This is a genomic window from Paraburkholderia sp. A1RI-2L (genome assembly GCF_048957375.1).
GTDB lineage: Bacteria > Pseudomonadota > Gammaproteobacteria > Burkholderiales > Burkholderiaceae > Paraburkholderia.
Window position 1 is genome coordinate 2,849,372 of the sequence record NZ_JARBTA010000001.1, and the last position, 230,686, is coordinate 3,080,057.

Annotated in this window: 195 protein-coding genes, 7 tRNA genes, 3 rRNA genes, 1 pseudogene and 3 riboswitches (2 of these 209 cut by a window edge); of the genes and pseudogenes, 137 read left to right on the plus strand and 69 right to left on the minus strand. The window is 64.4% G+C overall.

The genetic code is table 11. The features are described 5' to 3' along the window. Positions 1 to 159, plus strand: the end of a protein-coding gene (locus PWP93_RS13050; RefSeq protein ID WP_421044756.1) for a primosomal protein N'. 2,154 nt of this gene lie to the left of the window's left edge; 159 of the gene's 2,313 nt are visible here — the last part of the coding sequence; the start codon falls outside the window, past its left edge; it ends in the stop codon at positions 157 to 159. On the opposite strand, the gene PWP93_RS13055 is transcribed toward PWP93_RS13050, so the two are convergent. Next, positions 160 to 327, minus strand: coding sequence for a hypothetical protein (locus tag PWP93_RS13055; RefSeq protein ID WP_421044757.1), 168 nt, complete (start codon positions 325 to 327; stop codon positions 160 to 162). It lies immediately after the preceding gene. A gap of 287 nt (positions 328 to 614) precedes the next feature. Here PWP93_RS13055 and putA point away from each other — a divergent pair, with 287 nt between their 5' ends. Continuing rightward, positions 615 to 4,556: a trifunctional transcriptional regulator/proline dehydrogenase/L-glutamate gamma-semialdehyde dehydrogenase gene (gene putA / locus PWP93_RS13060; protein ID WP_421044758.1), complete on the plus strand. Its 3,942-nt coding sequence runs from the start codon at positions 615 to 617 to the stop codon at positions 4,554 to 4,556. Between the two features lie 96 nt (positions 4,557 to 4,652). Further along, positions 4,653 to 5,801 carry a branched-chain amino acid ABC transporter substrate-binding protein gene (locus tag PWP93_RS13065; RefSeq protein ID WP_421025062.1) on the plus strand — a complete coding sequence of 383 codons (1,149 nt, stop codon included), beginning with the start codon at positions 4,653 to 4,655 and terminating at the stop codon, positions 5,799 to 5,801. Positions 5,802 to 5,919: 118 nt separating this feature from the next. On the opposite strand, the gene PWP93_RS13070 is transcribed toward PWP93_RS13065, so the two are convergent. From PWP93_RS13070 to PWP93_RS13105, 8 genes are all read right to left on the minus strand, one after another. After that, positions 5,920 to 7,644 (minus strand): thiamine pyrophosphate-binding protein, encoded by a 1,725-nt coding sequence (locus PWP93_RS13070; protein ID WP_421045086.1) that lies wholly within the window; start codon positions 7,642 to 7,644, stop codon positions 5,920 to 5,922. 79 nt (positions 7,645 to 7,723) lie between these two features. Continuing rightward, positions 7,724 to 9,112: an L-serine ammonia-lyase gene (locus PWP93_RS13075; RefSeq protein ID WP_421044759.1), complete on the minus strand. Its 1,389-nt coding sequence runs from the start codon at positions 9,110 to 9,112 to the stop codon at positions 7,724 to 7,726. A 95-nt stretch (positions 9,113 to 9,207) separates the two neighbouring features. Beyond that, the gene (locus PWP93_RS13080; protein ID WP_421045087.1) at positions 9,208 to 10,254 is read right to left on the minus strand and encodes an alginate lyase family protein; all 1,047 of its coding nucleotides are present in this window, start codon (positions 10,252 to 10,254) and stop codon (positions 9,208 to 9,210) included. A 278-nt stretch (positions 10,255 to 10,532) separates the two neighbouring features. Then, positions 10,533 to 13,499 (minus strand): aminomethyl-transferring glycine dehydrogenase, encoded by a 2,967-nt coding sequence (gene gcvP, locus PWP93_RS13085; RefSeq protein WP_421044760.1) that lies wholly within the window; start codon positions 13,497 to 13,499, stop codon positions 10,533 to 10,535. A 99-nt stretch (positions 13,500 to 13,598) separates the two neighbouring features. Further along, on the minus strand, positions 13,599 to 13,979 hold the full coding sequence (gene gcvH, locus PWP93_RS13090) for a glycine cleavage system protein GcvH (protein WP_421044761.1): 381 nt from the start codon (positions 13,977 to 13,979) through the stop codon (positions 13,599 to 13,601). A gap of 79 nt (positions 13,980 to 14,058) precedes the next feature. After that, positions 14,059 to 15,177, minus strand: a complete 1,119-nt coding sequence (gene gcvT / locus PWP93_RS13095; RefSeq protein ID WP_421044762.1) for a glycine cleavage system aminomethyltransferase GcvT — start codon at positions 15,175 to 15,177, stop codon at positions 14,059 to 14,061. Between the two features lie 89 nt (positions 15,178 to 15,266). After that, positions 15,267 to 15,410, minus strand: a riboswitch (glycine riboswitch). 48 nt (positions 15,411 to 15,458) lie between these two features. Next, positions 15,459 to 15,574, minus strand: a riboswitch (glycine riboswitch). Between the two features lie 96 nt (positions 15,575 to 15,670). Further along, a complete protein-coding gene (locus tag PWP93_RS13100) occupies positions 15,671 to 16,042 on the minus strand; it encodes a hypothetical protein (RefSeq protein WP_421045088.1) in 372 nt (123 codons plus the stop codon). Between the two features lie 181 nt (positions 16,043 to 16,223). Then, positions 16,224 to 17,273 (minus strand): oxidoreductase, encoded by a 1,050-nt coding sequence (locus PWP93_RS13105; RefSeq protein WP_421044763.1) that lies wholly within the window; start codon positions 17,271 to 17,273, stop codon positions 16,224 to 16,226. Positions 17,274 to 17,574: 301 nt separating this feature from the next. On the opposite strand from PWP93_RS13105, the gene PWP93_RS13110 reads away from it, so the two are divergent. Then, the gene (locus PWP93_RS13110) at positions 17,575 to 19,665 is read left to right on the plus strand and encodes a UvrD-helicase domain-containing protein (protein WP_421044764.1); all 2,091 of its coding nucleotides are present in this window, start codon (positions 17,575 to 17,577) and stop codon (positions 19,663 to 19,665) included. A 132-nt stretch (positions 19,666 to 19,797) separates the two neighbouring features. On the opposite strand, the gene PWP93_RS13115 is transcribed toward PWP93_RS13110, so the two are convergent. Beyond that, on the minus strand, positions 19,798 to 20,691 hold the full coding sequence (locus tag PWP93_RS13115; protein WP_421044765.1) for a c-type cytochrome: 894 nt from the start codon (positions 20,689 to 20,691) through the stop codon (positions 19,798 to 19,800). Between the two features lie 341 nt (positions 20,692 to 21,032). Here PWP93_RS13115 and PWP93_RS13120 point away from each other — a divergent pair. From PWP93_RS13120 to PWP93_RS13130, 3 genes are all read left to right on the plus strand, one after another. Next, a tRNA-Arg gene (locus tag PWP93_RS13120) sits at positions 21,033 to 21,108 on the plus strand. 178 nt (positions 21,109 to 21,286) lie between these two features. Next, entirely contained in the window at positions 21,287 to 22,324 is a 1,038-nt protein-coding gene (locus PWP93_RS13125) for a site-specific integrase (RefSeq protein WP_421044766.1), read from the plus strand. Positions 22,325 to 23,329: 1,005 nt separating this feature from the next. Continuing rightward, a complete protein-coding gene (locus PWP93_RS13130) occupies positions 23,330 to 23,569 on the plus strand; it encodes a hypothetical protein (RefSeq protein ID WP_421044767.1) in 240 nt (79 codons plus the stop codon). Positions 23,570 to 23,877: 308 nt separating this feature from the next. On the opposite strand, the gene PWP93_RS13135 is transcribed toward PWP93_RS13130, so the two are convergent. From PWP93_RS13135 to PWP93_RS13145, 3 genes are all read right to left on the minus strand, one after another. Further along, on the minus strand, positions 23,878 to 24,405 hold the full coding sequence (locus PWP93_RS13135; RefSeq protein ID WP_421044768.1) for a hypothetical protein: 528 nt from the start codon (positions 24,403 to 24,405) through the stop codon (positions 23,878 to 23,880). A 9-nt stretch (positions 24,406 to 24,414) separates the two neighbouring features. Continuing rightward, a complete protein-coding gene (locus PWP93_RS13140; RefSeq protein WP_421044769.1) occupies positions 24,415 to 26,469 on the minus strand; it encodes an alkyl/aryl-sulfatase in 2,055 nt (684 codons plus the stop codon). Positions 26,470 to 26,661: 192 nt separating this feature from the next. Then, a complete protein-coding gene (locus tag PWP93_RS13145; RefSeq protein WP_421044770.1) occupies positions 26,662 to 27,429 on the minus strand; it encodes a hypothetical protein in 768 nt (255 codons plus the stop codon). Positions 27,430 to 27,791: 362 nt separating this feature from the next. Between PWP93_RS13145 and PWP93_RS13150 the strand changes: the two genes are divergently transcribed. The 3 genes from PWP93_RS13150 (at position 27,792) to PWP93_RS13160 (ending at position 30,935) form a co-directional block, all read left to right on the plus strand. After that, positions 27,792 to 29,204, plus strand: coding sequence for a DUF2252 domain-containing protein (locus tag PWP93_RS13150; RefSeq protein ID WP_421044771.1), 1,413 nt, complete (start codon positions 27,792 to 27,794; stop codon positions 29,202 to 29,204). Positions 29,205 to 29,824: 620 nt separating this feature from the next. Continuing rightward, positions 29,825 to 30,289 carry a hypothetical protein gene (locus PWP93_RS13155; protein WP_421044772.1) on the plus strand — a complete coding sequence of 155 codons (465 nt, stop codon included), beginning with the start codon at positions 29,825 to 29,827 and terminating at the stop codon, positions 30,287 to 30,289. 355 nt (positions 30,290 to 30,644) lie between these two features. Continuing rightward, complete coding sequence (locus tag PWP93_RS13160; RefSeq protein ID WP_421044773.1) at positions 30,645 to 30,935, plus strand: hypothetical protein; 291 nt, start codon at positions 30,645 to 30,647, stop codon at positions 30,933 to 30,935. 184 nt (positions 30,936 to 31,119) lie between these two features. Here the strand turns inward: PWP93_RS13160 and PWP93_RS13165 are convergent, their stop codons facing one another. Further along, positions 31,120 to 31,971: a CHAD domain-containing protein gene (locus PWP93_RS13165; protein ID WP_421044774.1), complete on the minus strand. Its 852-nt coding sequence runs from the start codon at positions 31,969 to 31,971 to the stop codon at positions 31,120 to 31,122. 147 nt (positions 31,972 to 32,118) lie between these two features. Here PWP93_RS13165 and PWP93_RS13170 point away from each other — a divergent pair, with 147 nt between their 5' ends. Both PWP93_RS13170 and PWP93_RS13175 read left to right on the plus strand, forming a co-directional pair. Continuing rightward, entirely contained in the window at positions 32,119 to 32,346 is a 228-nt protein-coding gene (locus PWP93_RS13170; protein ID WP_421044775.1) for a hypothetical protein, read from the plus strand. A gap of 316 nt (positions 32,347 to 32,662) precedes the next feature. Further along, positions 32,663 to 33,226 carry an isochorismatase family protein gene (locus PWP93_RS13175; RefSeq protein ID WP_421044776.1) on the plus strand — a complete coding sequence of 188 codons (564 nt, stop codon included), beginning with the start codon at positions 32,663 to 32,665 and terminating at the stop codon, positions 33,224 to 33,226. Between the two features lie 161 nt (positions 33,227 to 33,387). Here the strand turns inward: PWP93_RS13175 and PWP93_RS13180 are convergent, their stop codons facing one another. Then, a complete protein-coding gene (locus PWP93_RS13180; protein WP_421044777.1) occupies positions 33,388 to 33,876 on the minus strand; it encodes a PaaI family thioesterase in 489 nt (162 codons plus the stop codon). A gap of 103 nt (positions 33,877 to 33,979) precedes the next feature. Here PWP93_RS13180 and PWP93_RS13185 point away from each other — a divergent pair, with 103 nt between their 5' ends. Next, positions 33,980 to 35,320, plus strand: coding sequence for a PLP-dependent aminotransferase family protein (locus tag PWP93_RS13185; protein ID WP_421044778.1), 1,341 nt, complete (start codon positions 33,980 to 33,982; stop codon positions 35,318 to 35,320). A 140-nt stretch (positions 35,321 to 35,460) separates the two neighbouring features. Here PWP93_RS13185 and PWP93_RS13190 read toward each other — a convergent pair whose 3' ends face one another. Beyond that, positions 35,461 to 36,300, minus strand: a complete 840-nt coding sequence (locus PWP93_RS13190) for a TrmB family transcriptional regulator (protein WP_421044779.1) — start codon at positions 36,298 to 36,300, stop codon at positions 35,461 to 35,463. A gap of 114 nt (positions 36,301 to 36,414) precedes the next feature. On the opposite strand from PWP93_RS13190, the gene PWP93_RS13195 reads away from it, so the two are divergent. Then, the gene (locus PWP93_RS13195) at positions 36,415 to 36,780 is read left to right on the plus strand and encodes a RidA family protein (protein ID WP_124571985.1); all 366 of its coding nucleotides are present in this window, start codon (positions 36,415 to 36,417) and stop codon (positions 36,778 to 36,780) included. Next, positions 36,777 to 38,012, plus strand: a complete 1,236-nt coding sequence (locus PWP93_RS13200) for an MFS transporter (RefSeq protein ID WP_421044780.1) — start codon at positions 36,777 to 36,779, stop codon at positions 38,010 to 38,012. The genes PWP93_RS13195 and PWP93_RS13200 overlap by 4 nt, the downstream gene beginning before the upstream one ends. 637 nt (positions 38,013 to 38,649) lie before the next feature. On the opposite strand, the gene PWP93_RS13205 is transcribed toward PWP93_RS13200, so the two are convergent. Then, positions 38,650 to 39,096 carry a hypothetical protein gene (locus PWP93_RS13205; RefSeq protein WP_421044781.1) on the minus strand — a complete coding sequence of 149 codons (447 nt, stop codon included), beginning with the start codon at positions 39,094 to 39,096 and terminating at the stop codon, positions 38,650 to 38,652. Between the two features lie 905 nt (positions 39,097 to 40,001). On the opposite strand from PWP93_RS13205, the gene PWP93_RS13210 reads away from it, so the two are divergent. The 3 genes from PWP93_RS13210 (at position 40,002) to PWP93_RS13220 (ending at position 44,093) form a co-directional block, all read left to right on the plus strand. Next, positions 40,002 to 40,763 carry a hypothetical protein gene (locus PWP93_RS13210; protein WP_421044782.1) on the plus strand — a complete coding sequence of 254 codons (762 nt, stop codon included), beginning with the start codon at positions 40,002 to 40,004 and terminating at the stop codon, positions 40,761 to 40,763. Positions 40,764 to 41,647: 884 nt separating this feature from the next. Then, positions 41,648 to 42,802: a branched-chain amino acid ABC transporter substrate-binding protein gene (locus PWP93_RS13215; protein WP_421044783.1), complete on the plus strand. Its 1,155-nt coding sequence runs from the start codon at positions 41,648 to 41,650 to the stop codon at positions 42,800 to 42,802. A gap of 340 nt (positions 42,803 to 43,142) precedes the next feature. After that, positions 43,143 to 44,093, plus strand: a complete 951-nt coding sequence (locus PWP93_RS13220) for a GlxA family transcriptional regulator (protein WP_421044784.1) — start codon at positions 43,143 to 43,145, stop codon at positions 44,091 to 44,093. A 256-nt stretch (positions 44,094 to 44,349) separates the two neighbouring features. Here PWP93_RS13220 and PWP93_RS13225 read toward each other — a convergent pair whose 3' ends face one another. Next, positions 44,350 to 45,258, minus strand: coding sequence for a LysR family transcriptional regulator (locus tag PWP93_RS13225; protein WP_421044785.1), 909 nt, complete (start codon positions 45,256 to 45,258; stop codon positions 44,350 to 44,352). Positions 45,259 to 45,472: 214 nt separating this feature from the next. On the opposite strand from PWP93_RS13225, the gene PWP93_RS13230 reads away from it, so the two are divergent. The 4 genes from PWP93_RS13230 (at position 45,473) to rpsU (ending at position 49,773) form a co-directional block, all read left to right on the plus strand. Beyond that, positions 45,473 to 45,763 carry a hypothetical protein gene (locus PWP93_RS13230; RefSeq protein WP_421044786.1) on the plus strand — a complete coding sequence of 97 codons (291 nt, stop codon included), beginning with the start codon at positions 45,473 to 45,475 and terminating at the stop codon, positions 45,761 to 45,763. Positions 45,764 to 45,819: 56 nt separating this feature from the next. Further along, the gene (locus tag PWP93_RS13235; protein ID WP_421044787.1) at positions 45,820 to 47,985 is read left to right on the plus strand and encodes a phosphocholine-specific phospholipase C; all 2,166 of its coding nucleotides are present in this window, start codon (positions 45,820 to 45,822) and stop codon (positions 47,983 to 47,985) included. 196 nt (positions 47,986 to 48,181) lie between these two features. Then, positions 48,182 to 49,123, plus strand: a complete 942-nt coding sequence (locus tag PWP93_RS13240; protein WP_421044788.1) for an aldo/keto reductase — start codon at positions 48,182 to 48,184, stop codon at positions 49,121 to 49,123. Positions 49,124 to 49,560: 437 nt separating this feature from the next. After that, a complete protein-coding gene (rpsU, locus tag PWP93_RS13245) occupies positions 49,561 to 49,773 on the plus strand; it encodes a 30S ribosomal protein S21 (protein ID WP_004198205.1) in 213 nt (70 codons plus the stop codon). 110 nt (positions 49,774 to 49,883) lie between these two features. Here the strand turns inward: rpsU and PWP93_RS13250 are convergent, their stop codons facing one another. Together PWP93_RS13250 and PWP93_RS13255 are read right to left on the minus strand one after the other, a co-directional pair. After that, complete coding sequence (locus tag PWP93_RS13250; RefSeq protein ID WP_421044789.1) at positions 49,884 to 50,330, minus strand: hypothetical protein; 447 nt, start codon at positions 50,328 to 50,330, stop codon at positions 49,884 to 49,886. A gap of 228 nt (positions 50,331 to 50,558) precedes the next feature. Beyond that, a complete protein-coding gene (locus PWP93_RS13255) occupies positions 50,559 to 51,185 on the minus strand; it encodes a DNA-3-methyladenine glycosylase I (RefSeq protein ID WP_421044790.1) in 627 nt (208 codons plus the stop codon). 155 nt (positions 51,186 to 51,340) lie between these two features. On the opposite strand from PWP93_RS13255, the gene PWP93_RS13260 reads away from it, so the two are divergent. Continuing rightward, positions 51,341 to 52,225: a BadF/BadG/BcrA/BcrD ATPase family protein gene (locus PWP93_RS13260; RefSeq protein ID WP_421044791.1), complete on the plus strand. Its 885-nt coding sequence runs from the start codon at positions 51,341 to 51,343 to the stop codon at positions 52,223 to 52,225. A gap of 102 nt (positions 52,226 to 52,327) precedes the next feature. After that, on the plus strand, positions 52,328 to 53,152 hold the full coding sequence (locus tag PWP93_RS13265) for a Cof-type HAD-IIB family hydrolase (RefSeq protein WP_421044792.1): 825 nt from the start codon (positions 52,328 to 52,330) through the stop codon (positions 53,150 to 53,152). A gap of 25 nt (positions 53,153 to 53,177) precedes the next feature. On the opposite strand, the gene PWP93_RS13270 is transcribed toward PWP93_RS13265, so the two are convergent. Then, on the minus strand, positions 53,178 to 53,810 hold the full coding sequence (locus PWP93_RS13270; protein ID WP_421044793.1) for a histidine phosphatase family protein: 633 nt from the start codon (positions 53,808 to 53,810) through the stop codon (positions 53,178 to 53,180). Between the two features lie 239 nt (positions 53,811 to 54,049). Then, positions 54,050 to 54,796, minus strand: coding sequence for an aquaporin Z (gene aqpZ, locus PWP93_RS13275; protein ID WP_421044794.1), 747 nt, complete (start codon positions 54,794 to 54,796; stop codon positions 54,050 to 54,052). 287 nt (positions 54,797 to 55,083) lie between these two features. Here aqpZ and PWP93_RS13280 point away from each other — a divergent pair, with 287 nt between their 5' ends. Beyond that, a complete protein-coding gene (locus tag PWP93_RS13280; RefSeq protein WP_421025042.1) occupies positions 55,084 to 55,380 on the plus strand; it encodes an H-NS histone family protein in 297 nt (98 codons plus the stop codon). Between the two features lie 213 nt (positions 55,381 to 55,593). On the opposite strand, the gene PWP93_RS13285 is transcribed toward PWP93_RS13280, so the two are convergent. Next, a complete protein-coding gene (locus PWP93_RS13285; protein ID WP_421044795.1) occupies positions 55,594 to 56,661 on the minus strand; it encodes a glycosyltransferase family 4 protein in 1,068 nt (355 codons plus the stop codon). A 569-nt stretch (positions 56,662 to 57,230) separates the two neighbouring features. Between PWP93_RS13285 and flhD the strand changes: the two genes are divergently transcribed. From flhD to PWP93_RS13385, 20 genes and pseudogenes are all read left to right on the plus strand, one after another. Then, the gene (flhD, locus tag PWP93_RS13290) at positions 57,231 to 57,548 is read left to right on the plus strand and encodes a flagellar transcriptional regulator FlhD (protein WP_421044796.1); all 318 of its coding nucleotides are present in this window, start codon (positions 57,231 to 57,233) and stop codon (positions 57,546 to 57,548) included. 214 nt (positions 57,549 to 57,762) lie between these two features. After that, positions 57,763 to 58,623, plus strand: coding sequence for a flagellar motor stator protein MotA (gene motA, locus PWP93_RS13295; protein ID WP_421025039.1), 861 nt, complete (start codon positions 57,763 to 57,765; stop codon positions 58,621 to 58,623). 78 nt (positions 58,624 to 58,701) lie between these two features. Further along, positions 58,702 to 59,808: a flagellar motor protein MotB gene (gene motB, locus PWP93_RS13300; RefSeq protein WP_421044797.1), complete on the plus strand. Its 1,107-nt coding sequence runs from the start codon at positions 58,702 to 58,704 to the stop codon at positions 59,806 to 59,808. Between the two features lie 75 nt (positions 59,809 to 59,883). Then, complete coding sequence (locus tag PWP93_RS13305) at positions 59,884 to 60,258, plus strand: response regulator (RefSeq protein WP_421025037.1); 375 nt, start codon at positions 59,884 to 59,886, stop codon at positions 60,256 to 60,258. 100 nt (positions 60,259 to 60,358) lie between these two features. After that, positions 60,359 to 62,653: a chemotaxis protein CheA gene (gene cheA, locus PWP93_RS13310; protein WP_421044798.1), complete on the plus strand. Its 2,295-nt coding sequence runs from the start codon at positions 60,359 to 60,361 to the stop codon at positions 62,651 to 62,653. Between the two features lie 52 nt (positions 62,654 to 62,705). After that, positions 62,706 to 63,245, plus strand: coding sequence for a chemotaxis protein CheW (locus PWP93_RS13315; RefSeq protein WP_421044799.1), 540 nt, complete (start codon positions 62,706 to 62,708; stop codon positions 63,243 to 63,245). 63 nt (positions 63,246 to 63,308) lie between these two features. Further along, the gene (locus tag PWP93_RS13320) at positions 63,309 to 65,129 is read left to right on the plus strand and encodes a methyl-accepting chemotaxis protein (protein ID WP_421044800.1); all 1,821 of its coding nucleotides are present in this window, start codon (positions 63,309 to 63,311) and stop codon (positions 65,127 to 65,129) included. Positions 65,130 to 65,395: 266 nt separating this feature from the next. Beyond that, entirely contained in the window at positions 65,396 to 66,295 is a 900-nt protein-coding gene (locus PWP93_RS13325; protein WP_421025293.1) for a CheR family methyltransferase, read from the plus strand. Beyond that, the gene (gene cheD, locus PWP93_RS13330; RefSeq protein WP_421044801.1) at positions 66,292 to 67,095 is read left to right on the plus strand and encodes a chemoreceptor glutamine deamidase CheD; all 804 of its coding nucleotides are present in this window, start codon (positions 66,292 to 66,294) and stop codon (positions 67,093 to 67,095) included. The genes PWP93_RS13325 and cheD overlap by 4 nt, the downstream gene beginning before the upstream one ends. Then, positions 67,092 to 68,265 (plus strand): annotated as a pseudogene (locus PWP93_RS13335) (protein-glutamate methylesterase/protein-glutamine glutaminase). Before cheD ends, PWP93_RS13335 begins: the two are co-directional and overlap by 4 nt. Before the next feature lie 69 nt (positions 68,266 to 68,334). Beyond that, positions 68,335 to 68,730: a chemotaxis response regulator CheY gene (gene cheY / locus PWP93_RS13340; RefSeq protein ID WP_421025032.1), complete on the plus strand. Its 396-nt coding sequence runs from the start codon at positions 68,335 to 68,337 to the stop codon at positions 68,728 to 68,730. Between the two features lie 55 nt (positions 68,731 to 68,785). Beyond that, positions 68,786 to 69,484, plus strand: a complete 699-nt coding sequence (gene cheZ / locus PWP93_RS13345) for a protein phosphatase CheZ (protein WP_421025291.1) — start codon at positions 68,786 to 68,788, stop codon at positions 69,482 to 69,484. A 305-nt stretch (positions 69,485 to 69,789) separates the two neighbouring features. Then, complete coding sequence (locus PWP93_RS13350) at positions 69,790 to 70,293, plus strand: DUF2844 domain-containing protein (RefSeq protein WP_421045089.1); 504 nt, start codon at positions 69,790 to 69,792, stop codon at positions 70,291 to 70,293. Positions 70,294 to 70,316: 23 nt separating this feature from the next. After that, positions 70,317 to 71,621 carry a DUF3443 domain-containing protein gene (locus PWP93_RS13355; RefSeq protein WP_421045090.1) on the plus strand — a complete coding sequence of 435 codons (1,305 nt, stop codon included), beginning with the start codon at positions 70,317 to 70,319 and terminating at the stop codon, positions 71,619 to 71,621. 263 nt (positions 71,622 to 71,884) lie between these two features. Further along, positions 71,885 to 73,192, plus strand: a complete 1,308-nt coding sequence (gene flhB / locus PWP93_RS13360; RefSeq protein WP_421044802.1) for a flagellar biosynthesis protein FlhB — start codon at positions 71,885 to 71,887, stop codon at positions 73,190 to 73,192. Continuing rightward, complete coding sequence (gene flhA, locus PWP93_RS13365; RefSeq protein WP_421025030.1) at positions 73,189 to 75,288, plus strand: flagellar biosynthesis protein FlhA; 2,100 nt, start codon at positions 73,189 to 73,191, stop codon at positions 75,286 to 75,288. Before flhB ends, flhA begins: the two co-directional genes overlap by 4 nt. A 512-nt stretch (positions 75,289 to 75,800) precedes the next feature. After that, on the plus strand, positions 75,801 to 77,801 hold the full coding sequence (gene flhF / locus PWP93_RS13370; RefSeq protein WP_421044803.1) for a flagellar biosynthesis protein FlhF: 2,001 nt from the start codon (positions 75,801 to 75,803) through the stop codon (positions 77,799 to 77,801). After that, positions 77,794 to 78,780: a MinD/ParA family protein gene (locus tag PWP93_RS13375; RefSeq protein WP_421044804.1), complete on the plus strand. Its 987-nt coding sequence runs from the start codon at positions 77,794 to 77,796 to the stop codon at positions 78,778 to 78,780. The genes flhF and PWP93_RS13375 overlap by 8 nt, the downstream gene beginning before the upstream one ends. A 22-nt stretch (positions 78,781 to 78,802) precedes the next feature. After that, positions 78,803 to 79,534 (plus strand): RNA polymerase sigma factor FliA, encoded by a 732-nt coding sequence (locus PWP93_RS13380; RefSeq protein WP_421044805.1) that lies wholly within the window; start codon positions 78,803 to 78,805, stop codon positions 79,532 to 79,534. A 162-nt stretch (positions 79,535 to 79,696) separates the two neighbouring features. Next, the gene (locus PWP93_RS13385; RefSeq protein WP_421044806.1) at positions 79,697 to 80,221 is read left to right on the plus strand and encodes a hypothetical protein; all 525 of its coding nucleotides are present in this window, start codon (positions 79,697 to 79,699) and stop codon (positions 80,219 to 80,221) included. A 395-nt stretch (positions 80,222 to 80,616) separates the two neighbouring features. Here the strand turns inward: PWP93_RS13385 and PWP93_RS13390 are convergent, their stop codons facing one another. The 3 genes from PWP93_RS13390 to flgA form a co-directional block, all read right to left on the minus strand. Further along, positions 80,617 to 81,063: a flagella synthesis protein FlgN gene (locus PWP93_RS13390; protein ID WP_421025024.1), complete on the minus strand. Its 447-nt coding sequence runs from the start codon at positions 81,061 to 81,063 to the stop codon at positions 80,617 to 80,619. 56 nt (positions 81,064 to 81,119) lie between these two features. After that, a complete protein-coding gene (flgM, locus tag PWP93_RS13395; RefSeq protein ID WP_421044807.1) occupies positions 81,120 to 81,473 on the minus strand; it encodes a flagellar biosynthesis anti-sigma factor FlgM in 354 nt (117 codons plus the stop codon). A gap of 145 nt (positions 81,474 to 81,618) precedes the next feature. Beyond that, positions 81,619 to 83,076, minus strand: coding sequence for a flagellar basal body P-ring formation chaperone FlgA (gene flgA, locus PWP93_RS13400; protein WP_421044808.1), 1,458 nt, complete (start codon positions 83,074 to 83,076; stop codon positions 81,619 to 81,621). A gap of 227 nt (positions 83,077 to 83,303) precedes the next feature. On the opposite strand from flgA, the gene PWP93_RS13405 reads away from it, so the two are divergent. From PWP93_RS13405 to PWP93_RS13470, 14 genes are all read left to right on the plus strand, one after another. Continuing rightward, the gene (locus PWP93_RS13405) at positions 83,304 to 83,831 is read left to right on the plus strand and encodes a flagellar basal body protein (RefSeq protein ID WP_421044809.1); all 528 of its coding nucleotides are present in this window, start codon (positions 83,304 to 83,306) and stop codon (positions 83,829 to 83,831) included. A gap of 32 nt (positions 83,832 to 83,863) precedes the next feature. Then, positions 83,864 to 84,289, plus strand: coding sequence for a flagellar basal body rod protein FlgC (flgC, locus tag PWP93_RS13410; RefSeq protein ID WP_421025020.1), 426 nt, complete (start codon positions 83,864 to 83,866; stop codon positions 84,287 to 84,289). 153 nt (positions 84,290 to 84,442) lie between these two features. Next, a complete protein-coding gene (locus PWP93_RS13415) occupies positions 84,443 to 85,099 on the plus strand; it encodes a flagellar hook assembly protein FlgD (RefSeq protein ID WP_421025288.1) in 657 nt (218 codons plus the stop codon). 31 nt (positions 85,100 to 85,130) lie between these two features. Then, positions 85,131 to 86,384 (plus strand): flagellar hook protein FlgE, encoded by a 1,254-nt coding sequence (gene flgE / locus PWP93_RS13420; RefSeq protein WP_421025019.1) that lies wholly within the window; start codon positions 85,131 to 85,133, stop codon positions 86,382 to 86,384. A gap of 34 nt (positions 86,385 to 86,418) precedes the next feature. Next, the gene (gene flgF, locus PWP93_RS13425) at positions 86,419 to 87,177 is read left to right on the plus strand and encodes a flagellar basal-body rod protein FlgF (protein ID WP_421044810.1); all 759 of its coding nucleotides are present in this window, start codon (positions 86,419 to 86,421) and stop codon (positions 87,175 to 87,177) included. A gap of 36 nt (positions 87,178 to 87,213) precedes the next feature. After that, positions 87,214 to 88,002 carry a flagellar basal-body rod protein FlgG gene (flgG, locus tag PWP93_RS13430; RefSeq protein WP_035532159.1) on the plus strand — a complete coding sequence of 263 codons (789 nt, stop codon included), beginning with the start codon at positions 87,214 to 87,216 and terminating at the stop codon, positions 88,000 to 88,002. 2 nt (positions 88,003 to 88,004) lie between these two features. Further along, positions 88,005 to 88,730 carry a flagellar basal body L-ring protein FlgH gene (locus tag PWP93_RS13435; protein WP_421044811.1) on the plus strand — a complete coding sequence of 242 codons (726 nt, stop codon included), beginning with the start codon at positions 88,005 to 88,007 and terminating at the stop codon, positions 88,728 to 88,730. Beyond that, entirely contained in the window at positions 88,724 to 89,920 is a 1,197-nt protein-coding gene (locus PWP93_RS13440; protein WP_421044812.1) for a flagellar basal body P-ring protein FlgI, read from the plus strand. The genes PWP93_RS13435 and PWP93_RS13440 overlap by 7 nt, the downstream gene beginning before the upstream one ends. A gap of 8 nt (positions 89,921 to 89,928) precedes the next feature. Beyond that, positions 89,929 to 90,933 carry a flagellar assembly peptidoglycan hydrolase FlgJ gene (flgJ, locus tag PWP93_RS13445; protein ID WP_421044813.1) on the plus strand — a complete coding sequence of 335 codons (1,005 nt, stop codon included), beginning with the start codon at positions 89,929 to 89,931 and terminating at the stop codon, positions 90,931 to 90,933. 177 nt (positions 90,934 to 91,110) lie between these two features. Then, the gene (locus PWP93_RS13450; RefSeq protein ID WP_421025013.1) at positions 91,111 to 91,866 is read left to right on the plus strand and encodes a flagellar brake protein; all 756 of its coding nucleotides are present in this window, start codon (positions 91,111 to 91,113) and stop codon (positions 91,864 to 91,866) included. A gap of 163 nt (positions 91,867 to 92,029) precedes the next feature. Then, positions 92,030 to 94,054 (plus strand): flagellar hook-associated protein FlgK, encoded by a 2,025-nt coding sequence (flgK, locus tag PWP93_RS13455; RefSeq protein ID WP_421025012.1) that lies wholly within the window; start codon positions 92,030 to 92,032, stop codon positions 94,052 to 94,054. Positions 94,055 to 94,065: 11 nt separating this feature from the next. Beyond that, positions 94,066 to 95,325, plus strand: coding sequence for a flagellar hook-associated protein FlgL (flgL, locus tag PWP93_RS13460; protein ID WP_421025011.1), 1,260 nt, complete (start codon positions 94,066 to 94,068; stop codon positions 95,323 to 95,325). Positions 95,326 to 95,590: 265 nt separating this feature from the next. Further along, positions 95,591 to 100,024 (plus strand): beta strand repeat-containing protein, encoded by a 4,434-nt coding sequence (locus tag PWP93_RS13465; protein ID WP_421044814.1) that lies wholly within the window; start codon positions 95,591 to 95,593, stop codon positions 100,022 to 100,024. Positions 100,025 to 100,260: 236 nt separating this feature from the next. Continuing rightward, positions 100,261 to 101,991 carry a ShlB/FhaC/HecB family hemolysin secretion/activation protein gene (locus tag PWP93_RS13470; RefSeq protein ID WP_421044815.1) on the plus strand — a complete coding sequence of 577 codons (1,731 nt, stop codon included), beginning with the start codon at positions 100,261 to 100,263 and terminating at the stop codon, positions 101,989 to 101,991. A gap of 25 nt (positions 101,992 to 102,016) precedes the next feature. Here PWP93_RS13470 and fliR read toward each other — a convergent pair whose 3' ends face one another. From fliR to fliF, 13 genes are all read right to left on the minus strand, one after another. Beyond that, positions 102,017 to 102,808 (minus strand): flagellar biosynthetic protein FliR, encoded by a 792-nt coding sequence (gene fliR / locus PWP93_RS13475; RefSeq protein WP_421044816.1) that lies wholly within the window; start codon positions 102,806 to 102,808, stop codon positions 102,017 to 102,019. A gap of 46 nt (positions 102,809 to 102,854) precedes the next feature. Further along, complete coding sequence (gene fliQ, locus PWP93_RS13480; protein ID WP_421025006.1) at positions 102,855 to 103,124, minus strand: flagellar biosynthesis protein FliQ; 270 nt, start codon at positions 103,122 to 103,124, stop codon at positions 102,855 to 102,857. 10 nt (positions 103,125 to 103,134) lie between these two features. Continuing rightward, positions 103,135 to 103,968, minus strand: a complete 834-nt coding sequence (fliP, locus tag PWP93_RS13485; protein WP_421044817.1) for a flagellar type III secretion system pore protein FliP — start codon at positions 103,966 to 103,968, stop codon at positions 103,135 to 103,137. After that, complete coding sequence (gene fliO / locus PWP93_RS13490) at positions 103,968 to 104,513, minus strand: flagellar biosynthetic protein FliO (protein ID WP_421044818.1); 546 nt, start codon at positions 104,511 to 104,513, stop codon at positions 103,968 to 103,970. The genes fliP and fliO overlap by 1 nt, the downstream gene beginning before the upstream one ends. Then, positions 104,510 to 104,980: a flagellar motor switch protein FliN gene (gene fliN, locus PWP93_RS13495; RefSeq protein ID WP_421025003.1), complete on the minus strand. Its 471-nt coding sequence runs from the start codon at positions 104,978 to 104,980 to the stop codon at positions 104,510 to 104,512. Before fliN ends, fliO begins: the two co-directional genes overlap by 4 nt. Then, positions 104,973 to 105,971 (minus strand): flagellar motor switch protein FliM, encoded by a 999-nt coding sequence (fliM, locus tag PWP93_RS13500; protein WP_129563413.1) that lies wholly within the window; start codon positions 105,969 to 105,971, stop codon positions 104,973 to 104,975. The genes fliN and fliM overlap by 8 nt, the downstream gene beginning before the upstream one ends. A gap of 111 nt (positions 105,972 to 106,082) precedes the next feature. Beyond that, entirely contained in the window at positions 106,083 to 106,589 is a 507-nt protein-coding gene (gene fliL, locus PWP93_RS13505) for a flagellar basal body-associated protein FliL (protein ID WP_421025002.1), read from the minus strand. 299 nt (positions 106,590 to 106,888) lie between these two features. Beyond that, positions 106,889 to 108,454 carry a flagellar hook-length control protein FliK gene (locus tag PWP93_RS13510; RefSeq protein WP_421044819.1) on the minus strand — a complete coding sequence of 522 codons (1,566 nt, stop codon included), beginning with the start codon at positions 108,452 to 108,454 and terminating at the stop codon, positions 106,889 to 106,891. Between the two features lie 82 nt (positions 108,455 to 108,536). After that, the gene (gene fliJ / locus PWP93_RS13515) at positions 108,537 to 108,986 is read right to left on the minus strand and encodes a flagellar export protein FliJ (RefSeq protein ID WP_421025000.1); all 450 of its coding nucleotides are present in this window, start codon (positions 108,984 to 108,986) and stop codon (positions 108,537 to 108,539) included. Further along, on the minus strand, positions 108,983 to 110,773 hold the full coding sequence (gene fliI, locus PWP93_RS13520; RefSeq protein ID WP_421045091.1) for a flagellar protein export ATPase FliI: 1,791 nt from the start codon (positions 110,771 to 110,773) through the stop codon (positions 108,983 to 108,985). Before fliI ends, fliJ begins: the two co-directional genes overlap by 4 nt. A 5-nt stretch (positions 110,774 to 110,778) precedes the next feature. Next, positions 110,779 to 111,480, minus strand: coding sequence for a flagellar assembly protein FliH (fliH, locus tag PWP93_RS13525; protein WP_421024999.1), 702 nt, complete (start codon positions 111,478 to 111,480; stop codon positions 110,779 to 110,781). Continuing rightward, positions 111,473 to 112,468, minus strand: coding sequence for a flagellar motor switch protein FliG (gene fliG / locus PWP93_RS13530; RefSeq protein ID WP_421024998.1), 996 nt, complete (start codon positions 112,466 to 112,468; stop codon positions 111,473 to 111,475). The genes fliH and fliG overlap by 8 nt, the downstream gene beginning before the upstream one ends. Further along, positions 112,458 to 114,260, minus strand: a complete 1,803-nt coding sequence (fliF, locus tag PWP93_RS13535; RefSeq protein ID WP_421044820.1) for a flagellar basal-body MS-ring/collar protein FliF — start codon at positions 114,258 to 114,260, stop codon at positions 112,458 to 112,460. The genes fliG and fliF overlap by 11 nt, the downstream gene beginning before the upstream one ends. A 301-nt stretch (positions 114,261 to 114,561) precedes the next feature. Here fliF and fliE point away from each other — a divergent pair, with 301 nt between their 5' ends. The 5 genes from fliE (at position 114,562) to PWP93_RS13560 (ending at position 118,073) form a co-directional block, all read left to right on the plus strand. Next, complete coding sequence (fliE, locus tag PWP93_RS13540) at positions 114,562 to 114,897, plus strand: flagellar hook-basal body complex protein FliE (protein WP_035532191.1); 336 nt, start codon at positions 114,562 to 114,564, stop codon at positions 114,895 to 114,897. Positions 114,898 to 115,069: 172 nt separating this feature from the next. Further along, complete coding sequence (gene fliS / locus PWP93_RS13545) at positions 115,070 to 115,516, plus strand: flagellar export chaperone FliS (protein ID WP_421024996.1); 447 nt, start codon at positions 115,070 to 115,072, stop codon at positions 115,514 to 115,516. Further along, entirely contained in the window at positions 115,513 to 115,845 is a 333-nt protein-coding gene (locus PWP93_RS13550; RefSeq protein WP_421044821.1) for a flagellar protein FliT, read from the plus strand. Before fliS ends, PWP93_RS13550 begins: the two co-directional genes overlap by 4 nt. A 186-nt stretch (positions 115,846 to 116,031) precedes the next feature. Next, a complete protein-coding gene (locus PWP93_RS13555) occupies positions 116,032 to 117,657 on the plus strand; it encodes a flagellar hook-length control protein FliK (protein WP_421044822.1) in 1,626 nt (541 codons plus the stop codon). After that, positions 117,654 to 118,073 carry an EscU/YscU/HrcU family type III secretion system export apparatus switch protein gene (locus tag PWP93_RS13560; protein ID WP_421044823.1) on the plus strand — a complete coding sequence of 140 codons (420 nt, stop codon included), beginning with the start codon at positions 117,654 to 117,656 and terminating at the stop codon, positions 118,071 to 118,073. Before PWP93_RS13555 ends, PWP93_RS13560 begins: the two co-directional genes overlap by 4 nt. Positions 118,074 to 118,109: 36 nt before the next feature. Here the strand turns inward: PWP93_RS13560 and PWP93_RS13565 are convergent, their stop codons facing one another. After that, a complete protein-coding gene (locus PWP93_RS13565; RefSeq protein ID WP_421044824.1) occupies positions 118,110 to 119,600 on the minus strand; it encodes a coniferyl aldehyde dehydrogenase in 1,491 nt (496 codons plus the stop codon). A gap of 212 nt (positions 119,601 to 119,812) precedes the next feature. Between PWP93_RS13565 and PWP93_RS13570 the strand changes: the two genes are divergently transcribed. Both PWP93_RS13570 and PWP93_RS13575 read left to right on the plus strand, forming a co-directional pair. Beyond that, positions 119,813 to 121,450 carry a GMC family oxidoreductase gene (locus PWP93_RS13570; RefSeq protein WP_421044825.1) on the plus strand — a complete coding sequence of 546 codons (1,638 nt, stop codon included), beginning with the start codon at positions 119,813 to 119,815 and terminating at the stop codon, positions 121,448 to 121,450. A gap of 235 nt (positions 121,451 to 121,685) precedes the next feature. Beyond that, positions 121,686 to 123,461 carry an OmpA family protein gene (locus PWP93_RS13575; protein ID WP_421044826.1) on the plus strand — a complete coding sequence of 592 codons (1,776 nt, stop codon included), beginning with the start codon at positions 121,686 to 121,688 and terminating at the stop codon, positions 123,459 to 123,461. Positions 123,462 to 123,581: 120 nt separating this feature from the next. Here the strand turns inward: PWP93_RS13575 and PWP93_RS13580 are convergent, their stop codons facing one another. Further along, entirely contained in the window at positions 123,582 to 124,532 is a 951-nt protein-coding gene (locus tag PWP93_RS13580) for a LysR substrate-binding domain-containing protein (RefSeq protein ID WP_421044827.1), read from the minus strand. A 141-nt stretch (positions 124,533 to 124,673) separates the two neighbouring features. Here PWP93_RS13580 and PWP93_RS13585 point away from each other — a divergent pair, with 141 nt between their 5' ends. The 13 genes from PWP93_RS13585 to PWP93_RS13645 all read left to right on the plus strand — a co-directional run bounded on the left by PWP93_RS13585 (position 124,674) and on the right by PWP93_RS13645 (position 139,822). Next, the gene (locus PWP93_RS13585) at positions 124,674 to 125,129 is read left to right on the plus strand and encodes a CidA/LrgA family protein (RefSeq protein WP_421044828.1); all 456 of its coding nucleotides are present in this window, start codon (positions 124,674 to 124,676) and stop codon (positions 125,127 to 125,129) included. A gap of 60 nt (positions 125,130 to 125,189) precedes the next feature. Next, positions 125,190 to 125,912 (plus strand): LrgB family protein, encoded by a 723-nt coding sequence (locus tag PWP93_RS13590; protein WP_421044829.1) that lies wholly within the window; start codon positions 125,190 to 125,192, stop codon positions 125,910 to 125,912. Between the two features lie 194 nt (positions 125,913 to 126,106). Continuing rightward, complete coding sequence (locus PWP93_RS13595) at positions 126,107 to 126,877, plus strand: glycosyltransferase family 2 protein (RefSeq protein WP_421044830.1); 771 nt, start codon at positions 126,107 to 126,109, stop codon at positions 126,875 to 126,877. A 96-nt stretch (positions 126,878 to 126,973) separates the two neighbouring features. Beyond that, a riboswitch (S-adenosyl-L-homocysteine riboswitch) is annotated at positions 126,974 to 127,082 on the plus strand. 33 nt (positions 127,083 to 127,115) lie between these two features. Further along, a complete protein-coding gene (gene ahcY / locus PWP93_RS13600) occupies positions 127,116 to 128,534 on the plus strand; it encodes an adenosylhomocysteinase (protein ID WP_421024985.1) in 1,419 nt (472 codons plus the stop codon). A gap of 164 nt (positions 128,535 to 128,698) precedes the next feature. After that, positions 128,699 to 129,052 carry a phage holin family protein gene (locus PWP93_RS13605; protein ID WP_421024984.1) on the plus strand — a complete coding sequence of 118 codons (354 nt, stop codon included), beginning with the start codon at positions 128,699 to 128,701 and terminating at the stop codon, positions 129,050 to 129,052. 53 nt (positions 129,053 to 129,105) lie between these two features. Then, complete coding sequence (gene metF / locus PWP93_RS13610) at positions 129,106 to 129,936, plus strand: methylenetetrahydrofolate reductase [NAD(P)H] (RefSeq protein WP_421024983.1); 831 nt, start codon at positions 129,106 to 129,108, stop codon at positions 129,934 to 129,936. A 223-nt stretch (positions 129,937 to 130,159) separates the two neighbouring features. After that, the gene (locus tag PWP93_RS13615) at positions 130,160 to 132,370 is read left to right on the plus strand and encodes a tetratricopeptide repeat protein (RefSeq protein ID WP_421044831.1); all 2,211 of its coding nucleotides are present in this window, start codon (positions 130,160 to 130,162) and stop codon (positions 132,368 to 132,370) included. Between the two features lie 335 nt (positions 132,371 to 132,705). Next, entirely contained in the window at positions 132,706 to 134,340 is a 1,635-nt protein-coding gene (locus PWP93_RS13620; RefSeq protein WP_421024981.1) for an ABC transporter substrate-binding protein, read from the plus strand. 128 nt (positions 134,341 to 134,468) lie between these two features. Continuing rightward, on the plus strand, positions 134,469 to 135,482 hold the full coding sequence (locus PWP93_RS13625; RefSeq protein WP_421044832.1) for an ABC transporter permease subunit: 1,014 nt from the start codon (positions 134,469 to 134,471) through the stop codon (positions 135,480 to 135,482). 54 nt (positions 135,483 to 135,536) lie between these two features. Beyond that, complete coding sequence (locus tag PWP93_RS13630; protein ID WP_421045092.1) at positions 135,537 to 136,454, plus strand: ABC transporter permease subunit; 918 nt, start codon at positions 135,537 to 135,539, stop codon at positions 136,452 to 136,454. Between the two features lie 83 nt (positions 136,455 to 136,537). Further along, complete coding sequence (locus PWP93_RS13635; protein ID WP_421024979.1) at positions 136,538 to 137,548, plus strand: ABC transporter ATP-binding protein; 1,011 nt, start codon at positions 136,538 to 136,540, stop codon at positions 137,546 to 137,548. Continuing rightward, entirely contained in the window at positions 137,545 to 138,570 is a 1,026-nt protein-coding gene (locus PWP93_RS13640; RefSeq protein WP_421044833.1) for a peptide ABC transporter ATP-binding protein, read from the plus strand. The genes PWP93_RS13635 and PWP93_RS13640 overlap by 4 nt, the downstream gene beginning before the upstream one ends. Further along, on the plus strand, positions 138,548 to 139,822 hold the full coding sequence (locus tag PWP93_RS13645) for a TraB/GumN family protein (RefSeq protein ID WP_421044834.1): 1,275 nt from the start codon (positions 138,548 to 138,550) through the stop codon (positions 139,820 to 139,822). Before PWP93_RS13640 ends, PWP93_RS13645 begins: the two co-directional genes overlap by 23 nt. Here PWP93_RS13645 and PWP93_RS13650 read toward each other — a convergent pair. After that, a complete protein-coding gene (locus PWP93_RS13650) occupies positions 139,803 to 141,920 on the minus strand; it encodes a tetratricopeptide repeat protein (RefSeq protein WP_421044835.1) in 2,118 nt (705 codons plus the stop codon). The genes PWP93_RS13645 and PWP93_RS13650 overlap by 20 nt on opposite strands. A 242-nt stretch (positions 141,921 to 142,162) precedes the next feature. Between PWP93_RS13650 and PWP93_RS13655 the strand changes: the two genes are divergently transcribed. Next, the gene (locus PWP93_RS13655; protein WP_421044836.1) at positions 142,163 to 142,993 is read left to right on the plus strand and encodes a glycosyltransferase family 2 protein; all 831 of its coding nucleotides are present in this window, start codon (positions 142,163 to 142,165) and stop codon (positions 142,991 to 142,993) included. Positions 142,994 to 143,030: 37 nt separating this feature from the next. On the opposite strand, the gene PWP93_RS13660 is transcribed toward PWP93_RS13655, so the two are convergent. From PWP93_RS13660 to pxpB, 5 genes are all read right to left on the minus strand, one after another. Next, positions 143,031 to 143,984, minus strand: coding sequence for a DUF979 domain-containing protein (locus PWP93_RS13660; protein WP_421044837.1), 954 nt, complete (start codon positions 143,982 to 143,984; stop codon positions 143,031 to 143,033). Then, the gene (locus PWP93_RS13665) at positions 143,981 to 144,724 is read right to left on the minus strand and encodes a DUF969 domain-containing protein (RefSeq protein WP_421044838.1); all 744 of its coding nucleotides are present in this window, start codon (positions 144,722 to 144,724) and stop codon (positions 143,981 to 143,983) included. The genes PWP93_RS13660 and PWP93_RS13665 overlap by 4 nt, the downstream gene beginning before the upstream one ends. A gap of 179 nt (positions 144,725 to 144,903) precedes the next feature. Beyond that, positions 144,904 to 145,659: a 5-oxoprolinase subunit PxpA gene (pxpA, locus tag PWP93_RS13670; RefSeq protein WP_421024972.1), complete on the minus strand. Its 756-nt coding sequence runs from the start codon at positions 145,657 to 145,659 to the stop codon at positions 144,904 to 144,906. Between the two features lie 82 nt (positions 145,660 to 145,741). Next, complete coding sequence (locus tag PWP93_RS13675; RefSeq protein ID WP_421024971.1) at positions 145,742 to 146,821, minus strand: biotin-dependent carboxyltransferase family protein; 1,080 nt, start codon at positions 146,819 to 146,821, stop codon at positions 145,742 to 145,744. Beyond that, on the minus strand, positions 146,818 to 147,510 hold the full coding sequence (gene pxpB / locus PWP93_RS13680) for a 5-oxoprolinase subunit PxpB (RefSeq protein ID WP_421044839.1): 693 nt from the start codon (positions 147,508 to 147,510) through the stop codon (positions 146,818 to 146,820). The genes PWP93_RS13675 and pxpB overlap by 4 nt, the downstream gene beginning before the upstream one ends. A gap of 175 nt (positions 147,511 to 147,685) precedes the next feature. Here pxpB and PWP93_RS13685 point away from each other — a divergent pair, with 175 nt between their 5' ends. Next, positions 147,686 to 148,198 carry a winged helix DNA-binding protein gene (locus tag PWP93_RS13685; protein ID WP_421044840.1) on the plus strand — a complete coding sequence of 171 codons (513 nt, stop codon included), beginning with the start codon at positions 147,686 to 147,688 and terminating at the stop codon, positions 148,196 to 148,198. A 49-nt stretch (positions 148,199 to 148,247) separates the two neighbouring features. Here the strand turns inward: PWP93_RS13685 and PWP93_RS13690 are convergent, their stop codons facing one another. Further along, a complete protein-coding gene (locus PWP93_RS13690; RefSeq protein ID WP_421044841.1) occupies positions 148,248 to 148,862 on the minus strand; it encodes a 5-formyltetrahydrofolate cyclo-ligase in 615 nt (204 codons plus the stop codon). 20 nt (positions 148,863 to 148,882) lie between these two features. Here PWP93_RS13690 and PWP93_RS13695 point away from each other — a divergent pair, with 20 nt between their 5' ends. The 4 genes from PWP93_RS13695 to PWP93_RS13710 all read left to right on the plus strand — a co-directional run bounded on the left by PWP93_RS13695 (position 148,883) and on the right by PWP93_RS13710 (position 153,931). Then, positions 148,883 to 150,862, plus strand: a complete 1,980-nt coding sequence (locus PWP93_RS13695; RefSeq protein WP_421044842.1) for a transglycosylase SLT domain-containing protein — start codon at positions 148,883 to 148,885, stop codon at positions 150,860 to 150,862. Between the two features lie 94 nt (positions 150,863 to 150,956). Further along, positions 150,957 to 151,913, plus strand: a complete 957-nt coding sequence (locus PWP93_RS13700) for a complex I NDUFA9 subunit family protein (protein ID WP_421024966.1) — start codon at positions 150,957 to 150,959, stop codon at positions 151,911 to 151,913. A gap of 117 nt (positions 151,914 to 152,030) precedes the next feature. Further along, complete coding sequence (locus tag PWP93_RS13705; protein WP_421024965.1) at positions 152,031 to 152,678, plus strand: glutathione S-transferase family protein; 648 nt, start codon at positions 152,031 to 152,033, stop codon at positions 152,676 to 152,678. Then, positions 152,675 to 153,931, plus strand: coding sequence for a multifunctional CCA addition/repair protein (locus tag PWP93_RS13710; RefSeq protein ID WP_421044843.1), 1,257 nt, complete (start codon positions 152,675 to 152,677; stop codon positions 153,929 to 153,931). The genes PWP93_RS13705 and PWP93_RS13710 overlap by 4 nt, the downstream gene beginning before the upstream one ends. A gap of 65 nt (positions 153,932 to 153,996) precedes the next feature. On the opposite strand, the gene PWP93_RS13715 is transcribed toward PWP93_RS13710, so the two are convergent. Together PWP93_RS13715 and PWP93_RS13720 are read right to left on the minus strand one after the other, a co-directional pair. Continuing rightward, positions 153,997 to 154,191 (minus strand): DUF2905 domain-containing protein, encoded by a 195-nt coding sequence (locus tag PWP93_RS13715; RefSeq protein ID WP_035534054.1) that lies wholly within the window; start codon positions 154,189 to 154,191, stop codon positions 153,997 to 153,999. A 6-nt stretch (positions 154,192 to 154,197) separates the two neighbouring features. Beyond that, positions 154,198 to 155,424: a class I SAM-dependent methyltransferase gene (locus PWP93_RS13720; protein WP_421044844.1), complete on the minus strand. Its 1,227-nt coding sequence runs from the start codon at positions 155,422 to 155,424 to the stop codon at positions 154,198 to 154,200. A gap of 13 nt (positions 155,425 to 155,437) precedes the next feature. Here PWP93_RS13720 and PWP93_RS13725 point away from each other — a divergent pair, with 13 nt between their 5' ends. The 6 genes from PWP93_RS13725 to PWP93_RS13750 all read left to right on the plus strand — a co-directional run bounded on the left by PWP93_RS13725 (position 155,438) and on the right by PWP93_RS13750 (position 162,497). Next, positions 155,438 to 156,373, plus strand: a complete 936-nt coding sequence (locus PWP93_RS13725) for an SDR family oxidoreductase (RefSeq protein ID WP_421044845.1) — start codon at positions 155,438 to 155,440, stop codon at positions 156,371 to 156,373. Positions 156,374 to 156,628: 255 nt separating this feature from the next. Further along, positions 156,629 to 157,024 carry a dihydroneopterin aldolase gene (locus PWP93_RS13730; protein WP_421044846.1) on the plus strand — a complete coding sequence of 132 codons (396 nt, stop codon included), beginning with the start codon at positions 156,629 to 156,631 and terminating at the stop codon, positions 157,022 to 157,024. A 3-nt stretch (positions 157,025 to 157,027) separates the two neighbouring features. After that, on the plus strand, positions 157,028 to 158,011 hold the full coding sequence (gene ttcA / locus PWP93_RS13735; protein WP_421044847.1) for a tRNA 2-thiocytidine(32) synthetase TtcA: 984 nt from the start codon (positions 157,028 to 157,030) through the stop codon (positions 158,009 to 158,011). Between the two features lie 206 nt (positions 158,012 to 158,217). Continuing rightward, positions 158,218 to 159,591 (plus strand): bifunctional UDP-N-acetylglucosamine diphosphorylase/glucosamine-1-phosphate N-acetyltransferase GlmU, encoded by a 1,374-nt coding sequence (glmU, locus tag PWP93_RS13740; protein WP_421044848.1) that lies wholly within the window; start codon positions 158,218 to 158,220, stop codon positions 159,589 to 159,591. An 80-nt stretch (positions 159,592 to 159,671) separates the two neighbouring features. Next, positions 159,672 to 161,489: a glutamine--fructose-6-phosphate transaminase (isomerizing) gene (gene glmS, locus PWP93_RS13745; RefSeq protein WP_421044849.1), complete on the plus strand. Its 1,818-nt coding sequence runs from the start codon at positions 159,672 to 159,674 to the stop codon at positions 161,487 to 161,489. A 255-nt stretch (positions 161,490 to 161,744) separates the two neighbouring features. Beyond that, entirely contained in the window at positions 161,745 to 162,497 is a 753-nt protein-coding gene (locus tag PWP93_RS13750) for a L,D-transpeptidase (protein WP_421044850.1), read from the plus strand. A gap of 9 nt (positions 162,498 to 162,506) precedes the next feature. On the opposite strand, the gene PWP93_RS13755 is transcribed toward PWP93_RS13750, so the two are convergent. Next, entirely contained in the window at positions 162,507 to 162,788 is a 282-nt protein-coding gene (locus PWP93_RS13755) for a hypothetical protein (RefSeq protein ID WP_421044851.1), read from the minus strand. A gap of 224 nt (positions 162,789 to 163,012) precedes the next feature. Between PWP93_RS13755 and PWP93_RS13760 the strand changes: the two genes are divergently transcribed. Both PWP93_RS13760 and PWP93_RS13765 read left to right on the plus strand, forming a co-directional pair. Further along, positions 163,013 to 163,795, plus strand: coding sequence for an SIR2 family NAD-dependent protein deacylase (locus tag PWP93_RS13760; RefSeq protein ID WP_421044852.1), 783 nt, complete (start codon positions 163,013 to 163,015; stop codon positions 163,793 to 163,795). A 91-nt stretch (positions 163,796 to 163,886) separates the two neighbouring features. Then, on the plus strand, positions 163,887 to 164,393 hold the full coding sequence (locus PWP93_RS13765; RefSeq protein WP_421044853.1) for a CinA family protein: 507 nt from the start codon (positions 163,887 to 163,889) through the stop codon (positions 164,391 to 164,393). Between the two features lie 409 nt (positions 164,394 to 164,802). Here PWP93_RS13765 and PWP93_RS13770 read toward each other — a convergent pair whose 3' ends face one another. Beyond that, positions 164,803 to 165,720, minus strand: coding sequence for a DMT family transporter (locus PWP93_RS13770; protein ID WP_421045093.1), 918 nt, complete (start codon positions 165,718 to 165,720; stop codon positions 164,803 to 164,805). A gap of 315 nt (positions 165,721 to 166,035) precedes the next feature. Here PWP93_RS13770 and PWP93_RS13775 point away from each other — a divergent pair, with 315 nt between their 5' ends. After that, a complete protein-coding gene (locus PWP93_RS13775) occupies positions 166,036 to 166,263 on the plus strand; it encodes a hypothetical protein (protein ID WP_421025284.1) in 228 nt (75 codons plus the stop codon). Between the two features lie 110 nt (positions 166,264 to 166,373). Here the strand turns inward: PWP93_RS13775 and PWP93_RS13780 are convergent, their stop codons facing one another. Both PWP93_RS13780 and PWP93_RS13785 read right to left on the minus strand, forming a co-directional pair. Then, on the minus strand, positions 166,374 to 166,655 hold the full coding sequence (locus PWP93_RS13780; RefSeq protein WP_421024955.1) for a hypothetical protein: 282 nt from the start codon (positions 166,653 to 166,655) through the stop codon (positions 166,374 to 166,376). Between the two features lie 75 nt (positions 166,656 to 166,730). Continuing rightward, positions 166,731 to 167,510 carry a Mut7-C RNAse domain-containing protein gene (locus tag PWP93_RS13785; RefSeq protein WP_421044854.1) on the minus strand — a complete coding sequence of 260 codons (780 nt, stop codon included), beginning with the start codon at positions 167,508 to 167,510 and terminating at the stop codon, positions 166,731 to 166,733. On the opposite strand from PWP93_RS13785, the gene PWP93_RS13790 reads away from it, so the two are divergent. Together PWP93_RS13790 and PWP93_RS13795 are read left to right on the plus strand one after the other, a co-directional pair. After that, positions 167,509 to 168,498, plus strand: a complete 990-nt coding sequence (locus PWP93_RS13790) for an NAD(P)-dependent oxidoreductase (protein ID WP_421044855.1) — start codon at positions 167,509 to 167,511, stop codon at positions 168,496 to 168,498. The two genes, PWP93_RS13785 and PWP93_RS13790, sit on opposite strands and share 2 nt — an antisense overlap. A 177-nt stretch (positions 168,499 to 168,675) precedes the next feature. Next, the gene (locus PWP93_RS13795; protein WP_421024952.1) at positions 168,676 to 169,044 is read left to right on the plus strand and encodes a response regulator; all 369 of its coding nucleotides are present in this window, start codon (positions 168,676 to 168,678) and stop codon (positions 169,042 to 169,044) included. A gap of 354 nt (positions 169,045 to 169,398) precedes the next feature. On the opposite strand, the gene argC is transcribed toward PWP93_RS13795, so the two are convergent. From argC to PWP93_RS13810, 3 genes are all read right to left on the minus strand, one after another. Beyond that, positions 169,399 to 170,346, minus strand: coding sequence for an N-acetyl-gamma-glutamyl-phosphate reductase (argC, locus tag PWP93_RS13800; RefSeq protein WP_421044856.1), 948 nt, complete (start codon positions 170,344 to 170,346; stop codon positions 169,399 to 169,401). Between the two features lie 157 nt (positions 170,347 to 170,503). Further along, positions 170,504 to 171,085, minus strand: coding sequence for a flavodoxin family protein (locus tag PWP93_RS13805; RefSeq protein WP_421044857.1), 582 nt, complete (start codon positions 171,083 to 171,085; stop codon positions 170,504 to 170,506). Between the two features lie 124 nt (positions 171,086 to 171,209). Beyond that, the gene (locus PWP93_RS13810; protein WP_421044858.1) at positions 171,210 to 171,836 is read right to left on the minus strand and encodes a YbhB/YbcL family Raf kinase inhibitor-like protein; all 627 of its coding nucleotides are present in this window, start codon (positions 171,834 to 171,836) and stop codon (positions 171,210 to 171,212) included. Between the two features lie 267 nt (positions 171,837 to 172,103). Here PWP93_RS13810 and PWP93_RS13815 point away from each other — a divergent pair, with 267 nt between their 5' ends. After that, complete coding sequence (locus tag PWP93_RS13815; RefSeq protein WP_421044859.1) at positions 172,104 to 172,802, plus strand: response regulator; 699 nt, start codon at positions 172,104 to 172,106, stop codon at positions 172,800 to 172,802. A 123-nt stretch (positions 172,803 to 172,925) separates the two neighbouring features. Here the strand turns inward: PWP93_RS13815 and PWP93_RS13820 are convergent, their stop codons facing one another. Beyond that, complete coding sequence (locus tag PWP93_RS13820; protein WP_421024947.1) at positions 172,926 to 173,612, minus strand: orotate phosphoribosyltransferase; 687 nt, start codon at positions 173,610 to 173,612, stop codon at positions 172,926 to 172,928. Between the two features lie 367 nt (positions 173,613 to 173,979). Here PWP93_RS13820 and PWP93_RS13825 point away from each other — a divergent pair, with 367 nt between their 5' ends. Both PWP93_RS13825 and PWP93_RS13830 read left to right on the plus strand, forming a co-directional pair. Beyond that, positions 173,980 to 175,341: an MFS transporter gene (locus tag PWP93_RS13825; RefSeq protein ID WP_421044860.1), complete on the plus strand. Its 1,362-nt coding sequence runs from the start codon at positions 173,980 to 173,982 to the stop codon at positions 175,339 to 175,341. Between the two features lie 406 nt (positions 175,342 to 175,747). Beyond that, a complete protein-coding gene (locus PWP93_RS13830; RefSeq protein ID WP_421024946.1) occupies positions 175,748 to 178,030 on the plus strand; it encodes an NADP-dependent malic enzyme in 2,283 nt (760 codons plus the stop codon). Positions 178,031 to 178,155: 125 nt separating this feature from the next. Here PWP93_RS13830 and PWP93_RS13835 read toward each other — a convergent pair whose 3' ends face one another. After that, the gene (locus PWP93_RS13835) at positions 178,156 to 181,755 is read right to left on the minus strand and encodes an indolepyruvate ferredoxin oxidoreductase family protein (protein ID WP_421044861.1); all 3,600 of its coding nucleotides are present in this window, start codon (positions 181,753 to 181,755) and stop codon (positions 178,156 to 178,158) included. Positions 181,756 to 182,184: 429 nt separating this feature from the next. On the opposite strand from PWP93_RS13835, the gene PWP93_RS13840 reads away from it, so the two are divergent. Then, positions 182,185 to 182,379, plus strand: a complete 195-nt coding sequence (locus PWP93_RS13840) for a hypothetical protein (RefSeq protein ID WP_421044862.1) — start codon at positions 182,185 to 182,187, stop codon at positions 182,377 to 182,379. A gap of 144 nt (positions 182,380 to 182,523) precedes the next feature. On the opposite strand, the gene hppD is transcribed toward PWP93_RS13840, so the two are convergent. Further along, on the minus strand, positions 182,524 to 183,621 hold the full coding sequence (hppD, locus tag PWP93_RS13845) for a 4-hydroxyphenylpyruvate dioxygenase (RefSeq protein ID WP_421044863.1): 1,098 nt from the start codon (positions 183,619 to 183,621) through the stop codon (positions 182,524 to 182,526). A 143-nt stretch (positions 183,622 to 183,764) separates the two neighbouring features. Between hppD and PWP93_RS13850 the strand changes: the two genes are divergently transcribed. Further along, positions 183,765 to 184,259 carry an Lrp/AsnC family transcriptional regulator gene (locus tag PWP93_RS13850; protein ID WP_421024942.1) on the plus strand — a complete coding sequence of 165 codons (495 nt, stop codon included), beginning with the start codon at positions 183,765 to 183,767 and terminating at the stop codon, positions 184,257 to 184,259. Positions 184,260 to 184,346: 87 nt separating this feature from the next. Here the strand turns inward: PWP93_RS13850 and PWP93_RS13855 are convergent, their stop codons facing one another. The 8 genes from PWP93_RS13855 to paaA all read right to left on the minus strand — a co-directional run bounded on the left by PWP93_RS13855 (position 184,347) and on the right by paaA (position 190,795). Beyond that, positions 184,347 to 185,012 (minus strand): GNAT family N-acetyltransferase, encoded by a 666-nt coding sequence (locus PWP93_RS13855; RefSeq protein WP_421044864.1) that lies wholly within the window; start codon positions 185,010 to 185,012, stop codon positions 184,347 to 184,349. A 251-nt stretch (positions 185,013 to 185,263) separates the two neighbouring features. Beyond that, complete coding sequence (locus tag PWP93_RS13860; RefSeq protein WP_421044865.1) at positions 185,264 to 185,866, minus strand: TetR/AcrR family transcriptional regulator; 603 nt, start codon at positions 185,864 to 185,866, stop codon at positions 185,264 to 185,266. Positions 185,867 to 185,872: 6 nt separating this feature from the next. Beyond that, entirely contained in the window at positions 185,873 to 186,784 is a 912-nt protein-coding gene (locus tag PWP93_RS13865) for a DUF1835 domain-containing protein (protein WP_421044866.1), read from the minus strand. Positions 186,785 to 187,011: 227 nt separating this feature from the next. Beyond that, positions 187,012 to 188,100, minus strand: coding sequence for a 1,2-phenylacetyl-CoA epoxidase subunit PaaE (gene paaE / locus PWP93_RS13870; RefSeq protein ID WP_421024938.1), 1,089 nt, complete (start codon positions 188,098 to 188,100; stop codon positions 187,012 to 187,014). Position 188,101: 1 nt separating this feature from the next. Beyond that, complete coding sequence (gene paaD / locus PWP93_RS13875) at positions 188,102 to 188,629, minus strand: 1,2-phenylacetyl-CoA epoxidase subunit PaaD (protein WP_421024937.1); 528 nt, start codon at positions 188,627 to 188,629, stop codon at positions 188,102 to 188,104. Between the two features lie 36 nt (positions 188,630 to 188,665). Further along, positions 188,666 to 189,472 (minus strand): 1,2-phenylacetyl-CoA epoxidase subunit PaaC, encoded by an 807-nt coding sequence (gene paaC / locus PWP93_RS13880; RefSeq protein ID WP_421044867.1) that lies wholly within the window; start codon positions 189,470 to 189,472, stop codon positions 188,666 to 188,668. A gap of 10 nt (positions 189,473 to 189,482) precedes the next feature. Continuing rightward, on the minus strand, positions 189,483 to 189,767 hold the full coding sequence (paaB, locus tag PWP93_RS13885; protein WP_134747545.1) for a 1,2-phenylacetyl-CoA epoxidase subunit PaaB: 285 nt from the start codon (positions 189,765 to 189,767) through the stop codon (positions 189,483 to 189,485). Positions 189,768 to 189,796: 29 nt separating this feature from the next. Further along, the gene (gene paaA / locus PWP93_RS13890; RefSeq protein ID WP_421024935.1) at positions 189,797 to 190,795 is read right to left on the minus strand and encodes a 1,2-phenylacetyl-CoA epoxidase subunit PaaA; all 999 of its coding nucleotides are present in this window, start codon (positions 190,793 to 190,795) and stop codon (positions 189,797 to 189,799) included. 275 nt (positions 190,796 to 191,070) lie between these two features. Between paaA and PWP93_RS13895 the strand changes: the two genes are divergently transcribed. The 17 genes from PWP93_RS13895 (at position 191,071) to rplL (ending at position 203,506) form a co-directional block, all read left to right on the plus strand. Further along, entirely contained in the window at positions 191,071 to 192,330 is a 1,260-nt protein-coding gene (locus PWP93_RS13895; protein ID WP_421044868.1) for an SGNH/GDSL hydrolase family protein, read from the plus strand. Between the two features lie 453 nt (positions 192,331 to 192,783). Next, a 16S ribosomal RNA gene (locus PWP93_RS13900) occupies positions 192,784 to 194,316 on the plus strand. Between the two features lie 65 nt (positions 194,317 to 194,381). Beyond that, a tRNA-Ile gene (locus PWP93_RS13905) sits at positions 194,382 to 194,458 on the plus strand. A 43-nt stretch (positions 194,459 to 194,501) separates the two neighbouring features. Beyond that, a tRNA-Ala gene (locus tag PWP93_RS13910) sits at positions 194,502 to 194,577 on the plus strand. Between the two features lie 300 nt (positions 194,578 to 194,877). Beyond that, a 23S ribosomal RNA gene (locus tag PWP93_RS13915) occupies positions 194,878 to 197,757 on the plus strand. A 155-nt stretch (positions 197,758 to 197,912) separates the two neighbouring features. Next, a 5S ribosomal RNA gene (gene rrf / locus PWP93_RS13920) occupies positions 197,913 to 198,026 on the plus strand. The 16S, 23S and 5S rRNA genes sit together here with 5 tRNA genes alongside, the layout of an rRNA operon. A gap of 141 nt (positions 198,027 to 198,167) precedes the next feature. Continuing rightward, positions 198,168 to 198,253, plus strand: a tRNA-Tyr gene (locus PWP93_RS13925). Between the two features lie 51 nt (positions 198,254 to 198,304). Then, a tRNA-Gly gene (locus PWP93_RS13930) sits at positions 198,305 to 198,378 on the plus strand. Positions 198,379 to 198,410: 32 nt separating this feature from the next. Next, positions 198,411 to 198,485: transfer RNA gene (locus PWP93_RS13935), tRNA-Thr, on the plus strand. Positions 198,486 to 198,594: 109 nt separating this feature from the next. Beyond that, entirely contained in the window at positions 198,595 to 199,785 is a 1,191-nt protein-coding gene (gene tuf, locus PWP93_RS13940) for an elongation factor Tu (protein WP_377784958.1), read from the plus strand. Positions 199,786 to 199,855: 70 nt separating this feature from the next. Further along, a tRNA-Trp gene (locus PWP93_RS13945) sits at positions 199,856 to 199,931 on the plus strand. Positions 199,932 to 199,969: 38 nt separating this feature from the next. Beyond that, positions 199,970 to 200,350, plus strand: coding sequence for a preprotein translocase subunit SecE (gene secE / locus PWP93_RS13950; protein WP_028222169.1), 381 nt, complete (start codon positions 199,970 to 199,972; stop codon positions 200,348 to 200,350). Position 200,351: 1 nt separating this feature from the next. Then, complete coding sequence (gene nusG / locus PWP93_RS13955) at positions 200,352 to 200,909, plus strand: transcription termination/antitermination protein NusG (RefSeq protein WP_322059086.1); 558 nt, start codon at positions 200,352 to 200,354, stop codon at positions 200,907 to 200,909. A 191-nt stretch (positions 200,910 to 201,100) separates the two neighbouring features. Next, positions 201,101 to 201,532 carry a 50S ribosomal protein L11 gene (rplK, locus tag PWP93_RS13960; protein ID WP_027821100.1) on the plus strand — a complete coding sequence of 144 codons (432 nt, stop codon included), beginning with the start codon at positions 201,101 to 201,103 and terminating at the stop codon, positions 201,530 to 201,532. Next, positions 201,533 to 202,228: a 50S ribosomal protein L1 gene (rplA, locus tag PWP93_RS13965; RefSeq protein WP_421044869.1), complete on the plus strand. Its 696-nt coding sequence runs from the start codon at positions 201,533 to 201,535 to the stop codon at positions 202,226 to 202,228. 342 nt (positions 202,229 to 202,570) lie between these two features. After that, the gene (gene rplJ, locus PWP93_RS13970; protein WP_028222172.1) at positions 202,571 to 203,068 is read left to right on the plus strand and encodes a 50S ribosomal protein L10; all 498 of its coding nucleotides are present in this window, start codon (positions 202,571 to 202,573) and stop codon (positions 203,066 to 203,068) included. Positions 203,069 to 203,131: 63 nt separating this feature from the next. Further along, complete coding sequence (rplL, locus tag PWP93_RS13975; RefSeq protein WP_027821097.1) at positions 203,132 to 203,506, plus strand: 50S ribosomal protein L7/L12; 375 nt, start codon at positions 203,132 to 203,134, stop codon at positions 203,504 to 203,506. Positions 203,507 to 203,509: 3 nt separating this feature from the next. On the opposite strand, the gene PWP93_RS13980 is transcribed toward rplL, so the two are convergent. Beyond that, positions 203,510 to 203,797: a hypothetical protein gene (locus PWP93_RS13980; protein WP_322059088.1), complete on the minus strand. Its 288-nt coding sequence runs from the start codon at positions 203,795 to 203,797 to the stop codon at positions 203,510 to 203,512. A gap of 82 nt (positions 203,798 to 203,879) precedes the next feature. Between PWP93_RS13980 and rpoB the strand changes: the two genes are divergently transcribed. The 19 genes from rpoB to recQ form a co-directional block, all read left to right on the plus strand. Next, entirely contained in the window at positions 203,880 to 207,986 is a 4,107-nt protein-coding gene (gene rpoB / locus PWP93_RS13985; protein WP_421044870.1) for a DNA-directed RNA polymerase subunit beta, read from the plus strand. A 21-nt stretch (positions 207,987 to 208,007) separates the two neighbouring features. After that, complete coding sequence (gene rpoC / locus PWP93_RS13990; protein WP_421044871.1) at positions 208,008 to 212,258, plus strand: DNA-directed RNA polymerase subunit beta'; 4,251 nt, start codon at positions 208,008 to 208,010, stop codon at positions 212,256 to 212,258. Between the two features lie 241 nt (positions 212,259 to 212,499). Next, positions 212,500 to 212,775, plus strand: a complete 276-nt coding sequence (locus tag PWP93_RS13995; RefSeq protein WP_421044872.1) for a hypothetical protein — start codon at positions 212,500 to 212,502, stop codon at positions 212,773 to 212,775. Positions 212,776 to 213,354: 579 nt separating this feature from the next. Next, positions 213,355 to 213,720, plus strand: a complete 366-nt coding sequence (acpS, locus tag PWP93_RS14000; protein WP_421044873.1) for a holo-ACP synthase — start codon at positions 213,355 to 213,357, stop codon at positions 213,718 to 213,720. Between the two features lie 17 nt (positions 213,721 to 213,737). Continuing rightward, entirely contained in the window at positions 213,738 to 214,493 is a 756-nt protein-coding gene (gene fabG, locus PWP93_RS14005) for a 3-oxoacyl-ACP reductase FabG (protein ID WP_421044874.1), read from the plus strand. Between the two features lie 15 nt (positions 214,494 to 214,508). Beyond that, positions 214,509 to 215,105: a 3-hydroxyacyl-ACP dehydratase FabZ family protein gene (locus PWP93_RS14010; protein ID WP_421044875.1), complete on the plus strand. Its 597-nt coding sequence runs from the start codon at positions 214,509 to 214,511 to the stop codon at positions 215,103 to 215,105. Between the two features lie 13 nt (positions 215,106 to 215,118). Beyond that, positions 215,119 to 215,424: an acyl carrier protein gene (locus tag PWP93_RS14015; RefSeq protein WP_421044876.1), complete on the plus strand. Its 306-nt coding sequence runs from the start codon at positions 215,119 to 215,121 to the stop codon at positions 215,422 to 215,424. 42 nt (positions 215,425 to 215,466) lie between these two features. Further along, entirely contained in the window at positions 215,467 to 216,666 is a 1,200-nt protein-coding gene (locus PWP93_RS14020; RefSeq protein WP_421044877.1) for a hypothetical protein, read from the plus strand. A 205-nt stretch (positions 216,667 to 216,871) separates the two neighbouring features. Beyond that, complete coding sequence (locus PWP93_RS14025; RefSeq protein ID WP_421044878.1) at positions 216,872 to 219,430, plus strand: beta-ketoacyl synthase N-terminal-like domain-containing protein; 2,559 nt, start codon at positions 216,872 to 216,874, stop codon at positions 219,428 to 219,430. Positions 219,431 to 219,450: 20 nt separating this feature from the next. Further along, entirely contained in the window at positions 219,451 to 220,704 is a 1,254-nt protein-coding gene (locus PWP93_RS14030) for a beta-ketoacyl synthase N-terminal-like domain-containing protein (RefSeq protein ID WP_421044879.1), read from the plus strand. Further along, on the plus strand, positions 220,685 to 221,752 hold the full coding sequence (locus tag PWP93_RS14035) for a hypothetical protein (protein ID WP_421044880.1): 1,068 nt from the start codon (positions 220,685 to 220,687) through the stop codon (positions 221,750 to 221,752). The genes PWP93_RS14030 and PWP93_RS14035 overlap by 20 nt, the downstream gene beginning before the upstream one ends. A gap of 63 nt (positions 221,753 to 221,815) precedes the next feature. Then, on the plus strand, positions 221,816 to 222,523 hold the full coding sequence (locus PWP93_RS14040; RefSeq protein WP_421044881.1) for an ABC transporter ATP-binding protein: 708 nt from the start codon (positions 221,816 to 221,818) through the stop codon (positions 222,521 to 222,523). Next, complete coding sequence (locus PWP93_RS14045; RefSeq protein WP_421044882.1) at positions 222,507 to 223,193, plus strand: hypothetical protein; 687 nt, start codon at positions 222,507 to 222,509, stop codon at positions 223,191 to 223,193. The genes PWP93_RS14040 and PWP93_RS14045 overlap by 17 nt, the downstream gene beginning before the upstream one ends. Next, on the plus strand, positions 223,190 to 224,518 hold the full coding sequence (locus PWP93_RS14050) for an ABC transporter permease (RefSeq protein ID WP_421044883.1): 1,329 nt from the start codon (positions 223,190 to 223,192) through the stop codon (positions 224,516 to 224,518). Before PWP93_RS14045 ends, PWP93_RS14050 begins: the two co-directional genes overlap by 4 nt. A 40-nt stretch (positions 224,519 to 224,558) precedes the next feature. Beyond that, a complete protein-coding gene (locus PWP93_RS14055; RefSeq protein WP_421044884.1) occupies positions 224,559 to 225,314 on the plus strand; it encodes an SDR family oxidoreductase in 756 nt (251 codons plus the stop codon). 10 nt (positions 225,315 to 225,324) lie between these two features. Further along, on the plus strand, positions 225,325 to 226,188 hold the full coding sequence (locus PWP93_RS14060; protein ID WP_421044885.1) for an outer membrane lipoprotein-sorting protein: 864 nt from the start codon (positions 225,325 to 225,327) through the stop codon (positions 226,186 to 226,188). A 40-nt stretch (positions 226,189 to 226,228) separates the two neighbouring features. Further along, complete coding sequence (locus PWP93_RS14065) at positions 226,229 to 227,623, plus strand: hypothetical protein (protein WP_421044886.1); 1,395 nt, start codon at positions 226,229 to 226,231, stop codon at positions 227,621 to 227,623. Next, positions 227,592 to 228,572 (plus strand): ACP S-malonyltransferase, encoded by a 981-nt coding sequence (locus PWP93_RS14070; protein WP_421044887.1) that lies wholly within the window; start codon positions 227,592 to 227,594, stop codon positions 228,570 to 228,572. The genes PWP93_RS14065 and PWP93_RS14070 overlap by 32 nt, the downstream gene beginning before the upstream one ends. 1,203 nt (positions 228,573 to 229,775) lie before the next feature. Next, on the plus strand, positions 229,776 to 230,686 hold the 5' end (the start) of the coding sequence (gene recQ, locus PWP93_RS14075) for a DNA helicase RecQ (protein ID WP_421044888.1). 937 nt of this gene lie beyond the right edge of the window; the window shows 911 of its 1,848 coding nt (coding positions 1-911); its start codon is at positions 229,776 to 229,778; its stop codon lies off the right edge, out of view.

Here is a 230,686-nt window from a genome sequence, read left to right on the forward strand (position 1 = left end):
ACGATCGTCAAGGTCATGAACGTGCATCGCGCGCAACTGCTCGTGGAAAGCCAGTCGCGCGGCGCGCTGCAGGCGACGCTGCGCGCGTGGCAACCCGCGCTGCGCGGCTTGCGGGGCGTGCTGCGCTGGAACCTGGAAGTCGATCCGCTGGATATCTGATCAGCGCCGCGCGGCCTGGTGCGCCTGTGCGCGCCGCTCTCGTCCGTCCGGGCCGGCTTGTGATACGCGCACCTTGCGCGTGGCAGGCGCCGTCGCGCCGCGAATGAACAACATGGCGCACAGCGCGCACATGCACCAGACACCCGCCACCACCAGCCACTTTTCCATTTTTCCACCTTCGCGCCGGATTCAATGATCGGCCCCTGTAATGGTTGTATAACGGCACGGCGGCGGAATCGATTAGGGTTCACCTGATTGTTGTTCGCCAGGGAAAATACCGAGTGCGGCCCGCGGGCCAATACTGGCCGGCGCTGGCCGCAAACCTTTACCCCACAAGGCTTCGCGGACGGTGCAACCAAACTCGCCACAGGGTTGCACCTTTTTATTTGAAGGCGTACGATTCGGCCACTTTTTGGTCTTTCGCCGGTGCGGGTCGGCCGGCATGCGAAGGAAACATGGCTAGCACCACCCTTGGCGTCAAGGTCGACGACCTGCTCCGCTCGCGGCTCAAAGATGCCGCCACGCGCCTCGAGCGCACTCCGCACTGGCTCATCAAGCAAGCGATCTTTGCTTACCTCGAGAAGATCGAGCACGGCCAGTTGCCTCCCGAACTGAGCGGCCAGGTGAGCGCCGCCGATCTCGTCGATGGCGCAACCGGCGACGGCGACGAAGAGGCCGCATCGCATCCGTTCCTCGACTTCGCCCAGAACATTCAGCCGCAGTCGGTGCTGCGCGCAGCCATTACGGCCGCGTATCGCCGTCCTGAGCCCGAGTGCGTGCCGTTCCTGATCGGCGAGGCGCGCCTGCCCGCGAACCTCACCGGCGACGTCACGAAGCTCGCCACGAAGCTCGTCGAGGCGTTGCGCGCCAAGGGCACCGGCGGCGGCGTCGAAGGCCTGATCCACGAGTTCTCGCTGTCGAGCCAGGAAGGCGTCGCGCTGATGTGCCTCGCCGAAGCACTGCTGCGCATTCCCGACCGCGCCACGCGCGATGCGCTGATTCGCGACAAGATCAGCAAGGGCGACTGGAAATCGCATGTGGGCCACGCGCCCTCGCTGTTCGTGAACGCCGCCACCTGGGGCCTCATGATCACCGGCAAGCTGGTCACGACCAACAGCGAGACGGGCCTTTCCTCGGCGCTCACGCGCATGATCGGCAAGGGCGGCGAGCCCCTGATCCGCAAGGGCGTGGACATGGCCATGCGCCTGATGGGCGAGCAGTTCGTCACGGGCGAGAACATCTCCGAGGCGCTCGCCAACAGCCGCAAGTTCGAAGCGCGCGGTTTCCGCTACTCGTACGACATGCTCGGCGAGGCGGCCACCACCGAAGCCGACGCGCAGCGCTACTACGCCTCCTACGAGCAGGCCATCCACGCGATCGGCAAGGCCGCGGGCGGGCGCGGCATCTACGAAGGCCCTGGCATCTCGATCAAGCTCTCCGCGCTGCATCCGCGCTATTCGCGCGCGCAGCAGGAACGCACCATGAGCGAGCTGCTGCCGCGCGTGCGCGCGCTCGCCGTGCTGGCGCGCCGCTACGACATCGGCCTCAATATCGACGCCGAGGAAGCCGACCGCCTCGAGCTCTCGCTCGACCTGCTCGAAGCGCTGTGCTTCGACCAGGAACTGGCGGGCTGGAACGGCATCGGCTTCGTGGTGCAGGCTTACCAGAAGCGCTGCCCGTTCGTGATCGACTACATTGTCGATCTCGCGCGCCGCAGCCGTCACCGCATCATGGTGCGCCTCGTGAAGGGGGCGTACTGGGACACGGAAATCAAGCGCGCCCAGGTGGACGGCCTCGAGGGCTATCCGGTCTACACGCGCAAGATCTACACCGACGTGTCGTACATCGCCTGCGCGAAGCGGCTGCTCGGCGCGCCCGACGCGGTGTATCCGCAGTTCGCCACGCACAACGCCTACACGCTCTCTGCGATCTATCACCTCGCGGGCAATAACTACTACCCCGGCCAGTACGAGTTCCAGTGCCTGCACGGCATGGGCGAGCCGCTGTACGAGGAAGTCACGGGCCCGGTTTCGCAGGGCAAGCTCAACCGTCCGTGCCGCGTCTACGCGCCGGTCGGCACGCACGAAACGCTGCTTGCGTACCTCGTGCGCCGCCTGCTGGAAAACGGCGCGAACACCTCGTTCGTGAACCGCATCGCCGACGAAACCGTGCCAGTGAGCGAGCTGGTCGCGAACCCCATCGACGAAGCCGCGAAGGTCGTGCCGCCGGGCGCGCCGCACGCGAAGATTCCGCTGCCGCGCCATCTTTACGGCAGCGAGCGCCAGAATTCGATGGGCCTCGACCTCTCGAACGAGCATCGCCTCGCCTCGCTGTCTTCGGCGCTGCTCGCGAGCGCGCATCATCCTTGGCGCGCCGCGCCGATGCTCGCCGACGCCGACATCGCAGAAGGCGCTGCGCGTGACGTGCGCAATCCCGCCGATCATCGCGACCTCGTGGGAACCGTTGTGGAGGCAACGAGCGAGCACGTGAGCGCCGCGCTTGCGCACGCGGTCTCGACCGCGCCGATCTGGCAGGCCACGCCTGTGGAAGCGCGCGCGGATTGCCTCGCACGCGCTGCCGACTTGCTCGAAGCGCAGATGCACACGCTGATGGGCCTGATCGTGCGCGAGGCGGGCAAGTCGCTGCCCAACGCCGTGGCGGAAATCCGCGAGGCCATCGACTTCCTGCGCTATTACTCCACGCAGATTCGCGAAGAGTTCTCGAACGACACGCATCGTCCGCTCGGCCCGGTGGTGTGCATCAGCCCGTGGAACTTCCCGCTGGCGATCTTCATGGGCCAGGTGGCCGCCGCGCTCGCCGCCGGCAACACGGTGCTCGCGAAGCCCGCTGAACAGACGCCGCTGATCGCTGCACAGGCGGTGCGCATCCTGCGCGAAGCGGGCGTGCCGGCGGGCGCGGTGCAACTGCTGCCGGGCGACGGCGAGACCGTGGGCGCGGCGCTCGTCGCCGATCACCGCACGCGTGCCGTGATGTTCACGGGTTCGACCGAAGTCGCGCGCCTCATCAACAAGACGCTTTCGCAGCGCCTCGATTCGGATGGCCGTCCGATTCCGCTGATCGCCGAAACGGGCGGGCAGAACGCGATGATCGTCGACTCGTCGGCGCTGGCCGAGCAGGTCGTCGCCGACGTGCTGCAAAGCGCGTTCGACTCGGCGGGCCAGCGCTGCTCCGCGCTGCGCGTGCTGTGCCTGCAGGAAGACGTGGCGGAGCGCACGCTCGAAATGCTCACGGGCGCGATGAAGGAACTCGCGGTGGGCAACCCCGATCGTCTGTCGGTCGATGTGGGCCCGGTGATCGACATGGAAGCGAAGCGCGGCATCGACGCGCACATCGGCGCGATGCGCGAAAAGAGCCGCAAGGTCACGCAGATGCCGATGGCCGAGAGCTGCGCAGCGGGCACCTTCGTGCCGCCGACGCTGATCGAAATCGACAGCCTCGAGGAGCTCAAGCGCGAAGTGTTCGGACCGGTGCTGCATGTGATTCGCTATCGCCGCAGCCAGCTGGACAAGTTGCTCGAGCAGATCCGCGCGACGGGCTACGGCCTTACGCTCGGCATCCATACGCGCATCGACGAAACGATCGCGCATGTGATCGGCCGTGCGCACGTGGGCAATATCTACGTGAACCGCAACGTGATTGGCGCGGTGGTGGGCGTGCAGCCGTTCGGCGGCGAAGGGCTCTCGGGCACGGGTCCGAAGGCCGGTGGCGCGCTGTATCTCTCGCGTTTGCTGGCCAAGCGTCCGGCCGGGCTGCCGCAGTCGCTCGCGAAAGCGCTCGTGGTGGATGCGCCGCAGGCGGAAAACGGTGCGCCGCAATCGACCCACGCGACGCTTACGACGCTGCGCGACTGGCTCATCGCCGAACGCGAGCCCGCGCTCGCGGCGCGCTGCGACGGCTATCTGCAATACGTGCTGGCGGGCGCAACGGCCGTGCTGCCGGGGCCGACCGGCGAGCGCAATACCTACACGCTTTCGGCGCGCGGCACGGTGCTGTGCGTGGCGTCCACGCCGACCGGCGCGCGCGCGCAGCTTGCGGTCGTGCTGGCCACGGGCAATCGGGCGTTGTTCCAGGGCGCAGCCGGCGAGGCGCTCGTGAGCGCGCTGCCGGCCGAGCTGAAGGCGCACGTAGCAGTGAAGAAGAGCGCCGACGCCGAATTCGACGCCGTGCTGTTCGAGGGCGACAGCGACGAGCTGCTCGGCGTCGTGAAGGACGTGGCCAAGCGCGGCGGACCGATCGTCTCGGTGCAGGGCGTGGCGGCGCATGCGCTTGCCAATGGCGATGAAGACTACGCACTCGAACGTCTGCTTACGGAGCGTTCGGTGAGCGTGAATACCGCTGCGGCAGGCGGAAATGCGAATCTGATGACGATTGGCTAGACTTCACGGTCGCAAGAACCGTCCCCCAGGGACAAGGAAGCGGCAAGGCGAGACCCGAAGCCGCTCATTCGATACACCAGGTACCAAGGAGAAAACATGCAACACACCATGAAGCAGCTGGCAGGCGCAACGCTGGTTGCCGCACTGTCGCTGGCGGGGACGGCAAACGCGCAGCAAGCGCAGGACGTCAAGATCGGTTTCGCCGGCCCGATGACGGGCGCGCAAGCGCACTACGGCAAGGACTTCCAGAACGGCATCACGCTCGCGGTCGAGGACATGAACGCGACCAAGCCGGTGATCGGCGGCAAGCCGGTGCATTTCGTGCTGGACGCGGCCGACGACCAGGCCGACCCGCGCACGGGCACGACCGTCGCGCAAAAGCTCGTCGACGATGGCATCAAGGGCATGCTCGGCCACTTCAACTCGGGTACCACGATCCCTGCCTCGCGCATCTACGCGAACGCCGGCATCCCCGAGATCGCGATGGCGACGGCGCCGGAATACACGCAGCAAGGCTTCAAGACCACGTTCCGCATGATGACCTCGGACACCCAGCAAGGCTCGGTGGCGGGCACGTTCGCGGTGAAGAGCCTCGGCATGAAGAAGATTGCCGTGGTTGACGACCGCACGGCCTACGGCCAGGGTCTCGCCGACCAGTTCGCGAAGGCAGCGAAGGAAGCGGGCGGCACGATCATCGACCGCGAGTACACGAACGACAAGGCCGTGGACTTCAAGTCGATCCTGACCAAGCTGAAGGCGCAGAAGCCGGACCTGATCTACTACGGCGGCGCGGATTCGCAAGCGGCCCCGATGGTCAAGCAGATGAAGTCGCTGGGCATCACGGCACCGCTGATGGGCGGCGAGATGGTGCACACGCCGACCTTCCTGAAGATCGCGGGTGACGCGGCGAACGGCACGGTGGCGTCGCTCGCCGGACTGCCGCTGGAAGAAATGCCGGGCGGCAAGGACTATGTCGCGAAGTACAAGAAGCGCTTTGGCGAAGACGTCCAGACCTACTCGCCGTACGCCTACGACGGCGCAATGGCGATGTTCGCAGCCATGAAGGCCGCGAACTCGACGGACCCGGCCAAGTACCTGCCGTTCCTCGCGAAGACCAACATGCCGGCCGTGACGACGAAGGAACTCGCGTACGACACGAAGGGCGACCTGAAGAATGGCGGCATCACGCTGTACAAGGTTGTCGACGGCAAGTGGACGACGCTGCAGAGCGTGGGCGGCAAGTAAGCGCTGCGCTCGCGGTTGATCCGCAAGTTGATGTAAGAAGCCCCGCAGGGTTGAAGCCTGCGGGGCTTTTTTATGCGCTCATCTTTTAAAGGTGAGTTTATTCAGGAATCCAAGCGATTCATTCTCCGCGCGCTTTCCTTCCCTGCTCGCGAATCTGCTCGAGCGACGCAGCAGGCGTGCTGGCCTCCTTCGTCACGCGAATCTCGATCAGCGCCGGCCTGCCTGCCTCGAGCGCGCGTTCCAGCGCCGGCGCGAATTGCGCTGTCGTCGTGACGATTTCGCCGTGCGCGCCGAACGATTGCGCAAATGCTGCAAAGTCGGGGTTCGTGAGCTGCGTGCCGTGCACGCGGTTCGGGTAGTTGCGCTCCTGATGCATGCGAATCGTGCCGTAATGTCCGTTGTTCACGACGATGAACACGACCGCGAGGCCGTATTGCATGGCCGTCGCCAGTTCGGGTGCGGACATCATGAAGCAGCCGTCGCCGGCGAGCGCGACCACGGCGCGCTCGGGGTAAAGCGACTTCGCCGCGATCGCGGCAGGCACGCCGTAGCCCATCGCGCCGCTGGTGGGTGCAAGCTGCGAGCGAAAATCGCGGTACGCAAAGTGCCGATGCAGCCAGGTCGCGTAATTGCCCGCGCCGTTCGTGACGATGGCGTCGTCGGGCAGGCGCGCGCGAAGCTGTTGCATGACTTCGCCCAGTTGCACATCGCCGGGCATGGGGCGCGGCGCGCGCCATGCGAGATACGCTTCGTGCGCGGCGTGGGCGGAGCCCGCCCACGCGGGTGCGGCGGGCGCTTCTAGCGCCGCGAGTTGCGCCGCCATCTCGACCAAACCCGAGACGATCGGCAGATCGGCGGCATAGACGCGGCCCAGCTCCTCCGCGCCCTGATGCACGTGGATGAGCGTCTGCTTAGTCTTCGGAATGTCGAGGAGCGCGTAGCCGCCGGTGGTGGCTTCGCCAAGGCGCGGGCCGAGCGCGAGCAGCACATCGGCCTCGCGGATGCGCGCGGCCAGCGCCGGATTGATGCCGAGCCCCACGTCGCCCGCATAGTTCGGGTGATCGTTGCTGAGCGTGTCCTGGAAGCGGAACGCAAGTCCCACCGGCAACTGCCATCGCTCGATGAAGCGCTGCAGGTCCGCGCACGCATCGCGCGTCCAGCCATGGCCGCCCGCGATCACCAACGGCTTCTTCGCCGCGGCGAGCAGCGTGCGTAGCCGTTCGATCTGTGCAGCCGACGGCGACGCCTGCACGCGTTGCGCGGCAGGCGCGATGTGCTGGGCTTGCGCTGCGGGAATCGCGCCGCTCAGCATGTCCTCGGGCAGCGCGAGCACGACCGGGCCGGGGCGCCCCGATGTCGCGACATGGAACGCGTGGCTCAAATACTCGGGCACACGGCGCGCGTCGTCGATCTGCGCGACCCACTTCGCCATTTGCCCGAACATGCGCCGGTAGTCGATCTCCTGAAACGCCTCGCGGTCCATCTGATCGCGCGCGACCTGGCCGATCAGCAGGATCATCGGCGAGGAGTCCTGAAAGGCCGTGTGGACGCCGATCGCCGCATGCGTCGCGCCGGGGCCGCGCGTGACGAGCGCGATGCCGGGCTTGCCGGTGAGCTTGCCGACCGCTTCCGCCATGTTGGCCGCCGCCGCTTCGTGGCGGCACACGAGGGTGTCGATGCGCGCGGTCTCGTCGGCGAGTGCATCGAGCACGGCGAGGTAGCTCTCGCCGGGCACGCAGAACACGCGCTCGACACCGTTGGCGACGAGCGCGTCCACGACGAGGCGCGCCCCGGTGACGGTCGCGGAATCGGAAACGCGGGCTGAATCGTCCGGCTGCTGCATCTGCATGATGATCAAGTCTCCTTCGTTCGTGATGTGAATACGTCCGAATCAAGTTTGAATTGCGCCGGAAGCCCGCGCATCAGCACTCGACGATGTTCACCGCGAGCCCGCCGCGCGACGTTTCCTTGTACTTCGTCTTCATGTCGGCGCCGGTCTCGCGCATCGTCTTGATGACGGAGTCGAGCGAGACGTAGTGCGCGCCGTCGCCGCGCAGCGCCATGCGCGCGGCGTTCACGGCTTTCACCGAGGCCATCGCGTTGCGCTCGATGCAGGGAATCTGCACCATGCCGCCCACCGGGTCGCAGGTGAGGCCGAGGTTGTGCTCCATGCCGATTTCGGCGGCGTTCTCCACCTGCTTCGGCGTGCCGCCGAGCACAGCGGCCAGCGCGCCCGCGGCCATCGAGCAGGCCACGCCCACTTCGCCCTGGCAGCCGACTTCCGCGCCCGAGATCGACGCGTTGAGCTTGTACAGAATCCCGATGGCCGCGGCCGTGAGCAGGAAGTCGATCACGCCTTGCTCGTTGGCGCCGGGCGTGAAGCGCACGTAGTAGTGGAGCACGGCGGGAATGATGCCTGCCGCGCCATTGGTGGGCGCGGTCACGACGCGTCCGCCGGCGGCGTTTTCCTCGTTCACGGCGATCGCGTAGAGGTTGATCCAGTCGATCATCGAGAGCGGGTCTTGCAGCGCGCGCTCGGGGTTGCCGGTGAGCGCCTTGTAGAGCTGCGCGGCGCGCCGCTTCACCTGGAACGGGCCGGGCAGCGTGCCGTCGGCGTCGGGGTTGTTGATGCCGCAGCCGCGCGACACGCACGATTGCATCACGTCCCAGATGCGCAGCAGGCCCGAGCGGATTTCCGCGTCGCTATGCCAGACGCGCTCGTTGTCGAGCATCAGCTGCGCGATGCTCTTGCCCGTCGATTGGCACATCGCGAGCATTTCGGCGCCCGTGCCGAACGGATGCGGCAGTTGCTGCGCGGCGGCCAGCACTTTGGTGTTGGCCGCGCCCGCGGTGACCACGAAGCCGCCGCCCACGGAGAGATAGGTGCTCTCGCGCAGCGTCGCGCCGCTCGCGTCGAGCGCGCGCAGCTTCATGCCGTTCGGATGCTCGGGCAGCGCCTGGCGATAAAAAGCGATGTGCTCCTTCTGCACGAACGGGACGACGTGGCTGCCGAGCAGCGCGAGCTGGCGCGAGACGCGCACGGTTTCGAGGCGCTCGGAGATGGTATCGGGGTTGACGGTGTCGGGCGCGTCGCCCATCAGGCCGAGCATCACGCCGCGGTCGGTGCCGTGGCCCTTGCCGGTCGCGCCGAGCGAGCCGTACAGCTCGACCTTCACGGAGGCGGTGGACGCGAGCAGTCCATCGCGCTCGAGTCCTTCCGCGAACATCAGCGCCGCGCGCATCGGCCCTACGGTGTGCGAACTCGACGGCCCGATGCCGATTTTGAAGAGATCGAAAACGCTTACTGCCATGGGTACTGCTCCTGCTTCGTCTAGTCGGTTTCAATGAGTGCCGCGCACGCCTGGTCTCGCTGCCCGCCGCACCCACCGCGACCACGGCGCGCTTGTCAGCGCGCCGGCAACGGCAGACAGACGGCCAGCCACGCCGGCGGCGTGGGCGCGAGACGTAGCGCGATTGGCGTATAGCGGCCGTCCAGTCGGGCGGCCAGGTGATATAGCTCGGCGGCGTTCTTCGGATCCCATGCGCCGGTGTAACCGGGCAACCCGGCTTCGCGGCGCCTGGCGTCGAACGGCACGCTCGAACGTACGAATTCCTCGTGGGTCTTCTCGCCCATCGCATAGGGCGTGAGCCAGTTCAGCGCGCCCGCGAGCGTCGCGCCGTTGGTTCCACGCTCGGGCAGCCAGTTGCGGTTGTGCCGGCGCGCGGCGAGCGCGGCGGCCACCAGCGGCTCCAGGTCGTAGGTCACGTAGTGCAGCGCATCGCGCTCCGTGAAATCGAGCGTCGCGCCGTCGGGCGCGACGTTGTTGCCAATCTGTTCGATGAACAGCCGCTGCGCCGCCGCAATCAGCTTGCGGTTGTCGAGCGTGAACGCCGCCATCGCTATCAGTTTGACCCGGTGGCTTTGCCAGTTGTTCGCGAACGTGCCCGTGAGCGGGCGCGGCTGCTCGTCCACCTGCTTGATGTAGCCGTTCACGAACTTGTTCAGGAACACCATGGTGGCGTTGCGCGTTTTCACGGGCAGCGCGCTCGCGGTCATGTCGTAGGCGAGAATCAGCCCGTCGAAGTGCGTTTCGTCGATGGGGTTGAAGCTCGGCTGATAGGTCGTGACCCACGCGAACAGAAAGCGGTCGACGAGTTTCAGGTAGCGGTCGTCGCTCGTGGCGCGCCAGGCGAGCGCCGCGTTGCGCATCAGGTCGAGTTCCTTCTCGGCCTCCACGCTCTGATCGTAGATGCCCTCGTGCGGGAGTGTGCCTTCCGTGTGCAGCCGTGCCAGCGGATGCGGCACGTCGTTCACGTGCGCCTGCACCTCGGCCACGAGCGCTTTCACGCCCGGATCGGCGTTGGTGCGCTCGCTCGTCTGCAGCGCGGGCGCCGCGCAGAAGTTCATGGCCGCATGGGCGAGATTCGCCGCGCCCGGACCAGCAAGTCCCATGCCGAACAGCCAGGCCGTGACGAATGTCCGCGCGTGTTGGCCCGATGCACCCTTCGTGGCCCGCGTGGCTTGTGTTGCCGCCGGGGCATGCCCGGTCAAGGCCGTTCCCACCTTCCGCGCCATGCGCGACTCCCTGGTTCAAGGCTGACAGGTGTGTGATGTTAACGGTTTGGCGCGAGTTTGCGGGGGCAAATGTGCGGCGAGCAAAAACCGCCGCGGCTCCTCGCGGAGCGTGCGGCGGCTGCTGGTGTTGCATTGACTGGGCGATCAGGCGCGTTTTATTCGCCCTGGCCGGCGTTTTCGCTCGCATATTTGCCGATCGGCACGCACGAGCAGAACAGGTTGCGGTCGCCGTAGACGTTGTCGGCGCGGCCAACCGGCGGCCAGTACTTGCGCCCGACGAGCGACGCCACCGGATAGGCTGCCTGCTCGCGCGAGTAGCCGTGCTGCCACTCGTTGGCGACCACGACCGCTGCCGTATGCGGCGCGTGACGCAGCGGGTTGTCTTCCTTGTCCGCGCGGCCCTCTTCCACGGCGCGGATTTCCTCACGGATTGCAACCATGGCGTCGATGAAGCGGTCGAGCTCTTCCTTCGACTCCGACTCGGTCGGCTCGACCATCAGCGTGCCCGGCACCGGGAAGCTCATGGTGGGCGCGTGGAAGCCGTAGTCCATCAGGCGCTTGGCGACGTCGTCCACGGTGATGCCGCTCGAATCCTTGATGGGGCGCAGATCGAGAATGCACTCGTGCGCGACCAGGCCGCCCGGGCCGCTGTAGAGCACCGGATAGTGCGGCGCGAGCTTCTTCGCGACGTAGTTCGCGTTGAGGATTGCCATTTCCGTTGCGGCGGTGAGGTTGGTCGCGCCCATCATCGCGATGTACATCCACGAGATCGGCAGGATCGAGGCCGAGCCGTAGGGCGCCGCGCTCACCGCGCCGATGCCGTTGCCCTGGTCGGTCGAGCGCTTGTAGCCCGAGGAAAGCTGGTTCGGCAGGAATTGCGCGAGGTGAGCGCCCACCGCCACCGGACCGACGCCGGGTCCGCCGCCGCCGTGCGGAATGCAGAAGGTCTTGTGCAGGTTCAGGTGCGAGACGTCGCCGCCGAACTGGCCGGGGGCCGCGAGGCCCACCATCGCGTTCATGTTCGCGCCGTCCACGTAGACCTGGCCGCCGTGCGCGTGCACGATCTCGCAGACTTCGCGCACGTTGCCTTCGAACACGCCGTGCGTCGACGGATACGTGATCATGATCGCCCCGAGCTTCGCAGCGTGCTGTTCGGCCTTGGCCTTGAGGTCGGCGAGATCGATGTTGCCCTGGGCGTCGCACGCGACCACCACGACCTGCATGCCGGCCATCTGCGCCGAAGCCGGATTGGTGCCGTGCGCCGAAGCGGGAATCAGGCAGACGTTGCGATGGCCTTCGCCGCGCGAGGCGTGGTACGCGTGGATGATGAGCAGGCCCGCGTACTCGCCCTGCGAGCCCGCGTTCGGCTGCAGCGAGACGGCGGCGTAGCCCGTGGCCGCCACCAGCATCTGCTCGAGCTGATCGACCATCTCGCGATAGCCGACGGTCTGCTCGGTGGGCGCAAACGGGTGGATGCGGCCGAACTCGGGCCACGTGACCGGCAGCATCTCCGAAGTGGCGTTGAGCTTCATCGTGCACGAGCCGAGCGGGATCATCGAGCGGTCGAGCGCGAGGTCCTTATCGGCGAGGCTGCGCAGATAGCGCAGCATTTCCGTTTCCGAATGATGGCAGTTGAAGATCGGATGCGTGAGGTACGCGCTCTCGCGCACGAGCGCGGCCGGGAACGTGGCCGCTTCCTGCGCCACGAGTTGTGCGTCGAGCGCATCGACCGAGGGCGCTTCGTTTGCGAACGCGGCTTGCGCGAACACGGCGAGCAGATCGGCCAGATCGCCGCGCGTGGTGGTTTCGTCGACGGAAATGCCCACGCGCGTCTCGCTCACGCGGCGCAGGTTCATGCCGCGCGCGAGCGCCGCGTCGTGCAGCGCCTGGGTGCGCGCGCCTGCTTCGAACGTGAGCGTGTCGAAGAACGATTCGTTCACGAGCGTGTAGCCCAGTTGCTTGGCACCCGCCGCCAGAATGGCCGCGACGCGGTTCACGCGCTGCGCGATGCGTTTGAGGCCCTGCGGGCCGTGATAGACCGCGTACATGCTCGCCATGATCGCGAGCAGGGCCTGCGCCGTGCAGACGTTCGAAGTGGCCTTTTCACGGCGAATGTGTTGCTCGCGCGTTTGCAGCGCGAGGCGCAGCGCCGGGTTGCCCTGGGCGTCGACGGTCACGCCGACGAGACGGCCCGGCATCTGGCGCTTGAATTCGTCCTTCACCGCGAGATAGGCCGCGTGCGGGCCGCCGAAGCCCATCGGCACGCCAAAGCGCTGCGAGTTGCCCACGGCCACATCGGCGCCCCATTCGCCCGGCGGCGCGAGCACGGTGAGCGCGAGCAGGTCGGCGGCGGCGATGACCGAGCCGCCGGCTGCGTGGACGGCGGCGGCGAGTTCGCGGTAGTCGCGCACATCGCCGTTCACGCCAGGATACTGGAGCAGCACGCCGAACGCGCCTGCTTGCGCCGCCTCGGCGGCGGGACCGACCTTCACCTCGACGCCGATCGGCTTCGCACGCGTCTTCACCACTTCGATGGTTTGCGGCAGCACGTCGTCGGCGACGAAGAACACGTTCGACTTCGACTTGCCCACGCGCTGCACGAGCGTCATCGCTTCGGCGGCGGCGGTGGCCTCGTCGAGCAGCGACGCGTTCGAGATCGCGAGGCCCGTCAAGTCGACGATCATTTGCTGGAAGTTCAGCAGGGCTTCGAGGCGGCCCTGCGAGATTTCCGGCTGGTACGGCGTGTAGGCCGTGTACCAGGCCGGGTTTTCGAGCACGTTGCGCAGGATCACGGCCGGCGTGTGCGTGTCGTAGTAGCCCTGCCCGATATAGGAGCGGAACACCTGGTTCTTGTCCGCGAGCGCGCGCAGCGCGGCAAGCGCTTCGGCTTCCGAGCGCGGCTGCGAGAACGGCCCGAGCGGCAGCGTCTCGTTGCGGCGGATCTTCGCCGGAATCACCGCATCGATCAGCGCGGCGCGCGAGGCGAAGCCGAGCGCGTCGAGCATCGCCTGCTGGTCGGCCGAATCGGGGCCGATGTGGCGGGCGGCGAAAGCGTCATGCGCTTCGAGCGCAGCAAGCGAGAGCGGGGAGTTCATCAGACGATCCGGGTGTTCGAGCTTCATGGGGGTTCCGGGTTTTACTACCGGCACGGGCGGCGCGGGTTGAAGTGCGCGCCGTCCGCGCCGTTACGGTTAAGACAGGGTTGCCTGCTGAATGGCCGATCAGGCGCCGATGGCCTTTTCGTACACAGCAGCGTCGATCAGCGCGTCGAGCTTGGCGTCGGCGGCCGGCTTGATCTTGAAGAGCCACGACTCGTACGGGGCGCCGTTCACCTGGTCCGGGGTGTCGACCAGCGCCGAGTTCGATTCGATGATCTCGCCCGCGACCGGTGCGTAGATGTCCGAGGCGGCCTTGACCGACTCGATCACGGCAACCGCGTCGCCGGCGGTGACGGCGCGGCCCGCATCAGGCAGTTCGAGGAAGACGATGTCGCCGAGGGCTTCCTGCGCGTGATCGGTGATGCCGACGGTCAGCGTGCCGTCGGCTTCGGTGCGGATCCATTCGTGCGATTCGGTGTATTTCAGATCGGCCGGGATGCTCATGGTTGCTCCAGTGCGTGGTTCGTTATGGCTTGAAAGAGGGGGGGCGTGCGTGGCGCGGATCCTCGCGGATCGCCTTGGCTCAAGCGGCGAGCACCTTGCCGTTGCGCACGAAGGGCAGTTTTACCACGCTTGCGGGCAGGGCCTTATCGCGGATCAACACCTGCACGACGTCGCCCGGCTGCACGCCCTGAGGCACGCGCGCGAAGGCGATCGATTCCTGCATCGTCGGCGAGAAGGTGCCGCTCGTGATTTCACCTTCGCCCTGCGGCGTGACGACTTTCTGGTGCGCGCGCAGCACGCCGCCGGCCTTGCCGTTTTCCTTTTGCAGGATCAGGCCGACGAAGGCCATGCGCGAGCCGTTGGCTTCGAGCACGGGGCGGCCGACGAAGTCGCGCGGCTCCTTCATGTCGACGGTCCAGGCAAGGCCCGCGTCGAGCGGCGAGACGGTGTCGTCCATGTCCTGGCCGTAGAGATTCATGCCCGCTTCGAGGCGCAGCGTGTCGCGCGCGCCGAGGCCGCAGGGCTTCACGCCCTGGCGCTGCAGGGCGTCCCAGAACTCACCCACGGCGGCGGCGGGCAGCACGACTTCGAAGCCGTCCTCACCGGTGTAGCCGGTGCGAGCGATCATCAATTCGCCGAACGGCGAGGCTTCGATCTTCGCGGCGTTGAAGGGCTTGAGCAGTTCGGTGGCGCTGCGCGAGGCGGGCGCGACTTGCCAGACCTTTTCGCGTGCGTTCGGGCCCTGCACGGCGACGATCGCGAGATCGCGGCGCGGCGTGATGGTGAGGCCGAAGCCGCCTTCGGCGTTGAGCTTCTCGAACCAGGCGATGTCTTTTTCGGCGGTGCCCGCGTTGACCACGGTGCGGAACGAATCTTCAGCAAAGTAATAGACGATCAGGTCGTCGATCACGCCGCCTTCGGGGTTCAGCATGCACGAGTAGAGCGCCTTGCCCGGCGTGACGAGCTTGGCCACGTTGTTGGCGAGCGCGCGGGCGAAGAACTCGCGCGTCTTCGCGCCCGAGAAGTCGACGACGCACATGTGCGAGACGTCGAACATGCCGGCATCGGTGCGCACGGCGCGATGCTCGTCGATCTGCGAGCCGTAGTTGACGGGCATGTCCCAGCCGCCGAAGTCGACCATGCGGGCATTGAGCGCGCGATGCGAGTCGTTCAGCGGGGTGCGTTTGAGTTCGGTCATGGGGCCTCAGGCGGTCACGAAAAATCGCGCGAAAACGAAAAAGGCCATGCAGGAAACGCCACAGGCCCAATGCCTGGGGTCGGTTCTTGCATGGCCCCTCTGTCCTCGATACCTGAGAGATTGCGCCGTGCTTGATGGTGCTCGATGGCGCGCGCCCCTTCGGTGGGCAGCCTGAACGCCAGGAGTTACGATCCTCCGCCGCCGTTCTACTGCCGCTCTCCAGAGTTGCGGATTCGAAATTCACGCGCTGCGCTGGAAGGCGAGCGGGCGATTCGAAGGTCCGGCGCGCACGGTCCTTTTGCCTGAGAGTTTGTGGGTTGCCCCTTCGGCGGCGCCGCGCATTGCACCCGCTCGATGGCAGGGTGCGACAAACGGCGCGCTCTCCCGGCGCGCGCAGCGATTGTGCGCGACGCTTGGGCGGTGTGTCAATGCGGAAAAAATCGGGGCAGGCGGCGCGCGGCTGGCTGCACAGCGCGTCGCCTGAGGTGCCGGGTTACTCTCCGATCGCGCGCGCCGCCGTATCCAGCTCCTGGTTCAGAACGTGTTGCTCGTCGGCGGAGATGCCGCCGCCGTGCTGGCTGGCCATGTCGTGCGCTTCGCCGCGGATCGTGTCGAGGCGGTGATGGAGCGCAGCGCCCTGGGGCGGCGGATAGTAGCCCTGATTCACGCGCATATCGATGCGGCGGGCCAGATTGTCGAGGCGTCCGTCGATCTGATGCAGGCGCTCCACGGCCATATCATGCGGGCTCGGGCCGGGATTCGGGGCCACCACCACGGTGGGGCGCGGGGCGGGCTGGTTGACCACGCACGCAGCGAGCGTCGAGATGAGCGCGCCGGCGGCGGCGTAGCGGATGGCACGGTTCAAACGGGTCATTGAGACTCTCCTTGTTTGCAGCTTCTCGTCGTCGTTGCTGCATTTTTTTGCGTCGTACGTCCGCAAACGTGCCGCGCGCGCCGCCCGATGACCCGGGTGCGGCGCGCACTTGTAACGATTTGTTCAGACCTTTCAGCCGCGTCGGTGAAATGCAAGCTGCGAGGCGGGCGGCTCAAGCCGCACGCGTGAACGCAATCGTGCGGCCTTCGGCTGCGCTTTGCGTGGCGATCTCGATGATGCTCATCACGTCAATGGCATCCTGCGGGCTCACCGGGAATGGCTCGCCATCGCGGATCGCGGCGGCGAACGCGCGATAGAGATCGGCGTAATTGCCGGCGGCGTTGGGCACGGTGCGCTCGGCTTCCGTGCCATCGTCGGCGAGTGTGTGCAGGCGGCCCGCTTCGTTGCCTTCGCCGAAACCGGGCTGGCCCGGACGCAGCCCCGCCTTCAATTGATCTTCCTGCGTATCGAGCCCGTTCTTCAGGTAGCTGCCGCGCGTGCCATGAATCACGAAGCGCGGCGCGAACGCGGCCAGCGCGCTCGCGTGGAGCACGGCGTCATGGCCGGGGTAGCGCAGCACGAGATGCGCGTAGTCGGGCGCGCTGGCATTGTCGCGGCGCGTGTGGACGAACGCCGTGACTGCCTCGGGCGCACCGAACAGCGCGAGCGCCTGGTCGATCAGATGCGGCCCGAGGTCGTAGAGCAGGCCGCCGCCGCGCGTGGCGTCCTCGCGCCAGCGCTGGCGCACCTGCGGGCGGAAGCGGTCGAAATGCGACTCGAAGTGCGTGACGCGCCCCAGCGCGCCGTTCGCGAGCAGCTCGCGCACGGTGAGGAAGTCGCCGTCCCAGCGGCGGTTGTGGAACGGCGCGAACACGAGGCCACGCTGCTTCGCGATGGCCGCGAGCGTGCGCGCCTCTTCAGCGCTGAGCGTGACCGGCTTGTCGACGAGCACATGCTTGCCGCGCTCCAGCGTGCGGCGCGCGAGCTCGTAGTGCGTGTCGTTGGGCGTGGCGATCACTACGCATTCGATGGCGTCGAGCGAGAGCAGGGCGTCTAAGTCCGGGACGATCGCGGCGTCCGGGTAGTCGGCCTGCGCGCGCTCGGCCTGGCTCGTCGCGATGACGGCAAGCGTGGCGGCGCCGCTATGGGCGATCACGGGAGCGTGGAAGGTCTGGCCGGCGAAGCCGTAGCCCATCAGGCCGATTTGCAGGGGGGCAGTCATGAAGCGCGTCCTCTTTCCAGCAATGAAGCGGCGCGGCGCGAGCCGTCGCCGGGGGTGGCGGGAGCCCGTCATTGTGGCACGCGTAGCAGGGGCGACGCGTGAACGGCCTCGGGGCCGCATCGATGTGAAGCCGCCTCGTGTTAACATCGCACCTCTCGCGTGAGAGGCCGCAGCGCTGTTGAGCGCGCCTCGCGCCATGCCGTGCCGGCCGCCGCGCTTTAAAGCCCTTGGGGCCCGAAGCCGCAGCGCCACGAAACGCACGCCTCCTGGCCGTACCACCTGTTTTTCCAATCCAGCAACGATGTCCGCAGGCCTGAATCCCGCCCAAAGCGAAGCGGTGCGCTATCTCGACGGTCCCTGTCTCGTGCTCGCCGGCGCGGGCAGCGGCAAGACGCGTGTGATCACGCAGAAAATCGCGCATCTGATCGAAGCGAAAGGCTTCGAGCCGCGCCATATCGCGGCCGTCACCTTCACCAACAAGGCCGCCGCCGAAATGCGCGAGCGCGTGGGCAAGCTGCTCGAAGGCAAGACGCTCACCACGCCCGGCAAGGAAGGCCGCAAGGTGCCGACCAACCAGTTGACGGTTTGCACGTTCCACTCGCTGGGCGTGCAGATCCTGCGCCAGGAAGCCGAGCACCTGGGCCTGAAGCCCCAGTTCTCCATCATGGACTCCGACGACTGCTTCTCCATGATTCAGGAGCAGGTGGGCTCGACGGATAAAGGCTTCATCCGCAAGATCCAGTCGATCATCTCGCTGTGGAAGAACGGCCTCGTGATGCCCGAGGAGGCGCTCGCCACCGCGTCGAACGAAGACGAGCACCAGGCCGCGATTGTCTACCGCAACTACGTGGCGACGCTGCACGCCTACCAGGCCGTCGATTTCGACGACCTGATCCGCCTGCCCACTGAACTCTTCGCCAGCAACGAGCCGGTGCGCGAGCGCTGGCAAAACAAGCTGCGCTATCTGCTGATCGACGAGTACCAGGATACCAACACCTGCCAGTACGAGTTGCTCAAGCTGCTGGCGGGTCCGCGCGCCGCGTTCACGGCGGTGGGCGACGACGATCAGGCGATCTACGGCTGGCGCGGCGCGACGATCGAAAATCTCGCGCAGCTCGGCAAGGACTATCCGAAGCTGCACGTGGTCAAGCTCGAGCAGAACTACCGCTCGACGGTGCGCATTCTCACGGCGGCGAACAACGTCATTGCGAACAACCCTAAGCTGTTCGAAAAGAAGCTCTGGTCCGAGCACGGCATGGGCGACACCATCACGGTCACGCCCTGCAACGACGAAGAGCACGAAGCCGAATCGGTGGTGTTCCGCCTCTCCGCGCACAAGTTCGAGCGCCGCGCGCAGTTCCGCGACTACGCGATTCTTTATCGCGGCAACTTCCAGGCGCGCATCTTCGAACAGGTGCTGCGCCGCGAGCGCATTCCCTACGTGCTCTCGGGCGGGCAGTCGTTTTTCGACAAGGCGGAGATTAAGGACATCTGTGCGTACCTGCGCCTGATTGCCAACCACGACGACGATCCCGCGTTCATTCGCGCGATCACCACGCCGCGCCGCGGCGTGGGCAACACCACGCTCGAAGCGCTCGGCTCGTTCGCGGGGCAGGCGAAGGTTTCGTTGTTCGAGGCCGTCTACATGGGCGGCATCGAAGCGCGGCTTTCGGCGCGCCAGGTCGAGCCGATGCGCGTGTTCTGCGACTTCATGCAACGCCTCGCCGAGCGCGCGCATAAAGATCCGGCGACGGTCGTGCTCGACGACCTCATGGACGCGATCCACTACGAAGCGTATCTCTACGACGCGTTCGACGAGCGCCAGGCGCAGTCGAAGTGGCAGAACGTGCTCGAATTCCTCGAATGGCTCAAGCGCAAGGGCACGAAACCCGAACAGCAGATCGGCGAGGACAGCGAAGCCACCGGTTATGACAACACTGACGGTCTGGCCGACACCGGCAAGAACCTGATGAGCCTGATCCAGACCGTGGCGCTGATGTCGATGCTCGAAGGCAAGGAGGAAGACCCGGACGCGGTGCGCCTGTCGACCGTGCACGCGTCGAAGGGGCTCGAGTATCCGCATGTGTTCCTGGTGGGCGTGGAAGAGGGGATCATGCCGCACCGTGGCGGCTCCGAGGACGACGTGATCGACGACGCGCGCATCGAGGAAGAGCGCCGGCTCATGTACGTGGCGATCACGCGCGCGCAGCGCAGCCTGCATCTGAACTGGTGCAAGAAGCGCAAGCGGGCGCGCGAGACCGTGGTGTGCGAGGCGTCGCGCTTCATCCCCGAGATGGGACTCGACGACGCGCCGCCGCCCACCGCGGAAGAAGCGCCGATGTCGCCGAAGGACCGGCTCGCGAGCCTGAAGGCGTTGCTGCAGAAGGGCTGAGGTCGCGGGCTTCTTCGGCTGCGGGCGTGAAATGAAAAGGGCTGCATCGCATGCGACGCAGCCCTTTGTCGTTGTGCGCCATGCGGCTTGCGCCGCGTGCCGCCGTTGCGGCGGATTCAGGCGACGACGCGCTTACTTTGCCGCGCTCACCATATAGTCGACGGCGGCCTTCACGTCGGCGTCGGAGGCGCTCGAACCGCCCTTGGGCGGCATCTGGCCCTTGCCGTGCAGCGCGTAGTTGTAGATCTTGTCCATCGGATCTTTCAGGCGCGGCGCCCAGTCGTCCTTGTTGCCGAACTTCGGCGCGCCGAGCACGCCAGCCGCGTGGCACGCCTGGCAGACCTGCTGATAGAGGGCCTTGCCCGCCTGCGAGGCGTCGGCGCTCTGGCCCGCACCGCCTGCGGCCGGTGCGGATGCGGTCTGCCCGATCGCGGCGATTGCCGCTTTTGCGGCTGCGGCTTGCGCGTCGGCTGCTGCATTGGCGTCTGAGGCCGGCGCAGCGCTTGCGGCTGCCGCAGCCGGCGCAGGCTGCGGCGGATCCTGGAAGTTCGCACCGCCGTGGTTCGCCATGTAGACGATGGCCCGGCTGATCTCGTAATCGCTGTAATCGTCGGGGCTCGTGCCGCCGCGCGGGGGCATGGCGCCCTTGCCGGCGAGCGCCGTTTTCACGAGCGTATCGAAGCCCTGGGAGATGCGCGGCGCCCAGTCGCCCGAATTGCCGAACTTGGGCGCTCCTGCCGCGCCGCTCGCGTGACACGCGGAGCAGACGGCCTGATAGACCTGCTCGCCAGTCTTGTAGACGCGCGGCGCATTGGCGTCGTGCACCGACACCTGCGCGAGCGGCGCGATGCGCGCGGCGACCTGGTCGGTAGAGAGTTCATCGGTGCCCGCTCCGGTGCGCGTCGTGTTGTCGACGTAGTAGGCGAGCAGAATGATGATGACGATGGGGACGGCAAACCCGGCAATGACAGCGGCAATCAACTGCCCGGGTGTTTTGATCGGGGCTCCGTGGGGTGCTTCGCTCATGCTTGTCTCGACTCCCGTTGGTATTGTGGTGAGCGGTACAGCAGGACGGCAACAGCCTTGCGATAGATCAAGCACGGACGATTATAGACGCAAGGTTTCGCAGCGGGTTGCTGCAGGCGGGCGCTCTTCAGCGGGCGTTTACCCGAAGTGGTGCGGCGCAGCGGGGGTGTTTGGGTAAATGGTGACGGATGTTGGTGCCCGGGGTGTGGCTTTGGACTGGGAGGCGTGCCCGCCAAGGCGCATGCGGTGGACGCCTGCATCGAAACCGGGTATTCTCTCCGTCTCATTGCGATGTCGCTATTCCGCTTTCTTCAGGTTGCCGGCGGCATCTGCTTCTCAATGCGCCCGTAGCTCAATGGATAGAGTACTGCCCTCCGAAGGCAGGGGTTGCTGGTTCGATCCCAGCCGGGCGCGCCAAGATTCGAATTCTTCCCCACGTCAATAAAGCCTTGAGAATCAGGCATTTAAAGCATGTGCCGAAGAGCTTCGTTACTTCGATCGCCGCTCGAAACCCTACTTTATGCGCCATTTGGCGGAGAAGTGGCGGAGTCGAAAATCACCCAGACGCAACATTCAATTCACGTCTGGAGCAGAGATGGCAGGAATCTGGAAGCGGGGCAACTTTTGGCGGGCTGAGATCCGCCGAGTCGGCTACCCATCACAATGGCGCACATTCGACACCAAGGCAGAGGCAGAAGCTTGGGCTCGCCGCCTTGAGTCGGAGATGGACCGCGGAACGTTCGTCGATCGAACTGAGGCTGAGCGCAACACCTTTGGAGATCTCCTGCAGCGCTATGCGCGAGAGGTCTCGCCGCTGAAGAAGGGGGCTGCCGACGAAATCCTGCGGATCAAAAAAGTGTGTCGGGATCCGATTGCGAAATACAGGGTGGCTGCGCTGAGCGGCAAACTGTTCGCAGACTATCGCGATCGACGACTCGCTGGGGACGCGCAGCATCGTCCAGTCACCGGATCGACAGTGAGTCGGGAGCTGACCTTACTTTCTCATGTGCTAAATGTAGCCAGAAGGGAGTGGGGAATCCACTTAGACATCAATCCAGTGTCCGTCATTCGGCGCCCTCGCGAAAACCGCGCTCGCAATCGTCGGCTATCGCCGGGAGAGGAGCAACGGATTCTCTCTGCGCTGACGTTTAGTCCACGAGACGACCAAGGTAGGTTCAGCGAAGGAGGGTGCCGAAACGAATGGGCCCTCCCGGCAGTCATCCTCGCGATCGAAACGGCTATGCGCCGCGGCGAAATACTGTCGCTAAGCTGGGACGACGTGTTTCTCAGAGAGCGTTTCGTCAGGCTCCGCGATACTAAAAACGGCGAGGCTCGCGATGTCCCGCTGTCAAGCCGCGCGGTACAGACGCTTGAAAGCCTGATCAGGCATGAGAGCGGTCGGGTTTTTCCGATCACAGGCGAGGCGCTCAAGCGAGTGTTCATTCGGGCTTGCGTGCGGGCCGGCGTCGAGAATCTTCATTTTCATGACCTTCGCCATGAAGCCACCTCCCGAATCGCTGAGCGGCTCGACAACATCCTGGAGTTGTCGTCTGTTACCGGCCACAAGACGGTTCAGATGCTCAAGCGGTACTACCACCCCCGTGCGAGTGACATCGCCCTAAGACTCGGCTGAACGGTATCTTATCGGGGCGCGGTGGGCTGCTGTCCGTCGGCCGTTCAGCAGCTTTGAATGTGGACGCGATGACACGAACTATCAGCGGCGTAATGTGACTTCGGCTCTGATTGGCGATCAGACCGATCGCGCTCACAGTCGCGTACCCCGTGGCAAAGCTTTCGTTGCCTATTTATGCAGCACCTCATGGAGGCTAGATTGAGTCCCGAGTTAGAAAATCAGCTATTCGATTGTTATCCAGCGATTTTCACGCGGCAGCAACGGATCTGGTGCCGTGACGGTTGGTTCGGCTTAGTCGACACACTGTGCGCGCAATTGCAAGGGACCACGTTGCAAGGCTCGTCGCAGGTCACGTCGTGGCAGGTCAGAGAGAAGTTAGGCGGCTTGCGCTTCCACGTGCAGCCGGTACCTGAGCGCTTCCAACATGGCATGATCAAACTAGCCGAGGCCATGAGCTTGCACATCTGCGACCTGTGCGGAAATCGCGGGAAGCTTCGGGGCCTTGAAGGGGACGCGGGTCGCGGCTGGATGCGAACACGCTGTGATGTGCACGGGGACACTCAGCCGGACTAGCCATGACAGAAGACGAGTGGATTGAGGCGTCGGAGAAGTGCCCCTTGATGCAGGCAAAGCGGACACGGCAGAAGCGCAGCCGCGAAAAGGTGGAGAGCGGGCAGCACTCGCTCGAATCGACGTTTCTCATCTCACCCGAAATTGTTCGAAAGGTCGTTTTCAAGCGACGATCTGACGACTTTTAGCGAGTTAGCCGCGGTGAAAAACGAAGATATAGAACCGACTGCCGCCGATATTGCCAATTACGAAAAATGCCCTTTGATGCAGGCCAACCGCGCGCGCCAAAAGCAGAATCGTGACGATGTGCGGAGTGGCCGACGGACACCGGAATCGTTGACCTTCGATTGCGAAGACGCTCGGAAAGCCTTCGTTGTTAGAAGACGATCATGGGAGTAGTGAACTGACATGTCTGCCGACAAACTCGGAAGGTACATGAGAAGCCCGGAATTTCTGCGAGACGCGAACGCAGCCGTGGCAAAAGCCGTCGCGAATCTCCAGGCGAAGAGCATCGAGCCGGCGTACGTCGCTCGGAGGAACTCCGAGAGCGCCTCCCCACAAGGTCGGGCGGCCATCGAAAGCCTGACATTCGCCGTTGGTGTGCAGACGTCTGTGGCCGACGCGATAGCGGATTTCGAAGCAAAGAAACTCAAGCCCGGATGGGACAATGACTGACCAGGCTGGTAGGGATTCGACGCAGGCGGTCTGAAGGCAGATGCTTGCCGGCCGCGGCTCTCTAGTTAGAGGCGCTGCATCGGATTGCCGGCAAACGTCTGATTTTTACTGTTGCCTGCCTCATCCGCCGAACGCGAGCGAAGATAGTTGGGTCCGATCGACCCTGAGCGGCCAGTCGATGAAATGGGCGCTCAATGGCCGTTCTCTGGTGTATTGCGGTCGACTCGGCCTCCAGAGCCGGACCTCAGCCCCGCTGATGGTGGCAGCCAAATCCCGGAAAATTCGCGCAATTTTCCGGGAGTCCGCACTCAAGCGACTGAGATGGTCGCGTCGGCGCTCGCGAGCATCCGCATGAGGGACGCCGCCAACGCCTCAGGTGCGTCCACCACGAACAGCGAGGCTTCGAAGGCATGTGACATGTCGAAGCGGCCGGCCAGCCAGGCGCGCAACGCCGTTTCCGAGGTGATGATTACGTTGCTGCGCGTCGCATCGTCCGTCGTCGTCACGTCGGGCATTTCAGGCACGATGTCCGGGTCGAAGCCTTCGGTCGTCGCGTGGAAGAATCCCCACGTATCGTTCTCGATCAGCAGGACATAGAAGTCCGGTAGCGCCAGCAACGCCTCCTCGCTGTGAATTCCCTCGATCCGAGCCTGCAGCAGGTTGAGCGCTTCGATTGCAGACATCCGCATCCGGGCCACCGAAAGTGCCCCTACGCTGCCGATATTGCCGGGCTCGATCAGGCCGGCCTCGATCGCGCTTCGTGACGCGACGGCAACGCTCAGGGCCGACGGATGGCCCACCCCGAAATCAAGCTTGAAATTGCAGATCGCGCACATGGCGGCACCTCAAGGCGTAACGATGTTGAACCAGAAGTCGAAGGTATCGAGCCAGGAGACGAACTCGCCGAGTTTCTGGCTGTTGCCGTCGATCTTCGCGTTTCCGGCCATCACGAGCTTCTGCATGTTGGTCTTACCCATCATGATGTCGTTGAGGTCGGCGCGCGTCATCGTTACCGTGGCGTCGGCGGTCTTCAAGGATTTGTCCTTCGTGTAGTGCAGCGCGCTGTTCTCCACCCCGAGCACGTAGTTCTCTTTCGTGTCGGTCAGCACGAGGTTGAATGAGGCCGTCTTCCCGTTGGCACGGTCGCCGTTGAGCCGGATGCCGAGATAGTCGAGGAACATGTCGAGCGGCATCGCCTGGATGGTGTCCGGGCTTTGCGGTTGCGGCGCGGGAAGCTGCTTGATGCCGCCGCGCAGCTCCTGCGCACCCGTCAGATAGAAGTTGCGCCATGATGCCGACTCTGACTGATAGCCGAGTTGCTCGTAGGTATCGGCGAGGAGCTGCTTGGCGGCCGTGTTTTGTGGCTCCGCGAACACGACGTGATTCACGACTTCAGCCACCCAGCGGTAGTCGCCCTTGCTGTAGTACCCGTGCGCCTTGCTAAGCACGGCGGCGGACCCGCCCATGAACTCGACATAGCGCTTGCCTGCCTCGGTCGGCGGCAGGCGGTGCAGATTCGCGGGCACGCCGTCGAAGAACCCCAGACGCAAGTTGTACTGCGCGACAGCGTCGTGGTAGACCGTGCCGTAGTAGCCACGGCAAAACCAGCGCTTCGCGAGGCTGTCCGGCAGGCGGATCGCTTCGCCGATCTCCAGCGGCGTCATGCCCTTGTTGGCCATGCGCAGCACCTGGTCGTGCATATAGCGGTACATGTCGCGTTGCGCGCGCAGGAAAGCGGTGACGCGATCGTTGCCCCACGTCGGCCAGTAGTGGGACGCGAAAACTACCTGCATGTCGTCGCCGAACATGTCGAGCGACGATTGCAGATACTTGGACCACAGCAGTGCGTCACGAACCTTGGCGCCGCGCAGTGTGTAGAGATTGTGAAGCGTGTGGGTTGCGTCTTCCGCCGCGCAGAACGCCTTGAACTTCGGCAGATAGAACATGAACTCGGAAGGCGCCTCCGACTCCGGCGCCATCAGCACCACGATCTCCACGCCGTCGAGCGTGAGCTTCTGGCCGGTCTTTTCGGCGAACATGGTGGGGACGGCCAGCGTGATCGTGCCGACTGAAGTCGTCTTGCCGAGGCCGCCGTCAACGATGCCCGTGGCGCTGCGCGGCAGCAGCGAGCCATACATGTAGCTCGCGCGGCGCCCCATGGCGTTCCCCGCGATGATGTTTTCGCCTACGGCCGCTTCGGTGAACCCATGGGGCGCCACGATCTGCACCTTGCCCGATTTCAGGTCGTCGTCGCTCACGAGCCCGCGTACACCGCCGTAGTGATCGACGTGGCTGTGTGTGTAGATGACATGCGTTATGGGGTGGTCGCCAAGGTGCGGAATGACGAGCTGTTTCCAGACCGCAGAGGAAACGTCGGTCGTGATGAATGGGTCGACCACGATGTAGCCCTTGTCGCCGCGAATAATGCTCATCACTGAGAGATCGTAGCCGCGCACCTGCCAGATGCCGTCGACCACCTTGAAGAGGCCGTGATTCATATTGAGCTTGGCGTTGCGCCAGAGGCTCGGGTTGACCGTGGGCGGCGAGTTGTTCTCCGGGCCGCCTTCCACGAAAGCGAACTGCTGAAGGTCCCATGCCGGTGTGCCGTCCGGTTGCTTGATGACGACGGGTTCCGGGAGCGTCGCGACCAGCCCGCGTTTGGCGTCTTCGAAGTCCTGCGCATCTTCGAAAGAGAGGAAATCCGCGTACTGCTTGTTCACCGCGAGCGTCGCGGCCGTAGCGGGCTTGGCAGCCGGGCCGGTCGGAGAAGCCCGGGTCGCGGCCTGCGCCAGGGTCTCACCCACCACGCCGGAAAGACCGGTCGCGACACCGGTGACCGCCACGTTCTTGAGGAATGCCCTGCGTCCACCCAACTTCGTTGCGTCGTCCGACTCAGACATGGCCACCTCCATGTGTTTGATAACGTTGGGGTTACAAAACGAGTGAACCTTAATGTAGGGCGAGGATATCGATTAATGGCGCACGATGATTCGACGGTGTGCAGTGCCCGCTGAGGAGCCGACGAAGTGAGATAGCTAATCTGCAGATTCGTAAACAAACGTTTGGACTCGCATTCGCGAAGCTTCGCCACCTCAACTGGTTGAAAGCGATTGCTGCAAGCTGATGAGATTCTGGGGAACGACGCGTATGAGTCCGCCGCGAGGACTGTCAATGTCTGCGATGAGTGAGAGCGAGAGCGACACTGTGATGGGCAGCACAAAGAGCAGTACACGCCGCCCGGTCGAGCCGCGCACGCCATACCCCTGCATCAGGTTGCTGAAGAACGCGATGGCGATCATGAGCGTCCATGCGGAAACGGGAATGCGATTGAGCCATGCCGCCTGCGTATAGCCTTGCGTATTGATTACGTCGTTCATGCCGCCTACGACGAGCGCCGCAATCGGCGTGGGCTGCTCAACAGCGGCGTCCCGCACGCTTGCCCATAACCGACCCTGCAGGTTAGCAGTTTTGCCATTGATGATTTCCAGTTCGCGTGTGTCGCGCGTCTTGTAGTAATCAATGCGCAACTGCACGTAGTCGCGCAGCAGCGCCTTGACCTTCGCGGCTCGCGGTTCGCCGAGCACTTCCACACGCAGGTACTGGGTGCCGATGGCGTTCGCTTCCTCTTCCTCGTAGTTCTTGCGCTGGTCGTAGCGGCTCACCGCCATCGAGAGCGTGAATCCAATCAGCAGTGCAAGCAGCGTGAGCGTAGCGCCTTGTACAACGTTATAGTTGTCGCGCGCGCCCTCCGAAAGCGGGGCAATACGTAGCAGGCCAATTGCCCCGAGTCCGGCCGCCACGGAGAGCAGTACGATCAGCAGGATGAAGAGGTACGCAGGATGATGGACGAGTTGGGTCATGTCGAATCCTTGACGAGTATTCACGCTTCCTTGCCGCTCGACCCCGCGTGGGTCGAACGCCATATCGAGCGTTTTGCATTTCTATAAAAGATTGCATACGTCCTGATTGCGTACGCAACAACTGCGCAACCTAGCAGAAATGCCGTACCCTCTACTCGGGCGTGTGCATTTCGACATCAGCGGCTCGACAACGGGATGCCATGCCCACGTCAATTACGAAGGTACAACGAATGACTCGATGCTAGACTGAATTGCTTCTTCAAACTGGCGTCTACAAATAGGCATGCGTATGGGGCAATTGCATTTCGTGTGTCCCGTGCGCCTCGTGTGTTTTAGCGGCTTAACCCGGGCGAGGTGTGCGAATGGCGGCCACGCAAACTCTTGCAGAGCGACGGGCATTGGGGCGTCAGGTGCGGGAGCGCGCGAAGCGGTCCCAGCACGCGGAGATTGGCAATACAAAGCGCGATGCAATCGAACTTCTCGAGGCCAGCAGCGCGGGCCGGGTCGAAGCACTCGTACCGTTGCGATACGGCCGGATGTCGCTCTCGCCATTCACATTCTTTCGCGGCACCGCAATAATCCAGGCCCACGACCTTGCCGGCACGGTCAATTCGGGTATCACCTTTCCAATTTGCGGCGACGCACACCTCATGAACTTTGGTGGCTTTGCAACGCCGGAGCGGCAACTGGTGTTCGACCTGAATGATTTCGATGAGGTCGCGCAGGGACCGTGGGAATGGGATCTGAAACGGCTCGTCGGAAGCTTTGCGGTTGCCGGCGAGCACATGGGGTTGGGGCGCGGCCCGATTGGCGAGCTCGTATGGAGCGCGGTTCACGAGTACACCGAGCGCATGCGCGAATACTCGGAATACAGTTCCCTGGATCTGTGGCACGAAGTCATCAGCTTCGAACGCATGATGGAGTTGGCAAAGACCGAAGAGGGTCACAGCCTTCTCGCCAAGACGTCTAAAAAGGCAGCAACGCGCACACACGAAAGTGTGCTCGCCAAGATGGCGACACAGCAAGACGGAAAATGGACGATCCAGGACGCACCGCCCGCACTGTTTCATCCCACAGGACCCAATTCACTGCTTGGCAAGAAAAGCACCTGGAGCGACACCGAGGCCTGGCAAGGCAAACTAGCCAAGGCTTTCGACGCATACGTCGGCACGTTACCGGTCGACCGCCGCCTGCTGCTCAACCAGTACGAACTTCACGATATCGCGTTCAAGGTCGTGGGCGTGGGAAGCGTCGGCACCTTCTGCCTGGTGATGTTGTTCGTCGATAGCCACGGCACGCCTTTGTTCCTGCAGGTGAAGGAAGCCCGGCCTTCGGTGATCGCACGATACTTCGAGGCGAAGGGCCTCGATCATCAGGGGCAGCGCGTGGTGGTCGGACAACGCCTCCTGCAGGCGGCGAGCGATTCGTTTCTCGGCTGGACTTCGGGGCCCGCTGGGCGCAACTTCTATTTCCGACAACTGCGCGACATGAAGGTGTCGGCGGAAGTCGAGCGCATGAGCACAACCGTTATGCAGGGCTATGCCCGCATTTGCGGCTGGGCGCTTGCGCGTGCTCATGCGAAGGCGAGCGGCAAGGCCATTGAAATCGCCGCGTACCTTGGCAGCGGCGACCGTATGGCCGAAGCGTTGACCGAATACGCAATGGCTTGCGCCGCACAGAACGAAGCCGACTACAAGGCGTTCATGGCCGCATGCCGCTCTGGAAGGCTCGAAGCAAGAAGCGACGAGGACATGGCCGCAGATTTCCGCGTGTGAGTGCGTTTCACCTTGACCACAGGCAGCTCGGTTTGAAGGTAGGGGCAAGGTGTCCGTTATCGGCAATAAGTCCGCCATCCGAGCGGCAGGAGCGCATGTGTCGCCGATGTCTGAGATTGGCCGGGCGCCGACTCATGCATTTTGCATACGCAGCTTCAACCTCGCGAGGCTGCGATCGACAGCAGGCGACCCGAAGCAGTCTTCCGGTGCGTCTTGGCGCCTATGGCCAATTTCGAACCCTCTCCGGACCTTGAGCAGGCGTCACTTCGATGGCTGCCTTGGTGGTACGGCGTGACATAAATCGGTTAACTAACTAGCGGCTCGCGATTGACCATATCAATTGGTCACAAGCCCGCGACTTTCGCACTACCTCGCGATTCTGTTATCGCTGCAGCATGTTGCCGACGCCGATCGCCCCTCACCAAGCTTCATCGCTAAACGAAGGCGGTACACGCGGACGGACAATTGCCGTCGTAGCGCGCCTCTGTCTCGTGCCTGAACCAGGTTTTGCTGTAAGCGATTAGCTCGAAGCCATGGGCGCAATCAAGTGAGGCGAAGTTGAAATTCGTTCGAAATAAACGTATATACTGTTTATATCGTTTTCACACTTGGAGCCCGGCATGGCCACAGCAACTACTCGCAAGCCTACAAAGAAGGCATTTCACTTCCCGAAATCAACTGTTCCCGGCGAGGAGCAAAGTGAAACTCAAACGCCCACGGCGAACGTGAGCACGGGCAAAACCAAACGCTCCGAATCCCGGGCGAAGGATGCGGCATCGGCAAGTCCAGATGTGGCGGCGCCTGCACCCAAAGCCGTCGGCAAGACCAAGGTCACGCGTGCCAAGAAGGAAAAGGTCATTCGTGATAGCTTCACAATGCCCAAGGCCGACTATGAGCGCATCGCCTTGCTCAAGCGTAAGTGCCTGGAAGCCGGTGTCGCGGTAAAGAAGAGTGAGCTTCTGCGCGCAGGTTTGCAGTTGCTCGATTCTGCTTCGTCAAAGCGACTGGTGGCTGCGATTTCGGCACTCGAAGCTGTCAAGACCGGTCGACCGGCCCGCAGCGAGCAAGACCGCGCCGGATCGTGACCCAGATACGCGTTCAGTGAAGATGTCGGCGTGGCACTACGCAGCTAAGCACCGTCAGGGGCGTGTGCGCACCTCCCGAAGCCGGCGGCATTACGTGCAGTCGCGCCACAGGTGCCCGAGCGGGTGTGTCAGGGTTCGTGTGACTGTCCTGGCTCAGCGCCAAACTTGTGGCATTTTGCCGGACGCGCTTGGCCGTAGCCAGCTTTTGACAGCCACCTGTTACTTCGCGCCTTGCTTGTTTTTATCACCGGACACGGAAGGTTTGCTGTCTGTGTCATCGGAAAGCACCGTTTCATGTGCTACCTTGCGTGCTTAGAGCCAGAAAGACTTTTCAGCTGATCACCAAAGGACGCTCATGGAATTCAGTAATGGCGCTGTACTTGAAGCTCTCCGGCTTGCTCTATATCGACAAATACCGTGGCATAAGCGGCCGGCAATTTTCACGTCGCTTCGCTCGCATGGTCTGATCCAGACCGCCGACCAGAAACCTCCCCCCAGTACAAGGTATCTCCCTGCACTCCAGATTGCTATCCTGACCGATAAAGGACAGAAAGAAGTCCAGCGCATCGAGGCGTCGAAGCACGTTTCTGGATGGCTGGACGATGACTATTTCGCAACGTTCCTTGCAGAGGTTGCATTTGCCTGACCACGCATCGTTGGGCCCTTGCTGTCTCGATGTTGAAAAGACAACGGTTCGATCCGATACCTGCAAGCCAGGTGCAGAAACGGTGCAGGGATGCGCGCCCAAGCGAGTGAAGCGTTTACAGAGGTGACGGTGCTGATGTGCCCAATCCGTACGCGCCGCAAAAGCGCACCGGTTGTTGCGAAACCTATTTTTGGCTCTGCCGCAGTAAGGCTGCAGCAGCACGCAAGCGCCGCTCGCGTTCGTTCCTGAACCATTTCAGCGTTCTTTCGGGCTTGGCGATGGCGGCAATCAGCGAGGTGTTGTCGCGCAAAAGTTTCTCGCTCGCAATGACGTCATTCAAGGCACCGAATCGCTTCTGGATTTTCTTGAGACGGCTCAATGTTTTCCGATGCCTTCCGGACAGCACCGGACCGAACAGTTCCAGCAGATACCGGGTCTTCTTCCCAGCCTTTCTGACATCGTGAAAAGCAGCAACGGTTGAACTCTTGGCCTTAGCCGCGCGTCGCATCCGCTTGCGCAACTGCTTTTCTGATGCGGCAACGCGGCCGTCCGAGAAAACTCGAAGTGGTTCCCGGTCCTGTCTTGCGACCAGAGCTCTTGCAGTTTGCGCGAGTGCTTCAAGCAGCAGCGTCTTCGTTTCAGGGTTCGAAAGCACTTCTCTGCCGGCGTCGAGCGCCTTCTGTCGAGCGGCCGATATTTCAGGAGGAAGCGCCTTCTCGTCTTTCTGCTGAAGCTTGAGCAGCGCAATCAAGATGTCATAATCGCGCGCCTTGCCAGCCGAATCGGCGAGTGACCTGAAGAGGTCGCGCTGCCGGGTATTTTCCCCCGCGTCGAGCAAGGGCCGGTAGGACCACCACAACGATCGCAGGCGGCGCATGGTAATGCGCAACTGATGGAGTCCTTCGGCGGAAGGGTCACCTGCGACTTCCTTCGTTTGTTCAATTGCTTCGTCGATAATTGGCGAAGCAATGTCCGAAAATGCTACCTCGGCGTATGGTTCACATAGCTCACGGCGGTCCATTTCCCCGTTGCCCATTCGCTCTCCCGGAACCTGTCCGACGCCCATCATCGCGCGTTACGACGCCACTAAAGACATGATAACGCGAATAAATACTGGTTTGCCGACCGTTGACGGAATTGCGATGGTTGGCTACGGTGAAGTCTTTGGCATAGAACTCCCGGCATGAGCCCACAAGCTTACGAAGCCCTGAATCCCGTAGAAACCATTGTCGACGGCACCAGGCACAGCGGCACGTATCGGGTGATGACCGGTTCGGTCATCGTCTATTACGATGGCGAGGTCAAATTTGCTTCGGTTGGGATGGACCGGCCGGAACTGGTCGCGAAGTGGCTCCTGACTGACCTCGTCCGGCGAGCAGAGTCGAGCAGGCGAAAGCGCCCACATGATTGAGAGCGTCAGTGCGCTTGTATTGTTCGACGATGCGGCGGGCGTTTTCGGCATGTGAGCGACAGCTTGCGATTGCGGAGCTGCCGTCTGGACGTCCAAAGGATTGTCTCAGCGAGAGGCGCTTCGTGGCCGCGTGCTGCCGCATGCAATTGGCATACGCGACTTCAACCTCGCGAGGCTTCGATCGGCAGCACCCGTTACAGACGTTCGCCTCACACGTATGAGTGTCCGACGTACGTCTCAAGGAGGCCGTCGCCCCCTTGCATTGCTGGTCACAAATCCCGCTAAGATACGTTCTTTCCTCAAGAGGTGTCAGCTCATGACCACATTGGCCGATCGCCCCAACACCGCACTCGTCGTTATCGATCTTCAAAATGAAGTCGTCGCAAACGCATATCGACGTAGTGAAGTACTCGATGCCGTCAATATGCTCATCGAACGGGCACGCATTGCGCAGGTACCGGTTGTTTGGGTACAGCACGCCGACGAAGAACTCAAAGCGGGCAGCGAAGCGTGGCAGATCGTTGCCGAACTTGTTCCGGTGGCAGGGGAAGCGATTGTCGAAAAGAGTTATCGCGACGCGTTTGAAGGCACCGATCTAGAGCAGGTGCTGTCGAGGCTCAGCGTTGGCAAGATCATTGTGACCGGTGCGCAGACAGACATGTGCGTTCGATCGACGCTCCATGGCGCACTCGCGCGCGGCTATGATGCGACGCTGGTCAGCGATGCACATACGACAGAGGATATGACGCAAAGAGGGGCGCCGCCACCGGATGCCGTGATCAACCATACCAATATGTATTGGAGCAATCAAAGGGCACCGGGGCGCTTGGGCGGAGTCATCGAGAGCAAGGACGTCAAGTTCGCGTGCTCTCGTTTCTGAAGGAGGCGAGCAGCCGGTAGAGCCCAATGCAACTATCGGCTGGGCGCTGGGCGGCCGACATCCGACGCAATTCGGACATAACGTTCGCTACTCTGAATGACCACACGTGGCCGACTGGACACGTTCACTATTGCGCCTCATAAGCTGCCGGTCGGCTATCGTCACCGTCCCTCCGCCTGCTCCCCGCTCAACGTCATCACTGCGCTAGCGACACTCGCCACGATCTTCCCGTCTTCCCGCTGAATATCGCATTGATAGTGCGTGATCGTCCTGCCGCGATGCACGGCCCGCGCATGCGCGCGCAGCCTCGATTGCCACACCGGCCGCAGAAACGTGGCCTTCAGATCGAGACTGGCGAAACTCTGCCCGCGCGCCATCAGCGTGGAATGAGCGGTCCCAATGGCGGCATCGGCCAGCTCGCACAGCATGCCGCCGTGAACCGTGCCCTGCTGGTTGCCGTGCAGCGCAGCATCAGCATCCATTTCGACGATGGCCACGGCTTCCCCGATCTCGACGATGCGAAAACCCAGCAAGCCCGAAATCGCCGTCGGGTAACGCATGTGCGTCTGGTCGTCGGAGCCGAGCGTGCCGTCCAGTTGACGCTTCAGATATTCCAGCACGGATAGCTGGCGGGGCATGCTGGCGTTCATGTCGACTCTCCTCGGCTTTTGGCCTGAATTGTTTCATCGGAACTCGATGTGAAGCGTATTCCCGTACACTAGGACAATCAAATAATTGTCCTAGGGACGTTTCATGGCCTCCTCTCCGTCCGTTTCCCTTATCGAGACGCTGGCCGCCCAGATACGCAGCGGCAAGCTGCCGCCCGGCGCGCCCTTGCCTACGCATCGGAAGCTCGCCGCCGATCATGGCGTCGCTATCGCCACAGCCAGCCGAGTCTATGCGCAATTGGAGTCGATGGGACTGGTCGTCGGCGAAACCGGACGCGGCACCTTCGTACGCGACCGGCCCGTGCAGCGCGACTGGGACAGCGACGACGAAGCCCGCCTGAACGCCGACACCGCCGATCTATCCTTCAATCATCCGACGTGGCCGGGTCAGGCCGATCTGTTACGCACAATGCTCCGCGAGCTGGCCTCGTCCGGCGACCTCGCCGCGTTGATGCATCAGCAGCCGCCAGGCGGACGGCTCAACGAACGGCGGATCGTGAGCGCGTTTCTGGCGAAGGAGCGCGACATTCGCGCCGACGCGGATCAGGTCTTTCTAGTAGGCGGCACGCAGCAAGGGCTTGACATCGCCACGCGCGCGCTGCTTCGTCCTCACGATTCTGTCGCCGTCGACGCGCTGAGCTATCCCGGCTTCAGGATGCTGGCCGCGCAGCAGGGTCTTTCGTTGCAGTCAGTGCCGTGTTCTGCCGATGGCCCGGATCATAAGACACTCGACATGCTGTGCCGCCGTCACAGGATTCGCGCCATCTATGCGATGCCCACGTTGCATAATCCGCTGGGTTGGGTACTCAACGCCGACCAGCGTCGCCGTCTCGTCGACATCGCACGCCGTCATGATTGCCTGTTGATCGAAGACGCGGCCTACGCTTGGCTCGCCGGCAAGGCGCCGCCCGCGCTGGTGACGCTGGCGCCCGAACGCACCATCTATGTGTCCAGTCTGTCGAAGAGTCTCGCCAGTGGATTGCGCTTCGGCTATATGGTCGTACCCGAATCGTTCGCTGTTCGCATCAAGGCTGCCGTCCGTGCCAGTTACTGGAGCCTGCCCAGCATCATCACCGCGATGGCTACGCGCTGGATGACCGACGGAACTGTCGCACATCACGAAAAGCTGATGCAACATGAAGCACGGCTCAGGCAAGCCGTGGCGCGCGAAGTCTTCGCCGGCATGACATGCACTGCGCATCCGGCATCGATGTTTCTGTGGCTGCATTTGCCGGACGGTCTGCGCATGGACCGCATCGCGACCGCGCTTGCAGAACGTGGCATCGCCGTATCGAAGGCGGACGCGTACGCGACGACGCGGCACGCGCCGCATGCGCTGCGCCTAGGTTTGAGTTCGGTTCCGATGGAGCGACTCAGGCCAGTGCTCATGCAGGTACGCGACACCATCGAACGATTCCCGATCTAGTCGCCAGACAAAAAGAGGGTTCCTCGGGGATTTTTGGGAAAGGCGCTTGCCGACCCACTCCGGCCAATCACCTCTGTGCACCCGCAAGGGCCGCCGCCGAAGTACAACGGTCGTTTGCGTGTTCGCACGGGGCGCAACCCTCAATCGCTCCCGGCACTTTTTTCGGCCTTGGTTGCAACAGGCCGGAGCATTGCCCGCATGGCCGGTGTCGTCAGCAACTTTTTGTATGCCGCTGAAGACATCGCATTGATCATCAGGCGACCGCTGACGTCGGCCTTGATGTACTCGACGGCCAGCAGTGCGATGACCGGATTCGTGGTTACTGTGGCCTGGTCGGGAGTTTCGTCGCCGAACTCGGCCACCACCGCATCGTCCTCGTCTGCCACCACCACTGCAAGGCGACGGCCAGAAAGACGCAGTCTCGCGCTGGCCCCGCATTCGGCCATGTCATATGTGTGAGGGCCATTCACCGTCTTATTGCCATAGATGGCGACATGGGTGTCGATCCCCCGCCTGCTGGCCGCTTCAAGCAGCGGACCCAATTCGTCAAGCTCCTCGTCCCAGATACCGGCGAACAAACATGTTTGCGCGTTCGAAATCACGCGTGCAAAAGCCTGGACGATCGGCTCCGCGCCGCTAAGCGACCAGACCAACCCGGGTTTCTGTTGAACGGGCAGGCGATCCAGTGCGGAAGCCGCGGATTCAAGGTCGGCATTGAAGCGTGAGCGGAGCTCGGCCAACAGCGACGTGTGGGGAACCGCCGCGTAACGCACAGGTTCGGATCGGTTAACGAGCACGGCGCCCCTCGCTTCGAGACGGGCCAGCGTCTCATATACCTTCGAAGGGGGCATCGATGCTCTGCGGCTCACTTCCGCTCCTGTCAGCGCGGCCTGACCCACCAGGGCCGCGTATGCCTGCGCTTCGTACTGGGTGAATCCCAGCCGCGTCATGGACGCGATCAATTCGGTGTCTGCCGTCATGCGTGACTCGTTTCTGTTTGAAGGTAGTTGACTAACTACTTCAGTAGTATACGATCACACTTAACTACTACCCAAGTAGTTATTCGTAAACCACGCCCTCAAAGGACGGTCCCCATGCGTCAACTCATCAGCACAGGCTCCTCGTGGGAGCCCAAAGTCGGTTACTCACGGGCAGTGATCGTGAACGATACGATCTACATTTCAGGTACGGCCGGCAAAGGTCCGGATGTCTACACGCAGACCCGGGATGCACTTGCCACTGTCGAGAAAGTGCTCATCGACAATGGTTTTCAGTTGCAGGATGTGGTCCAGAGCCGTTTGGTCGTCGCGGACTTCGAACACTGGGAAGACGCTGCACGCGCGCACGGCGAGGTCTATGGCGACATTCGGCCGGCTTTTTCGCTCGTGCATGCGCTGCCGTTCGTTGATGACGCGATCCTCGCAGAGGTCGAGGCCATTGCCGTCAGGGCCGACAAGTGAAGGCCGGGGCTGAGCAGAACGCGCGGCTGTCGGGCCGCGCGGTAGCGGTGCTTTCGATCGCGGCTGGCGGTGCCATCGCGAACAACTACGCCATACAACCGGCGCTGTCTTTCATCGCCGCCGATTTTGGGGTGCCCGTCGCACCGATTACGGCCGTGGCGTCCGGCGCAATGATCGGCTATCTGCTCGGCCTGGTACTGCTGGTTCCGCTAGTGGACAAGCTGAGTCCGCGCACCTTGATTCCGGCGCAGATGTTCGCGCTTGCATGTGCCTTGGTGCTTGCGGCCTGGGCGCCATGCCCGAACGCGCTCATTGCTTGCTTCGTTCTCGTCGGCGCCACCACGACGGTTGCTGCGCAAAGCAGTGCCGTGGTTGGCAAATGCGCCGATCCACAAAGTCGAGCACAGCGCATGGGGACGATCTCTGCTGGCATATCCGCGGGGATACTGCTGAGTCGATTCGTGGGTGGGGTGCTGGCGCAGAGGTATGGATGGCGAGGCGCACTGTTGGCGTTCGCCGCCTTCGTGACCGTTTCAGCCCTTTGCGTTATTCCGTTACTGCCTGCGGAACGTCCACTCGGGCGCATCGGATACTTTTCAACGTTGCGTTCCATGCCGCCCTTGATACGGGCATCGCGACCGTTACGTTTGCGCATCTACGCCGGGATGTTGTGGTTTTTTGCTTTCAATTTGATCTGGGTCGGCCTTGCGGTGCGCCTCGCCGCGCCGCCGTATAACCTAGATGCGGCGACCATCGGACTTTACAGCCTCGCTGGACTCCTAGGTCTCGTCGTGACGCGTGTCGCGGGACGTTTGGCCGACCGGTTCGGCAGCCGCGCCGTGATAGTTTGCGGCCTCACTCTCGCGGCGTTTTCCGCGTGTGCACTGACTTTCGCACTCGGCCACCCAGCCGCGACTGCGGCCGCGCTGGCCGTATTCGATGCCGGTTGTTTCGCCGCACAAGTCGCCAATCAGGCCAGCGTCGTTGCTATCCAACCAACGCGCGCAGGCGCATTGAACTCGGCTTATCTGACTTCCTACTACGGCGCAGGCGCGATTGGTACGGCCGTGGCAGGTATGGTCGCAATCAGAGCTGGCTGGGAAGTGCTCGCGCTGTTGGCGACGATCACAACGGCGACCGCGGGCGTTATTTTCGCCCTCGACATTACCCGCGAGCCGGTCGGAACTCGCAGAGGCCTTCAACTCCATAACACGGATACTGAGCAGATTTGATGATGAGGCATTGAACGGCGGCTTCTTGTTCATGAACCGCCTCTTGACCGTCCGTACAAACGATCTGATGGATGTCGCTTAATGGCCGATCTGAGCCGGACAGCAACTTATTTAGCTACCGGGTCGCTTCGTCCAAAACGCTTTCGCTACCTGCACTAGAGACGAAGACCTCATCGAAACACTGCCCATTCTCGAACCAGTGCCGGTGCGAAAGCCGAAAGTGCCGAAGAAGCAGTCAGCCATCCCCATAACGTTGAGGCCTTCCGCGTTGCAAAGCCGGTCCGGCCGTCCCCGAAACCCTGACCTTTCGCTTATTGCCGGGGCGATTGCGTCATCCGCAAAACCCTGACCTCTCGCGATGCGGAGCCGGTCGAGTCATTCCAAAAGTTTTGATCTTCGCGCCATAGAGCCGGTTGAGCCATCCCCAAAACCCCCAACCTTTCGCGATGTGGAGCAGGTTGAGTCATCCCAAAAGTTTTGACCTTTCGCGATGCAGCGTCGATCGGGTCATCCCCGAAACCCTGACATTTCGCGATACGGTGCCGGTCGAGTCATCCCAAAAATTTTGACCTTTCGCGCTGCAGAGCCGGTCGAGTCATCCCCGAAACCCTGACCTTTACGCATCGGTCGCGTGCAGTCAGTCCTGCATCGCATGTCGGTTCGCACGCGCATCATGCAGCGCGTGATGCCGCCCGCCATGCTCGCGAAAGTACATTTCCAAGCGTTTGGCGCACAGCGCTTGCCCGATGTGGCACGCCAACCAGCCATCCGGCACAGCGCCGACGAGATCCACAAACAAATCCCAGTCGCCCGCATAGTCGAAGCACAGCATGCGCTCTTGCTCGCTGTCGAACTGAGCCAGCCACGCGAGTAAATCGGCGCGCAAGGCGTCGCGCGTGAGGACCCGGTCCGGATGCTGGCCGAGTTGCGGTATCACCGCCTCGCGCACGAACGCGGTACAGGTCGCATCGTCGTAATCCGAGCGCTCACCGTAGAACTCGCGGCCATCGTCGGCGACGAGCGCAATCGAAATCAGGTCGCAGTTGATGAAGTCGGTGAATTCGGTATCGACAAAAAGACGCATAATCCAGGCCTCTAGCATTGGGGCAGCAACTTCATAATTTGGGGGGCTTGACTTGCGGCCGGACTCGTCATTGTCCTGATGGGCTCGAAAACCTTCAGTGTGCGCCGATAGCGAGGATAAGTGCGGGTATGCGATTACCCCCTGACAGGCAAGCTCCTATGACTGTATGACATGCACATCACTGTGCCGGCGTTGCCCCGCAATCGCCTCGCAGTCACTTTTGCCGACGGCACGAGCGCCGTGCTTGATCTTTCGGGCGACACGTTCGCCAGAATTTTTGCCCCTCGCGGATGAGGCTCACTTCGCGCGGACTGCCGTTCGGATGGCGCAGTGACCTGGCCCTATAGTGCCGGGTTAGCGCTAAATGCAAAGTACGATGGGAACTGGGGCGTTTCCGGCTGAGGCGCGCCACTATCGCGTTGCACTGGCGTCACTGCGGCGTTGCTCTAGCGTCACCGTGGCGTTACGTTAGCGTAATTGCGGCGTCGTTCGCGCGTCGATTCTGCACTGCGCCTCCTCAAACTATCAAACATGCCGTAACTCGTGTCGCAGTGGCGTGTTTGCGGCGTCAACTCCGCGTCGTTCTGGCGTCGTTCGAGATCGCTATCGTACATTCGGCTGCTGTTTCCGTTTGGCAGCACTCGCAGCCTTGAAGCGGGCCAAACGATCAACCTTTGGAGAATGCTTCACTGGCCGAGTTGCCCGAACCGCGATTGGTGTTACACGACCTTTACCACTTTTTCGTCCGTGCACTGCGTGTCCGTATTTACCGATGCTGTAGTCGGAGAGATGCCCCATAAGTTTCGCGGCATCCTCCAGCGAAATAGTTGGATCCGCTTTCAAATCTGAGGCGAACTGGTTCCGAAATACGTACGGACTAATGCGTGTACGCATAGCTGGGTACGTTGCCTTTCCCAGGGCAACTGATTGAATATGTTCAACTGTGTAGTGGTGCAGGCTTAACCGAAGGCAGCGAAGTTGAACCTAAGGACGAGATCAAGGAGACGATTAAGGTGCAGCTCAACAATCGTCATAAAGCCAACAGGATATTTATCGCCGGACTTGCTCACGTGCGCCGAGGTGAAGTTCCTTGGTCAAACAACGGTAGACGCAAAAAGTGGGCAAATGCGGCCTCGGAGGAGCGGCTGGCTTCGTTCGAGAACTGGTTTGACACGATCGATCGCCTAGGTTGCCATGTTGTGAACCGTGAGGGATGGGACGATTGGTTCGAAGGAGCCAATCCGGCGGCTTCGATGGAGCAACTCTTTCAACATTGGAGCAACGCTTGGCCTCCTGGCGAAGCTCCGTGTCCGCCTTGGATTTGGCCGGAGGTTGATTATTGGGACGCTCATGACGCGCTGGACTCGGACGATTTCCTTGACACGTTGATCCTTGTGACTGAGAGCGATATGCCGTATAGCGCTTACCACCGTCGACGCGTACAGCCCGAATGCAACGGTGGTCGTGCCCAGCCCGTCGCCGCGGAGACAGGAGACGACCAAGATTGGGAGTTCGATCGTCACGTCAACGGCGATGACACTGACTGTTGGCTTGCCGAACTATCGACTCAAGCTGCAACTTCGAAGAAACCGTGGCAAATAGCATTTGATGCGTTGCCGGCGGAGAAATGGCGGAGCACGGGTCAAATCTCTATTAGGACGGGCTGAGATGAACAAACCCATGCCTCTTAAAAATATCGTAAAATCAATGCGTTAAGGTCAGAAGGCCTTACACGTACTGGGGCGATTTCTCCCTCCGAAGGCAGGGGTTGCTGGTTCGATCCCAGCCGGGCGCGCCACTCGCGAAATTCGCGCAGATCCCTGTAAAACTGTGTCGTTAGGCTACAGATGCCGCAAACGACGTCTCCATGTCGCCCAAAGCGTCACCAAAATCCAAATCGGGATTGATTCCGACATTCCCTCCAGTTGCGTGAAGCCGTTGCGCTCCGTCCGTTTTTGCCAGGACTGCGGTACTGAACTGAGCGTGAGCTTCCTTCGTACGAGCGTGGAGTTCGACAACATCCCTTTCACGCAGCTTCCCCGCCGACAGGGCGGTTTTTGCCCGTCGCACAACTTCGACGAGCAGTAAGAGCAGTCTGCATTTAACAACAGGCGTTCAGCACCCGCCGCTTCCCTTACGGCCTTCCAGGTCAGCGTAAACCCTGAGATTCCCGGCAGCACACTTCGTTTCGGGGTGTCTTTGTGTATCCGGCGTGGACTATTTCAACCACGACTTGAATGTCGGATTGGTTATAGGGCATGTCGCTTTTGCGCCAGGCCGGCGGTTTATGACCATGTCTACTAAGCCCCTCACGTGATGTCGAATACTGCCGAGGAATCCTCTTCATCTTTGGCAGGTTCGTTCAAGTAAATGTGGGTTGCTGGGGCCAAGCTACCCCGCAGTGCAGCCGACAGGCAGCGACGCGCGCATCGATACGGGATGCGATGCATTGTCAATCTGCGCTGCGGACGACGCCCCCACACGCAGAGATAAAGCAGTCTCTCGGGAATTCATCGAAATACTCGCTAGAAACATAACCAGGAGATGGAAGATGTCGATGCATCAAGTTCGTGCGGCCCTCGTCGGGCTAGGTTTGGTGAGCGCCTCTTGTTTTGCAGTTCCAGCGACGGCGTACGCTGTGCAGATAGTCAAGATTGGTGTCTCGGGACCACTTACTGGCTCCAACGCTGCTAACGGTAAAGACATCGAGAACGGAGTTCGGATGGCAATTGACGAAGCAAATGCGACGCACCCGACCATAGGCAATGAGCCCGTCCAGTTCGTCCTGGAGTCTGTCGATGACCAGGGCGACCCTCGGGTAGGCGTCCAGGTCGCCCAGAAGCTTGTCGATGACGGCGTGCAGGTGGTTATTGGCCACTTCAACTCTGGGGTGTGTCTCCCGGCATCTCGCGTCTTCGCAAATGCAGGCATTCCACTTATCGACCCCGCCGCGACCAATCCCGCTATCACGCAGCAAGGTTTGAAGAGCGTGTTTCGCGTCATCCCCACGGACGCACAAAACTCCGGGATTGCAGGTAAATACGCAGTCACCGCGACCAAGGCAAAGCGAATTGCCATCATGGATGACCGCACCGCGTTTGGCCAGGGCGAAGCCGAAGAATTCAAGAAGGCCGTGGTGGCTGCCGGCGGCACCATCGTTGCCACCGAATTCACGAACGACAAGGCCGTTGACTTTGGTCCGCAGTTGACCAACGTGAAAGCGGCGACCGCAGACCTATTGTTCTTTGGCGGGCTTGATGGTCAGGCAGGCTTGATTGCGCGTCGAATGAAGCAATTGGGAATGCGCACGCAGTTCCTCGGCGGTGGTGCCGTTGCGGACACCATCTTTACGCAGATTGCCGGAAACGCTGGCGATGGCGCTTTGGCGTGGGAGTACGGCCGACCACTCAAAACGTTGCCCCGGGGGAGCGAATTTGCAGAGAAGTACAAGAAGAAGTTCGGTACCGACAATCTGACCTACTCGCCCTTCGCGTACGATGCCGCAACGCTGGCCATTGACGCTATGAAATCTGCCAACTCGACAAAGCCTGCCGCATTCATGCCAGCTCTTCAGAAAGCGCAGTTCACGGGCATCACCGGCAAGATTACTTTCGATGACCGCGGCGACCTGAAGAATCCTGCGTCGACCCTCTACAAACTGACAGAAGGAAAGTGGGTTGCCGTGACGACCGTCACGGCCAACTGACGAACGCCGGTCCCTTCGTCCAACCTGCTACCGCAGCAGGGACATGGTGGGTTCCTTCAACCATAAGCAGTGTTTGAAGGGACCGACACCGATGTCCATCAGGTTCGCGGATTCTGCATGGCAGTCCACTCGCGCCGATGCGCTCACGATGTCAACTCGACACAAAGCCGAGCTGTCGAGTGGCTCGAACATTCCCGCAACGCCGTTGCAGATGCGGGAAATCTCGGATGGATTCGGGGATGTAAAATGACTGGTGACGCGATAAAGATGCTCAAAGACCCGAAAGTGCGCGAGGCATATCTGGGGGAATGATGTGCCAACAGGAAAGGCCAAGGACGATATGAAGCCGCTCCTTCATTTTTCGTTTCTGTTGATGCCGCACTTCAACATGATTGCATTTACTAATGCAGTCGAGGTGCTCAGAGTGGCGAATCAGCTCGGCAAGACCAACCAGTACACTTGGCGTCTGGTCAGCCTCGATGGTGGAGACGTCGCGGCAAGCAACGGTATTGCATTAGAAACTGTTGCAATAAGCGAGGTCGAGAAGATTGATATTGTCTTTGTATGTGGCGGCAACGACATTCACGAAGTGACTACAGCCGAGCATCTGGCGCTACTGCGACGCCTCGACCGCTCGGGAATTCTACTCGGCGGCATCTGTACGGGCGCGTATGCCCTCGCCAAGGCTGGCCTACTCTCAGGCTATGAATGCTCGATACATTGGGAGCGGCTCTTCGCTCACCAGGAGACGTTTAGAAAAGCAAAATTCTCGAAAAGGCTTTTTGTCATTGACCGGGACCGTGTGACCTGCGCCGGAGGCGTGGCACCATTGCACATGATGTTGGATTTGATTGCGCCGCACGTTGGACAGCGCCTCATCTCTGAAATCACAGACTATTTCATAGTCGAGCATCTACGCAATACCAATTCGTTGCAGGCAATGCCACTGGTCGCCAGGCTTGGGTCAGCAAACCGAGTCGTCTTCGATGTCGTGGAAATGATGGAGAGCAACATCGACGAACCGCTGTCCGGCGACGAATTTGCGCGCCGCACGAAAATGTCTAACCGGCAGTTGCAGCGGTTATTTCGCGAGACACTCGGTACGTCAATGGCGAAATACTATGTGCAGTTGCGGTTAAAACGAGCTCGTGAATTGCTGCTGCAAACAGACATGCCGCTGCAGGACATCATAACCGCATGTGGTTTTCAATCCACCTCTCACTTCAGCAAGAGCTACCACCAGGAATTCGGTCATCCGCCAAGTGAGGAGCGAAAGAGAGTCCGCGGGTAGCCATCGTTTCGACAGTCGCGTCAGGTGACCGGCCAAACGGTTCGAGATGGAAACCTGTGTTTGCCGGCCAAGGATGTTCCGTGGAACGCGATGTCTTTGCCGCCATCGATATCGCGCTGGGGAAAGAGGAATTTCTGCGCAGCCCGCAGATCGACCAGGTCATGAAGAAATGGGCGGCTTATAGTAGCGCCATCGACAGCGACGTCATTGATCGGTGGAGATGCGAAGGGCGGCACCCGGCTCTGAGCGTCCGCCCTCAACACTCCACCGACGCCTCACGCAGCCGTGAAGCCGTCTCACACGTCTTCCCGCCCGGCACCAGACACGCCAAAAACGCATCGATCGCCGGACTCTGCCGACGCGCCTTCAAGTAATAAACATACTCGTCGATAGTCGTATCGATACCGCGCAGCGCAATCACCCGCAGATCCGGATGCCGCTCCGCCTCGCCGCGCGGAAAAATGCTGCCGCCTACGCCGTGCAGGATCGCTTCGCGAATCGCCTCGCGGCTGCCGATCTCCGCGACCGACGCCGGCGCGACACCGGCTTTCGCGAGGATCTCTTCGGTGCAGCGGCGCGTGACTGATCCTGCTTCGCGAATTAAAAGACGCACCTCGGCAAGGCGCGCGGCGTCGATCACGTCGAAGCGCGCAAGCGAATGACTGTGATGCACCACGAGCACGAGCGGATCGCTCGAAATTACGCGCCGCTCGAGTCCATCCGCGTCATTGCGCTGCGACGACACCGCGAGGTCGATGTGAAACTCGTGCAGCGCATTGAGAATGTCTTCCGAATTGCCGATCCGGCAGGTGAGCGCAATGGCCGGATGCGCCTTCGAGAAGCGGCCAATCGCTTCCATGATGTAGTACGGCCCGGTTGCGCCTAGCCGCAATTGACCTTCGAACAGGCCACCGACGTTGCGCAGCATGATATCGGCCTGCGCTTCCAGGTCGATCATTTTCTCGACGAGCGGCAGGAGCGCGATGCCGGTTTCGGTGACCGCGAGGCGGCGTCCGCTGCGGTAGAACAACTCGACGCCGTATAGCTGCTCGATCTGACGGATCTGCGCGGCGATGGTCGGCTGACTCACGCCGAGGTGCCGCGCCGCACGCGTGATGCTGCCCTGACGGACCGTCGCGTGGAACGCCTTCAACTGATCGAACAAAATCCCATCCTCTTTTCCGGCTCGCCCGCGCGTCAGCGTAGCGAACCGATGTGTCCGTTGCATGACGCGCGCGGATGTCGAGTCGGCGCAAGCGCCCACCGGGTTTCGAACAAAAAAGCTGAGGTGCACCGAAAGAAACCTGATGGAACCGGTCACTGCGAGGACATTCGCCGATGCGTTAATGAGCGCATTCGTCATCCACGGACCGATCCTCATGCGTCGAATCGATTCGCGCGCCGTCTGGGCGGCGCTTCTTTTTTCTCTTGCTCTCGCTGCGTGCGACGGCAGCGGCAGCGACGGCTCGTCGGCTTCGCCGAGCACGCGCAGTCAGCAATCTAGCTTGCAGGGCAGCCAGCAAACTGGCTCGCCAAGCAGTCGGCAAAGCAGTCAGCAAAACGGCCAGCAAATGGCGGGCGCCGACGCGAACCCGAACGCCGAAGACAAGCCGCCGGGCGCGCCCGAGATGCACTGGGCGCCCGGCTCCGGCACGAGCAGCGCGCATTGATGCGCTGGCCGCATCCACGCTTTTCCCCAATTCCTCCCCCAATAACAGGATCTCCCATGTCGTCGAAAAACAGACGCGACTTTCTGCGCATCGCCGCCCAGTCGGCGGGCGCGATGGCTGCCTATGCGAGCTTTCCGCCCGCGATCCGCAAGGCGCTTGCCATGCCCGCCGCGACCCGCACCGGCACGATTCAGGACGTCGAGCACGTCGTGATCTTCATGCAGGAAAACCGCTCGTTCGACCATTACTTCGGCGGCCTGCGCGGTGTGCGCGGCTTCAACGATCCGCGTCCGCATCTGCTGCCCAGCGGCGCGCCGGTGTGGCAGCAGCCGCCCGCTTCGGTGCAGACCTCGCACTACCAATCGCGCGGCCTGAGTCCCACGGCGCCCTACGTGCTGCCGTTCTATCTCGATCCGAAGCAGACCACCGAATTCCAGCCCGGCACGAACCATGGCTGGAGCAGCGGCCACCTCGCGTGGAACAACGGCCAGTGGGACCAGTGGGTGAACCAGAAGCAGGACGTGCTGACGATGGGTTATCTGAAGCGCGAGGACGTGATGTACCACTACGCGCTCGCCGATGCGTTCACGATCTGCGACGCGTACCACTGCTCCGCGCACGCGGATACCGCGCCGAACCGCATCTACCTGTGGACCGGCACGATCGACCCTCGCAACATCTACGGCAATCCGCCGAACGGCCCGGGCATCGGCGAGCGCGACGACGTGAACGGCTACACGTGGACGACGTACGCCGAGCGTCTGGAGAACGCGAACATCAGCTGGAAGGTGTATCAGGGCGGTACTGGCATTCCGGGCGACCCGACCGACAACTACACCGATAACTCGCTGATGTTCTTCAAGAAGTTCCAGGTGAAGGAAGGCGCGAGCGGCCCGCTCGTCGACAAGGGCGCGACGGACCGCACGCTGGCTGGCTTCAAGGCCGATGTGCAGGCGAACCAGCTCCCGCAGGTGTCGTGGATCGTCTCGCCATACAAGTACAGCGAGCACCCGTCCGCATCGCCCACCGATGGCGCGTTCTATATCAACATGGTCCTCGAGGCGCTGACCTCGAACGCGGACGTGTGGGCGAAGACCGTGTTCATCCTCAATTACGACGAGAACGACGGCCTGTTCGACCACGTCGTGCCGCCGGTGCCGCCGCTCGCAAGCGGGCCGAACGGCCAGGGGATGATGTCGTCGAGGCTGCTCTCGAACATCGGCGACGAGTATCTCGATCTCGGCCGGTATCCGCAGGAGATGGGTCCGCTGATCCCGGGCGCCGATCCCGGCGGCATCCAGCCGATCGGTCTCGGACCGCGCGTGCCGCTGATCGTGATCTCGCCGTGGTCCAAGGGCGGCTGGGTGTGTTCGGAGACCTTCGATCACACCTCGGTGCTGCGTTTTCTCGAGGCGCGCTTCGGCGTGCAGGAGCCCAACATCAGCGCGTGGCGCCGTTCGGTTTGCGGCGACCTCACGTCGGCGTTCGACTTCTCCGGCAAGCCGGACACGTCGACGGTGAGCTTCGCGGTGCCCAAGCACATCCAGACGGCCGGTCAGGCGTACCAGGTGCCCGCGCAGCAGACCATGCCGGCGCAGGAGCCCGGCGCGCGTCCGGCGCGCGCGCTGCCGTATGAAGTGTTCGTGCACAGCCGGGTGAGCGGCCACGACGGCAATCTGTGGCTCGATTTCGCGAACACCGGCGCAGCGGGCGCGGCGTTCTACGTCTACGATCGCTTGAGCCCGGCCAATCCGCCGCGCCGCTACACGGTCGCAGCAAACGATCAGTTCGCCGATTACTGGAGCACTTCGAGTGCGCAGGGTACCTATCATCTCGCCGTCTACGGCCCGAACGGCTATCTGTGCGAATTCCAGGGCAACGTGCAAATCGCGGCCGATGGCCATCATGCGAGCCCGGAAGTGCGCATCGGCTACGACGTGCGCAATCGCCACATTTATCTTGAGCTGAGCAACAGCGGCACCGCCGCGTGCAGCGTGACCGTCGACAACGCGTACAGCAGCGCGCACTCGCGCCAGTACACGGTGCAAGCCGGGCAGACCATGCAGGACCACTGGGAACTGAGCTCGAGCCATGGCTGGTACGACCTGAACATCTCGGCGACGACGGTGGGCGGCGCGACGGACAAGGTCGTGCGCCGCTTCGCGGGCCACCTCGAGACGGGCCGGCCGAGCCAGAGCGATCCGGGGCCGGTGAAGCGCTGACCGGCGCAGGGTGCGTGGAATGCCGCGTGGCCGGTGCAATGCCGGCCACGCGGTTTTTCATTGAGGCGCAGATTTTGCGCGAGTGTCGGCACGATTCGTCACGATGGCCGGCCGCGCTGCGGCATCGCGCGAGCGGGCGTATGCTCAACGCTTTCTGCCCTCGCGCTACACCGGTCAACAAGGCAAAGGAAACGTCATGGAACTACGCAGAATCGGCACTTCGGCCTTGCAGGTCGCACCGCTCATGTTCGGCGGCAACGTATTCGGCTGGACCGCCGACGAAGCAACTTCGTTCTCGATTCTCGATGCGTTCACCGAAGCAGGCCTGAATTTCATCGATACCGCCGACGTCTACTCGGCCTGGGCGCCTGGCAACCAGGGCGGGGAATCGGAGACGCTCATCGGCAAATGGCTCGCGCAAAGCGGCAAGCGCGAAAAAGTGGTGATTGCAACCAAGGTGGCGAAGGACCCGCGCCGCCCCGGTCTCTCGGCTGCGAATATCGCGGCCGCCGTGGAGGATTCGCTGCGCCGCCTGCAGACCGACTATATCGATGTCTACTTCTCGCACGAGGACGATCAGAAGGTGCCGCTCGAAGAGACGCTCGGCGCGTATCAGCGCCTGATCGAGGCCGGCAAGGTGCGCGTGGTGGGCGCGTCGAATTACACGGGCGCGCGCCTCGAGGAAGCGCTCGCGCTGGCGCACAAGACCGGGCTGCCCGCGTACCAGATCGTCCAGCCCGAATACAACCTGTACGACCGCGCGGCTTACGAGGCCGATATCGAGCCGGTAGCGCTCGCGCAGCAGCTCGCGGTCGTGCCCTATTACAGTCTGGCGAGCGGTTTTCTGTCGGGCAAGTACCGTTCGCGCGAAGACCTTGCGAAGAGCACGCGCGGCTCGCGCGTCGAGCACTATCTCGACCATCGCGGTGTGCGTATTCTCGCGGCGCTCGATTACGTGGCCGGGCGCCATGGCAGCTCGCTGGCGGCCGTGGCGCTCGCCTGGCTGATCGCGCGGCCCAGCATTACCGCGCCGATCGCGAGCGCGACGTCGCTCGAACAGCTCGACAGCCTCGTGGCGGCGGTGCGCCTGAAGCTCGATCCGGCGGACATTCAGGCGCTCAACGACGCGAGCGCCTGAGCCTCGTTTGGGCCTCGTTTGAACTTGTCTGGGGTCCCCTGGCAGGCGCCAAAACGCGTATCCAGGACTCCTGAAGGTCGGTGGCGGGCCACCGGCGGTGCCCGCCACGCAAGTGCCTGAGTAGAATCAAGAAAGCCTGGTCACGCGAATCTTTTCCTGATATCATTGAGAGTGAATTGAGATCTTTGCCTGTTTTGTTGCCGTGTTCGTTACTGTTGGCGGCCGCAAACCGGCGGTCAGGTGTGTTGCAGCAAGGTCGACCTGATCGCGTTCCGCTGTGAACCCCCTACTTCTCTTTTCCGGCCTCCGTGGCCGCCTTGCCTATCGTTGCGCCCCATCGTGGCGAACGACCGGAGGGCCGGTGCGTGAGTGGCATATGCCTGGTTTTTTGCCATTTGCGTCTTTGAACCGTATCAAGCGATTGAGTTAGGAAATACATGACGACGATTCTTCTGAAGGAAAACGAGCCGTTCGAAGTGGCCATCCGCCGCTTCCGCCGTGCAATCGAAAAGAACGGCCTGATCGCCGAGCTGCGTGAGCGTCAAGCTTACGAAAAGCCGACGGCCGTGCGCAAGCGCAAGAAGGCTGCTGCAGTCAAGCGCCTGCACAAGCGTCTGCGCAGCCAGATGCTGCCGAAGAAGCTCCACTAAGAGCACGCTTCAGCTTCCGCCAGACGGCGGCGCATGCTTCGCAAGAAGCTGCGCCGCCGTTTGCATTTCTGGCATCGGCTTGTGCATCGGCTCGATGGCGCCGTGCGGGCTCAGGCAGCATCCTGAAGCCGCTGCGGCGAAAGCCCGAACTGCGAGGCGATCGACAGTAGCCGGTCGTGCCACTCCCAGATGCCAAAAACATCGTGGACGTTTTGCAGGCAGCTCAGGAGATCGACGGTATTGGGATCGTAAATGTTGATATGGGCGCGCAGGAGCGCTTTCTTCAGCGCGGCGACACCCACGTCCATCCAGGCGGGCACCTCGTTCTCCGCGCGCGAAAGGTAACGCACGGGGATGCCTTCCATGGCGCTCATGTAGTCGCGCGCACGGATGAAGCTGCCGACCGGGCAGCCGCCGTAGTGGCACGAGCCGCCGCTATAACCGCCCCGATAGGCCCCGCCGCCGCTGGGCAGCAGCGCTGCGCGCCCTTGTCCATGGAGGTGCGCCACGGCGCGGTCGAAAATCTCCTGATGACTCAGGAAGTGCACGTTTTTCATTTCAGCCCCCCTGCGCGACGCACAGCGGTGAGGTCGTGCGGATGCGCTGCCGCGCGCTTGGCGGCGGGTGTCTCCCCGTTGCTGGCGCCCCCGTGCTGCGTCTTCTGCCGACGCAACAACCACAGATACATCCGATATCCGTTATAACGGCGCGGGCAAAGAAAACCGTTGGGCCGCGCACCAAGGCAGGATGAAATCGCGCCGATTCGCCGTTCGAGCAACGCTTTATCAGGCGCTTTCTGCCGTGCGTGCCTTGCCCCGTGCCTTGGGCTTCGCGCCGCCAAGCACCGCGCAGGTTTTGCGGCACATGCAATCGCGCTCGTGGTCGTTGACCATGCCCACGGCCTGCATGAACGCATAGCAGATGGTGGTGCCGACGAACTTGCAGCCGTACTTCTTGAGCGCCTTGCTGAGTGCGTCGGAGACTTCGGTGGACGTGGGCGCGTCGCGATACGAGATCAGGTCGTTCTGGATGGGGGTGTGGTCGACGAACGACCAGACGAATGCCGCCAGCGAGCCGTGTTCCGCCTGAATTTGCTGCACGGCGCGCGCATTGAGAATGGCGGCCTCGATCTTGGCGCGGTTGCGCACGATCGAGGCGTCCTGCATGAGCGCCTCTACGTGCTTCGGCGTGAAGCGCGCGACTTTCTCGACGTCGAAGTTGGCGAATGCGCGGCGATAGCCTTCGCGCTTGTTGAGAATCGTCGACCACGACAGCCCCGCCTGCGCGCCTTCGAGCACGAGCATTTCATAGAGATGCCGGTCGTCGCGCGAGGGCACGCCCCACTCCTCGTCGTGGTATTGCACATACTGTGGCGACGCGCCAGCCGATACCCAGTTGCAGCGGTGTGTCACGGTGAATTCTCCTTGCGAGTAGCCCAGCAAGGATAGCGGATCGGCCGTGCGCCGCCATCTGGCCGTCCGGCCAATTGTGCGAAAGACGCCGAGCCGTTAGTCTCACGGCTCGATCCTCTTCAACTCACCGGTTCGCGCACGGCGCGGCAAACATCATGCAGAAATATTCCTGGTTGATCGGCGTGGATGGCGGCGGTACCGGCACGCGCGTCGCACTGGGCGACCTCCATGGCGCGGAGCTCGCGCGCGCATCCGCCGGACCTTCCGGGCTCGGGCTCGGCATCGCACGCGCCTGGCAATCGATCGAAGAAGGCGCGCGCGCCGCTTTTACGCAAGCCGGGTTGGCGTTCGACTGGTCGCGCTGCGTGCTCGGCTGCGGACTGGCGGGTGTGAACAACCCCGACTGGCTGGCTGCATTTCGCGCGGCGGCGCCGCCCGTTGCGGGACTCGCGGTCGAGAGCGACGTCTATACGTCACTGCTCGGCGCGCATGGTGGCGAGCCGGGTGTGGTCGTGGCGCTCGGCACGGGCAGCATTGCCGCCGCGCTCGATGTACATGGCGTGTGCCGCATCGCTGGCGGTTTCGGCTTTCCGTCTGGCGACGAAGCGAGCGGCGCGTGGTTCGGCCTGCGCGCGATCGTGTGGGCGCAACAGTCGCTCGATGGCCGCGTCGCGCCCGATGCCTTCTCGCGTGCGTTGCTGGCCCATATTGGTGCAGCTGATCGCGAGAGTCTGATCGTCTGGCAATGCGCGGCCAATCAGACCGCTTATGCGAGCCTCGCGCCCGTGGTGCTCGCGTACCGCGATCACCCGTTCGCGGCGAAGCTGTTGAGCGAAGCCGGCGAGGCCGTCGCGTGCCTGATTTCGGCGCTCGATCCCGAAGCCGAGTTGCCTGCGGCGCTGGCCGGCGGCCTCGCCCAGCCGCTGCGCGATTGGGTTCCGCAAGGGCTGCGCGAGCGCTTGCGCGCCCCCCTCGCCGATTCCGCCACAGGGGCCTTGATGCTTGCCCGGCGCGAGGGAGCGCGGCTCGGCGGTGGGTAGACGAGCGCAGTGGAGCCCGAAGCGCCCGCACGGACGCTCACCGCTGCGGCGCTCGGCGCCAGGTGCTAGCATTCAGGGTTTCCCCCCAGCCACCGAATCGCCATGTACAAGGTCATCGCAACCGATCTCGACGGAACGCTGCTCAACGCCGACCATCAACTGGATCCGTTCACGGTTGCCACGTTCAACAAGCTCAACGGGAAAGGCTTGCAGTTCATCATCGCGACCGGCCGCCATTATTGCGACGTGGCGAGCATTCGCGGCCTGCTCGGGGTTCCCGCGTATCTGATCACCTCGAACGGCGCGCGCGTGCATGGTCCGGACGACGCGCTGATCCACGCGAGCGACCTGCCCGAGCCGGTGGTTCACCGACTTGTCGCGCCGGACACGGTGGGTGCGCATGGCCGCATAATCGTGAGTCTTTTCACGGACCGAGAGTGGTTCATCGACCGCGATGCGCCAGAACTGCTCGCTTACCATCAGGATTCGGGCTTCACCTACCGCGTGACCGAGAATCTGGGTGCGATCGGCGGTGCGGGCGTTGCCAAGGCGCTCTATATCGGCGACCCGACCGACCTTGCTCAGGTTCAGCGCAGTCTCGAGCGCGAGTTTGGCGACGCGCTCTATATCACCTACTCCTTGCCCGATTGTCTCGAAGTGATGGTTGCCGGCGTGTCCAAGGGGCGCGCGCTGCGCGTCGTGCTCGACCGTCTGAATGTCGATGTCGCGCGGTGCGTAGCGTTCGGCGACAACATGAACGATATCGACCTGCTCGAAACGGCGGGCCATCCGTTCATGATGAACAACGCCAATCCCGACCTGATCGCGCGCCTGCCCCGGGTGCCGCGCATCGGCAATAACTTCGAAGCGGGCGTTGCCCATCACCTGCGCAAGCTCTTCGCGCTGGACGACGAGCTGGCGCGCTAGCTCACGCTAATCTGGCCGCCTGCGCTTATTGCGCGGGGGCAAGCGCCGCGCACGGGCATTCGTCCGAGCGGCCATCGAGCCCTTCGCGATCGTGGCTGAAGCGTGCGCGCGGCGCGTCTGCACTCCAGTCGATGCGTATCACGTAGATGCTGTCGAAATCCGCGCTCTTCCATTTGGGCACGTCGGACGCTTGCCCGCCGTGCTCGGCCACGATCTTGCGCACGAGCGTCTCGATTTCTCGATGTTCCCATCCGACCAGCAACGTGCGGCCGCGCCACGCCGGATCGAGCAGCGCTTTCTCTAGCGCATCGCTCTGGGCATAGCCAAACGGCGTCTGAATCGGCAGGCCGAACTGGATGGCCGTGGGCTCGACGGTCGCGAGCGGGCGCACATAGTAATAGTGTTGCCCGTGGTCGTCTTTCTGCTGGCCCGGGTCGGGCGCGTAGATCGCATCGGGCTTGCCGTACTTTGCGGCAATCACGGCGGGCAGCGCGAGCGCCCGGTTCAAGCCCTTGCAGTTGAGTTGGCCGAGCCCTTCGTCGGGCTTTTCGCCGTGACGCACGAACACCAGTGTTTCGATATCCTGCGCGTTTTCAGCGCACGCCGTGCCCGCGCTCGCGAGCAAGCCGCTCGCGAGTGCGAACAGCGTTGCCAGCATCGCCGCTTTGCGCCTGATGCGACGAGGCGCCAATGCGGCGCGTGCTCTCGATACGGCGAGGCGGTCCGGCGAATGTCCTGAACGCTTCATGCGGTGCGCCTCGAATTCGGGGTGATGGAATCGCCCGATTCTAGCAGCGCCGCTTGCCCCGCCTTGCGTGGCCATGACGGAACGCAAACGCTAAGCCCACGCAAAAGCGGGCGCCGAAGCGCCCGTGTGGCCAGACCGCGCGAGGCCTGTTATGCGTGCGCGCGAGCTGGCGCTTCAGCGACGGCTTCGCGGCGGCCCGCAATCATCGGATAGACGAGGCCGGCGATCGCCGCACCGATGATCGGCGCGACCCAGAACAGCCAGAGTTGCGAGATCGCCTCGCCGCCCACGAAGAGCGCCGGGCCGGTCGAGCGCGCCGGGTTCACGGACGTATTGGTGACCGGGATCGAGATCAGGTGGATGAGCGTGAGGCACAGGCCGATGGCGATCGGCGCGAAGCCTGCGGGCGCGCGCTTGTCGGTCGAGCCGAGGATTACGAACAGGAAAAACGCCGTCATCACGACTTCGCAGACGAACGCCGCGACCAGCGTGTAGTGGCCCGGCGAATGATCGCCGTAGCCGTTGGTGGCGAAGCCGCTCGCGACGAGATCGAAACCCGGCTTGCCGGTGGCGATGCATGCGAGCGCGGCCGCGCCGAGCGTGGCGCCGATCACCTGCGCCACCACGTACGGCACGAGATCGCGTGCCGGAAAGCGGCCGGCGACCATGAGCCCGACGCTCACCGCGGGATTCAGATGGCAGCCCGAAATATGGCCGATGGCGAAGGCCATGGTGAGCACCGTCAGGCCGAACGCGAGCGCGACGCCCACGAAGCCGATGCCGAGCCCCTGCACCGGGCCGTCGAAATGAGCGGCGAGCACGGCGCTGCCGCAGCCGCCGAGCACGAGCCAGAAGGTGCCGAAGAACTCGGCAAGAAGTCGTTTGGATAAGTGCATTTCGCGATGCCTCGAAAAGGTCTTTGACGGGCGCCGAGTAAAAAATGACGGCACCAGGAGAGGCCCGATTCTAGGGATTCGTGAAAAGCGCGGGTGTCAACGATTGTCAATTCCGAAGTAATTACTCTTATTATTGCGGTAGATGCGTATCGAATGCCGCTTCCAGAGGGCAATCGTTAAATGCCACAATATCCCGATAGAACAGTATTAGCATCGATTGCTAATTCTGTTATTTGCGTCTAATCTCGTTTCGAGTCAGCTAGATCGACAATGAAGGGGAGAGACAAATGTCACAATATTCAGAACTCAAGGCGCAGATCGCCAAACTCCAGGCGCAGGCCGAAGATGCACGGCGCACCGAAATCGCGGACGTCATCGCAATGATCCGCGAGAAAATTGTCGAGTATGGCCTGTCTGCCCAGGACCTTGGCTTTGCGGCAGCGGCAAGGCGCGGACGCCCGCCCAAGAAGGCTCCGCTGCCCCCGCGCTATCAGGATCCCAAGACCGGCGCAACCTGGAGCGGGCGCGGAAAGCCGCCCAAATGGATCGCGGGCAAGAATCGCGAACGTTATTTGATCGCCTGACTGGACGTCATGCAAATGTCAGCTTGAGCAATGCCGCACGGCTACGCGTGCCACAGGAGACTGGCCACGCGCATTTGCTTATCCAGATAAAAAGAGCCGCATGTAACATGCGGCTCTTTTTTAGCGGCCAATAGTCGTGCTATTGCATTGTACGCAAACGATTCGCGCAGCCTTTTTTTGACTTTTTATCTTAATGTAAGGCGTTTGGCGCATTCATCCTGCGGCTGCAACACGGCGAAGCACCGGGCGACGCGTGGCTTCGATCAGCGCCGAATAGCTTTCGACATAATTACTGGCCATGGTGTGCGAGGTGAAGCGCTGCTCGAACTGTGCGCGAATGGCTTCGCGTGAAAGAGAATCAATATTCTGCAGCGCCCCCACGGCGCCCTGCACGTCTTCGCAGATAAAGCCGGTCACACCAGGATCGATCACTTCGGGCACAGAGCCGCGGTTGAACGCAACCACGGGCGTGCCGCATGCCATCGCCTCGATCATCACGAGGCCGAACGGCTCGGACCAGTCGATCGGGAACAGCAGTGCCTTCGCGCCGGAGAGGAACTCGGGTTTCTGCGCTTCGTTGATTTCGCCCACGAACTCCACGTGTGCCTGCGACAGCAACGGCTCGATCTCGGTCTTGAAGTAGTCCTGGTCGACCTTGTCCACCTTCGCGGCGATCTTCAGCGGCAGGCCCGAGAGCGCGGCGATCTTGATCGCGGTGTCCACGCGCTTTTCCGGGCAGATGCGGCCGAGGAATGCGAGGTACTCGGGCTTGCGGCTCGTTTGCGGCGTGAGCAGATTCTTCGGCAGGCCGTGATAGATCGTGTTCAGCCAGTTGGCCTGGGAGAGCGGCTGGCGCTGCGAATCCGAAATCGAAATGACAGGCGCCTCGGAGAACGAGTCGAACACCGGCTGCAGTTCGGGCAGGTCGAGACGGCCATGCAGTGTCGTCACGAACGGCGTATCGAGCGTCGAGAACAGCGGGAAGGGCAGATAGTCGAGGTGAAAGTGCAGCACGTCGAACTCGTGCGCCATGCGGCGCACGCGCTCGAGCAGGACGATGTGCGGGGCGAGCGCGTCGCGGATCGTCGGGTCCAGACGCAGCGCGCGCGGCCATGCCGCTTCGAGTTTTGCCGTGGTGACCGAATCGCCGCTGGCGAACAGCGTCACGTCATGGCCGAGGTCGACCAGCGCTTCGGTCAGATAGGACACGACGCGCTCGGTGCCGCCATAAAGCTTGGGCGGAACGGCTTCGTAAAGTGGCGCGATTTGTGCGATTCGCATTGGCTAGATCTCCTTGGCAAATGCCGCGTGACGTGCGACTGACAGGGCAAGGTGCGCGGTCAGGCGTTTCGGTGTCGGGTTATCCCTGAGGTCGATTATGGACATTCGAATCGGCAATACGAGTTGTTTTGCAATCACTTAATGTTGTTACAGCGGGAAACACCGCCTGTAAGCACCATTGCAAAGCGTGACGCGCGAGAGCGCGGCGTGCCGCAATTCGCGTGCCTGGCCGATCAATGTGGTCAGACCCCGCAAGGAGATTTATTACGCATCTGTGAAAAGGCTTTTACAATCGACAGAAGCTTGGCGAAAATATCTGAAAAGCATCATTCGAATCGCCTTCTGACTTGTCCCCTTTTCCTTTGTCAGAAAAATTCCTACATAAAAAGGAAAGTTTTTCTCGCATCGCGTCGCGGCATTCGTCCGATTTCCATTTGTCAGCACCCTCGCCACAATGCGTGGACGACCACTCAACGGGCCGTTCGGCTTGTCGTGCGCCTGATGCCGAACGAGCAAACGTTTCCGTTACAGGCCTGACCAGCCGCTACGTTTCGAATTCGGGGGATTCCATGAGCGCGACGACGCCAAGCGACATGCTCAGCGAGATCAATGAAGTGAATCTGTCGTACCTGTTGCTCGCGCAACGGCTGCTGGGCGAAGACCGGGCCGCGGGCATGTTTCGCATGGGCATTTCGGAGCCGCTGGCCGACGTGCTGACCCGGCTCACGGCTGCGCAGACCGTGCGGCTCGCCGCCTCCAGCCAGCTCCTGTGCCGTTTCCGCTTCGACGAGCACGCCATCCTGAGCGCACTGGCCGAAAAGGGCAAAGCCGCGCAGATCCATTCGGCCATGCTCATGGCCGCTCAAAGCGCCGATCAGGCCGACTGAACCGGCGGCTCGCGCCCTTCCGGCTGTGCCGTTGCGCGCGACATTCCAAACCGACCCTCAAACTCCGGCCTTCAAATCCGACCTTCAAACGTTTGCACGCGCGGAAAACGCGCGTCTGCCCGTTCTCAAAGTTTTTCGCGCCGGTGCCGTAAACCCAATCAAGGGCGCGGGCCGATGGCGGTTCGCGGCGCAATTTTCCAGTGAGGACCCGGCAGTGCTGATTATCGTGGGAACACTCGTGACGATCGTCTGCGTCTTCGGCGGCTACGCGCTGGAGGGCGGTCATCTGGCGGCGCTCATGCAGCCGATGGAGCTATTGATGATTGGCGGCGCGGGTATCGGCGCGTTCATCCTTGGCAACGGCATGAAGACGATCAAGGCGACGCTGCGCGTCCTGCCTACGCTCTTCAAAGGCGCCAAGTACAACAAGGATGTGTACATGGAGCTGCTCGCGCTGCTCTACGTCCTGCTCGCGAAGGCGCGCAAGGAGGGCACGCTCACGCTCGAAGCCGATATCGACGATCCGCAGAAAAGCCCGATCTTCACGCAGTACCCGAAGATCCTGGCCGACCATCACATCGTCGAATTTCTCACCGACTACCTGCGGCTCATGGTCGGCGGCAACATGAATGCGTTCGAAATCGAAAGCCTCATGGACGAGGAGATCGAGACGCATCACGCCGAGGGCGAAGGGCCCGCGCACGCGCTCTCGAAGGTGGGCGACGCGATGCCGGCGTTCGGCATCGTCGCGGCGGTGATGGGCGTGGTGCACACCATGGCTTCCGCCGACAAGCCGCCCGCGGTGCTCGGCGAAATGATCGCCCAGGCGCTGGTGGGCACCTTCCTCGGCATTCTGCTTTCGTATGGCCTCATCGGCCCGCTCGCGAGCCTCGCCGAGCAGCGCGTGGCCGAGTCCACCAAGATGTTCCAGTGCATCAAGGTCACGATCCTCGCGAGCCTGAACGGCTACGCGCCGGCGATTGCCGTCGAGTTCGGCCGCAAGGTGCTGTACTCGACCGAGCGTCCGTCGTTCACGGAGCTCGAAGAGCACGTGCGCCGCGTGAAGGCGAAATAAATTCGGCATGCGAATTGAAACGAGGGCGGCGGCAATCATGAAGCAACAGGTTCAGGCGATGAAGACGGGAGGCGGCCGATGAGCGCCAACAAGGATCGCGCCATCGTGGTGAAGCGCGTCGCGCCGAAAAAGGGCGGCCATCACGGCGGCGCATGGAAGCTCGCCTATGCGGACTTCATGACCGCGATGATGGCGTTCTTCCTGCTGATGTGGCTGCTTTCGTCGGCCTCGACGGTGCAGTTGCGCGGCATTGCCGACTACTTCAATCAGCCGCTCAAGGTCACCCTGTGGGGCGGCGATCGCAGCGCCGAGGATTCGAGCATCGTGAAGGGCGGCGGGCGCGATATCTCCTCGCAGGAGCAGGGCGTCACGCGCCGCAGCGACGGCGTCAGGGCGCACGCGGACCGCGCCGTCGCGCACGCCGACGACCAGGCGCAGAACAAGCTGCAAGGCTCGCTCGAGCGCCAGGAGCAGGTGCGCCTGCACGACCTGCAAGTCAAGCTGATGGCCGCCATCGAAGCGAACCCGGTGTTGCGCCAGTTCAGGCAGCAGATCCGCATCGACTCCACGCTGCAGGGCCTGCGCATCGAGATCGTCGATTCGCAGAAGCGGCCGATGTTCGCGACCGCGCACGATGTGGTCGAGCCGTATATGCGCGACATCCTGCAGGCGATCGGCAAGACGCTGAACGACGTGCCCAACCGCATCGTCGTGCAGGGCCACACCGACGCCGTGCCCTATGCGGGCGGCGAGCGCGGCTACAGCAACTGGGAGCTTTCGGCGGACCGCGCGAACGCGTCGCGCCGCGAGCTGATCGCGGGCGGCATGGACGAGTCGAAGGTGCTGCGCGTGCTGGGCCTCGCTTCCACGCAGAACCTGAACAAGGCCGATCCGCTCGATCCGGAGAACCGCCGCATCAGCATCATCGTGCTCAACCGGAAGTCGGAAGACGCGCTGACGCGCGACGACACCACGACCACCACGCTTTCCGACGACGCAGCGGGCTCGGGCAAGACGCTGTTGCCCGGACTCGTGCCGGGTTCGGGCGGCGCGGCGAATATGCCGGCCGCGCGGGTGCCGGCGCAGATGCCGACGCCATTGCCCGGCACCGCGCCGGCCGGCGTGAAGCTCGCGCCGGTGACGCAGGCCGTGGCGCCGCCGTCGCCGGCCGAAGCACGGGAATAACGGCGGGGAATAACGAACGGCGCCAGCGCATGAACAGCGTAGTGACCAGCAAAGCAGCGCGCGAACGAGGAAGGGATGATCAGAAATATTCTGGCAATCGACGATTCGGCGTCCATGCGGGAGATCCTGTGTGCGGCGTTCGGCTCGGCAGGTTACGAGGTGACGGTGGCCAACGACGGCGAAGACGGGCTCGAGCACGCGCTCGCGCAGCGTTTCGATCTGGTCCTCACCGATCTGTACATGCCGCGCATGGGCGGGCTCGACCTGATCAAGCGGCTGCGCGCGAACCCGTCGTATCAAGAAACGCCAATCCTGGTGCTGACCACGGAGTCGGACGAAGGCTTCAAGGCGGCGGTGCGCGACGCGGGCGCGACGGGCTGGATCGAAAAGCCGGTGGACCCCGAGCTGCTCGTCGACCTGGCGAGCGCGCTCGGCGAAGTTGACCAATGAGTGGACCAACGAGCGGGCCAATGAGCAACCCCATGAGCGGATACATGAAGTACGCACGCCAGCGCCACGCTCCGGCCACACACATCGCGGTGAAAGAGCAATGACTCTCGACATCACACAGTTCTATCAAACGTTCTTCGACGAGGCGGACGAGCTGCTCGCGCAGATGGAGCAGCTTCTCCTGAACCTGAACGTCGGCCAGCCCGATCCCGAGGATCTCGCGGCGATCTTTCGCGCGGCGCACTCGATCAAGGGCGGCGCGGCGACGTTCGGCTTCACGGCGCTCACCGAGACGACCCACATTCTGGAGTCGCTGCTCGATCGCGCGCGCAATCGCGAACTCGTGCTGCGCAAGGACATGATCGACACGTTCCTCGAAACGAAGGACGTGCTCTCCGATCAGCTCGCGGCCTACCGCGCGAGCGCCGAGCCCGATGCGTCGGCGGCTGCTGCCGTGCGCGCGAAGCTCGAGCAGTTGTATGCGGAAAGCCGTGGCCTGGTCGCGCCGGCTGCTGCGGCGGCTATGCCTGCGCCGGCTGCCGCGGTTGCTTCGGCCGCGCCCGCGCACGCCGGCGATTCCGAAGAGGATCTCGACGCCGCGTTCGAAGCGAACCTGCCCGCGGCGATGGGCGGCGCGCCCGAGCATGTCGTGGATGAAGCGATAGCCGCCGCGCCGGCGGGAGCCGATGGTCCGCACCTGCGCATCACGCTGCGCCGCGTGGACGCGAAGGACCAGGCGCTGCTCGCCGAAGAGCTAGGCAATCTGGGCCGGATTCTCGGCCAGGTGAAGACCGGCGACGACCTCACGCTGTGGCTCGAAACCGATGTGCCCGCCGACGACATCGTCGCCGTGTGCTGCTTCGTGATCGACGAAAGCCAGATCGTGATCGGGCGCGGCACGCCCGTGGCCGCGCCCGCCGTGCAGACGAGCGCGGTTGCCGCGCCCGCGGCGGTGCTCGAGCCAGAGCCGCAAGCGACGGCGGCACCCGCACCGGCGCCGGCGCCGCTGCAAGTGCAAGCCGAAGCGCCCGCGCCCGCTGCAGCAACGCCGGCTGCGGCTCCCGCCGCGTCTGCCGCAGCCGCCGCACCTGCCGACAACGACCGCAAGCCGCGCGCGGCAGCCGCCGCATCGGCGGTATCGACCGAGGGCAGCTCGATTCGCGTGGGCGTGGAGAAGGTCGATCAGCTCATCAATCTCGTGGGCGAGCTCGTCATCACCCAGGCGATGCTCGCGGAAACCACCAGCAGCTTCGACCCGGCGCTGCACGACCGCCTCTTCAACGGCATGGCGCAACTCGAGCGCAATGCGCGCGACTTGCAGGAAGCGGTGATGTCGATCCGCATGATGCCGATGGACTACGTGTTCAGCCGCTTCCCGCGTCTCGTGCGCGACCTCGCCGCGAAGCTCGGCAAGCAAGTGGAGCTGGTCACGTTCGGCCAGGCGACCGAGCTCGACAAGAGCCTCATCGAACGCATCATCGACCCGCTCACGCACCTCGTGCGCAACTCGCTCGACCACGGCATCGAAACCGTGGAGGCGCGCCGCGCCGCGGGCAAGGACGGCACCGGCCAGCTCGTGCTCTCCGCCGCGCATCACGGCGGCAACATCGTGATCGAGGTGAGCGACGACGGCGCGGGCCTGCGCCGCGACAAGATTCTCGCGAAGGCGATCAAGCAGGGCATGCAGGTGAGCGAAACGATGACCGACGAAGAGGTCTGGAATCTCATCTTCATGCCGGGCTTCTCGACCGCCGACCAGGTCACGGACGTGTCGGGCCGCGGGGTGGGCATGGACGTGGTGAAGCGCAACATCCAGTCGATGGGTGGCCACGTGGAGATCACCTCGCACGCTGGCAAGGGCACCACGACGCGCATCGTGCTGCCGCTCACGCTGGCGATTCTCGACGGCATGTCGGTGAAGGTCGGCAGCGAGATCTTCATTTTGCCGCTGAACTTCGTGATGGAGTCGCTGCAGCCGCGCCACGAAGATATCTACACCGTCACCAACGGCGACCGCGTGGTGCGCGTGCGCGGCGAATATCTGCCGCTCGTGGCGCTGCACGACGTGTTCAACGTGGAAGGCGCGCGCACGGATCCCACCCAGGGCATCGTCACCATCATGGAGACCGAGGGCCGGCGCTTCGCGATGCTCATCGACGAGCTGGTGGGCCAGCAGCAGGTCGTGGTCAAAAACCTCGAAACGAACTATCGCAAGGTGCATGGCATCTCGGCGGCGACCATCCTCGGCGACGGCAGCGTCGCGCTGATCGTCGACGTGGCCGCGCTCAACCGCGAAACGCGTGCTTCGCACGGCGTGAGCGTGGGCGCGCATGCGGCCGCGAATGTGGCCAGGAATACGGCCAGAAATGCAGGGGCGTTTGCTGAATTCGCCTAAACGCACTGCAGTCCGGATCAACCAATCATTTCCCAACCGTTCAGGGGCTAACGTGGCAGAAGTCCAATCCATCCATGGCAGCGGCGCAGCAGGCGCCGCAGCCGGTGCGCACCGCCGCGACGTGCAGCAAGCCGATGCAGGCGGCCAGGAATTCCTCGTCTTCACGCTGGGCGCGGAAGAGTACGGCATCGACATTCTCAAGGTGCAGGAGATTCGCGGCTACGAGAGCGTGACGCGCATCGCGAACGCGCCCGAGTTCATCAAGGGCGTGATCAATCTGCGCGGCATCATCGTGCCGATCGTGGACATGCGCATCAAGTTTCATCTGGGCCGCGTCGAGTACGACCATCAGACCGTCGTGATCATCCTGAACGTCGCGCATCGCGTGGTGGGCATGGTGGTGGACGGCGTGTCCGACGTGCTCACGCTGCAAACGGACCAGATCATGCCCGCGCCCGAATTCGGCGCGACGCTCACGACCGAGTACCTCACGGGACTCGGCACCGTAGACGGCCGCATGCTGATCCTGATGGACATCGAAAAGCTCATGACGAGCCGCGAGATGGCGCTGATCGAAACGCTCGGCGCTTAAAGGCGACCACGCGGCACCCACAACCGCAGCCCGCAAACGCCACACAGGACAGGAGCACACGAGATGTTGCACAGGTGGTCGATTCGCACGACGCTCACGGGCGTTGCGTTCATTTTGTTGGCACTGACGGGCCTCGTCGGCGCGCTCGGGCTGTACGCGCTCGGCAACGCGAGCGAGTCGCTCGCCACGATCGCGCGCGGCGACCTCGTCGCGATGCATGCGCTCAGCGATTCGTCGTCGTATCTGCTGCGCGCGCGCGTCTCGTTCGACCGCGCCAACTCGCTCAACGAAGCAGGTCAGGGCGACGAGGCGAAAAAGGTCGTCGAGCGCGCCGAATATCTGCTCGGCAAGTCCAACGAAGCGTGGAAGGCCTTCGAGGCCGCGTCCAAGCACGGCATCGAAGCAGCGGCGCTCGACACGCTCAACGCAAAGCACGCGACCTTGCTGCAAGAAGGCGTGCAGCCCGAACTCGCGGCGCTGCGCGCAAACGATATCGCCGCGTATCAGGCCATCGCCCGCACGAAGATCAGCCCGATGTTCGTCGACTACGACAACTCGGCCGCGCCGATCGCGCAGCAGTTGCAGGACGGCGCCCAGGCGCGCGAGCAAAACGCGCGCGCGCAAATCTCGCTCATGCGCACGCTGATCGCGGCGGCGATCGCAGTGGCGCTCGTGCTCGTGGTGGCGATCCGCTTCGCGCTGCGCGGCCTCATCGTGCAGCCGCTCGAAGATGCGGTGCAGGCGTTCGAGCGCATCGCGCACGGCGACCTCACCGAGCGCATCGACGTGTACAGCAAGAACGAGATCGGGCGTCTCTTCGCGGGCATCAAGCGCATGCAGGAAAGCCTCGTCACGCTGGTGTCCGCCGTGCACACGGGCGCGGGCTCCATCGACGTGGGCGCGCGCGAGATCGCCATGGGCAACACCGACCTCTCGCAGCGCACCGAGCAGCAGGCCGCCTCGCTGCAAGAGACGGCGTCGAGCATGGAGCAGCTCACCGGCACCGTGCGCCAGAACGCCGAGAACGCGCGCCAGGCGAGCCAGCTCGCCGTCAACGCGTCGGACATCGCCACGCGCGGCGGCGTGGTGGTGGGCGAAGTCGTCGACACGATGCAGGACATCGCCGCGAGCTCGGCGAAGATCGTGGACATCATCAGCGTGATCGAGGGCATTGCGTTCCAGACCAACATTCTCGCGCTCAATGCGGCCGTGGAAGCGGCGCGCGCGGGCGAGCAGGGGCGCGGCTTCGCGGTGGTCGCGGGCGAAGTGCGCAGCCTCGCGCAGCGCAGCGCGAGTGCGGCGAAGGAAATCAAGGAACTCATCAACGACTCGGCGCAGAAGGTGCAGAGCGGCTCGGACCTGGTGGGCCGCGCAGGCACGACGATGGAGGAAATCCTTCAGGCCGTGCGCCGCGTGACCGACATCATGGGAGAGATCAGCGCCGCTTCGGAGGAGCAGTCGGGCGGCATCGAGCAGGTGAATCGCGCCGTCACGCAGATGGACACCGTCACGCAGCAGAACGCGGCGCTGGTGGAAGAGGCGGCGGCTGCGGCGGCATCGCTCGAAGAGCAGACGCGCAATTTGCAGGCCGTGCTGGGGACGTGGCGCACGAATGGGAGCGCTCATGCGGGCGGTCACGATGTGCAGGCGCGCGCAGCGGGCGCGCACGCCGTGAAGGCCGAGCCCAAAGCGGCGCCGACGGCTGCTGCGGCGGTGAAGCACACGCCGCCGATGGCTGGCGGCACGGCGCGAGCGAGTTCCGCCGCGAAGCCGGCCAGCGCAGCGAAGCCGCAGTCCAAGCCGGCCGGCGCCGCGCGCGTCGAGCCGCAAGCGGCAGTCGCCACGGCGTCCGTGCAGGACGATGCCGACTGGGAAACGTTCTGAGCAACTCGTCCCGGCACGACTACGTGGAAATACGTTGAAACGAACAAGGCAATGCACATGAGCGCACAAGGACGGCAAGATTCGCACCGCGGGGCGGCCTGTGTGGCCCGCGCGGCAGCGCGGGCGCTGCACGCCGCGCGCGCGCCGGGCGCATTGCAGGCGGGCGTGGCCGCAGGAGCCGCAGCATGAAGGCGCGGCGTTTTTCCGGCGCCGAGCGCACGGAGGCCGAGCGCGTCGAGCGTGGCGATGCCGCGCGCGCGCCGGGCATGCCAGGCATCTCGGGAGAAGGCGGCTCACGCGATTTCGATTTCACCCCGGCGGACTTCGAGCGCATTCGCGCGCTGATCCACCGCCGCGCGGGCATTTCGCTTTCGGACCACAAGCGCGACATGGCATACAGCCGTCTCGCGCGGCGCTTGCGCGCGCTCGGACACGAGAGCTTTCGCGCCTATCTCGACGACCTCGAGCAGCGCAACGACGCCAGCGAGTGGGAAGCGTTCACCAACGCGCTCACCACCAATCTCACGGCGTTCTTTCGCGAGGCGCATCACTTTCCGATCCTCGCCGATTTCGTTCAGCGCCGCTCGCAGGTTTCGGTGTGGTGCTCGGCGGCCTCGACGGGCGAGGAGCCGTACTCGATTGCGATGACGCTGGTCGAAGCGCTCGGCGAGCGCGCTGCACGCGAGGCGCGCGTGCTCGCCACCGATCTCGACACCCAGGTGCTCGCGAAGGCGCAAGCGGGCGTGTACGCATTCGATCAGGTGAAGCATCTCTCGCAGGAACGCCTGAAACGCTTCTTCCTCAAGGGCACGGGCGGGCATGCGGGGCTCGTGAAAGTGCGCCCGGAATTGCGGCAGATGATCCGCTTCGAGCAACTGAATCTCACCGATGCGGACTACGGCTTGCGCACGGCGTTCGACGCCATCTTCTGCCGCAATGTGATGATCTACTTCGACAAGCCGACCCAGGCCCAGGTGCTCGCGCGCTTCGAGCCGCTGATAAAGCCGGACGGCCTGCTGTTCGCGGGTCATTCGGAAAACTTCACGTACGTGACGCAGGCGTTCCGGCTGCGCGGCCAGACCGTGTACGAGCGCGCCGCGAGTGCAGGTGCGGCGGCGAGTTCGCGTCACGGCGCGAAGGCCGAACCGGTCGGAGCCATCGCATGAGCGCGCGCCTGCCGATCGCGGCCAACCGCTATTTCGACTCGCACTTCCAGCGTCCCGGCGTGAAGCTGCTGCCCAACGAATTTTTCACCACCGGCGAAGACATGGTGCTCGTCACCGTGCTCGGTTCGTGCGTGGCCGCCTGCATTCAGGACCGCACGGCGGGCATCGGCGGCATGAATCACTTCATGCTGCCCGACGACGGCGCCGATGCGGGGAATGGCGCCGGCGCGCTGCCGGCCGCTTCCGATGCGATGCGCTACGGCGCCTATGCGATGGAAGTGCTCATCAACGAGCTGATCAAGGCGGGCGGACGGCGCGAGCGCTTCGAAGCCAAGGTGTTTGGCGGCGCAGCCGTGCTCGCGGGCATGACGACCATGAATATCGGCGACCGCAACTCCGCGTTCGTGCGCCGCTATCTGGCCACCGAGAGCATCCGCATCGTCGCCGAGGACTTGCAGGGCTCGCATCCGCGCAAGGTCGCGTTCCTGCCGCGCACGGGCCAGGTCATGGTCAAGAAGCTGCGCCTCTCGCAGGAGTCGAGCGTGGCCGAGCGCGAGCAGCTACTCGCGCAGCAAACACCGGAAGCTCGGGCCGAACGGCTCGCGCGGGCCCGCGCGCGCGTGGAGCTGTTCGGCCTGCGCAGCGGCGGCGCGGCGAGTGCGGGCACTGCGCCGGGCACGGCTGCCGCGTTTTCATCATCGCCGCCGCCGGCGCCCGCGCGTATCGAGCTGTTCGGTGCAAGCGCGCCGGCGGTGCGGCCATCCGCTCAAGACAACGCCAGGACAGTGGAGGAGGCGTGAACACTGTGCAGAAAATCAAGGTTCTATGCGTCGACGATTCGGCGCTGATCCGCAGCCTGATGACGGAGATCATCAACGGCCAGCCGGACATGACCGTCGTCGCCACCGCGCCCGATCCGCTCGTGGCGCGCGAGCTCATCAAGCAGCACAACCCCGACGTGCTCACGCTCGACGTCGAGATGCCGCGCATGGACGGGCTCGACTTTCTCGAGAAGCTCATGCGCCTGCGGCCGATGCCGGTCGTGATGGTGTCCTCGCTCACCGAGCGCGGCAACGAAATCACGCTGCGCGCGCTGGAGCTGGGTGCGGTCGACTTCGTGACCAAGCCGAAGGTGGGCATTCGCGACGGCATGCTCGACTACGCCGAAAAGCTCGCCGACAAGATCCGCGCCGCTTCGCGCGCGCGCGTGCGTCCGGCGGCGCGCGCCGGCTGCCGGAACTGCCGCGGCGACGGCGGCTTCGGGCGCCGCTGGGCCGGGCGCCGCCGCGCAGGCGGCCCATGCCGCCGGCGCTCATGGTGCTCACCCGCACGCGCCGCTTCACGCCGCGCCGATGCTCAACAATCCGCTCGTCTCCACCGAGAAGCTGGTGATCGTCGGGGCGTCGACGGGCGGCACCGAAGCCATCCGCGAAGTGCTCCAGCCGCTGCCGCCCGACGCGCCGGCCGTGCTCATCGCGCAGCACATGCCGCCGGGCTTCACGAAGTCGTTCGCGCAGCGCCTGAACGGCCTGTGCCGCATCACCGTGAAGGAAGCGGAGCACGGCGAGCGCGTGCTGCCCGGCCACGCCTACATCGCGCCGGGCCACGCGCATTTGCTGCTCGCGAGAAGCGGCGCGAACTACATCGCCCATCTGTCCGACGCGCCGCCGGTGAACCGGCATCGGCCGTCGGTGGACGTGCTGTTCCGCTCGGCGGCACTGCACGCGGGCAAGAACGCGATCGGCGTGATTCTCACGGGCATGGGCCGCGACGGCGCGGCGGGCCTGCTGGAAATGCGCCAGGCGGGCGCGTTCACGCTGGCGCAGGACGAGGCGAGCTGCATCGTGTTCGGCATGCCGCGCGAGGCGATTGCGATGGGCGCCGCCGACGAGATCGCGCCGCTCGCCGAAATGAGCCGCCGCGTGATGCTGCGCCTCGCCAGCATGGGCGAGCGGGTGCAGCGCGTGTAGTACCTGCAGGGCATGCCGGGCGCGGGCTCGTGCATGTAGAGAAATTTTGGTTTAGAGGAAGGAAACGCGATGGATAAGGGAATGAAGATTCTGGTAGTGGACGACTTTCCGACGATGCGCCGGATCGTCCGCAACCTGCTCAAGGAGCTGGGCTATTCGAACGTCGATGAAGCCGAGGACGGCGCAGCGGGTCTCACGCGCCTGCGCAGCGGCGGCTACGATTTCGTGATTTCCGACTGGAACATGCCGAACCTGGACGGCCTCGCGATGCTCAAGGCGATCCGCGCCGACGCGGCGCTTTCGCACCTGCCGGTGCTGATGGTGACGGCGGAATCGAAGAAGGAAAACATCATCGCTGCGGCGCAGGCGGGCGCGAGCGGTTACGTGGTGAAGCCGTTCACGGCGGCGACGCTCGATGAGAAGCTCAACAAGATTCTCGAAAAGATGGCGAAGGCCGGGAGCTGACGTGAACGAGTTCACCGACGTGCAGCCCGCCGTGCCGCCGGAAGGGCAACCCGAAGTGCCGTCCGCCGTGCCGCAGAGCGACGCCGAGACGGGCGAGCTCGCTTCGGACCGCATCCTCGCGCGCATCGGCCAGCTCACGCGCACGCTGCGCGACTCCATGCGCGAGCTCGGCCTCGACAAGCACGTGGAGCGCGCGGCCGAAGCCGTGCCCGACGCGCGCGACCGGCTGCGCTACGTCGCGAACATGACGGAGCAGGCCGCCGAGCGCGTGCTGTCCGCGATCGAGGTGGCCAAGCCGATGCAGGTGCAGCTCGAAAGCGATGCCAAGGAACTCTCGGCGCGCTGGGCCACGTGGTACGACGCGCCGATCGGCCGCGAGGAAGTGCGCGCGCTGATGGACGACACGCGCCAGTTTCTGGAAGGCGTGCCGCAGTCCACGTCGGCGACCAGCCAGCAGCTGCTCGAAATCATGCTCGCGCAGGACTTCCAGGACCTGACCGGCCAGGTGATCAAGAAGATCATGGACGTGGTCTATCTGATCGAGCAGCAACTGCTTACGGTGCTGGTCGAGAACATCGCGCCGGAGCGGCGCGAGCAGTTCGCGGCGAATGCCGCGCTGCTCGCGGAGACGGCCAGCGGCACGGGCAGCCCCGAGGCCCTCCTGAACGGCCCGCAGATCGATCCCGAGGGCAAGGCCGACGTGATGCAGGATCAGGCACAGGTGGACGACCTGCTCGCGAGCCTCGGGTTCTAGCGGGAGGCGGCGGCCTCCTGCATCGCCTTTCAGGCTGCTTGCCGCTTGCATGGCCTCCCCCGGCCTGCACGACGGCGCGCCAGCCTGGTCGGACGGCTAGCTCCCGAATGTCATTTCGCGCAGGCATACTAGGGCCTGCTAACTCATTGCCGCCACGGCGCGCCGAGAAATGCGCGACCGGGAGAGGGAGGACCACCTTGTATCCGCACGCATCCACCGTTGCAACTGTGGCGCCGGCCGCGCCGGGCGCGTCCAGGGCGCCTTCGACATCGCGTCTTGCCGTGGCGCTCGTGTGCGCAATCGGCATGTGGGGAATCGCGCAGCCGGCCAGCGCCGCGCTGGGCGGCGCGCCCATGAGCACGCCGCAGGGCGCGAGCGTCACGGTTCCGGATGCCGCCACCAGCCCGGCTGGACAGGGGGCTGCATCCGCGGTCGTGCGCCAGGCGGCGCCGGCCAGCGCGGCATCCCCGGCTTCCGCTGCCGGCAGCACGACCGCGTCGTACACCGTGAAGCAGACCACGCTCGCGAACGGCATCGTCGTGCGCGAGTACGTCTCGCAGGCAGGCATGGTGTTCGGCGTGGCGTGGAACGGGCCGCAGCCGCCCGACCTCGCGACGCTGCTCGGCAACTATTTCCCGCAATACGTTTCCGGCGTGCAAGCCAATCGCGCGAGAGGCGTGCGTGGCCCCGGCGCGGTCGAGAGCAGCGGCCTCGTCGTGCACTCGGGTGGCCACATGGGTGCCTTCTCCGGCGAGGCGTGGCTGCCGCAGGCGCTGCCGGCCGGCGTCAGCACGTCCGACATCCAATAACGAACGGGAGGCGAAACGTGTCCATCCACGGAATCCCCGGCGCCTTCGTTCGCGCCCTGCGCGAGCCGCGTGCTTTTCTTTTTGCCGTGCTGTTCGCGCTGACAGCGGGCCTCGCCGCGTGCGGCGGCGGTGGTGGCGGCTCCGGCGGCTCCGGCTCCGGCGCAGGCTCCAGCGCCGGGGGCAGCGGCGACACCTCGTCGTTGCCCGCGGGTCCGCAGCAGCAGCCCATCGCCGCCACCGCCTCGAATACCGTGGCCGTGACCGTGAACCGGGGCATCACCGGCAATGTGCCCAATATCCCCACGGTGAGCGTGAAGATCTGCGTGCCGAACACCGGCACTTGCCAGACCATCGACAATATTCAGGTAGACACGGCCTCGTTCGGACTGCGCGTGGTCAGCTCGGCGCTCGGCAGCCTCAATAGCACGTTGCCGCTGACCACCAGCAACGGCGCGACGCTCGCCGAGTGCACGGGGTTCGCCGACGGCTACACCTGGGGCACGGTGCGAAGCGCCGACGTACAGATCGGCAGCGAGACGGCCGGCAACATTCCGTTTCAGGTGATCGGCGATCTCGCCACGTCCACGGTCCCAACGAACTGTTCGAGCATCGGCCCGTCGCAGAACTCGGTGCAGGCGCTCGGCGCGAACGGTATTCTCGGCATCGGCGTCGCGCCGTGGGACTGCGGCTCGGGCTGCGCGAATTCCGTGCAGAACGGCTTCTATTACGCATGCCCCAACGGCACCACCAGCAACAACTGCGCGAACACGGCCGTCGCGCTGAACAACCAGGTGGCCAATCCCGTCGCGCACTTTCCCGTCGACAACAACGGCGTGATCCTGCAGATGCCGCCCATCTCCAACAACGGCCAGGCCTCCGCCACGGGCACGCTGGTGTTCGGCATCGGCACGCAGTCGAACAACGCGATACCCACCTCGGTGCAGCGTTTCGCTACCGACGGGTCGGGCAACATGACCGGCACGTATAACGGCCACGCGGTGCGGTACGCGTTCCTCGACTCGGGCTCGAACGGCCTGTTCTTCGCCGATAGCGGCATTGCGCAGTGCGGCGGCAATCTCGGCACGTTTTACTGCCCGGCCAAGCCGCTCACGCTCAGCGCGACGCTCACCGACAAGAACAACGTGTCGAGCAACGTGAGCTTCAACGTGGTGAGCGCAGCGGCGCTGCTCAATAGCGGCTCGAATTTCGCGCTCAACGATCTCGCCGGCGCGTTCGGGTCGAACGCGAACCTCGACCTCGGCTTGCCGTTCTTCTACGGACGTTACGTGTATTACGGTTATGGCCAGGCGCCCTACGTCGCGTTCTGACGTGTTCTGACGCGCATTTGCCGCGCGTCCGCCGCTGCTGCGGCGGGCGCGCATGCCTGCCTCGCCCTGGCCCTCGCGCCGCCTTCGTACTGACCCTCCTGCCGCCTCCCCCGGCCATCCCATCTCCCGAACTACCCCGGTTTCCCCGTCCTGATCCGCCAATCGCCGCTTGCGCCCCGAGGCAATAATCGCTCTCACTGAAAAAGGGCGTGCGCCGTCACCGCAGGGGTGGCGGGTGTGCGTGCGCCGCGACCGGAGCATCCGTGGCAGAGGACAGCGACCTCGAAAAAACCGAATCAGCCACTCCCAAGCGCCTCGAAAAGGCGCGCGAGGAGGGGCAGGTCGCGCGTTCGCGGGAGCTTTCCACGTTTGCGCTGCTCTCGGCGGGGTGTTTCGGCGCGTGGATGCTGTCGGGCACCATCGGCGAGCACTTGCAGACGATGCTGCGCGGCGCGCTCACCTTCAACCACGCGGGCGCGTTCGAGACGAAGCGCATGCTCACGGGCGCCGGCGTGGCTGCGCGCGAAGGTCTCGTCGCGCTCTTGCCCGTGCTCCTGCTGACCGGCGCCGCCGCGCTGCTCGCGCCCATGGCGCTGGGCGGCTGGCTGTTCTCGACCAAATCCCTGGAGATGAAGTTCAGTCGCCTCAATCCGGTGTCGGGGCTTGGACGCATCTTCTCGGTGAACGGGCCGATCCAGCTTGGCATGTCGATCGCGAAGACGCTCGTGGTGGGCGGCATCGGCGGATCGGCGCTGTGGATGCGGCGCGACGAAATTCTCGGTCTCGCCATGCAGCCGCCGCCGCGCGCGTTCGCCGACGCCCTTCATCTGATTGCCGTGTGCTGCGGCACGACCGTCGCCGGCATGTTCGTGGTGGCCGCCATCGACGTGCCGTATCAGCTCTGGTCGTATCACCGCAAGCTGCGCATGACCAAGGAAGAAGTGAAGCGCGAGCACCGCGAGAACGAAGGCGACCCGCACGTGAAGGGCCGCATTCGCCAGCAGCAGCGCGCCATGGCGCGCCGCCGCATGATGGCGCAGGTGCCCAAGGCCGACGTGGTGGTGACCAATCCGACGCACTTCGCCGTCGCGCTCCAGTACGCCGACGGCGAAATGCGCGCGCCCAGGGTGGTCGCCAAGGGCGTGAACCTCGTGGCCGCGCGCATCCGCGAGCTCGCCGCCGAGCACAACGTGCCGCTGCTCGAAGCGCCGCCGCTGGCACGCGCGCTCTACTACAACGTCGACATCAATCGCGAGATTCCCGGCCCGCTGTATGGCGCGGTCGCGCAGGTGCTCGCGTGGGTCTATCAGTTGAAGCGCTTTCGCGAGCACGGCGGCGATGTGCCGATGGCGCCCACCGACCTCGACGTGCCGCCGGAACTGGACAAGGGCGCGGTGAGCGACGAAGACGCCACCGAGGAAGCGGACGAAGCGCTCTCGTCCGAGGAGCGCGCGGCCAGCGGCAGCGCACAAAACACAGCATCAAGCACAGCATCGAACCCCGCCCGCGGCGCGAATCGCGCTGACACGCGCAACGACGCCCGCAACGGCAACGAAGGAGCCACAGAATGAACGCCCGCACCGGTTTCCTCGCGCGGCGCCCGGACGTGCTGCAAGGCACGAATCTGCGCGCGCTCGCCGGACCGATCCTGATCTGCATGATCCTCGGCATGATGATCCTGCCGCTGCCGCCGTTCCTGCTGGATCTGCTGTTCACCTTCAACATCGCGCTATCGGTGATGGTGCTGCTCGTCAGCATGTACACCATGAAGCCGCTCGACTTCGCGGCGTTCCCGAGCGTGCTGCTGTTCTCCACGCTGTTGCGCCTCTCGCTGAACGTGGCCTCCACGCGCGTCGTGCTGCTCGAAGGCCACACCGGCCCCGACGCGGCCGGCAAGGTGATCGAATCGTTCGGCCACTTCCTCGTGGGCGGCAATTTCGCCGTGGGTATCGTGGTGTTCGTGATCCTCATGGTGATCAACTTCATGGTGATCACGAAGGGCGCGGGGCGGATCGCGGAAGTGTCGGCGCGCTTCACGCTCGACGCCATGCCCGGCAAGCAGATGGCGATCGACGCCGACTTGAACGCGGGCCTCATCAACGAGGAAGCCGCGCGCAAGCGCCGCACCGAGATCGCCCAGGAAGCCGAGTTCTACGGCTCGATGGACGGCGCGAGCAAGTTCGTGCGCGGCGACGCCATCGCGGGCCTCCTGATCATGGCGATCAACATCATCGGCGGGCTGATCGTGGGCGTGGTGCAGCACGGCATGCCGTTCGCCTCGGCGGGCGAGACCTATACGCTGCTGACGATCGGCGATGGTCTCGTCGCCCAGATTCCGTCGCTCGTGATCTCGACGGCCGCGGGCGTGATCGTCTCGCGCGTGGCGACCAATGAGGACATCGGCACGCAACTCACCGGCCAGCTGTTCACGAACCCGCGCGTGCTGATGATCACCGGCGCGATCATCCTCATGATGGGCATGATTCCGGGCATGCCGCACTTCGCATTCTTGCTGCTGGGCGGGGGCGCGATCCAGCTTGGCCGCGTGATGAAAAAGAGCGCCGAGGCGAAGAAGGCCAGCGCCGTGCTCGCGGACGTGCTGCCGGCTGCCGCCGCGCCCGTCGAGAACGCCGAGGCGAGCTGGGACGACGTGGCGCTCATCGACACGCTCGGGCTCGAAGTGGGCTACCGCATCATTCCGCTCGTCGACAAGAACACCGACGGCGAGCTGCTCAAGCGCATCAAGAGCATCCGCAAGAAGTTCGCGCAGGAAATCGGCTTCCTGCCGCCGGTCATTCACATCCGCGACAACCTGGAGTTGCGCCCGAACGCTTACCGCATCGCGCTAAAGGGCGTGGAAGTGGGCTCGGGCGAAGCGTTCCCGGGCCAGTGGCTCGCGATCAATCCGGGGCAGGTGAGCGCGGTGGTGCCCGGTACGCCGACCACCGACCCGGCGTTCGGGCTGCCCGCGATCTGGATCGATTCGAACATGCGCGAGCAGGCCCAGGTGTTCGGCTACACGGTGGTCGATTCGAGCACCGTGGTGGCGACGCACCTCAATCACCTCGTGGTGACGCACGCGGCCGAATTGCTGGGCCGCCGCGAAGTGCAGGCGCTGATCGAGCGCGTGCAGAAGGACACGCCCTCGCTCGTGGACGACCTCGTGCCAAAGGTGCTGGCGCTCACGACCTTGCAGAAGGTGCTGCAAAACCTGCTGGAAGAGGGCGTGCCGATCCGCGACATGCGCACGATCATGGAGTCGCTCGCGGAGCATGCGCCGCGCATGCCCGACGCACACGACCTCACGGCGGCCGTGCGCATCTCGCTGGGCCGCGCGATCACGCAGCAGTGGTTCCCCGGCAATGCGGACATGCAGGTGATGGGGCTCGACGCCAATCTCGAACGCGTGCTTTCGCAGACGCTGACCTCGGGACCGAACCCCGGGCTGGAGCCCGGTCTCGCGCATACGCTGCTCACGCAGACCGAAATGGCGATGGGACGTCAGCAGGCGTTGGGACTTGCGCCCGTGCTGCTCGTACAGCATGCGCTGCGGCCGATGCTCTCGCGCTTTTTGCGCCGCAGTCTGCCGCAGTTGAAGGTGCTTTCGTATGCCGAGGTGCCGGATACGCGCAATGTGCGGGTGGTGAATGTGGTGGGGGCGGGGTGAGGCGAACTTAGCCTTACTCAGCATCCGGTGCGTATCCCAATTCTCGCTGGTGGCGAATAGCCAGCATCAACACGCGCGAATCTGATTTCGCATAAAGCACCAGGTGCGAGGGCAGGACGTATTCTCGAAATTCTGGCAGTCCAGCGTCGACGGCCAACTGCAACACCCTGTCCAACCGCATTTGGCCTTCAATCGAACTCGCGGCAAACATACTTGCACGACGGCCGATGTTCGGGTGCTATCCTGATATAAATTCATTAACAAAAACATATAAATATCCGTGCATATAGTCAATTGACGATCTCGCGCTGTTTCGCTGCGCGCAAGCTTGCCCGCTTCCCCCATCCCCCGAATTACCCACCTTTCCCCGCCCTGATCCACCGATCGTCGAGGGCTCACCTTCGAAATAATTCCAACATCGGAGAAGGGCCCGTGCGAGAGCGCAAGGCCTGCGGTAATCCAGACGCAAACGACGGGCGGCGCAGGCCGCTCACCTCACTCAGGGGCTTGGCTTGAACATTCGCAAATTCATCGGTGGCACCAGCCGCGACGCGTTGCGCCTCGTGCGCGAAGCGCTGGGTGCGGACGCCGTCGTATTGTCGAATCGCACGCTCGACGACGGCAGCGTCGAAATCGTCGCGCTCGCGGACCGCGACCTCGCAGCGCTCGCGCCGGCGGACGGCGGAGCGCCGTCTGGCGGAGCGCCCCTTGGCGGAGCGCCACTCGGCGGCACATCGTCCGCCGGTGGTCAGGCGCAGGCTGGCGCGGGCTTCGCGGCGAAGCCGTCGCGCGCCGCGATCGGCGCACCGCCTGCCGCCAGCACTGCGGCGACCGCTGGCAACCCTTACGCAAGCGGCGGCATGCCCGACGTGTTCTCATCAGTGTTCGGCGCGAGCCCGGAGGTGGGCGCGGAGCGCGACGCCGCTGGGGCGGACGCCGCGGCACAAGGCGAAGCCGATGAAGGCAACCACGACAGCGACAGCGACGACACCGCCGTCTCTCTCGGACAAGCCACGCAGGCAAAGCTGAGCGCCGAAGCGTCCGAAGCCGCGGCAAAGCCGTTCTCCGCTTCGCGTGCCGCGGCGGGCCAGCAAGCCAGGCAACCCGCAGTCGAGTCCCAGGACGCACCGCGCACGATGGCCGAATCGAACCCCTGGCTGATCGACCACGCGCGCCGTATCGCGAATCAGCAAGCGAACCAGCAGGCGAACCGGGACACGGCCCAGCCGACCGGCATGACGCCGGCCGCCGCGATGGCGAAAGGCCTCGGCGTGGCCGCCGACCCCACGCATCGCGCCGATATCGACGCGAACACGCCCGAATGGGCGCGCCAGGCTGCGCACGTCGCGGCGCGCCGCGCGGCCCGCAGCATTGGCCAGAGCCCCGATGCGGCCGGCCCGGCGCCCGCCGCTCAAAGCGTTCAAAGCGTTCAAAGCGCCCCTAACCCGGCCCAGGCCGCCCAGAGCGCACAACCCGCCGCGCCCAGCACCGCACAAACGGTGAGCGAAGCGATCCGCGCGCGCATCGAGCAGGTCGTCAACGAAACCGTGATGCACGAGCTCGCCTCCATGCGCGGCATGATGGAAGAGCAGTTCGCGGGCCTGCTGTGGGGCGAGCATCAGCGCCGCAACCCGATGCAGGGCGCGCTCACGAAGCAGCTTTTCGCGGCCGGCTTTTCGGCGCAGCTCGTGAAGATGGTGGTCGACCGCCTGCCCAGCGTGGAAACCGAAGAGGCCGGCATGGAGTGGGTTCAGTCGGTGCTCGAATCGAACCTGCCCGTGCTCGAGGACGAAGAAGCGCTCATGGAGCGCGGCGGCGTATTCGCGCTGATGGGCCCGACCGGCGTGGGCAAGACCACGACCACGGCGAAGCTTGCCGCGCGCTGCGTGATGCGCTTCGGCGCGAGCAAGGTCGCGCTGCTCACGACCGACAGCTACCGCATCGGCGGCCACGAGCAACTGCGCATCTTCGGCAAGATCCTCGGCGTCTCGGTGCATGCGGTGCGTGACGGCGCCGATCTGCAACTCGCGCTCACCGAGCTCAAGAACAAGCACATCGTGCTGATCGACACGATCGGCATGAGCCAGCGCGACCGCGCCGTGACCGACCAGATCGCCATGCTGTGCGGTACGGGCCGCCCGGTGCAGCGCCTGCTGCTGCTTTCGGCGACCAGCCACGGCGACACGCTCAACGAAGTCGTGCAGGCGTACCAGCACGGCCCGGACAACTCGCCGCTCGCGGGCTGCATCCTCACCAAGCTCGACGAAGCGACCAACCTCGGCAGCACGCTCGACACGGTGCTGCGCTACAAGCTGCCGGTGCACTACGTCTCCACGGGCCAGAAGGTGCCAGAGAACCTGTACGTGGCCACGCGCCGCTTTCTCGTGCGCAGCGCGTTCTGCGTGCCGCGCGATCGCTCGCCGTTCGTGCCGCACGAGGACGATATTCCCGCGCTGCTCTCCGCGCTCTCGACGCGCTCGGCCACGCAAGCTCCCGAGGTCCGGTTTGGATAAGTTCGTGATCGATCAGGCAGAAGGCCTGCGACGGCTGCTCGCGCGCGAAGGCTCGCGCGTGATCGCCGTGACCGGCGGCCACGGCGCACCCGGGCGCACGACCGTGGTGATCAATCTCGCGGCCGCGCTGATCGCGCTGGGCAAGGACGTGCTCGTGATCGACGAGTGCCTCGGTCCGCGCTCGGTCAGTGCGCAGCTCGGCGGCGGCATGCGCGGCGTGAGCAACGAAGCGCGCGGCAATGCCGCAAGCCTCGCAGGAAACTTCGCGCCGAATTTCGCGGCGGTGATGCGCGGCGAGATTGCGCTGGACCAGGCCGTGGCGCGGCATGCGCTGGGCTTCGGCGTACTGGCCGCGCCGCGCGAGCAGTGCGTGGGGGCGCAGCTGGATGCGCCATTGAGCAAGCTGCTGGCCGGTCCCGCCGATTTCGTGCTGATCGACGCGCAGCTCGACGCCGAAGGCGCGCTCTCGCCGCTCGCCTTGCACGCGCACGACGTGCTGATCGTGATGCGCGTGACCGCGCAGGCGATCACCGACGCCTACGCCTGCATGAAGCGGCTGCATTTCGCGCATGCGATTGGGCAGTTCCGCGTGCTTGCGAACCACGTGGCGAGCGCCGCCGACGCGCAGGCCGCGCTCGAGAATCTCGCGGGAGTGGCGAGCCGCTACCTCGCGGTATCGCTGGAGCGCGCGGGCAGCGTTGCCGCCGATCCGCACATGCCGCGCGCGCTGCAACTGTCGCGCTGCATCGTCGATGCGTTTCCGTCGACGGCTGCCGCGCGAGATTTTCGCCACGTGGCGGCCGAACTGCCGCACTGGCCGCTGCGCCCCGCGCTGTTGGCATCGGCGGGCGCGCCGGCGAGTCCGGAGCAAGCGGCGAATTCATTCGTTTCATCCGTCACGGACGCCCCGTCCGCGAGCGCGACGGCCTATGCGGGATGGCGGGCGGACTCGCCCGTGCACGCGCATCGGCACGTGTGACGGACACAGGAAGGAGAGCCAGATGTATAACGCTCAAGGAAAGATTTCGCAGGCCGACGTGCTCGCGAAGTATGCGCCGCTCGTGCGGCGGCTCGGATTGCAGCTCGTGGCGAAAATGCCCGCGAGCGTGGATCTCGACGACTTGATCCAGGCCGGCATGATCGGCTTGCTCGACGCTGCGAGTCGCTACAAGGAAGATCAGGGCGCGCAGTTCGAGACCTACGCGAGCCAGCGCATTCGCGGCGCCATGCTCGACGAGTTGCGCAGCAACGACTGGCTGCCGCGCAGCCTGCGGCGCACCTCGCGCGAAGTGGAAAGCGCGGTGCATCAGGTGGAGCAGCGGCTTGGCCGCTCGGCGAGCGAGACGGAGATTGCCGAGCATCTGCAGATGCCGCTCGACGAGTACCAGAGCATGCTGCAGGATCTGCACGGCAGTCAGCTCATCTACTACGAAGACTTCGACCGCTCCGCCGACGACGAGCCGTTCCTCGACCGCTATCGCGTCGATCACTCGGACCCGCTCTCGGCGCTGCTCGACGAGAGCCTGCGCGGCGCGCTAGTCGAGGCGATCGAGCGGCTGCCCGAGCGCGAGAAGTTGCTGATGTCGCTGTATTACGAGCGCGGCATGAACCTGCGCGAGATCGGCGCGGTGCTGGAGGTGAGCGAGTCGCGCGTATGCCAGTTGCACAGCCAGGCGGTGGCACGCTTGCGGGCGCGGCTGCGCGAGATGTCATGGGCGGGGACGGAGCATTGAATCGGCTTGGCATCAATGGGTTGGGTGCTGTGTTGAGGGCTGGCTACCCTACACAGAACCCTACTTCAAACCCTACGCGGAATAAATTAATTCAATACAAAACAATGGCTTAGTGTTTATAATTCGCGACTTCAAACCCTACATGGGTGTGAACATCACGCCATGACGACGACCGTTTCGTTTGAGCCATTGTTTCCTGAAGATCGGGTGCTTGATCCGCTGCTTGATCAGGCGTCGGATCTTGTCGGTTCGTCAGAGAGATTGCTTCCCGTGTTGAGGACTCCGTTTTCTGAGGCATTGGCGCCCCAGTTGCGCGCGATGAACTCCTACTACACGAACAAAATCGAAGGCCAGCACACCACGCCCGCCAGAATAGAAGACGCGCTCAAAGAGAACTATTCGACAGATAGCGTCGAACGCAAGAAACAGCACCTGGCTCTGGCGCACATCGCAACGGAAACCGTACTGGAGCACGATTGGGCGACGCTTCCCGTTGCTGCCCTGTTCGAGCCTGAGCGCGTCACGACACTGCACGAGCGGTTCTTTTCAGCGTTGCCAGCCGACGAGCGATTTACCAGTGAAGGTGCACCTATCGTTCCCGGCGAACTTCGGAATGTGGACGTTACGGCTGAGCTGCTTTTTCACAATTATTTGCTGACTTGTGGGGAAAGACGTTTATCGACTTGAACCGGTCAAACGCAGCCAGTCATCAGTAGACGTTCAACGAAAAGCTACGACAAATTTAAGTTGCTTGGGTCGGTGATTCCTCTGAAAGAAAAGTAAACACGGAGATTTCGCCCATATACCTTGAAAGGCGTCGCTCGGAAACGATGACCAAATAGTCTTGCAACCAGATTTCGTCTGCCCCCAGACGCTCTGCGCCAACGGTCTTTCGTGACGGATCGCAGTCTTTGTCTGAGTGCCTTTTTCCGAAAAACCAGTGAAGATTTTTTCACCACTGCCGACAGAGGTAAATCGATTCCCCTCGCAGTTAGCACCCAGAAACAAAAAAGCCGAAGCCCCCGTGCTTCGGCTTTTCAATTCCCCACGCAACTGCCAACCACGCGAGGAACAAGGGCCAGTTACAGCCCGAACGCCGGCAGGCGTCCATCCGGCCCGTACAGCATCGACGTGCCGTTGCCGGTTTCGCCCCGCAAAATCGCGAGCGCCCGGCGGTTATGTTCCATGCGGGTGCGAACCATCATGCCGATCGTCAGGTTCTGCCGGCGCGCGCGCTCGGTCGAACCCAAGAGCCGCGCCCACTGGCCCGCGAGCCGCGCGTCGCCGTCGCAGGCCATCTCGATGCCCTTGCGTCCGGCCGGCAGGCCGAGCCCGGCCAGTTGCGCGTCGCGCACCTTCTCGAGCCCCGCCATGCGCTGCGTGAGCGTCGTCTTCTGTTCGACGATCTGCGGCAGCGCATCGATGCCGTCCGCCGTCGTGAGCGCCTTCTCCTCGAAGGCGAGCAGCGAGGCGAACGCCTCAACCGCGGCGTGTTCGTCGATCAATGTGGCGAGAAGCGCGTCTTTCATCCGGGACCACCTGAAAATGCGGGTTGCGGGACGCCCTGGCGCCCGCGCCCTGCGATTTAGCCGCCCGAGGCCGGCTTGAGCAGGCCGCGCGCGGTTTCGATAATGCCGTCGGCGATCTTGCCGGCGTCGATTTGCAGCGTGCCGTTCTTGATGGCGTCCTTGATCGACTGGACCTGGCCCATGTCGATGTCGGCGGCGCCGCTCGCCGCGAGCGAGCGCAGCGAAGAGGACAGCGACGAAAGACTCACGTTGGCGTCTGCGCCAGTACCCGCTCCGATGGCGCTCGATGCCGCGCCGGCCGATGCCGTGCCGCCCGCGCCTGGCGCGCTCGCGGATTCGCCTTGCTGCGTGCGCGCCGGGCCATCCTGGAGCGAACGCGCGTCATTGCGGTTGGAGGTGTCGATTTTCACGATTGGGCTTCCTGATCCGTATGGCCTTGATAACGGCAACGCTGCGCGCGAACTTTAGCGCGAAAGTCCTGCCGTTACATGCTGTTACGTGTCCTTGCCCACATGGCCGCCGCACCGCCTTTTTTACCGGACCGGCAATCCTGCCCTAAATCTGCACCTGCACCGTGGCGGCATCTTTCACGACGCCGCTGATGATCTGCCCGCCGGCCGTGCGCACGCGCACCATCTGGCCGGGCGCGGCGTTGTTGAGCACGCTGCCTTCGGCGGAAATCGTGAAGTTCGATCCCACCGCGACCACCTTGACCGTCTGGCCGATCACCACCGACGAGGCGCTGCGCAGCATGTCGGTGCGCAGCGGCAAGCCTGCCGTGATGCGCGCGAGCGCGACCGCGCCGTTGGCCTGCGTGGGGTCGGTGATGATGGTCTGCGGCAGGCTTGCGAGGTCGCCTTCGCGCGGCATGAAGTCGGCGGCGGAGAGCGTCTGGCCGGCGTCGATCTGGCGGGCGGCCACGTAATAGGTGATGTCGACGGCCACGCGCCCCACCACATAGAGCGTCCACGGTTTCGCGCCGACGCAGCGCACGCCCACCGTCGTGCGGCCCCACATGCGCGCGCCCGGCGGCACGAACGGTTCGAGCGCGGCGCAAGCGGCGAGGCCGCGCGGAAACACCGGCCCGACGCTCACGCTCACCTTGCCCGGCAAGCCCGCGGCCTGCTGCTGGAGGAAGGCGACCACGGTGGCGCGAATGCGTTCGCCGTCCTCCTGGCCCGGCGGCAGTTGCGCGCTCTGCCCATAGGCCGCGGCGCTCGCGACTGCGGCGGGCGTGGTGGGCGAGGCGGGTGCGGAACGGGCGGCGGTTACAGCCGGCGCACGCGTGACCGGCACGGTGGAGAGTTTCGCGGCGGCAGCCGGCGCGGCCGTTTCGACGACGACCGGGGCGACCGCGCTAGACGGCCTGACGACATTCACGCGCTGCAATCCGCCCGTGCCTGCGTTGCCGCTCATGGCGGCAGCCGGATATGCAGCCGGATATGCAGACGCATTCCCAGATGCATTCGCCGCTGGCACGCGCATGGGTTGAACGGCGCGCGCGAGCGCGGGGCGCGGCGTGGCCGCGCCGGCAGTGTTAGGTGCGCCCGGCGCGGGAATCGTGACGATCTCGGGCGTGGCGGCTTCGCCCGCGCGGCCGCGCTCGCCGGGCCCGGGGATCGCGATCATGCCCGGCTGGTTTTGCGCTTGCGCGAAATCCTGCTGCGGATCTTGCTGCGCGCTTTGCGTGCGGCGAGCGAGCATGGCCGCGTTCTGGGCGTAAGCGTTAGCGCTCGCGCTGGCGTTTGCCGCAGCGCCCCTCGAACCCACGCCGCCGCCCTGCGCGAGCATCGCGCTCATCCGCGCGGCGTCCGAGCCCGCGCGGTCGCCGGGGCCCGCGATATAGATCTGCTGCCCAGCCGCTTCGGCTTCGCTTTGTGCGTGCGCGGCGCCGCTCACGGCCAGCGCCGCAAGCACGAGCGCAAGCGCACGCGAGATCGAACGGCGCTGCGCGCGGCGCGCCGCAGCCTCGCGGCGCGCGCCGCGCACACGAAGGGGGGCTTTGTGCGGCATCGTCGTTCTCCATTCATTGCATTGACACGCCTCGCATTCTAGGCGGCGGCCCTCGCGTGCTTGCGTCGAATAGAGGGGGCCTTTACCGGCTATTCGTCCGATTGGTTCTTGTCAGGCGCGCCTAACATTCGTCTCCATGCGTAAAGGCCTGCGGGCCTCGCCCAGTTGCCGGATGCGCGATGCATGCACCGGCGCAGCCCCTGAACTCGAGTCACGGAGAACGCCCGATGCTGGACAAACTCGATGCCGAATTCGCCTTTGGCCGCGAAGCGCTCGATGTGCGCGCAACGCGCCAGGCGTTGCTGTCCTCGAACATCGCGAATGCCGATACCCCTGGCTACCGGGCGCGCGACGTCGACTTCTCGGCCTCCCTCGCGGGCGCGCTCAGGCAAGCGGGTGCGGCCACGCCGGGCATCGCTGCTGCGGGCGTCGCTGGCGGCGCGAGCGGCAACTTCCGGCCGCTCGCCCTGGCGCAGCCGGCGGGCGTGACGAGCGGCATGTCGATGGCCGCGACCGAGGCGGGCCATATGGCCGGCAACACGAAGCTGATCCCGACCGGCGGCCAGGCGGACACCTACACGAGCCCGGTGATGTACCGCAACCCGATGCAGCCCGCGCTCGACGGCAATACGGTCGACCTCGACACCGAGCGCGTGCAGTTCGCCGACAACGCGCTGCATTTCGAATCGGGCATGACGGTGCTTTCGCAGCAGATCAAGACCATGCTCTCGGCGATCCAGTCGGGGTCGAACTGAACGAACCGAGTGAACTGAAGGACAACGAAACCATGCCATCCCTGATGAACATTTTCAGCGTTGCGGGCTCCGCCATGTCGGCGCAATCGCAGCGGCTGAACGTGACGGCGTCCAATCTCGCCAACGCCGACAGCACGACCGGCCCCGACGGCCAGCCCTACAAGGCCAAGCAGGTCGTGTTCGCGGTCGACCCGCTCGGCGGCGCGCGCACGGCTTCGGGCCAGCAGGTGGGCGGCGTGAAGGTGACCGGCGTGGTCGACGACCCCACGCCCATGAAGCAGAGCTACCAGCCCGACAACCCCGCGGCGGACGCCAACGGCTACGTCTCGATGCCGAACGTGGACCCGGTGCAGGAGATGGTGAACATGATTTCGGCGTCGCGCTCGTATCAGGCCAACATCGAGACGCTGAACACCGCGAAGACGCTGATGCTCAAGACCCTGACCATCGGCACCTGAGACAGCGGCGCCTGAACCAGCAGCCCCGCGCACTAAACGGCAACACCGCGCAACATCGAGCCAGCAACGTCAAGCGAGGAGAACGCGTTGACCTCCAGCAACACCACCATCGGCGGCAGCACCGCCACCGTGTCGCAGCAACTGCTCGACACCATGAATCCCACGGCGGCTGCGTCGGGCAAATCCTCGGCCAGCGGCACGGGCAGCACGAGCGGCACCGACTTGCAGAACACCTTTTTGCAGTTGCTCGTCACGCAGTTGCAGAACCAGGATCCGACCAATCCGATGGACAGCTCGCAGATGACCTCGCAGCTCGCGCAGATCAACACGGTCACGGGCATCCAGCAGCTCAACACGTCGCTCTCGTCGCTTTCGACGCAGCTCTCGGCGGGCCAGAACGCGCAGGCCGCGCTGCTGATCGGCTCGACCGTGCTCGCGCCCGGCAGCAGCATGACGGTGACGAGCGGCGCAGCGCCGCAACTGGGCGTGACGCTGCCCGCGGCCGCCTCGGACGTGAAGCTCACGATCACCAACTCGGCGGGCCAGGTCGTCAATACGCTCGATCTCGGCGCGCAGTCGGCGGGCACCATCCCCGTTACCTGGAACGGCACCGACACCGCAGGCAACGCAGTGGCCGACGGCGCCTACACGGTGAGCGCGAGCGCGATCGTCAACGGCCAGGCCGGCACGGCCACCGCGCTCGTCGCGAGCAAGGTGCAGGGCGTGATCCAGCAATCGGACGGTGGCGCGGGCCTCTCGCTCGCCAACGGCAAAACGGTCTCGCTCTCGGGCGTGGCCGGCATTCTCTGAACCAGACAAGATTTAAGCGGAGTCGACACTCATGGGCTACCAGCAAGGATTGAGCGGCCTCGCCGCAGCGTCGAACGACCTCGACGTCATCGGCAACAACATCGCCAACGCGAACACGGTGGGCTTCAAGCAGAGCACCGCGCAGTTCGCCGACGTCTACGCGAACACCGTCGCCACCGCGGTCAATACGCAGATCGGCCTGGGCGCGGCGCTCTCGCAAGTGCAGCAGAACTTCTCGCAAGGCACGATCACCACGACCGGCCAGGCGCTCGACGTCGCCATCAACGGCAACGGCTTCTACCAGATGTCGAATAACGGCACGGTCACGTACTCGCGCAACGGCGTGTTCCAGCTCAACAAGGACGGCTACATCACCGATGCCTCGGGTCTCCAGCTAATGGGCTATGGCGCGGGCACGAACGGCGTGGTGAACACGGCGCAGACGGTGCCGCTCCAGGTGCCGACGACCAATATCTCGCCGGTCATGACCACCAGCGTCACCGCGCAGCTGAACCTGAACGCGCAGTCCACCGCGCCTGCCGCGACGCCGTTCGACGCCACCAACTCGAACACCTACAACTATTCGACGTCGATCACGGCATACGACTCGCTGGGCGGCACGCAGCAGGTCAACATGTATTTCGTGAAGGGCGGCCTCGACGCGAGCGGCAACCAGCAGTGGAATGTCTACGCGGGCACGGCGGGCGCGGTCTCGTCGACGGCCGCGGGCACGATGACCTTCGACAATGCCGGCAAGCTTCTCTCCACGGCCGATTCGACGGGCACTGCCACCACGCTCGGCGACATTCCCATCACGATCAACCCGACCGACGGCTCGAAGACCAACCAGGCGATCACGCTGAACTTCTCGGGCACGACGCAGTACGGCAGCGCCAACGGCGTGAACAACCTCGGGCAGGACGGCTATGCGAGCGGCACGTTGTCGAACTTCACGATCGGCGCGGACGGCACCATCACCGGCAACTACTCGAACGGCCAGACCAAGACGCTCGGCCAGGTCGTGCTCGCCAACTTCAACAATCCGAACGGCCTGTTGAACCTCGGCGGCAACCAGTTCCAGCAAACGGCCGCCTCGGGCGTGCCGCAGGTCTCCACGCCCGGCAGCACCAACCACGGCACGCTCACCGGCGGCGCGGTGGAGTCGTCGAACGTCGACCTCACGAACCAGCTCGTCGACCTGATCACGGCGCAGCGCAACTACCAGGCGAACGCGCAGACCATCAAGACGCAGCAGACCGTCGACCAGACGCTGCTGCAGATGTAAGCCGCGCAGGCACCTCTAACGCACCGGGCACATCATGGACCGACTGATCTACACCGCGATGACGGGCGCCAGCCAGGCGCTCGAGCAGCAGGCCGTAGTTGCGAACAACCTCGCAAACGTTTCGACCACGGGCTTTCGCGCGCAGCTCGCGAATTTCCGCGCCGTGCCGATGTCGTTCGGCGACGGCTCGAGCGTGAACAACACGACCACGCGCACCTTCGTGCTGTCGTCCACGCCCGGCGCGGACATGACGCCCGGCGCGATCTCGCGCACCGGCAACCCGCTCGACATCGCCATCCAGGGCTCGGGCTTCATCTCCGTGCTGACGCCGGACGGCAACGAGGCCTACACGCGCGCGGGCAATCTGCACGTCGACGAGAACGGCCAGCTCGTGACCGCCGCGAATGACCAGGTGATCGGCGGCGGCGGCCCGATCGCGGTGCCGCCGGGCTCGGCGGTGACGATCGGCCAGGACGGCACGGTTTCGGCGATCGCGCCGGGCAGCCCAGCGAGCGCCATCGCCATGATCGACCAGATCAAGTTCGTGAACCCGCCCGCGGGCTCGCTCACGCGCGGCGACGACGGCCTCTTTCGCACCGCCGACGGCAACCCCGCCGACGCCGACCCGAGCGTGCAGATCGCCACGGAGTCGCTCGAAGGCAGCAACGTGAGCCCGGTGGCGGCGATGGTCTCGATGATCGACAACGCGCGCCAGTTCCAGATGCAGACCAAGCTGCTGCAAACCGCCGACCAGAACGAACAGAGCGCGAACCAGCTGCTCAACTTCAGCTAAGCCCCAGGCCTTTAAGCCTTCCCGGAGAAAGACACCGTGAACCGATCGCTCTACATCGCCGCCACTGGCATGAATGCGCAGCAGGCGCAAATGGACGTGATCTCCAACAACCTCGCGAACGTGAGCACCAATGGCTTCAAGGGCTCGCGCGCGGTGTTCGAGGACCTCATGTACCAGACGCTGCGCCAGCCCGGCGCGAACTCCACGCAGACCACCGAGCTGCCCTCGGGCAGCCAGGTGGGCACGGGCGTGCAGCAGGTCGCCACCGAGCGCCTCTACACCCAGGGCAACCTGCAGCAGACCGGCAACTCGAAGGACGTGGCCATCAACGGCGCGGGCTTTCTGCAGGTGCAGATGCCCGACGGCACCACGGCCTACACGCGCGATGGCTCGTTTCAGACCAACTCGCAGGGCCAGCTCGTGACGTCGAGCGGCTACCCGGTGCTGCCCACCATCACGGTGCCCGCCAACGCCACCTCGCTCACCATCGGCAGCGACGGCGTGGTGACCGTCACCACGCCCGGCTCGGCGAACAACACCACGGTCGGCTCGCTGCAACTGGCCATGTTCATCAACCCGGCCGGCTTGCAGAGCAACGGCCAGAACCTGCTCTCGGAAACCGCTTCGTCGGGCGCGCCCACGGTGACCACGCCGGGCCTCAACGGCTCGGGCACGCTCAACCAGGGCTACGTGGAAGCCTCGAACGTGAACGTAGTGCAAGAGCTCGTGAACATGATCGAGACGCAGCGCGCCTACGAGATCAACAGCAAGGCGGTCACGACCTCCGACCAGATGCTGCAGACGCTGAGCCAGATGCAGGTTTGAGCATGAGCCCGTCCGTACCCAACCTCGCTCGGCAGCACGCGGCGCACACGAATGCGCGAGCGGGGCTGCACACCACCGTGGCGGCCATCGCGCTCGCCACGCTGGCGGGCTGCGCCTATATCCCGAACCGGCAGCCGATCACCCAGCAGCCGATGACGGCCGTGCCGCCTTCGCCGCCGGTCAACAGCTCGCCGGGCTCGATCTACAACCCCGGCTACGTGGGGCGGCCGCTCTTCGAGGATCAGCGCCCGCGCAATATCGGCGACATTCTCACCATCGTCATTTCCGAAAACATCAACGCGACCAAGTCCTCGGGCGCCAACACCAAGCGCGGCGGCAGCACGAATCTGGCCGCGCCGGTCGCGGGCTTCGCGCCGGGCTTCTTCACGCGCATGAATCTCACGGCGTCGGGCGCGAACCAGTTCGACGCAACGGGCGGCGCCAACGCATCGAACACCTTCACGGGCGTGATCACCGTGACCGTGACGAACGTGCTGCCCAACGGCAACCTCGTGGTCTCCGGCGAGAAGCAGATGCTGATCAACCAGGGCAACGAATACGTGCGCTTCTCCGGCGTGGTGAACCCGAACACCGTGGCCGGCGACAACTCCGTGCTCTCGACCGATGTGGCCGACGCGAAGATCGAATACTCCGCGAAAGGCGTGATCGACGAAGCCGAGACCATGGGCTGGCTGCAACGCTTTTTCCTGAATATCGCGCCATGGTAAAGATCCGCTTCCGCCACACGCGCCGCTCGCGCGCGAAGGACCTGCTCACCGCACTGGGCTTCGTGGTCGGCCTCATCTTCGCGTGCGGCGCGCTGCTGGCTTACGCCGTGCCCGCGCATGCCGAGCGCGTGAAAGACCTCGTGTCGATCACCGGCGTGCGCGACAACCCGCTGATCGGCTATGGCCTCGTGGTGGGCCTCGACGGCACCGGCGACCAGACCACCCAGGCGCCGTTCACGACCCAGACGCTCGCGAACATGCTCGCGAACCTCGGAATCTCGATCAACAACACGTCGAGCGCGACGGGCTCCTCGCAGACGCTCAACAACATGCAGCTGAAGAACGTCGCGGCCGTGATCGTGACCGCCACGCTGCCGCCGTTCGCGCGGCCCGGCGAGCAGATCGACGTGACGGTGTCCTCGCTCGCCAACGCCAAGAGCATTCGCGGCGGCACGCTGCTGCTCACGCCGCTCAAGGGCGCCGACGGCCAGGTCTACGCCATCGCACAGGGCAACGTGGCGGTGGGCGGCGCGGGCGCGTCGGCCAACGGCAGCAAGGTGCAGGTGAACCAGCTCGCGGCGGGCCGCATCTCGGGCGGCGCGACCGTGGAGCGCGCGGTGCCGTCGCCGGTCGCGCAAGGCGGCGTCTTGCAGATGGAAGTCAACGACATGGACTACGACACGACGCAGCGCATCGTGGCGGCGGTCAACAACCTGTTCGGCCAGGGCACGGCGGCGGCCGTGGACGGCCGCACGATCCAGGTGCGCACCCCCCTCGATCCCTCCGGGCAGGTGAGCTTCATCGCGCAGATCCAGAATCTCGACGTGCGCCCGGCGCAGCCCGCGGCCAAGGTGATTCTCAACGCCCGCACCGGCTCGATCGTGATGAACCAGATGGTCACGCTCGACAGTTGCGCGGTGGCGCACGGCAATCTCTCGGTGGTCGTGAACACGCAGACGGCGGTGAGCCAGCCCGGCGCGTTCTCGAACGGCCAGACGGTGGCGGCACGCCAGTCGCAGATCCAGTTGAAGCAGGACAACGGATCGCTCAAGCTCGTGACGGCGGGCGCCAATCTCGCGGAAGTCGTGAAGGCGCTCAACGCGCTGGGCGCGACGCCCGCGGATCTCATGTCGATCCTGCAGGCGATGAAGGCGGCAGGCGCGCTGCGCGCCGATCTTCAGATCATCTAGGAGCGAACATGGACAACGCGAATCTCGGCACCAGCCTCGACCTCACCAACCGCTTCGCGCTGGACGTGCAGGGCTTCGACTCGATGCGCGCCGCCGCCAATGCCTCGCCGCAGCAGGGCGTGAAGATGGCCGCGAAGCAGTTCGACGCCGTGTTCACGCAGATGATGCTCAAAAGCATGCGCGACGCGACGCCCGACGACGGCCCGCTCGACTCGAAGGACGGCGCGCAGTTCGTCTCGATGATGGACCAGCAGCTCGCGCAGCAGATGTCGAACAAGGGCATCGGCGTGGCGAACGCCATGATCAAGCAGCTCATGCGCAGCATGGGCGGCGATGCAGGCGGCGCGGGTGGAGTCGGCGGCGGCGCGGGCGGCATTTCCGGCGCCATGTCGGGAATGTCGGGCGCGGGCGCGGGCGGCAGCGGCAACGAAGGCAACATGGCGATGCTCAACGCGCTGGGCCGCGCCTACGGCAACGCCGCCGCGAACGGCGCGCTCGGCCGCTCGCAGGGCTGGAACGCCAACAGCGCGCTCACGCCGCCGATGCACGGCAACGGCGACGAAAAGGTGGACGCCTTCGTGAACAAGCTCGCGAACGGCGCGCAGCAGGCGAGCGCGGCCACCGGCATCCCGGCGCGCTTCATCGTCGGCCAGGCGGCGCTGGAGTCGGGCTGGGGCAAGCGCGAGATCATGAAGGCCGACGGTTCGACGAGCTACAACGTGTTCGGCATCAAGGCCACCAAGGAATGGACCGGCAAGACCGTCTCGACCATGACGACCGAGTACGTGAACGGCGCGCCGCACCGCGTGGTGGAGAAGTTCCGCGCCTACGACTCCTATGACGACGCGATGGCCGATTACGCGAGCATGCTCAAGAACAATCCGCGCTACGCCTCGGTGATCAACAACTCGCACAGCGCGGAAAGCTTCGCGCACGGCATGCAGCGCGCGGGCTACGCGACCGACCCGCACTACGCAAAAAAGCTCATGTCGATCATGCAGCAGATGGTCTGATCGGGTGTTCGTGAGCTCAAACGCGGAATATTTGCACGGCGCCCCTAAATTTCCGGCCGCGGCTGCCGCTAATGCAGGCGAGATCCAAAAAAATCTGGGGCGGGGATAACCGCCAGGACGGCGCGCGGCGGTTCAGCCCACGGCGCGCCGGCATGTCCACGAAATTCCGCCAGGCCGATGAATACCGTTCAGTCGAATCAACAGGAAGCTCACGAAGGCGAAGTCCCCGACTATGGCCGGCGCAACCCGCTGGAAGTCGGCGTGCAGTTGCGCAACCTCGCCAATCGCGGCGACTTCCTGACCTTGCAATACGGCGCGGGCCAACTGGTCACGCGCATCCTCGAAGTGAACACGCGCGAGCGCAACTTCGTGTTCGACTGGGGCGCCCTCCCCGAGCAGAACCGCGACGTGCTCGCGAGCGCGCGCTGCCAGTTCCACGCCTCGCCCGACGGCGTGCGGGTGGAATTCGCCACCGCCACGCCGCGCGAGACCGAATTCGAAGGCCGCCCCGCCTTCGAGGCCGATTTCCCCGAGGTGCTCTATTACATTCAGCGCCGCGAGTACTTCCGCGTCGATACGCCGGTGCTGGAGCCCTGCCTGTGCCGGGGCGCAATGCCCGCCGACGGTGAGCGCTTCCAGTTCGAGGTGCACGACCTCTCGCTCGGCGGCATCGGCCTGCGCACGACCGACGAGCGCGCGGCGAACTTCGAAATGGGCCTGACGATCGCGAACGTCGAGCTCGACTTGCGCTCGCACGGCACGCTGCGCGTGGATCTCGCGCTCGCGGTGCTGCGCTTCATCGACTTGCCCAACGGCGACCGGCGCTATCACCTCGGCTTCCGATTCGTGGCGCTGCCGGGCGCGGCGGAGAACAGCCTCCAGCGCTACATCACGCAGCTCGAAATGAAGCGTCGCGCGTTCCAGCGCGCCTGAGCTTCGCGACGGGACTGCGGGCCGCAGGTGCTCATGCACATGCTCATGCAGGCGCTCAATTTTCGCGCCTCGCTGCCGTTATTACATGGGTTCATCCACGCGGCCCGAACGACCCATCACCCCATCGGCGGGGTGCCGGAAAGGCCGCCCCTGAGGATCAAGCATGTCCAACATCTTCTCGATCGGGCTTTCCGGGTTGCAGGCGGCCCAGGTCGGAATTGCCACCGCCGGCGAGAACATCAGCAATTCGTCGACCACCGGCTATAACGTGGAAACTGCGGTCTACCAGGAAGCGGCCGGCCAGTACACGGGCTCGGGCTACCTGGGCGGCGGCGTGACCACGGCCACGGTGCAGCGCGCCTATAGCCAGTACCTCACGAGCGCATTGAATGCCGCGCAATCCAGCAACAGCGCGCTCACCGCGTCGTACACGCTTGCCACGCAGCTCTCGAACCTCGTGGGCAGCCCGACTTCGGGCATCGCCACGTCGATCACGACGTTCTTCTCGGGACTGCAGAACGTTTCGAACTCGCCCGCGAGCACGGCCACGCGCCAGACCGCGCTGTCCGACGCGCAGTCGCTCGCCGACCAGATCAACGCCGCCGGCCAGCAATACGACGCGATGCGCCAGAGCGTGAACACGCAGTTGTCGAACGCGGTCACGCAGATCAACACCTACACGCAGCAAATCGCGCAGCTCAACACGCAGATCTCGATGGCGAGCAGCGCCGGCCAGCCGCCGAACCAGCTGCTCGACCAGCGCGACCTCGCGATGACGAACCTCTCGCAGCTCGTGGGCGTGCAGGTCGTGCAGAACAGCAGCGGCTATAGCGTGTTTCTCGGCAACGGCCAGCCGCTCGTGGTGAGCGGGCAGAACTACAACCTGGGCACGCAGTCCTCCAACTCGAACCCCGCGGAAATGACCGTGGCCTGGCAAGGACTGCCGGGCTCGACCACCCAGGCGCAGCCGCTTTCCAGCGCGGCATTGCAGGGCGGCACCGTGGGTGGCCTCGTCTCGTTCATGCAGAACACGCTGGATCCGGCGCAGGCGCAGCTGGGCGCGATCGCCACGAGCTTCGCCGCCCAGGTGAACCAGCAAAATGCGCTCGGCCTCACGCTCGGCGGCGCTCCGGGCGGCGCGCTGTTTACCGTGGGCGGGCCGGTCGTCACGGCCAATCTCGGCAACAACCCCAGCAGCACCGGCGCGGTCTCGGCCACGCTCACCAACGCCGCGAACCCGCCCACCGACAACTACACGCTCTCGTATTCGAGCGCGGCGGGCGGCACCTGGACGCTCACCGACACGACCACCAACACGGTGCTCGGCTCGACCACCACCCAGCCGAGCCAGAGCAAGCCGTTCGCGCCCGCCGGCAGCGGCCTGTCGATCACGTCGACGGGCACCATGAACGACGGCGACGCGTTCTCGATCCAGCCGACCGCGGGCGCGCTCGACAGCTTCGCCGTCGCGACGAGCGACCCATCGCTGATCGCGGCGGCCTCGCCGGTGCTGGTCGCGGCGGGCGGCACCAACACGGGCACGGCCAGCGTCACGCAGGGCACGGTCAGCGCGGGGTATGCGGTGGCTTCGCCGGGCCTGCAACTGAGCTATGCGGCCTCGGGCTCGGGCACCGGCACGCTCTCGGGATTTCCGGTGGGCTCGACGGTCTCCGTCACCGTGCCGGGCTCGAGCACGCCCACGCCGTACACGATCACGAGCAGCACCACGACGATCCCCTACGACTCGAGCACGGGCGCGACCATCGCCATCAGCGGCGACGCCAGCGGCACGGCCAACAACGTCAGCTTCACGATGACGGGCGCGCCCGCGGACGGCGACACCTTCACCGTCGCGCCGAACACGAGCGGCGCGCAGGACGGCCGCAACGCGCTCGCGCTCGCGAACCTCACCTCGGGCACAGTGTTCGCCGGTTCGCAGACGCTCACCAACGCGTACTCGAACTACGTGAACACGATCGGCAACACGGCGAGCCAGTTGAAGGCGTCGAGCACCTCGCAGCAATCGCTCGTCACGCAGCTCACCTCGCAGCAGCAGTCCGTGCAGGGCGTGAACCTCGACGAAGAGGCCGCCAAACTGCTGCAGTTTCAGCAGCTCTACCAGGCCAACAGCAAGGTGATACAGACGGCGGCGTCGCTGTTCCAGACCCTGCTCGGCATCTTCCAGTGAGGCGCTGACCCATGCGTATCGCGACTTCCCAGTTTTATTCGTCCAGCGTGGCGACGATGGAGAACCAGCAATCGCAGCTGCTCCAGACGCAACAGCAGATCTCGACTGGCGTATCGCTCTCGACGCCGGCCGACAACCCGCTCGGCGCGGCCCAGGCCGTGCAGCTCTCGGCCACCAGCGCGACGCTCACGCAGTACGCGTCGAACCAGAACATGGCGCTGTCCTCGCTGCAGCTCGAGGACTCGACGCTCGGCAGCGTGACGACCACGCTGCAGGCCATCGGCCAGCAGGTTCAGTCGGCGATCAACGGCTCGCTCAACGACGCCGACCGCCAGGCGCTCGCCAAGCAATTGCAGGGCGAACGCAGCCAGCTGCTCACGCTCGCCAACACCACCGATGGTCAGGGTAACTATCTGTTCTCGGGGTTCAAGAGCACGTCGCAGGTGTTCACCAACGCCACGGGCGGCGGCGTGACGTATAACGGCGACTTCGGCCAGCGCCTGGTCCAGGTGGGCGGCTCGCGCCAGATCTCGGTGAGCGACACGGGCGCGGCGGTGTTCCTGAGCGTCTCGGCAGCGGGCTCGCAGGCCGTGGCCGGGGGCAGCATGCAGAACACGGGCACCGGAACCATCAGCGGCGTCACGGTGACCGATCCGACCCAGGCCACCAATGGCCATCCGCTGTCGATCCAGTTCGGCACCGACGCCACCTCCGGCGCGCTCACGTATTCGGTGATGGACAACTCGACCAATCCGCCGGCGACGCTCGCGCTGAATCAGCCCTACACGGATGGCGCGCCGATCGACCTCGGCGCCGCCGGCAAGATCGGCATGAACGTGACGATCTCGGGCACGCCCGTGGCCGGCGATACGTTCTCGGTCACGCCGGCCACGGCGCCGCAGAACAGCAGCGTGTTCAGCACCATCGACAGCGTGATCGCCGCGCTGCAAACGCCGGTGAACGGCAGCCCGGCGGCGGGCGCCAATCTCACGAATGCGCTGCAAAGCGGCTTCACCGCGATCGGCAATTCGATCTCGAACGTGGTCACGATCCAGGCGTCGGTGGGCGGCAGAGAGCAGGAAGTGAAGGCGCTGCAAACGGTGACGTCGACGAATGCGTTGCAGGTGACGTCCAATCTCAGCGATCTCACGAGCACCGACATGACCGCAGCGATTGCTCAGTACACACAACTTTCCAATGCGCTGACAGCTTCTCAGAAGAGTTTTGCTGCGACTCAGAATCTTTCGCTATTCCAGTACATCAATCCCTGACGGGCATTGCCAGGAGCGGTTTCCTGAATCAAAAAGCGGAGGTGCGCGTTCGGCGCACCTCCGCTTTTTTTATCTCTGAGCCCGGGTTCTTTTAAGAGTCATCTTACGTATCGCTTTCCTTCGACCCAATAGAATCCTCGCTCTGCTTACGTTTACTTACATTTTTCAGATGCGCTTACGTAAGCAGTCCGAAGAGCCCCCGGCATGGGAATAGACCATAGCGCCCCGTCCGGGTAATGAAAAGAACTCGTTACAAGGTCAGGAAATGAGCTACAACAAGTCCATTCGCCACCGACGCTCCCGAACGCCCCATCAGCCCGCCTTCCGGCTCGCGATCATGCCTGCCATGCTGACTGCGGCTCTCGGCTATGCGAACGGCGCCAGCGCGGTCGAAGGCGGGGTCGTCGCGGCGGGTAGCGGCACCATCGCCACACAGGGCGCCAAAACGACGATCAACCAGGCCACCGACAGGATGGTCGTCAACTGGAACAACTTCGACATCGCCCGTGACCAGAGCGTGGCGTTCAACCAGCCCAGCGCGACCTCGGCGGTGCTCAACCGCGTGACGACAGCGGCGGCGCCCACCCAGATCGACGGTGCGCTGACGGCGAACGGCCGGGTGTTCGTGGTCAACCCCTCGGGCGTGATGTTCGGCAAGACGTCGCAGGTGAACGTGGGCAGTCTGGTGGCGTCGACGCTCAACGTCGACAGCCAGAAGTTCATGGACGGCGGCGAACCCGTCATCGGCATCATGAACCTGTCCGCGAACGGCGGCCAGGGCGTCGTCTCGAACGACGGTCAGATCAACGCGCGCGAAGCCGTCGTGCTGCTCGGCGCGCAGGCGACCAACCAGGGCACGATTCGCGCGAAAGACGTCACGCTCGGCGCCGCCGACGGCGTGGCCATGCAGATGAACGGCTCGGGCTTCAAGGTCATGCTCGGGCGCGAAGCGCAGAACGCGCTCGCCGCCAATAGCGGCGTGATCACGGCGAACGGCGGCAACGTCCAGCTCAATGCCGCGGCAACGGGCGCGATGCTCGCCACGGTGGTGCGCAACTCGGGCACGCTGGAAGCCACGCGCGCCACCACGGGCGAGGGCGGCTCGATCATTCTCGGTTCGCAGCTCGACGGCAGCGTCAGCGCGGGCGGCCGCATCAACGCGGCAACCGACATTACGATCGGCTCGGCGCCGGTGAGCTACCCGCCGTACCTTTCGCCGTTTAACGCCGACACCGCGCCGAGCGGCGGCGAGTACGGCAGCGCCGGCCATAACGTGACCGTCGAGAAAGGTGCGTATCTGACCACCTCGCAAGGCGCGGTCAAGATCGGGACCGGCGGCGGCGATGTCGTGTCGAGCGGCCGCATCAGCAGCGCCGGCGATGTCCAGATCGGCGCGGGCGGCACGGGGGCCGTGGCCATCAACGAAGCGATCAACGGGCGCAGCGTGGCCGTGCAGGGCGGCACGGGCGTCGACGTCAATTCGTGGATGACCGCCTCGACCGGCGACCTGTCCATCAAGGCCGATGGTTCGGGCGCAGGCAACCTGAACCAGAACGCGGATGTGAAGGCGTTCAAGGGTGCGGTCAACCTCGCCGGCACCAACGTGACGCAGAAGACGGGCTATGTCACCTATGCCGGCAACGGCGTGAATATCGGTGCAAGCGGCGCGCTCCAGACGGCACGGATCGACACCGCGGGCGGCGTGCAGATCGGCGCGGCGGGTCCGGTCAAGGTCACCGACGGCATCAACGGCGGCAGCGTGGCCATGCAGGGCACCGGCGTCGACGTCAACTCGTGGATTACCGCTACTGCCGCGAAGGGCGACGTCTCCATCAAGGCCGACGCTCTCGGCAACGGCGATCTGAAGCAGAACGCCGACGTGAGGTCGAACCAGGGTTCGGTCAACCTCGCGGGCACCAATGTCCTGCAGAAGAAGGGCATCGGCACCTACGCAAGCGACGGCGTGAAGATCGGCGCAAGCGGTGCGCTTCAGGCCGCCCGCGTGAGCGCCAACGGCGACGTGCAGATCGGCGCGGCAGGCCCCATCGCGGTCAACGACGCCATCAACGGGCGCAGCGTGGCCATGCAGGGCACGGGCGTCGACCTCAACTCGTGGATCAACGCCTCGACCGGCGACGTGTCGATCAAGGCCGACGCCCTCGGCCAGGGCGACCTGAACCAGAACGGGGAAGTGAAGGCGTTCAAGGGCGCGGTCAACCTCGCGGGCACCAACGTCACGCAGAAGGGCTATGTCACCTATGCGGGCAACGGCGTGAATATCGGCGCAACCGGCGCGCTCCAGACCGCGCGGATCGACACTGCGGGCGACGTGAAGCTCGGCGCGGCGGGTCCGATCAAGGTCACCGACGGAATCAACGGCCGCAGCGTGTCGATGCAGGGCACGGGCGTCGATCTCAATTCGTGGGTTCTTGCCTCGACGGGCGATGTGTCCATCAAGGCCGACGGCGTGTTGGGCCAGAGCGGCCAGGGCGACCTGAACCAGAACGCGGACGTGAAAGCGTTCCAGGGCGCGGTCAATCTCACGGGCACCAACGTCACGCAGAAGCTGGGCTCCGTCACCTATGCTGGCGGCAACGGCGTGAGCACGGCCACCAGCGGCGTGAATATCGGCGCGACCAACGCGCTGCAGGTGGCGCGCGTGGACTCCGTGGGCGACGTGCAACTCGGCGCGGCAGGTCCGGTCAAGGTCGTCGACGGCGTCAATGGCAGCAGCGTCTCGATGCAGGGTACCGGCGTCGACGTCAATTCGTGGATTACCGCCACGAAGGGCGACGTTTCCATCAAGTCCGATGGCCTGGGCAAGGGCGACCTGAACCAGAACGCCAACGTGACGGCGAACCAGGGCTCGGTCAACCTCACGGGCACGAACATCGTGCAGAAGCGGGGCATCGGCACCTTTGCCGGCAATGGCGTGAAGATTGGCGCGACCGGCGCGCTTCAGGCCGCCCGCGTGAGCGCCAACGGCGACGTGCAGTTCGGCGCGGCGCGCGCCATCGCGGTCAACGACGCCATCAATGGGCGCAGCGTGGCCATGCAGGGCACGGGCGTCGACGTCAACTCATGGATCAACGCCTCGACCGGCGACGTATCGATCAAGGCCAATGGCCTGGGCCAGGGCGACCTGAACCAGAACGCGGACGTGAAAGCGTTCCAGGGCTCGGTCAACCTCACGGGCACCAACATCACGCAGAAGCTGGGCTCCGTCACCTATGCTGGCGGCAACGGCGTGAGCACGGCCACCAGCGGCGTGAATATCGGCGCGACCAACGCGCTGCAGGTGGCGCGCGTGGACTCCGTGGGCGACGTGAAGCTCGGCGCGGCAGGTCCGGTCAAGGTCGTCGACGGCGTCAATGGCAGCAGCGTCTCGATGCAGGGTACCGGCGTCGACGTCAATTCGTGGATTACCGCCACGAAGGGCGACGTTTCCATCAAGTCCGATGGCCTGGGCAAGGGCGACCTGAACCAGAACGCCAACGTGACGGCGAACCAGGGCTCGGTCAACCTCACGGGCACCAACATCACGCAGAAGAAGGGTGTCACCACCTATGCCGGCAACGGCGTGAATATCGGCGCGACCGGCACGCTCCAGGCGGCACGCACGATTGCCAACGGCGACATCAAGATGGGCACGCTCGGCGACGGCGACCTGGCGGTCACCGGCGAAGTCAACGGCGCCAGCGTGGCCATGCAGGGCACGGGTGTCGAGATCACCGCGCCGATCACCGCCACCAAGGGCGACGTGTCGATCCAGGCGTTCAACACGAAGCTCGGCGATCTGACGCAGTTCTCGAACATCACGGCGAACAAGGGTTCGGTGAACCTCATCGGCGGCAACGTCATTCAGACCTCGGGCGTCAATACCGTTGCGGGTCAGGACGTGAACATCGCCGCGGCCGGCGAGCTCCGGGCACAACGGGTGAGCGCGGGCGGCAACGTCCTGCTCGCCGCGGTCGGCGAGGGCGCCCTGACGACGAACTCGGAAGTCCGGGGCGGCAGCGTGACCATGACGGGCTCGGGCGTCAACATCAATGGCAATGTGACCGCCACGACGGGCGACGTGCAGGTCCAGGCCGATGGCGCGCTTCCCGGCAACCTGAAGCAGTACGCGAACGTGACGGCCAACAAGGGCTCCGTCTACCTCACGGGCTCCAACGTCGTGCAGGACTACGGCGTGAGCACGACGGCGGGTCAGGACGTGAAGATCGGCACCAGCGGAACGCTCCAGGCAGGGCTGCTGAGCGGCAAGACCGTCTCGGTCGAGGGTGACAGCGTCTTCCTGCTGCGCGACGTGAATGCCGACGGCGATATCGTTGCTCACGCAACGAATCGCGTTTGCACGCCAGCCGACGCGGGATGCAAGACCGGCACGAAGGGCGTGTTCCAGCTGGGCAACATCACCAGCCGCAACGGTGGCGTCTTGCTGGCCGTCGATCCGGGCGTCTCGATCGATCCGGCGACCGGCATCCCGACGATCGCCTATACCGGCATGATCGGCCAGTACCCGACGACGCAGACTCGCGCGGCCACCGACATCGCGCTGCGCGGGGTTGCTGTCATCGCGGGCAACAACACGGCGGGCAAGTCGATCACGGTGGAAGCCGCGGCCCCGACGTATCTGGGCACGCTGTCGGCGCCGACGATCAACCTGCCCACGCCGATCACCATTAGCGGCCAGTAACGGGCAGCAGTGGCGGCATCGATTGCCGGGCGCACTCTCCCGGTGATCGCGGAGACGGGCAACCGCCCGTCTCCAGCCGGCTTTGGCGCCAATTGGCCGGCTCATACGACAAGGGGGAGGCACGCGTTGCCTCTCCTTCCCTGATTGGCCTTCCCACACCCTTTCGCGTTCCGGCGCCGCCGGCATGTCTTGCGGATTGGGTCGCGCCGATTTGCACCCCTGATTTTCTTCGCACCTTGAAAGCCTCCAACCGGTACCGGCACCTTTGCCATCGCCTCGGCCCTGCTTGTTTGCCGCTGCTCGGCCTGACGGCGTGGCATGTTTCCGCACAAGCCTTCGAACTCCCCAACGCCGGCGCGTTGATCCGGCAGAACGCCGATACGACGCGCGGCATCGAAGGCGAGTCCGGCGGCGAGCGCGCGAGCGCGTTGCCGCCGTCGACGCCGGCCCAGACGCCGCCCGCCGAGGGCGAGTTCAGCTTCGTCGTCGACGCGTTCACCTTCGATGGCGCACTTTCCGACGCGGAGCAGCAGCGCGTCGATGCCTTCCTCGCGCCGTGGCGCGGGCGCAGCGTGACGCTCGCACAATTGCATGCGCTGCGCGACGAACTGACAACGGTGCTGTACAACGGCGGCGATACGCTCGTGCGCGTGACGCTGCCGCCGCAGACCGTCACGGCAGGCGTGGTGCGCTTCGGCATCGAGCGCGGCCATGTGGAATCGGTCGCCGTGAAGAATGGTTCGAAGGTATCGACGCCACGGCTCAAGGCCATCCTGGAGACCACCAGCGAGGCCACGCCGACCCTGCGCGAAATCGAGCGCAACATGCGCGTCGTCCAAGGCATTCCCGGCGTCGGCCCGGTAGCGTCGACGCTCTCGACGGGAACCGAAGCGGGCGGCGCGATCGTCGGTGTCGACGTCGCGCCCGCCGACCGCTATTACGCCGCCGCGACCCTCGACAACTCGGGGTCGCGCCAGGCGGGCTGGCGCCGTGTCGGCGTGTCCGGCGGCGTCAACAACATGCTCGGCCTCGGCGACCAGTTGCAGGCGACCGTCTACTTCACGCCGCGTTTCATGCAGACGAGCTCGGGCGAGGAAGGGCGAACGCGCCTCGGCCGGCTGTCCTACGACATGCTGACCGGCTTGGGCGCGAGCCGGGCGGGCATTGCGTACTCGCATGTCGATTACAAGCTTGGCGAGGAATTCAGCGGCCTCGGCACGGGGAGCGCCGACGTTGCCAGCGTATATGGCTCTTCGCCGGTGATCCGCACCGCCAATGCGAGTCTCGACCTCGGCGCGAGCATGGAGGCGTGGTTCACGACCGACGAGCGGCTCGACAACATCCTCGTGAGCCGGCAACGCAACTACGTTGCGTCGATGCGGGCCGACGGCAACTACTACGGCAAATGGGGCGAGCGCCGCAACGCGACGCAGTACAGCTTCGTCACGAGCTATGGCACGACCACGCAGAAGGAATACGACTACAGCAGCGCCAACCCCGAGTATGTGGACCGCCGGTTCAATTTCCTGAAGATCGAACCGTCCGCGACTTTCATTCAGGCGCTGACATCGACCACGCAAGCGACGCTCTCGGTGCATGGCCAATGGGCGAGCCGCAGCCTGAACGGTTCGCAGCGGCTCGGCCTGGGTGGACCAACGGCCGTGCGCGCGTACGACCAGAACACCGCGTCTGTCGACGACGGCGTGATTGCTTCCGTTGGCGTGAGCCAGTTCATCCCGCCGCTGCCGGGCGTCGCGTTGCAGGTTTTCTATGACGACGCGCGCGGCCGGATCCGCAGCGATGGCGCCATGACGGGGGCGTCGGTGCACTTGCAGGGTTACGGGATTGGTGCGAGCTATACGGGCAAGCGCGTGTCGGCGCAGATCAGCTACGCGATGCGCGCGGGACCCGCGCCCGAGCATGCGGCGCGTCAGCAGACGTGGGTGACGGTTACGGCGGCGATTTAGGGAGGCCGCACGGTGTTGCAGAACCTCACGGCACTGGCCGCAACCCCGCCGCGACCCGCCCCATCTGCTCGACCCCGCCATCGAAAAGCCGCGCGAAGTACGGAATCAAATTCGGCATCATCAGCTGAATCAGCAGCAAGCCCACCAGCATCGTGAGCGCAAATCCAATCTGAAAGATCCCGATCTGCGGCGCGGCGCGATTCAAAATGCCGAGCGAGATATTCGTGATGAGCAACGCCACCACCACCGGCAGCGAGAGCAGCAGCCCGGCATTGAACACCGTCGCGCCCCAGTTCGCGATCAACCGGTAGCCATTGCCGGAAAGCACGTTCGCCGACACCGGCACGCTATGAAACGTCTCCACCAGCGCGGCAATCATCTGCAAATGCCCGTCGAAGACGAGAAACGCGAGCATCGCCATGATGTTGAGCCACGACGAAAGCGCAGGCGTAGAAGTATTGGCCTGCGGATCGAAGAATGACGCAAAGCCCAGCCCCATCCCCAGCCCCATCAAATCGCCGGCCGCCGTCACCACCGCGAACACGATCTGCATCGTAAAGCCCAGTGCCGCGCCGATCAGAAACTGATTAACCAGGATCCACACGCCTTCAGCCGAAAACACCGTGACCTGCGGCATGGACTGAAGCGTGGGTGCAACGATCAGCGTCGTGAACGCCGCAAGCCCGATCTTCACGCGCGTGGGCACGGAGCGATGGCCCACCAGCGGCGCGGCGGCCACCAGCGCGAGAATGCGCGTGAACGGCCAGAGGAACGCGGTGAGCCAGAGATTGAGCTGAGCGTAGGTGACGGTGAACATCGGCGGGCGTCTGCGAACGCAGGAAAGCGTGCGGGAATATGACCGCTCAGCTCGCGAGCGCCGGAATGCTCGCGAACATGCGATGCATGTAATCGAGCATCGTCGTGAGCATCCACGGTCCGGCAATCACGAGCGTCACCGCAATCGCGATGAGCTTGGGAATGAACGAGAGCGTGCTTTCGTTGATTTGCGTGGCCGCCTGGAACAGGCTCACCACGAGCCCCACCGCGAGCGACACGAGCAACAGCGGCGCGGCCAGCAGCAGCGCCACGTACATGGCTTCGTGCGAAAGGGTCAAGACGGTTTCGGGCGTCATGGCGAACTCCTCAGGTGAAGCTTTGCGCGAGCGAGCCGATCAGCAGCTGCCAGCCGTCCACGAGCACGAACAGCATGAGCTTGAACGGCAGCGAGATCGTTGCGGGCGAAACCATCATCATGCCCATCGACATGAGCACGCTCGCCACCACCATGTCGATGATCAGAAACGGAATGAAGATCGTGAAGCCGATCTGGAAGCCGGTCTTCAATTCGCTCGTGACGAACGAGGGCACGAGCAGCGTGAGCGGCACGTCCTCGGGGCCCTGCATGGGCGCTGCGTGCGAGATGCGCGCAAACAGCGCGAGGTCGGATTCGCGGGTCTGGCGCAGCATGAAGGTCTTGAAGGGCGCGACGCCGCGCGTCACGGCTTCGTCCATCGGCAGCGTGCCGGCGGCGAATGGCTTGTAGCCGTCGTTGTACGCCTTGTCGAGCACTGGCGACATCACGAACAGCGTGAGAAACAGCGCGAGGCCCACGAGCACCTGGTTGGGCGGCGTGGTGGTCGTGCCGAGCGCCTGGCGCAGCAGCGAGAGCACGATGATGATGCGCGTGAAGCTCGTCATCATCAGCACCATCGCGGGCAGGAACGACAGCATCGTGAGCAGCAGCATGGTCTGCACGCTCAGCGAATACGTGGTGCCGCCGTTCGGGCCCGGGCTCGTGTTGAAGGCGGGCAGGCCTTGCGGCTGCGCCAGGGCCTGTGCGTGCGCGAGGTGCGGCAGCAGCAGCGCTGCGGCGCCCGCACCGAGCACGAGCGCAACGGGCAATGCCGCGCGCGCGAGGCTAACGATCGAGGACGTGTGCGCGCGAGTGCGCGCGCCGGGAAGGGTGCTGCCGTGCATTACTGCGCTCCGCCGTCGTGACGCTTGAAACGTTTGCCTGCTTCGTGTTTCAACGCGTCACGAAAGCGTTGTCCGAAGTTGCCTTGAAGGGCGAGGGGGGCACCGGTGCCGGCAGCGGCCGGCAGTTCGCCCGCGGGCATCGTGTGCAGGAGGCGCACATTGCCGGGCGCGGCGCCCAGCACGAGCCAGGTGTCGCCGATCTCGACCACGGCCACGCGCTCCTTGCCGCCGAGCGAGGCGCCGCCCACGGTCTTCACGAGTGCGCTCTTCGGACCATGCTGGAGCCCGAGACGCCGCGCGAGCCATGCGCAGCCGAACACCACGCCGATCACGAGCAGCAGGCCGAACACGGTTTGCAGCACCGCGCCGAAGCCGAGCGAGGGCGCTGCGCTTCCCACGATCGCCGCCGATGCGCCCGACGCCGAGCGCGCGGCTTCGTTCACGGCCTGGTTGACGGTCTGCAAGTCGGCGGCTCGCGCGGGCATGGCGGCGAGCCATGCGCATGCGCTTGCCAGCGCGCAGCCGGATGCGGCAAGGCGTTTCATCGATTGAGCTTCCGGATGCGCTCGGAGGGCGTGATGATGTCGGTCAGGCGGATGCCGAACTTGTCGTTCACCACCACCACTTCGCCCTGGGCGATGAGGCAGCCGTTCACGAGCACGTCCATGGGCTCGCCGGCGAGGCCGTCGAGCTCCACCACCGAGCCCTGCGCCAGCTGCAGCAGGTTGCGGATGGCGATCTTGGTGCGGCCCAGTTCGACGGTCATCTGGACGGGGATGTCCAGGATCATGTCGATGTCGTTGCGCGTCGCGCCCGAATCGACCTTCGACAGCGGCTGGAACACGGCGGCGGGCTGCGCGGCCACTTCGTGGCTTTCGTGGCCGTTCTGCTCGGCGAGCGCGGCGGCCCAGTCGTCCATCGAGTCCATTGACTCCATTGCACCGGCCGCATCGGCCGCGGGGGCCGGGTCGCGCACGGGCTCGCTGCCTTGCATGGCGTTCACGTCACTCATATCCACCTTCCTTCATCGTGTCGGCTGCGCTGATCATCTTCTGGACCCGCAACGCGTATTGACCATTGAAAATTCCGTAGCCGCATTCCATCACCGGCACGCCGTCCACCTTGGCGACGATGTGCTCGGGAATGTTGATCGGCAGCACGTCGCCTTTTTTCATGTTCAGGATCTGCTCGAACGTGACCGGCACTTGCGCGAGATCCGCGGTGAGCTCCACTTCGGCGGCCTGCACCTGCTGCGAAAGCACGCGCACCCAGCGGCGGTCCACGTCGAGCACCTCGCCTTGCAGCGGCGAGGAGAGCACGTCGCGGATCGGCTCGATCATCGAGTAGGGCATGCAGATGTGCAGCGTGCCGCCGGTCGAGCCGAACTCGATCGAGAACTGCGTGACGATCACGATTTCGTTGGGGGTCGCGACGTTGGCGAACTGCGTGTGCATTTCAGAGCGCACGTATTCGAACGTGAGCGGGCGCACGCTTTTCCATGCGGTGGTGTAGTGATCGAACACGAGGTTGAGCAGCTTGCTGATGATGCGCTGCTCGGTCTGCGTGAAGTCGCGGCCTTCGACGCGCGTGTGAAAGCGCCCGTCGCCGCCGAACAGGTTGTCCACCACGAAGAACACGAGGTTCGGGTCGAACACGAACAGCGACGTGCCGCGCAGCGGCTTCACGTGCACGAGGTTCAGGTTCGTCGGGATCGGCAGGTTGCGCGTGAATTCGCTGTACTTCTGCACGCGCACGGGGCCCACGGAAATCTCGGCGGTGCGGCGCATGAAGTTGAAAATGCCCACGCGCAGCAGCCGCGCAAAACGCTCGTTGATGATTTCGAGCCCGGGCATGCGCCCGCGCACGATGCGTTCCTGCGTCGCGATGTTGTACGGCCGCACGCCGGGTTTTTCGGTCTGGGCGGCCTCGGTTTCGATCTCGCCGGTGACGCCCTTGAGGAGGGCGTCGACCTCCTCCTGCGACATGAACTCGTCGTGACCCATGCTCATGATGCAAGGCTCCGGATTGGCTGCGCGATATCCGCGATACCCGCGCGGGCACGCATGGCATGCAGGCGAACGCGCGGGTTCATGTTGAGCGTGTCCATGCTGGGCTTACTGCACGACGAATTCGGTGAACAGCACGTCTTCGACGTGACCGGCGGTGCCGCGCGAATCGGACGGCTGGGCGATGAGCGCGGCGAGCTCGGTCGCGAGCGCGCGCTTGCCGTCGAGCGGCGCGAGATCGGCCGGGTGCTTGTTCGAGAGCGCGAGCAGCAGGCGGCTGCGGATCTCGGGCATGTGCGCGACGAGCGCGTCCTGGGTCGCCTGGCTGTCGAGCTTGAGGGTGAGGCCGATGCGCAGGTAGTGCGTCTCGCCGTCGTCGGATTGCAGGTTGACGGTCATCGGCTCGAGCGCGTAGTAGACGGGCACGGCGGGCGGCGGGGGCGCGCTCGCGGCTGCCGGGGCGCTCGCCGCGTGGCGCGACATGAAGAACCAGACGCCGCCGCCCGCCGCGCCGGCGGCAAGCACCGCGATGAGCACGATGAGAAGGATGCGCTTCAGCGGTCCGGGTTGCGCGCCCTGGGGCGCGGCTTGCTGGGTTGCGGTCGTGGTCGCCATGTCGGTCGTGAGCCTGGGTAAGTCGTGATCGTGCTGATCATGCTGTTGTCGGGGCCGGGTGGCGCTTCGTTGCCGATCGCCATGATCGCCATGGCGCGCGCGCGCATTCATCCCGGCAGCCTGCATTGTTCCGGCTTTTGCGCTGCGGCGATGGGAGGAATAGACGGGGGATTTGCGGCTATCTCGTGGCTTTGTTGCGCGAGCGTGGCCTGGTAGGACGAGGCGTGGGGGTGCCGAGGCGCCGACGCATCGACGCCTCTGTCTGCACCGCTTTTGCTGCTTGCGACTGCGGGAATGTCTCAGGCAAACGTGTCGATCAAGCCCACGCTGCGCTGCGTGACCGTGGCGGCGGCGCTGGTTGCGCCGTCCGCGCCGCCGGCCGCGCCGATGCCCGCCACGCCAGCCGAACCCGACGCACGCGCGCCGCGCGAGCCCGATCCGCTGCCGCCGTCCTGTTGCGCCTGCTGGTTCATCTGGCGCGAGAAGCCGTCACTCACGCTCGCGCTGCCGAGGCCGATGCCGTTCTGCTGCATCTGTTCGCGCAGCTTCGGCAGCGCGGCCTCCACGGCCTCGCGCACCTGCTGATGCTGCGACACGAAGAGCGCGTGCGCATGGTTGTCGGCGACTTGCAGCACGACCTGCAATGGCCCGAGGTCCTTGGGATTGAGCGTGAGCTCCGCCGATTGCTGGTGGGCGTTCGAGAGGAACACCACCTTCTGGCTGAGCGCGTCCTCCCAGCCCGGCGTGCCCACCTGCGGGGCCAGCGTGGCGGAAGCCGCCGCCGCTGCGGCGGGGTTGGCGCTCGCGCTCTGGGCGGCCTGCGCCGCCTGGGCCTGAGCCGCGGCGGCTGCGGCCGCCTGGGTGGCGGCGAGGGCGTCTGTCGCGCTGCTCGATACCACGGGTTGCGCGGACGCTGCCTGCTGCTGCGCCGTTGCGGCCAGCGTGGCATTGGCGTTTTGCGCGGCTGCGTCCTGCGGCGCGGCGGCCACGGACTTGGCGGCGGTGTCGGCGGCGTTTTTGTCGTCGAGGCCGGCGCCCAGGGTTTTGGCCTTCGCCTGCGTGCTCATGTGCGCCGCAAAGCTGCCAGCTATCGTCGAATTGGCCGGGGTCGTGGCGGCGCCCTCGGTTGCGCCCGCAACCTGCGTGTTCAGCCTGGCCGCGCCGCCGCGCAGCGTCGCGAGCGTGGCGTGCAGCGCGTCGCTGACCGATTTCGGGTCGCCGCTGGCGGTACTCGTGCCGTCGCCCGCCGCGCCGCCCGTTATGCTTGCACCGTTCGCGTCGGTGCTCGCGCCCGCGGCTCCGGCGGCCGTCGAGGCGACGCTCGCGAGCGCGGCCTCGGCGGCCTGCGCGGTGGCATCGCCGTTGCTCAGCGCCTGCTGCGCCGTCTGCATGGCCTGTTGGGCTTGCTGCGCCTGAATCTGTGCCGCAGCGGCCTGCGAGCCGGCGGCTTCGGCCTGCTTCTGGCGCGCGAGGGCGTTGTCGGCGCGGTGATCGACGCTCGGTGCGTGCGCAGCGCCGCTACCGGCCTGCTGCGCGGGCTGGGACGCTTGCGCGGATGACGTGGACGGCGCGGATTGAGCAGACTGCGTCGTTGCGCTCGCGCCGCCGTGAGCGGTCGAAGCCGTGGACGCCGCGCCCGCCGAAGCGTGCGCCCCTTGCTGAGGCGAACTGGCCTGGACAACCGGGCGTGGCGCGCCGCCCCGCGCGTTCTGCGCGGCAATGCTTTGCTGGAGCGTTTGCGCGAAGCCCCGGCTCGCGAGGTCGAAAGCGCTCGCGGCGGCGCCATTGCCGGCGCTGCTCTGCGCGCCCGTGGCCGCATCCACGGCGGCGCCGAGCAACGAACTGACTGCGGATAGAAGCGACATGCTGCTTGCTCTCTTGAACGTGATCCGGACGCGCCGGCGTCACTAGTAAATCACCAATAAGTCACTAAACAGGTCACCAATTTCACGAATGCGCGTTGCGCATGCGCAGCGCGCGGGCGGCGTGCTCGTCGGCGTCGCGCTGTTCGCGGCGGGCGTCCTTGCGCGCCTGGACCTCCTCGTGGCGCGATTGCAGCACCTCGTACGAGCCGAGCTTCTGCTTGCTGCGCTGCCAGTCGGGCTTGGCCGCCTCCACGCGCTGCGTGGCCTGCTCGAGCAGGCGGCGCTGCTGGTCGATGGCGGTATCGAGCGTGTCGATGAACGCCTGGAAGTTGCGCACATTGCCGGCGGCCATGCCCGCGCGCGCCGACTCGGTGAAGCGCGCGTGATACTCGTCGCGGTAATCGATCAGCGACTTCAGCTGCTTTTCGATTTCCACGCGCTCGCGCTGCACGCGCCCGAGCTTTTGCGTTGCGGTGTCGACATCGTCCTGCGCGAGCCCGATGAGGGTTTGCAGTGCGGTCTGCTTCGTCATGTCCTGGCTCCCTGGCCGTTGCCCTGTGCATTGCCTGAAGTGTTGCCAATCAGCGCGCCGAGCATCTCGACGCTTTGTTCGTAGTTCGCGGTTTCGCGAAAGCCCTGCTGAAGAAACGCCTCGATGCGCGGATACAGCGCGATGGCGCGGTCGAGCACGGCGTCGCGCCCGCTCACGTAAGCGCCCACGTTGATGAGATCGCGGTTGCGCTGGTAGCGCGAGAGCATCTGCTTGAACACGCGCGTGCGGTTCAGATGCGGCTCGTCGATGAGCGCGGTCATCGCGCGGCTGATCGATGCCTCGATGTCGATGGCCGGATAGTGGCCCGCCTCCGCGAGCGTGCGCGAGAGCACGATGTGGCCGTCGAGAATCGCGCGCGCGGAGTCGGCGATCGGGTCCTGCTGGTCGTCGCCTTCGGTGAGCACGGTGTAGAACGCGGTGATCGAGCCGCCGCCTTCGGGGCCGTTGCCGGTGCGCTCGACGAGCGCGGGCAGCTTCGCGAACACCGAAGGCGGATAGCCCTTGGTCGCGGGCGGCTCGCCGATCGCGAGCGCGATCTCGCGCTGCGCCATCGCGTAGCGCGTGAGCGAATCCATCAGCAGCAGCACGTGCTTGCCCTGGTCGCGGAAGTATTCGGCGAGCGTGGTTGTGTACGCGGCGGCCTGCATGCGCAGGAGCGGCGAGACGTCGGCGGGCGCGGCCACCACGACCGAGCGCGCGAGGCCGTCCTCGCCGAGAATCTGCTCGATGAATTCCTTCACTTCGCGGCCGCGCTCGCCAATCAGGCCGATCACGATCACTTCCGCGCTGGTGGCGCGCGCCATGGTGCCGAGCAGCACAGACTTGCCGACGCCCGAGCCGGCAAAGAGGCCCATGCGCTGGCCGCGCCCGACCGTGAGCAGCGCGTTGATCGCACGCACGCCCACGTCGAGCACCTTGTGGATCGGCTCGCGGTTCAGCGGGTTGATGACGGGCGCGGTGAGCGGCGCATCGGCTTCGGCATTCAATGCGCCCAGGCCGTCGAGCGGGCGGCCCGAGGCGTCGAGCACGCGCCCGAGCAGCCCCCAGCCCACCGGCAGGCGCTTGGCCCCCGACATCGGGTCGGCAATCGGCGCGCTCTCGAGCGGCCAGACGCGCGCGCCCGGCAACAGGCCCGCCACTTCCGTGGTGGGCATGAGAAAGAGCTTGTCGCCCGCGAAGCCCACCACCTCGGCCTCGGCCATCGGCAGCGAGCTGCCCGGCGGCAGTTCGATCATGACTTCGGCGCCCACGGCGAGGCGCAGCCCCACGGCTTCGAGCACGAGGCCCGCCGCGCGCGTGAGGCGGCCGCAGCCGCGCAGCGGCAAGGCCAGTGCGTTGCGCGCGCGCACGCTCGCGAGATGGGCGTTCCAGGCGGCCAGGTGGGGGTTGGCCGGGTCGTAGCTGGGCGGCGGGGTGCAGGCCGCGCGCTGGTCGGCGGCTGGTTCACGCGGGCCGCTTTGGCTCGCCGATGGATTGTCGTGGCCGGCATCGGCGCCGTTCCACGCTGGGCTGGAGGCATCGGCTGCATTGTCTGCATCGGCAGCATTGGTCGCGTTGGCGATGGCTGCCTCGACGGCGTCGAGCGTCGCGGCCGCTTGAGCGGCTGCATCGGCGCCATGCTGGCTTGCTTGCGCGCCGTCGTCCACCAGCACGCCGCGCACTTGCGCCGGGTCATGCGCGCCGGGCCCGAACGATGCGAGCGCAAGCTCCTGCTCGAGCGGCGTGAGGCCGCCCGTGTGGATCGTCTGGTGCGGGCTGGGATTCATCGTGCTCACCACGGCCGCGCCTTGCCGAGCGCCAGCGCCACACGCTCCCAGCGCGTGCCGATGGCCGCATCCGCTTCGCCGCTCGCCGCCTGCGCGCGGCAGCCGCCGCGCTCGAGCGCGGCATCGGTGCGCACGGACCAGCCGCGCGCCTGCAGTTCTTCCATCAGATACGCCTCCACCACCGGCAGATCGGCGGGACTCACCACGAGTTGCGGCGAGCCCGTGAGCTGCGGCTCGTGCGCGAGCACCTCGCGCGCCGCGGCGACGAGCGCCGTCGGGTCGTGCTGCACGTGCTGGCGCACCACCTGCTGCGCGATGTCGAGCGCGAGCTCGACGAGCGTGTCGGCCACGCCCGCTTCGGCCGTTTGCAGCGCCTCGGCAAAGCGTTGCGCGAGCTGCGCCAGTTGCCGCGCCTGGACGCGCGCTTCTTCGCGCCCCTGCTCGAAGCCCTGCTTGTGGCCCTGTTCGTAGCCGGCCTGATAGCCGAGCGCCTGGCCCGCCACGTGACCCGACTTCAGGCCTTCCTGATGGGCGTTCTCGCGAATGCGCAGCAATTGCGCCTCGAAAGCGGCGGTTTCGTCGGGCGTGGGCGGCGGCGGGGGCGGGGGCGGCGGGTCGAACGACGCCATCTCCCAGCGCTGGTACGCCGAGGGCGCGCGCCGCTGCTGCCGCGTGCCCGTTTGCGTTTGCGTTGCTTCGTCAGACATACGCGTCTTCCGCCTTTCCGCCGATCACGATCTGACCGCTTTCGGCAAGATTGCGAACGATCTGAAGGATACGCCGCTGCTGTGCTTCGACCTCCGAAACACGTACAGGGCCGCGCGCGTCGAGGTCCTCGGCGAGCAGTTCGGCGGCGCGCTGCGACATGTTCGAGAGGAACTTGGTGCGCAGCGCGGGCGGCGCGCCCTTGAGCGAGATGATGAGCGACTCCGACTCCACTTCCTTGAGCAGCAACTGGATCGCGCGGTCTTCGAGATCGAGCAGGTTCTCGAAAACAAACATCTGGTCGATGATCTTCTGGGCCAGTTCGGCGTCGTACTGGCGCACGTTTTCGATCACGCCTTCCTCGTGCTGGCTCGTCATGAAGTTGAGGATCTCGGCGGCCGTGCGGATGCCGCCCATCGGGCTGCGCTTCAGGTTGTCGCTGCCCGAGAGCAGGCCCGTGAGCACGTCGTCGAGCTCGCGCAGCGCCTGCGGCTGGATGCCGTCGAGCGTCGCGATGCGCAGCAGCACGTCGTTGCGCAGGCGCTCGCTGAAGCACGAGGCGATCTCCGAGGCCTGGTCGCGGTCCAGATGCACGAGGATCGTGGCGATGATCTGCGGATGCTCGTTCTTGATGAGCTCGGCGACCGACCCCGAATCCATCCACTTGAGACCTTCTATGCCGCTCGTGTCGCCGCCTTGCAGGATGCGGTCGATCACGGCGCCGGCCTTGTCCTCGCCGAGCGCCTTGGTGAGCACGCTGCGGATGTAGTCGTTCGAGTCGAGCGAGAGCGCGCTGTGCTGCTCAGCTTCCTTCACGAACTCCTGCAGCACGGCGTCGATCTCTTCGCGCTTGACGTTCTTGAGCGCGGCCATGGCGGCGCCGATCTTCTGCACCTCGCGCGGGCCGAGGAACTTGAAGACCTGCGCGGCCTCTTCCTCGCCGATCGACATGAGCAGCAGTGCGCTCTTGGTGGCTCCTTCAGCGTTCATCGTTCACCCAGTTCTTGACCACGGTTGCGACGATCTTCGGATCCTGGCGCGCAATGCTGCGCGCGAATTCGAGGTTGCGTTCGAACTTGTGCTTGTCGTTTTCGAGTGCGAGCAGGGCGGGGTCCGCTTCGGCGTCTGCCGCGCCTTCGAGCTTGTCCGCGCTGGGCAGGCCGTCGAGCAGCATCGGCTCGTCCATGCCCGCGAGCGCGGGCAGGGCGGCGGCCGGCGGGGGCGGCGGGAAGGCCCGGCGCAGCGCCGGCTTGACCATCACGAAGTAGAGGAACAGCGCCACCACGCCGATGCCAAGCCAGGTCGCGACTTGCTTCGCGAGCGCGAGCATGTCGGGCTGGCGCCACCACGGCAGGTTCGCGTTCGGATCGACTTCGGTCTGGAAGGCGGCGTTCACCACGTTCACCGAGTCGCCGCGCTTCGCGTCATAGCCCATCGAGTCCTTCACGAGCTGCTCGACCTGCGCGAGCTTTTGCGCGTCGAGCGGCTGCAGCGTGGCGTGCCCCTTCGCGTCCACCTTCTGCTGATAGTTCACGACCACCGCCACCGAGAGCCGCTTGATGCTGCCCGGCGCCTGGCTGAAGTGGCGCACGGTCTTGTCGAGCTCGTAGTTCGTGGTGGTGTCGCGATGATCCGAGACCGGCGTGGTGCTGGGCGCGCCGTTCGCACCCGCCGCCGGTGCGGTGATGGGCGCGGAAGCGGGCTGCGGCGGCGTGTTCGAGAGCGCGCCCGGCACGCCGCCGGCGCTCGACTGCTGCGAATCGGTGGCGATGCTCTGCTGCTGGCTGCGGATCGCGGCCTGCTGCGGGCTGCCGTTGGGCGCGTAGTTTTCCGAAGTCTGCTCGAGCTTCGAGAAGTCGAGGTCGGCGCTCACCTGCGAGCGCGCATTGCCGGCGCCGAAGAGGGGCGCGAGGATCGCGTCGATGCGCGCCTGGGTGTCGTGCTCGACCTGGCGCACGTACTTGAGCTGCGAGGCGTCGAGGCCGGCGCTCGCGGCGCTCTGCGTGAGCAGGTTGCCGTCCTGGTCGGCCACGGTCACATTGCGTACCGGCAGATCGGGCACGGCCGAGGCGACCATGTGCGTGATGGCGGCCACCTGGCCTTCATCGAGCACGCGGCCGGGGTACAGGTTGACGAGCACCGAGGCCGTGGGCGCCTCGCGCTCGCGCACGAACACCGAGGGCTTCGGAATCGCCAGATGCACGCGCGCGGACTTCACGCTCTGGATCGATTGAATCGTTTGCTCGAGCTCGCCTTCGAGGGCGCGCTGGTAGTTCACCTGCTCGGCGAACTGGCTGATGCCGAACTTCTGGTTGTCCATCAGCTCGAAGCCCACCGAGCCGCTCTTGGGCAGGCCCTGCTGGGCGAGACGCAGGCGCATTTCGCCCACCTGCTCGGACGGCACGAGAATCGCGCCGCCGCCTTCCGAGAGCTTGTACGGCACGTTGGCGGCTTGCAGCGCCGTAATGATCGCGCCGCCGTCGCGGTCCGAGAGATTGCTGTAGAGCACCTTGTAGTCGGGCGCGCGCGACCACAGGATCAGGCCCGCGACCACGGCGACGAGCACCGCCACCGCCACGATGAGCGGCGCGCGCGGGTTGCCGCGCACATTGCGCAGCGAAGAAAGCGAACCGAGGCGCTGCGCCAGGCCGCCGCCCAGGTCCTCCCCGAGCCCGCCTGCCGCGCCCGCCGCGCCGGCCGCGGCCACGCCCGGAGCGGCGCCGCTGGTGGCGAGGCCCACCCGGGCATCGGGGTTGATCAACGAGTTGGCAGACGAATCCATGCGACGGGTTTCTCCGGGAGGCTGGCTGTTCCCGCTTGCACGGCATGCGCGCGGCGGAAACTTTCACGACAGCGATTATCCGCACCCGCCGGCAACCCGATTGCGCGAATAGAGCCGGGTTTTCCCCCTAGTTTCGAGGCTGCCGGAAATGGCGAATTGCTATGCTCCTTCCCAGATTCGGAGCGCTGTATGCCATCCGCGTACAACTCGCAGGTGAGCTGCACGTCACCTGCATGGGCGCCGGATTCGCCGGGCGGCGGCATCCGCCCTCGCACGATCCCTCTTTATTCGTGGAGCAAACATGACCGTGCCAGTCAACCCACTCACGTCGGCCCTTGCGCAGATGCAGTCCATGGCCGCCCAGGCGGCAAGCGATACCAGCGCCGCCGACGTCGGCTCGGGCGCGGCCACCGCGGGCGGCTTCGCCGCGGCGCTCAAGTCGTCCATCGACAAGATCAGCGCCGATCAGCAAAAGGCCGTGGGCGAGTCCCAGGCGTTCGAGCTCGGGGCCGGCAACGTTTCGCTCAACGACGTCATGGTCGACATGCAGAAGGCCAATGTCGGCTTCCAGTTCGGCCTGCAGGTGCGCAACAAGCTCGTTGCGGCCTACACGGACATCATGCAGATCCAGGTCTAGCGGCCAGCCAGGGGTGAGTGACTGGCCGCCGGTGTCGCGCCTGCGTACTTTCAAAGACATTAAAGCTTCTCCCGCGCCGTTCCGATAACACGGCTATACCCGGCACGCGCCACGCAAGGCAAAGGGCCGGATGCACCGTATCCATAGCCGAACGTTCGAAGGAGAAGCGCCGATGTTTTCCCCTGCACAGTCTGGAGCCAACGCTTATGCACGCGTGGGTGTCGAAACAGGGGTCATGGGCGCGAGTCCGCACAAGCTGATCGCGCTCCTGTACGAAGGCGCGCGCAAGGCGATTGCGCAAGCCCGCATGCATCTGCAAATGGGCAATGTGGGCCCGCGCGGCGAGGCGATTGGCAAGGCCATCCGGATTGTCGAAAGCGGGCTTCAGCTGGCGTTGAACGTCGAGGCGGGCGGAGAAGTCGCGCAGCGCCTGAACGCACTTTACGGTTACATGACGCGACGCCTGCTCGAAGCGAACATTCAACAGAGCGAATCCATGCTGGTCGAAGTCGACGGCCTGCTGGCGACGCTCGAGGAAGCCTGGTTGGGGATTGCGCCGGAAGTGGAGCGGATGGCGAGAGAGTCGTCCGCGCCCGTGCCCGGTTCATTGACGAGATGAATTCGAAAGCAGACTACTTTGCCCGCTACGAGGCGATTGCGGCGGTCTCGGAGCAGATGCTCCATGCCGCGCGCGGCGCAAGCTGGAACGAGCTGATCGGCCTTCAGGAGGAGTACCGGCGCCTGGTGGACGCGCTCAGGAACGCCGATTTCGGCATCCGGCTCACCGCCGCGGAGCGCACGCGCAAGTACGAACTGATCCGGCAGATCCTCGCCGATGACGCCGCGATCCGCGACCTCGCGAGCCCGTGCATGGCGCGCCTGGCGGCGCTCTTTCAGGGCACCGCGCAGCCGTCGCGGGTGTTGCAGGAGCTGTACGGCGCGCCCTAGGGCCGGGTCGCGCGAGGCCTCCGATGCCGTCGGGGCGCCTGTGCGCGGCGAACCAAAGCCGATTGGCGCGAAGCAGCACGCACGGCACAAGCACGAGCCGACACGCTCGCGCACGAATATTGACAGCGCCGCGTCGCCGCATAGGACGCGCGGCGCACAACCTGGCCCGTGCGGGCCACGCTCCGCATGAACGGAATCGATACGAGCGCTGCGGCGCTGCTCGCGAGCCGCATAGGCGCCCTGGGCGCGGCGGGCTCCCAGGGCAGCGCGGGCGCCGCGCAGGCAGGCGTTTCCGCGCTCACCGGCGGCGCGGCCGCGCTGGCCGATCCGCGCAACGCCGGCTCGCCGCAGGCATCGGCGCAAACGGTGCTTTCCGCCGTCGCGCTCGCGCTCGACGCGATCATCCGCTCGGGCGGCGAGGCCACGCCCGCCGTGGTCGGGCGCGCGCCGATCTGGGCCGATCCGGCGGCTGCCGGCCAGGCGATGGCGGCAGACACTGGCTCGCTGCCGCTGCCGGGCCTCGCGAATTCCACTGCCCAGACGGGGGCCACGGACCCGGCACAAGCCCAAGTCCAGGCGCTGGAGGCCGCGCTGCTTGCCGACCTGGAGGCCTCGACGGCTGGGGCGGCGCAGGCTGGACTGCCAGGCAGCGCGCAAGACGCCGAAGGTGCTGCCGGTGCGAGTAGCGCGGCGGCTGCGAATGCAGCTGAAAGTGGCGGCATGACCGCCGGCCCGGGCGGCGCCCAAGGCGCCGCGCCGTCCTCGCCGCCGCAGGGCGCACAAGGCACGCAAGGCGCACAAGCGGCCCAGCGCGCCGCACCCGCCATGCAATCCGGCCCGGTTGCCGCGCTGGCGGCCACGCTTGCGCAGACGGTGGCGTCGAGCGGGCTCTTCTACGAATCGCATCTCGCCCAATGGCTGCGCGGCCAGCGCACGCCCGGAGAGCTCGCCGACGAACCGCAGAACCGCCTGACCGGCGGCAGCGCGCAGTTGCCGCTCGAATTTGCGGCCGACCGGAATCTCGCCGCCGACGACATCGCCGACGTGCTGTGGACCGATCTGCCCAGCGCCGCCCAGCAAGGCGCGCGGGCGGGCAGCACGGCCAACGCCGCGGGGACAGCGGCCTCGGGCGCGCGCGGCGAAGCCAATGCCGATGGGCTCGCCGAGGAGGGGGAGCGCGCCGGCGGCAGCACGGTAGCCGCGCTCGCCGATGCGCTGCTGCCCGCCGCCCGCACGCTCGCCGGGGCCGGCGCGGGAGTGGGCGTGCACGGCGCGTTGCTGCCGCTCGTGCGTCAACAACTCGACTTGCTCGCGACCGGGGAATTTCGCTGGACCGGCGTGGCATGGCCGGGCGTGCGGCTCGACTGGAGCATCCAGCCGGACGACGACGAGCGCCACACCCGGCAAGATCCGCGCGCGGGGCGCGCTGCCGACGAAGACGAAACGCCATGGCGCACGCGTCTCACGCTGGCACTGCCGGCGCTGGGCACCGTCGACGCGGAGCTTGCGCTCACGGGCTCGACGCTCTCGGTGCGCGTGCAGGCGAGCCCGGGCGGCGCGCAGCGCCTCAGCGCGCACAGCGAGGCGCTGCGCGGGCGGCTCGAAGCGCTGGGGCTCGCGCTCGCGGGGCTGTCGATCCGCGAGATCGGCGGCGCGGGCGGCATGAACGGCATGGGTGGCGCAGCAGGCGTGGACGGCATGTGGGCCGCCGGTGCGTATGCGCGTGCCGCTGAGGCGACGCATGCGGCATCGCCGGCGCACGCGGCCGATGCGCCGCACGCCACGGACTCGACAGATTGGGAGCTCGGATGAGCCGCACGCATCGCAGAAGCGCCGCCGCACTCGCCTACGACGACCCGGTCGCGCGTGACGGTGCGCCGCGCGTGGTCGCGAAAGGCTATGGGCTCGTGGCCGAGATGATCGTGCAGCGCGCGAAGGAAGCGGGCCTCTACGTGCACGAAGCGCCGGAGATGGTCTCGCTGCTGATGCAGGTGGATCTGGATTCGCAGATCCCGCCGCAGCTTTATCAGGCCGTGGCGGAACTGCTTGCGTGGCTGCATGGGCTCGAGGCGGCGGAAAGCGAGGCGCAACACGCTGCGCAAACGGAACAGGCGGCACAAGCGACCCAAGCGACCCAAGCGGCGACCCAGACGGCGTCGCGATCGCGGCTGCCGGACGCCAAGTCGCTCGCGGGCAACCCGTTGCGCCTGCCCGCGCTGCCGCGCTAGCGGTGTTTGCGGCATGCGCCCCGCCAGGACTTCAAGCTAGAACTTCAACATCGCCTTGATCAGCAACCCAAACCGCTTGCCGTAAGGCGGCGCGATCAGCCGCCGCGCGTTCAGCCGCGCCTGCGTGAACACGGGCTTCATCTGCGAGAACGTGGCAAAGCCCTCGTAGCCGTGATACGCGCCCATGCCGCTCGGGCCGACGCCGCCGAACGGCAGCCCCTCGGCCGCGATATGCATGAGCGTCTCATTCACCGACATGCCGCCCGCCACGGTCTCGCGCGTCACGCGCTCGACGGTGCGCGCATCGTCGGCGTAGAGGTAGAGCGCGAGCGGCCGCGGGCGCGCATTCACGTAGTGGATCGCTGCGTCGAGCGAGTCGTAAGGCACGAGCGGCAACAGCGGCCCGAAGATCTCCTCCTGCATCAGCTGCGTGTGCTCGCCCGCTTCCGTCACGATCACGGGCGCGAAGCGCCGCGTGGCGGCGTCGCGCGGACCGAGTTCATGCAGTTGCGCGCCTTCGGCGCGCGCTTCGTCGGCGAGGCGTTCGAGCCGCTCGTAGTGGCGCGCCGAGATGATCGACGTGTAGTCGCGGTTGTTCGCGAAGGCGGGGTAGAGCTCGCCAAAGCGCGTGCGCGCCCGGGCGATGAAGGCGTCCTCGCTGCCGCGCGGCAGCAGCACGTAGTCGGGCGCGATGCAGGTTTGCCCCGCGTTCAGCGTCTTGCCGAGCAGCAGGCTGTCGACGGCATAGTCGAAGCGCGCGTGCTCGCCGATCAGCACGGGCGACTTGCCGCCCAGCTCCAGCGTGACCGGCGTGAGGTTCGCGGCGGCCGCGCGCATCACTTCGTGGCCCACGCGCGTCGAGCCCGTGAACAGCAAGTGGTCGAACGGCAGCGACGTGAACGCCGCGCCCACGGCGGCGTCGCCGTTCACGACCGCCACATGGTCGCGCGCAAAGGTCCGGCTCATCAGCTCTTCGAACAGCGCCGAGGTGCGCGGCGTAAGCTCCGACATCTTGATCATCGCGCGGTTGCCCGCCGCGAGCGCGCACACGAGCGGGCTCGCGCCGAGCAGCAGCGGATAGTTCCACGGCACGACGATGCCCGCCACCCCGAGCGGCTGCGGCACCACGCGTGCGCGGCCCGGCGCGAGCCATTTGCCGACGCTGCGGCGCTGCGGGCGCATCCAGCGCGCACCGTGCTTGAGCGCGGCGTCGATTTCCTGCTTGAGCACCATGAACTCGGCCAGCGCGACCTCGGCTTTCGAGCGCTGGCCGAAGTCCGTGTTCATCGCCTCGGCCAGCGCGTCCTGGTGGGCGAACAGCACGTCGCGCAGCGCCCGCAGGTTGCGCGCACGCTCGCTCCACGCCGGAAACGGCGCGCGCAGATACGCCGCGCGCTGCGCGGCGAGCAAGGCATGCAGCGATTCACGCGGATTGTCGCCCGCGGAACCCGGCGTGCCGCGGCTGCGCTCGCCGCCGCTGTCGTTGCCGTCGTGACGCGCGAGTGCTGCGGGCAAATCCTGTTTCATGGTCGGTCCTGGTGGAAGGGCGCTGCGGCCTTTCATGGTAGTCGCGCGCGTGCTGCCTGCACGCTCCGACGATTAGAGGAAAGGTTCTGACATAAAAGCTGACCCAATCCGACAACGCTTCCTACAATGCGCGAAAAAGCGAAATCGAACGAGCGTGCATCGAGCGTGCTTTCTGCGCGTTTTGCATGCCACGCCGCATCCAGGGAGGAGGCATGCAATACGACTACGTCATCGTAGGCGGCGGCTCGGGCGGCGCAGCGCTGGCCGGGCGGCTGGCGGCGCATTGTCCCGAGGCGAGCATCGCGCTCGTCGAAGCGGGGCCGCACACGGCGCGCAACCCGTTCGTCAACATGCCGATGGGCGTTGCGGCGCTGGTGCCGCGGCGCTCGAAGAACAACTACGCCTACGAGACCGTGCCCCAGCCGGGTCTGGCGGGCCGTCGCGGCTATCAGCCGCGCGGACGCGGCTTCGGCGGCTCCAGCGCCATCAACGCGATGATCTACACGCGCGGCCATCCGCTCGATTACGACGAATGGGCCCAGTTGGGCTGCGCGGGGTGGGCGTGGGACGACGTGCTGCCGTACTTCCTGCGCGCCGAGGACAATGCGCGCGGCGCGAGCGCCTGGCACGGCGCGGGCGGCCCGCTCGCGGTGTCCGATCTGCGCGAGCGCAATCCGGTGGCGGAGCGCTTCGTGCAGGCTGCGCGCGAGGCCGGCTTTCCCGCCAACGACGACTTCAACGGCGCCCAGCAGGAGGGCGTGGGCTTCTACCAGGTGACGCAGCGCGGCGGCGAGCGCTGCACGGTGGCGCGCGCCTATTTGTATGACACACAGGGCAGGCACCCGAATCTCCATCTGATCGCCGACGCCATCGCGCTGCGCGTCACGTTCGATGGCACGCGCGCAAGCGGCGTCGAAGTGGCGCGCGGCGCACGCACCGAAACGCTCGAAGCGCGCGCCGAGGTGATTCTCGCGGCGGGCGCGTTCAATTCGCCGCAGCTGCTGATGTGTTCGGGCATCGGCCCGGGAGAGCCACTGCGCGCGCAGGGCATCGCGGTGCGCCACGACGCGCCCGAGGTGGGCCGCAACCTGATCGACCATATCGACTTCACGTTCAACAAGCGCGTGCATTCGAGCGAGACCGTGGGTTATTCGCTGCGCGGCCTCGCACGAATGGTGCCCGGGCTCGTGCGCTACTTGCGCGGGCGGCGCGGCATGTTCACGACCAACGTGGCGGAGGCGGGCGGCTTCCTGAAGAGCCGCCCGGAGCTCGAGCGGCCCGATTTGCAACTGCACTTTTGCACCGCGCTCGTCGACGACCATAGCCGCCGCCTGCACTGGGGCCACGGCTACTCGCTGCATGTGTGCGTGCTGCGCCCGGTGAGCCGCGGCACGGTCACGCTCGCGAGCGCCGATGCGCGCGTCGCGCCCGTGATCGATCCGCGCTTTTTCTCCGATGCGCGCGATCTCGATCTGCTGGTGCAAGGCGCGCGTCTCGCGCGGCGCATTCTCGACGCGCCCGCGCTCGCGCAAATGGGCGGCCGCGAGCTTTATACGCATGCGCATCAGAGCGACGCCGAACTGCGTGCGGCCATCGCGGCGCACGCCGACACGATCTATCACCCCGTCGCCACCTGCCGCATGGGCGGCGACGCGCGCTCGGTCGTCGATGCGCAGTTGCGCGTGCGCGGCGTGACGCATTTGCGCATCGCCGACGCGTCGATCATGCCGACGCTGATCGGCGGCAACACCAACGCGCCGACGGTGATGATCGGCGAGCGCGCCGCCGATTTCATCGCCGCGAGCCGGCGCGCCGACACGACAACGCACAGCCCAACCGTCATCGCCTGACTGCTGGCTTCCGGCTCTCCTGCACGTTTGCGAGCAGGTACGCGGCTCATCGGAACGAGGCGCAATGCGCCTCGTTTCGGCCTCGCCTTGACGAAGCCCCGCGCAATCGAAAGGTTTTCGTCAAAGAGTGTGCGGGGCACGGGTTCGCCCCATTTTCGAGATTTCGGACTCCCTATAATCGCCCCCGACTTGGGCGTGTCAGCTGGCGCGTCCGCGAACTGGAGAACCCGCCTCGATGAGCATCAACGTCTTTCAACTGCTGGAAACGGTTCTGAGCGACGATGTCGTGCGCACACTCGCTGGCCGCTTCGGCCTCGCGCCCGATCTCACGCGCAAGGTTGCGAGCGCCGCCGCTCCGGCCATCGTCGCCGCGATCATGCAGCGCGGCAGCACGGCCGAAGGCGCGCGCGGCCTCTTTTCCACCATCATGTCGCCGGACGTCAACGCGCAGATCGGCAAGCAACTGCCCGACCTGCTCGCGAGCACCTCGGGCGTGAGCCTGCTCGAAACCGCGGGCCGCGAGCTGATCCAGAAGGCCGCGGGCGTCAATGTCGGCGCGCTCGCCGACGCCGTGGCCGTGCAAACCGGCGCGGCGCAGTCGACGGTCTTCTCGCTGACCGGCGTGGTCGGCGCGGCGATCATGGGCATTCTGAAGCATCACTTCACGGCCTCGCAGGGCGTGGTCGGACAATTGCCCACGCTGCTCGGCCATCAACTCTCGTCGGTCAACGCGAGCCTCACCGACCGTCTCGCGCAAGCCGTGGGCCTCGGCTCGGCAGCGGCCTTCGCGGATTCGATCATCGCGCGTCTGAAAGACGTTTCGGCGCACCTGAGCCATCCGGAGCCGGTCGTGCGGCCGGTTCCGGCTGCCGTGCCGCCGCAGACGGTCGTGCCCCCCGAGCCGCAGGCCAAGCCCGCCGCGCGCGGACATTCGTGGCTGTGGTGGCTGCTGGCCGCGATCGCCGTGATCATCGCGTTCTTCGCGCTGCGCTCGTGCCAGCGCGACAACGCCGAGGACACCACCCAGACCGGAGCGACCCAGGCCGCTTCGGACGTCGCACCGGCGGCGGAAGCCGCATCGGACGCGAGCGCCGCTGTCGTGACGGGTGCGGCTTCGCAGGCATCGGACGCCGCGCCGGCCGTGGCAGCTGCGGCATCGGATGCCGCCGCGGCCGCTGCCGGCGCAGCTTCGTCGGCGAGCGAGGCCGCCCCTGCGCCCACGCAGGATTCGCACCTCTCGTTCACGGTCGACAAGGCCGGCGTGCCGACCATCACCGCGACCGTGGGCACGCAGGAAGAGAAAACCCAGCTCATCGACGCGCTCACGAAGCAGCTCGGCGAAGGCAAGTTCAACGCCAACGTGACCGCCGATGCCGCAACGAAGCCTGCCGCGTGGCTTGCGCATCTCGACGGCCTGCTGCCGCTGTTCGCGCTGCCCGGCGCCGAAGTGAAGATCGACGGCTCGCACGTCGAGCTGAGCGGCGCGGCGGCGGACGCCAAACTGGGCTGGCTCGACAAGCTCAAGGCGCTGTTCGGCACCGGCTTCGACATCGGCGTGTTCAACGTGCAGAAGGCCGTGGCCGACGCCACGCAGTCATTCCGCGACGCGGTGAAGGGGCTGTTCGGTCCGGATGCCTCGTGTGCTTCGGCCGACGTCGTGAAGGTGCTCAACCTGCAAGTGGTGAACTTCGCAACCGGCAGCACGATCATCCCGGCAACGGCTGGCGAGGATCTGCGCCAGTCGGCCAAGGTGCTCAACGCATGCGCGAAGGAAGGCAAGCCGGTCAAGCTCGAAGTGGCGGGCTATTCGGATAACGTCGGCGACAAGGCGGGCAATCTCGCGCTCTCCAAACGGCGCGCGCAGGCCGTGCGCACCTGGCTGGTCGCGCAAGGCGTGAATGCCTCGACGCTCACGGCCGAGGGTTACGGCGAGGCCCATCCCATCGACAGCAACGACACCGAGAGCGGACGTTTTCGCAACCGCCGCATCGAGTTCGTGGCACAGCAGTAAGCGGTAAGGCGTAAGCAGCACGCAGTAAGCGCAAAGCGCGTTACGCGGCGCGCAGTGCGGGGAGACCACCCATAAGAAAACGCGTAAAGAGCCGTCCGGCGCGAGCCGGATGGCTCTTTTTCATGGGCGTGCCTCGTCGGCGGGTTTTTCCAGGCCGGGCGGACGCACGAAGTCGTCGAGGAACGTCGATGGCTTGCCGTATTCCTCGCGCGCGACGCCCAGCCACGCGCGCGCGGCATGCGAAAGATAGCCGTTGCGCTTCCAGCCGATGGCCATGTCCCATGCGATCTGCGGATCGGTGACGGGCAGGCAGGTGAAGCGCGCCGCGTCGAGGCGGCGCACATAAGGCGCAGGCAGCAGCGCGATGCCCACACCGGCGAGCACGAGCGCCGCCATCAGGTCCCAGTGGCCGCTGCGGCCCACGATTTGCGGCGTGAAGCCCGCCGTGCGGCAGGCGGCGAGCACGACATCGTTCAGCGCGAGGCTCTCGCCGTAGAACACGAACGGCTCGCGGGCGAGGTCGGCGAGCGGCACGCCCGGCGCGCCGTCCCAGCGCGAGCCGCGCGACGCGACCAGCCACAGGAGTTCGTGCGACATCGGCAGCACGTCGATCTGGTCGGGGTCGACCGGCAGCAGCACGCCCCCCAGTTCGAGCTCCCCCGAGATGAGCGCGGCCTCGATTGCGCGCGAGCCTTGTTCGAACAGCTTGAGTTCGATCTTCGGATAACGCTGGCGGAACGCGGCAATGGCGGGCGTGAACAGCGACCCGCCCATCGGCGGAATGCCGATGGTGAGTTCGCCGCGCCCGAGCGTGCCCAGATCGGCGAGTTCGGCTTGCAGGCGCGCTTGCGCGGCGAGCACGTCCTGACCGCGCTGATAGACGATGCGTCCGGCGTCGGTGAGCACCATCTGGCGCGCGTCGCGCAGCAGCAGCGGGGTGCCGGTCTCGTCCTCCAGCGTCTTCACCATCTTGCTGATGGTGGGCTGGGTCACGTGCAATTGTTCGGCGGCGATCGTGAAGCTCTGCTGCCGCACGACTTCGATGAAATAACGAAGCGCGCGCAATTCCATGGTCTTGCCTCCTCATGTCTGCCGGTGCACGTCAGCGCATCGTATTCCATTATGGAATGTATTTAATAATGTTAAGTCATTTTATTTATGCAGTTGAGAGCCATATACTGACTTCCATTGCACTGTCACTTAGGGTTTGCCATGACCGCACCGAACACTTCTGCACGGACCGCGCCGACGGGCGGACTCGCACGCACCGGCCGGATTGCTGCGCAGGCGGCGCTGCTCTGCGGGGTCTGGGTCGCCGCTGATGCGCTCGTTCGCGCGGCGCACTTGCCCGTGCCGGGCGGGGTGGTGGGTCTGGTGCTGCTGCTCGCGCTGCTCTTTTGCGGCGGCGTGACGCCGCGCTGGGTGAAGGCGGGCGCGGACTGGCTGCTCTCGGACATGCTGCTGTTCTTCATCCCCGCCGCCGTGGCGGCGGTGCAATACGGCGGCCTCTTTCGCGCCGACGGCTGGCGCCTCGCGCTGGTGGTGATCGGCGGCACGCTGATGGTGATGGTGGCCGTGGCTTTCGCGGTGGAACAGGCCGCGCGGCTGGAGCGCCGCCTCGCGCTGCGCCGCGTGCATCACGCGCGCCAGACCCGGCACGCGGCCTGAGCGTCCGCACAAGCGTCTGCATGAGCGTCTTGATGTCCCACCAGCAAGGATGACCCCGTCATGACCCAGTTCTACACATCCCTGTTCGCCGACGATGCCTCGCGGCTGATCGCCGCCGGCTGCTTCATCGTCACGGTCGTGCTCTATTTCGCCTCGAAGGCGCTTTACGCGCGCTTTCGCACGCCGTGGCTCACGCCGGTCGTCGCGGTGCCGGCCGTGCTCGCGGCGATCGTGCTGCTGCTCCATATTCCGTATCCGGTCTACTTCCGGGACACGCGCTGGCTCATGTGGCTGCTCGGCCCGGCCACCGTGGCGTTCGCCGTGCCGATCCACGAATACCGCGCTCTGCTCAAGCGTCACTGGATCTCGCTGGCCGTGGGCGTGACGGTGGGCATCGCAGTGGGCGTGGGCGGCTCGCTCGCGCTCGCCAAGCTGCTGCACCTGTCGCCCGAATTGCAGCGCAGCCTGATGACGCGCTCGGTTTCCACGCCGTTCGCGCTCGCGGTCTCCGACAAGATTCACGCGCCGCGCGACCTCACCGCGCTCTTCGTGATCGCAACCGGCGTGTGCGGGATGTTGTTCGGCGAACTGGTGCTCGGCCTCGTGCCGCTGCGCACGCGGCTCGCGCGCGGCGCACTGTTCGGCGCGGCGGCGCACGGCGTGGGCACCGCGAAGGCGCGCGAACTGGGCAGCGAGGAAGGCGTGGTGTCGAGCCTCACGATGATGATAGCGGGCGTGGTGATGGTGCTGCTCGCGCCGGCGCTCGGCTTCCTGCCGGTTTAGGCGCGCCGCCTTTTCCCCGGTGCAGGGGGGAAAGGGACTTGGGCGGACCGTTGCGTGGCGGCCGCCCAGCATTCGCGATTTCGCGACCCGCCTATGATCCGGGGTATTGCCGTAAATTGCTGCGAATCGCCGCGGATCATGCGGCTCATTGCCGCCTAAAGCCGATAGCCGATAGCCTAAAGCCGCCGCCGCCCATGTCCCCGATTTCGATCATCATCCCGTGCTTCGACGGCGCCGCCACGCTGGCGCGCGCGCTCGAGAGCTGCCGCGAGCAACCGGAGGCCACTCATATTTTCGTCGTCGACGACGGCTCGACCGACGCTTCCGCCTCCATCGCCCGCGCGCATGCCCTGCGCGACCCGCGCGTGCACCTGCTGCAGACGGCGAGCAACGGCGGCGCGGCGCGTGCGCGCAACTGGGCGGCGCTGCACACGGCCGCGCCGCTCCTCGCGTTTCTCGACGCCGACGACGAATACCTGCCCGGCGCGCTCGCCGCCGCCCATGCGCATCTGGAGCAGCATCCGCGCGAAGCGGCGATCCGGCTCGACATCGACTATGTGGGCTTTCCCGCGCGGCTGACGACCCATCCGGACTTCGAGAAGTACGCGGACGTGCTCAGCAACACGGTGCCGAGCAGCCTCGTGATCCGCCGCAGCGCCTTTCTCGCGCTGGGCGGCTTCCCGATGGACGAGTTCTTCCGCCGGCACGGCGGCGAAGACGGCGCGTTCTCGTGGGCGCTGCGCGAGATTTTCGGGCAGCGCCGCTTCACGGGCCACAAGCAGGTGCGCATGCATTACCACGACGGCATTCATGCGGAGCGCTTCCTGAACATCCAGATGGGCTTCGCCCAGGCGGACCCGGCCGCGACAGCCGAAACGGTGCGCTGCTCGCAGGCCTTTCTCGACGCGGCGCTCGCGAGCGTCCGGCAGATGCGCGCACTGGATCTCGCCCATCCCGCTGGCTGAATCCGCTGATTCCACGCGCGGCGTGCTGGGGTGCTAAACGCCTGGTCACGCGCGAGCCGTCCAACTGGCCGTCTCGTTTTGCTACAATCACGCCTCGCCTTCGAGGAGCGTTGCGACGGATTTTCTGTGATCCGCCAGGCTCGAAGGTGCTCAATCCGGTTGGCTCCTTGAGGAGCAATCGCACTGAAAACGGCGCTCACGTCTTTAATTTCTAGTCACTTTTAGAAAGGAGGGCGTGATGAACGCCGCAGTTCCGCACAATCAAGCCAACGATTTCGTCGTCGCCGATATGGCGCTTGCCGGCTGGGGCCGCAAGGAACTCGACATCGCCGAAACCGAAATGCCCGGTCTCGTGCAAATCCGCGAAGAGTACAAGGCGCAGCAGCCGCTCAAGGGCGCGCGCATCGCCGGTTCGCTGCACATGACGATCCAGACCGGCGTGCTGATCGAGACCCTGAAGGCGCTCGGCGCCGAAGTGCGCTGGGCCTCGTGCAACATCTTCTCGACCCAGGACCACGCCGCCGCCGCCATCGCCAACGGCGGCACGCCCGTGTTCGCGTTCAAGGGCGAATCGCTCGACGAATACTGGGAGTTCTCGCACCGCATTTTCGAATGGCCGAACGGCGAGTTCGCCAACATGATCCTCGACGACGGCGGCGACGCCACGCTGCTGCTGATCCTCGGCTCCAAGGCTGAAAAGGACCGCTCGGTCATCGCCAAGCCCACCAATGAAGAGGAAGTGGCGCTCTACAAGTCGATCGCCGCGCACCTCGACATCGACCCGACGTGGTACTCGAAGCGCCTTTCGCAGATCAAGGGCGTGACCGAGGAAACCACGACCGGCGTGCACCGCCTGTACCAGATGGAGAAGGAAGGCCGTCTGCCGTTCCCGGCGATCAACGTGAACGACTCGGTCACCAAGTCGAAGTTCGACAACCTGTACGGCTGCCGCGAGTCGCTCGTGGATGGCATCAAGCGCGCCACCGACGTGATGATCGCGGGCAAGATCGCGGTCGTGGCCGGCTACGGCGACGTGGGCAAGGGCTGCGCGCAATCGCTGCGCGGCCTGGGCGCCACGGTGTGGGTCACGGAAATCGATCCGATCTGCGCACTGCAGGCGGCGATGGAAGGCTACCGCGTCGTGACGATGGAATACGCCGCCGACAAGGCCGACATCTTCGTGACGGCCACCGGCAACTACCATGTGATCGGTCATGACCACATGAAGGCGATGCGCCACAACGCGATCGTCTGCAATATCGGTCACTTCGACTCGGAAATCGATGTCGCTTCCACGCGCCAGTACCAGTGGGACAACATCAAGCCGCAGGTCGACCACATCATCTTCCCGGACGGCAAGCGCGTGATCCTGCTGGCCGAAGGCCGTCTCGTGAACCTCGGCTGTGCCACTGGCCACCCGTCGTTCGTGATGTCGAACTCGTTCACGAACCAGACGCTCGCGCAGATCGAACTGTTCACGCAGGGCGAGAAGTACGAGAACAAGGTTTATGTGCTGCCCAAGCACCTCGACGAAAAGGTCGCGCGCCTGCACCTCGCGCGCATCGGCGCGAACCTCTCCGTGCTGTCCGACGATCAGGCCGCGTATATCGGTGTCGACAAGAACGGTCCGTTCAAGCCGAACCACTATCGTTACTAAGCGATACAAAGCGGGTTGTGGCTTTAAGCCCGCTTTTGCTCCGGAGTTAGTGCTTTAGCACTTACTCCGGTCCCATGCAGGGCTGTGCCCCGATCGAAGCTGTGTCAACGCCCGTGCGCCATGCCACGGGCGGCGCACATCACAACGACGCAAAAGGAGTTCCCATGACCGTGCTGCTGACCTGGGTGATCAACGCGCTCGCGCTCCTGATCATCACCTGGCTCGTTCCGTCGATCCACGTGCGCAGCTTCGGCACCGCGCTGATCATCGCGCTCGTGCTCGGCCTCATCAACGCTATCCTGCGTCCGGTGCTCATCATCCTCACGCTGCCCGTGACCGTCCTCACGCTCGGCCTGTTCATTCTCGTGGTGAACGCGCTGTGCTTCTGGCTCGCGGCGTCGCTGCTCAAGGGCTTCGAGGTGTCGGGCTTCTGGTCGGCGTTCTTCGGCTCGATCCTCTACAGCATCGTCTCCTGGCTGCTCTCGGCGCTGATTTTCGGCAACCGCAGCCTCGGCTGATGCATGCACGGGCCGCAGCCTCGCGCTGCGGCTCGCTTAACACCCAAGCGATCATGAAACCGATCGAACTCTCATTCGAATTTTTTCCGCCGAAGACCCCGGACGGCATCGAAAAGCTGCGCGCCACGCGCGCGCAACTGCTCACGCTCAAGCCGCGCTTCGTCTCGGTCACCTTCGGCGCGGGCGGCTCCACGCAGCAAGGCACGCTCGACACCATCGTCGAGATCGCCAAGGAAGGCGTCGACGCGGCACCGCACCTCTCGTGCATCGGCTCGTCCAAGGACAGCCTGCGCGAGATCCTGCGCCAGTACCGCTCGCACGGCATCCGCCACATCGTGGCGCTGCGCGGCGACCTGCCTTCGGGCATGGGCGCAGTGGGCGAGCTGCGCTACGCGTCGGAGCTCGTGGCGTTCATCCGCGAGGAAACCGGCGACGCGTTCCACATCGAAGTGGCCGGCTATCCCGAGTACCACCCGCAGTCACGCTCGCCGCGCCACGACCTTGAAGCCTTCGCGAAGAAGGTGAAGGCCGGCGCGGACTCGGCCATCACGCAGTACTTCTTCAACGGCGACGCGTACTTCCGCTTCGTGGAAGACGCGAAGAAGCTCGGCGTGGACGTGCCCATCGTGCCCGGCATCATGCCGATCACGAACTACACGCAGCTCATGCGCTTCTCGGAAATGTGCGGCGCGGAAGTGCCGCGCTGGGTGGCGCGTCGCCTCGAGAGTTTCGGCGACGACCGCGAGTCGATCCGCGCGTTCGGCCTCGACGTGGTGACGGACCTGTGCCGTCGTCTGGTCGAAGGCGGCGCGCCGGGGCTGCACTTCTACACGCTCAATGCGGCGGGCGCGACCAAGGCGATCTGCGAACGGCTCGATTTGTGAGCGCCTTAGGCGTCCTTCAGTTCTGGCCTGACGCCTGCGTGCGGCGCCATGCAAACCGCGCGGCATCCTTTACCGGGTGCTGCGCGGTTTTTTTATGCGCAGCCGTGCCGGCTAGCGCTCGTGATCTGCGTCAAAGGCCGTGGATGCCGCGGTGCCGATAATCGAGGGTTTTTACCCGCGTGATCACGCCATGGCATGCGTCGTGCGCGGCAGGCCTTTGCGCATGACGACTTCCATTCCCGAAACCCCTTCGCAAGCCGGCACTTTCGCCGATGCGCTCGCCGCGTGGCGTGCCGGCGCGCTGGACGAGGCACGCGCGCGCTGCGGGCGGCTGATCGCGGCCAATGCGCGCGATGCCGACGCCTTGCATCTCGCCGGCATCCTCGAAACGGCGCGCGACCGGTTCGCGGCGCGCGCGCTGATCGAGCGCGCGCTCGCGGTGCGCGAAGACCCCTACTTTCTCGTGAGCCTCGGGCTCACCCATGACGCGGCCACCGAGGCGCAAGGCGCATTCGCGGCGCTCGAGCGCGCGCTCGCGCTCAAGCCCGATTTTTCGATCGCGCTGAACAACCTCGCGAACCTCCATGTGAGCCAGGGCGACTTCCCGCGCGCGCTCGCAGCCTTCGAGCGTGCACTCGCGCTCGCTCCCGACTACGCAGGGGCGCACTACAACTACGGCAGCACCCTGTTGGCGAGCGGCGAAGCAGCACGCGCGGAGGCGCCGCTGCGCCGCGCGGTCGCGCTGGACCCGGGGTCCGTGAACGCGTGGAACAATCTCGCAAACGTCCTGATCGCGCTCAGGCGCACGGGCGAGGCGCAGGCAGTGCTCGAGCACGCCCGCACGCTCACGCCCGAATCGTCCAATGTGCTCACGAATCTCGGCTGCCTGCTGCGGGCCTGCGGCCGCGAGGCCGAGGCCCAGGTGGTATTGGAGCGCGCGCTCGAACTCGCGCCCGACGACGCGTCGGCGTGGAACAACCTCGGCAATGTGTTCGTGGATCTTTCGCGCATCGACGACGCACATGCGTGCTTCACGCGCGCCCTCGAACTGAAGCCGGCTTTCGCCAACGCGTGGAGCAATCTGGGCAACGCGCACAAGTACGCGGGCGCGATCGAGGCGGCGCTCGCGTGCTATCGCGAAGCGCTCGCGCGCGAGCCCGGCAACATCGGCGCGCACAGCAACGCCGTCTACGGGCTGATGTTCGCGACCGAGGACGGCCGCGCGATCCGCGCCGCTGCGGAGCAGCTCTCGCGGCAGCACGAAGCGGCCTTGCTCGCGCAACCAGTTGCGCATGCGACCACGCCCGATGCGGGAAGGCGGCTGCGCATCGGCTATGTCTCGCCGGACTTTCGCAACCACTGCCAGATGCTGTTCACGACGCCGCTGTTCCAGCATCACGATCACGCGGCGTTCGAGATCGTCTGCTATTCGAGCGTCGCGCAACCCGACGAGGTGACGGCGCGCCTCGCCGCCCACGCAGATCGCTGGCGCGACGTGCGCGAGCTCGACAATGCGCGGCTCGCGCAGCAGATTCACGACGATCGCATCGACATCCTCGTGGACCTGACGATGCACATGAACGGCGCGCGCCGTCTCATGTTCGCGCGGCGGCCCGCGCCGGTGCAGGTGGCGTGGCTCGCTTACCCGGGCACCACGGGCAGCGCGGCCATCGGCTGGCGGCTCACCGATCCGTGGCTCGACCCGCCCGGTGCGCCGGGCGTGGACGATCAGTACACCGAGCGCTCGCTGCGCCTGCCCGACTCGTTCTGGTGCTACGACGCGCTCGCGCCCGGCATCGAGGTCAATGGCTTGCCGATGCTGGCCAAGGGGCACGACGGCTCCATCACGTTCGGCTGCCTGAACAACCCCTGCAAGCTCACCGACGCCACCTTCGCGCTCTGGTCGGGCGTGTTCGCGGCGCTGCCCACGGCGCGGCTCGTGCTGATGGCGCCGCCCGGCGCCGCGCGCGAGCGGCTCCTGGCGCGCCTCGCGGCCCATGGCGTCGATGCGGCGCGCGTGCGCTTCGTGGGCTTTCAGCCGCGTGAGGACTATCTGCTCACCTGGGCGCAAGTCGATCTCGCGCTCGACACGTTTCCCTACAACGGCCATACCACGAGCCTCGATGCGCTCTGGATGGGCGTGCCCGTGCCCACGCGCGTGGGCCGCTCGGCGGCGGGCCGCGCGGGCCTTTCGCTGCTCGCCAACCTGGGGCTGGCGGAGCTGGCCGCGCATACCGATGCCGCCTATGTCGAACTCGTGATCTCGCTCGCGCGCGATCCGGCACGCCTCGCCGCGCTGCGCGCGAGCCTGCGCCCGCGCATGGCGGCCTCGCCGCTGATGGACGGAGAACGCTTCGCGCGCAACATGGAAGCCGCGTACCGCCTCATGTGGCGCGACTGGTGCGCTCGCGCGCAGCCGGTGAACGATGGTTGATACTGCCGCCGAAAGCCAGTCGAAGCCGAACCTGGACAGCGCGCCAGCGCCAGCATCCGGGCCGGCGGCCAGGGAAACCGCAAGCGAAATGACGGCGCGCTATCGTGCTTCAGCGGACGGTCGCGGGCAAAAGTGGGACACAGGCGGGACACAAGCGGGAGATGAGAAGAACATGAGCGGCCACGGCCTGCGGATTGCCCGGGAAGCCGCCCGCAGCAAGCCTGTCAACCAGGCATTTCCTGCGTGATGGTCATTTTGGCCGGCTTGTGAGCGCAGGCGGTGCTCAAGTAAGATCGCGCTACGCTGGCTCAGGCCGGCACCGAACTGGAGGAAACATGAAAGAAAACAATCTGTTGCGTGCCGCGCGAATGACGTCGCTCGTGGCGCTCGCAGCGGCATCGATTGCGGGGGCCACCGTCGCGCACGCCGCAGGCAGCATCCCGAACAAGACGCTCGTGTACTGCTCGGAAGGCAGCCCCGCTGGCTTCGACTCCGCCCAATACACGACGGGCGTCGACTTCACCGCGGCCACGTTCACCGTCTACAACCGCCTCGTCGAGTTCGAGCGCGGCGGCACCAAGGTCGAACCGGGTCTCGCACAATCGTGGGATGTTTCCCCTGATGGCAAGACCTACACGTTCCATCTGCGCCATGGCGTGAAGTTCCAGACCACGGCGTACTTCAAGCCCACGCGCGAATTCAACGCCGACGACGTCGTGTTCACGTTCGACCGCATGCTCAACACGAACAACGCGTTCCGCAAGGCGTACCCGGTGTCGTTCCCGTACTTCACCGACATGGGCCTGGATAAACTCATCGCGAAGGTCGAGAAGGTCGACCCGTACACGGTGAAGTTCACGCTCAACGAACCGAACGCGCCGTTCATCCAGAACATGGCGATGGAGTTCGCCTCGATTCTCTCGGCTGAATACGCGGATCAACTGATGAAGGCCGGCAAGGCCGCCGACATCAATCAGTACCCGGTCGGCACGGGGCCGTTCATCTTCAAGAGCTATACGAAGGACGCAACCATCCGTTTCGATGGCAATCCTGACTATTGGAAGCCGGGTGCGGTGAAGCTCTCGAAGCTGATCTTCTCGATCACGCCCGATGCGAGCGTGCGCGTGCAGAAGTTGAAGCGCGACGAATGCCAGGTGATGAGCTATCCGCGTCCCGCCGACATCGCGCCGCTGAAGGCCGATCCGAACATCGCGATGCCTTCGCAGCCGGGCTTCAACCTCGGCTACCTGTCGTACAACGTCGAGCACAAGCCGATGGACAAGCTCGAAGTGCGTCAGGCGCTCGACATGGCGATCAACAAGAAGGCGATCATCGAGTCGGTGTATCAAGGCGCGGGCCAGGCCGCGACCAACCCGATGCCGCCCACGCAATGGTCCTACGACAAGACGCTGAAGGCGCAGCCGTACGATCCGGCGAAGGCCAAGGCGCTGCTCGCGAAGGCCGGCTTGTCCAACGGCTTCGAGATGACGCTCTGGGCCATGCCCGTGCAGCGCGCCTACAACCCGAACGCACGCCTGATGGCCGAGATGATCCAGGCCGACTGGGCCAAGATCGGCGTGAAGGCGAAGATCGTCACGTACGAGTGGGGCGAGTACATCAAGCGCGCGCACGCGGGCGAGGACGACTCGATGCTGATCGGCTGGACGGGCGACAACGGCGACCCCGACAACTGGCTCGGCACGCTGCTCGGCTGCGAGGCCGTGAACGGCAACAACTTCAGCAAGTGGTGCTACAAGCCGTTCGACGAGTTGGTCCAGAAGGGCCGCCAGAGCTCGGCGCAGGCGGTGCGCACGAATCTCTACATTCAGGCGCAGCAGATCTTCGCGCAGCAACTGCCGTTCTCGCCGATCGCCCACTCAACCGTCTATCAGCCGGTCAGCAAGAAGGTGACCGACATGCGCATCGAGCCGCTCGGCTATGCGCGCTTCGACGGCGTCGGCATGCAGTAATGTCTATCGGGTAGTTTTTCGCGCGGCCTTCGCACACACGCAAGGCCCGCGAAAATGGTCCGGCGACCGGGGTCACGAGCCCCTGTCGCCGGTTGCGTTTCATTTCAGGCTTTAAGGGGGAACGTCACATGTTCCGCTTCGTATTGCGCCGCATCGGCATGGTGATACCCACCTTCATCGGTATTACGCTGCTTGCGTTCGCGCTCATCCACCTGATTCCGGGCGACCCCATCGAAGTGATGATGGGCGAGCGCGGCGTCGATCCCCAAATGCACGCCGAGGCCATGCACCGCCTCGGGCTCGACGAGCCGCTGCCGATGCAGTACGTGCACTATGTGTGGCGCGCGCTGCACGGCAACCTCGGCACGTCGATCATCACCAACACCAGTGTGATGGGCGAGTTCCTCGCGCGCTTTCCGGCCACCGTCGAACTTTCACTGTGCGCGCTCATCTTCGCGCTCGCCGTGGGCCTGCCCGCCGGCGTGTTCGCGGCCCTGAGGCGCGGCACCGTCGTTGATCACGGCGTGATGGGCACCGCGCTCACCGGCTATTCGATGCCGATCTTCTGGTGGGGCCTCATTCTCATCATGGTGTTTTCGTCGAAGCTCGGCTGGACGCCGGTGTCGGGACGCATCGCCGTCGAATACGACATTCCGCACGTCACCGGCTTCATGCTGATCGATTCGCTGCTGCCAGGCACCGACGAAGGCGCGTTCAAGTCGGTGCTCTCGCATCTGATCCTGCCCGCCATCGTGCTCGGCACGATTCCGCTGGCCGTGGTCGCGCGCATGACGCGCTCGTCCATGCTCGAAGTGCTGCGCGAGGACTACATCCGCACCGCGCGCGCCAAGGGCCTCTCGCCCGTGCGCGTGATCGTCGTGCACGCGCTGCGCAACGCGCTGATTCCCGTGGTGACCGTGATCGGCCTGCAGGTCGGCACGCTGCTGGCCGGGGCGGTGCTCACCGAGACGCTGTTCTCCTGGCCCGGCATCGGCAAATGGCTGATCGACGCGATCAGCCGGCGCGACTATCCGGTGGTGCAGGGCGGCATTCTCATGATCGCGACGCTCGTGATTGTCGTGAACCTGTTCGTCGATTTGCTGTACGGCGTGCTCAATCCGCGCATTCGACATACGAGGTAATCACGCCATGACGATGCAAACCCTTCAATCCATTCATCGAACCGTGGAGGCATGATGGCTGACATTCAGAACAGCGTGCCCCGCGCCGTCACGCCGCCCTCGGGCCGCGCGCTCGTGCTGCGCGAATTCTGGGCGAACTTCTCGCGCAACAAGGGCGCCGTGGGCGCCGGCATCATCGTGCTCGCGCTGATCGTCATCGCGGTCCTCGCGCCGCTGATCGCGCCGCACAGCCCCGTCGAGCAGTACCGCGATTTCGTGAAGATCCCGCCCGCCTGGCTCGACGGCGGCAACTGGAAGTTCATTCTCGGCACCGACGAAGCGGGCCGCGACATCCTATCGCGCCTGATGTTCGGCGCGCGCCTGTCGCTGTGGATCGGCTGCGTCTCGGTGATGCTCGCGCTGATTCCGGGCATCGTGCTCGGGCTCGTGGCCGCGTTCTTCGAGAAGTGGGCCGACACGCCGATCATGCGCCTGATGGACGTGCTGCTCGCGCTGCCTTCGCTCCTGCTCGCGGTGGCCGTGGTCGCGATCATCGGCCCGGGCCTCACGAACACCATGTTCGCGATCGCCATCGTCGCGCTGCCCGGTTACGTGCGTCTGACGCGCGGCTCGGCGCTCGGCGAACTGCATAAGGAGTACGTGACCGCCTCGCGCGTGGCCGGCGCCGGCACGCTGCGGCTGATGTTCTCGCAGGTGCTGCCCAACTGCACCGCGCCGCTGATCGTGCAGGCGACGCTCGGCTTCAGCTCGGCGATTCTCGATGCTGCCGCGCTGGGCTTTCTCGGCCTCGGCGTGCAGCCGCCCGCTGCGGAGTGGGGCGCGATGCTCGCTTCGGCGCGCGACTATATCGACAGCGCCTGGTGGATCGTCACGATGCCCGGCCTTTCCATCCTGATCTCGGTGCTCGCGATCAATCTGCTCGGCGACGGGCTGCGCGATGCACTCGATCCCAAGCTCAAGCGGATGGCCTGAATGAAAACGACCCCCACGCTCCTTACAGTCGCTGCCCCCCGCGGGGGCGTCAGTCCTCTTGGGGCGGCCCGGCGAGGACTGACATGACGAAAGAACTACTGAACATCCGCAATCTGGCGGTGAACTTCAACGGCTTGCCCGCCGTCGACCGCGTGAATCTCTCGGTGGCGCCGGGCGAAGTGCTCGGCATCGTCGGCGAATCGGGCTCGGGCAAGAGCGTGACGATGATGGCGCTGATGGGCCTCATCGATGCGCCCGGCAAGGTGAGCGCCGACTCCATCACCTTCGATGGCCGCGACCTGCTCAACGCCACCGGCAAGGAGCGCCGCCGCATCGTGGGCAAGGACATCGCCATGGTGTTCCAGGACGCGCTCACGAGCCTGAATCCGAGCTACACGGTCGGCTATCAGATCAAGGAAGTGCTCAAGCTGCATGAGGGCCTGCGCGGTTCCGCGCTCCATGCGCGCGCTTTGGAATTGCTCGACCAGGTGGGCATTCCCGACGCGAAGAACCGCATCGACAACTTTCCGCACCAGATGTCGGGGGGCATGAACCAGCGCGTGATGATCGCGATGGCCGTGGCCTGCAACCCGAAGCTCCTGATCGCCGACGAGCCCACCACGGCGCTCGACGTGACCATCCAGGCGCAGATCATGGCGCTGCTCGTGCAGTTGCAGAAGGAGCGCGGCATGGCGCTCGTGCTGATCTCGCACGATCTGGCCGTGGTCTCCGAAGTCGCGCAACGCGTGGCCGTGATGTACGCGGGCGAGATCATCGAGACCAACCGCGTGCCCGATATCTTCGCCAAGCCGCACCATCCGTACACGGAGGCGCTGCTCGCCGCGATCCCCGAGCACAACAAGGGGGCCATGCGTCTGGCCGCGCTGCCCGGCATGGTGCCCGGCCGCGACGACCGGCCGGGCGGATGCCTGTTCGCGCCGCGCTGCAAGTACGTGGTGGACGGCTGCATGAAGGCGCGGCCGGCGCTCGATCCAGTCGCCGATCGCGCCGACCAGAGCGCCGGCTACGCGCAGGTGCGCTGCATCAAGCCGCTGAACGTGGCCCTGACTCAATCCAACGGAGGCGCGCGATGAACGCAGTCCAGCAATCCGCGGCTCGCGAGGATGACAAAGTACTCGTCGCGGACAACCTCAAGAAGCACTACAGCGTGAAGCGCGGCATGTTCGGCACGGGCACCGTGAAGGCGCTCAATGGCGTGTCGTTCTCGCTCACGCGCGGGCGCACGCTCGCGGTGGTGGGCGAGTCGGGCTGCGGCAAGTCCACGCTCGCGCGCCAGCTCACGATGATCGAGCCGCCCACCTCGGGCAAGCTGACCATCGACGGCGAGGACGTCGCGCACGCGAGCCACGAGAAGATCGCCGCGCTGCGCCGCCGCGTGCAGATGGTGTTCCAGAACCCGTTCGCCTCGCTCAATCCGCGCAAGACCGTCGAGCAGACGCTCGGCGAGCCGCTCGCGATCAACACCAAGCTCACGGCGAGCGAGCGCGCCGACCGCATCGCGCACATGATGCGCATCGTGGGCCTGCGGCCCGAGCATGCGAAGCGCTATCCGCACATGTTCTCCGGCGGCCAGCGTCAGCGTGTCGCCATTGCGCGCGCGATGATCCTCGACCCGCAGATCGTGGTGGCCGACGAGCCGGTGTCCGCGCTCGACGTGTCGATCCAGGCGCAGATCCTCAATCTGTTCATGGATCTGCAGGAGCAGTTCCGCACCAGCTACGTGTTCATTTCGCACAACCTGGCCGTGGTCGAGCATATCGCCGACGACGTGATGGTGATGTACCTGGGCGGCGTGGCCGAACTTGGCGACAAGCACACGGTGATCGGGCGGCCGCGCCATCCGTACACGCGCTCGCTGCTTTCGGCGACGCCCGCGATCTTCGAAGCGGACCGGCGCGTGAAGATCAAGCTGGAGGGCGAGCTGCCTTCGCCGCTGAACCCGCCTTCGGGCTGCACTTTCCATCAGCGTTGTCCGTATGCGGTCGAACGGTGCCGCAAGGAAGTGCCGGTTTTACGCGAAGTGGATGGGCGTCAGGTATCCTGCCATCGTGCTGAGGAGGTGGGGGAAGAAGATGGGCGGCCCATGCCGGCCTGAAGTAACGGCGGCGCGCCGGTTTGCGCGCCGCAAGCCAAAGGGCGGCCGTCGCGCCGCATCGACGATGCAAAACCGGGGCCGCCTGCGGGCGGGCGGCGCGCTTTCACGGGGGCTTGCGCGAGCAATTGCAGCGGCGTTCGCCGCTGCGTTCGCGCGGGCGCGCTCATGGCTGCGCGCGGCGCTGGCAACGGCGCTTGCGCTGGCCGTTACGTTCGGGCCGTCGCTCGACCGGCCGCTGCGCGCGTTCATGCCCAGCGCGTATGCGGCCGCCACCGTCGCCAATGTCCCCGGCGTGCATCCTGCCGTTCCCGCGCCAGGCCAGCCTTCGGGCGGCGGCCTGCCGGGCTTCCACTCGCCGCCGCCCATGCCGAGCTACGCATCGGGTACGACGGCGGGCGGTCCGGTGCGCACGCAGCCGGCACGCATGCCGTTCTATGTCGCCACGCGCGGCACCACCACCATTTATCTGCTCGGCACGCTGCACGTGGGCGACCCCGCCGACTATCCGCCGAACCAGCCGTTCCGTGCGCCGATCCTCGCGGCGCTCAACGCCTCGCCCACGCTTGCGCTCGAACTTTCGCCCGATGACCTGCTCGTCTCGCAGGACGACGTCTCGAAATATGGCGTGTGCCGCAAGCCCTGCCTGCAACAGCTGCTGCCCGATCCGCTCTGGGCGAAGCTCGCGGCGCGCTTGCGCGGCAATCCCGAGGCGCTCGCCGAGATCCGCAAGATGAAACCGTGGCTCGCCTCGCTGCTGGTGGAAACCTACGATTCGCTGAGCGCGGGTTTGCAGACCGAGTACGGTACCGAGGCGCAGTTGCAGAACGTGTACCTGCGCCTGAAGGGGCGGCGCGTGGTTGGGCTGGAAACGCTGGCTGAGCAGATGCGCGCGTTCACTCACCTCACGCTTGCGCAGCAGCGCGAGATGCTCGCGCAGGATCTCGCGCAAACGCCCGCGCAAAACGTCGCAGACGTGCAGACGCTGTTGCGCCTGTGGCGCCTCGGCGACGCCGACGCAATCGCGGCCTGGGATGCCGCCCACACCGAAAAGCTCGCGCACGACCCGCGCGTGGCGGCGTCGGTGGATAACCGCATCGTCTACGAGCGCAACCGCCGCTTCGTCGCGCGCATGCAACTGTATACCGCGCCCAACAAGCCGCTCTTCGTGGCAGTCGGCGCGCTGCACCTGGGCGGACGCAACGGCGTGCTCCAGTTGCTGCGGCAGCGCGGCTTCACCGTCGATCCGGGCTGAGGTCCAGCTCTTCGTTGATGGGCAACCCGGTTGCCTTGCGCGCTTTGTGCGCGGACTTGCGCGCGCCTGCGCTGCTTGCGCCGCTTTTGCCGCTTGCGCCACTGGTGCCTGTCACGCGCCCGGGTTTTTCGGCGAGCGCCTCGCGCAGTTCTTCGAGCGCCGGTTGCCAGTTACCCACTTCGCGCTGGCGGAACAGCCGCGCCGTGGGGTACCACGGCGAGTCCGCGCGCTTTTCGAGCCAGCGCCATTCGCCGTTCGCGGGCACGAGGATCCAGACCGGCTTGCCAAGCGCGCCGGCCAGATGCGCGACCGAGGTATCCACGGCAATCACGAGATCGAGATTCATGATGAGCGCGGCCGTGTCTCCGAAGTCGCGCAGATCGTCGCTGAAGTCATGGACCGGTGCGCCGCCGGCCAGCGCCGCAAGCTGCGCGCGGGCCGCTTCGCCCTTTTGCAGCGAGAACCAGCTGATTTTCTCCAGCGTGAAGAGCGGCTGGAATGCCGCCAGCGCCACCGAGCGGTTGTGGTCGTTATAGAAGCTGGGATTGCCGCCCCAGACGAGGCCGATGTTGCGGTAGCCAGCGGGCTTGCGCAAGCGACCGGGCGTGCTTGCCGCGCCGGTCGCATGGGTCGCATTAGTCGCACCGGTTGGTTTGGCGACTGCTTCTAGCGCGGCCAGCGGGGCCGGGGGCGGGGGCGGGGCTTTGCCGGCCTGGCGCGCGAGGTCCGCGAGCATCGCGGCCTGCACGCGCGGCTTCCACGCCTGAATGTCGACGTCGCGTGCAAAGAGATAGGGCACCGTGGCCGGAACCGTGTGGAGTTCGGTGCCGCACGCGGACGGGGCACTCATCACGTATAGCCAGTAGTCGTAGTCGCCCGCGGGCGTGCCGGTCCAGGCGCGGTGCACGCCCGGCACCGACTGCGCGAGCAACTGCAGGGTCTGCGGCACGCAGACGTCCACGCTTGCGCCGCGCGCGGCAAGCACGCTCGCGTAGCGCACGAACTGGATCTGGTCGCCGAAGCCCTGCTCGTGCACGAGCAAGAGGCGCTTGCCGTCGAGCGGCTCGCCTTGCCACTCGGCGATGCCTTCAATGTCGAACGGCGCGTAATCGCAGGCGCGCCAGCGCCGAGCATACTCGGCCCAGCCTTCGCGATACTCGCCGCGCTTGAGCTTGAGCCAGACGAGGTTCTGGCGCGCGTCGGCGTTTTGCGGGTCGATCTCGATCGCGCGCTGGTAGTAGGGCGCTTCCTCGTCGTTGCGCCCTTGCGCGCCCAGCGAAGCGCCGAGGCACACGAGATTCGCCGCGTTCGGCTCCAGCTCCACGGCCCTGCGATAGCACGTTTCCGCGGCCCGATAGTCGCCGGTCTGGCCGAGCGTGGTGCCGAGATTCACCCAGGCGGCCGCGTAGCCGGGCGCCAGCTCGACGGCCTGGCGGTAGTGAACGATGGCGGCAGCGTCGTCGCCGAGTGCGCGCTGCGCGTTGCCGAGGTTGAAGTGAATGGCGGCGTCGGCGGGCGCGAGCGCAAGCGCTTCGCGATAGCAGGCGAGCGCCTCCTCGCCGCGCCCGAGCTTCGCGAGCACGCTGCCCAGGTTCACCTGCGCGTTCACGGACGCCGGCGCCAGCGCGAGCGCCGCACGGCAGTGGCGCTCGGCTCCCGCGAGGTCGCCCGCTTCGCGCAGCGCGAGCCCGAGGTTGTTGTGCGCATCGGCGAATCCGGGTACGAGGCGCAGCGCCTCGCGCAGGTTGTGCGCCGCTTCCTCGTGCTGGCCGAGCGAGAGCGCGGCGAGTCCGCGATTGCTCCAGCAGACCGCGTCGTTGGGCGCGTGCGCGAGCGCGCGATCCATGAGCGCGAGTGCGCCACGATGGTCGCCGAGCTGGTGGCGCGCCACGCCCCAGTAATGCAAGGCGTCGGCATGGGTCGAATCGCGCTCGACCAGCGCGCGATAGATCGCTTGTGCTTCGTCAAGACGCCCCGCGCCGTGGGCTGCGAGTGCGGCGGCAAGGCGCGCACCGGAATCGGCATGTTCGGCGTATTCGTCAGGCGGGGAGGAATCAGCGGAAGCGGAGGAACCGTCGGCGTTCGAAGTCATGGGCATGTGAGGCCGATCGGGCGCGCGGGGCGATGGGCGCGCATCTGACCGGAATTGGAGAGAACCGTACAAAGTAAGGATCTGGCCCTGCCGCTTCGATAAGAAAATTCCGAAAGCGCTGCGGCCGGTGACGAAACACCCTGTGCGGCCCACGAGGCGAACACGCCTTTAGTGGGAATTCGATTTCGGTTCACATGAGGCGGCCCTACCATCCAGCCTTTCAGCTTTTGTCTGGCCAGGAGCGCAACATGACGAATTCACCGAAGGCCAGGACCGACGCGCCTGGCAAGCCTGGTGTGCCGATGGCACCTGTCGTTAGCGTCATCACGCCCACCGGGGGGCGCGAGGCCATGCTGCCGCATGCTTACCAGTCGTTCGCGCGTCAGGATCTGGCGGCCTGCGAATGGATCGTGGTGGACGACAGCGAGCGGCCCAGCGCATTCATGCAGAATCTCGGCGACGCGCGCGTGGTGTATCGCCACGTGCCGCAGCGCATGAGCGTCGGTGCCAAGCGCAATCTCGCGGTGGCGCTCGCACGCGCCGAAGTCATCGCCCATTTCGATGACTGCGAATACTACGCGCCCGATTATCTGCGCGTCATGTGCGCGCAGTTGAGCGAGCGCCGCGCCGATTTCGTCAAGCTCAGCGCATTCTTTTTGTATAGCCGCGTGTACGACCAACTCGCCTGGTGGGACTTGCTGCACAAGAACGGGCTGCATTTTCACTGGAGCCCGCAACCGATGACGGCGCTCAACTTTCCCGCCGACCACCGGGCGTTCGCCGACAACCATTCCGGCTACGGCTTCAGCTACGTCTACACGAAGCGCCTGTGGGCCGCCGGCCCGTTCGAGTCGGGTTCGTCCAATGAGGACGGCGAGTTTCTGCAGGCCGCGCTCGGACGCGGCGCGAACCTCGCGCACTTTGCCGACGACATCGGCTTGTGCCTGCACGTCCTTCACGCGCACAGCGCCACGGCGGGCTTTCCGCAGTACCTCCTGCCTGAAGCGCTCGTGACGCGGCATTTCCCGCACCTTGCGCAGTTCGTCGAGACGCTGCGCAAAGCGCCGCCCGAGCGGTAAAGCGCGCGGGCGGAAGCGCGGCGCCGCCCGGACCCGCCTAGAACCCGAGCACGTACAGCAGCACGATATTGGCCGCCAGAATGCCGAGCCCCGTGGGCACCTGCACGCGGATCACCGCGTTCTTGTCGGGCAACTCCAGCAGCGCGGCGGGCACGATGTTGAAGTTCGCGGCCATGGGCGTCATGAGCGTGCCGCAGTAGCCCGAGAACATGCCGATGGCCGCCATCATCGCCGGGTTCACGTGGAAGACGCCCACCAGCACGGGCACGCCCACGCCGCCCGTCATTACCGGGAATGCCGCGAAGCCGTTGCCCATGATCACGGTGAAGAGCGCCATACCGATGCAGTAGACCGCCACGGCCACGAAGCGCAGGTCCATGTTGATGTACGACGTAGTCACATGCGCGACCGCCTTGCCCACGCCCGCGTCCGAGAACACGAGACCGAGCATGCCGAGCATTTGCGGCAGCACGGCGGCCCACGAGAGCGCGTCGACGAGACGGCGCGTCTCCTGCATCGATTGGCCGACGCTGTCGCGCGTGATGATGCAGGCGATCACGAGCGCGAGCACGCAGCCAATGCCGAAGCCGATCAGCGTGACGTTTTTCGGATCGATGAGCGGCGTGGCCCCCACCACGAGATGGCTGGCCGCGAAGGTGAGCACGACGGTGACGGCGGGAATGGTGAGCGCGGGCACGAAGAGCTTGTTGCCGAGGCGCTTCGCGCTCGCGAGCCGCGTTTCGAGGGGGAGCACCTTCGGCTTGCCGCCGGTCACGCCGCCGAAGCCGGCGATCACCGCCATGGCGAGTGCGAGCGCGCCCACGGTTTCGGCGGGAAGGTGGTCGCCGACGAGAAAGATCAGCGCATAGAGGATCCAGAAGCCGCCTGCGGTGAGGCGGCGCGGATGCTCGCGGTCGAGCACGATCATGCCGCCGACGATCAGCAGCACGATGCCGAGCAGCCAGTAGAGCCAGTTGAGGGTGATGGTCATGCCTCGTCTCCTTGCTGCCGGCTCGTGGCGTCGCGCTGCGCGCCGCGCCGGGTGCCGCCCAACTCGCGCTCGAGCTTGCGGTCGAGCAGCCACAGCCGCGCGCCGTGAATCAGGAACGCGCAGATCGCGGTGGGAATGCCCCAGAACGCGACGTGGATCGGCTCGACCGCGACGCCCGCTTCCTTGAGCAGCGTGACCATCAGCACGATCGCGCCGAACGCCACGAAAATGTCCTCGCCGAAGAAGAGGCCCACGTTGTCGGTCGCGGCGGACCAGGCGCGCAGCTTGTAGCGCACCGTGTCGGGAAGCTTGCCGAAGCGATTTTCGGAGGCGCCTTCGGCCATCGGCGCGATCAGCGGACGCACCATCTGCGGATGCCCGCCGAGCCCCGTGAGCCCGACTGCGGCGGTGATCTCGCGCACGAACAGGTAGACGATCAACAGACGCCCGGCCGTCGCGGCCTTGATGTTGCCGATCCAGATTTGCGCGCGCTCGCGCAGGCCGTGGCGCTCCGAAAGCCCGATCACGGCGAGCGGCAGCAGGATGATGAGCGGCAGGTTGCGGGTCTTGATGAAGCCAGTGCCGATGGCCGCGAGGATCTTGCCGGGCGGGAACCCGGCGGCGAAGCCGGTGACGATGGCCGCCGCCGCGACGATCAGCATCGGATTGAAGCGCAATACAAAGCCGACGATGATGACGGCCACTCCGATGAGCGGCCATAAATTGACAATGCTCTGCATCTCTTTGTCTCCAGTTTTTGTGCGTCGTTATTGCCGCGACCCGCTGCGTCATGTGCAGCGAGTCGCGGTGATAAAACGCCGTGCGACGCGTGTAGCGAGGCGCGGCGCTCTGACTGCCCGGCTCTTGTCGGCCCTGCTCTTGCTTCGGTAATGCTTGATTCCGTTTACCTGCAGTGCGCTCAGGCCTCGGCGACGCCCGCCGCGCGCACGCCGATGCCGGCGTCATCGAGCGCCGCCCGGATGCGCCGCGCGAACGCGAGCGCATGCGGCCCGTCGCCGTGCAGGCAGATGGTCTGGGCGTTGAGCGGCACCCACGCGCCGTCCACGGACTGCACGCGCTGCTCGCGGATCATCGCGAGCGTGCGCGCGAGCACGGCGTCTTCGTCGTCGAGCAGCGCGCCCGGTTCGCTGCGCGGCACGAGCGAGCCATCGGCGCGGTAGCCGCGGTCGGCGAACACTTCCTCCACGGCCACGAGGCCCGCTTCGCGCACGGCGGCGACGAGCCCGCTGCCCGCGAGCGCGAACACCGTCACCGATGGATCGAAGTCGTGCACGGCCGAGACGATCGCGTCGGCGATCTTCGGGTCGCGTGCGGCCTGGTTGTAGAGCGCGCCGTGCGGTTTCATGTGCGCGATGCGGCCGCCTTCCGCCTGGGCGATCGCCGAGAGCGCGCCCAGCTGGTAGAGCACGCCCGCGTAGATTTCCTCGGCGGGCAGGTTCATCTCTTTGCGGCCGAAGTTCTCGGGGTCGTTGAAGCTCGGGTGCGCGCCGATCGACACGCCTTTGTCCACCGCCCAGCGCACGCATTCGCGCATGGCGTTGGCGCCGCCCGCGTGCCAGCCGCACGCGATGTTGGCCGAGCTCACGAGGTCGAGCAGCGCCTCGTCGGAGCCGCAGCCTTCGCCGAGATCGGCGTTCAGATCGATGGTCGTCATGGTGATTCTCTCCGTATTGCTGCGCGCCCTGTGTCGCTGCGCGCCTTGCTTCAATGCCTTGTCGCGGCTGTCGCGGCCCGCGTCATGCGCCTGAGCCCTGTGCGGACGCCGCCCGCATGCGGCGGCTCGCGTGGCGCTCGTCCTGCATGGCGATCGCGGTATCGATCTGCCGCAGATAGGCGCGTTCCTCCTCGAGCGCGCGGCGCGCGATGGCCGGCGTCGTCTCGATGAAGCGCACGCCCGTCGTGAGCCGCACCTGGGCGAGCTTCCACAGATCGGCGCGGATTACGGCGCCGATCTTCGGATAGCCGCCCGTGGTCTGCGCATCGCTCATCAGCACGATGGGCTGACCGTTCGGCGGCACCTGGATCGTGCCCGGCAGCACCGCGTGCGAGAGCAGGTCGGCGGGCGTTTCGCGCGCGAGCGGCGTGCCTTCGAGCCGATAACCCATGCGGTTGCTGTTGGGCGTGACTTGCCATTCGTCGGACCAGAAGGCGCGCTGCGCCTCGGGCGTGAAGCTGTCGTACTCGGGACCGTGCAGCACGCGCACGGGGACGGCCCACAGCATGCCGTCCGGATGGCGGCCGCGCCTCGGCGGCACTTCGTCCGGGTACGCGAAGCCGCATTGCGACGGCGCTTTCACGCCGAACGGCGGCGCGCCCGCGGCAAGCGAGGCGCGCTCGCCGCCCGCCGCGAACGAGGCTCCCGTGGCGAGGCGGTCGCCGTCCTTGAGCGCGCGGCCCGCGAGCCCGCCGAACCCGGCGGCGAGGTCGGTGCTGCGCGAGCCGAGCATCGGCAGCACGTCGATGCCGCCCGCGACGCATACATAGGCGCGCATGCCGCGCTTCGCGCCATTGAGCACGAGCGTTTCGCCGGCCGCGACCGGCAGGCTCCACCACGACCATACCGGCTTGCCGTCGAGCGTCGCGCCAAAGTCGGTGCCGGTGATGGCCACGCGCGTCGCGCGCGCAAAGCGCAGCGCCACCGGGCCGAAGGTGATTTCGAGCCCCGCCGCGTCGTGCCGGTTGCCGACGAGGCGGTTGCCCACTTCGAGCGCGAGCGTATCGAGCGCGCCGCCGGTGGCGACGCCGAGATGCCGGTAGCCCGGCCGGCCGAGATCCTGAACCGTGGTGAGCAGACCTGCGCGCAGCACTTCGATCATGCGTGGGTCTCCTCGGGAATGGCTTCGTTGATGCTCTCGATGACGAAGCGCACGCGGTCGCCCGGCATGAGCAGCGTGGGCGGATTGCGCGCGGGATCGAAGAGGGTGAGGGCGGTGCGGCCGATCAGCTGCCAGCCGCCGGGCGCCTGCGCCGGATAGATGCCGGTCTGCTCGCCGCCGATGCCGACTGACCCGGCGGGGACGGCGAGCCGCGGCGCACGCCGGCGCGGCGTGTGAAGCGCGGCGTCGAGTCCGCCGAGATAGGCGAAGCCCGGTTGAAAGCCGAGGAAGAACACGGTGTAGATGCCTGCCGCATGACGCGCGGCGACGTCGGCGGGCGCGAGCCCGGTGTGCTGCGCGACCGCGCCGAGATCGGGGCCCGCGGCGCCGCCGTAGCTCACCGGGATCTCGACTTCGCGGCCCTCGAAGGCGGCTTCGGGCGCGCCAGCGGCGTCGTGCCATGCCGTTTCCAGCGCGGCGGCGAGTGCGTTGGCGCGGGTGGAAAGCGCATCGAAGGTGATCGTCAGATTGTTCATGCCGGGCACCACTTCGCGCACGGCGTCCCAGCCGCGCACCTGCGCGGCCACGGCCCAGATGCGGCGCTGGACCTCCAGCGTGGCGGGCGGCGAGGCCTCGCAGACGAGCGCCTCGTCGCCGAGGAAGTAAATACGGGGAACAGGATGGCTCATCGTCTCAAGCGGTTGCAGGCGGTTCAGGCTCCGGCGTCGTGGCCGGCGTCCGATTTTGTCAGGATACATTCTCGACAATTTGTCGATAAATTATCAATAAGCGTTTCTGCCAGGCGCGACGCGCGCGCGACATCACTACACTGGCGGCACACCGTTTCGACCACAGGGTTGAGTCATGTCGCGTCAGCCGACCAAGATCGTTTCGTCCGAGCATCTCGTCTCCGAGGCGAGCGCCGAGCTCTCCGAGCTCGAGTACGCGCTCATCATGGCAAGCAATGCATTCAATCGCTGGATGGTGCGCTGCATGTCGGCGGCCGGCGCGAAGGACATGACGCCGGTCGAGGTATCGCTGCTCCATCACGTGGGTCATCGCGAGCGCCGCAAGAAGCTCGCCGATATTTGCTTCGTGCTCAATATCGAGGATACGCACGTCGCCACTTACGCGCTCAAGAAGCTGGTCGCGCGCGGCCTCGTCGAGAGCGAGAAAAGCGGCAAGGAAGTGTTCTTTTCGGTGACGCCGGCGGGGCGCGATCTATGCATGCGCTATCGCGACGTGCGCGAGAGCTGCCTGATCGCCACGCTCAAGGAAAGCGGCCTAACCAATCAGCAGATCGGCGACGCGGCGCAGTTGATGCGCAATGCGTCCGGACTTTACGACACGGCGGCGCGCGCCGCGGCGTCGCTTTAAGCACGTGCCGCGGCTCGACGCGCAACGCATGCGCAACTCGACACGCAGCTCAGCGCGCCGCGAGACGCCCCACGAGATGCGCGCCGGCTTCGGTGACCACGGCGTCGAGCGGCAGATCGTGCGCGCCGCGCTCGGGCACGCCGTCGTCGATGCGGCACGCTTCATACGCGATGCCCACCGTGAGCGGCAACGCCGCGCCGGGCCAGGCAGCGAGTGTGCGGTCGTAATAGCCGCCGCCGTAGCCGAGCCGGTAGCCGTCGCGGTCGAACCCCATGCAGGGCACGAGCAGCAGATCGGGCAGCGCCGCCTCGGCGGACTCCGGTTCGGGAATGCCGTGATGACCCTCGCGCATCGGCGCGCCCGGGGACCAGAAATAGAACTGCAGCGGCGCATAGCGCTCGGCAATGACGGGCAGCGCGGCGCGGCGCGACGCGTCGGCGGCGAGCCACGAGGCAATCCATTCCCGTGCATCGAACTCGCCTGGCAACGGCCAGTAAAAGCCGATCGAACGCGGCGCGAGACGGCCGACGAGGGCATCGAGATGCGCGCTCAGCGCCGCGTTGGCCAGCGCGTCGGCAGACGCTTCAAGACGGGCTGCGCGAAGTCGTAAACGCCACGCCTTTTTGGATGGGGCCGCAGGGTTGCATGCTATGCTTGGGTTCACCTCGCGCTCCAGAAATAACGATGTCCAAACGCTTTGTCCGAGTATATCGCGCGGCCGGTCTTGCACTGGCAGCCGTGGCACTCGTCGCGTGCAGCACGGCCTCTGCCGTGCGGCCGGTTGCCCTCGCCCCGGGCGCTGAGCTTTCAAGCGACGACCAAATCTTCATCCAGCTTCGCGAGGCCGCGCGCAATAACGATGCCGCGCGCGCCGCGCAGCTCGCCGCGACGATTCCGGATTATCCTGCGCCGTCGTACCTCGAATACTTCCAGTTGAAGCCACAACTGTTCGATTCGCAGGGCCATGCGCGCGTGGACGCGCCCGACGCGCCGGTGCTGTCGTTCCTGCAGCGCCACGACGGCGAGGCCATCGCCGACCGTCTGCGCAACGACTATCTGACCGTACTCGGCGCGCGCCACGACTGGGCGAACTTCGACCAGCAGTATGCGCGCTTCGTGCTCAACGACGACACGCAGGTGAAGTGCTACGCGCTGGAGTCGCGTGCGGCGCGCGGCGAAAACGTCGCCAGCGATGCACGCGCGCTGCTGGTCGAGCCGCGCTATTACGGCGACGGCTGCGTCGACCTCATCACGGCGCTCGCGATCAAAGGCCAGTTCACCAGCGACGATGTCTGGCAGCAGATCCGCCTCGCCTACGAACAGAACCAGGCCTCGACGGGCGCGAAGCTGCTCGACGGCCTCGCGCAGCGCCCCGACCCTACCGCGTTCAGCCAGGCGGTCAGCACGCCGCCGCTCACACTCGCGCGCGGCGTGAGCGCCGATCCGCAATCGCATCAGCTCGCGCTGCTCGCGGTCACCCTGATGGCGCGCAACGACCCCGCCATGGCGGCCGCTACTTTCGCGCAGGTCGCGCCTTCGCTCACCTCGCCCGAGCGTGCAATCGGCTGGGGCACGATCGGCTATCAGGGCGCGCTCAAGCGCATGCCGGCCGCGCTCGACTGGTATCGCCTCTCGGCCAACGCGCCGCTCTCGAATCCCGCCTACGAATGGCGCACGCGCGCCGCGCTGCTCGGCGGCGACTGGACCATGGTCCGCTGGTCGATTGAGCAGATGCCCGCGGCATTGCGCTCGCAACCCGCATGGGTCTACTGGCACGCGCGCGCGCTCAAGCAGGCCGGCGAGACGAATCAGGCAAACCAGGAGTTCGCGTCGATCTCGGCAGGCTATAACTTCTACGGCCAGCTTGCGACCGAGGAACTGGGTCAGAAGATCACCATCCCGCCGAAGACCTCGGTCAGCGACGCCGACATCGCCCAGGTTGCGCAAACGCCGGGCTTCGCTCTCGCGCAACGCTTTTACGCGCTGAACCTGCGGCTCGAAGGCAATCGCGAATGGAACTGGCCGCTGCGCGGCATGAGCGATCGCCAGTTGCTGGCCGTCGCCGAATACGCGAAGCGCATCCGGTTGCTCGATCGCACCGTCAACACGGCCGACCGCACGCAGACCGAGCACGACTTCTCGCTGCGCTATCTCGCGCCGTTCCGCGACGTGGTGGAGCGCGACGCGCAAAGCAATGGCCTCGACGTCGAATGGGCCTATGGGCTGATTCGCCAGGAGTCGCGCTTCATTCTCAATGCGAAGTCGGGCGTGGGCGCGAGCGGCCTCATGCAGATCATGCCGGCCACGGCGCAGATGGTGGCCAGGAAGATCGGCCTCGGCCCGCTCTCGCGCGACCAGCTCAACGATCTGGACACCAATATCCTGCTCGGAACGAACTATTTGTCGATGATCTACAATCAGTTCGACGGTTCCGCCGTGCTCGCCACCGCGGGCTACAACGCCGGACCGGGCCGCCCGCGCCAGTGGCGCGCAAACATGCCGCGCGGCGTCGAGGGCGCAATCTTCGCGGAAACCATTCCGTTCCAGGAAACCCGCGATTACGTGAAAAACGTGTTGTCGAACACGGTCTACTACGCGGCGCTGTTCGAGGGCCGTCCGCAATCGCTGAAGACGCGTCTCGGCTTTATCTCGCCGCTGCAGTAAACGTCGCGCGGCACGGCTTTTGCGAGCCTCGCCGCCGCACGAACCCCGGCGCCTCGCGCCGGTGCGCGCACGAGAGTGCGCGAGGAGGTCGAGGATGAGACATCAAGCCATCGCGGTCATCGGCGGTTCGGGATTCATCGGCAGCCATCTCGTCAATGCGCTCGTCGAGGCAGGCAAGGATGTGCGCGTCGCCACCCGGCGGCGCGCCAATGCCAGCCATCTCACCGTGCTTCCCATCGACGTGGTCGAAGCCGACGTGAGCGATCCGGTCGCGCTCGCGGGCTTCGTCGAAAATGCCGATGCCGTCATCAATCTCATCGGCACGCTCAACGGCGGCCACGGCACGCCCTACGGCCCGGGCTTCGCGAAGCTGCATGTCGAACTGCCCACGAAGATCGTCGCCGCCTGCGAGAGCAAGGGCGTGCACCGCTTGATCCACGTGAGCGCGATTGGCGCGGATCCGCGCGGGCCGAGCATGTATCTGCGCTCGAAAGGCGACGGCGAAAAAGCCGTGCACGCGGCCACCGCGCTTGCCACGACGATCCTGCGCCCGTCCGTGGTGTTCGGTCCGGACGACACGTTCCTCAATCGCTTCGCCGTGCTGCAAAAGCTTTTCCCGGTGATCCCGCTCGGCATGCCCGATGCGAAGTTCCAGCCCGTCTATGTGGGCGACGTGTCGAAAGCGATCGTCAACGTACTCGATCTCGACGCCGCGAGCGGGCACACTTATGAACTCGGCGGTCCGACGGTCTACACGCTAGAGCAACTGGTGCAGTACTGCGGCGAAGTCGTGGGCCGTCACGCGCGCATCGTGCGCTTGCCCAATGCGTTCGCGCGCTTGCAGGCGCTTTCGTTCGAGATGGCGCCCGGCGTGCCGGTGCTCACGCGCGATAATCTCGATTCGATGAAAGTCGACAGCGTGCTCGCCGGGCCGCTCGCACCCGAACTGGGCGTGGAGCCCGCGAGCATCGAGACGATCGCGCCGCTCTATCTCGCTGACGCCTCGCTGCGCTCGCGCCTGAACCTCTTTCGCACGAGCGCGCATCGATAGCGCCCGAAGCCGCACGAACGAACGCAATACGCAACACCTGCGCCACGCATCACGAAGCCGGGCACGGCGCGTGGCGCGTCCAACCTTGACTCTTTATTCAACGGTAAAACGGTCCATATGAAACTCGTCATTGGAGACAAGAACTACTCGTCGTGGTCGATGCGTCCCTGGGTGCTGATGACGCATTTCGGCATTCCGTTCGAAGAGGTGCTGATCGAACTCGGCGAACCTGAAACCAAAGCGTCGATTCTGGCGTTTTCGGCGTCGGGCAAGGTGCCTTGCCTCGTCACCGACGAGGGTTTCGCCGTGTGGGACACGCTTGCCATCGCCGAAACGCTCGCGGAGCGCTTTCCCCAGCACGCGCTGTGGCCGCGCGACGCCAACGCGCGTGCGCGCGCCCGCAGCGTGAGCGCCGAGATGCATTCGAGCTTCACGGACTTGCGCTCGACCATGCCGATGGCGATCCGCACATCGAATCCGGGCGCGGGTGCTACGCCCGGCACGCTCGCGGACATCGCGCGCATCGACGCGCTGTGGAACGCCTGTCTCGACGCCAGCGGCGGCTCGTTCCTGTTCGGTGAATTCAGCATCGCCGATGCGATGTACGCGCCCGTTGTGATGCGCTTCAACAGCTACGCCCCCGCGCTCTCGCCCAAAGCGGCCGCCTATGCGGCGCGCGTGAGCGCCGAGCCCGCCGTTGCGGCATGGATCGAAGCCGCGCGCAAGGAAACCCACCGTATCGAGCACGACGAACCCGACGCATGAAGATTTACGTGGTAGGCGGCGCGATCCGCGACGACATGCTGGGCCTGCCCGTGCGCGACCGCGACTACGTGGTCGTCGGCGCGACACCCGAGCAGATGGCGGCGCAGGGCTATCGCCCTGTGGGCAAGGACTTTCCGGTGTTCCTGCATCCGCAGACGCAGGAGGAGTACGCGCTCGCGCGCACTGAGCGCAAGACGGCCGCGGGCTATCACGGCTTCCAGTTCTTCTATGCGCCCGACGTCACGCTCGAGGAAGATCTCGCGCGGCGCGACCTCACCATCAACGCGATGGCGCGCGAGGTTCAGCCCGGCGGCGTGCTGACCGGGCGCGTGGTCGATCCATTTGGCGGTGCGAACGATTTGCGCGCGCGGGTATTCCGTCATGTGAGCGGCGCGTTTCTCGAAGACCCGGTGCGTATCCTGCGCATCGCGCGCTTCGCGGCGCGCTTCGCCGACTTCACGGTCGCGCCCGAGACTATGGCGCTCATGCAGTCGATGGTGGCCTCGGGCGAAGTCGATGCGCTCGTGCCCGAGCGCGTCTGGCAGGAAGTCTCGCGCGGGCTCATGGAAAACAAGCCCTCGCGAATGTTCGCTGTGCTGCGCGAATGCGGCGCGCTCGCGCGCGTGCTGCCCGAGGTGGACAGCCTCTTCGGCGTGCCGCAGCGCGCCGACTATCACCCCGAAGTCGATACCGGCATCCACGTGATGATGGTGATCGATCATGCCGCTGCGCAGGGCTATGCGCTGCCGGTGCGCTTCGCGGCGCTCACGCACGATCTCGGCAAGGCGACCACGCCCGAAGACATGCTGCCGCGCCACATCGGTCACGAAGGGCGCAGCGTCGATCTGTTGAAGCCGCTCTGCGACCGGCTGCGCGTGCCCAACGAATGCCGCGACCTCGCGCTGCTCGTCGCGCGCGAGCACGGCAACGTGCATCGTGTGATGGACATGGGCGCGGCCGCGCTCGTGCGCATGCTCGAGCGCAGCGACGCGCTGCGCAAGCCCGCGCGCTTTGCCGAAGCACTGCAGGCCTGCGAGGCCGATTTGCGCGGGCGCCTGAACTGGGAGAACGCGCCGTATCCGCAGGCGGAGCGGCTGCGCGTGGCGCTTGCCGCGGCGCGCAGCGTGGACGCGGGCGCGATCGCGCGGGCGATTACCGAGGCGGGCGCGGACAAAAACGCCGCGGAGAAGATCAAGGAAGCGGTGCACCGCGCGCGCGTTGGCGCGGTGGAGGAGGCGCTGAAGACTGGCTGACGCAGCGCGTCGTGGCGGTGTTCAAAACGGCGCACCTGTGCGCCGTTTTTGCGTTCAGCGCGTGCTCAAAGCGCACGCACGATAAACGAAAGCGCCATCGAAAGCACGAGCGTCGACATGAACGGCAGCGGATATTCGCGACCGAAGATGCGCAGCGTGACATCGCCGGGCAGCCGGCCAATGCCGAGCTTCCTGAGCCACGGCTGGGCGCTGGAGAGAATCGCCACGGCGATGAAGGTGGTGATGAACCAGCGGATCATGAGCGCTCAGAGTGTGTGGCTGCGGTCGCCGCGCGCGAATGCGGCGATGGTCGCGTCGATGCCGCGCGAGAACGCGATCACTTTGAAGAGCTCGCCCATCTCCGCTTCCGAGACGAGCTTCTGCACCGCGTTCGCGGCTGGCAGAAAGCGCGCGGCGTCGCGCGGATCGATCTCGCCGAGCACTTCGGTGATGCCCGCGTTCATCAGAAAACGCGCCTGCGAGGTGTAGCCGAGCAGGTCCGCGCCCGCTTCGACGCCGGCTTGCGCGATGCCGCTGAATTCCACGTGCGCCGTGATGTCCTGCAAGCCGGGGTAGAGGAACGGGTCGCCGTGCGCGCGGTGGCGATAGTGGCACATCAGCGTGCCTTGCACGCGCTGCGCATGGTAGTACTCGCCATGCGGAAAACCGTAGTCGATGAAGAACGCCGCGCCGCGCGCGAGCATCGTGCAGATCGTGCGCGTGAAGGCCAGCGCGGCCTCGTGCGTTTCCGTCACGTAGTCTTCGCTGCCGTCGATCTGCGCCAGCACGCTGCCGGGCACGCTCTGCGCCCAGCCCGCATCGAGCCCGCTCATGGCCGGGCGGTCCGAGAACTGGAGCGCGCCGCCGCCGTTCGCCTCCAAGTTCACGCTCACGCCGCGCTCGTGCCACACGGCGTCCTTGCGCGCGAAGAGGCGCACCGGCATTGCGTCGAGCACTTCGTTGCCGATCACCACGCCTTCGAAGCGCGCGGGCAGCGCGTCGAGCCATTGCACGCGCGAAGCCAGATGCGGCGCAAGCTCGGCGATGGTCTCGCGCTGGCGCTCGCGCAACTCGCCCGAGAGGTCGACGATGGCATACGAATCAAATGCGACACTTAGCGCTTCGAGCGCGAGCATCACGCCCGCCGCGAGCCGCCCCGTGCCCGCGCCGAACTCCATCAGCGCATGCGTGCCGCTGGCCGCGAGCGCTTCGCCCACGGCGCGCGCGAGCGTGGCTGCGAACAGCGGCGACATTTCGGGCGCGGTCACGAAGTCGCTGCCGTCGTCGGCCAGCAGGCCGAACTTGCGCGAGCCGCCGCTGTAATAGCCGAGCCCCGGCGCGTAAAGCGCGCGCTCCATGTAGCGGTCGAACGGCAGCCAGCCGCCCGCTGCGGCAATTTCCGCACGCACGGTTGCGGCGAGCGCCTCGGACTGCGCGAGCGCGATCGGCTCGGGAACAGGTAAACTAGCGGGTTCGTGAGCTTTCGGATTCATCCCGGCATTGTAAATGAGCGAAACATCGGGCATCCGCCGGTCTGGCGGGGATTCGGGGGGCCCGCCAAAGGGGGGGCAGCCAAAGGGCGCATTTTCATCCGACCCCGCATCGAGCGCGAGCCAGCCGTCGGGATCGTCTCCGCATTCTGGCGCAGCCGCTGCCGCGCGTGTGATCCTCGTGACGGGCGGCGCGCGCCGCATCGGCCGCGCATTTTCGCTGGGCTTTGCCGAACGCGGATGGGACGTGGCGGTGCATTACGGCGGCTCGCGGGCCGAGGCCGATGACGTCGTCGCGCAGATCCGCGCCATGGGCCGCCGCGCGGTCGCGCTGCATGCCGATCTGGCGGACGAGGCCCAGGTGGCGCGCCTCGTGCCGGATTGCGCCACGGCGCTCGGCCTGCCCGCGTGCGTGCTGAACAACGCGTCGCGCTTCGAGGAAGACACGGCGCGCGACGCCGGCTACGCGAGGCTGCAGCATCTCATGGCGATCAACGTGGGTGCGCCGCTGGTGCTGGCGCGCACGCTGTGGGCGGCGACGCCCGAAGCCGCGCTGCAGGACGAATCGTTGCGCACCTGCGTGATCAACGTGCTGGACCAGAAGCTGTACAACATGAATCCCGACTACCTGTCGTACACGCTGTCCAAGGCCGCCCTGCAGAACGCCACCGTCGCGCTGGCACAGGCGCTCGCGCCGAAGATGCGCGTAGTGGGTCTCGCGCCGGGCCTCACGCTGCAATCGGGCGACCAGACGCCGGAGAGCTTCGCCGCCGCGCACAAGGTCACGCCGCTCGGGCGCGCGTCGCGCCCCGGCGATCTCGTGGAGGCCGCGCTGTATCTCGCCCAGGCCTCGGGCGTGACCGGCACGACGCTGGTGGTCGATGGCGGCCAGCATCTCGTGCCGCTGCCGCGCGATGTAATGTTTTTGACTGGCGAACAGGCGCAGGGCTGAGGTGCGCCTGTTCGGGCGGCGAACCGCGCGGCGGGCGCGTTTCGCGATTGACGCCCAACAATGCAACTAAATGCATGAACCGCGATGGCTGCGAAAACACTCCATCGCGGCCCGGATTCCGCAACGCGCCTGCGATGCAATCGCACCAAGGCTTTGCAACCCTGGCTTTGTAAGCCTGTAACCCGTTTGACCCGTGTGGCGCGCAGCGCCCGCGCACGTGCAAGAACACGCACGCTTTTATCGACTGGAACGAACATGTCCGCTGTACTCCTGCATCCCCGGCTTGCCGATTGCCGCCGGCTTTTCTTGCGCAACTACGAAGTGCACATCAACATCGGCGTGCATGACTTCGAAAAACGCGGTGAACAGCGCGTCATCATCAACGTCGACCTGTTCGTTCCGCTTTCGTCGACCACGCCGCGCGAAGACAAGCTGCGCGAAGTCGTCGATTACGACTTCATGCGCGCGAGCGTTGCTGCACGCGTGGGCCAAGGCCATATCCATCTGCAGGAGACCCTCTGCGACGACCTCGCCGCCGCGCTGCTCTCGCACGAGCAGGTGCGCGCCGTGTGCGTGTCGACCCAGAAACCCGACGTCTACCCGGACTGCGACGCGGTGGGCGTCGAGGTCTTTCGCATCAAGGAGGACTGATTCATGAACGCCCCCGAAACGCCGATTATCGATACATCGGCTGACGCTTCCGCCGAGGAAAGCGGCCGCCGCGCGCTCACGCGCCGCGAGCAGAAGGAAGCCTACGAGAACAACAAGCTGTTCAAGCGCATCGTGCGCCAGGTCGGCCAGGCGATCGGCGACTACAACATGATCGAGAACGGCGACAAGGTGATGGTGTGCCTGTCCGGCGGCAAGGACAGCTATGCGCTGCTCGATGTCCTGATGCGCCTGCGCGAGCGCGCGCCGATCGACTTCGAGATCGTCGCGGTGAACCTCGACCAGAAACAGCCCGGCTTTCCCGAGCACGTGCTGCCCGAATATCTCGACAAGGTGGGCGTGCCGTACCACATCGAGAATCAGGACACCTACAGCATCGTCAAGCGCCTCGTGCCCGAGGGCAAGACCACCTGCTCGCTGTGCTCGCGCCTGCGCCGGGGCATTCTGTACCGCGTGGCGGGCGAGCTCGGCGCGACCAAGATCGCGCTCGGCCACCATCGCGACGACATCCTCCAGACGCTGCTGCTGAACCTGTTCTACGGCGGCAAGCTCAAGGGCATGCCGCCCAAGCTGCAGTCCGACGACGGCAAGAACATCGTGATCCGGCCGCTCGCCTACGTGAAGGAAACCGATCTCGAAAAGTACGCCGAACTGCGCGAATTCCCGATCATTCCGTGCAACCTGTGCGGCAGCCAGCCCAACCTCAAGCGCGCGGAAATGAAAGCGCTGATTCGCGAGTGGGACAAGCGCTTCCCGGGCCGCGTCGAGAACATGTTCAATGCGCTCGGCAATGTCGTGCCTTCGCACCTGATGGACGCTTCGCTGTTCGGCTTCAAGGACCTGCGCGCGACGGGCGTGGCCGATCCGGCAGGCGATATCGCGTTCGACGAAGAGCCGTGCTCGACCGATTCGTCCGAGATGCCCGGCAGCGGCGCGACCCTCAAGTTCACGCCGCTCGACGAACTCTGAAGCCTGGCGCGGGCGCGCAGCATCCGCGCCGATCGCGAAATCGATTCGACCCCAAGGCGGCCCCGGCAGGGCCGTCTTTTTTTGCGTCTGTTGCGCAGGTGTAAAAGAGTGTTCGATGGTGTGGCAAAGGCCCGCCGGCAGGCGGCGTTGGGGATACCCCCCATGCTAAAATCGACCGCTTCTTCCCTCTCAAAGTCACCGATGCAATGAACATCGTGATCCTCGCGGCAGGCATGGGCAAACGCATGCACTCCGCACTGCCGAAAGTACTCCATCCTCTCGCAGGCAAGCCGCTTCTCTCGCACGTCATCGACACCGCCCGCAGCCTTGCGCCCACGCGCCTCGTGGTCGTAATCGGCCATGGCGGCGAGGCCGTGCGCGCAGCCGTGTCCGCGCCCGACGTGCAGTTCGCCGTGCAGGAGCAGCAGCTCGGCACCGGCCATGCGCTCGCGCAGGCGCTACCGCTCCTCGACGCGAATCAACCCACGCTCGTGCTCTACGGCGACGTGCCGCTCACGCGCACCTCCACGCTCAAGCGCCTGACCGACGCCGCGGCCAAGGCGGGCGACAAGGCGGGCTACGGCATCCTCACCGTGACCCTCGACGATCCCACCGGCTACGGGCGCATCGTGCGCGGCGCGACCGGCGAGGTGCTGCGCATCGTCGAGCAGAAGGATGCGAACGACGACGAGCGCCTCATCGACGAGATCAACACCGGCATCGTCGTGACGCCCACCGCGCCGCTGGCGGGCTGGCTCGCGTCGCTCGGCAACGACAACGCGCAGGGCGAGTACTACCTCACCGACGTCGTGGAAGCGGCCATTGCCGCCGGCCATCCGGTCGTGACCGCGCAGCCCGAGGCCGAATGGGAAACGCTCGGCGTGAACAGCAAGCAGCAGCTCGCCGAACTCGAGCGCGTGTATCAGCGCAACGCCGCCGACGCATTGCTGGCGGCCGGCGTCACGCTCGCGGACCCAGCGCGCTTCGACCTGCGCGGCTCGATCAGCTGCGGGCGCGACGTGTTCATCGATGTGAACTGCGTGTTCGAGGGCGCGGTCACGCTCGCGGACAACGTGCGCATCGGCCCGAACTGCGTGATCCGCGATGCCGTGATTGGCGCGGGCACGCGCGTGGATGCCTATACGCATATCGAGAGCGCCACGGTGGGCGCGCAGGCCGTGCTTGGGCCCTACGCGCGCCTGCGTCCGGGCGCACAGCTCGCCGACGAGGTGCACGTGGGCAACTTCGTCGAGGTGAAGAACGCGAACATCGGCCTGGGCTCGAAGGCCAATCACCTGAGCTACGTCGGCGATGCCGACGTGGGCGCAGGCGTGAACATCGGCGCGGGCACCATCACCTGCAATTACGACGGCGCGAACAAGCACCGTACCGTGCTTGAAGACCATGTGTTCGTGGGCTCCGATACGCAGCTCGTCGCGCCGGTGCGCGTGGGCCGCGGCGTGACCATCGCGGCCGGCACGACCATCTGGAAGGACGTGCCCGCAGACACGCTCGTGCTCAACGAAAAAACCCAGATCGCGAAAACCGGCTACGTTCGGCCGGTGAAGAACAAGCGCTGATAGACAACTGAACGGCGGAACATCGCGGGCGCAGTGACTCCATCGGGCGCCCCGTCTCTCATTGCAAAGGATCGAACTCCATGTGCGGCATCGTCGGCGCAGTTGCGCTTCGTAATATCGTCCCCGTTCTCATCGAAGGCCTGCGGCGGCTCGAATACCGCGGCTACGACTCGTGCGGCGTGGCCATCGTCACGGCCGCAGGCCCGCAGCGCATGCGCAGCGTCGCGCGCGTGGCCGAGCTCGAGGACCAGGTGCGCGAAGCGCGCTTCGAAGGCGTCACGGGCATTGCGCACACGCGCTGGGCCACGCACGGCGCACCCACGGTGAACAACGCGCACCCGATTTTCTCACGCGACACGCTCGCAATCGTGCACAACGGCATCATCGAGAACTACGAGTCGCTGCGCGAGACGCTGCGCGGCAAGGGCTACGAGTTCGTCTCGCAGACCGACACCGAAGTCATCGCGCACCTCATTCACAGCCTCTACAAGGGCGATCTGTTCGCCGCCGTGCGCGAGGCGGTGCAGCAGCTCGCGGGCGCCTATGCGATTGGCGTGGTGCACAAGGACCAGCCGCACACCGTGGTGGGCGCGCGCGCGGGCTCGCCGCTCGTGGTGGGCCATGGCGAGGGCGGCAACTTCATCGCCTCGGACGCGCTCGCGATCGCGGGCAGCGCGAAGAGCATCAGCTATCTGGAAGAAGGCGATGTGTGCGAGATCACGCTCGAGGGCGTGCGCATCGTCGACCGCGCGGGCAAGCCCGCCGAGCGCGCGGGGCGCGACGTGCAGGCCTATAGCGGCGCGGTCGAGCTGGGCCCGTATCGCCACTACATGCAAAAGGAGATCTTCGAGCAGCCGCGCGCGATCTCCGACACGATTCCCGCCGATGCCGCCTTCGATCCCGTGCAGTTCGGCGAGAACGCGGGCGAGGTGTTCAGGGGCATCGACAGCATCCTGATTCTCGCGTGCGGCACGAGCTACTATGCGGGCCTGACCGCGAAGTACTGGCTCGAGTCAGTCGCGAAGATCCGCACCGAAGTGGAGATCGCAAGCGAGTACCGCTACCGCGAGTCGGTGCCCAATCCGCGCGCGCTGGTGGTGACGATCTCGCAGTCGGGCGAAACCGCCGACACGCTCGCGGCGCTCAAGCACGCGCAGTCGCTGGGCATGGAGCACACGCTGGCGGTCTGCAATGTAGCGACGAGCGCGATGGTGCGCCTCACGGAGCTCAAGTTCCTCACGCATGCGGGACGCGAGATTGGCGTGGCGTCGACGAAAGCGTTCACGACGCAGCTGGTGGGCCTGTTCGTTCTTGCAGTGACGCTGGGCAAGCTGCGCGGCCACGTGAATGCTCAGCAGGAGGATGCGTACCTGAAGGCGCTGCGCCACCTGCCGGCGGCGCTCAATGGCGTGCTGGCGCTGGAGCCGCAGATCATCGCGTGGTCGCAGGAGTTCGCGCGCAAGGAAAACGCGCTGTTCCTCGGGCGCGGGCTGCATTACCCGATCGCGCTTGAAGGCGCACTCAAGCTCAAGGAGATCTCGTATATCCACGCCGAGGCGTATCCGGCCGGCGAACTGAAGCATGGGCCGCTCGCGCTGGTGACGGAGGCGATGCCGGTCGTGACGGTGGCGCCGAACGACGCGCTGCTGGAGAAGCTCAAGTCGAACATGCAGGAAGTGCGCGCGCGCGGCGGCCATCTGTACGTGTTCGCCGACGCGGATACGCATATCGCCAGCGAAGACGGCATCCACGTGATCCGCATGCCGGAACACTACGGTCTGCTCTCGCCGATCCTGCACGTGGTGCCGCTGCAACTGCTCGCGTATCACACGGCCTGCACGCGCGGCACGGATGTGGACAAGCCGCGCAATCTCGCGAAGTCGGTGACGGTGGAATAAGCGCGTGGAATGAGCGGTGACGTTTCACTGACACGTCCATCACGAGGCCGGATGCTCAACGAGTGTCCGGCCTTTTTTACGTGCGGCGATTTGAGATCCCGCTTCACATTTGACGGAAGGCGTCAGTGCGTCATCTGAAGCCTTTCAAGACAGTAATCTTCGCGTCGCGTCGCGTAGAATCGCTCGGGGTCCTGAGAGTCCTGGTAACGGGCCCGTGAATGATTGCGGAGAACGGTGGTGAAATCACGCGTAGGGGTGAAGCGCCTGATCGGATATGGATCCGTGCTGATTGCCGGCATGGGTATCGTCATAGCGGCCACGGTATCGGGCGAGGGCCGTCAGGATGACGTCGATGCAGCCATCGACACGACTCGCACCCTGGCTACGGCAAAGCCCGCACCTGTGGCGCGGGCTGTCGCGGCGGCGACCGTCGCCCCGCCGAGCGCCGCTGCATCTTCCATGACCATGCCGGACGCGATCCGTGCCATCCAGAATGCGGCCACGACGAAGTGGACCGCCAATGGAACTCAGGAGCCCCACGCAGGCGAAACTTCGCCGGCGCTGCCCGACGGATTCTCTTTCGATACCGCCGCTACCCCGGCCTCCGCCCCCAAGATCTGCACCACGGCAAAGCGGATCATCTGCGCCGACAAGACCACCTATGTGGCTACGGCCTATATCAACGGGGCGCCGCAGTTTTCTTTCCCCTTCCGCCCCGGCGATGGGCGAGGCGGCAGCTTCGCCACCGGGGACGGCCATGGGCGAATCGACTGGAAATCACGCCATCACGTCTCCAGTCTTTATGGCACCCCCATGCCCTATGCGATGTTTATCGCTTGGGACAAGGATTCGCGCAGAGGCCAGGCATTTCACCTCTCCTATGATTTCCAGCGCGAAGGTTATGACGGCTTTAGCCACGGCTGCATGGGCGTCGGCTCCGAGGCCGTGATGCAACGGATGTGGGAAACCTTCAAACCGGGCGACAAAGTCTACACATACCGCAGTTGACGCAGCGGCTTAATCGTCGTCGTCTTCGCGATGGTGCTTGTACCAGCCGCGATGACGGCCGTGGTCGCGCCAGCGGTGGTCCCAGCCGTCATCTTCGCTGTAACCATAGCCGTAGCCATAGGCGGGCGCAGCGTAGGCCACAGGGGCCTGCTCGTAGACCACCTCCGGCGGCGCCGCGTAGACCGGCGCCGGGACGCCCAGCATCACGCTCAGGTCGGTATGCGCCGACGCCTCGCCGCACGCCGCCGCCAGTGCCACGCCGAGAGCGGAAAGAATCAGTGCGCGTTTCATGGTGCTTCCTCGTCTTTTGTATCGTGTGTCCGGGCGCAGCGAGGCGCCCGCGGATGCCCGGATACTAGACACTGGAATCGCTCCAAGGTGAAACGGCATGCGCTCTGCTGTAACCGTCTGTAAAAAACCGGTTGTGCCCCGTTTGCTCCCACGGGTTCCGCCGCCTCCTGACGCAAGCCCGAATGCACGGTCATAATGGCTCCGATCGAATTCAGGAGATGAAAGTGGCCGATTTTGAGCAAGTCCGGCAACGACCGGGTCAGCAACGCGCGCAGCAGGCCCGCTTGCCTCGCCTGTATGTGTTCTCGGGCGCGGGGCTCTCGGCGGAAAGCGGCATTTCGACGTTCCGCACCGGCGACGGTATCTGGACGCATGCGAGCATCGACGAGGTCTGCAATTACCACACGTGGCGCCGCAACCGGCCCGCGGTATTTCGCTTCTACAACCAGCGCATCGCCGAATGCTCGGGCGCGCGCCCGAACGAAGCCCACCGCCTGCTCGCGCAGTGGCAAAACACGTGGGGCACCGAGCGCGTGCATCTCGTCACGCAGAACATCGACGACCTGCTCGAGCAGGCCGGCGCGCGCCAGGTCACGCATCTGCACGGCGACATGATCTCGCTGCTCTGCACCGACTGCGACTACCGCTTTCCGAGCGTCGGGGCGAAGCTCGATCCGGGCGCGGCCTGTCCGTCGTGCGGCCAGGTGGACAGCGTGAAGCCGGGCGTCGTGTTCTTCAACGAGGCCGCGCCCGAATACCAGACGCTCTGGCGCATTCAGCAGGCCATGACCGACGACGATCTGTTCATCGCCGTTGGCACGGCGTTCGAAGTCATTCCGCCCGAGCGGCTGCTGCCGCCCACGCGCTATGGCTGTTACGCGCGCAATATGCTCGTCGACCCCGCGCCGCAGCGCACCGAGTTTTTCGGCGTGGTCGAGCAGGAGCCTGCGACCGTCGGCTTGAGCAAGCTCGAACCCGCCATCGAGCAGATGATGGAAGGCAGCTGACGCAGCCGCGATCTGGATCGCCACGAGGGCGTGCTGGCTGAACGGCTGCACGCCCTTTTTGTTGCTTGCAGTTACGAAGGTTCCACGAACCATGAACATATCGAAGCAGATCGTCGGTTATCTGCGTTCGCGCTCGCTCGTGCTCGCGAGCATCGAAACCGGCACCGCCGGAGCCATCACGGGCATGCTCGCCGATGCGGCAGGCGCTGTCGGGTGCCTGGATATCGGCGTCGTCGCGCATACGCGCGCGGCTTTGGCGGGGTTGCCCGGCGCAGCGGGCAGGGCGCAGCCCGATGAGCCGCTTGCCCGTGCGCTGGCCGAAGCGTTGCTCGCGCAACGCGCCGGACATGCGAACGTTGTGCTTGCAAGCATTGGATGGCCGGCGCCGGAGCAGGAGGGCAGGGCGAGCGTTGCGCATTGCTTTGCATGGGCGTGCATGCAGGGACCAGGTGGTGTCCGCGAGCGAGACCGTGCTCTTTTCGGGGCGTCGCCCGGAGCTCCGGCGTTCTGTTGCGCGTCGTGCGTTGCTGGGACTGCCGCGCTTTGTCGAGGCGTATGCATGCTGAGGCCGCATCTGACGGCGCGCGTTATTCAATAAGAGTTATGAATTTATATATGTATACGTAGTAATAGTTAACAAGCCCTGGCATTTCCTGTGGATAACGCGGTATTTCTTATTCGGTTCAATTCGATGCAATCCGGACAGGCATGCGGACAATTTCTGTATGCATTTCGAACTGCGCGGATAACTTTTTGGCCTTTGATGAACAGCCGGGAGTTATCAAGAAGTGATCCACAGATCATTCGCCAGGTCATCCCCAGCTTGTCCAGAGCCTGGAGTGGATAACCTGGGGGGCGACGTGATATCCACACCATCGTTGAAGGCAAAAAAAACGCCGCCCGAAGGCGACGCTGTTTGGCGATGAAGATTCGCAGGCCAGTGCGGGAAACCGCATTAATCCGATGAATCGAGCAGACGAAACCGGCGTACGCTTTTTAGCGCGTATTCACGCGGATTCGGTCGCCTGGGGCTCGCGCGCATCGACGCGTTCGCGCGCGGTTGGCAGCAACTGGCAGGCAAGCAGCCCTGCGAGCATCAGAGCGCAACCCACGAGCGCGCGAGTGCTGAGCGTCTCGCCAAGCGCGATCCAGCCCGCGAGCGCCGCGAACACGCCTTCCATGCTGAAGATCACCGCGGCGTGCGAGGGCGCCGCGTCGCGTTGCGCGACTACCTGGATCGTGTAGCCCACGCCCACGGAGAGCGCGCCGCCATAGAGAATGGCGGGCGCCGCACGGACGATGCCGGCGAAATGCATGGGCTCGATCGCCACGCCGATGACGAGACAAACCAGCCCGCAGACGACGAACTGCACGATCGAGAGCAAGAGCGGGTCATGGCGCGGCGCGTAATGGCCCACGAGCATCACCTGAATGGAGATGACGAGCGCGCAGCCGAGCTGATACCAGTCGCCGTACATGATCGAAAAATGCTCGTTGATGCTCAGCAGATAGAGTCCGGCCGTCGCGAGAGCCGCGCCGATCCATGTGCCGGGGCCGGTGCGATGACGCAGCAGCACGCCCAGCAAGGGCACGATGACGACATAGAGCGAGCTGATGAACCCGGCATTGGCGATCTTCGTATAGCGCAAGCCGATTTGCTGCAACGAGATGGCCACGGCGAGCACGAGCCCGAGCACCGCACCGGAGCGCAGCAACGCGGTATCGATTCGGGGCTTGTAAACGTGGTCGGCCTGGTCGAGTCCCTGGCGCATGTGCTGCAGCCGGTACATCACGGCGACAAATGCCGATACGACACCGGCCCCGAGCAGGAACCGCAGGCCGGTGAAGAGGAATGGGCCGATGGCGTCGAGGCTCAGTCGTTGGGCGACGAATGCGGAGCCCCAAATCATGGCGGCGGCCAACATCAGAAGATTGGCGCGCAGGTGGTGACTGGCGGGTTTCAAGCGGGATTTCAAGCGGGGAATTCTCGATTCTGGTGTGACTCTGCCATGGAGGCAGATCCGCAAGGCGAACATCCGTGCGAAACCTCGATCGTATCCGAATTGAAAGCAAAATGTCTCACCGAAAATACACTGGTCCAATTACGGATGACAAACGGCCTACGCTGCGTGATACTGCTTCGCGCGAATCGTCCGCCCAGATCGGCCAGCGGGCCGTTTCGCCCTACTGCAATGCTCAATTCACAACGTGCCGGTCATACCAGGTTTGGGGAACAATAGATGAAAAAGATTCTCGCCTCGCTCATCGCAGCATCCGTCGCACTGATTTCGGCTCAGGCTTTTGCTCAGGAAGCATCGGGTGCCGCTGCAGCAGCACCCGCAGCCAGCGCTCCGGCCAAGGCCAAGACCAAGAAGCAACACAAGACGCTCAAGCACCACGGCAAGCGCGCTCCGGTTGAGGAAGCTGCTTCGGCCGCCGGCACGAGCGGCAAGGGCACGGCGAACTAAAGCATTCGTCGGGCCGCGCGGCAACGGGCGCGGCAGGTGGAAAGAAAAAAGCCAGGGCACATGCCCTGGCTTTTTTGTCCCCGTTTGGGGTGCTTTATATGGCGCTTATTTCACGCGTCATGCGCGAGCCCGGCTTCGAGCAATTCCGTCAAAAGACCGGTCATGCCCTGCGGATGGCTTTGTGCGCGAACTTTCAGCTTTTCCACCAGATCGGCGTTGAGCTTGCACGCAAACGGCACGAGGCCGGCGGCCTGATCGAGCTTGCGCTGCTCGCGGCGGTCGAGCGCCGCTGGCGCCGAGTCCTTGCCGAAGCGGTCGGGGCCGGCCTTGTGGGTCGATTGCATCAGTTTGAGCGCCTTGTTTTTTTCAAGGTCGAATTTCTTCATGGCCATGGGTTCGGCTCCGAGGTTGGGCAGTGGCGCGCATTGTACGCAAACGCCCGCGCGCGTCCATCGCGGCGGGGCGCATCAAGGTGCCGCGCTGCCGTTGTGATTGCCGTTGACCTTGGTGTTGTCACGCACCTCGTCGATCAGCGCACGCATGCGCTGCCAGTGCGAACCCTCCCAGAATACCCGCTCGCAGACGTCGCAAGTGACGAAGCGCGTATGCCGCTCGAACACGCCGGCGGGCACGCGCGAGCGCACCTCCGCGCGCGCGATGTGGCGCAGGGGGGCGTTGCATGCGAGGCAGAGCCGGAACGGCCGCACGCTCGCAGCGAGATCGAGCCGCTCGAAGAGTTCGTGGAGCTGCGCGCGCGGCTTGAGCGCGCGCACGTAGCAGCCGTGAGTGATGCTGCGCCGCTTGAGCAGCTCGCGGTCGCGTGTAAGGACGATGCGGTGTTCGGTCAGGGCGAGCGATTCGATGGCGTCGTCGGCGAAATGGTTGTCGTAAAGCGTGTCGAATCCCACTAGCCGCAATAGCTGCGCGAGGCCGCCCAGATGGGCGTCGGCGATGAACCGCAGCTCCCGCAGCGGGCTTGCGCGCACGCGCAGCAAGGGCCGGATGTCGAGCGCCTCGAACTTCGGATAGACGGCCACGCGGTCGCCATCCGCGAGCGGATGATCGAATCCCACCGATTCGCCGTTCACGAGGATCAGTTCCACTTCGGTGTGCGGCACTCCGAGCGCTTCGATCATGTGCTTTGCCGTGGCATCGCGCGCGCACGCGCAGCTGAACGCGCGCCGGCGCAGCGGCCGCGCGAGAAAATCGTTCAGCTCCTCGTAGAAGCGGAAAGTGGCGGTGACCATGGCGCCAGTATCGCACCGGCGCGTGCGCCGGGTGGTGCCCGGATGTGCCGCAAGATGCACTGCGGCGGCGGGCGTACTGTGTTCTACTCGCGTTTTTCACCACGAGGAGCAGGCGATGGATATCGGCTTTATCGGCCTTGGAGAAATGGGGGCCGTGATGGTCGCGAACTTGCTGAAGGCCGGGCACACGGTGCGCGTCTGGAACCGCACGCCGGCGAAGGCGCAGGCGCTCGCCGACGCGGGCGCGCGCGTGGTCGCGTCCCCGGCCGAGGCGTTCGGCGGCGACGCCGTGATGTCCATGCTCGCCGACGACGCGGCGCTGCGCGAAGTGTTTGACGCCGCGCTGCTCGCGCACGCGCCTCGCGGTCTCGTGCACGTGAACATGGCGACGATTTCGGTCGCGCTTGCCGAGACGCTCGCGCGCGAGCACGCGGAATTGGGCCTGCACTATGTAGCGGCACCCGTGCTCGGCCGGCCCGACGTCGCCGCGGCAGCGAAGTTGACGATCATCGCGGCGGGCGCCGCCGAAGCCATCGACCGCGTGCAACCGCTCTTCGACGCCATCGGCCAGAAGACCTGGCGCATCGGCGCGCTGCCGCAACAGGCGAACGTGATGAAGCTGGCCGCGAACTTCATGCTGGCGGCGGCAGTGGAGGCGCTCGGCGAGGCGGCGGCGCTGCTGGGCGGCCACGGCGTGGCGATGCGCGATTTCCTCGACGTGGTCACGGGCGGGCCGTTTCCGGGACCTGTTTACGCGGGCTATGGCGGCATGATCGCGGAGGGTCGCTACGAGCCGGCGCAGTTCAAGGCGCGCCTCGGCCTGAAGGATGTGCGGCTCGCGCTGGAGGCCGCCGACGCGGTCGCGACGCCGATGCCCGTCGCGAGCGTGCTGCGCGACAGTTTGCTCGATGCCGTTGCACACGGCGACGGAGAAAGCGATTTCGCGGTGCTCGGCAAGGTTGCGGCGCGCCGGGCGGGGCGTGCTTGATCGGCGCGGTCAAAATCCTCGGGGCTCGCGCGCTGACGCACACAGCGAGGACCGGCGCGGGGGGATAATGTGAGACGAATAAGGCGCTTGGGCAAGGGTTGACGGCAAGGCTCCGCGCCACGCGAGCGTACGGGGAACGATGCAAATCAGTGGAACCAGTGGGAATGGAGACGGCGGATGGAGACGCGCATCCTGATCGCCGATCATGACGAGAAGTCGCTGGCAGGGCTCGGCACGTTGCTGGCCGACCTGCACTACGCGACCGCCATGGCGAAAACACTCGACGCCGCTGCCGAAGCCGCTGCGCGTTTCGTGCCGGACGTGGCGATCGTCGCGCTGTCGCTTGCACCCGATGGCGAGCCGGCCGCTCTCGTGCAGCGTCTGCGGGAAGCCTGCGGTGCGCGTGCGCCGCTTTTGATCGCGCTGAGCGGCTGGGGCGAGTCGCGCCACCGCGACGAAGCGCTTGCTGCCGGCTTCGACGTGCATCTGGTGCGCCCGGTGGGACTCGACCAGTTGACGTTCATTCTCTCGATGGTTTCCCAGTAGCGGCTGCCGGGGTTTCTCACGGACATCCCGGCCCGTTCCTGCAGGCCGTGGGCTCGCCGCGCGGACCTGTGGATTCCTATCCGGGTAATCCTGATCGTCATTTCTGTTGTTTATTCACAACGTTCAGGGTCCATACTACTTTACATGTTGCATCGCACCAAGTAGTTCGATATACTTGGTTCTGTCTCCTCCATGTCTCCTCTGATATGGATTCAGCCCGCCAACCATGGCGGGCTTTTTTTTGCCTGTGCATTTCGCACAACGCCTGCACAAACAAAAAGACCCGACACTTCGCAGTGCCGGGTCTTTTGCTGTTATCCGCCGCCGGGGATGCTGGATGGCTTGTCCGCAGCCTCAGCCCTTCAGCCCGGTGTCCTCGGCCGCGCCGATCGCAAGGTTCATGCACTGAATCGCCGCGCCCGAAGCGCCCTTGCCCAGATTGTCCAGCCGCGCGACGGTGACGAACTGCTCGTCGTTGCCGAACACGAACAGGTCGACGCGGTTGGTGTCGTTATTCGCCTGGACATCGAGCGCGCCCGAGTCCAGATTGGCCTCGGCGTCGAACGGCATCACGCGCACGAATTTTTCGCCGCGGTAGTACTCGGCGTAGAGCGCCAGCACGTCTTCGGGCTTGGCGCGGCGCGCGAGTTGCTGCGGCGAATAATAGGTCGTGACCGCGAGGCCCTTGTAGAACGGGCCCACGATCGGCGTGAACACGGGCGCGCTTGTCAGGCCGCCGTGAAACGCCATTTCCGGCAGATGCTTGTGCGTGAGGCCGAGCGCGTAGGGGCGCGGGCTCATGAGCTTCGCGTTGCCGCCGGCTTCGTACTCCGCGATCATCTTCTTGCCGCCGCCGCTGTAGCCGGTGAGCGAGTAGGCGTGCGCCGCGAAATCGGGTGCCACGAGCCCAGCCTCGACGAGCGGGCGCATGGCTAGCACGAATGCCGACGCGTGGCAGCCCGGCACGGCGATGCGCCTGGCGCTGCGTACGCGCTCGCGCTGCGCGCGGGTCAGCTCAGGCAGGCCGTAGGCCCAGTCGGCATCGGTGCGGAAGGCCGTGCTCGCGTCGATGAGCACCGTGCGCTCGTTTTCGACCAGCGACGCCGACTCGCGCGAGGCGACGTCGGGCAGGCACAGGAAGGTCACGTCGGACGCGTTGATGAGGCGGCGGCGTTCCTCGACGTCCTTGCGCTTCGCCTCGTCGATCCGCAGGATCTCGACGTCGGCGCGCTGCGACAGGTATTCGAAAATCTTCAGGCCGGTCGTGCCTTCCTGTCCGTCGACAAAAACTTTCGTGCTCATCTCGGTCTCTCTGAAACTCGGGGATTGCGGGCGCTACCCGCCGCGCCAGCGAGGGTAGCCGCGCGGCGCTCACTCATGCGGCGCCGGAACGGTATTTTAAGACCGTTGGCCGCCCGACGTGCGGCGGCCGGCGGAAAAAAATCGGGAGGAACCCGTATCAAGCCGTGGCGGCCCGTCCGGCCAGCCAGCGGGCCGTAACGGCGGCGATGCGCGCGCCGAACGCCCGGGCGGTTTCGAGATCGCCGGCGGGCGGCGCTTCATCGGGCGAGGCGTCGGCGGGCGATTGCGCGAGCAGGCCCGTGAATCCCCCCACGAAGTTCAGGTCGTTGCGCATGGCCGCCTTCGTGTTCGAGGGCATCATGCCGGTGCCCGACCAGATCATGCTGTGCTGCATCGCGAGCGTCACGAAATACTGGATGGTGGAGAACTTGTCGCCGTTCATCGTGGCGGAGTTCGTGAAGCCTGCGGCGATCTTGTCCTTCCATTTTTGCGTGAACCAGGCTTTGGAGCTTGCGTCGGCGAACTTCTTGAAGTCGGCGGACGGCCCGCCCATATAGGTCGGCGCGCCGAACACGATGGCGTCGGCGGCGTCGAGCTCGGCCCAGCCGGCATCGTCGATCTCGGCGACCGCGAGCAGCTTCGCATCTGCGCCCGCGTTTTGCAGCCCGGCGAACACGGCCTCGGCAAGCTTTTTTGTGTGGCCGTAGCCGCTGTGATACGCAATGACGATTCGAGACATGTACGACTCCAGCAGAAAGGTTGAACGACGAAAGGGGCGCTGGGGTTGCGCCGGGACTTCACGTGACATTCTGGTCGCTGCAATTCGTCCGGACTACGCACAAACCGTGCGACAGGCGTATATTTCAGCGCCCATACATGACAGTTATCCGCGCGCTGCCGAGCGCGGCGCCGTGAATCTCGTGATCGAACGCCATCGCGGGCCCGTCTGCGGGAAGCGCGAGTTTGTCGACCCCAAGTGCGTAGACGGTCACGATATAGCGGTGCGGCTTGCCCGGCGGCGGGCACGGGCCGCCGTAGCCGGTGCTGCCGAAGTCGTTGCGCGCCTCGAGCGCGCCGAGCTTTGTTATGGTGCCCGAGGCGCTGGCGTTTTCGGCCAGCGCATTCACGCGCGCCGGAATGTTGGCGACGGCCCAGTGCCACCATCCGCGGCCCGGCGCATCGGGATCGAAAACCGTGACCGCATAGCTGCGCGTGCCTGCCGGCGGATTGCGCCACGCCAATTGCGGCGACCGATTCGCGCCCGTGCAGCCGTTGTCGTTGAACACCTGCGGCGCGGCAACCCGTCCGCCGTCGCGAAAGTCCGCACTGCTGAGCGCAAACGTGCCTTGCGCGTGTGCATTCGCGCATGCCAGCGCGACGACAGTAAGGCCTGCGCCGACGAGACAAGTCGTCCGTGCGCCGATGGCGCGCAAAGACCTGGCGGACAGCAACGGGGAACATGCGCGTGCATGGATGCATGGAGCTAGCATGGAGGCAGTTCTCCTGTATGTTTGTTAAAGACGCATGACACACTGCCGACGGGGTGTTTCGAATTGTGTGCCACACTGAACTTCGTTCAATAATAAGACGTTAAGCTAACGCGTTTTGGCCGTCTGAAGGTCGCGCGCGCGCGAAAATCGGCTATAGTCGCCTGCTTTCCTGCCCACGCAAAAGACGATGTTTCGGCAACGAGCGGTTTCTCGGGCAACTGGCCGACCACAAAGAAAGATGACCAGGACGGTCTCCACGGAGGGGTAATGCAGCAGCCAATCAGGGTCGTAGTCGCGGACGATCATCCGGTGATCTTGTTCGGCGCCGAGCATGCGCTACTTAAGTTCCCGGGTATTCAGGTCGTCGGCCGTGCCCGTCAGTCCACCGAACTGATCAAGGCGCTGCAGACCACGCCATGCGACGTGCTCGTCACGGACCTCGCCATGCCGGGCGGCCAGTACGGCGACGGCCTGCCGCTCATCGGCTATTTGCGCCGCAATTTCCCGAATATTCCCATCGTCGTCCTGACGATGCTCGAAAACGCGGCGCTCCTGAAGCGGCTGGGCGAACTCGGCGTGATCGCGGTGGTTCACAAGTCCGACGACCTGAGCCATATCGGACTCGCCGTGCAGCATGTGAGCCGTAATCTCGAATACATGAGCCCGCAGGTGAAGGTGGCGCTCGAATCATTGCGCATCAACAGCGGCGGCAAGAACGAGGAAGTCATCCTGTCGAAGCGCGAACTCGAAGTGGTGCGGCTTTTTGTTTCGGGCATGACGATCAAGGAAATTTCCGAGAAGCTCAATCGCAGCATCAAAACGATCAGCACTCAGAAGAACACGGCCATGCGCAAGCTCGGGCTCGATCGCGACTCGGAACTGTTTCAGTACGCACAGAGCAACGGCCTGCTCAATCTTTCATCGCATGCGCCTGACGACGGCGTGACTGGCGAAGCCGCGTCCTGAGCGCGCGCCGCCGCATGATGTTTTGCGCGGCGCATGAAAAAAGCCATCTGCCTTTCGACAGATGGCTTTTTTGTTTGTGAGCGGTGCGCGCGGCGGATGAGTCGCGCGGGCCCGCTCGCAGACTTATTGCGGCGCCGAGGTCGCGCCGCCATGCGCCGCCGACCATTCGGCGGGAGCGTGGAGGAATTTCTCGACTTCGTCGAGCGTCTTCGTTTCGAAGTAGCCCGATTCCTTGGCGACGCGCAGCACGTCCCACCAAGTGGCGAGCGCGTGCAGGTCGACGTCGATGTCTTTCAGGACCGAGACGCTTTCCTTGAAGATGTTGTAGTGGAACAGCACGAAGCAGTGGTTCACCTGCGCGCCGGCGGTGCGCAGCGCGTTGATGAAGTTGATCTTGCTGCGGCTGTCGGTGGTCAGGTCCTCGACCAGCAGCACGCGCTGGCCTTCGGTGAGCAGACCTTCGATTTGCGCGTTGCGGCCAAAGCCCTTCGGCTTCTTGCGCACGTACTGCATCGGCACCATCAGGCGGTCCGAGAGCCACGCCGCGAACGGAATGCCCGCGGTTTCGCCGCCGGCCACGGCGTCGATCTGCTCGTAGCCGACGTCGCGCAGAATGGTGGCCTCAGCCATTTCCATCAAGCCGCGGCGCACGCGCGGATACGAGATCAGCCTGCGGCAGTCGATATAGACCGGGCTCGCCCAGCCGGAAGTGAAGATGAAGGGTTTTTCGGCGTTGAAGTGCACGGCCTTCACTTCGAGCAGCATTTTCGCGGTTGCGTCCGAGATCGTCTGGCGATCGTAGCCTGTCATGGGCGAATCCTTGGATAGATGAATGCGGAGGAGGGCGGGCGCTCGGCCCGGTGGCGCTGGCACGGCGAGTCTGCGCGGCATGCAGCGGAACTCGCGATGCGCGGCCCGGATGGCGTCGATCGTCAGAGGTTTGGCTTCTGGCGACTCGCTCGCTCCGGACGGCTTTTCTTGCGCGCGTAGGCGGGTATTTTACCCGACTTGACCTTCGCCGACGAGTCGCGCTGACAGCGCACGCCGGCTTTATAGGGTGGGATGGGGTGCGCCCGGGGAGTGCGCCGGCCACGCCGCTCTGGTTGTGGCTGCGCGGGCGCGCCAGTAAACTCACGCCGGTTTTCGTCTGGCCCGCGCCTTGCAAAGGATTGTCCGAATGACTGCCGCCTCCCGTCCTGAACCGAATCCCGAACCCCCTTCCGGGTCGTCGGAACTCTCGCCCGCCGATACTGCCATCGCGCCCGCCGCCGTCCCGCATACAGCAGGCGAAGCCCTGCATGCGGCGCCCGTGGGCGGCCACGCCGTGCGCGCGCTGATTGCCTCGGTGCTCGGCTACGCCATGGACGGTTTCGACTTGCTGATGCTCGGCTTCATGCTGCCCGCCATCAGCGCCGATCTGCATCTCTCGGGCGCGCAGGCCGGCTCGCTCGTCACATGGACGCTGGTGGGCGCAGTGGTGGGCGGCATCGTGTTCGGGCTGCTTTCTGACCGCTTCGGGCGCGTGCGCGTGCTGACCTGGACGATTCTGGTGTTCGCCGTCTTCACCGGGCTGTGCGCGCTTTCGCGCGGCTATGCCGATTTGCTGGTCTACCGGACGATCGCCGGCATCGGGCTCGGCGGCGAGTTCGGCATCGGCATGGCGCTGGTTGCCGAGGCCTGGCCCGACCGGCTGCGCGCGCGAGCGTCGTCGTATGTCGGGCTGGGCTGGCAGGTGGGCGTGCTCGCCGCGGCGCTACTCACGCCGTGGCTCTTGCCGCTGATCGGCTGGCGCGGCATGTTTGCGATCGGCCTGTTACCCGCCGTGGTGTCGTTCATCGTGCGCCGGAGCGTGGAAGAACCCGAGTTGTTCGTGGCCCATCGGGCGCGTGTTGAGCGGATGCAGGCCCAGGCGCCTGCACGCGAGCGCGGCGCACGGCTGCGCGCGCTCCGGCTGCTGGTCGCCGACCCCCGCACGGCGCGCGCTAGTCTTGGCGTGACGGTGCTCTGCTCGGTGCAGAACTTCGGCTACTACGGGCTCATGATCTGGCTGCCCGCCTATCTTTCGAAGTCCTTTGGCTATTCGCTCACGAAGTCCGGCCTCTGGACCGCTGCGACCGTCGCGGGCATGGCGCTCGGAATCTGGCTTTTCGGCGTGGCGGCCGACCGCTTCGGGCGCCGGCCCACGTTCCTGTTCTATCAGGTGGGAGCGGTGGCGATGGTGTATGTCTACGCGCACCTGAGCACGCCGTTCGCTTTGCTGATCGGCGGGGCGGCCATGGGCGTGTTCGTGAACGGCATGATCGGCGGCTATGGCGCGCTCATTTCGGAGCTCTATCCGACGGCCGCGCGCGCCACCGCCCAGAACGTCCTGTTCAACATCGGCCGGGCGGTGGGCGGCTTCGGGCCGCTGGCGGTCGGCGCGATGGCGGCCCGCTACTCATTCACGGCGGCGCTCGGCATGCTCGCGGCGATTTACGTGCTGGACATTCTCGCGACGCTTTTCCTGATTCCCGAACGGCGCGGCGCTGCGCTCGAATAAGCGCTGAAGTTCGCGAAGACGGTATATCGAGATGGGGCGCGATGTCACATTTCGAGTGTCTTGGTGGCGTGCGTATGGGGCTTGATGCGAGGTCTGGTGCGGGGCCCGATGCAACCTGATGCCGCCTGAGGCCGGGTGATGTGTCGCAAGCGTGACAGTGGCTCCAGCGCGCTACAAATTCCCGGTATCAGTCTTTGCCCCGACTCGCTGCGATCATGGTGGGGTGTACACTATTCCCCCGCCATTTCGCCCGCGCCGTTTCGCCTATGGTCCGGGTCTGCCGCCGCCGCGTTGTTTGTTGCATGTGCGCAGGACCTGCCATCGCCGAGAGCCCGAGCGTCGCGCGAACCGGCGGGCCTACGAACATAAAATTTCACTCGTCTCTCACGTCCTGGCAGGCCCGAAAATGGATGAACAACTGAAGCAAAGCGCGCTCGCGTATCACCAGAATCCGAAGCCCGGCAAGATTTCGGTCACGCCTACCAAACCGCTCTCCAACCAGCTCGATCTTTCGCTCGCGTATTCGCCGGGTGTGGCCGCGGCTTGCGAGGCGATCCACGCCGATCCGCTCGATGCGCAGAAGTACACGTCGCGCGCCAACCTCGTCGGCGTCGTGACCAACGGCACGGCCGTGCTCGGTCTCGGCAACATCGGCCCGCTTGCGGCCAAGCCCGTGATGGAAGGCAAGGGCTGCCTATTCAAGAAGTTCGCCGGCATCGACGTGTTCGACATCGAGCTCGACGAGAACGATCCGGACAAGCTCGTCGAAGCCATCGCCATGCTCGAGCCCACGCTCGGCGGCATCAACCTCGAGGACATCAAGGCGCCCGAGTGCTTCTACATCGAGCAGAAGCTGCGCGAGCGCATGAAGATCCCCGTCTTCCACGACGACCAGCATGGCACGGCCATCATCGCTTCGGCAGCCATCCTCAACGGCCTGAAGGTCGTGGGCAAGGAACTGGGCAGCGTGAAGCTCGTGTGCTCGGGCGCGGGCGCGGCGGCCATCGCCTGTCTGGACCTGCTCGTGAAGCTGGGTCTGAAGAAAGAGAACATCCTCGTTGCCGACTCGAAGGGCGTGATCTACGAAGGCCGCGGCAATCTCGATCCGTCCAAGGCGCGTTACGCCGCCAACACGCAAGCGCGCACGCTCGGCGACGCCACCAAGGGCGCCGACGTGTTCCTCGGCTGCTCGGGCGCGGGCGTGCTCAAGCCCGAGATGGTCAAGGAAATGGGCGACAAGCCGCTGATCCTGGCACTCGCGAACCCGGAGCCGGAAATCCGCCCGGAAGAAGCGAAGAAGGTGCGTCCGGACGCGATCATCGCCACGGGCCGTTCGGACTATCCGAACCAGGTCAACAACGTGCTGTGCTTCCCGTTCATCTTCCGCGGCGCGCTCGACGTGGGCGCGACCACCATCACGGAAGAGATGAAGCTCGCATGCGTGCGCGCGATCGCGGAACTCGCCGAGGAAACCGATCAGGGCGACGAAGTGGCCAAGGCCTATGAAGGTCACACGCTCGAATTTGGTCCGGAATATCTGATTCCGAAGCCCTTCGATCCGCGCCTCATCATCAAGATCGCGCCGGCCGTGGCGCAAGCCGCGATGGAGTCGGGCGTGGCCACGCGCCCGATCGCCGACATGGACGCCTATCGCGAGCAGCTCGGCGCGACCGTCTACCGCTCGGGCATGGTGATGCGTCCGGTGTTTGCGGCGGCCAAGGCCAACTGCGCGCGCATCGTGTTCGCCGAGGGCGAGGACGAGCGCGTGCTGCGCGCCGCGCAGTTCGTGCTCACGGAAAAGATTGCGAAGCCCATCATCGTGGGCCGTCCTTCGGTGGTCGAGATGCGCCTGAAGAAGATGGGCTCGAAGCTGCGCCCGGGCACCGACTTCGAGATCGTCGATCCCGAAGACGATCCGCGCTTCCAGAAGAGCTGGCAGGCGTACCACGAGCTTGGTGCGCGCCATGGCATCACGCCCGACGTCGCGAAAGCATCGATGCGCAAGTTCAACACGCTGATCGGCGCGATTCTCGTGCATCTGGGCGACGCGGACGGCATGATCTGCGGTCTGATGAACAGCTTCGACTATCACCTCAAGTACATCGAGCAGGTGCTGGGCAAGGCGGCCGACGCCGACAACTATGCAGCGATGAATCTGCTGATGCTGCCGGGCCGGAACCTCTTCATCAGCGACACCTACGTGAACGAAGTGCCGAGCGCCGAGCAACTCGCCGACATGACGATCCTGGCTGCGCGCGAGATCGAGAAGTTCGGCATTACGCCGAAGGTGGCGCTGCTGTCGAGCTCGAACTTCGGCAGCGTGCGTTCGTCGACCTCGCAGCGCATGCAGGCCGCGCGCGAGCTGATCGCGCAACGCGCGCCGCAACTCGAAGTCGATGGCGAAATGCATGGCGATGCGGCGCTCTCCGAACTGATCCGCAAGCAGTCGTTCCCGGGCACCACGCTCTCGGGCGAGGCGAACCTGCTGATCATGCCGAACGTGGAAGCGGCGAACATCGCCTACAACCTGCTGAAGGTGGTGGGCGGCGAAGGGGTGACGGTGGGCCCGTTCCTGCTGGGCGCGTCCAAGCCCGTGCACATTCTCACGCCGGCGGCGACGGTGCGACGCATCATCAACATGACGGCCGTGGCTTCTGCGAATGCCGCGGTGAACAAGGCCGCGCGCTAAGCGGGGTTTTGCGGGTTAGCCGAGGCTGGCGGCGTGCCGTCGGCCTCGTGCGATGAGAAGGGCGCTTCGCTTTTGGCGGAGCGCCCTTCGTTTTTTACGGCTTTGAATTTGCGATCAAGCCACGATCAAGCCGCGTGGCGCGCTGTCCCGTTCTCCGGCGAACGCCACTTCGCGAGCAGCGTTGCCCACTTCGCGCGCGTGGCCTTGAGGTTGTTCTCCTTCACGTGGCCGTAGCCGCGAATCGCGTCAGGCAGATTCGCCAGTTCGATCGCGAGCGGGAGGTTCTCCTCGCTCAACCCGCCGATGATTTCGCGCACGAGCGCTTCGTACTCGCCGATCAGTGCGCGCTCGTGGCGGCGTTCCTCGGTGCGGCCGAACGGATCGAGCGCCGTGCCGCGCAAGAACTTGAGCTTCGCGAGCACGCGCAGGGCCGTGAACATGCGCGGGCCGTACTGCTTCTTCACCAGATGGCCCTTTCCGTCGTGCTTCGCGAACGACGGCGGCGCGAGATGGAAGTTGAGCTTCCAGTCGCCCTCGAAGCTCGCCTTGAGTTTCTCGACGAACGCCGGATCGGCGTAGAGGCGCGCGACCTCGTACTCGTCCTTGTACGCCATCAGCTTGTGCAGGTTTTTCGCGACGGCTTCGGTCAGCGGCTGCTCGTTCGGGCCGGCATCGGCGCGTTCAAGCTTCGCTTCGGCGCGGCGCACCTCGTCGACGAACGCCAGATAGCGCTGCGCATAGGCCTCGTTCTGATACGCGGCGAGATAGCGCGCGCGCTTTTCGATGAGCGTGTCGAGCGACCTGGGCGTGTGCAGCGAAACGATTTTCGCACCGCCGGCATCGGCGTCCGGCGCGGGCGATTTCACGAGCCGGTCCACGGCCTCGCGGTCGTGCGCGACGCGCCGGCCCCATTCGAACGCGGCGAGATTCTTTTCGACCTGCACCGCATTCAACTCGATCGCGCGCGTGAGCGACTCGTGCATGAGCGGCAGCCAGCCGCGCTGCCACGCGTAGCCAAGCACGAACGGGTTGGTGTAGATCGCATCGCCGAGCAGGGCGAGCGCATAGCGGTTCGCATCGACGGTGGCGACGTTGTCGGCGCCGGCCGCCGCACGCACGTCGGCTTCGGTGCTGGAGCCCGGGAATCGCCACTGCGGGTTCTTGATGAACTCGGCGGTGGGCGTGGGTGCGCTGTTGAGCACGACGTGCGTCTGGCCTTCCTGCATGCGCGAAACGCAGTCGTCGCTGGCCGTCACGATGGCGTCGCAGCCGATCACGAGCCCCGCCTCGCCCATGGCGATGCGCGTCGCGTGGATGTCCGCGGGGCGGTTGGCGAGCTGCACGTGGCTCATCACCGCGCCGCCCTTTTGCGCGAGGCCGGTGACGTCGAGCACGGTTACGCCCTTTGCTTCGAGGTGTGCGGCCATGCCGAGCAGCGCGCCGATCGTCACCACGCCGGTGCCGCCCACCCCCGTCACGAGCACGCCATAGGGCTGGCCGATCGCGGGCACCTCGGGCATCGGCACGGGTGGCATCGCGTCGCTCACCACGGTGTTCGATTTCGGCTTGCGCAACTGGCCGCCTTCGACCGTGACAAAGCTCGGGCAGAAGCCCTTCACGCACGAGAAGTCCTTGTTGCAGGTGGACTGGTTGATCTTGCGCTTGGTGCCGTATTCGGTGTCGAGCGGCTCGACGCTCAAGCAATTCGATTGCACGGAGCAATCGCCACAGCCTTCGCAGACCGCTTCGTTGATGACGACGCGTTTCGCCGGATCGGGATACGTGCCGCGTTTGCGGCGGCGGCGCTTCTCGGTTGCGCAGGTCTGGTCGTAGATCAGGATGGTGGTGCCGGCAATCTCGCGCAGCTCGCGCTGGATCGCGTCGAGCTGATCGCGATGGTGGATCGTCACGCCTGGCGCGAGTGTGGTGACGCCCTGATACTTCTCGGGCTGGTCGGTCACGATCACGATCTTCGCCGCGCCTTCGGAGGCGAGCTGATGTGTGATCTGCGGCACGGTGAGCACGCCGTCCACGGGTTGGCCGCCTGTCATGGCGACCGCGTCGTTGTAGAGGATCTTGTAGGTGATGTTTGCCTTCGAGGCGATCGCCGCGCGGATCGCGAGCAGGCCCGAGTGGAAGTAGGTGCCGTCGCCGAGGTTCGCGAACACGTGCTTGTCGTTCGTGAACGGCGCCTGGCCGACCCACGCCACGCCTTCGCCGCCCATCTGGCTGAAGGTGCTCGTGCTGCGGTCCATCCACACGGTCATGTAGTGGCAGCCGATGCCGGCCATCGCGCGCGAGCCTTCGGGCACATTGGTCGACGTGTTGTGCGGGCAGCCCGAGCAGAACCACGGCTTGCGCTCGACCTGCACGCGCGGCTTCGCGAGCGCTTTTTCCTTCGCTTCGATCACCGCGATGCGCGACGCGATGCGCGCGCGCACGTCGGAGGGCAGATCGAGCTTGTCGAGGCGCGTGGCGATAGCCTTGGCGATGATCGCGGGCGACAGCTCGTAGTGCGCGGGCAGCAGCCAGTTGCCCATCGGCACCGACCATTCGCCGCCGGCGCCATCCTTTTCGTCGAACTTGCCGTACACGCGCGGACGCTGCGCGTCCGGCCAGTTGTACAACTCTTCCTTGATCGCGTACTCGAGAATCTGGCGCTTTTCCTCGACCACTAGAATCTCTTCGAGCCCGCGCGCGAACGCATGCGCGCCCTGGGCTTCGAGCGGCCACACGCAGCCCACCTTGTAGAGCCGGATGCCGATGCGCGAGCAGGTTTCATCGTCGAGGCCGAGGTCGGTGAGCGCCTGGCGCACGTCGAGATAGGCCTTGCCGCCGGTGATGATGCCAAAGCGCGCGTGCGGCGAGTCGATCTCGATGCGATCGAGCTTGTTGGCCCGCACGTAGGCGAGGCCCGCGTACCACTTGTAGTCGAGCAGCCGCGCCTCCTGCACGAGCGGCGGATCGGGCCAGCGGATGTTCAGGCCGCCCTCGGGCATCGCGAAGTCTTCGGGCAGGACGATGCGGGTGCGATGCGGATCGATCTCCACCGATGCCGACGATTCGACCACGTCGGTCACGCACTTCATCGCGACCCAGAGACCCGAGTAGCGGCTCATTGCCCAGCCGTGCAGCCCGAAGTCGAGATACTCCTGCACGTTCGAGGGGAACAGCACCGGCAGTCCGCAGGCCTTGAAGATGTGTTCGGACTGGTGCGCGAGCGTGGACGACTTGGCGGCATGGTCGTCGCCGGCGAGCACGAGCACGCCGCCGTGGGGCGACGAGCCGGCGGAATTGCCGTGCTTGAAGACGTCGCCGCAGCGGTCGACGCCGGGGCCCTTGCCGTACCACATGGAAAACACGCCGTCGTATTTCGCCGATGGGTACAGGTTCACCTGCTGCGAACCCCATACGGCGGTCGCGGCGAGGTCTTCATTGACGCCGGGTTGAAATACGATTTGATGGGCGGCGAGATGCTGCTTCGCCTTCCAGAGCGACTGATCGAGACCGCCCAGGGGCGAGCCGCGATAGCCTGAAATGAACCCCGCGGTATTGAGACCGGCGGCCTTGTCGCGCTCCTGCTGCAGCATCGGCAGACGGACCAGTGCCTGGATGCCGCTCATGTACGCGCGGCCGCGTTCGAGGGTGTATTTGTCGTCGAGCGTGACGGAAGCGAGTGCGGCTTCGAGCGAAGCGCGCTGACCGGCTTCTAGCGGGGCATTCATTATGTGTCTTCCTCCATCGAACCAATCCGTTCAATCCGTTGTGGGATCGCCAGAACTTCGGGGGACCTTGGCGTCTTGTGGACGCGTCGGCCGAGGCTCGCCATCGTGGCTTCTTTTGAGCGATGGTAGCACTCGGGCAAACCCGCCGCCCCCACGGGAAACCCTGCATGAATCGTGCGCGTCACCGGGCTCTGTCGGGCCGAATTCAGTGGCCGGGTAAGGACGCTGAAAGGCCTGAAGGGGCTGTGTAACAAAGGATGTGTCGGAGTTGGGCGCGAGGTAACGGCATGTAAAAGTTGCACCGCAGCGGGCGATTCTTGAATATCCTCTCTCACTCCCTCATTTGTGCAAACCGCGACGCGCCCGAGAAATTCAGGGTGCGAAGGTGCCATTGCGCAATGAAAGGTTGTTTCAAAATAGGAGTGCCGCATGAACAATCGACATATCCAGACCTTCCTGACGGTCTCGGCCGCGTTCTTCGCTATGAGCGCGCCCCTGCATTCGAACGCCAGCACGAAAAGCGGCGCGAATGCATCGACGTCGTGCGCGCAGTACACGCTGTGTGCAAAGGCTGACTCGAACGCCATGCCGGCTGTGAAGGTCGGGCCGAGCGTCAAACGTTGATCCCGATGCCGCGCTGATCCGCGCAGCATTCCATTCATCCGAATCCGTTGCGGGGTGTGCGGCGGCGGATTCCAAAACTAAAAAGGGCGAAGATCATGTGATCTTCGCCCTCTTTGCATACTGAAGCGTGGAATTTCGTCAGGCTCAGGCCTTGTCTATCACCACGCCGCGGCGGATCTGGTCGAGTTCGATCGATTCGAACAGCGCCTTGAAGTTGCCCTCGCCGAAGCCCTGATTCCCCTTGCGCTGAATGATCTCGAAGAAGATCGGCCCAATCTGGTTCTCGGTGAAAATCTGCAGCAGCAGGTCTTCAGGCATCCCGTCGATCAGGATCTTGCGCTTCTTGAGTTCGTCCAGCGGCTCGCCGTGATTCGGAATGCGGCGGTCCACAAGTTCGTAATAGGTATCGATCGTATCGAGCAGCGCGATCTGCGAGGCGCGCAGGCCATCCACCGTACGGTAGATGTCATTGGTGCCGAGCGCGATGTGCTGGATGCCTTCGCCGTGGTACGCGTCGAGATATTCCTGGATCTGGCCGGCCGTCTCGCCGCCTTCCTCATTGATCGGAATGCGGATCTTGCCGCAGGGCGAGGTCATTGCCTTCGACTTCACGCCCGTCACCTTGCCTTCGATGTCGAAGTAACGGATTTCGCGGAAGTTGAAGAGGCGCTCGTAGAACTCCGCCCATTCGTTCATGCGGCCGCGGTGCACGTTGTGCGTGAGGTGGTCGATGTAGGTGAGACCATGTCCCGCCGGGTTTTGCTCGGTGCCCGGAATCGGCTCGAAGTCGACGTCATAGATGCTGATGTCGCCGATGCTGCCCGGCGCCGCGCCGTTCTTGCCGCGCCAGCGGTCGACGAAATAGATCAGCGAGTCGCCGATCCCCTTGATCGCCGGGATGTTCAGCTCCATCGGGCCGGTCTTGTTGTCGAAGCCCCAGGCGCCCAGTTCGAGCGCGTGCTTGTACGCCTTGGCGGCGTCTTGCACGCGGAACGCAATCGCGCAGATCGACGGGCCATGCAGGCGCGCGAAACGCTGTGCGAACGAATCCGGCTCGCCGTTGACGATGAAGTTGATGTCGCCCTGGCGGTAAAGCGTCACGTCCTTGTGCCGATGGCGCGCAACGGCGGTGAAGCCCATGCGTTCGAACAACTTGCCGAGCGCCTTGGGATCCGGCGCGGTGTATTCGATGAACTCGAAGCCGTCGGTGCCGACGGGGTTCTCCCAATGAGGGACTTGCATGGCTGTCTCCTTGCCGATCGCGGAATGGTGATTTCGTGCGGCAAAGTGTAGCTGTCCAGATTGGGCAAAAGCTTGCGAGTTGAGTCTGTCAGCCAGTGATTTGCGCTATAAACTGCCATTATCGATACATGAGATGGCAGAAAATGGCGAGCATTGAATTAGACGCGATCGACCGGCGGATTCTGGCGATTCTTCAGGAGAATGGTCGGCTCTCGAATCAGGAAATTGCAGAGCGTGTGAATCTCTCTCCAAGCCCATGCTTGCGGCGTATTCGGCGGCTCGAGGAGATCGGCGTGATACGGAGTTATGTGGCGTTGCTCGACGCGCAGAAGCTCGGGCTCGACCTGCTGGCCTACGTGAACGTGCGGCTGGAAAAGCGCGGGCCCACAGCGGCGGGGCGTGAAGGTGTCACCCACGCGGAGCTCTTTCGGGCGGCGGTGCAGACCTGGCCGGAAGTGGTGGCGTGCCACGCAATGACGGGCGACATGGATTTCCTGCTGCGCGTACAGGTTGAGGACATGGCGCATTTCTCGCGCTTCGTGCAGGACCAGTTGCTGCATCACTCGTCCGTGATCGACGTGAAGTCGAGCTTCTCGCTTCAGACTTTCAAGGAGACGACGGCGTTGCCGATCCTTTGAGCCTTTGCGCGCCGATTCCGCCCCGCAGATGGTGAAAAAGCGGCCGAAGCCGCTTGTTCCGATCTACTTCACCCAACGGGGCAGGAGTCACGCCGCAACCGCTTGCGGGAGGATCGTCTCGATCAGTCTGGACGCCTGGCGAGCCTGGCGCTTGAGCGCGTAGTCGAACACGGCCGCTTGCTCTTGAAGCATTTCCGCGATGATGCTGCTCTGATCGGCGGGCTTGAGCGAGAGGTACGCATCGGCTTCGCCGTAGGCGTACTCGATCTTCATGCCTGACTTCTTCGCGATATGCATCATGGTCGAGTTGCGCGACAGACAGTGCATATAGAGCGTCGTGACGTGCGTGTTGCGGCTGCGAATAGCGGCGCGCTCGAACAGCTTCGTGCCGATGCCCTGGCCGCGCGCCGATTCGAGCACGGAGACGCCGAACTCGGCCGTGCGGCCGTTGCCGTCTGCAGGCAGATAGGCCAGATGGCCGACGCCCATGAGTTGCAGCTGATGGTCGAACACGCCAAAGACGGTATCTCGGGTGAAGTCCATCGAGCGGACGTAGTTTTCGATCACGTGGTCCGGTGCTGCCTGGCCGAAGCGCAGGAGGCGGTCCTCCGTGTCGAGCGCGAGGAAGTGGGTCAGCAAGCGCTCGCGATCGGCGGAGGTGAGGACGCGCACCATGGCCGGCGAATGACCGGGCGACAGCGAGCGGCCGGACGGCAGGATGGGCTCGTTGGTTGGGGTCGGATGCTGGGTCATGATGGGTTCTCCTTAGAATGCGAGGTCCAGCGCATGCATGATGCGATGCAAAACGGATTCTAGCGGAAACCCTGGGTGTGATCTAGGGAAAACCCGTATTTTTGGTCTGAGGGTGGCGTCTAATTTTTCGGAATTCAATCGTAATCTATTGATTTTGAAGGGATATTATTTTTGGATAATTTGACGAATCAACGATTGCGTCGGCATGTCTTGTTGCGTTGCATCAATTTGATCTAAAAAACCTCGGCTGGTCAGGCGGCCTTCAGACCGTGGTCGATCATCTCGATGACCTGCTCCGCGAAGTCCCGGTAGCCCATGCGTCCGCCCGGCTTGAGCCAGGTGAACGTCCAGTTGATCATGCCGAACACCATCATGGTCAGCGAGGTCTGGTTCTCTGTAGTGACGCGGTCCGGATAGGCGCGCGCAAGCTGGCGTGTGAACGCGGCGACCACGTCGCGCTGGCGGTTCAGGACGATCTCGCGCTGTGCGTCGACGAGATACTTCACGTCGTTGAGCAGCGCCACATGGCGGCTGTGCGAGGTCTCGTATTCGGCGAGGAATGCGCGGATCAGCTCGGCGAACGTCTCGCGCTCGTCCAGGCCCCGCCGCTGGCTGGCGCCTTCGACCTCCGCGATGATCAACATCAGTCGCTTCGTGTAGCGGTCGAGCAGATCGAAGAGGATGGCTTCCTTGCTCTCGTAATAGTGATAGAGGCGCGCTTTCGAGGTCCCGCTCGCCGCTGCGAGATCGGACATCGATGTGCTCGGGTAGCTCGTCTGTGCGAACTTGGCTGCCGCGAGCTCGAGAATCTGGTCGCGTTGCGTTTCGTGGTCGGGCGCTCGGGTGCGTGCCATGGGAGTTCAACGGGAAAGGGAAAGATGGACTGCGGTGTGAGAGAGCGAGGGGTGCGCGGCGCGCGAGTGGTGGGCGGCAGCGCCGGCGCCGGCTTCAGCGACGCCTGGGCATGCGGCACACATGTCGTCGCGCAGACGCAATTCGCCTGCTGCGGCCAGTTCGCGCAGGCGCCATAGCACCAGCGGCTCGCCAACCTTGAAGCCCGCGCCGCGCCGCGCGAGCGCTGCGCCGAGCGTGTCGCATGCGAGCCAAGGGGCGCCAGCTGCGCCAGGCATGGCATGCGCATCCTCAAGGGTGGCCGCGCCAAGGATCTCGATGATTCGGGCATCCAGATCGGCCCACGTGCCGCTCGTGAACGTATTGTTGCGCCACCGGCGCGTTTCGCCGTTGGCGAATTTCGCTTCCTGCCACTCGAGCGCGAGCCGGGTGATGCGCAGCACCGAAATCGGCGCAGCGTCCGGAAGATGCGCAAGGAGGCGTGCGGCAGCGGCGCTGGGCGGCCCGCTCAGGTCGTCGGCTGCGAGGCGCACCTCGTTCAGCCGCTGCGGCGCGGTGCGCAGCCGGTAGCAGATGCGCCGCAGCGCGAGCTGGTCGGCGGCGTCGGGCGTGTGCCAGATCACCACGTGAGAATCGGCGGCCTCCAGGGTCGCAAGCGCCACGCAGTCGTCCTGCACGAGCGTCTCGCGCATACCGCCAAGGCGCTGCCAGAACGCCGCGCGCTGTGCGGCACCCGGGTCGCCAGCCTCGTCGATGTCGCGCAGCGGCCCGACCGTCAGGTCGTCGGCCAGTGCGATCACGTGCCCGGCCGTGCCCGCTGCGGGGGCGGCTTCGCTGCCGCGCGAAGCTTCATGGGCCAGAAGGGCCTGGCGCAGCGCAGCCGCTGCCGGCTCGCCGTGGATGAGGTGGATCGTGGTCATCGACAACTCGTTGCGCTTGGGGCGAACGCCGAAGGCGCCCGAAAGCGCGCCAAAGACAAAAGGGGCCGCCCGCGAGCGTGCAGCGTTGCGCTGCAACACCGGCGGGCGGCCCCTAGTGTAAGCGGATCGCCTGAGGGCCGAAAGCGTGGCGTTAATCTAAGGCTTATTCGCCAATCCTGATGACGCTGGACCGTGTGGCGGGGCGCGAACAGGCCCCGCCGCTTTCATCAACGTTCGTCGAAGCTCACCACCACGCGCTCGCTGACCGGATGGCACTGGCAGGTGAGCACGAACCCATCCCGGACTTCCTGCTCTTCGAGCGTGTAGTTCTTGTCCATCTTCACTTCGCCGTCCAGCACCTTCGCGCGGCAGGTGCAGCACACGCCGCCCTTGCAAGCGTAGGGCAGCGCGAGCCCCGCCTTCAGGCCGACATCGAGCAGGCTCACGCCCTCGTAGGGCAGACGCAGCTTGCGCTTCTTGCCATCGATGACGATCTCCAGGTCGGCGGCCGGTGTGCTTTCGGTGATCTCGACCGCCGGCACGCCCGCTTGCGGCAGCGGCGAGCCGAAGCGCTCGACATGCACCTTCTGCTGCGGCACGCCCGCCGCCTTGAGCGCGGCTTCGGCGGCGTCCATCATCGGCGCCGGGCCGCAGATGAACGCCTCGTCGATTTCGTCGGCCGGCAGCAGCGTCGCTAGGAACTCCGCGCATTTGGCCTGATCGAGCACGCCGTTGAAGAGCTCGACGTCCTGGATGTCGTCGGAAAGCACGTGATAAAGCCGGAAGCGGTCCATGTAACGGTTCTTCAGGTCCTCCAGCTCTTCGGCGAACATGATCTGGTCGACGCTGCGGTTGCCGTACACCAGCGAAAACGCGCTGCGCGGCTCCGTTTCCAGCGTCGTCTTGATGATCGCGAGCACCGGCGTGATGCCCGAGCCGCCCGAGAACGCCACATAGTGCTTGCCGTGCTCGGCGTTCAGGTGCGTGAAGAAGCGGCCATCGGGTGTCATCACGTCGATTTCGTGGCCCGGCGCAAGCTGCTCGAACGCGAAGTTCGAGAAGCGGCCGCCGCGCACGCGCTTAATGCCGATGCGCAGCTCGCCGTCGCGGTCGTAGTCGGTCACGCCGACGCAGATCGAGTACGAGCGACGCGTTTCCTCGCCTTCGATGTGGGTCTTGAGCGTGACGAACTGCCCCTGGGTGAAGCGATACGCGTCGCGCAGCTCCGGTGGGACTTCGAAAGCGACAGAGACCGCGTCCGCGGTTTCGGGCCGCACTTCGCGGATGCGCAGCGAATGGAATTGCGGAGTGGCCATATCAGTACGGTTTGAAGTAGTCGAAGGGTTCGCGGCAGTCGATGCAGCGGTACAGCGCCTTGCACGCGGTCGAGCCGAATTGCGCGAGGCGCTCGGTATGGTGCGAGCCGCAGTGCGGGCAGGCGGGCGCGGGCAGCGGCTTCGGCATGAACGTGATCGGCTGCTCGCCGGCGGCCGCGCCGCTGCCGCAGTTACCCGTGGGCGGCGCGATGCCGTAGGCGCGCAGCTTCTCGCGCGCTGCGTCGGTGATCCAGTCGGTGGTCCATGCCGGCGTAAGGGTGGTCGCGATGCGGTACGGCGCGAGCTTTGCGATATCGAGCGCGTGCGCGACGTCCTCGGCGATCTGCGACATCGCCGGGCAGCCCGAATACGTGGGCGTGATGACCACTTCGATCTGGCCGTCGGCGGCGCGGCGCACGTCGCGCAGGATGCCCAGTTCGCGGATCGACACAACCGGGATCTCCGGATCTGGCACCGATTCCAGCACTTCCCAGGCGCGTTCGAGCGCGTGATCTGCTGTCGCTTGCATCGTGACTTCCTCTTCAGGCGTGGGTGCGAGAGCGGCTTACCAGCGCGCGTCGGGATGCTGGCGCGCGAGGCTCTGCATCTCGGCGAGCACGTAGCCCATGTGTTCGGAGTGCTCGCCGAGCTTGCCAGTCGTGATGTGCTTCACAGGCGAGGGCATGATGAGCGTCGCCTCTTCGAGCGCGGCTTCCACATCGGCGCGCCACGCGGCTTCGAACTGCGCCGTGAGCGGCGCGATGCCGGCTTCGGCGACAGCCGTTTCCACGGCGTCGGTGCTGAAGAACTCGCGCGTGTACGGCATCAGCCAGTCGAGCGCGGCCTGGGCGCGGCCGTGCGACTCCTCCGTGCCGTCGCCAAAGCGGATCAGCCACTCGCGCGCATGATGGACGTGGTAGCGCGTTTCCTTGATCGAGCGCTCGGCGATCGCGGCCAGCTGCGGGTCGGCGGAGCGCAGCAGCGCGGTCCACAGATGCGCCATCAGCGAGGCGTAGAGGAAGTTGCGCACGATCGTCACAGCGTAATCGTTGGACGAATGCGTGGTGCCGACGAGCGGTCCGAAGTGCGGCAGTTCTGCGAGCGTGTAATTCGCGAATTCGCGCTCGGCGCGGAAGTAGGCGTAATCGTCCTCGGTGCGTTCGCGGCCGTTGAGCGTCTTTTCGAGCGTGGCGGCGTGCGTGTAGAGCATGCGTGCCTGGCCGATCAGGTCGAGACTCATGTTGGCGAGCGCGATGTCTTCTTCGAGAATCGGACCGTGGCCGCACCATTCCGTGTTGCGCTGACCGAGGATCAGCGCCGTATCGGCGAGGCGCAGCACAAATGCCAGATGTTCTTGCGTGGGCGTCGTCATGTTGGCGCTCTTACATGTGGTTGACTTCGTCGGGCAGCGTGTAGAAGGTCGGGTGGCGATAGATCTTGTCGCCGGCCGGCTCGAAGAGTTCGGCCTTCTCGCCGGGATCCGAAGCCGTGATCGCCGACGACGGCACCACCCAGATACTCACGCCTTCCTGACGACGCGTGTAGACGTCGCGCGCCATGCGCAGCGCCATCGACGCGTCGCTGGCGTGCAGGCTGCCGCAGTGCTTATGGTCGAGGCCCTGTTTGCTGCGCACGAACACTTCCCAGATTGGCCATTCCTTGTTCATCGTGGATCTCCTTGCTTCCTGTGTATGGGTTATGCGGCGTGCTTTTCGGCGCGTTGACGCTGCTTTTCGGCGTGGGCGAGGGCGGCTTCGCGTACCCACGCGCCTTCGTTGTGCGCTTTCACGCGTGTGCCGAGACGCTCTCGATTGCACGGACCGTCGCCGTTCACGACGCGCCAGAATTCCTCCCAGTCGATCGTGCCGTAATCGTAGTGGCCGCGTGCCTCGTTCCATTTCAGATCGGGGTCGGGCAGCGTGACGCCGAGCACCTTGGCCTGCTCGACCGTGGCATCGACGAACTTCTGGCGCAGATCGTCGTTGGAGATGCGCTTGATCCCCCATTTGGCGGACTGGTTGCTGTGGACCGAATCGGCGTCGCTCGGGCCGAACATCATCAGCACCGGCCACCACCAGCGGTTCACCGCCTGCTGGACCAGCTCGCGCTGCGCTTCGGTGCCTTGCATCATGGCGAGCAGGGCGTCGAAGCCCTGGCGCTGGTGGAACGACTCTTCCTTGCAGATGCGGATCATCGCGCGTGCATATGGGCCGTAGGTGCAGCGGCACAGCGGGATCTGGTTCATGATCGCGGCGCCGTCGACGAGCCAGCCGATTACGCCGACATCGGCCCACGTGGGCGTCGGGTAATTGAAGATGCTCGAATACTTGGCCTTGCCGGCGTGGAGCGCATCGACCAACTGGTCGCGCGAAACGCCGAGCGTTTCCGCCGCGCTATAGAGATAGAGGCCGTGGCCCGCTTCGTCTTGCACTTTGGCGAGCAGGATGGCCTTGCGCTTGAGGCTCGGCGCGCGCGAGATCCAGTTGCCTTCCGGCAGCATGCCGACCACTTCCGAGTGCGCGTGCTGCGAAATCTGGCGCACGAGCGTCTTGCGATAGGCTTCGGGCATCCAGTCCTGCGGCTCTATCTTGCCGTCCGCGGCCATGATGGCGTCGAATTGCGCCTGCTCTGGCGAGGCCGCGTCCGCATCGAGCGGGGCGACATTGCCGGGAATGTCGAGGGATTGCGTGTACATGAAGACGCTCTCGTCGGTGTTGGGTATGGCGCAGTATAAACCAACCGACCGGTCGGTAAATCAATTTTTTGCGCTTTGTCAAAAGGAGCCCGGGTCTCGAGTGAATGTCGGATGCTCCGCTACTGAGTTTTAGCGGATGGAAGGCCGGGCCGGGCGGATTTAGCGCGTGGCTTGCGCTGTCGTCGGGCACTGCTTTTGTCGGGAGGATGGAAGGTCGCGGGCCGGGCTATGCGGCACAATGAGCGCTTTGCCGGTTACTCCCCCCTCGCTCCCGGATGAAGATTTCCCTCGTCACCACCGCAGCTGGTTCCGCGCTGCTCGTCGCACTCGCCTGTTCCACGCCCCTTTTTGCCGAACAGCCTTCTGGCGCCCCATGGGTGACGAGCTGGGCGACGCCGCTTCAGGCCATTCCGCAACGCGATGCGCTGCCGCCGCTCTATCGTGCGCCGGACGTTGCTGGCCGGACAGTCAGGCAGATCGTCTATCCGACGCTCGGTGGCGAGGTGGCTCGCGTGCATATCAGCAATCTCTATGGACGCACGCCGCTGGTGATTGAGGCAATGGCGATTGCGCCTTCTGCCGGGGGCGCGGCAGTCAGCGAGGCCGGAACGGTGCGAGTGACGTTTGGCGGGCGGACGTCGGTGTCATTGCCGCCCGGCGCCGATCTCGATAGCGATCCGGTTCGAATTGGCCTGAAGCGCGGCGCGCCGTATGCGGTCAGCACCTACATGGGAGCGCAGCAGAAGATGGTCGCCTGGCATCGGGTAGCGAATCAGTTGAATTATGTGTCCCGGCCCGGCGACCACGTGGCTGATCCGTCTATTGGCGCATTCACGCAGCGCTTCACGCAATACGCGTGGGTGACGGGGCTGGCGGTCGAGGTGCCGGGGGCGGTGACGATTGCCGCGATCGGCGACTCCATCACCGACGGCATGCGATCCTCGCTCAATGAAAACCGGCGTTGGCCCGATGCGCTGGCGCGCCGTCTCGCTCGAGAGCAGGGCGCCAATTTGGCCGTGATCAACATGGGTATCAGCGGTAACCGTCTATTGAGCAACTCGCCGTGCTATGGCGAGGCACTCGAGCGCCGCTTCGGGCGCGACGCGCTGCGTCCGGGCGTGAGGACGGCTGTCCTGCTAATCGGCATCAACGACATCAACTTCCAGGCGATGCCGGCGCGTTCTGGCCTCGACTGCGATTTTCCGCATACGCACGTGAATGCCGATGATCTGATCGCCGGGTATCGGCGTGTGATTGTTGCGGCGCACGCGCGTGGCGTACGCATTCTCGGCGCGACGCTCACGCCCGCAGCGCTGCCTCCGGAGCGCGAAGCGATCCGTGCGAAAGTGAACGAGTGGATCCGCACGAGTCATGCGTTCGACGGCGTGGTGGACTTCGATGCGGCGCTGCGCAACCCGGCTGATCCGCTGCGCCTGCGCAGCGAATACGACAGCGGCGACCATATTCACCCGAGCGACGCGGGCTACGCGGCGATGGCGAATGCCGTGTCACTGGCCGCGCTGGTCGGGAAGTGAGAAATTTACCCGGAGGGGCTTGCGCATCGGTTTCGCTAGCGCTAAGATTCGCCCCCTTCGCCAGCTGAAGTCCGGCAGCGAAGCCTGCCGCGAGAAACGGCGGGGCGTGAAGTCATCAGTTTTTAAACGGCGACGTTAAAAAAGATGTTGACGAAACGCGAAAGAGTCTGCATAATCTCGTTTCTCTGCTGCTGATGCAGCAACGCAGAAAACGCCGGGTAGTTCGAAGTGGTTCCGGTGTCTTGTGCGACGCGATCTTTAAAAATTTACAGCCGATAAGTGTGGGCGCTTGATGGGTTTCGTGACCTGGTGATTCTTTCGGGAATGGCCGGGAGTAGCGAAAGTATCAAGAGTCTCACACAAAAGTAAGTCAGGTTTTTGAATTTATTCAGAACCTGTCAGCTTTGAGTGAGCGACCTGTCTCGAGAGGGACAGAAAACAGTAACAGGTATTGAACTGAAGAGTTTGATCCTGGCTCAGATTGAACGCTGGCGGCATGCCTTACACATGCAAGTCGAACGGCAGCACGGGTGCTTGCACCTGGTGGCGAGTGGCGAACGGGTGAGTAATACATCGGAACATGTCCAGTAGTGGGGGATAGCCCGGCGAAAGCCGGATTAATACCGCATACGATCTGTGGATGAAAGCGGGGGATCGCAAGACCTCGCGCTATTGGGGTGGCCGATGGCAGATTAGGTAGTTGGTGGGGTAAAGGCCTACCAAGCCGACGATCTGTAGCTGGTCTGAGAGGACGACCAGCCACACTGGGACTGAGACACGGCCCAGACTCCTACGGGAGGCAGCAGTGGGGAATTTTGGACAATGGGCGCAAGCCTGATCCAGCAATGCCGCGTGTGTGAAGAAGGCCTTCGGGTTGTAAAGCACTTTTGTCCGGAAAGAAAACCTCTGGGTTAATACCCCGGGGGGATGACGGTACCGGAAGAATAAGCACCGGCTAACTACGTGCCAGCAGCCGCGGTAATACGTAGGGTGCAAGCGTTAATCGGAATTACTGGGCGTAAAGCGTGCGCAGGCGGTTTTGCAAGACCGATGTGAAATCCCCGGGCTTAACCTGGGAACTGCATTGGTGACTGCAAGGCTAGAGTATGGCAGAGGGGGGTAGAATTCCACGTGTAGCAGTGAAATGCGTAGAGATGTGGAGGAATACCGATGGCGAAGGCAGCCCCCTGGGCCAATACTGACGCTCATGCACGAAAGCGTGGGGAGCAAACAGGATTAGATACCCTGGTAGTCCACGCCCTAAACGATGTCAACTGGTTGTCGGGCCTTCATTGGCTTGGTAACGTAGCTAACGCGTGAAGTTGACCGCCTGGGGAGTACGGTCGCAAGATTAAAACTCAAAGGAATTGACGGGGACCCGCACAAGCGGTGGATGATGTGGATTAATTCGATGCAACGCGAAAAACCTTACCTACCCTTGACATGGACGGAATCCTGGTGAGAGCCGGGAGTGCCCGAAAGGGAGCCGTCACACAGGTGCTGCATGGCTGTCGTCAGCTCGTGTCGTGAGATGTTGGGTTAAGTCCCGCAACGAGCGCAACCCTTGTCCCCAGTTGCTACGCAAGAGCACTCCGGGGAGACTGCCGGTGACAAACCGGAGGAAGGTGGGGATGACGTCAAGTCCTCATGGCCCTTATGGGTAGGGCTTCACACGTCATACAATGGTCGGAACAGAGGGTTGCCAAGCCGCGAGGTGGAGCCAATCCCAGAAAACCGATCGTAGTCCGGATCGCAGTCTGCAACTCGACTGCGTGAAGCTGGAATCGCTAGTAATCGCGGATCAGCATGCCGCGGTGAATACGTTCCCGGGTCTTGTACACACCGCCCGTCACACCATGGGAGTGGGTTTTGCCAGAAGTGGCTAGTCTAACCGCAAGGAGGACGGTCACCACGGCAGGATTCATGACTGGGGTGAAGTCGTAACAAGGTAGCCGTATCGGAAGGTGCGGCTGGATCACCTCCTTTCCAGAGCTCATTGCGAAGCACATTGAAGCGCTCACACTTGTCGGCTGTAGAAAAGACAGACTCAGGGGTCTGTAGCTCAGTCGGTTAGAGCACCGTCTTGATAAGGCGGGGGTCGATGGTTCGAATCCATCCAGACCCACCACTTTGTCTGCCAGAGGCGGAGGCAATCCCTTGAGTATGTGACTGGGGGATTAGCTCAGCTGGGAGAGCACCTGCTTTGCAAGCAGGGGGTCGTCGGTTCGATCCCGTCATCCTCCACCAATCCCTAATGCACAGCGTTCTGCTGAAGTTCAGCAGAGCCTTTTGCATTGGCGATTGAGCCAGTCAGAGCGGTATGAAAATATCGGCTGTCGTTCTTTAACAATCAGGAAGAAGTAGTAAAGAGATTTATCTGAAACACACTTAGAGATGGGTGTGGAGTAGGTGAATCAGGGTTGTGATTGTATCGATGTATTTTTAAGTTCCTCGAAAGAGGGCTTTGGAATACGGCACAACGCGAAAACTCAGCCTGTAGCGAGTGAGTCCGGAGCGGGAAACCGCGGCGAGACACACCCGTTATAGGGTCAAGCGAACAAGTGCATGTGGTGGATGCCTTGGCGATCACAGGCGATGAAGGACGCGGTAGCCTGCGAAAAGCCCCGGGGAGCTGGCAAACAAGCTTTGATCCGGGGATGTCCGAATGGGGAAACCCACTCCGAATGGAGTATCCGTGACTGAATACATAGGTCACGTGAAGCGAACGCGGCGAACTGAAACATCTAAGTAGCCGCAGGAAAAGAAATCAACCGAGATTCCCAGAGTAGTGGCGAGCGAAATGGGATCAGCCTGCATTCTTTATCTGTACCGTTAGTCGAACGCTCTGGAAAGTGCGGCCATAGCAGGTGATAGCCCTGTAGACGAAAACGGAACGGAAGAACTAGGGATGCGACAAGTAGGGCGGGACACGTGAAATCCTGTCTGAAGATGGGGGGACCATCCTCCAAGGCTAAATACTCGTGATCGACCGATAGTGAACCAGTACCGTGAGGGAAAGGCGAAAAGAACCCCGGGAGGGGAGTGAAACAGATCCTGAAACCGCATGCATACAAACAGTCGGAGCCTCGCGAGGGGTGACGGCGTACCTTTTGTATAATGGGTCAGCGACTTACATTCAGTGGCAAGCTTAACCGAATAGGGCAGGCGTAGCGAAAGCGAGTCCGAACAGGGCGTCCAGTCGCTGGGTGTAGACCCGAAACCAGGTGATCTATCCATGGCCAGGTTGAAGGCACGGTAACACGTGCTGGAGGACCGAACCCACTAACGTTGAAAAGTTAGGGGATGAGCTGTGGATAGGGGTGAAAGGCTAAACAAACCTGGAAATAGCTGGTTCTCTCCGAAAACTATTTAGGTAGTGCCTCGTGTATCACCTTCGGGGGTAGAGCACTGTCATGGTTGATGGGTCCATTGCGGATTACGTCGCCATAGCAAACTCCGAATACCGAAGAGTGCAATCACGGGAGACAGACATCGGGTGCTAACGTCCGGTGTCAAGAGGGAAACAACCCAGACCGCCAGCTAAGGTCCCCAAATATGGCTAAGTGGGAAACGAAGTGGGAAGGCTAAAACAGTCAGGAGGTTGGCTTAGAAGCAGCCACCCTTTAAAGAAAGCGTAATAGCTCACTGATCGAGTCGTCCTGCGCGGAAGATGTAACGGGGCTAAGCCATATACCGAAGCTGCGGATGCACATTTATGTGCATGGTAGGAGAGCGTTCCGTAAGCCTGCGAAGGTGCACCGGAAGGTGTGCTGGAGGTATCGGAAGTGCGAATGCTGACATGAGTAGCGATAAAGGGGGTGAAAGGCCCCCTCGCCGTAAGCCCAAGGTTTCCTACGCAACGTTCATCGGCGTAGGGTGAGTCGGCCCCTAAGGCGAGGCAGAAATGCGTAGCTGATGGGAAGCAGGTCAATATTCCTGCACTAGTGTTGAATGCGATGGGGGGACGGATCGCGGAAGGTTGTCCGGGTGTTGGAAGTCCCGGTCGCTGCATTGGAGAAGGCGCTTTGGCAAATCCGGGCGCGCAATTCAAGGGTGTGGCGCGAGCTTCTTCGGAAGCGAAGCAACTGGAAGGGGTTCCAGGAAAAGCCTCTAAGCTTCAGTTCAACATTAACCGTACCGCAAACCGACACAGGTGGGCGAGATGAGTATTCTAAGGCGCTTGAGAGAACTCGGGAGAAGGAACTCGGCAAATTGGTACCGTAACTTCGGGATAAGGTACGCCCTGGTAGCTTGAGGAGCCTGCGCTCCGAGGGTGAAGGGGTTGCAATAAACTGGTGGCTGCGACTGTTTAATAAAAACACAGCACTCTGCAAACACGAAAGTGGACGTATAGGGTGTGACGCCTGCCCGGTGCCGGAAGATTAAATGATGGGGTGCAAGCTCTTGATTGAAGTCCCGGTAAACGGCGGCCGTAACTATAACGGTCCTAAGGTAGCGAAATTCCTTGTCGGGTAAGTTCCGACCTGCACGAATGGCGTAACGATGGCCACACTGTCTCCTCCCGAGACTCAGCGAAGTTGAAGTGTTTGTGATGATGCAATCTCCCCGCGGCTAGACGGAAAGACCCCATGAACCTTTACTGTAGCTTTGCATTGGACTTTGAACCGGTTTGTGTAGGATAGGTGGGAGGCTGTGAAGTGTGGACGCCAGTCTGCATGGAGCCGTCCTTGAAATACCACCCTGATCTGTTTGAGGTTCTAACCTTGGCCCGTGATCCGGGTCGGGGACAGTGCATGGTAGGCAGTTTGACTGGGGCGGTCTCCTCCCAAAGTGTAACGGAGGAGTACGAAGGTACGCTAGGTACGGTCGGAAATCGTGCTGATAGTGCAATGGCATAAGCGTGCTTGACTGCGAGACTGACAAGTCGAGCAGGTGCGAAAGCAGGTCATAGTGATCCGGTGGTTCTGTATGGAAGGGCCATCGCTCAACGGATAAAAGGTACTCTGGGGATAACAGGCTGATACCGCCCAAGAGTTCATATCGACGGCGGTGTTTGGCACCTCGATGTCGGCTCATCTCATCCTGGGGCTGTAGCCGGTCCCAAGGGTATGGCTGTTCGCCATTTAAAGAGGTACGTGAGCTGGGTTTAAAACGTCGTGAGACAGTTTGGTCCCTATCTGCCGTGGGCGCTGGAAGTTTGAGGGGGCCTGCTCCTAGTACGAGAGGACCGGAGTGGACGAACCTCTGGTGTACCGGTTGTCACGCCAGTGGCATTGCCGGGTAGCTATGTTCGGAAGAGATAACCGCTGAAAGCATCTAAGCGGGAAACTCGCCTCAAGATGAGACTTCCCCGGGGACTTGATCCCCTTGAAGGGTCGTTCGAGACCAGGACGTTGATAGGTCAGGTGTGGAAGCGCAGTAATGCGTTAAGCTAACTGATACTAATTGCCCGTAAGGCTTGATCCTATAACAGGTGTGTCTTGAGAACAGACGCACGGTTGAGAGATCGGTGTTGTGCCGGAAACAACACAACCCCAAGAAACAGCACCTCTTTACGCTTCTTCCCGATTGGCTGTGGCGCCAGGTTGACCCAAACCCGTGCGACGCAGCAACCCGTCATGCCTGATGACCATAGCGAGCTGGTCCCACCCCTTCCCATCCCGAACAGGACCGTGAAACAGCTCCACGCCGATGATAGTGCGGATTGCCCGTGTGAAAGTAGGTAATCGTCAGGCTCCTTATTGCGAAACCCCGGCCCTAAAAAGCCGGGGTTTTTGCTTTTTCGCTCTCCCTATAAGTGAGAGCGTTGTGGGTTCAGCGCCGAATAAAGTGCTTGACACGGTTCGGATGTTAAACCATAATCATCAGTTCTCTGCGGAGGGGTGCCCGAGTGGCTAAAGGGGGCAGACTGTAAATCTGTTGGCTTACGCCTACGTTGGTTCGAATCCAACCTCCTCCACCAGAATTCAGCTGTAGTTAGTGTCGGGAATTGACGAAGAGTCGGCAAATCCTTGCGGGTGTAGCTCAATGGTAGAGCAGAAGCCTTCCAAGCTTACGACGAGGGTTCGATTCCCTTCACCCGCTCCAGCGAAGTATTAAGCGGTTTTAGAGCAGTTTTCGCCCATGTGGCTCAGTGGTAGAGCACTCCCTTGGTAAGGGAGAGGTCGGCAGTTCGATCCTGCCCATGGGCACCAGCCGGTATCTAGCAGGCCTCCAGAGGCCTCGCATTGAGCAGGCAGCAGCAACCAGTGATTGTTTGCGCGCCCCGCGCATCGTACGGAAAAATCCTCTTAGGAGTCGAAAATGGCCAAGGGTAAGTTTGAGCGGACCAAGCCGCACGTGAACGTGGGCACGATCGGTCACGTTGACCACGGCAAGACCACGCTGACGGCAGCGATCACGACGGTTCTCACGCAGAAATTCGGCGGCGAAGCGAAGGCGTACGACCAGATCGACGCAGCGCCGGAAGAAAAGGCACGTGGTATTACCATCAACACCGCGCACGTCGAGTACGAAACGGCTAACCGCCACTACGCACACGTCGACTGCCCGGGCCACGCTGACTACGTGAAGAACATGATCACGGGCGCGGCACAGATGGACGGCGCAATCCTGGTGTGTTCGGCCGCTGACGGCCCGATGCCGCAAACGCGTGAGCACATCCTGCTCGCCCGTCAGGTTGGCGTGCCTTACATCATCGTGTTCCTGAACAAGTGCGACATGGTCGACGACGCCGAGCTGCTCGAGCTGGTCGAAATGGAAGTGCGCGAACTCCTGTCGAAGTACGACTTCCCGGGCGACGACACGCCGATCATCAAGGGTTCGGCCAAGCTGGCGCTCGAAGGCGACAAGGGCGAACTCGGCGAAGTGGCGATCATGAACCTGGCCGACGCGCTGGACACGTACATCCCGACGCCGGAGCGTGCTGTTGACGGCGCGTTCCTGATGCCGGTGGAAGACGTGTTCTCGATCTCGGGTCGCGGCACGGTGGTGACGGGTCGCGTCGAGCGCGGCATCGTCAAGGTCGGCGAGGAAATCGAAATCGTCGGTATCAAGCCGACGGTGAAGACGACCTGCACGGGCGTGGAAATGTTCCGCAAGCTGCTCGACCAGGGTCAGGCAGGCGACAACGTCGGTATCCTGCTGCGCGGCACGAAGCGTGAAGACGTGGAGCGTGGCCAGGTTCTGGCCAAGCCGGGTTCGATCACGCCGCACACGCACTTCACGGCTGAAGTGTACGTGCTGAGCAAGGACGAAGGCGGCCGCCACACGCCGTTCTTCAACAACTACCGTCCGCAGTTCTACTTCCGTACGACGGACGTGACGGGCTCGATCGAGCTGCCGAAGGACAAGGAAATGGTCATGCCGGGCGACAACGTGTCGATCACGGTGAAGCTGATCGCTCCGATCGCGATGGAAGAAGGTCTGCGCTTCGCAATCCGCGAAGGCGGCCGTACCGTCGGCGCCGGCGTGGTTGCGAAGATCATCGAGTAAGTTTTTGCCAGTCTCGTTGATCGACTAAGTGGTTTCGGGGTTGGCGATGCCGCCAACCCCAAAATGGTTTAGGGGTATAGCTCAACTGGCAGAGCGTCGGTCTCCAAAACCGAAGGTTGGGGGTTCGATTCCCTCTGCCCCTGCCAACTTCCCGCGCCTCTGGCGCGTTGTTCTTTCAGGTGTTATGGCGAATCCTTCCGTCGAAACTGTTAATACTTCCAGCGACAAGCTGATGCTTGCGGCGGGCGTATTGTTGGTTGTGGCCGGGTTCGTAGGGTTCTACTGGCTCGGTAGCCAGGAGTGGTATGTCCGCGGTGCGGCGCTCGCAGTGGGCGTGATCGCGGGGGTGGTAGTCGGTCTTCTTTCGGCGCCCGGCAAGAGCTTCATCGCGTTTGCCAAAGACTCGTACAAGGAAGTTCGCAAGGTCGTCTGGCCGACTCGCAAAGAGGCTACGCAAACGACACTGGTGGTCTTCGGTTTTGTGCTGGTAATGGCCATCTTTCTCTGGGTTTGCGACAAATCCATTGAATGGGTGATTTTCTCGGCGATTCTGGGTTGGAAATGATATGAGCGATACACCGGTATCCCCGAGCGGAAAACGTTGGTATGTGGTGCACGCCTACTCCGGTATGGAGAAGAGCGTGCAACGTGCGCTTCAGGAGCGCATCGACCGTGCTGGCATGCAAGACAAGTTTGGCCAGATCCTCGTGCCGACTGAAGAAGTGGTCGAGGTGAAGGGGGGTCACAAATCGGTGACGGAACGTCGTTTCTTCCCGGGCTATGTCCTGGTTGAGATGGAGATGACGGACGAAACGTGGCACCTCGTGAAGAACACGGCAAAGGTGACCGGTTTTGTCGGCGGGGCGCGTAATCGCCCGAGCCCGATTTCGCCGCGCGAAGTCGAAAAGATCATGTCGCAGATGCAGGAAGGCGTTGAGAAGCCGCGCCCCAAGACCCTGTTCGAAGTCGGCGAGATGGTCCGCGTGAAGGAAGGTCCCTTCACGGACTTCAACGGCAGCGTCGAAGAAGTCAACTACGAAAAATCGCGCGTTCGGGTCTCCGTCACCATTTTTGGTCGCGCCACACCGGTCGAACTCGAATTCGGCCAGGTCGAAAAGCTGTAAATCGAATACGACGGATCGCATCTTTGGTGCGGTCCGTTTTTCCGCGCTTACGGTCCGCGTGATGGCCGTAGAGGAGCGTCAGTAGTTCAGTCGGCTGTAGATGTCGCCAAAGCAGTTGGCACAGCGAAGATTGCAGCGAACGCGCGCTACCACTCACCTGAACGCTCACGCGTTCCAATGAGGTTTTCAACATGGCAAAGAAAATCATTGGCTTTATCAAGCTGCAGATTCCTGCAGGTAAAGCCAACCCGTCGCCGCCGGTCGGTCCGGCACTGGGCCAGCGCGGCCTGAACATCATGGAGTTCTGCAAGGCGTTCAACGCGCAGACCCAAGCGATGGAACCGGGTCTGCCGATTCCGGTCGTCATCACGGCATTCGCGGACAAGAGCTTCACGTTCGTCCTGAAGACGCCGCCGGCTACGGTCCTGATCAAGAAGGCAGCGAAGGTCGACAAGGGTTCGGCCAAGCCGCACACCGACAAGGTCGCTACGATCACGCGCGCGCAAGCCGAAGAGATCGCCAAGACCAAGATGCCGGACCTCACGGCAGCGGATATGGACGCAGCGGTCCGCACGATCGCTGGTAGCGCCCGTTCGATGGGCATCGTCGTGGAGGGCGTGTAAATGGCTAAGGTTTCGAAGCGTCAAAAGGCACTCGCCGCCAAGGTCGATAGCCAGAAGCTGTATCCGATCGTCGACGCACTGTCGCTCGTGAAGGAATGCGCCACGGCGAAGTTCGACGAGTCGATCGACGTCGCAGTTCAGCTCGGCATCGATGCGAAGAAGTCGGACCAGGTCGTTCGCGGTTCGGTCGTGCTGCCCGCAGGTACGGGTAAGTCGGTTCGCGTCGCTGTGTTCGCACAAGGCGAAAAGGCTGAGCAAGCCAAGGCTGCTGGTGCAGAGATCGTCGGCATGGAAGACCTCGCCGAACAGATCAAGGGCGGCAACCTGAACTTCGACATCGTGATCGCTTCGCCGGACACGATGCGCGTCGTCGGTACGCTCGGTCAGATCCTCGGCCCGCGCGGCCTGATGCCGAACCCGAAGGTCGGCACCGTGACGCCGGACGTCGCCACCGCGGTCAAGAACGCGAAGGCAGGTCAGGTGCAATTCCGTGTCGACAAGGCCGGTATCATTCACGCGACCATCGGCCGTGCATCGTTCGAGCCGACCGCGCTGCGCAGCAACCTGGACGCGCTCCTCGAAGCGCTGACCAAGGCGAAGCCGGCAACGAGCAAGGGCGTGTACCTGCGCAAGATCGCTGTCTCGAGCACGATGGGCGTCGGCGTTCGCGTCGATCAGTCGTCGCTGGCAGCCTGATTGCCGCAATAAGCGTCGCAACAGTTTTGCCGCGCTGAGGTCTGGAACGAAGTTTGCTGCCGATCGCAGCGCGGATTTAAAGGGCTTTGGGCGGTTGTGAGGTGGCAGTTTGCATCGCACGACCGGTTGTCAAAGACCGTTGGTGGAGGCGCAGTCGTTGGGTGCTTCCTTAATGCAAGCCAACGCAGATGGCGAACCCGAAAAAGTTTTGAAGTGTTGATGTGAGCAGGGCAGGCGGCAACGCCTGACGATGCAAGCTGATTTACTCCGGACTGGTCGGTCGCCGTTGTTGAATGCGGCACTTGGCGCGAGAGCGTTGGGTGTCGAATCTGGAGGTTAACCGTGCCACTGAACAAAGAAGGTAAGCAGGCCGTCGTGGCTGAAGTCTCCGCGCAAGTCGCGAAGGCTCAGACCGTCGTGTTGGCCGAGTATCGTGGAATCGCGGTTGGCGATCTGACCAAGCTGCGCGCGAAAGCGCGTGAGCAGCAGGTGTACCTCCGCGTGTTGAAGAACACGCTGGCGCGTCGCGCTGTTGAAGGTACCCCGTTTGCTCCGCTGGCAGAGCAGATGACTGGCCCCCTGATCTACGGCATCTCGGAAGATGCCATTGCTGCCGCGAAGGTCGTCAACGACTTCGCGAAGGGCAATGACAAGTTGGTCATCAAGGCTGGTTCCTACGAAGGCAAGGTGATGGACAAGGCAGGCGTGCAAGCGCTGGCCAGCATCCCGAGCCGCGAAGAACTGCTCTCGAAGCTGTTGTTCGTTATGCAAGCCCCGGTTTCCGGCATGGCGCGTGCTCTTGCAGCGCTGGCGGAAAAGAAGCAAGCCGAAGCTGCGTAATAACGACAGGCAAGCGAGAAAGATCGCTAGCTGTTTCCGAATTCAAATCTGGAGTAATTTCAAATGGCAATCGCAAAAGAAGACATCCTCGAAGCCGTTGGCTCGATGTCGGTTCTCGAACTGAACGAACTGGTCAAGGCTTTCGAAGAGAAGTTTGGCGTGTCGGCAGCTGCTGTGGCAGTCGCTGGCCCGGCAGGCGGCGGCGCAGCTGCTGCTGCTGAAGAGCAGACCGAATTCACGGTCAACCTGCTCGAAGCAGGCGCGAACAAGGTTTCGGTCATTAAGGCCGTTCGTGAACTGACGGGTCTCGGCCTGAAGGAAGCGAAGGACCTGGTCGACGGCGCACCGAAGCCCGTGAAGGAAGCGGTGCCCAAGGCTGCTGCTGAAGAAGCGAAGAAGAAGCTGGAAGAAGCCGGCGCGAAGGCTGAAATCAAGTAAGTTTCAGCGCGCTGTGCGAAGGCTGGCGGTTTTTACACCGCCGGCCTTTTTGTGCTTTGTGGGTTCTGCGTTTTTGTGTTCGATTTTTTGAAGATCGGAGGCGGGATGCGGGACCCAGAAGCCAAAGAAAAACGTCTTGTGCAGGGTGGGATTTTGATCGCCGTCTGTGCGCACGACGCTTCTCTTTGTCTTCTGAAGCGACTGCAGAAGGCAAGTTTGGTCGGGCAGCGGGCAAGTTATGACAAGCCGGTATCCGCTGCCGTCAGCCAGCGGTTGGTAGAGGCCAACCACCAAGCTTCCAGGGCTCGCGCAGCCATCGGGTCTCAGTCGGTGAACACTCGGGTCGTCCTACCCGCCGTGATTCGGAGATCGTATGCAATATTCCTTCACCGAGAAGAAGCGTATTCGCAAGAGTTTCGCGAAACGCCCCATCGTTCACCAAGTTCCTTTCCTGCTGGCTACCCAGCTTGAATCATTCAGCACGTTTCTGCAAGCAGAAACGGCGACCGCACAACGCAAACCGGAAGGTCTGCAGGCTGCGTTTACGTCCGTTTTTCCTATTGTTTCCCATAACGGCTTTGCTCGTCTAGAGTTCGTGAGCTACATGCTCTCGCCGCCGGCATTCAACATCAAGGAATGCCAGCAGCGGGGCCTGACGTACTGCTCGGCGCTGCGCGCCAAGGTCCGTCTCGTGCTGCTCGACAAGGAATCGCCGAGCAAGCCGGTCGTGAAGGAAGTGAAGGAGCAGGAAGTGTACATGGGTGAAATTCCGCTCATGACGCCGACGGGCTCGTTCGTCATCAACGGCACCGAGCGTGTCATCGTCTCGCAGCTGCACCGCTCGCCTGGCGTGTTCTTCGAGCACGACAAGGGCAAGACGCACAGCTCGGGCAAGCTGCTCTTTTCGGCACGTATCATTCCTTACCGCGGTTCGTGGCTCGACTTCGAGTTCGACCCGAAGGACGTGCTGTACTTCCGCGTCGACCGTCGCCGCAAGATGCCGGTCACGATCCTGCTGAAGGCCATCGGCCTCACGCCGGAACAGATCCTCGCGAACTTCTTCGTGTTCGACAACTTCTCGCTGATGCCGGAAGGCGCGCAGATGGAGTTCGTGCCGGAGCGTTTGCGTGGTGAAGTCGCGCGCTTCGACATTAGCGATCGCGAAGGCAAGGTCATTGTCCAGAAGGACAAGCGGATCAACGCGAAGCACATCCGCGACCTCGAAAACGCGAAGACCACGTTTATTTCGGTTCCCGAAGATTATCTGCTCGGCCGCGTGCTCGCGAAGAACGTTGTCGACGGCGACACGGGCGAAGTCATCGCGAACGCGAACGACGAAGTCACAGAAAGCGTGCTCGACAAGCTGCGCGAGGCGAAGATCAAGGACATCCAGACGCTCTATACGAACGATCTGGACCAGGGTCCGTACATCTCCTCGACGCTGCGTATCGACGAAACCGCCGACAAGATGGCCGCGCGCATCGCGATCTACCGCATGATGCGTCCGGGCGAGCCGCCGACCGAAGAAGCGGTCGAGGCGCTGTTCAACCGCCTGTTCTACAGCGAAGAAGCGTACGACCTCTCGAAGGTGGGTCGTATGAAGTTCAACCGCCGCGTGGGCCGTGACGAAATCGTCGGCCCGATGACGCTGCAGGACGACGACATCCTCGCGACCATCAAGATCCTCGTCGAGCTGCGCAACGGCAAGGGCGAAGTGGACGACATCGACCACTTGGGCAACCGTCGCGTGCGTTGCGTGGGCGAACTCGCGGAGAACCAGTTCCGCGCGGGTCTCGTGCGCGTCGAACGTGCAGTCAAGGAACGCCTCGGCCAGGCCGAAAGCGAAAACCTGATGCCGCACGACCTGATTAACTCGAAGCCGATTTCGTCGGCGATTCGCGAGTTCTTCGGTTCGTCGCAGCTTTCGCAGTTCATGGACCAGACCAACCCGCTCTCGGAAATCACGCACAAGCGCCGTGTTTCCGCACTGGGCCCGGGCGGTCTGACGCGTGAGCGCGCAGGCTTTGAAGTCCGCGACGTGCACCCGACCCACTACGGCCGTGTGTGCCCGATCGAGACGCCGGAAGGTCCGAACATTGGTCTGATCAACTCGCTCGCGCTGTATGCGCACCTGAACGAATACGGCTTCCTCGAAACGCCGTATCGCAAGGTCGTGGACAGCAAGGTGACCGACCAGATCGACTACCTGTCGGCGATCGAAGAAGGCCGTTACGTGATCGCTCAGGCGAACGCGGCGGTGGCCGACGACGGCACGCTGACCGACGAACTCGTGTCGTCGCGTGAAGCCGGCGAAACGCTGATGGTCACGCCGGACCGCATCCAGTACATGGACGTGGCGCCGTCGCAGATCGTCTCGGTGGCTGCATCGCTGATCCCGTTCCTCGAGCACGACGACGCGAACCGTGCACTGATGGGCTCGAACATGCAGCGTCAGGCCGTGCCTTGCCTGCGTCCGGAAAAGCCGGTCGTCGGTACGGGTATCGAGCGCACCGTTGCGGTCGACTCGGGTACGACGGTTCAGGCGCTGCGTGGCGGCGTGGTCGACTACGTCGACGCAGGCCGTATCGTGATTCGCGTGAACGACGATGAAGCTGTCGCCGGTGAAGTTGGCGTGGACATCTACAACCTCATCAAGTACACGCGTTCGAACCAGAACACGAACATCAACCAGCGTCCGATCGTGAAGATGGGCGACAAGGTTGCGCGCGGCGACGTGCTGGCTGACGGCGCATCGACCGATCTGGGCGAGCTCGCGCTCGGCCAGAACATGCTGATCGCGTTCATGCCGTGGAACGGCTACAACTTCGAAGACTCGATCCTGATCTCGGAGAAGGTGGTTGCCGACGATCGCTACACGTCGATCCACATCGAAGAACTGAATGTCGTTGCTCGCGACACGAAGCTCGGACCGGAAGAAATCACGCGCGACATCTCGAACCTCGCGGAAGTGCAACTTGGCCGTCTCGACGAGTCGGGCATCGTGTACATCGGCGCGGAAGTCGAAGCGGGCGACGTGCTCGTGGGCAAGGTCACGCCGAAGGGCGAAACCCAGCTCACGCCGGAAGAAAAGCTGCTGCGCGCGATCTTCGGCGAGAAGGCTTCGGACGTGAAGGACACGTCGCTGCGCGTGCCCTCGGGCATGAGCGGCACGGTCATCGACGTGCAGGTGTTCACGCGCGAAGGCATCACGCGTGACAAGCGTGCACAGCAGATCATCGACGATGAACTGAAGCGCTATCGCCTCGACCTGAACGACCAGCTGCGCATCGTGGAAGGCGACGCGTTCCAGCGTCTCGCCCGCATGCTCGACGGCAAGGTCGCCAACGGCGGTCCGAAGAAGCTCGCGAAGGGCACGAAGATCGACCAGGCTTACCTGGAAGACCTCGACCACTACCACTGGTTCGACATCCGCCTTGCGGACGAAGAAGCGGCGGCGCAGCTCGAAGCGATCAAGAACTCGATCGAAGAAAAGCGTCACCAGTTCGATCTCGCGTTCGAAGAGAAGCGCAAGAAGCTCACGCAAGGCGACGAACTGCCGCCGGGCGTGCTGAAGATGGTCAAGGTGTACCTCGCGGTGAAGCGCCGTCTGCAGCCTGGCGACAAGATGGCAGGCCGTCACGGTAACAAGGGTGTCGTGTCGAAGATCGTGCCGATCGAAGACATGCCGTACATGGCCGATGGCCGTCCGGCAGACGTCGTGCTGAACCCGCTGGGCGTGCCGTCGCGGATGAACGTGGGTCAGGTTCTCGAAGTGCACCTCGGTTGGGCCGCGAAGGGTCTGGGCTGGCGTATTGGCGAGATGCTCGCGCGTCAGACGAAGGTTGCGGAGCTGCGTGAGTTCCTCACGAAGATCTACAACGAGTCGGGCCACAAGGAAGACCTCGACAGCTTCAGCGACGACGAGATCCTCGAACTCGCCAGGAACCTGCGCGAAGGCGTGCCGTTCGCGACGCCGGTGTTCGACGGTGCGACCGAAGAGGAAATGGGCAAGATGCTCGATCTGGCGTTCCCGGACGACATCGCGCAGAACCTCGGCATGACGCCGTCGAAGAACCAGGTGCGTCTGTACGACGGCCGCACGGGCGAGATGTTCGAGCGCACCGTGACCGTGGGCTACATGCACTACCTGAAGCTGCACCACCTTGTCGACGACAAGATGCACGCGCGTTCGACGGGTCCGTACTCGCTCGTCACGCAGCAGCCGCTGGGCGGTAAGGCGCAATTCGGTGGTCAGCGCTTCGGTGAAATGGAAGTGTGGGCGCTCGAGGCGTATGGCGCTTCGTACGTGCTGCAGGAAATGTTGACGGTGAAGTCCGATGACGTGACGGGCCGGACGAAGGTGTACGAGAACCTCGTCAAGGGCGACCACGTGATCGACGCGGGCATGCCGGAATCCTTCAATGTGCTGGTGAAGGAAATCCGCTCGCTCGGCATCGACATCGACCTCGACCGCAACTAATCGGACTACGGAGAGAAGGCAATGAAAGCTCTGCTCGATCTATTCAAGCAAGTCCAACAAGAAGAAGTTTTTGACGCGATCAAGATCGGTCTGGCCTCGCCGGACAAGATCCGTTCGTGGTCGTTCGGCGAAGTGAAGAAGCCGGAAACCATCAACTACCGCACGTTCAAGCCGGAGCGGGATGGTCTGTTTTGCGCGAAGATCTTCGGGCCGATCAAGGACTACGAGTGCCTGTGCGGCAAGTACAAGCGCCTGAAGCACCGTGGCGTGATCTGCGAGAAGTGCGGCGTGGAAGTCACGCTGGCGAAGGTGCGCCGCGAACGCATGGGCCACATCGAGCTGGCCTCGCCGGTCGCGCACATCTGGTTCCTGAAGTCGCTGCCGTCGCGTCTGGGCATGGTGCTCGACATGACGCTGCGCGATATCGAGCGCGTGCTGTACTTCGAAGCGTACGTGGTGATCGAACCGGGCATGACGCCGCTGAAGGCGCGTCAGATCATGACCGAAGAGGATTACTACAACAAGGTCGAGGAATACGGCGACGAATTCCGTGCCGAAATGGGCGCGGAAGGCGTGCGTGAACTCCTGCGCGCGATCAACATCGACGAGCAGGTCGAAACGCTGCGCACCGAGCTGAAGAACACCGGCTCGGAAGCGAAGATCAAGAAGTACGCCAAGCGCCTGAAGGTGCTCGAGGCCTTCCAGCGTTCGGGCATCAAGCCCGAATGGATGGTGCTCGAAGTGTTGCCGGTGCTGCCGCCCGAACTGCGTCCGCTCGTGCCGCTGGACGGTGGCCGCTTCGCGACCTCGGACCTGAACGACCTGTATCGCCGCGTCATCAACCGTAACAACCGTCTGAAGCGTCTGCTCGAGCTGAAGGCGCCGGAGATCATCGTCCGCAACGAAAAGCGGATGCTCCAGGAAGCGGTTGACTCGCTGCTCGACAACGGCCGTCGCGGCAAGGCGATGACGGGCGCGAACAAGCGTCCGCTGAAGTCGCTCGCCGACATGATCAAGGGTAAGGGCGGCCGCTTCCGTCAGAACCTGCTGGGCAAGCGCGTAGACTACTCGGGCCGTTCGGTCATCGTGGTGGGGCCGACGCTCAAGCTGCACCAGTGCGGTCTGCCGAAGCTGATGGCGCTCGAACTCTTCAAGCCGTTCATCTTCAACAAGCTGGAAACGATGGGCGTCGCCACGACCATCAAGGCTGCGAAGAAGGAAGTCGAGAACCAGACGCCGGTTGTGTGGGACATTCTGGAAGAGGTGATCCGCGAACATCCGGTCATGCTCAACCGTGCGCCTACGCTGCACCGTCTTGGCATTCAGGCTTTCGAGCCGGTGCTGATCGAAGGTAAGGCAATCCAGCTGCACCCGCTCGTTTGCGCGGCGTTCAACGCCGACTTCGACGGTGACCAGATGGCCGTTCACGTTCCGCTGTCGCTCGAAGCGCAGATGGAAGCGCGCACGCTCATGCTCGCGTCGAACAACGTCCTGTTCCCGGCCAACGGCGATCCGTCGATCGTGCCGTCGCAGGATATCGTGCTGGGCCTGTACTACGCCACGCGTGAAGCGATCAACGGCAAGGGCGAAGGCATGACGTTCACGGGCGTGTCGGAAGTGCTCCGCGCGTACGAGAACAAGGAAGTCGAACTGGCCTCGCGCGTGAACGTGCGTATTACCGAAATGGTCCACAACGAGGACAAGTCGGAAGGCGCACCGGCATTCGTGCCGAAGATCTCGTTGTACGCGACCACGGTTGGCCGCGCGATCCTCTCGGAAATCCTGCCGCCGGGCCTGCCGTTCTCGGTGCTGAACAAGCCGCTGAAGAAGAAAGAAATTTCGCGTCTGATCAACACCGCATTCCGCAAGTGCGGTCTGCGCGAAACGGTGATCTTCGCCGACCAGCTGATGCAGTCGGGCTTCCGCCTGGCTACGCGCGCCGGTATTTCGATCTGCGTGGACGACATGCTCGTGCCGCCGCAGAAGGAAACCATCGTCGGCGAAGCCGCGAAGAAGGTGAAGGAGTACGACCGTCAGTACATGTCGGGTCTCGTCACCGCGCAGGAACGCTACAACAACGTGGTCGACATCTGGTCGAACACGTCGGAAGCGGTCGGCAAGGCGATGATGGAGCAGCTCGCGACCGAACCGGTCATCGACCGTGACGGCAAGGAAACGCGTCAGGAATCGTTCAACTCGATCTACATGATGGCCGACTCGGGCGCGCGGGGTTCCGCGACCCAGATTCGCCAGCTGGCGGGTATGCGCGGCCTGATGGCGAAGCCGGACGGCTCGATTATCGAAACGCCGATTACCGCGAACTTCCGCGAAGGTCTGAACGTGTTGCAGTACTTCATCTCGACCCACGGTGCACGTAAGGGTCTGGCTGATACGGCACTGAAGACCGCGAACTCGGGTTACCTGACGCGTCGTCTCGTCGACGTCACGCAGGATCTCGTGGTCGTCGAGGACGATTGCGGCACGTCGAACGGCGTGGCGATGAAGGCTCTCGTGGAAGGCGGTGAAGTCGTCGAAGCGCTGCGCGACCGTATTCTCGGCCGTGTGGCGGTGGCGGACGTCGTCAATCCTGAAACCCAGGAAACGATCTACGCTTCGGGCGATCTGCTCGACGAAGACGCGGTGGAAACGATCGAAAGCCTCGGCATTGACGAAGTGCGCGTGCGCACGCCGCTCACCTGCGAAACGCGTTATGGCCTGTGCGCCGCGTGCTACGGCCGCGACCTCGGCCGCGGCTCGCGCGTGAACGTCGGCGAAGCCGTCGGCGTGATCGCGGCACAGTCGATCGGCGAACCGGGCACGCAGCTCACGATGCGTACGTTCCACATCGGTGGTGCGGCATCGCGTGCGGCAGTGGCCTCGTCGGTGGAAGCCAAGTCGAACGGTACGCTGCGCTTCACGGCGACGATGCGTTACGTCACGAGCGCGAAGGGCGAGCAGATCGTCATCTCGCGTTCGGGCGAAGCCATCATCGCCGACGATCACGGCCGCGAGCGCGAGCGTCACAAGGTGCCGTACGGCGCGACGCTGCTGCAGCTCGACGGTGCGGCGATCAAGGCCGGCACGCAGCTCGCCACGTGGGATCCGCTCACGCGTCCGATCATCACCGAGTACGGCGGTACGGTGAAGTTCGAGAACGTCGAAGAAGGCGTGACCGTGGCCAAGCAGATCGACGACGTCACGGGTCTGTCGACCCTCGTCGTGATCGACGCGAAGCGCCGCGGCTCGCAGGCGGCGAAGAGCGTGCGTCCGCAGGTCAAGCTGATCGACGCGAACGGCGACGAAGTGAAGATCCCGGGCACGGAGCATTCGGTGCAGATCGGCTTCCAGGTCGGCGCACTGATCACTGTGAAGGACGGTCAGCAGGTTCAGGTGGGTGAAGTGCTCGCACGTATCCCGACTGAAGCGCAGAAGACGCGTGACATTACCGGTGGTCTGCCGCGTGTGGCGGAACTGTTCGAAGCACGCTCGCCGAAGGACGCAGGTATCCTGGCGGAAGTCACGGGCACGACGTCGTTCGGTAAGGACACGAAGGGCAAGCAGCGTCTCGTTATCACGGACCTCGAGGGCAACCAGCACGAGTTCCTGATCGCGAAGGAAAAGCAGGTACTGGTCCACGACGGTCAGGTCGTCAACAAGGGCGAAATGATCGTGGACGGCCCGGCTGATCCGCACGACATTCTGCGTCTGCAGGGTATCGAGGCGCTGTCGCGCTACATCGTGGACGAAGTGCAGGACGTGTACCGTCTGCAGGGCGTGAAGATCAACGACAAGCACATCGAAGTAATCGTGCGTCAGATGCTGCGCCGTGTGCAGATCACCGACAACGGCGATACGCGCTTCATCCCTGGCGAACAAGTCGAGCGTTCGGACATGCTCGACGAGAACGACAAGATGATCGCGGAAGACAAGCGTCCGGCAACGTACGAGAACGTGCTGCTCGGTATCACGAAGGCATCGCTCTCGACCGACTCGTTCATCTCGGCGGCGTCGTTCCAGGAAACGACCCGCGTGCTGACCGAAGCGGCGATCATGGGCAAGCGCGACGATCTGCGTGGCCTGAAGGAAAACGTGATCGTCGGCCGTCTGATTCCGGCTGGTACGGGCCTCGCGTTCCACAAGGCGCGCCGCGCGAAGGAATCGTCGGATCGCGAGCGTTTCGACCAGATCGCAGCGGAAGAAGCGTTCGAGTTCGGTACGCCGGAAACCCCGGCTGCAGAACAGCCGGAGCAGCCGCACACGACGGACGAGTAAGCTTCTGGCGAACATGTTTCGCCATTGGCTGAAAATGTCGGATGAAATCCGCCCGGGTCAACCGGGCGGATTTTTTTTGCCCGCTAGAACCGGGGCGCGACGCCTTGTCATGTTTGCTGTCCCGTCACGCGGATTCCCGGCACGGACGGGCCACCCATGCTAATGTGGCGCCTCGCGCGGCCCGCGCGTCTGTGGGACGGGCTTTGTCGTGTAACTTTCACCCATTCCGGAGGCGTGAATCATGTGGGTTGTTGGCGTTGGTCTGATTTTGAATCTGGTGGCGTCGGTCGGCATCTTCTCGTATTTGCTGCACCACGTCGGCATCCAGCCTGCTGCAGCGTTCTTTGCGATCTTCCTGGTCGTCTGGGCATTCATCATCATCGGATTCATCATGCAGGTCGCAGGAAAGGTGCGGACCGGCGCGCTACTGATTTGCATTGGCTCGCTGGTTTTTGTGCCTGTGGGTTTTGTTGCGATTATTGGCAGCATTCGAGTCGCGCGCAGGCGCGCAGTCTGAGTACATAACTTGCTCTCGATGCCGCGATCGTGTGGCATCGAGTGATTATCCGAATCTGGCGCGTGGTAGATATATCGGCATCCTTAATAAAAGAATGTTTACTACAATGGTTGCCGTCATTTCCGACGTATCTTGTTTCGATAAATATTAAATCGATTTATTCCGGCATCTTTTAATTATTCCCTTTATTTCGTCGTTACGGATTGGTGACTGAAATCGCTTTCTCCTGTCTGAATTACGTGCTCAGATGTACATTAATTTCTGCATTGGTGTGGAGGCATCCGGGGTGTATTCCTAAGTAAGAGCGTGTTCTTTAGGGACAATTTTCTGTTGAGGAAAATCAAGTCACGAGACAAATCGCAGGAAATTTACAATTCCCTATTCTCTTACGAGCATCTAACGACTAAAGTTGCGCAACGCTGTAGTTCACGCCAGATGAAGCGCGCATGCTTCCAGATGGCAGATTTTTGAGCATTGAGCCGGGAAGCGTCCTGCGATAAGAACGCGACAACGACCAAACAATGCTGGCGGTCACTGCAGCCTAAAATCAAATAAAGCGTACGGGGTATATCGTTAGATATGCGAATTGGTATAGACATCGTTGAAACGGGACGAATCGCGCAGGCGATCGAACGCAGCGGCGAAGCATTCGTCGGGCGTTTGATTTCTGCGCAGGAAATGCTCGAGCACGCCGAGCTCGCTAACGTCGAGCGCCTCGCTGGGATTTGGGCTGCCAAGGAGGCTGCAGTGAAAGCCCTCGGAACAGGCTTTCGCAATGGCATCACCTTTCACGATATCAAAATCCTTCACGATCCGCTTGGCAAGCCATATTTCGAATTTTCGGGCGAATTCGACAGGGTAATGCGGCTCGAAAATATGAAGACATCAATTTTGACAATCTCGCATTGCAGATCACATGCAGTCGCGGCGGCTGTGCTCGATTAATAAACCTGCAAAAAATTATGGCCATTTATTCAGAACTTGAAGGTAAGACCGTGGTTGTAACGGGCGCCAGTGGTGACCTCGGTTTGGCGATTTGTCGCAAGTACCTCGCGCTCGGCAGCAATGTGATCGCGCTCTACAACAACACGAAGGCCAGTCTCGACGAACTCGCGGCCGAACCGGCAAGCGCAGGGCGATTGACCATCGCGAAATGCGACGTCGCAAACCGTGACGACGTCGAGCGCTTGCGCGGCGAGCTGGAGCAGCGCCTCGAAGCCATCGACGTTCTCGTCAATAACGCCGGCATCAACAAGGACAACCTGGTTTCCACGATGACGTTCGAGGAGTTCGACGAGGTGGTTCGCGTCAATCTCCATGGAACGTTCAACATGACCCAGGGGATGCTGAGGCTGATGAGGCACGCGACGCAAGCCAGCATCGTGAACGTGACGTCCGTTGCGGGGGTGACGGCGAGCTTCGGGCAGTCCAACTACAGTGCCGCCAAGGCGGGCATTTCCGGCTTCACGCGCTCGATTGCGAAAGAACTCGCATCAAAGGGGATCCGGGTCAATGCCATTGCTCCTGGCATGATCGAATCCCGGATGGTCAAGAAGGTGCCGCGCCACATCGTCCGCACCATTTTCGATGCGATTCCATTGAACCGTTTCGGGCGTCCAGAAGAGATTGCCGAGGTGGTCGCATTTCTCAGTTCCAACGCCGCAAGCTACATCGTCGGGCAGACGCTGGTGGCCGACGGTGGCCTTGTAATGCGCTAATTTGCGGAAATTTTCATGTCTAAACTAGATCGTAGTCTGATGCCCGCGCAGCAGCTGTTTGAGATCGGCGTGTGGCGATCCCCGATATTCATGGTGGACCGTATTGCCGATATCGTGGTCGGCCCCAAGCCGAGCATCACTGCTGTCAAGCACGTCACCTTCAACGAGTCCTATATTGCCGGCCACTTTACCGACAATCCGGTCATGCCCGGCGTGATGATCGCGGAGATCTTTGGTCAGGCAGGCGAATACTGCGCCTTCTTCAACGACGTCTGCGCGGCATACGAGAAGGAGACGGGGCGTGCCGCCAAGCGTTTCGAAGACGTTGCTGAAATAATTAGCACACCAGAAGGTAGGCGCATCATAAAAGAGCAAAAATCCCAGGTGATCGGGTTTCTGGCTGCGCAGAACGTCAAGTTCAAAAGGGTGGTCTATCCGGGGGACACGATCTATGCCGAGTGCCGGCTGGCGTTTACCGATACCCAGGGTTTCAATCATTTCAACGTGGAGGCGCGCGTCGGGCGCCACGTCGTTGTAGAGGGAACCATTATCAATTTCCGGACCTACCGGGACAAGCTCGGTAGCAATGTTGCTGCCGGAATCTCACGATAAAGAGCGAAAAGAAATGACCAATTCAACGATCCTGGACGATGTCGAGCGACGCAAGGCTGTGCTCGAAAAACTCAAGGCGGGGCTGATTCAGCGTCTCAATCTTCCGCAGACCGTCGAGCAGATCGACGACGACACGCCGCTGTTCGGCAGCGGCCTGCGTCTCGACTCGGTCGATGCAACCGAAGTGTTCGTGCTGCTCGACGAATCCTTTGGCATCCGCGTGTCGGAGGGTGACGAGCCTTCCTATCTGCGAAGCATCAATACGCTTGCGTCGTTCATTCTGGAGCGCAGCAAAGACGCACAAGCTAACGCAGCCTGACGAAAGTCCGATCCAAACTCGACACAAAGAGACGAGCAAGCTATGACGAGCCTGAAAGACATGCATATCAGCCACGGCGCAAAGATGGGCGTGCGCAATGGTGTTGAAATCCCGCTGAGCTATGGCGATACCGCGCGCGAAGTCGCTGCCGCCCGCAAGCACATTCTGCTGACCGATTACTCCCATATGGGCATCGCCGAAATCGCCGGCGAGGATGCCTACGAAGTGCTCAATACGATCGTTGGCGGTGACGTCTCCGCGCTGCGCGACGAGCAGGGCATGTACACGGTGATGCTGGACGAGAACGGCAAGATCGTCACCGACGTCTACATCCTGTGCGACGAGGAGCGCTTCATCGTCGTTACGGAATGGCTGACAGGCAATCAACTGCGCGACCTGATGCTGGCCGCTGTCGATCGCTGCAAGGACGAGTTCAGCGAAATCGACGGGGTGAAATCGCTCGATGGCGAACGTGGCGTGCTGCATTTCGAAGGCCCCTACGCGTGGGAGCTGATGGCCGGGATGTTCGGCATGGACGTGATTGGCCTGCCGTTCCATGAATACATGTATGTCGGCGACGATGAAATTCTGTTCCGTGCGGGCAAGCACGGCGAGTTCTCGTACAAGTTCATCCTGCCGACCGAGCGGCTCGTCGATGTGTGGCAACAGGCCGTGGAAGCCGGCAAGAAGTTCGATATGGCTGTTGGCGGCCTCGACTATCAGCGCCATGTGCGGATCGAGAACCCGTGCTGGGATCCCGCGGTGCTCGCCGAATTTTCGCGCTGCCCCGTCGAGCTGCAGATGCAGTGGGCGCTGCGTTACACGAAGGACGATTTCGTCGGCAAGGCCGCGCTCGAACAACGTCTTGCACAGGGGGTGACCCGTCGTGCGGTGGGGTTCGAGCTCCAGGGCGAGCACGCTGCAGCCGCCGCGCAAGGCGACGTCATCTACTGCGGCGATCAGAAGATCGGTGAGGTGATGGTGTGTGGCACGGTCACGGAAGACGGCCGGCATGTGGGCCGCGCGATGTTGAACCAGGCGCTGGCTTATGCGGATATCGGTCCGCTGCGAGTGGTGACGGCGAAGGGCGACGCCGAGCTCAGAACTACCGCGATTCCGTTCCTGCGCAACTTCAGCTTCATGGTCAACCCGTCGGAGCACAGCTACGTCGATCCGGCGAAGCCGAAGCACTTGCTCGAGCAGATCGAGCGCAAGAAGCAGGCCATGGCAGCGGCCAACTAAGCGCCGAACGGCGTAGTTCACGCAAGCATCGGGCGGTCGTGGAGACTGCCTCATCGATCCGCCTGCCGGGGGGGCTGCGGGCGGATCGATGCGAAGCCACGCCGAGCAGCGCTCAGGCGATTTTGCATCGGACTACATATCAATTGATGCCATATCGGGGCACCCGGGAATACTGGGTCCAGGTAGAGATAAGGTGGAAGAATATATGCAAACGCAGCGTAAGCGGGTCGTAGTCACGGGGATGGGGCATATGTCGTCCATCGCCGATAACGTGGACGAATTCAAGGAAGCGCTCTTCAATAAAGTCTGCGGGATTCAGCCGAGCGAACACTATCAGCCCTGGTTCGATGGGGCGAACGCGTCGGAAGTGTTGCGCGAAGTCGTCTACGAGGACTTGCCGGCCGAGCGTGCGGAATTGCTCGACAAGGCTGCGCTGTGGGCCTACAAGGTCGGCCACGAAGCGCTCAAGCGTGCGGGTGCTGCATCGGCGGAATTGCGGGAGAAAACGGGCTTGATCATCGGTATCTCGTCCGCAGGCACCGAAGCCTATATGCCCATCCTGGAAGAGAATTACGAAATTTTCTCTCTCAGGAAGATGGTCGTTTCCGGCAGCTTTGCTTCGCCCAGCGCGATCGTTTCGGCGCTGCTCGGCCTGAAAGGCGGCTTCGAACTGGTGGCCACTGCGTGTACCGCGAGCACCAATGCAATCGGCATGGGATTCGACCAGATTCAGAATGGCAAAAATCCGGCTGTTCTCGTCATCGGCACGGAACCGCTTTACCTGCCGACCTTTGCGGGCTTCTACGCGCTGCACGCGATGAAGCGCAGTCCTGCGAGCCCGTTCTCGGGCGAGCCAGGCATGTCGATCGGCGAAGGCGCGGGCGCGCTGATGCTAGAGGAGTACGAGCACGCGGTTGCGCGTGGCGCGACCATCTACGCGGAAATCGTTTCGTACGCAACGTCTGGTGACGCGTACCACGAAACGGCTCCCGACCCGCGTGCGGAAGGCGCGGTCCAGGTGATGCGCTCGGCGCTGAACAATGCCGGACTCCAGCCGCATGACATCCAGTACATCAACGCCCACGGAACCGGAACGGACGCTAACGACCGCTCAGAGACGCTGGCGATGAAGAAGGTGTTCCCCACTATCGGGAATATTCCGGTGAGCTCGACGAAAGCTTACGTGGGACACAACATCGGGTCAGCCGGCATCATCGAATTGATCGCCTGCTACCTGACGCTCCCAGAAAAGAAGATTTTGCCGACGCTGAACTTCACCGTGCCTCGTCCCACCTGCGACTTGAACTACGTGCCCAATGAGTTTCAGTCTGCGGACGTCGGCGTGTTCATGAAGAACAACTATGCGTTCGGCGGCAACAACTGCTGCATTATTTCCAGCACTCGCTCGGGTATCGTGCCGACAACATCATATGAGCCGAAGCGGGTTGGCATCACGGGCATGGGTGCGGTTGCATCGGCGGGGCACGACATCGAGGAAATCTTCGAAGTCGTCTGGAGCGGCAAGTCGTCTGGACGGAAGGTCAGGCTCACCGGCGAGGTCGACGAAAGTCACTCGTTCGCAGGTCTCGTGGATCACCCGTCCGTGCGCAACGAAGTGAAGAGACACCTCCTGAGCATTTTCAGCCCGGAAGTGGTCGAAACGCTCGGTGAGCGGGAAATCTGGGTGCACGCGGTCGACGATCTCGATCCGCGCAAATATCTGCGTCGCTTCGACGAACGCAGGGCCAACCCCATTTGCACGTTCGCGCTGCTTGCCCTGACTCAGGCGCTCAAGGGCGCGAACCGGAAGATCCGGCGCGACGGTCACGATCTGGGACTGGTGCTGGGCATGGCGAAAGGTCCGCGCACGACCGTCGAAACATACATGCGCAGCATGATTCCGGAGCCCACAAAAGTCCGCACGTCGGAGTTCCCTGGCGCGCTGATGAATGCGATCGCCACGTTCTGCTCGATCACGGAAGGCATCAAGGGCTACAACACGACGCTGGCGACCGGCAACAATGCGGCCTTCGGCGCGTTGGGCTACGGCTACGAGCTGATTCGCCAGAGCCTGCAGCCGCAGGTGATCGTGGGCGGCGCCGACGAAAGGCCCATGCAGTTCTGGTCCTATCTGCAAGCAATCAACGATGGCCTGCAACTGGCGGACCGTCCCGAAGCGTACGAAGTCTACGGTCAGAACGGCAAGGGCTACTTGATGGGCGAAGGTGCGGGCATGCTCTTCCTGGAGGATGTCGACTACGCCAGGGCGCGAGGCGTGCCCGTGCTTGCGGAGGTTCTTGGCTACGGCAAGGCTTGCGACGCAAGCTATTTTGACCGCGATGCCGTGGAGCCGCGATGCGCGTCGATTACGACGTCGATCCGGCAGGCGCTCGACGAGGCCGGAATCGGTATCGACGAGATCGACCTGGTATGCGGCAACAGCGACGGGACGGCGTTGAGCAACGCCGCTGAACTGGGGGCGATTCGCACGGTTCTCGGCGAGCGCGTGGCACAGGTGCCGGTGGTCAACTACAACGGCTACTTCGGCAACGTGGAGTCGTGCAGCGGAATGCTGAACATGATCGTCGTTCTGGAGATCATGCGTCGCGGCGAAATTCCGCCGATTCCTTATACGAAGACGTTCAGCGCCAACGACATCCAGTTTGTCACGACCCTCCAGCGCAAGCAGGTACGCACGGCGCTCGTTCTGGGCGCAACGGAAGGCGGCAATCACTACGCGTACGTGCTCCGGGCAGGTGCCTGATGACTGTCAACGTCCCGGTATTGCTGGGCGGCGCCGGACTCGAATGTGCTTATGCGGGCAGTCCCGACGAACTCGTTCGGCGGCTGGCTGCCCGCGAGAGCGTGGCTGCCCAGCCGTGGTTCGCGAGCGATCGCGAAGCCACGGACCTGCGCCTTCCCGGAAATCCGCATCACGCGAGATTCTTCGTCGGGGATGCGGCACGGATGCCCGTGATGGAGCGAGTGCAACAGGCGCTGGAGCAGGTCATTGCTCAAGCACTGCAAAACTCGAATCTCGATGAAGCCAGCCTTGCCGACCCGGATTTGCGGGTGTATCTGGCAGGCCACGGCATGCGACCCGATTACGGCGATTTCGCGGGCTACGAGAACCGGAACGACGACGAAGATCGGCTGTATTTCCCGGAGAAACTCAAGGGACTGAATATCTCCAGTTACGCCCAGGACGAATTCGCTCATCGGCTTGCGGCCCGATATCGGCTGGCTGCACCGCCGGTTCCGATCTATACGGCCAGTTGCTCCGCGATGTCGTCGCTTTATCTCGGCTGGCAGGCGATACGTTCGGGCTTCACGCGCAGGGCACTTGTAGCTGGCTGGATGCAATACACGCTGCAGGACATTGTATTCATGGGCGGGCAGGGGGTATTGAGCGTCGGCAATTCGCAACCGTTCTCGGCGCAGAGCGGTGGCATGTTGCCCGCGGATGGTGCCTGCGCGCTCCTGCTCGAAGCCGGGGACGAAACGCCCGGTGCGACGACGTCGTCCCGCATACACATCGCCAGCTGCGTGTCGTATCAAAGCAGTGGGGAGGCGGGCGGCGCGATGACAGCGGATTTCCGCGGGATTGCCACAACGATGGAACGGGCAATCGAGGCAGCGGGGCTCAAGCCCGAGGACATCGCTTGCGTGGTTCCGCACGCCAACGGTGCACCGGCGAGCGACAAGTCCGAGGCGATGGCAATCCTGAAGATATGGGGAAAAAAAGGCGTGCCTGTCGTGACGTACAAGGCTCAGACCGGCTACATGTCGGTCTGTAGCGGACTGCTCGATCTCATTGTGATTTCCGATGCGATCGCGAAGCAGGAAGTGGTTTCCGCTCAAACGCAACTGCCTTTCGACGACACGTTGCAGGTCGATGTTCATGCCAATCGCAACGCGCTGCCGCTCGCTGGCGGCCCGATTCTGAAGACCACACTCGGTCTCGACGGCTCCGTTATTGCGTGTGTCTTGACGCAGGGGCCACTGTCCGGAGGTTTGCATGAACTGCGTAGTTCCTGATAGCGCGATCGGCGTGTTCGGGATCAGCATGGTGGAAAGCGGGCACGCGTTCGTCCCCTTCGAGCCGAGCTGGTTCAACGCCAACGAAGCGCGCTTTTTCAAACAGGCGCAGCGGCGTCAGGCGCAGCAGGAATGGCTATTCAGCCGCTTCGGCTTGCCAGACACGGAGGCGGACAGCGAACAGATGCGCCGGGCCGCGTATCGCGAAGCGCTCAACGCGGTTGCGAAGGTTTGCCGAAATGCCTTCGACCAGGTCGGCAGGAAGCTGGAAACGCAGATTCGCAAGCAGCGTTCCGCATTCGTTTATTTCGACGCGTGGGGAGAGACTGCCACGTTCGAGGGCGCGAACAGCTGGCGGGACGTCATCAGTCTCGATCTGCTACCCAAGCCGATCCTTCGAGACTATGGATTCCGGGACTTTTCGTGCAAGGTGCGCGGGGAGCGCAATGGTTTCATGCATGCGATTCGTTTGGCGTCCGATCTGCTGAATTCCAATGAAATGGATACGGTCGTGGTCGCGGGGTTGTTTCGAAGCTTGCCTCTCATGGTGCTGTCTTCGGCGGCGGAGCGCGTGGCGTTGCACGGCGGCGCGCGAGCGAAGCTGGGCACGCCGTGTCCGAGCGTCGAGCGCGCCGGCTGTGTCGTGCTGCGCCGGCGTCCTGCGCAGGGCATGTCGATCGCCATCACGTCGTATAGCCAGTTGCCAGAGCACCAGCAGCTTGCGCGCGAGCATCTCGCCAGCGCGTGGAAGGCACGTGGCAACGAGCGCACTGCATACGTCCTGGCCGGCCTGCATCCGAGTGCCGCCATGCGTGAACTGGAGCGCGAGGCCTATGCGGCATCTGCGATTGGCAAGCGCTATCTCTCGGTTTGCGACGTTTATGGCGACAGTGGATGCATGAATCCCATGCTCGCGCTTTCCCATTTGACCAGCGCACCGGAGTGGCGAGCGGGCAGTCATGCGTTGATCAGCGCGGACGACGGGCGAGGCGGTGTCTGGGCAATGGAATGCTGGAACGGCTCGCTCGAGGCGAGGGTTAATGAATGAGGATTGTGATGATTTTGCGTTTGACGCAACGCGCAACCGACGGGCGCCATAGGGGATTCAATCATGACGATTAACGTGCAACCCTTGCCGATCGTCCACATGCAGGGCGCGGGAAAGCGTTACGGAACGGGTGCCGGTGCAGTGCATGCGCTAAAGGGCATCGATCTCGCGATCCGGCCGGGCGAATTCGTCGCGTTGTGCGGTCCGTCGGGCAGCGGCAAGAGCACGTTGCTCAATCTGATGGCCGGCATCGATGCGCCTACCGAAGGGCGCGCATTGCTCCTGAACCACGATTTCGGCAGTTTGAGCGACGTCGCGGCGGCTGCGCTGCGGGCGAAGACGATCGGGTTCGTGTTTCAGTTTTTCAACCTGCTGCCGGTCCTCAGCATATTCGACAACGTGTACTACCCGTTGATGCTCAATGGGCACAGTCGTGCCGACGCGCGTGACGAAGTGATGTCGATGCTCGAGCGCGTGGGGCTGATCGCGCATTACAAACGCCGGCCGGGAGAGCTTTCCGGTGGGCAGCAGCAGCGTGCCGCCATTGCGCGTGCGCTCGTGAAGCGTCCCGCCCTCGTCGTTGCCGATGAGCCGACGGGCAATCTGGATACGCACACGGGCGAGGAGATCGTCGATTTGTTGCTCGACATGAACAAAGAGTTGCAGACCACGTTCGTGATCTCCACCCACTCACTGCAACTGAAGGACCGGGCGCGACGCGTCATTGAGATCGAGGATGGGAGGCTCAAGCGGGATGGGCAGCAAAATTAAGGCGCTATTGCGCGGCGCCATCGTCGCGACGCTTTTCGCGAGCGCGCAGGCCATGGCGGATACCCCGGCGAGCGATGCGACGCAAAGCGCGGCAATGTTGTCCGCCCTGAGCAAACAGAGCGCAGGCGACGCCCGTGCTCAGGCGATTCTTGCGATTGCGCAGCGCGTGTCGGGTTCCGACCTCGATCGTGCGGTGTCGGCGCTCAGGACGACGCTCACGCGTAATCCGGCGGACCTCGACGCCAAGATGTACTACGGATACGGCCAGTTGCGTCTGGCGCTGCAGTATCTCGACAAAAAGAATTTCTTGCAGGCGGCCGAGCGTGCGAAGCAAGGATTTTTCTATGTCGACGAGGCGGCGGAGAGTGCACCGGACAACTGGAGGCTGCGCTACCTGCGCACGCGAGTGGATGCCTTTTCTCCGCCTTCGAATGGACGCTGCGTGATTGCGCTCAAGGACATCGCGTACCTCGACGGGGACGCGGCGGTGCCGCGCGACCTGATGCCGATGATCGGGTTCATGCAGGAGCGTGCTCAGGACGCGTGCCGCCAGAGCTGGTCGCTGGCGGGCGGTAATCCGGAGCGTGCGGCAACTGCGCCGCCGCCGCCGCCGCTTGCGCCGGTCGAGATTGCCCGCGTGCTGGAACCCGTCGTGAAGGAGCAGCGATGAGCACTGCAATGTTTTATCTGTCGAACGCCGTGATGGTCTATGCCCTCGCGGTGGCGCTCGGCGCGTGCCTTTGGCGCCGCACCGACATTCAATATGTTTTTCTGAATCTGTTTCGCCAGCGCAGGCGCTCGGGTATGACGTTGCTCGCCATCGTCCTCGGCGGTGTCGCGGTATTTCTGTTCGGCGGCTTTGTCGACTATTCCTTCTGGGCTTTGCGCGAGCAGACGATCCGCACCAATGTCGGGCACATCCAGCTCTACGAGAAAGGCTATCTCGAGAGCGGCGCGGCGGTCGGCACCATGACGCACAGCATTTCCAACTATGACGAGATCGCGCAGATCCTGCGCACCGACCCAGTGATCGGGCCGCACATCAAGACCGTGACCGGCCGCATCGAGTTCTCGGGAATCATTTCCCGCTATGAAAGCGGTGTGTCGACCTTTTTTACGGGTGTGGGCGTGGAGCCCGAGACTTCGCTCGAAATTGGCGCGCTCGATCGCGTGGTGTCCGGAAGCGATCTCTCGCGTATCCAGCCGCAGGGTGTGACGATCGGCTCGGGCGTTGCAGCGGCGCTCAAGGCGCAGTACGACGACTACACCGATCTGCTCGTGGTGACGCCTGGAGGCGGGCAAAACGCAATGTCGGTACAGGTTCGCGGCATTTTCTCCTCGGGCATCAAGGAATACGACGACACCAACATCAAGTTGCCGCTCAAGACCGTGCAGCGGTTGCTGCAGACCCCGAACGTGAGCCGGGTCATCATCCTGCTCGACGATACGGACTATACCGACGCGGCCATGCGGCGCATCGACGAAATCATCAAGGCGCGCAATCTGCCGCTCGAGGCGCGCTCGTGGTCCGATCTTGCCGTGTACTACCACCAGGTCGTCAATCTGTTCGAGGGCATTTTCTTTTTCATCAAGGCGCTGGTCAGTGTGATCGTCGTCTTCATGATCGGCAACACCTTGATGATGAGCGTCATCGAGCGCACCCGGGAGATCGCGACGCTGCGTGCTCTCGGTCTTACGAAGCGCCACGTGGGGCGGCTCTTCATGCTCGAGGGCATCGTGATCGGCCTGCTCGGCGCGCTGATCAGCGTCGTGCTGGGGATCGGTCTTGCGGAGCTGATCAACATCAACGGCGTGCCGATGCCGCCTTCGCCGGGCTACACCCAGGGATATCTGGCCTTCGTCAGGTGGACTGGCGATTACCGTTTGTTCTGGTTTGCGTGCGCGCTGCCACTGGTCACTGCCGTCATCGCTTCGATCATGCCGGCGCGGCGGGCTGCGAATCTCGTCATTGCTGAAGCATTCCGATTTGTTTGAAGTACATATCAATATTTATCGACTACCAAGGGAGAAGTCAATGAAGAAGCAACGAGTTTTGATTACTGGGGCGGGCCGTGGCATTGGTTTCGCGATTGCACGCGTGCTGGCCGCAGAGGGCTACGATCTGGTGCTGAACTACCGCTCGGAGCAAGGCAAGTCGATTGCGAATCTGCAGCGCTTCATCCAGAGCGATGAGGCGAAGGGTATCGATATCAAGCTTGCCAAGGGCGATATTGCCGAGACTCGTGATGTCGAGAACATGATGAAGGCACTGCGTGCCGATGGCGTCGATCAGATCGACCATCTCGTGCTGAATGCCGCTTCCTCGCCCTTCAAGCCGTTCCTCGAGATGAACAAGTTCGACTGGAAACTGCTGCTCAACAGCAATCTCGTCGGCAACGTGGCGTGCGTGAACGAAGTGGTTCCGATGATGAAGAACGGCGGCACGATCTGCATTCTCTCGAGCATGGGCAGCCGCGTGGTCATGCCGAAGTATCCGCTCGGCATCATGAAGTCGGCGCTCGAAAATCTCGTGCGCTATCTTGAAGTCGAACTCTACGACCGCAATGTGCGAGTCAACGGCGTCTGCGCCGGTCTCGTCAATACGGACATGGGACCGATTCTCAAGGAAATGTGGCCGGAAGCGGTTGCGCGTTTCGAAGCGGGCAAGCGCCGCTGGGCAATCGAGCCCGAAGAGGTCGCTGAAATCGTGGCGTTCCTGATGTCGCCGAAATCCTCGGCTATTCGCGGCGCGACGGTGCTGGCTGATCTGGGCGGCGGGCTCGCAGCCTGAGGAGGCGCCGATGAAGCACAAGAATATAGCGCTGGTTGCGGCGTTGCTCGCGGGGGCTGCATCGGTCGCATTGGCGAACGACGCGATTCCTCTCGCGCTGCCGGCGTCCACCGTAGCCCAGCCGTCCATCCCGTCGGCACCGAGCGAAAACGGTGCTCCCGTGCAGCAGGACGCGCAGGCCCAGCAGATCATTCGCATGGCCGATCGCATTCGTGCGCCGAACGAGTCGTTCCGCTACACCGTGAAGCTGAACGAATTTCAAGGCGGCAGGAGCGTGATGCAGCAGACGCTCGACATCTCCATGCGCTTTTACAAACCCGCGGAGCGTGCGAAGAAGGGCGACGCACGCGCGCTCGTGCGCTTTATCGAGCCGGTCAAGGACAAGGGCAAGGCCATGCTGTCGGACTACGAAAAGATGTGGTACTACGCGCCGGATCTGCGCCGGCCGATACCGATCTCCAAGCAGCAGCGGCTCATTGGGCAGATCTCGAACGGCGACGTCGTTGCGGCGGATTTCGATTATTCGTATGTCTCGCAGCTGCAGGGCGAGGAGCCTTGCGGCAAGACGGTGTGCTATCGCCTCTCTTTGCAGCGGCGCTGGCCGTTCGTGACGTACCCGAAGATCATGTACTGGGTCGAGAAGGATACGTTCTATCCGTGGCGAGCCGATTTCATGTCCGATTCCGGCGTGGTGATCAAGCGCTCGTATTACAGCGACTATCGTACGGACCTTGGGCAAATGCGTCCGCATCGGATCATCGTCGAGGATTCGCTTCGTAAGGAAAACTACACGACTATGGACTATTCCGATGTGCGTTTCGAGTCGCTGCCGGAAAGCTATTTCCAGGTCGACTATCTCATGCGGATGAATTGATCCGCCCGAGCCGCTGTGAACATGACATGACAGGACAGAGATGGGGAAGAACCGGGTTGCATTAACGTGTTTTGCCGCGCTGGGGGCGCAGTGGTCCGCGACGCCGGCGCATGCGCTCGAGTGCGCCTCAGCGCGCGGCTACGTGGGCCTGGAGGGCGTCGACACGTTCACGCGCGACAGCTTGTGGGGCGACGACGCATTCCGCAGGAATTTCGCCTTCGATGGCTATGCCAGCGGGACGGTCTCATGCCAGTTCTCCGAGCAGATCAGCGCGAAGGCGACGGCGGGCGCGCAGTACGCGGCGGGTACGGAAGATCCCGGCACGCTCGACGGCAAGAAGGACAGCGGTCTTGCCATCCTCAACGAGGGGTACGTCACCTGGAAGCCTTCCGAGCAGATCTTCCTCGACGTCGGCAAGATCGAGCGCAATAACGGCAATCTGTTTTCGCAGAATCCGCTCGACGTGGTTCGCAATACGTCCGGGAATCTGCGTTCGACGTTCGTCAACAATGGCGACACGAACCGCTACGGGTTCTACCGCGAAGGGTCGGTGGGCGTGGGCGTGACGGCTTACAACGACCATGGCACGATCGACCTCGCTTACTTGCCGAAGCTTGCGACCAACAACGACGAGGCGCAATCCGCGGAAAAATGGAGCTCGCTCGAGCGCACCAACTCCAACAATCGCTTTTACGCGGCATACACGTCTTCGGCGCTGAGCAATTTCAATCCTACTGTCGCCGCGGTGGTGGGCGACTACAACGTGCTCGGCGTGGGCACCAGCGGTTATTTGACGGACAACCTCATGCTGGGCGCGCAGGCGTCGGTCAGCAAGGGGCAGCGCTGGCGTCATTTGAACATGGCCAAGGCGGCGGCCATCCGCTCGTATGAGAACGTCGGCAATCCTTTTTCAATCGACCGGACCGGCGCGCGCACCGATATTGCCATTGGCCTGCGCTACACCGATTCCGAGCGTACGGAATACGGCATCGAGTACTACGGCCAGAGCCAGGGTTATAGCCGCAACGAATGGAAGAGCTACTTCGATACGGTCACGTTTATCAACGGCGGCTATGCGAAAGGCTTGCCGCCTCCGGTCGCCAACAGCCTGGCGTCGGGCTATGACCAATATTCGAGTCTCTTCGGTTCGGAAACCGATAACGCGAATCGCGGGGGCAACCTGCTCGGCAAGCACTATGCGACCGTCTTCGTTAGTTCAAAGAAGCAGGCGATTCGCAAGCTCGACTGGACCGCGTCGGCAACAACGAATCTGGTCGACGGCAGTGCGTACGTCAACGCACGAGTGAGCACCTACGCTAGCAATCACGTCGAACTCTATACGGGCGTATCGATGAGTTTCGGCTCGAGCCGTTCTGAATTCGGGCAATTCGGCAGGAGGGGGTATGTTTATGCAGGAACGCGAATCATCGTTTGAGCGTGTGATCTCTGATCACGTTTTTCTGTTCCCGGGGCAAGGAAATCCGGCCATCGGCATGGGGGCCGAGGTTTGCGACGTTTCACCCGCCACGAACGCCGTGTGGGACTGCGCGAGCGACTTCTCCGGGGTCGACGTGCGCAAGCTGTGCCGCAGAGGGCCGATGACCAGGCTTACGCGCACGCGCTTTCAGCAGCTTGCCGTGACCACGGTGAGCGTCGCGATGTTCGAGCGCTTGCGCGAGCGCATGCCGATCGAGCGGCCTGTCTTCGCGGGGCACAGCGCGGGCGAGTACGCCGCGCTCTATGGCGCGGGCGCTTTCGACATGCCGACGCTCTTCAAGGCGATTACCGCGCGCGCCAACCTGATGGAAGAAATGGCCGAGGCGAGCGACGGCGCGATGTACGTCGTGAAAGGCATCGAGCGGTCCACGCTGCAGCGCCTGCTAGACGAAGCGGGCGTCGGTGAGCGCGTGCAGATCGCCAACGATAATTCACCGCGTCAGCAGGTGCTGTCGGGAACGGCATCGGACGTCAAGGCGATGATCGGGGAGGTGCAGCGCGGTGGCTACGACGTTGTGAAGCTGCCGGTCAATGGCGCGTGGCACAGCCATCTGATGGCGCCTGCCGTGCCGCGTTTGCGCGAGGCGCTTCGCGCGGTTCCGGTTCGCAAGCCGGTGCATCCGGTCTATATGAACCTGAGCGCCAGCGTCGAAGAGGACGTGGACGTCATCGTCGAAAACCTGTGCGGCCACCTGACCCAAACGGTGCGGTGGCGAGAAACGATGGGCGCGATGCTCGACCGCGGCTGCAGGCGTTTTGCGGAAATGGGGGCGAAAAAAATGCTCACATACATGCTCGCGTCGCATTACGCCATGGGCGCACAGCTCGACGTTTCGTGCTTCGACGACTGGTCCGCGCAATGCGAGCCAGCCAAGCCCGTTTGCTGAGCGAGGTTGCGATGGTGCCGAACTCTTCTGAATACCTCAGGCGCCGCGTGATGGCGACCGCCGCCGTGACTGCCGTGATCGCCACCATACTGGTGTCCTCGCTGACGCGCAACGCACCCGGCCTCACGGCCGTCCAGGCGATTGCAGGGCTCGGCATGATTTCCGCGTCGGTTTTTTTTGCCATTGCCCGGGACAGTGGCGGCTATTGGTTCTACACGATTCGCGCAGGCAAGGTCTTTGACCATAATCCGCAATGGCCGACCGACACTGAGGACAGGACGTGGCGGGGCGCGCTGGCGCGAAGTCCCTGGCTGGCGGCGGCGGTGGGATTTGCGTTTGCGGCGCTCAGCTGTGCGCTAGCGATGACACTCGTTCCGCAGCATCTCGGCCTTTATGCCTGGTGCTACACCCTGCTGCTGCTGCCTGCCGCGACGGCGGGCTTTTCGCTTATTGCGGCGCATGCGGGGGCTCAGGACGCGCTGCGGATTCTCGGCGGCAAGTCCGCGACGCCTTCGCCGCATCGCGCGCGGCGACTGATCGCGGCCGATCTGTTTTTCGCTATCGTCACCAATTTCGCGCTGGTGCTGCCGGTGCGACACAAGCCCGCTTACTCGCTGGAGCACGGTTACGGCTACGCGCCGTTCGTGGTGGCCTTTGCAATCTTGCTGGTGATTGTGTGCGCTTTCATGATTGGCTTTGCGTCCCGGTCAAGACGCGCCACGTTGACGGGCGAATTGCTGATGGGCAAGGCGGATGAGCGGTTCATTCAGCTCGCCGGGGCGACGAGCCGCTGGTTGGGCATGTCCGCAATCGGGCGCTATACGCTCTATCTCGTGTCGACGGTCATCTGGGCGGCGCTCGTGTGCGCGGCATTCGAGAAGTGGGCGCCGGGGGCGGGCTTCGTGCCGCTTTATTGTGTTGCACTCGTGCCGCTGATGATCATGTATGCCGGCGAGCGTTGCGTGTCGATGCATCGCGATCTGATCGAGGCTCGGGACGGCGAGCGTCGTGTGCTGTTGACGTTCAAGGACGTGAAACTGGCATTGCCCACGGATTAGCGTTGCCCGCGTGCGCAGCGGGCCGCGTCGGGCCGCGCGGCAGTCCGCCCCACTGCCGTTTGGCCAATGTCGCGGAGATTGGCGGTCGGGGCGGGTAGGGGTTGGTAAAATGCGGCAACCCCGCCTCATCACGTGTGCCGCCTTCATGTCCCGCTCCCTCGAAATTCTCAACGAAGTCTTCGGTTATCCCGCCTTTAGAGGGCAGCAAGCCGAGATCGTCGAGCATGTCGCGGCGGGCGGCGATTCCCTCGTGCTCATGCCCACGGGCGGCGGCAAGTCCCTGTGCTACCAGATCCCGGCACTCGTGCGCCACGAAGCGGGTCACGGCGCCGGCATCGTGGTGTCGCCGCTCATCGCGCTCATGCAGGACCAGGTGGCCGCGCTCACCGAAGTCGGCGTGCGCGCGGCGTATCTGAATTCCACGCTCACCGGCGCCGAGGCCGCCGCTACTGAGCGCTCGCTGCGCGAGGGCGACATCGACCTGCTCTATGTCGCGCCCGAGCGGCTCATGACGTCGCGCTTTCTCGATCTGCTCGAGCGCGCGCGCATCGGCCTCTTTGCGATCGACGAGGCGCACTGCGTGTCGCAATGGGGGCACGACTTCCGGCCCGAGTACATTCAGCTCTCGATCTTGCACGAGCGTTTCCCCGACGTGCCGCGCATCGCGCTGACCGCCACCGCGGACGCGATCACGCGCGACGAGATCGTGCATCGTCTCGCGCTCGACGACGCCCGCATCTTCGTTTCGAGCTTCGACCGGCCGAATATCCGCTACCGCATCGTCGAGAAGGACAATGCGCGCACGCAGCTGCTCGACTTCATCCGTGCGGAGCATTCGCGCGTCGACGGGACGACCGATGCCGGTGTCGTCTACTGCCTCTCGCGCCGTAAGGTGGAGGAAACTGCGGAGTGGCTGAAGGGGCAGGGCGTGCGCGCCTTGCCGTACCACGCCGGCATGGAGTTCGAGGTGCGTCAGAAGCACCAGGAAATCTTCCAGCGTGAGGAAGGCGTGGTCATGTGCGCGACCATCGCGTTCGGCATGGGCATCGACAAGCC

Bases quoted from the DNA above. Each gene is read 5' to 3' on its own strand.
- PWP93_RS13055 (WP_421044757.1), bottom strand. From the start codon at position 327: ATGGAAAAGTGGCTGGTGGTGGCGGGTGTCTGGTGCATGTGCGCGCTG.
- putA (WP_421044758.1), top strand. From the start codon at position 615: ATGGCTAGCACCACCCTTGGCGTCAAGGTCGACGACCTGCTCCGCTCG.
- PWP93_RS13065 (WP_421025062.1), top strand. From the start codon at position 4,653: ATGCAACACACCATGAAGCAGCTGGCAGGCGCAACGCTGGTTGCCGCA.
- PWP93_RS13070 (WP_421045086.1), bottom strand. From the start codon at position 7,644: ATGCAGCAGCCGGACGATTCAGCCCGCGTTTCCGATTCCGCGACCGTC.
- PWP93_RS13075 (WP_421044759.1), bottom strand. From the start codon at position 9,112: ATGGCAGTAAGCGTTTTCGATCTCTTCAAAATCGGCATCGGGCCGTCG.
- PWP93_RS13080 (WP_421045087.1), bottom strand. From the start codon at position 10,254: ATGGGACTTGCTGGTCCGGGCGCGGCGAATCTCGCCCATGCGGCCATG.
- gcvP (WP_421044760.1), bottom strand. From the start codon at position 13,499: ATGAAGCTCGAACACCCGGATCGTCTGATGAACTCCCCGCTCTCGCTT.
- gcvH (WP_421044761.1), bottom strand. From the start codon at position 13,979: ATGAGCATCCCGGCCGATCTGAAATACACCGAATCGCACGAATGGATC.
- gcvT (WP_421044762.1), bottom strand. From the start codon at position 15,177: ATGACCGAACTCAAACGCACCCCGCTGAACGACTCGCATCGCGCGCTC.
- PWP93_RS13105 (WP_421044763.1), bottom strand. From the start codon at position 17,273: ATGACTGCCCCCCTGCAAATCGGCCTGATGGGCTACGGCTTCGCCGGC.
- PWP93_RS13110 (WP_421044764.1), top strand. From the start codon at position 17,575: ATGTCCGCAGGCCTGAATCCCGCCCAAAGCGAAGCGGTGCGCTATCTC.
- PWP93_RS13115 (WP_421044765.1), bottom strand. From the start codon at position 20,691: ATGAGCGAAGCACCCCACGGAGCCCCGATCAAAACACCCGGGCAGTTG.
- PWP93_RS13125 (WP_421044766.1), top strand. From the start codon at position 21,287: ATGGCAGGAATCTGGAAGCGGGGCAACTTTTGGCGGGCTGAGATCCGC.
- PWP93_RS13130 (WP_421044767.1), top strand. From the start codon at position 23,330: ATGAGAAGCCCGGAATTTCTGCGAGACGCGAACGCAGCCGTGGCAAAA.
- PWP93_RS13135 (WP_421044768.1), bottom strand. From the start codon at position 24,405: ATGTGCGCGATCTGCAATTTCAAGCTTGATTTCGGGGTGGGCCATCCG.
- PWP93_RS13140 (WP_421044769.1), bottom strand. From the start codon at position 26,469: ATGTCTGAGTCGGACGACGCAACGAAGTTGGGTGGACGCAGGGCATTC.
- PWP93_RS13145 (WP_421044770.1), bottom strand. From the start codon at position 27,429: ATGACCCAACTCGTCCATCATCCTGCGTACCTCTTCATCCTGCTGATC.
- PWP93_RS13150 (WP_421044771.1), top strand. From the start codon at position 27,792: ATGGCGGCCACGCAAACTCTTGCAGAGCGACGGGCATTGGGGCGTCAG.
- PWP93_RS13155 (WP_421044772.1), top strand. From the start codon at position 29,825: ATGGCCACAGCAACTACTCGCAAGCCTACAAAGAAGGCATTTCACTTC.
- PWP93_RS13160 (WP_421044773.1), top strand. From the start codon at position 30,645: ATGGAATTCAGTAATGGCGCTGTACTTGAAGCTCTCCGGCTTGCTCTA.
- PWP93_RS13165 (WP_421044774.1), bottom strand. From the start codon at position 31,971: ATGGGCAACGGGGAAATGGACCGCCGTGAGCTATGTGAACCATACGCC.
- PWP93_RS13170 (WP_421044775.1), top strand. From the start codon at position 32,119: ATGAGCCCACAAGCTTACGAAGCCCTGAATCCCGTAGAAACCATTGTC.
- PWP93_RS13175 (WP_421044776.1), top strand. From the start codon at position 32,663: ATGACCACATTGGCCGATCGCCCCAACACCGCACTCGTCGTTATCGAT.
- PWP93_RS13180 (WP_421044777.1), bottom strand. From the start codon at position 33,876: ATGAACGCCAGCATGCCCCGCCAGCTATCCGTGCTGGAATATCTGAAG.
- PWP93_RS13185 (WP_421044778.1), top strand. From the start codon at position 33,980: ATGGCCTCCTCTCCGTCCGTTTCCCTTATCGAGACGCTGGCCGCCCAG.
- PWP93_RS13190 (WP_421044779.1), bottom strand. From the start codon at position 36,300: ATGACGGCAGACACCGAATTGATCGCGTCCATGACGCGGCTGGGATTC.
- PWP93_RS13195 (WP_124571985.1), top strand. From the start codon at position 36,415: ATGCGTCAACTCATCAGCACAGGCTCCTCGTGGGAGCCCAAAGTCGGT.
- PWP93_RS13205 (WP_421044781.1), bottom strand. From the start codon at position 39,096: ATGCGTCTTTTTGTCGATACCGAATTCACCGACTTCATCAACTGCGAC.
- PWP93_RS13215 (WP_421044783.1), top strand. From the start codon at position 41,648: ATGTCGATGCATCAAGTTCGTGCGGCCCTCGTCGGGCTAGGTTTGGTG.
- PWP93_RS13220 (WP_421044784.1), top strand. From the start codon at position 43,143: ATGAAGCCGCTCCTTCATTTTTCGTTTCTGTTGATGCCGCACTTCAAC.
- PWP93_RS13230 (WP_421044786.1), top strand. From the start codon at position 45,473: ATGCGTCGAATCGATTCGCGCGCCGTCTGGGCGGCGCTTCTTTTTTCT.
- PWP93_RS13235 (WP_421044787.1), top strand. From the start codon at position 45,820: ATGTCGTCGAAAAACAGACGCGACTTTCTGCGCATCGCCGCCCAGTCG.
- PWP93_RS13240 (WP_421044788.1), top strand. From the start codon at position 48,182: ATGGAACTACGCAGAATCGGCACTTCGGCCTTGCAGGTCGCACCGCTC.
- rpsU (WP_004198205.1), top strand. From the start codon at position 49,561: ATGACGACGATTCTTCTGAAGGAAAACGAGCCGTTCGAAGTGGCCATC.
- PWP93_RS13250 (WP_421044789.1), bottom strand. From the start codon at position 50,330: ATGAAAAACGTGCACTTCCTGAGTCATCAGGAGATTTTCGACCGCGCC.
- PWP93_RS13260 (WP_421044791.1), top strand. From the start codon at position 51,341: ATGCAGAAATATTCCTGGTTGATCGGCGTGGATGGCGGCGGTACCGGC.
- PWP93_RS13265 (WP_421044792.1), top strand. From the start codon at position 52,328: ATGTACAAGGTCATCGCAACCGATCTCGACGGAACGCTGCTCAACGCC.
- PWP93_RS13270 (WP_421044793.1), bottom strand. From the start codon at position 53,810: ATGCTGGCAACGCTGTTCGCACTCGCGAGCGGCTTGCTCGCGAGCGCG.
- aqpZ (WP_421044794.1), bottom strand. From the start codon at position 54,796: ATGCACTTATCCAAACGACTTCTTGCCGAGTTCTTCGGCACCTTCTGG.
- PWP93_RS13280 (WP_421025042.1), top strand. From the start codon at position 55,084: ATGTCACAATATTCAGAACTCAAGGCGCAGATCGCCAAACTCCAGGCG.
- PWP93_RS13285 (WP_421044795.1), bottom strand. From the start codon at position 56,661: ATGCGAATCGCACAAATCGCGCCACTTTACGAAGCCGTTCCGCCCAAG.
- flhD (WP_421044796.1), top strand. From the start codon at position 57,231: ATGAGCGCGACGACGCCAAGCGACATGCTCAGCGAGATCAATGAAGTG.
- motB (WP_421044797.1), top strand. From the start codon at position 58,702: ATGAGCGCCAACAAGGATCGCGCCATCGTGGTGAAGCGCGTCGCGCCG.
- PWP93_RS13305 (WP_421025037.1), top strand. From the start codon at position 59,884: ATGATCAGAAATATTCTGGCAATCGACGATTCGGCGTCCATGCGGGAG.
- cheA (WP_421044798.1), top strand. From the start codon at position 60,359: ATGACTCTCGACATCACACAGTTCTATCAAACGTTCTTCGACGAGGCG.
- PWP93_RS13320 (WP_421044800.1), top strand. From the start codon at position 63,309: ATGTTGCACAGGTGGTCGATTCGCACGACGCTCACGGGCGTTGCGTTC.
- PWP93_RS13325 (WP_421025293.1), top strand. From the start codon at position 65,396: ATGCCAGGCATCTCGGGAGAAGGCGGCTCACGCGATTTCGATTTCACC.
- cheD (WP_421044801.1), top strand. From the start codon at position 66,292: ATGAGCGCGCGCCTGCCGATCGCGGCCAACCGCTATTTCGACTCGCAC.
- cheY (WP_421025032.1), top strand. From the start codon at position 68,335: ATGGATAAGGGAATGAAGATTCTGGTAGTGGACGACTTTCCGACGATG.
- PWP93_RS13350 (WP_421045089.1), top strand. From the start codon at position 69,790: ATGTGGGGAATCGCGCAGCCGGCCAGCGCCGCGCTGGGCGGCGCGCCC.
- flhA (WP_421025030.1), top strand. From the start codon at position 73,189: ATGAACGCCCGCACCGGTTTCCTCGCGCGGCGCCCGGACGTGCTGCAA.
- PWP93_RS13380 (WP_421044805.1), top strand. From the start codon at position 78,803: ATGTATAACGCTCAAGGAAAGATTTCGCAGGCCGACGTGCTCGCGAAG.
- PWP93_RS13385 (WP_421044806.1), top strand. From the start codon at position 79,697: ATGACGACGACCGTTTCGTTTGAGCCATTGTTTCCTGAAGATCGGGTG.
- PWP93_RS13390 (WP_421025024.1), bottom strand. From the start codon at position 81,063: ATGAAAGACGCGCTTCTCGCCACATTGATCGACGAACACGCCGCGGTT.
- flgA (WP_421044808.1), bottom strand. From the start codon at position 83,076: ATGCCGCACAAAGCCCCCCTTCGTGTGCGCGGCGCGCGCCGCGAGGCT.
- PWP93_RS13405 (WP_421044809.1), top strand. From the start codon at position 83,304: ATGCTGGACAAACTCGATGCCGAATTCGCCTTTGGCCGCGAAGCGCTC.
- flgC (WP_421025020.1), top strand. From the start codon at position 83,864: ATGCCATCCCTGATGAACATTTTCAGCGTTGCGGGCTCCGCCATGTCG.
- PWP93_RS13415 (WP_421025288.1), top strand. From the start codon at position 84,443: ATGAATCCCACGGCGGCTGCGTCGGGCAAATCCTCGGCCAGCGGCACG.
- flgE (WP_421025019.1), top strand. From the start codon at position 85,131: ATGGGCTACCAGCAAGGATTGAGCGGCCTCGCCGCAGCGTCGAACGAC.
- flgF (WP_421044810.1), top strand. From the start codon at position 86,419: ATGGACCGACTGATCTACACCGCGATGACGGGCGCCAGCCAGGCGCTC.
- PWP93_RS13435 (WP_421044811.1), top strand. From the start codon at position 88,005: ATGAGCCCGTCCGTACCCAACCTCGCTCGGCAGCACGCGGCGCACACG.
- PWP93_RS13440 (WP_421044812.1), top strand. From the start codon at position 88,724: ATGGTAAAGATCCGCTTCCGCCACACGCGCCGCTCGCGCGCGAAGGAC.
- flgJ (WP_421044813.1), top strand. From the start codon at position 89,929: ATGGACAACGCGAATCTCGGCACCAGCCTCGACCTCACCAACCGCTTC.
- PWP93_RS13450 (WP_421025013.1), top strand. From the start codon at position 91,111: ATGAATACCGTTCAGTCGAATCAACAGGAAGCTCACGAAGGCGAAGTC.
- flgK (WP_421025012.1), top strand. From the start codon at position 92,030: ATGTCCAACATCTTCTCGATCGGGCTTTCCGGGTTGCAGGCGGCCCAG.
- flgL (WP_421025011.1), top strand. From the start codon at position 94,066: ATGCGTATCGCGACTTCCCAGTTTTATTCGTCCAGCGTGGCGACGATG.
- PWP93_RS13465 (WP_421044814.1), top strand. From the start codon at position 95,591: ATGAGCTACAACAAGTCCATTCGCCACCGACGCTCCCGAACGCCCCAT.
- fliR (WP_421044816.1), bottom strand. From the start codon at position 102,808: ATGTTCACCGTCACCTACGCTCAGCTCAATCTCTGGCTCACCGCGTTC.
- fliQ (WP_421025006.1), bottom strand. From the start codon at position 103,124: ATGACGCCCGAAACCGTCTTGACCCTTTCGCACGAAGCCATGTACGTG.
- fliP (WP_421044817.1), bottom strand. From the start codon at position 103,968: ATGCACGGCAGCACCCTTCCCGGCGCGCGCACTCGCGCGCACACGTCC.
- fliO (WP_421044818.1), bottom strand. From the start codon at position 104,513: ATGAAACGCCTTGCCGCATCCGGCTGCGCGCTGGCAAGCGCATGCGCA.
- fliN (WP_421025003.1), bottom strand. From the start codon at position 104,980: ATGAGTGACGTGAACGCCATGCAAGGCAGCGAGCCCGTGCGCGACCCG.
- fliM (WP_129563413.1), bottom strand. From the start codon at position 105,971: ATGGGTCACGACGAGTTCATGTCGCAGGAGGAGGTCGACGCCCTCCTC.
- fliL (WP_421025002.1), bottom strand. From the start codon at position 106,589: ATGGCGACCACGACCGCAACCCAGCAAGCCGCGCCCCAGGGCGCGCAA.
- PWP93_RS13510 (WP_421044819.1), bottom strand. From the start codon at position 108,454: ATGTCGCTTCTATCCGCAGTCAGTTCGTTGCTCGGCGCCGCCGTGGAT.
- fliJ (WP_421025000.1), bottom strand. From the start codon at position 108,986: ATGACGAAGCAGACCGCACTGCAAACCCTCATCGGGCTCGCGCAGGAC.
- fliI (WP_421045091.1), bottom strand. From the start codon at position 110,773: ATGAATCCCAGCCCGCACCAGACGATCCACACGGGCGGCCTCACGCCG.
- fliH (WP_421024999.1), bottom strand. From the start codon at position 111,480: ATGTCTGACGAAGCAACGCAAACGCAAACGGGCACGCGGCAGCAGCGG.
- fliG (WP_421024998.1), bottom strand. From the start codon at position 112,468: ATGAACGCTGAAGGAGCCACCAAGAGCGCACTGCTGCTCATGTCGATC.
- fliF (WP_421044820.1), bottom strand. From the start codon at position 114,260: ATGGATTCGTCTGCCAACTCGTTGATCAACCCCGATGCCCGGGTGGGC.
- fliE (WP_035532191.1), top strand. From the start codon at position 114,562: ATGACCGTGCCAGTCAACCCACTCACGTCGGCCCTTGCGCAGATGCAG.
- fliS (WP_421024996.1), top strand. From the start codon at position 115,070: ATGTTTTCCCCTGCACAGTCTGGAGCCAACGCTTATGCACGCGTGGGT.
- PWP93_RS13550 (WP_421044821.1), top strand. From the start codon at position 115,513: ATGAATTCGAAAGCAGACTACTTTGCCCGCTACGAGGCGATTGCGGCG.
- PWP93_RS13555 (WP_421044822.1), top strand. From the start codon at position 116,032: ATGAACGGAATCGATACGAGCGCTGCGGCGCTGCTCGCGAGCCGCATA.
- PWP93_RS13560 (WP_421044823.1), top strand. From the start codon at position 117,654: ATGAGCCGCACGCATCGCAGAAGCGCCGCCGCACTCGCCTACGACGAC.
- PWP93_RS13565 (WP_421044824.1), bottom strand. From the start codon at position 119,600: ATGAAACAGGATTTGCCCGCAGCACTCGCGCGTCACGACGGCAACGAC.
- PWP93_RS13570 (WP_421044825.1), top strand. From the start codon at position 119,813: ATGCAATACGACTACGTCATCGTAGGCGGCGGCTCGGGCGGCGCAGCG.
- PWP93_RS13575 (WP_421044826.1), top strand. From the start codon at position 121,686: ATGAGCATCAACGTCTTTCAACTGCTGGAAACGGTTCTGAGCGACGAT.
- PWP93_RS13580 (WP_421044827.1), bottom strand. From the start codon at position 124,532: ATGGAATTGCGCGCGCTTCGTTATTTCATCGAAGTCGTGCGGCAGCAG.
- PWP93_RS13585 (WP_421044828.1), top strand. From the start codon at position 124,674: ATGACCGCACCGAACACTTCTGCACGGACCGCGCCGACGGGCGGACTC.
- PWP93_RS13590 (WP_421044829.1), top strand. From the start codon at position 125,190: ATGACCCAGTTCTACACATCCCTGTTCGCCGACGATGCCTCGCGGCTG.
- PWP93_RS13595 (WP_421044830.1), top strand. From the start codon at position 126,107: ATGTCCCCGATTTCGATCATCATCCCGTGCTTCGACGGCGCCGCCACG.
- ahcY (WP_421024985.1), top strand. From the start codon at position 127,116: ATGAACGCCGCAGTTCCGCACAATCAAGCCAACGATTTCGTCGTCGCC.
- PWP93_RS13605 (WP_421024984.1), top strand. From the start codon at position 128,699: ATGACCGTGCTGCTGACCTGGGTGATCAACGCGCTCGCGCTCCTGATC.
- metF (WP_421024983.1), top strand. From the start codon at position 129,106: ATGAAACCGATCGAACTCTCATTCGAATTTTTTCCGCCGAAGACCCCG.
- PWP93_RS13615 (WP_421044831.1), top strand. From the start codon at position 130,160: ATGACGACTTCCATTCCCGAAACCCCTTCGCAAGCCGGCACTTTCGCC.
- PWP93_RS13620 (WP_421024981.1), top strand. From the start codon at position 132,706: ATGAAAGAAAACAATCTGTTGCGTGCCGCGCGAATGACGTCGCTCGTG.
- PWP93_RS13625 (WP_421044832.1), top strand. From the start codon at position 134,469: ATGTTCCGCTTCGTATTGCGCCGCATCGGCATGGTGATACCCACCTTC.
- PWP93_RS13630 (WP_421045092.1), top strand. From the start codon at position 135,537: ATGGCTGACATTCAGAACAGCGTGCCCCGCGCCGTCACGCCGCCCTCG.
- PWP93_RS13635 (WP_421024979.1), top strand. From the start codon at position 136,538: ATGACGAAAGAACTACTGAACATCCGCAATCTGGCGGTGAACTTCAAC.
- PWP93_RS13640 (WP_421044833.1), top strand. From the start codon at position 137,545: ATGAACGCAGTCCAGCAATCCGCGGCTCGCGAGGATGACAAAGTACTC.
- PWP93_RS13645 (WP_421044834.1), top strand. From the start codon at position 138,548: ATGGGCGGCCCATGCCGGCCTGAAGTAACGGCGGCGCGCCGGTTTGCG.
- PWP93_RS13650 (WP_421044835.1), bottom strand. From the start codon at position 141,920: ATGCCCATGACTTCGAACGCCGACGGTTCCTCCGCTTCCGCTGATTCC.
- PWP93_RS13655 (WP_421044836.1), top strand. From the start codon at position 142,163: ATGACGAATTCACCGAAGGCCAGGACCGACGCGCCTGGCAAGCCTGGT.
- PWP93_RS13660 (WP_421044837.1), bottom strand. From the start codon at position 143,984: ATGACCATCACCCTCAACTGGCTCTACTGGCTGCTCGGCATCGTGCTG.
- PWP93_RS13665 (WP_421044838.1), bottom strand. From the start codon at position 144,724: ATGCAGAGCATTGTCAATTTATGGCCGCTCATCGGAGTGGCCGTCATC.
- pxpA (WP_421024972.1), bottom strand. From the start codon at position 145,659: ATGACGACCATCGATCTGAACGCCGATCTCGGCGAAGGCTGCGGCTCC.
- PWP93_RS13675 (WP_421024971.1), bottom strand. From the start codon at position 146,821: ATGATCGAAGTGCTGCGCGCAGGTCTGCTCACCACGGTTCAGGATCTC.
- pxpB (WP_421044839.1), bottom strand. From the start codon at position 147,510: ATGAGCCATCCTGTTCCCCGTATTTACTTCCTCGGCGACGAGGCGCTC.
- PWP93_RS13685 (WP_421044840.1), top strand. From the start codon at position 147,686: ATGTCGCGTCAGCCGACCAAGATCGTTTCGTCCGAGCATCTCGTCTCC.
- PWP93_RS13695 (WP_421044842.1), top strand. From the start codon at position 148,883: ATGTCCAAACGCTTTGTCCGAGTATATCGCGCGGCCGGTCTTGCACTG.
- PWP93_RS13700 (WP_421024966.1), top strand. From the start codon at position 150,957: ATGAGACATCAAGCCATCGCGGTCATCGGCGGTTCGGGATTCATCGGC.
- PWP93_RS13705 (WP_421024965.1), top strand. From the start codon at position 152,031: ATGAAACTCGTCATTGGAGACAAGAACTACTCGTCGTGGTCGATGCGT.
- PWP93_RS13710 (WP_421044843.1), top strand. From the start codon at position 152,675: ATGAAGATTTACGTGGTAGGCGGCGCGATCCGCGACGACATGCTGGGC.
- PWP93_RS13715 (WP_035534054.1), bottom strand. From the start codon at position 154,191: ATGATCCGCTGGTTCATCACCACCTTCATCGCCGTGGCGATTCTCTCC.
- PWP93_RS13720 (WP_421044844.1), bottom strand. From the start codon at position 155,424: ATGAATCCGAAAGCTCACGAACCCGCTAGTTTACCTGTTCCCGAGCCG.
- PWP93_RS13725 (WP_421044845.1), top strand. From the start codon at position 155,438: ATGAGCGAAACATCGGGCATCCGCCGGTCTGGCGGGGATTCGGGGGGC.
- PWP93_RS13730 (WP_421044846.1), top strand. From the start codon at position 156,629: ATGTCCGCTGTACTCCTGCATCCCCGGCTTGCCGATTGCCGCCGGCTT.
- ttcA (WP_421044847.1), top strand. From the start codon at position 157,028: ATGAACGCCCCCGAAACGCCGATTATCGATACATCGGCTGACGCTTCC.
- glmU (WP_421044848.1), top strand. From the start codon at position 158,218: ATGAACATCGTGATCCTCGCGGCAGGCATGGGCAAACGCATGCACTCC.
- glmS (WP_421044849.1), top strand. From the start codon at position 159,672: ATGTGCGGCATCGTCGGCGCAGTTGCGCTTCGTAATATCGTCCCCGTT.
- PWP93_RS13755 (WP_421044851.1), bottom strand. From the start codon at position 162,788: ATGAAACGCGCACTGATTCTTTCCGCTCTCGGCGTGGCACTGGCGGCG.
- PWP93_RS13765 (WP_421044853.1), top strand. From the start codon at position 163,887: ATGAACATATCGAAGCAGATCGTCGGTTATCTGCGTTCGCGCTCGCTC.
- PWP93_RS13770 (WP_421045093.1), bottom strand. From the start codon at position 165,720: ATGTTGGCCGCCGCCATGATTTGGGGCTCCGCATTCGTCGCCCAACGA.
- PWP93_RS13775 (WP_421025284.1), top strand. From the start codon at position 166,036: ATGAAAAAGATTCTCGCCTCGCTCATCGCAGCATCCGTCGCACTGATT.
- PWP93_RS13780 (WP_421024955.1), bottom strand. From the start codon at position 166,655: ATGGCCATGAAGAAATTCGACCTTGAAAAAAACAAGGCGCTCAAACTG.
- PWP93_RS13790 (WP_421044855.1), top strand. From the start codon at position 167,509: ATGGCGCCAGTATCGCACCGGCGCGTGCGCCGGGTGGTGCCCGGATGT.
- PWP93_RS13785 (WP_421044854.1), bottom strand. From the start codon at position 167,510: ATGGTCACCGCCACTTTCCGCTTCTACGAGGAGCTGAACGATTTTCTC.
- PWP93_RS13795 (WP_421024952.1), top strand. From the start codon at position 168,676: ATGGAGACGCGCATCCTGATCGCCGATCATGACGAGAAGTCGCTGGCA.
- argC (WP_421044856.1), bottom strand. From the start codon at position 170,346: ATGAGCACGAAAGTTTTTGTCGACGGACAGGAAGGCACGACCGGCCTG.
- PWP93_RS13805 (WP_421044857.1), bottom strand. From the start codon at position 171,085: ATGTCTCGAATCGTCATTGCGTATCACAGCGGCTACGGCCACACAAAA.
- PWP93_RS13810 (WP_421044858.1), bottom strand. From the start codon at position 171,836: ATGCTAGCTCCATGCATCCATGCACGCGCATGTTCCCCGTTGCTGTCC.
- PWP93_RS13815 (WP_421044859.1), top strand. From the start codon at position 172,104: ATGCAGCAGCCAATCAGGGTCGTAGTCGCGGACGATCATCCGGTGATC.
- PWP93_RS13820 (WP_421024947.1), bottom strand. From the start codon at position 173,612: ATGACAGGCTACGATCGCCAGACGATCTCGGACGCAACCGCGAAAATG.
- PWP93_RS13825 (WP_421044860.1), top strand. From the start codon at position 173,980: ATGACTGCCGCCTCCCGTCCTGAACCGAATCCCGAACCCCCTTCCGGG.
- PWP93_RS13830 (WP_421024946.1), top strand. From the start codon at position 175,748: ATGGATGAACAACTGAAGCAAAGCGCGCTCGCGTATCACCAGAATCCG.
- PWP93_RS13835 (WP_421044861.1), bottom strand. From the start codon at position 181,755: ATGAATGCCCCGCTAGAAGCCGGTCAGCGCGCTTCGCTCGAAGCCGCA.
- PWP93_RS13840 (WP_421044862.1), top strand. From the start codon at position 182,185: ATGAACAATCGACATATCCAGACCTTCCTGACGGTCTCGGCCGCGTTC.
- hppD (WP_421044863.1), bottom strand. From the start codon at position 183,621: ATGCAAGTCCCTCATTGGGAGAACCCCGTCGGCACCGACGGCTTCGAG.
- PWP93_RS13850 (WP_421024942.1), top strand. From the start codon at position 183,765: ATGGCGAGCATTGAATTAGACGCGATCGACCGGCGGATTCTGGCGATT.
- PWP93_RS13855 (WP_421044864.1), bottom strand. From the start codon at position 185,012: ATGACCCAGCATCCGACCCCAACCAACGAGCCCATCCTGCCGTCCGGC.
- PWP93_RS13860 (WP_421044865.1), bottom strand. From the start codon at position 185,866: ATGGCACGCACCCGAGCGCCCGACCACGAAACGCAACGCGACCAGATT.
- PWP93_RS13865 (WP_421044866.1), bottom strand. From the start codon at position 186,784: ATGACCACGATCCACCTCATCCACGGCGAGCCGGCAGCGGCTGCGCTG.
- paaE (WP_421024938.1), bottom strand. From the start codon at position 188,100: ATGGCCACTCCGCAATTCCATTCGCTGCGCATCCGCGAAGTGCGGCCC.
- paaD (WP_421024937.1), bottom strand. From the start codon at position 188,629: ATGCAAGCGACAGCAGATCACGCGCTCGAACGCGCCTGGGAAGTGCTG.
- paaC (WP_421044867.1), bottom strand. From the start codon at position 189,472: ATGACGACGCCCACGCAAGAACATCTGGCATTTGTGCTGCGCCTCGCC.
- paaB (WP_134747545.1), bottom strand. From the start codon at position 189,767: ATGAACAAGGAATGGCCAATCTGGGAAGTGTTCGTGCGCAGCAAACAG.
- paaA (WP_421024935.1), bottom strand. From the start codon at position 190,795: ATGTACACGCAATCCCTCGACATTCCCGGCAATGTCGCCCCGCTCGAT.
- PWP93_RS13895 (WP_421044868.1), top strand. From the start codon at position 191,071: ATGAAGATTTCCCTCGTCACCACCGCAGCTGGTTCCGCGCTGCTCGTC.
- tuf (WP_377784958.1), top strand. From the start codon at position 198,595: ATGGCCAAGGGTAAGTTTGAGCGGACCAAGCCGCACGTGAACGTGGGC.
- secE (WP_028222169.1), top strand. From the start codon at position 199,970: ATGGCGAATCCTTCCGTCGAAACTGTTAATACTTCCAGCGACAAGCTG.
- nusG (WP_322059086.1), top strand. From the start codon at position 200,352: ATGAGCGATACACCGGTATCCCCGAGCGGAAAACGTTGGTATGTGGTG.
- rplK (WP_027821100.1), top strand. From the start codon at position 201,101: ATGGCAAAGAAAATCATTGGCTTTATCAAGCTGCAGATTCCTGCAGGT.
- rplA (WP_421044869.1), top strand. From the start codon at position 201,533: ATGGCTAAGGTTTCGAAGCGTCAAAAGGCACTCGCCGCCAAGGTCGAT.
- rplL (WP_027821097.1), top strand. From the start codon at position 203,132: ATGGCAATCGCAAAAGAAGACATCCTCGAAGCCGTTGGCTCGATGTCG.
- rpoB (WP_421044870.1), top strand. From the start codon at position 203,880: ATGCAATATTCCTTCACCGAGAAGAAGCGTATTCGCAAGAGTTTCGCG.
- rpoC (WP_421044871.1), top strand. From the start codon at position 208,008: ATGAAAGCTCTGCTCGATCTATTCAAGCAAGTCCAACAAGAAGAAGTT.
- PWP93_RS13995 (WP_421044872.1), top strand. From the start codon at position 212,500: ATGTGGGTTGTTGGCGTTGGTCTGATTTTGAATCTGGTGGCGTCGGTC.
- acpS (WP_421044873.1), top strand. From the start codon at position 213,355: ATGCGAATTGGTATAGACATCGTTGAAACGGGACGAATCGCGCAGGCG.
- fabG (WP_421044874.1), top strand. From the start codon at position 213,738: ATGGCCATTTATTCAGAACTTGAAGGTAAGACCGTGGTTGTAACGGGC.
- PWP93_RS14010 (WP_421044875.1), top strand. From the start codon at position 214,509: ATGTCTAAACTAGATCGTAGTCTGATGCCCGCGCAGCAGCTGTTTGAG.
- PWP93_RS14015 (WP_421044876.1), top strand. From the start codon at position 215,119: ATGACCAATTCAACGATCCTGGACGATGTCGAGCGACGCAAGGCTGTG.
- PWP93_RS14020 (WP_421044877.1), top strand. From the start codon at position 215,467: ATGACGAGCCTGAAAGACATGCATATCAGCCACGGCGCAAAGATGGGC.
- PWP93_RS14025 (WP_421044878.1), top strand. From the start codon at position 216,872: ATGCAAACGCAGCGTAAGCGGGTCGTAGTCACGGGGATGGGGCATATG.
- PWP93_RS14035 (WP_421044880.1), top strand. From the start codon at position 220,685: ATGAACTGCGTAGTTCCTGATAGCGCGATCGGCGTGTTCGGGATCAGC.
- PWP93_RS14040 (WP_421044881.1), top strand. From the start codon at position 221,816: ATGACGATTAACGTGCAACCCTTGCCGATCGTCCACATGCAGGGCGCG.
- PWP93_RS14045 (WP_421044882.1), top strand. From the start codon at position 222,507: ATGGGCAGCAAAATTAAGGCGCTATTGCGCGGCGCCATCGTCGCGACG.
- PWP93_RS14050 (WP_421044883.1), top strand. From the start codon at position 223,190: ATGAGCACTGCAATGTTTTATCTGTCGAACGCCGTGATGGTCTATGCC.
- PWP93_RS14055 (WP_421044884.1), top strand. From the start codon at position 224,559: ATGAAGAAGCAACGAGTTTTGATTACTGGGGCGGGCCGTGGCATTGGT.
- PWP93_RS14060 (WP_421044885.1), top strand. From the start codon at position 225,325: ATGAAGCACAAGAATATAGCGCTGGTTGCGGCGTTGCTCGCGGGGGCT.
- PWP93_RS14065 (WP_421044886.1), top strand. From the start codon at position 226,229: ATGGGGAAGAACCGGGTTGCATTAACGTGTTTTGCCGCGCTGGGGGCG.
- PWP93_RS14070 (WP_421044887.1), top strand. From the start codon at position 227,592: ATGTTTATGCAGGAACGCGAATCATCGTTTGAGCGTGTGATCTCTGAT.